184 protein-coding genes, 1 pseudogene and 1 riboswitch (2 of these 186 only partly in view) are annotated in these 230,686 nt (G+C 50.7%); of the genes and pseudogenes, 39 read left to right on the top strand and 146 right to left on the bottom strand.

From position 1 onward, the window contains the following. Both AC0YOA_RS08135 and AC0YOA_RS08130 read right to left on the bottom strand, forming a co-directional pair. Positions 1-604 carry the beginning of a sensor histidine kinase gene (locus tag AC0YOA_RS08135; RefSeq protein ID WP_475786174.1) on the bottom strand. 1,175 nt of this gene lie to the left of the window's left edge, so 604 of the gene's 1,779 nt are visible here — the first part of the coding sequence; its start codon is at positions 602-604; the stop codon falls past the left edge of the window. 192 nt (positions 605-796) lie between these two features. After that, a complete protein-coding gene (locus AC0YOA_RS08130; RefSeq protein WP_475786173.1) occupies positions 797-3,046 on the bottom strand; it encodes a rhamnogalacturonan lyase in 2,250 nt (749 codons plus the stop codon). A gap of 235 nt (positions 3,047-3,281) precedes the next feature. Between AC0YOA_RS08130 and AC0YOA_RS08125 the strand changes: the two genes are divergently transcribed. Further along, a complete protein-coding gene (locus tag AC0YOA_RS08125; RefSeq protein WP_475786172.1) occupies positions 3,282-3,704 on the top strand; it encodes a DUF1801 domain-containing protein in 423 nt (140 codons plus the stop codon). A gap of 14 nt (positions 3,705-3,718) precedes the next feature. Here the strand turns inward: AC0YOA_RS08125 and AC0YOA_RS08120 are convergent, their stop codons facing one another. Beyond that, positions 3,719-4,018, bottom strand: a complete 300-nt coding sequence (locus AC0YOA_RS08120) for a MazG-like family protein (RefSeq protein WP_210037885.1) — start codon at positions 4,016-4,018, stop codon at positions 3,719-3,721. A gap of 350 nt (positions 4,019-4,368) precedes the next feature. Here AC0YOA_RS08120 and AC0YOA_RS08115 point away from each other — a divergent pair, with 350 nt between their 5' ends. The 4 genes from AC0YOA_RS08115 (at position 4,369) to AC0YOA_RS08100 (ending at position 8,865) form a co-directional block, all read left to right on the top strand. Then, on the top strand, positions 4,369-5,259 hold the full coding sequence (locus AC0YOA_RS08115) for a helix-turn-helix domain-containing protein (RefSeq protein ID WP_475768340.1): 891 nt from the start codon (positions 4,369-4,371) through the stop codon (positions 5,257-5,259). Positions 5,260-5,344: 85 nt separating this feature from the next. Continuing rightward, positions 5,345-6,268 carry an ABC transporter permease gene (locus tag AC0YOA_RS08110; protein ID WP_210037887.1) on the top strand — a complete coding sequence of 308 codons (924 nt, stop codon included), beginning with the start codon at positions 5,345-5,347 and terminating at the stop codon, positions 6,266-6,268. A gap of 21 nt (positions 6,269-6,289) precedes the next feature. After that, entirely contained in the window at positions 6,290-7,183 is an 894-nt protein-coding gene (locus tag AC0YOA_RS08105) for a carbohydrate ABC transporter permease (protein WP_475786171.1), read from the top strand. Positions 7,184-7,230: 47 nt separating this feature from the next. Then, positions 7,231-8,865 carry an extracellular solute-binding protein gene (locus tag AC0YOA_RS08100; protein WP_475786170.1) on the top strand — a complete coding sequence of 545 codons (1,635 nt, stop codon included), beginning with the start codon at positions 7,231-7,233 and terminating at the stop codon, positions 8,863-8,865. 115 nt (positions 8,866-8,980) lie between these two features. On the opposite strand, the gene AC0YOA_RS08095 is transcribed toward AC0YOA_RS08100, so the two are convergent. The 8 genes from AC0YOA_RS08095 to AC0YOA_RS08060 all read right to left on the bottom strand — a co-directional run bounded on the left by AC0YOA_RS08095 (position 8,981) and on the right by AC0YOA_RS08060 (position 20,211). Next, on the bottom strand, positions 8,981-9,847 hold the full coding sequence (locus AC0YOA_RS08095) for a carbohydrate ABC transporter permease (RefSeq protein WP_475786169.1): 867 nt from the start codon (positions 9,845-9,847) through the stop codon (positions 8,981-8,983). 16 nt (positions 9,848-9,863) lie between these two features. Further along, a complete protein-coding gene (locus tag AC0YOA_RS08090) occupies positions 9,864-10,748 on the bottom strand; it encodes a carbohydrate ABC transporter permease (RefSeq protein WP_475786168.1) in 885 nt (294 codons plus the stop codon). Between the two features lie 23 nt (positions 10,749-10,771). After that, positions 10,772-12,094, bottom strand: a complete 1,323-nt coding sequence (locus AC0YOA_RS08085) for an ABC transporter substrate-binding protein (RefSeq protein ID WP_475786167.1) — start codon at positions 12,092-12,094, stop codon at positions 10,772-10,774. 158 nt (positions 12,095-12,252) lie between these two features. Next, positions 12,253-13,455 (bottom strand): response regulator transcription factor, encoded by a 1,203-nt coding sequence (locus AC0YOA_RS08080; protein WP_475786166.1) that lies wholly within the window; start codon positions 13,453-13,455, stop codon positions 12,253-12,255. Continuing rightward, the gene (locus AC0YOA_RS08075) at positions 13,413-15,122 is read right to left on the bottom strand and encodes a sensor histidine kinase (protein WP_475786165.1); all 1,710 of its coding nucleotides are present in this window, start codon (positions 15,120-15,122) and stop codon (positions 13,413-13,415) included. The genes AC0YOA_RS08080 and AC0YOA_RS08075 overlap by 43 nt, the downstream gene beginning before the upstream one ends. Positions 15,123-15,255: 133 nt before the next feature. Then, entirely contained in the window at positions 15,256-18,270 is a 3,015-nt protein-coding gene (locus AC0YOA_RS08070) for a glycoside hydrolase family 2 TIM barrel-domain containing protein (protein ID WP_475786164.1), read from the bottom strand. A 131-nt stretch (positions 18,271-18,401) separates the two neighbouring features. After that, positions 18,402-19,553, bottom strand: coding sequence for a galactonate dehydratase (gene dgoD / locus AC0YOA_RS08065; protein WP_475786163.1), 1,152 nt, complete (start codon positions 19,551-19,553; stop codon positions 18,402-18,404). Between the two features lie 13 nt (positions 19,554-19,566). Beyond that, positions 19,567-20,211 (bottom strand): bifunctional 4-hydroxy-2-oxoglutarate aldolase/2-dehydro-3-deoxy-phosphogluconate aldolase, encoded by a 645-nt coding sequence (locus tag AC0YOA_RS08060; protein WP_475786162.1) that lies wholly within the window; start codon positions 20,209-20,211, stop codon positions 19,567-19,569. Between the two features lie 370 nt (positions 20,212-20,581). Between AC0YOA_RS08060 and AC0YOA_RS08055 the strand changes: the two genes are divergently transcribed. Next, on the top strand, positions 20,582-21,247 hold the full coding sequence (locus AC0YOA_RS08055) for a FadR/GntR family transcriptional regulator (protein WP_475786161.1): 666 nt from the start codon (positions 20,582-20,584) through the stop codon (positions 21,245-21,247). A 139-nt stretch (positions 21,248-21,386) separates the two neighbouring features. Here AC0YOA_RS08055 and AC0YOA_RS08050 read toward each other — a convergent pair whose 3' ends face one another. The 3 genes from AC0YOA_RS08050 to AC0YOA_RS08040 are packed head-to-tail and all read right to left on the bottom strand — an operon-like array spanning position 21,387 to position 27,792. Next, complete coding sequence (locus tag AC0YOA_RS08050; protein WP_475786160.1) at positions 21,387-25,250, bottom strand: heparinase II/III domain-containing protein; 3,864 nt, start codon at positions 25,248-25,250, stop codon at positions 21,387-21,389. Positions 25,251-25,298: 48 nt separating this feature from the next. Further along, on the bottom strand, positions 25,299-26,594 hold the full coding sequence (locus tag AC0YOA_RS08045) for a hypothetical protein (RefSeq protein ID WP_475786159.1): 1,296 nt from the start codon (positions 26,592-26,594) through the stop codon (positions 25,299-25,301). Beyond that, the gene (locus AC0YOA_RS08040) at positions 26,587-27,792 is read right to left on the bottom strand and encodes a DegT/DnrJ/EryC1/StrS family aminotransferase (protein ID WP_475768354.1); all 1,206 of its coding nucleotides are present in this window, start codon (positions 27,790-27,792) and stop codon (positions 26,587-26,589) included. The genes AC0YOA_RS08045 and AC0YOA_RS08040 overlap by 8 nt, the downstream gene beginning before the upstream one ends. A 216-nt stretch (positions 27,793-28,008) precedes the next feature. Here AC0YOA_RS08040 and AC0YOA_RS08035 point away from each other — a divergent pair, with 216 nt between their 5' ends. Beyond that, positions 28,009-29,388: an extracellular solute-binding protein gene (locus AC0YOA_RS08035; protein WP_475786158.1), complete on the top strand. Its 1,380-nt coding sequence runs from the start codon at positions 28,009-28,011 to the stop codon at positions 29,386-29,388. Positions 29,389-29,447: 59 nt separating this feature from the next. Here the strand turns inward: AC0YOA_RS08035 and AC0YOA_RS08030 are convergent, their stop codons facing one another. The 18 genes from AC0YOA_RS08030 to AC0YOA_RS07945 all read right to left on the bottom strand — a co-directional run bounded on the left by AC0YOA_RS08030 (position 29,448) and on the right by AC0YOA_RS07945 (position 51,865). Beyond that, positions 29,448-30,338, bottom strand: coding sequence for a carbohydrate ABC transporter permease (locus tag AC0YOA_RS08030; protein ID WP_210037903.1), 891 nt, complete (start codon positions 30,336-30,338; stop codon positions 29,448-29,450). Between the two features lie 12 nt (positions 30,339-30,350). After that, positions 30,351-31,307, bottom strand: a complete 957-nt coding sequence (locus tag AC0YOA_RS08025) for an ABC transporter permease (RefSeq protein ID WP_475768356.1) — start codon at positions 31,305-31,307, stop codon at positions 30,351-30,353. 30 nt (positions 31,308-31,337) lie between these two features. Then, entirely contained in the window at positions 31,338-32,936 is a 1,599-nt protein-coding gene (locus AC0YOA_RS08020) for a type 2 periplasmic-binding domain-containing protein (protein WP_475786157.1), read from the bottom strand. A gap of 121 nt (positions 32,937-33,057) precedes the next feature. Further along, on the bottom strand, positions 33,058-34,293 hold the full coding sequence (locus tag AC0YOA_RS08015; RefSeq protein WP_475786156.1) for a DegT/DnrJ/EryC1/StrS family aminotransferase: 1,236 nt from the start codon (positions 34,291-34,293) through the stop codon (positions 33,058-33,060). Positions 34,294-34,305: 12 nt separating this feature from the next. Beyond that, positions 34,306-36,018, bottom strand: coding sequence for a polysaccharide deacetylase family protein (locus AC0YOA_RS08010; RefSeq protein ID WP_475786155.1), 1,713 nt, complete (start codon positions 36,016-36,018; stop codon positions 34,306-34,308). Positions 36,019-36,057: 39 nt separating this feature from the next. After that, the gene (locus AC0YOA_RS08005; protein ID WP_475786154.1) at positions 36,058-36,972 is read right to left on the bottom strand and encodes a Gfo/Idh/MocA family oxidoreductase; all 915 of its coding nucleotides are present in this window, start codon (positions 36,970-36,972) and stop codon (positions 36,058-36,060) included. Positions 36,973-37,280: 308 nt separating this feature from the next. Beyond that, positions 37,281-38,348, bottom strand: a complete 1,068-nt coding sequence (locus AC0YOA_RS08000) for a tartrate dehydrogenase (protein ID WP_475786153.1) — start codon at positions 38,346-38,348, stop codon at positions 37,281-37,283. Between the two features lie 53 nt (positions 38,349-38,401). Continuing rightward, positions 38,402-40,714 carry a helix-turn-helix domain-containing protein gene (locus AC0YOA_RS07995; protein WP_475786152.1) on the bottom strand — a complete coding sequence of 771 codons (2,313 nt, stop codon included), beginning with the start codon at positions 40,712-40,714 and terminating at the stop codon, positions 38,402-38,404. A 200-nt stretch (positions 40,715-40,914) separates the two neighbouring features. Further along, positions 40,915-41,826 (bottom strand): hypothetical protein, encoded by a 912-nt coding sequence (locus tag AC0YOA_RS07990; RefSeq protein WP_475786151.1) that lies wholly within the window; start codon positions 41,824-41,826, stop codon positions 40,915-40,917. Between the two features lie 91 nt (positions 41,827-41,917). Further along, positions 41,918-43,114: a mandelate racemase/muconate lactonizing enzyme family protein gene (locus AC0YOA_RS07985; RefSeq protein ID WP_475786150.1), complete on the bottom strand. Its 1,197-nt coding sequence runs from the start codon at positions 43,112-43,114 to the stop codon at positions 41,918-41,920. 60 nt (positions 43,115-43,174) lie between these two features. Further along, positions 43,175-44,719 carry an extracellular solute-binding protein gene (locus AC0YOA_RS07980; RefSeq protein WP_475786149.1) on the bottom strand — a complete coding sequence of 515 codons (1,545 nt, stop codon included), beginning with the start codon at positions 44,717-44,719 and terminating at the stop codon, positions 43,175-43,177. Between the two features lie 68 nt (positions 44,720-44,787). Next, complete coding sequence (locus tag AC0YOA_RS07975) at positions 44,788-45,678, bottom strand: hypothetical protein (RefSeq protein ID WP_475786148.1); 891 nt, start codon at positions 45,676-45,678, stop codon at positions 44,788-44,790. A gap of 213 nt (positions 45,679-45,891) precedes the next feature. Continuing rightward, on the bottom strand, positions 45,892-46,770 hold the full coding sequence (locus tag AC0YOA_RS07970; protein WP_210037914.1) for a carbohydrate ABC transporter permease: 879 nt from the start codon (positions 46,768-46,770) through the stop codon (positions 45,892-45,894). Between the two features lie 40 nt (positions 46,771-46,810). Next, complete coding sequence (locus tag AC0YOA_RS07965) at positions 46,811-47,734, bottom strand: ABC transporter permease (protein WP_475768426.1); 924 nt, start codon at positions 47,732-47,734, stop codon at positions 46,811-46,813. 222 nt (positions 47,735-47,956) lie between these two features. After that, entirely contained in the window at positions 47,957-48,586 is a 630-nt protein-coding gene (locus tag AC0YOA_RS07960) for an SGNH/GDSL hydrolase family protein (RefSeq protein WP_475786147.1), read from the bottom strand. A gap of 22 nt (positions 48,587-48,608) precedes the next feature. Next, positions 48,609-49,163 carry a FumA C-terminus/TtdB family hydratase beta subunit gene (locus AC0YOA_RS07955; protein ID WP_475768367.1) on the bottom strand — a complete coding sequence of 185 codons (555 nt, stop codon included), beginning with the start codon at positions 49,161-49,163 and terminating at the stop codon, positions 48,609-48,611. A 16-nt stretch (positions 49,164-49,179) separates the two neighbouring features. Next, positions 49,180-50,025: a fumarate hydratase gene (locus AC0YOA_RS07950; RefSeq protein ID WP_379114022.1), complete on the bottom strand. Its 846-nt coding sequence runs from the start codon at positions 50,023-50,025 to the stop codon at positions 49,180-49,182. Positions 50,026-50,362: 337 nt separating this feature from the next. After that, on the bottom strand, positions 50,363-51,865 hold the full coding sequence (locus AC0YOA_RS07945; RefSeq protein WP_475786146.1) for an extracellular solute-binding protein: 1,503 nt from the start codon (positions 51,863-51,865) through the stop codon (positions 50,363-50,365). Positions 51,866-52,041: 176 nt separating this feature from the next. On the opposite strand from AC0YOA_RS07945, the gene AC0YOA_RS07940 reads away from it, so the two are divergent. Beyond that, positions 52,042-54,243: a helix-turn-helix domain-containing protein gene (locus tag AC0YOA_RS07940; protein ID WP_475786145.1), complete on the top strand. Its 2,202-nt coding sequence runs from the start codon at positions 52,042-52,044 to the stop codon at positions 54,241-54,243. Between the two features lie 11 nt (positions 54,244-54,254). Here the strand turns inward: AC0YOA_RS07940 and AC0YOA_RS07935 are convergent, their stop codons facing one another. The 8 genes from AC0YOA_RS07935 to AC0YOA_RS07900 form a co-directional block, all read right to left on the bottom strand. Further along, complete coding sequence (locus AC0YOA_RS07935) at positions 54,255-55,367, bottom strand: glycoside hydrolase family 88/105 protein (protein ID WP_475786144.1); 1,113 nt, start codon at positions 55,365-55,367, stop codon at positions 54,255-54,257. A 46-nt stretch (positions 55,368-55,413) separates the two neighbouring features. After that, complete coding sequence (locus tag AC0YOA_RS07930; RefSeq protein ID WP_475786143.1) at positions 55,414-56,289, bottom strand: carbohydrate ABC transporter permease; 876 nt, start codon at positions 56,287-56,289, stop codon at positions 55,414-55,416. After that, complete coding sequence (locus AC0YOA_RS07925; protein WP_210037929.1) at positions 56,289-57,245, bottom strand: ABC transporter permease; 957 nt, start codon at positions 57,243-57,245, stop codon at positions 56,289-56,291. The genes AC0YOA_RS07930 and AC0YOA_RS07925 overlap by 1 nt, the downstream gene beginning before the upstream one ends. Before the next feature lie 104 nt (positions 57,246-57,349). Continuing rightward, positions 57,350-58,903, bottom strand: coding sequence for an extracellular solute-binding protein (locus AC0YOA_RS07920; protein WP_475786142.1), 1,554 nt, complete (start codon positions 58,901-58,903; stop codon positions 57,350-57,352). 299 nt (positions 58,904-59,202) lie between these two features. After that, a complete protein-coding gene (locus AC0YOA_RS07915) occupies positions 59,203-63,084 on the bottom strand; it encodes a pectinesterase family protein (protein WP_475786141.1) in 3,882 nt (1,293 codons plus the stop codon). 408 nt (positions 63,085-63,492) lie between these two features. Then, entirely contained in the window at positions 63,493-64,338 is an 846-nt protein-coding gene (locus tag AC0YOA_RS07910; RefSeq protein ID WP_475786140.1) for a polysaccharide deacetylase family protein, read from the bottom strand. Positions 64,339-64,516: 178 nt separating this feature from the next. Then, entirely contained in the window at positions 64,517-65,386 is an 870-nt protein-coding gene (locus AC0YOA_RS07905) for an SDR family oxidoreductase (RefSeq protein WP_475786139.1), read from the bottom strand. A gap of 198 nt (positions 65,387-65,584) precedes the next feature. After that, positions 65,585-66,001 (bottom strand): Rrf2 family transcriptional regulator, encoded by a 417-nt coding sequence (locus AC0YOA_RS07900; RefSeq protein WP_475786635.1) that lies wholly within the window; start codon positions 65,999-66,001, stop codon positions 65,585-65,587. 129 nt (positions 66,002-66,130) lie between these two features. Here AC0YOA_RS07900 and AC0YOA_RS07895 point away from each other — a divergent pair, with 129 nt between their 5' ends. Further along, positions 66,131-66,709, top strand: coding sequence for a TetR/AcrR family transcriptional regulator (locus AC0YOA_RS07895; RefSeq protein WP_475786138.1), 579 nt, complete (start codon positions 66,131-66,133; stop codon positions 66,707-66,709). A gap of 112 nt (positions 66,710-66,821) precedes the next feature. Then, on the top strand, positions 66,822-67,586 hold the full coding sequence (locus AC0YOA_RS07890) for an SDR family NAD(P)-dependent oxidoreductase (protein WP_475786137.1): 765 nt from the start codon (positions 66,822-66,824) through the stop codon (positions 67,584-67,586). 210 nt (positions 67,587-67,796) lie between these two features. Here AC0YOA_RS07890 and AC0YOA_RS07885 read toward each other — a convergent pair whose 3' ends face one another. The 20 genes from AC0YOA_RS07885 to AC0YOA_RS07790 all read right to left on the bottom strand — a co-directional run bounded on the left by AC0YOA_RS07885 (position 67,797) and on the right by AC0YOA_RS07790 (position 92,392). Continuing rightward, positions 67,797-68,822 carry a hypothetical protein gene (locus tag AC0YOA_RS07885; protein ID WP_475786136.1) on the bottom strand — a complete coding sequence of 342 codons (1,026 nt, stop codon included), beginning with the start codon at positions 68,820-68,822 and terminating at the stop codon, positions 67,797-67,799. 197 nt (positions 68,823-69,019) lie between these two features. Continuing rightward, positions 69,020-70,495 (bottom strand): alpha-L-fucosidase, encoded by a 1,476-nt coding sequence (locus tag AC0YOA_RS07880; protein WP_475786135.1) that lies wholly within the window; start codon positions 70,493-70,495, stop codon positions 69,020-69,022. 63 nt (positions 70,496-70,558) lie between these two features. Beyond that, positions 70,559-71,440, bottom strand: a complete 882-nt coding sequence (locus AC0YOA_RS07875) for a phytanoyl-CoA dioxygenase family protein (protein WP_475786134.1) — start codon at positions 71,438-71,440, stop codon at positions 70,559-70,561. 30 nt (positions 71,441-71,470) lie between these two features. Continuing rightward, on the bottom strand, positions 71,471-73,819 hold the full coding sequence (locus AC0YOA_RS07870) for a helix-turn-helix domain-containing protein (protein WP_475786133.1): 2,349 nt from the start codon (positions 73,817-73,819) through the stop codon (positions 71,471-71,473). A gap of 115 nt (positions 73,820-73,934) precedes the next feature. Then, positions 73,935-75,605 carry a type 2 periplasmic-binding domain-containing protein gene (locus tag AC0YOA_RS07865; protein WP_475786132.1) on the bottom strand — a complete coding sequence of 557 codons (1,671 nt, stop codon included), beginning with the start codon at positions 75,603-75,605 and terminating at the stop codon, positions 73,935-73,937. A 76-nt stretch (positions 75,606-75,681) separates the two neighbouring features. Beyond that, positions 75,682-76,584 (bottom strand): carbohydrate ABC transporter permease, encoded by a 903-nt coding sequence (locus tag AC0YOA_RS07860; protein ID WP_475786131.1) that lies wholly within the window; start codon positions 76,582-76,584, stop codon positions 75,682-75,684. A 38-nt stretch (positions 76,585-76,622) separates the two neighbouring features. Beyond that, the gene (locus AC0YOA_RS07855) at positions 76,623-77,552 is read right to left on the bottom strand and encodes an ABC transporter permease (protein WP_379114114.1); all 930 of its coding nucleotides are present in this window, start codon (positions 77,550-77,552) and stop codon (positions 76,623-76,625) included. A gap of 347 nt (positions 77,553-77,899) precedes the next feature. Beyond that, the gene (locus AC0YOA_RS07850) at positions 77,900-78,745 is read right to left on the bottom strand and encodes a phosphogluconate dehydrogenase C-terminal domain-containing protein (protein WP_475786130.1); all 846 of its coding nucleotides are present in this window, start codon (positions 78,743-78,745) and stop codon (positions 77,900-77,902) included. Between the two features lie 74 nt (positions 78,746-78,819). Continuing rightward, positions 78,820-80,223 (bottom strand): four-carbon acid sugar kinase family protein, encoded by a 1,404-nt coding sequence (locus AC0YOA_RS07845; protein ID WP_475786129.1) that lies wholly within the window; start codon positions 80,221-80,223, stop codon positions 78,820-78,822. A gap of 2 nt (positions 80,224-80,225) precedes the next feature. Then, positions 80,226-81,488, bottom strand: a complete 1,263-nt coding sequence (locus tag AC0YOA_RS07840; protein ID WP_475786128.1) for a ribulose-bisphosphate carboxylase large subunit family protein — start codon at positions 81,486-81,488, stop codon at positions 80,226-80,228. After that, the gene (locus AC0YOA_RS07835) at positions 81,485-82,147 is read right to left on the bottom strand and encodes an aspartate/glutamate racemase family protein (RefSeq protein ID WP_475786127.1); all 663 of its coding nucleotides are present in this window, start codon (positions 82,145-82,147) and stop codon (positions 81,485-81,487) included. The genes AC0YOA_RS07840 and AC0YOA_RS07835 overlap by 4 nt, the downstream gene beginning before the upstream one ends. Before the next feature lie 207 nt (positions 82,148-82,354). Next, positions 82,355-83,215 carry a phytanoyl-CoA dioxygenase family protein gene (locus AC0YOA_RS07830; RefSeq protein WP_475786126.1) on the bottom strand — a complete coding sequence of 287 codons (861 nt, stop codon included), beginning with the start codon at positions 83,213-83,215 and terminating at the stop codon, positions 82,355-82,357. A 41-nt stretch (positions 83,216-83,256) separates the two neighbouring features. Then, positions 83,257-84,156 (bottom strand): phytanoyl-CoA dioxygenase family protein, encoded by a 900-nt coding sequence (locus AC0YOA_RS07825; protein ID WP_475786125.1) that lies wholly within the window; start codon positions 84,154-84,156, stop codon positions 83,257-83,259. Between the two features lie 33 nt (positions 84,157-84,189). After that, positions 84,190-85,047: a phytanoyl-CoA dioxygenase family protein gene (locus AC0YOA_RS07820; protein WP_475786124.1), complete on the bottom strand. Its 858-nt coding sequence runs from the start codon at positions 85,045-85,047 to the stop codon at positions 84,190-84,192. 92 nt (positions 85,048-85,139) lie between these two features. Further along, entirely contained in the window at positions 85,140-86,723 is a 1,584-nt protein-coding gene (locus AC0YOA_RS07815) for an extracellular solute-binding protein (RefSeq protein ID WP_475786123.1), read from the bottom strand. A 64-nt stretch (positions 86,724-86,787) separates the two neighbouring features. Further along, positions 86,788-87,675: a carbohydrate ABC transporter permease gene (locus tag AC0YOA_RS07810; RefSeq protein ID WP_475786122.1), complete on the bottom strand. Its 888-nt coding sequence runs from the start codon at positions 87,673-87,675 to the stop codon at positions 86,788-86,790. A 45-nt stretch (positions 87,676-87,720) separates the two neighbouring features. Continuing rightward, positions 87,721-88,701 carry an ABC transporter permease gene (locus AC0YOA_RS07805; RefSeq protein WP_475786121.1) on the bottom strand — a complete coding sequence of 327 codons (981 nt, stop codon included), beginning with the start codon at positions 88,699-88,701 and terminating at the stop codon, positions 87,721-87,723. A gap of 103 nt (positions 88,702-88,804) precedes the next feature. After that, a complete protein-coding gene (locus AC0YOA_RS07800; RefSeq protein ID WP_475786120.1) occupies positions 88,805-89,575 on the bottom strand; it encodes a sugar phosphate isomerase/epimerase family protein in 771 nt (256 codons plus the stop codon). A gap of 31 nt (positions 89,576-89,606) precedes the next feature. Further along, positions 89,607-91,331: a glycoside hydrolase family protein gene (locus AC0YOA_RS07795; protein WP_475786119.1), complete on the bottom strand. Its 1,725-nt coding sequence runs from the start codon at positions 91,329-91,331 to the stop codon at positions 89,607-89,609. Positions 91,332-91,363: 32 nt separating this feature from the next. Continuing rightward, positions 91,364-92,392 (bottom strand): Gfo/Idh/MocA family protein, encoded by a 1,029-nt coding sequence (locus tag AC0YOA_RS07790; protein WP_475786118.1) that lies wholly within the window; start codon positions 92,390-92,392, stop codon positions 91,364-91,366. Between the two features lie 266 nt (positions 92,393-92,658). On the opposite strand from AC0YOA_RS07790, the gene AC0YOA_RS07785 reads away from it, so the two are divergent. Both AC0YOA_RS07785 and AC0YOA_RS07780 read left to right on the top strand, forming a co-directional pair. After that, entirely contained in the window at positions 92,659-93,861 is a 1,203-nt protein-coding gene (locus tag AC0YOA_RS07785) for a benzoate/H(+) symporter BenE family transporter (protein WP_475786117.1), read from the top strand. A gap of 169 nt (positions 93,862-94,030) precedes the next feature. Continuing rightward, entirely contained in the window at positions 94,031-94,780 is a 750-nt protein-coding gene (locus AC0YOA_RS07780; protein ID WP_475786116.1) for an AraC family transcriptional regulator, read from the top strand. A gap of 316 nt (positions 94,781-95,096) precedes the next feature. Here the strand turns inward: AC0YOA_RS07780 and fur are convergent, their stop codons facing one another. The 20 genes and pseudogenes from fur to AC0YOA_RS07680 all read right to left on the bottom strand — a co-directional run. Next, positions 95,097-95,573, bottom strand: a complete 477-nt coding sequence (gene fur, locus AC0YOA_RS07775) for a ferric iron uptake transcriptional regulator (RefSeq protein ID WP_475786115.1) — start codon at positions 95,571-95,573, stop codon at positions 95,097-95,099. Between the two features lie 644 nt (positions 95,574-96,217). Continuing rightward, on the bottom strand, positions 96,218-98,686 hold the full coding sequence (locus AC0YOA_RS07770) for a GH116 family glycosyl hydrolase (RefSeq protein ID WP_475786114.1): 2,469 nt from the start codon (positions 98,684-98,686) through the stop codon (positions 96,218-96,220). Between the two features lie 37 nt (positions 98,687-98,723). Further along, the gene (locus tag AC0YOA_RS07765) at positions 98,724-99,791 is read right to left on the bottom strand and encodes a response regulator (RefSeq protein ID WP_475786113.1); all 1,068 of its coding nucleotides are present in this window, start codon (positions 99,789-99,791) and stop codon (positions 98,724-98,726) included. After that, on the bottom strand, positions 99,784-101,571 hold the full coding sequence (locus AC0YOA_RS07760) for a sensor histidine kinase (protein ID WP_475786112.1): 1,788 nt from the start codon (positions 101,569-101,571) through the stop codon (positions 99,784-99,786). The genes AC0YOA_RS07765 and AC0YOA_RS07760 overlap by 8 nt, the downstream gene beginning before the upstream one ends. Before the next feature lie 4 nt (positions 101,572-101,575). Then, complete coding sequence (locus AC0YOA_RS07755) at positions 101,576-102,658, bottom strand: Gfo/Idh/MocA family protein (RefSeq protein WP_475786111.1); 1,083 nt, start codon at positions 102,656-102,658, stop codon at positions 101,576-101,578. 7 nt (positions 102,659-102,665) lie between these two features. Beyond that, positions 102,666-103,616, bottom strand: coding sequence for a nucleoside hydrolase (locus tag AC0YOA_RS07750; protein WP_475786110.1), 951 nt, complete (start codon positions 103,614-103,616; stop codon positions 102,666-102,668). Between the two features lie 42 nt (positions 103,617-103,658). Beyond that, positions 103,659-104,495, bottom strand: a complete 837-nt coding sequence (locus AC0YOA_RS07745; protein ID WP_475786109.1) for a carbohydrate ABC transporter permease — start codon at positions 104,493-104,495, stop codon at positions 103,659-103,661. Beyond that, the gene (locus AC0YOA_RS07740; RefSeq protein ID WP_475786108.1) at positions 104,492-105,385 is read right to left on the bottom strand and encodes a carbohydrate ABC transporter permease; all 894 of its coding nucleotides are present in this window, start codon (positions 105,383-105,385) and stop codon (positions 104,492-104,494) included. Before AC0YOA_RS07740 ends, AC0YOA_RS07745 begins: the two co-directional genes overlap by 4 nt. A 64-nt stretch (positions 105,386-105,449) precedes the next feature. Then, entirely contained in the window at positions 105,450-106,751 is a 1,302-nt protein-coding gene (locus AC0YOA_RS07735) for an ABC transporter substrate-binding protein (RefSeq protein ID WP_475786107.1), read from the bottom strand. 310 nt (positions 106,752-107,061) lie between these two features. Next, positions 107,062-108,003, bottom strand: coding sequence for an aldo/keto reductase (locus AC0YOA_RS07730; RefSeq protein WP_475786106.1), 942 nt, complete (start codon positions 108,001-108,003; stop codon positions 107,062-107,064). Positions 108,004-108,402: 399 nt separating this feature from the next. Then, a complete protein-coding gene (gene sigK / locus AC0YOA_RS07725; protein WP_210037962.1) occupies positions 108,403-109,104 on the bottom strand; it encodes an RNA polymerase sporulation sigma factor SigK in 702 nt (233 codons plus the stop codon). A 420-nt stretch (positions 109,105-109,524) separates the two neighbouring features. Further along, positions 109,525-110,526 carry an oxidoreductase gene (locus AC0YOA_RS07720; protein WP_475786105.1) on the bottom strand — a complete coding sequence of 334 codons (1,002 nt, stop codon included), beginning with the start codon at positions 110,524-110,526 and terminating at the stop codon, positions 109,525-109,527. A gap of 30 nt (positions 110,527-110,556) precedes the next feature. After that, positions 110,557-110,937, bottom strand: coding sequence for a MerR family transcriptional regulator (locus tag AC0YOA_RS07715; protein WP_475786104.1), 381 nt, complete (start codon positions 110,935-110,937; stop codon positions 110,557-110,559). A gap of 532 nt (positions 110,938-111,469) precedes the next feature. After that, entirely contained in the window at positions 111,470-112,300 is an 831-nt protein-coding gene (locus AC0YOA_RS07710; protein WP_475768901.1) for a carbohydrate ABC transporter permease, read from the bottom strand. Position 112,301: 1 nt separating this feature from the next. Next, complete coding sequence (locus tag AC0YOA_RS07705) at positions 112,302-113,195, bottom strand: carbohydrate ABC transporter permease (RefSeq protein ID WP_475786103.1); 894 nt, start codon at positions 113,193-113,195, stop codon at positions 112,302-112,304. Between the two features lie 123 nt (positions 113,196-113,318). Then, positions 113,319-114,674 carry an ABC transporter substrate-binding protein gene (locus tag AC0YOA_RS07700; protein ID WP_475786102.1) on the bottom strand — a complete coding sequence of 452 codons (1,356 nt, stop codon included), beginning with the start codon at positions 114,672-114,674 and terminating at the stop codon, positions 113,319-113,321. A 323-nt stretch (positions 114,675-114,997) separates the two neighbouring features. Next, on the bottom strand, positions 114,998-116,566 hold the full coding sequence (locus tag AC0YOA_RS07695) for a response regulator transcription factor (protein ID WP_475786101.1): 1,569 nt from the start codon (positions 116,564-116,566) through the stop codon (positions 114,998-115,000). After that, positions 116,544-118,346, bottom strand: coding sequence for a cache domain-containing sensor histidine kinase (locus AC0YOA_RS07690; RefSeq protein ID WP_475786100.1), 1,803 nt, complete (start codon positions 118,344-118,346; stop codon positions 116,544-116,546). Before AC0YOA_RS07690 ends, AC0YOA_RS07695 begins: the two co-directional genes overlap by 23 nt. A gap of 327 nt (positions 118,347-118,673) precedes the next feature. Further along, positions 118,674-119,345 carry a vWA domain-containing protein gene (locus tag AC0YOA_RS07685; protein ID WP_475786634.1) on the bottom strand — a complete coding sequence of 224 codons (672 nt, stop codon included), beginning with the start codon at positions 119,343-119,345 and terminating at the stop codon, positions 118,674-118,676. Positions 119,346-119,414: 69 nt separating this feature from the next. Next, a pseudogene (locus AC0YOA_RS07680) lies at positions 119,415-119,930 on the bottom strand (TerD family protein); the annotation flags it as partial. A 231-nt stretch (positions 119,931-120,161) separates the two neighbouring features. On the opposite strand from AC0YOA_RS07680, the gene thrC reads away from it, so the two are divergent. Continuing rightward, complete coding sequence (thrC, locus tag AC0YOA_RS07675) at positions 120,162-121,559, top strand: threonine synthase (RefSeq protein WP_475786099.1); 1,398 nt, start codon at positions 120,162-120,164, stop codon at positions 121,557-121,559. Between the two features lie 137 nt (positions 121,560-121,696). On the opposite strand, the gene AC0YOA_RS07670 is transcribed toward thrC, so the two are convergent. Together AC0YOA_RS07670 and AC0YOA_RS07665 are read right to left on the bottom strand one after the other, a co-directional pair. Next, the gene (locus AC0YOA_RS07670) at positions 121,697-122,584 is read right to left on the bottom strand and encodes a DMT family transporter (RefSeq protein ID WP_475786633.1); all 888 of its coding nucleotides are present in this window, start codon (positions 122,582-122,584) and stop codon (positions 121,697-121,699) included. A gap of 162 nt (positions 122,585-122,746) precedes the next feature. Beyond that, a complete protein-coding gene (locus AC0YOA_RS07665) occupies positions 122,747-123,520 on the bottom strand; it encodes a hypothetical protein (RefSeq protein WP_475786098.1) in 774 nt (257 codons plus the stop codon). Between the two features lie 395 nt (positions 123,521-123,915). Here AC0YOA_RS07665 and AC0YOA_RS07660 point away from each other — a divergent pair, with 395 nt between their 5' ends. Genes AC0YOA_RS07660 through AC0YOA_RS07650 form a run of 3 tightly spaced genes read left to right on the top strand, consistent with a single transcriptional unit; the run spans position 123,916 to position 125,801 of the window. Beyond that, positions 123,916-124,563, top strand: coding sequence for a bifunctional transcriptional activator/DNA repair enzyme AdaA (locus AC0YOA_RS07660; RefSeq protein WP_475786097.1), 648 nt, complete (start codon positions 123,916-123,918; stop codon positions 124,561-124,563). After that, entirely contained in the window at positions 124,547-125,095 is a 549-nt protein-coding gene (locus AC0YOA_RS07655; protein ID WP_475786096.1) for a methylated-DNA--[protein]-cysteine S-methyltransferase, read from the top strand. Before AC0YOA_RS07660 ends, AC0YOA_RS07655 begins: the two co-directional genes overlap by 17 nt. Beyond that, positions 125,088-125,801 carry a 2OG-Fe(II) oxygenase gene (locus AC0YOA_RS07650; protein ID WP_475786632.1) on the top strand — a complete coding sequence of 238 codons (714 nt, stop codon included), beginning with the start codon at positions 125,088-125,090 and terminating at the stop codon, positions 125,799-125,801. The genes AC0YOA_RS07655 and AC0YOA_RS07650 overlap by 8 nt, the downstream gene beginning before the upstream one ends. Before the next feature lie 194 nt (positions 125,802-125,995). Here AC0YOA_RS07650 and AC0YOA_RS07645 read toward each other — a convergent pair whose 3' ends face one another. From AC0YOA_RS07645 to AC0YOA_RS07610, 8 genes are all read right to left on the bottom strand, one after another. Beyond that, positions 125,996-132,193 (bottom strand): DNRLRE domain-containing protein, encoded by a 6,198-nt coding sequence (locus AC0YOA_RS07645; RefSeq protein WP_475786095.1) that lies wholly within the window; start codon positions 132,191-132,193, stop codon positions 125,996-125,998. Positions 132,194-132,221: 28 nt separating this feature from the next. After that, entirely contained in the window at positions 132,222-133,475 is a 1,254-nt protein-coding gene (locus AC0YOA_RS07640) for an extracellular solute-binding protein (protein ID WP_475786094.1), read from the bottom strand. Positions 133,476-133,511: 36 nt separating this feature from the next. Next, positions 133,512-135,194 (bottom strand): ABC transporter permease, encoded by a 1,683-nt coding sequence (locus tag AC0YOA_RS07635; RefSeq protein ID WP_475786093.1) that lies wholly within the window; start codon positions 135,192-135,194, stop codon positions 133,512-133,514. Then, positions 135,187-136,278 (bottom strand): ABC transporter ATP-binding protein, encoded by a 1,092-nt coding sequence (locus AC0YOA_RS07630; protein WP_475786092.1) that lies wholly within the window; start codon positions 136,276-136,278, stop codon positions 135,187-135,189. The genes AC0YOA_RS07635 and AC0YOA_RS07630 overlap by 8 nt, the downstream gene beginning before the upstream one ends. Before the next feature lie 90 nt (positions 136,279-136,368). Next, on the bottom strand, positions 136,369-137,529 hold the full coding sequence (locus tag AC0YOA_RS07625; protein ID WP_475786091.1) for an ABC transporter substrate-binding protein: 1,161 nt from the start codon (positions 137,527-137,529) through the stop codon (positions 136,369-136,371). An 89-nt stretch (positions 137,530-137,618) separates the two neighbouring features. Continuing rightward, a complete protein-coding gene (locus AC0YOA_RS07620; RefSeq protein WP_475786090.1) occupies positions 137,619-139,190 on the bottom strand; it encodes a response regulator transcription factor in 1,572 nt (523 codons plus the stop codon). Then, positions 139,168-140,967, bottom strand: a complete 1,800-nt coding sequence (locus tag AC0YOA_RS07615) for a cache domain-containing sensor histidine kinase (RefSeq protein WP_475786089.1) — start codon at positions 140,965-140,967, stop codon at positions 139,168-139,170. Before AC0YOA_RS07615 ends, AC0YOA_RS07620 begins: the two co-directional genes overlap by 23 nt. A gap of 442 nt (positions 140,968-141,409) precedes the next feature. Continuing rightward, positions 141,410-143,008, bottom strand: a complete 1,599-nt coding sequence (locus AC0YOA_RS07610; protein ID WP_475786088.1) for an amidase — start codon at positions 143,006-143,008, stop codon at positions 141,410-141,412. A 709-nt stretch (positions 143,009-143,717) separates the two neighbouring features. Between AC0YOA_RS07610 and AC0YOA_RS07605 the strand changes: the two genes are divergently transcribed. The 7 genes from AC0YOA_RS07605 to AC0YOA_RS07575 all read left to right on the top strand — a co-directional run bounded on the left by AC0YOA_RS07605 (position 143,718) and on the right by AC0YOA_RS07575 (position 150,447). After that, positions 143,718-145,655 (top strand): asparagine synthase-related protein, encoded by a 1,938-nt coding sequence (locus tag AC0YOA_RS07605; RefSeq protein WP_475786087.1) that lies wholly within the window; start codon positions 143,718-143,720, stop codon positions 145,653-145,655. Between the two features lie 14 nt (positions 145,656-145,669). After that, on the top strand, positions 145,670-145,807 hold the full coding sequence (locus tag AC0YOA_RS07600) for a paeninodin family lasso peptide (protein ID WP_475768886.1): 138 nt from the start codon (positions 145,670-145,672) through the stop codon (positions 145,805-145,807). Positions 145,808-145,928: 121 nt separating this feature from the next. Next, positions 145,929-146,873 (top strand): aldolase, encoded by a 945-nt coding sequence (locus tag AC0YOA_RS07595; protein WP_475786631.1) that lies wholly within the window; start codon positions 145,929-145,931, stop codon positions 146,871-146,873. Then, the gene (locus AC0YOA_RS07590; protein WP_210037981.1) at positions 146,870-147,184 is read left to right on the top strand and encodes a lasso peptide biosynthesis PqqD family chaperone; all 315 of its coding nucleotides are present in this window, start codon (positions 146,870-146,872) and stop codon (positions 147,182-147,184) included. Before AC0YOA_RS07595 ends, AC0YOA_RS07590 begins: the two co-directional genes overlap by 4 nt. Before the next feature lie 27 nt (positions 147,185-147,211). Continuing rightward, a complete protein-coding gene (locus AC0YOA_RS07585; protein ID WP_475786086.1) occupies positions 147,212-147,670 on the top strand; it encodes a lasso peptide biosynthesis B2 protein in 459 nt (152 codons plus the stop codon). A gap of 350 nt (positions 147,671-148,020) precedes the next feature. After that, positions 148,021-149,823 (top strand): ABC transporter ATP-binding protein, encoded by a 1,803-nt coding sequence (locus AC0YOA_RS07580; RefSeq protein ID WP_475786085.1) that lies wholly within the window; start codon positions 148,021-148,023, stop codon positions 149,821-149,823. 294 nt (positions 149,824-150,117) lie between these two features. Then, complete coding sequence (locus tag AC0YOA_RS07575; protein ID WP_475786084.1) at positions 150,118-150,447, top strand: helix-turn-helix domain-containing protein; 330 nt, start codon at positions 150,118-150,120, stop codon at positions 150,445-150,447. Positions 150,448-150,450: 3 nt separating this feature from the next. Here AC0YOA_RS07575 and AC0YOA_RS07570 read toward each other — a convergent pair whose 3' ends face one another. The 15 genes from AC0YOA_RS07570 to AC0YOA_RS07500 form a co-directional block, all read right to left on the bottom strand. Next, complete coding sequence (locus AC0YOA_RS07570) at positions 150,451-150,657, bottom strand: hypothetical protein (RefSeq protein WP_475786083.1); 207 nt, start codon at positions 150,655-150,657, stop codon at positions 150,451-150,453. After that, positions 150,637-150,719: riboswitch (cyclic di-GMP riboswitch) on the bottom strand. It overlaps the preceding gene by 21 nt. Positions 150,720-150,821: 102 nt before the next feature. After that, a complete protein-coding gene (galE, locus tag AC0YOA_RS07565) occupies positions 150,822-151,871 on the bottom strand; it encodes a UDP-glucose 4-epimerase GalE (protein WP_475786082.1) in 1,050 nt (349 codons plus the stop codon). Between the two features lie 5 nt (positions 151,872-151,876). Continuing rightward, positions 151,877-153,424 carry a lipopolysaccharide biosynthesis protein gene (locus tag AC0YOA_RS07560; protein WP_475786081.1) on the bottom strand — a complete coding sequence of 516 codons (1,548 nt, stop codon included), beginning with the start codon at positions 153,422-153,424 and terminating at the stop codon, positions 151,877-151,879. Further along, a complete protein-coding gene (locus AC0YOA_RS07555) occupies positions 153,421-154,608 on the bottom strand; it encodes a glycoside hydrolase family 88 protein (RefSeq protein WP_475786630.1) in 1,188 nt (395 codons plus the stop codon). Before AC0YOA_RS07555 ends, AC0YOA_RS07560 begins: the two co-directional genes overlap by 4 nt. 24 nt (positions 154,609-154,632) lie before the next feature. Next, entirely contained in the window at positions 154,633-155,823 is a 1,191-nt protein-coding gene (locus AC0YOA_RS07550; protein WP_475786080.1) for a glycosyltransferase, read from the bottom strand. Positions 155,824-155,852: 29 nt separating this feature from the next. Then, complete coding sequence (locus AC0YOA_RS07545; protein ID WP_475786079.1) at positions 155,853-157,010, bottom strand: polysaccharide pyruvyl transferase family protein; 1,158 nt, start codon at positions 157,008-157,010, stop codon at positions 155,853-155,855. A gap of 23 nt (positions 157,011-157,033) precedes the next feature. Next, positions 157,034-158,077, bottom strand: a complete 1,044-nt coding sequence (locus AC0YOA_RS07540; protein ID WP_475786078.1) for a glycosyltransferase — start codon at positions 158,075-158,077, stop codon at positions 157,034-157,036. After that, positions 158,074-159,279, bottom strand: coding sequence for a glycosyltransferase (locus AC0YOA_RS07535; protein ID WP_475786077.1), 1,206 nt, complete (start codon positions 159,277-159,279; stop codon positions 158,074-158,076). The genes AC0YOA_RS07540 and AC0YOA_RS07535 overlap by 4 nt, the downstream gene beginning before the upstream one ends. An 8-nt stretch (positions 159,280-159,287) precedes the next feature. Then, positions 159,288-160,499 carry a glycosyltransferase gene (locus tag AC0YOA_RS07530; protein ID WP_475786076.1) on the bottom strand — a complete coding sequence of 404 codons (1,212 nt, stop codon included), beginning with the start codon at positions 160,497-160,499 and terminating at the stop codon, positions 159,288-159,290. After that, the gene (locus AC0YOA_RS07525; protein ID WP_475786075.1) at positions 160,471-161,676 is read right to left on the bottom strand and encodes a nucleotidyltransferase domain-containing protein; all 1,206 of its coding nucleotides are present in this window, start codon (positions 161,674-161,676) and stop codon (positions 160,471-160,473) included. Before AC0YOA_RS07525 ends, AC0YOA_RS07530 begins: the two co-directional genes overlap by 29 nt. A 263-nt stretch (positions 161,677-161,939) precedes the next feature. Continuing rightward, positions 161,940-163,328, bottom strand: a complete 1,389-nt coding sequence (locus tag AC0YOA_RS07520) for an LLM class flavin-dependent oxidoreductase (RefSeq protein ID WP_475786074.1) — start codon at positions 163,326-163,328, stop codon at positions 161,940-161,942. Between the two features lie 33 nt (positions 163,329-163,361). Then, positions 163,362-164,027: a methionine ABC transporter permease gene (locus tag AC0YOA_RS07515; protein WP_475768873.1), complete on the bottom strand. Its 666-nt coding sequence runs from the start codon at positions 164,025-164,027 to the stop codon at positions 163,362-163,364. Then, entirely contained in the window at positions 164,020-164,790 is a 771-nt protein-coding gene (locus AC0YOA_RS07510; protein ID WP_210037996.1) for a methionine ABC transporter ATP-binding protein, read from the bottom strand. The genes AC0YOA_RS07515 and AC0YOA_RS07510 overlap by 8 nt, the downstream gene beginning before the upstream one ends. Positions 164,791-164,822: 32 nt before the next feature. Then, positions 164,823-165,710, bottom strand: coding sequence for a MetQ/NlpA family ABC transporter substrate-binding protein (locus AC0YOA_RS07505; protein WP_475786073.1), 888 nt, complete (start codon positions 165,708-165,710; stop codon positions 164,823-164,825). 93 nt (positions 165,711-165,803) lie between these two features. After that, positions 165,804-167,111 carry a homocysteine synthase gene (locus AC0YOA_RS07500; protein WP_475786072.1) on the bottom strand — a complete coding sequence of 436 codons (1,308 nt, stop codon included), beginning with the start codon at positions 167,109-167,111 and terminating at the stop codon, positions 165,804-165,806. 151 nt (positions 167,112-167,262) lie between these two features. Between AC0YOA_RS07500 and AC0YOA_RS07495 the strand changes: the two genes are divergently transcribed. Next, the gene (locus AC0YOA_RS07495) at positions 167,263-167,751 is read left to right on the top strand and encodes a GAF domain-containing protein (protein WP_475786071.1); all 489 of its coding nucleotides are present in this window, start codon (positions 167,263-167,265) and stop codon (positions 167,749-167,751) included. On the opposite strand, the gene AC0YOA_RS07490 is transcribed toward AC0YOA_RS07495, so the two are convergent. The 3 genes from AC0YOA_RS07490 to AC0YOA_RS07480 all read right to left on the bottom strand — a co-directional run bounded on the left by AC0YOA_RS07490 (position 167,721) and on the right by AC0YOA_RS07480 (position 171,866). Beyond that, complete coding sequence (locus AC0YOA_RS07490) at positions 167,721-169,109, bottom strand: LLM class flavin-dependent oxidoreductase (RefSeq protein ID WP_475786070.1); 1,389 nt, start codon at positions 169,107-169,109, stop codon at positions 167,721-167,723. The two genes, AC0YOA_RS07495 and AC0YOA_RS07490, sit on opposite strands and share 31 nt — an antisense overlap. A 93-nt stretch (positions 169,110-169,202) precedes the next feature. Beyond that, positions 169,203-170,375, bottom strand: coding sequence for an FMNH2-dependent alkanesulfonate monooxygenase (ssuD, locus tag AC0YOA_RS07485; RefSeq protein ID WP_475786069.1), 1,173 nt, complete (start codon positions 170,373-170,375; stop codon positions 169,203-169,205). An 18-nt stretch (positions 170,376-170,393) separates the two neighbouring features. Further along, on the bottom strand, positions 170,394-171,866 hold the full coding sequence (locus AC0YOA_RS07480; RefSeq protein ID WP_475786068.1) for a 4-hydroxyphenylacetate 3-hydroxylase family protein: 1,473 nt from the start codon (positions 171,864-171,866) through the stop codon (positions 170,394-170,396). A 385-nt stretch (positions 171,867-172,251) separates the two neighbouring features. Here AC0YOA_RS07480 and AC0YOA_RS07475 point away from each other — a divergent pair, with 385 nt between their 5' ends. Beyond that, on the top strand, positions 172,252-172,863 hold the full coding sequence (locus AC0YOA_RS07475; protein WP_475768866.1) for a TetR/AcrR family transcriptional regulator: 612 nt from the start codon (positions 172,252-172,254) through the stop codon (positions 172,861-172,863). Between the two features lie 62 nt (positions 172,864-172,925). After that, positions 172,926-173,426 (top strand): N-acetyltransferase family protein, encoded by a 501-nt coding sequence (locus AC0YOA_RS07470; protein ID WP_475786067.1) that lies wholly within the window; start codon positions 172,926-172,928, stop codon positions 173,424-173,426. A gap of 178 nt (positions 173,427-173,604) precedes the next feature. Here AC0YOA_RS07470 and AC0YOA_RS07465 read toward each other — a convergent pair whose 3' ends face one another. Then, positions 173,605-175,245 carry a response regulator transcription factor gene (locus tag AC0YOA_RS07465; RefSeq protein ID WP_475786066.1) on the bottom strand — a complete coding sequence of 547 codons (1,641 nt, stop codon included), beginning with the start codon at positions 175,243-175,245 and terminating at the stop codon, positions 173,605-173,607. Beyond that, on the bottom strand, positions 175,220-176,980 hold the full coding sequence (locus AC0YOA_RS07460; RefSeq protein WP_475786065.1) for a sensor histidine kinase: 1,761 nt from the start codon (positions 176,978-176,980) through the stop codon (positions 175,220-175,222). Before AC0YOA_RS07460 ends, AC0YOA_RS07465 begins: the two co-directional genes overlap by 26 nt. A 224-nt stretch (positions 176,981-177,204) precedes the next feature. Between AC0YOA_RS07460 and AC0YOA_RS07455 the strand changes: the two genes are divergently transcribed. The 4 genes from AC0YOA_RS07455 to AC0YOA_RS07440 all read left to right on the top strand — a co-directional run bounded on the left by AC0YOA_RS07455 (position 177,205) and on the right by AC0YOA_RS07440 (position 181,509). Beyond that, positions 177,205-178,629, top strand: coding sequence for an ABC transporter substrate-binding protein (locus AC0YOA_RS07455; protein WP_475786629.1), 1,425 nt, complete (start codon positions 177,205-177,207; stop codon positions 178,627-178,629). A 96-nt stretch (positions 178,630-178,725) separates the two neighbouring features. After that, positions 178,726-179,652: a carbohydrate ABC transporter permease gene (locus AC0YOA_RS07450; protein ID WP_475786064.1), complete on the top strand. Its 927-nt coding sequence runs from the start codon at positions 178,726-178,728 to the stop codon at positions 179,650-179,652. A gap of 12 nt (positions 179,653-179,664) precedes the next feature. Further along, the gene (locus AC0YOA_RS07445) at positions 179,665-180,507 is read left to right on the top strand and encodes a carbohydrate ABC transporter permease (protein ID WP_475786063.1); all 843 of its coding nucleotides are present in this window, start codon (positions 179,665-179,667) and stop codon (positions 180,505-180,507) included. Positions 180,508-180,567: 60 nt separating this feature from the next. Then, positions 180,568-181,509, top strand: a complete 942-nt coding sequence (locus AC0YOA_RS07440; protein WP_475786062.1) for a dihydrodipicolinate synthase family protein — start codon at positions 180,568-180,570, stop codon at positions 181,507-181,509. A 176-nt stretch (positions 181,510-181,685) separates the two neighbouring features. On the opposite strand, the gene AC0YOA_RS07435 is transcribed toward AC0YOA_RS07440, so the two are convergent. The 14 genes from AC0YOA_RS07435 to AC0YOA_RS07370 all read right to left on the bottom strand — a co-directional run bounded on the left by AC0YOA_RS07435 (position 181,686) and on the right by AC0YOA_RS07370 (position 195,465). Then, positions 181,686-182,873, bottom strand: a complete 1,188-nt coding sequence (locus tag AC0YOA_RS07435) for a DegT/DnrJ/EryC1/StrS family aminotransferase (RefSeq protein ID WP_475786061.1) — start codon at positions 182,871-182,873, stop codon at positions 181,686-181,688. After that, positions 182,866-183,579: an HAD family hydrolase gene (locus tag AC0YOA_RS07430; RefSeq protein WP_475786060.1), complete on the bottom strand. Its 714-nt coding sequence runs from the start codon at positions 183,577-183,579 to the stop codon at positions 182,866-182,868. Before AC0YOA_RS07430 ends, AC0YOA_RS07435 begins: the two co-directional genes overlap by 8 nt. Then, entirely contained in the window at positions 183,569-184,561 is a 993-nt protein-coding gene (locus AC0YOA_RS07425; protein WP_475786059.1) for an ATP-grasp domain-containing protein, read from the bottom strand. The genes AC0YOA_RS07430 and AC0YOA_RS07425 overlap by 11 nt, the downstream gene beginning before the upstream one ends. After that, positions 184,551-185,156 (bottom strand): sugar transferase, encoded by a 606-nt coding sequence (locus tag AC0YOA_RS07420; protein WP_475786058.1) that lies wholly within the window; start codon positions 185,154-185,156, stop codon positions 184,551-184,553. Before AC0YOA_RS07420 ends, AC0YOA_RS07425 begins: the two co-directional genes overlap by 11 nt. Beyond that, positions 185,153-185,881 carry a glycosyltransferase family 32 protein gene (locus AC0YOA_RS07415; RefSeq protein WP_475786057.1) on the bottom strand — a complete coding sequence of 243 codons (729 nt, stop codon included), beginning with the start codon at positions 185,879-185,881 and terminating at the stop codon, positions 185,153-185,155. Before AC0YOA_RS07415 ends, AC0YOA_RS07420 begins: the two co-directional genes overlap by 4 nt. A gap of 233 nt (positions 185,882-186,114) precedes the next feature. Further along, complete coding sequence (locus AC0YOA_RS07410; protein ID WP_475786056.1) at positions 186,115-187,188, bottom strand: EpsG family protein; 1,074 nt, start codon at positions 187,186-187,188, stop codon at positions 186,115-186,117. A 49-nt stretch (positions 187,189-187,237) separates the two neighbouring features. Next, entirely contained in the window at positions 187,238-188,134 is an 897-nt protein-coding gene (locus AC0YOA_RS07405) for a glycosyltransferase family A protein (protein ID WP_475786628.1), read from the bottom strand. 5 nt (positions 188,135-188,139) lie between these two features. Beyond that, complete coding sequence (locus tag AC0YOA_RS07400; RefSeq protein ID WP_475786055.1) at positions 188,140-189,240, bottom strand: glycosyltransferase family 1 protein; 1,101 nt, start codon at positions 189,238-189,240, stop codon at positions 188,140-188,142. Next, the gene (locus AC0YOA_RS07395; protein ID WP_475786054.1) at positions 189,179-190,354 is read right to left on the bottom strand and encodes a glycosyltransferase; all 1,176 of its coding nucleotides are present in this window, start codon (positions 190,352-190,354) and stop codon (positions 189,179-189,181) included. The genes AC0YOA_RS07400 and AC0YOA_RS07395 overlap by 62 nt, the downstream gene beginning before the upstream one ends. Next, on the bottom strand, positions 190,317-191,483 hold the full coding sequence (locus tag AC0YOA_RS07390; RefSeq protein WP_475786053.1) for a glycosyltransferase family 4 protein: 1,167 nt from the start codon (positions 191,481-191,483) through the stop codon (positions 190,317-190,319). The genes AC0YOA_RS07395 and AC0YOA_RS07390 overlap by 38 nt, the downstream gene beginning before the upstream one ends. Before the next feature lie 25 nt (positions 191,484-191,508). Then, positions 191,509-193,335, bottom strand: coding sequence for a polysaccharide biosynthesis protein (locus AC0YOA_RS07385; RefSeq protein WP_475786052.1), 1,827 nt, complete (start codon positions 193,333-193,335; stop codon positions 191,509-191,511). 227 nt (positions 193,336-193,562) lie between these two features. After that, complete coding sequence (locus AC0YOA_RS07380) at positions 193,563-194,222, bottom strand: CpsD/CapB family tyrosine-protein kinase (protein ID WP_475786051.1); 660 nt, start codon at positions 194,220-194,222, stop codon at positions 193,563-193,565. Then, on the bottom strand, positions 194,212-194,955 hold the full coding sequence (locus AC0YOA_RS07375) for a YveK family protein (RefSeq protein WP_475786050.1): 744 nt from the start codon (positions 194,953-194,955) through the stop codon (positions 194,212-194,214). The genes AC0YOA_RS07380 and AC0YOA_RS07375 overlap by 11 nt, the downstream gene beginning before the upstream one ends. Before the next feature lie 96 nt (positions 194,956-195,051). Beyond that, positions 195,052-195,465 (bottom strand): helix-turn-helix domain-containing protein, encoded by a 414-nt coding sequence (locus AC0YOA_RS07370; RefSeq protein WP_210038020.1) that lies wholly within the window; start codon positions 195,463-195,465, stop codon positions 195,052-195,054. A gap of 182 nt (positions 195,466-195,647) precedes the next feature. Between AC0YOA_RS07370 and AC0YOA_RS07365 the strand changes: the two genes are divergently transcribed. After that, on the top strand, positions 195,648-196,529 hold the full coding sequence (locus AC0YOA_RS07365; protein WP_475786049.1) for a metallophosphoesterase: 882 nt from the start codon (positions 195,648-195,650) through the stop codon (positions 196,527-196,529). 32 nt (positions 196,530-196,561) lie between these two features. Here the strand turns inward: AC0YOA_RS07365 and AC0YOA_RS07360 are convergent, their stop codons facing one another. The 17 genes from AC0YOA_RS07360 to AC0YOA_RS07280 form a co-directional block, all read right to left on the bottom strand. Then, positions 196,562-198,688, bottom strand: a complete 2,127-nt coding sequence (locus AC0YOA_RS07360; RefSeq protein ID WP_475786048.1) for a right-handed parallel beta-helix repeat-containing protein — start codon at positions 198,686-198,688, stop codon at positions 196,562-196,564. Positions 198,689-198,915: 227 nt separating this feature from the next. Next, positions 198,916-200,148: a flagellin lysine-N-methylase gene (gene fliB, locus AC0YOA_RS07355; RefSeq protein ID WP_475786047.1), complete on the bottom strand. Its 1,233-nt coding sequence runs from the start codon at positions 200,146-200,148 to the stop codon at positions 198,916-198,918. A 307-nt stretch (positions 200,149-200,455) separates the two neighbouring features. Continuing rightward, positions 200,456-201,376 (bottom strand): NAD-dependent epimerase/dehydratase family protein, encoded by a 921-nt coding sequence (locus AC0YOA_RS07350; protein ID WP_475786046.1) that lies wholly within the window; start codon positions 201,374-201,376, stop codon positions 200,456-200,458. A gap of 61 nt (positions 201,377-201,437) precedes the next feature. Further along, positions 201,438-202,301 carry a MerR family transcriptional regulator gene (locus AC0YOA_RS07345; protein WP_475786045.1) on the bottom strand — a complete coding sequence of 288 codons (864 nt, stop codon included), beginning with the start codon at positions 202,299-202,301 and terminating at the stop codon, positions 201,438-201,440. A 328-nt stretch (positions 202,302-202,629) separates the two neighbouring features. After that, positions 202,630-203,463 carry a carbohydrate ABC transporter permease gene (locus AC0YOA_RS07340; RefSeq protein WP_210038026.1) on the bottom strand — a complete coding sequence of 278 codons (834 nt, stop codon included), beginning with the start codon at positions 203,461-203,463 and terminating at the stop codon, positions 202,630-202,632. Positions 203,464-203,489: 26 nt separating this feature from the next. Continuing rightward, positions 203,490-204,368 (bottom strand): carbohydrate ABC transporter permease, encoded by an 879-nt coding sequence (locus tag AC0YOA_RS07335; protein WP_379114105.1) that lies wholly within the window; start codon positions 204,366-204,368, stop codon positions 203,490-203,492. A 99-nt stretch (positions 204,369-204,467) separates the two neighbouring features. Continuing rightward, the gene (locus AC0YOA_RS07330) at positions 204,468-205,793 is read right to left on the bottom strand and encodes an ABC transporter substrate-binding protein (RefSeq protein ID WP_475786044.1); all 1,326 of its coding nucleotides are present in this window, start codon (positions 205,791-205,793) and stop codon (positions 204,468-204,470) included. 81 nt (positions 205,794-205,874) lie between these two features. After that, entirely contained in the window at positions 205,875-207,497 is a 1,623-nt protein-coding gene (locus tag AC0YOA_RS07325) for a response regulator (protein WP_475786043.1), read from the bottom strand. Further along, positions 207,475-209,256: a sensor histidine kinase gene (locus tag AC0YOA_RS07320; RefSeq protein WP_475786042.1), complete on the bottom strand. Its 1,782-nt coding sequence runs from the start codon at positions 209,254-209,256 to the stop codon at positions 207,475-207,477. The genes AC0YOA_RS07325 and AC0YOA_RS07320 overlap by 23 nt, the downstream gene beginning before the upstream one ends. Before the next feature lie 364 nt (positions 209,257-209,620). After that, entirely contained in the window at positions 209,621-210,472 is an 852-nt protein-coding gene (locus AC0YOA_RS07315) for a sugar phosphate isomerase/epimerase family protein (protein WP_475786041.1), read from the bottom strand. A gap of 12 nt (positions 210,473-210,484) precedes the next feature. Continuing rightward, a complete protein-coding gene (locus AC0YOA_RS07310; protein WP_475786040.1) occupies positions 210,485-211,549 on the bottom strand; it encodes a Gfo/Idh/MocA family protein in 1,065 nt (354 codons plus the stop codon). Between the two features lie 3 nt (positions 211,550-211,552). Beyond that, positions 211,553-211,789, bottom strand: a complete 237-nt coding sequence (locus AC0YOA_RS07305; protein ID WP_475786039.1) for a M20/M25/M40 family metallo-hydrolase — start codon at positions 211,787-211,789, stop codon at positions 211,553-211,555. A gap of 123 nt (positions 211,790-211,912) precedes the next feature. Next, complete coding sequence (locus AC0YOA_RS07300; RefSeq protein ID WP_475786038.1) at positions 211,913-213,277, bottom strand: alpha-L-fucosidase; 1,365 nt, start codon at positions 213,275-213,277, stop codon at positions 211,913-211,915. A gap of 227 nt (positions 213,278-213,504) precedes the next feature. Beyond that, on the bottom strand, positions 213,505-215,196 hold the full coding sequence (locus tag AC0YOA_RS07295; RefSeq protein WP_475786037.1) for an ABC transporter substrate-binding protein: 1,692 nt from the start codon (positions 215,194-215,196) through the stop codon (positions 213,505-213,507). A gap of 14 nt (positions 215,197-215,210) precedes the next feature. After that, complete coding sequence (locus AC0YOA_RS07290) at positions 215,211-216,110, bottom strand: carbohydrate ABC transporter permease (RefSeq protein WP_475768836.1); 900 nt, start codon at positions 216,108-216,110, stop codon at positions 215,211-215,213. A 12-nt stretch (positions 216,111-216,122) separates the two neighbouring features. Beyond that, complete coding sequence (locus AC0YOA_RS07285; RefSeq protein WP_475786627.1) at positions 216,123-217,061, bottom strand: ABC transporter permease; 939 nt, start codon at positions 217,059-217,061, stop codon at positions 216,123-216,125. Between the two features lie 540 nt (positions 217,062-217,601). Next, positions 217,602-219,929, bottom strand: a complete 2,328-nt coding sequence (locus AC0YOA_RS07280) for a helix-turn-helix domain-containing protein (RefSeq protein ID WP_475786036.1) — start codon at positions 219,927-219,929, stop codon at positions 217,602-217,604. A 262-nt stretch (positions 219,930-220,191) separates the two neighbouring features. Here AC0YOA_RS07280 and AC0YOA_RS07275 point away from each other — a divergent pair, with 262 nt between their 5' ends. Genes AC0YOA_RS07275 through AC0YOA_RS07265 form a run of 3 tightly spaced genes read left to right on the top strand, consistent with a single transcriptional unit; the run spans position 220,192 to position 221,437 of the window. Next, a complete protein-coding gene (locus AC0YOA_RS07275) occupies positions 220,192-220,791 on the top strand; it encodes a TetR/AcrR family transcriptional regulator (RefSeq protein ID WP_475786035.1) in 600 nt (199 codons plus the stop codon). Next, positions 220,788-221,126, top strand: a complete 339-nt coding sequence (locus tag AC0YOA_RS07270; RefSeq protein ID WP_475786034.1) for a DMT family transporter — start codon at positions 220,788-220,790, stop codon at positions 221,124-221,126. Before AC0YOA_RS07275 ends, AC0YOA_RS07270 begins: the two co-directional genes overlap by 4 nt. Then, positions 221,126-221,437: a DMT family transporter gene (locus AC0YOA_RS07265; protein ID WP_475768832.1), complete on the top strand. Its 312-nt coding sequence runs from the start codon at positions 221,126-221,128 to the stop codon at positions 221,435-221,437. Before AC0YOA_RS07270 ends, AC0YOA_RS07265 begins: the two co-directional genes overlap by 1 nt. Before the next feature lie 214 nt (positions 221,438-221,651). Here AC0YOA_RS07265 and AC0YOA_RS07260 read toward each other — a convergent pair whose 3' ends face one another. Beyond that, positions 221,652-223,136, bottom strand: coding sequence for a DHA2 family efflux MFS transporter permease subunit (locus AC0YOA_RS07260; protein ID WP_475786626.1), 1,485 nt, complete (start codon positions 223,134-223,136; stop codon positions 221,652-221,654). A gap of 101 nt (positions 223,137-223,237) precedes the next feature. After that, on the bottom strand, positions 223,238-223,831 hold the full coding sequence (locus AC0YOA_RS07255; RefSeq protein ID WP_475786033.1) for a TetR/AcrR family transcriptional regulator: 594 nt from the start codon (positions 223,829-223,831) through the stop codon (positions 223,238-223,240). A gap of 192 nt (positions 223,832-224,023) precedes the next feature. Between AC0YOA_RS07255 and AC0YOA_RS07250 the strand changes: the two genes are divergently transcribed. The 3 genes from AC0YOA_RS07250 to AC0YOA_RS07240 all read left to right on the top strand — a co-directional run bounded on the left by AC0YOA_RS07250 (position 224,024) and on the right by AC0YOA_RS07240 (position 226,612). Next, positions 224,024-224,872, top strand: a complete 849-nt coding sequence (locus tag AC0YOA_RS07250; RefSeq protein ID WP_475786032.1) for an AraC family transcriptional regulator — start codon at positions 224,024-224,026, stop codon at positions 224,870-224,872. A gap of 115 nt (positions 224,873-224,987) precedes the next feature. Next, the gene (locus AC0YOA_RS07245; RefSeq protein WP_475786031.1) at positions 224,988-225,821 is read left to right on the top strand and encodes a phytanoyl-CoA dioxygenase family protein; all 834 of its coding nucleotides are present in this window, start codon (positions 224,988-224,990) and stop codon (positions 225,819-225,821) included. Positions 225,822-226,351: 530 nt separating this feature from the next. Further along, positions 226,352-226,612, top strand: a complete 261-nt coding sequence (locus tag AC0YOA_RS07240) for a hypothetical protein (protein WP_475786030.1) — start codon at positions 226,352-226,354, stop codon at positions 226,610-226,612. A gap of 322 nt (positions 226,613-226,934) precedes the next feature. Here the strand turns inward: AC0YOA_RS07240 and AC0YOA_RS07235 are convergent, their stop codons facing one another. Further along, the gene (locus tag AC0YOA_RS07235; RefSeq protein ID WP_475786029.1) at positions 226,935-228,101 is read right to left on the bottom strand and encodes a sn-glycerol-1-phosphate dehydrogenase; all 1,167 of its coding nucleotides are present in this window, start codon (positions 228,099-228,101) and stop codon (positions 226,935-226,937) included. Between the two features lie 222 nt (positions 228,102-228,323). Between AC0YOA_RS07235 and AC0YOA_RS07230 the strand changes: the two genes are divergently transcribed. Next, entirely contained in the window at positions 228,324-229,325 is a 1,002-nt protein-coding gene (locus tag AC0YOA_RS07230) for a lipoate--protein ligase (RefSeq protein WP_475786625.1), read from the top strand. 345 nt (positions 229,326-229,670) lie between these two features. Here AC0YOA_RS07230 and AC0YOA_RS07225 read toward each other — a convergent pair whose 3' ends face one another. Next, complete coding sequence (locus tag AC0YOA_RS07225) at positions 229,671-229,946, bottom strand: hypothetical protein (RefSeq protein ID WP_210038048.1); 276 nt, start codon at positions 229,944-229,946, stop codon at positions 229,671-229,673. Between the two features lie 258 nt (positions 229,947-230,204). Between AC0YOA_RS07225 and AC0YOA_RS07220 the strand changes: the two genes are divergently transcribed. Then, entirely contained in the window at positions 230,205-230,552 is a 348-nt protein-coding gene (locus tag AC0YOA_RS07220; RefSeq protein ID WP_210038049.1) for a LytTR family transcriptional regulator DNA-binding domain-containing protein, read from the top strand. Positions 230,553-230,664: 112 nt separating this feature from the next. On the opposite strand, the gene AC0YOA_RS07215 is transcribed toward AC0YOA_RS07220, so the two are convergent. Further along, positions 230,665-230,686, bottom strand: partial view of a TIM barrel protein gene (locus AC0YOA_RS07215; protein WP_475786028.1) — the end only. 746 nt of this gene lie beyond the right edge of the window; the window shows 22 of its 768 coding nt (coding positions 747-768); its start codon lies beyond the right edge, outside the window; the stop codon is at positions 230,665-230,667.

Below are 230,686 nucleotides of genomic sequence, written 5' to 3'. Positions count from 1 at the left end.
AGTTCACATCGATGATAATAACGCCCAGGATCGGCCCATTATAAATCTTGATCGCTCTGACGACTGAAAAAGCGGGCTCCGGACGGTTAATAATACGTGAATCATTGACTTTTCCGGTAAAAACGACCTTTCCATTCGATGCAATCGCTTTCTTGTACCAGGGCGAGCTTTTGAAGTCATACTGATAATTAATGGCTACATCATAGAGGGAGCTTGAAAAAATCTGTCCGTCTCTCCTGTAAATGGATACGCTTTGCAGGTCCTCCCTGGGGTTGCGGATCGCCTGCGATAGAAGCCCTTGAATTTGTTTAAAATCCGAATCGCCGATATTCCCGGTTTGCTGCATAATATTCAAAATTTGGCTGTTATAATAGGGGAGAACCGACAGCCTGGTCAGTTCATCCAGATAGGTGTCCAAATGTTCATTGACCAGATTTACAGTATTGACCACATTGTTATCCATGCTCTTGGTAATTTGATTGCTATAGATCCAGCTTGACAGCACGGTCAGGAATATCATCGGAATAAGGACCAGAGGCATAAAGGTAATAATCAACTTTTTTTTAAACGTACGGGTTTCCCAATAATTTTTTAGCGCTGGCAAGCTGACACCTCCATGTTGTACCAAACGGCTCTGTGCTGTCTGAGTTCATAATGAATAATCTTCAATAGTCATTGTAATTGCAGCTTAGGGATATGTACAGGATGGAAAAGACAAAATCCCCTGCCGGCCATAAGCCGCAGGGGATTCGATCTAAGAAGAGCACTCGGCAAGCACAAGGGCGAGCCAACCGGATTAGTGTACCTTAATGCTGTCACTGCCGGTAAAATGGTTTCCATCCTCCAGCACTCCGTTAACCTTCACTTGGACCTCGCCGGTTTGCGCCGAAAGGAGGTTAATCAGCTGTTGCCGGTCAAATTTAACCGTAAATCCCTTGGAACTATCCCCTTTGGCATCTCCCCCTTGCAAAGTGCCGCCATTCACGCTCATGGAAACGGATGACAACCTTATATTGGAGTCTCTATTGTATTCCGAGATATTTATATGAACCGTCACAGAATGATCTCCTCCATGGCTCTTAAGATTCAGCGAGCCGGGATTTACTTTTACATCCGCGATATACGTTACATAAATGTTAGGCGCTGGAGGCTGTATCATACCTTCTCCCAAATAATAGCTGGTATGCGGAGGCTGGTTGTAAGCTACATTCTGCCAAGCCACGTCCAGACGGTATAGCGGGTCGTGCATGAGCGTAGGAAGGCGATGCTCCGTAATCGCTGTCGTCGTATAAATTCGCAGCGCGCTGCTGTCGGCTGTTCTCCAGATCGCTTCTTCCCGCCAGTCGCCCAGAATATCGGCCTGCAGGCTTGGAGTGCCTTTCGTAGAATTATTGGACAGCGTCCCTTCCGCAGTCAATAGGTTGTTGGTCTTGACATTTACATAATCCCATTTGTCGATCTTGCCGGGACCTGCTCCTATGGCTGAATTGTAATTATGATCCAGAAGCTCACGAAGCAAATCACCATCCCACCAGATGCCGAAGTTAGTAGAAGATGGCGTAGAGCTGCTTATTTTTTGGCCTTTTACGGTATTTAGGCCAACACCGGAGCCGGCCCATTGTTCTTCGCCCAAATAGGTAGGATCGATATCGGCCGACATCCCCCTGCCCGTATCTGTACCTGTAAATATCCCCCAGATGGTTTGGCCTGTAGAGGCATCCCAAACCGCTGCGCCATACGGGGAATCCTTATGCTCCATGACTTTAAATACTTCCAGACCCGGCCTGTCGGGATCCAGATCCCCTACATGAAGCGCATCGCCATGACCCAACCCTGTGCCATACAGAACTTGACCGTCCTCGCTAAAGGTCATGGCACCGTAAACAATTTCATCCCTCCCGTCGCTATCCACATCGGCCGCAGTCAAATTATGATTCCCCTGGGCTTCATAGGCGGGGTTGCCGTTGCTGTTAAAGGACCATTGTTTGGTGAGCTTGCCGTCTCTCCAATTGTAGGCTGCCAATGAGGTTTTAGCGTAGTAGCCGCGAGCCATGACCAGACTCGGTCTTTTGCCGTCGAGGTAGGCAATAGTTGCAAGAAAACGGTCGACACGATTGCCGTAGTCATCACCCCAATCGGTGACATTTCCCCGCGCTGGTTCAAAAGGTACGGAAATCATTTCTTTCCCGGTTGCGCCTTCAAACAAGGTGAGATATTCCGGACCGGATAACACGTAACCTTCAGCAGTCCGGAAGTCCACGTTCGGGTCGCCTATGACTTTTCCCGTGCCGTCTATGGCACCGTCAGCCGTTCTCATGGCCACTTCCGATTTACCGTCACCATCCAAATCATAAACCATAAACTGCGTGTAATGAGCTCCGGCGCGAATGTTGCGGCCGAGTGATATTCTCCACAGAAGGGTACCGTCCAGCTTATAGCTGTCGATATATACTTCACCGGTTACACCGCTTTGTGAATTGTCCTTGGAATTGGAAGGATCCCACTTCAGAATAAGCTCGTATTGACCGTCCCCATCCACATCCCCGACACTTGCATCGTTAGCGTTATACGTGTAGACAGAACCATCCTGATTGGTCCCGTCAGCCGGCTTTTGCAGGGGAACATCGAGATATGATCCACCCCAAACGCTCACTTCATCAGACGCTGGCTGCTGCATGCCGTTCAAGACGGCTCGAACCGTGTATGCGGCACTTGTCGTTCCTGATGCATCCAGATAGTTGGTGCTGGTGAAGATCGGAGCGTTATTTACTTTTTTTCCGTTACGGTAAAGATTAAATGAAATATCAGACGGTTCTGTACCCAGCAGCCGCCAGCTCACGAAGACACCCCCATCGGTTTTAACCGCCACCAGTCCGCGGTCCAAATATTCCATCTGTCTCTTCTCTTGCGCTTGCCCGGTTACAGCATCCGCGGGATTTGCTGTAACCGTTTGCAAAGGTGAGCAAACAGCCGCAATTTGGATGGAGCCAAGCAAGCACAATCCGGTTTTCTTCAGAGATCGCTTCCAGTTCCGTACGTTTCCCATTAACTAGAGCCTCCTATAATTGGTTATTTATCACAATTATTGTGACTCCTTAAACCTAATTCATTGGCAGTTTTACAGCAATAGGATTTTTTTGCAAACAAGATAGTATTAATTCAATAGAATAGTTCAAGTTAAATTTTCGGCATCCGCATTTCCGATTTTGACAGCCTGTCTGCGTACATGATACTGTAACTTTAAGTCTTGCACTGTGTAAAGTAAGGGAGAGATCCTGCCTATGTATGAACAGAAAACAAAAGAAACCGACAACTCTGTTATTGAGTTTATTGAAACTGTCGAGAATCTTAAGAAACGTGAAGACGCCTATAAGCTGCTGGATATATTTACAGAAACGACTGGTTATCCTGCGAAAATGTGGGGACCCAGTATAATCGGGTTTGGTTCGTATCACTACAAATACGATTCTGGTCACGAGGGTGATGCCCCGCTCGTTGGCTTTTCACCCCGAAAAGCCAAGATCAGCCTGTATTTTGCGACAGGTGACATGGAGCGGGAGGCGCTATTGCAGAAGCTCGGAAAACATACATCAGGGAAAGCCTGCGTCTACATTAACAAAGCAGCCGACATTAATCATGAAGTTTTGAAGGCGCTGATTAACCAATCTGTAAAGTTTCTGAATGAGACCTACCCAAAACAATAAAGTGATCTATCACATTACCATGTTCTGGTCTTATTGATCTCTGTCTTTTTCTGAAAAGACTGTTCCAGGTCGATATCCAGCTTATTGGCAAGGTCGCAGATATTCCACACTATATCGTACATTTCCAGACCAAGACGATCTTTGATTTCTTCCATCTTCTCATGGTCCGGATGATAGGAAATATGCAATAGCTCCCTGACCATCTCTCCTACTTCGGTAACCAGAAAAAGCGATCTTTGTTCAATGGTAGACTTGTCGAACCCCTTCTCGATACTGAATTCTTTGGTATGTTTTTGCATCTCGGATATTTGCATGATTGAACAACCTTCCTGGTCATCATTATTATTTATGCATGAAACACTGAAATTTAACCCGTTGATAAAGTGAGACACTCCATTATAAGGAGCGGCCTCGCTTTTTTTCTGTCGGGATGCCTCTTAAAGCTCCATCACGTTTATTGTATAAACACGATACATTATACTATTAACGCCGTGTTAGTTGAATAGTTCAACAAAATGGAAGCCATTATTAGCCGGCTTATTTACAGAAATCAAATATGGTTAACAATGGTATACTCTAAATATAAATAACCTGTAAAGACTGCTCCATTATGGGAGAACCTTATTATTCAACAAATTTGAATAAATAGTAAGGAGCGATGGGCATGGCACAAGCGTATTCTGCGGAAATCCCGAAGGAAAAACTGATATTAGCTAAAAAATATCCTGTTCAGGTTGTCGACACGATTGGCGTCAACGCCCACTACCAGAGGCTTCATTGGCATGATATATTGGAAATCAACTTCATTAAAGCCGGGACAGGCTATTACATCATTAACGGACAGACGTTTGAATTTCAGCAGGGAGATATTTTGCTCATTAATTCAAATGATCTTCACCGCGCTTACGAGACAAAAGATCTGGTCATGCAGGTCATATCGTTCGATGCTTCCTGGTTTATGAGCAGCCTCCGGTACGATCCCGTCATCCTGTCGCCATTTAAGGAGATGGGGGTTAGTTTTACGAATCTGCTCGACCGGAATAATCAGCAAATCGGGATGCTTCGCTCGCTTCTGCTGGAAATTCAGGATGAGCATAACCGCAAAGAAAGCTCCTATGAATCCATCGTTTACTCCATTATGCTCCGTTTCCTGGCTACCGTTAACAGACACTTCCGCAATACAAGCATGAACCGCGCCAAACAGGCCATCAACGCCCAGCAATTAGAGAAAATACGCAACGTCATTCATGCGATGGAGGAAAATTATACCCATGCATGGACGCTGGAAGAGCTTGCCTCGCTCGTTTACCTCAGCCCCTCCCGCTTCAGCGATCTGTTCCGGTACGCGGTCGACACTCCGCCTTTGCTTTATTTGATTCATATCCGCCTGGAACGCGCTATTGAGCTGCTTGAAAGCAATACGATGAAAATTATGGATGTTGCCCATGAATGCGGCTTTCGCAGTTTATCCAATTTCAATCGCCTGTTTAAGAAGCATATCGGAGCCTCGCCTAAAAAACTCAAGAACCAAGAGTGGAAACAAACAGTAAGATAGTGTTGCTTTATAAGCGATTTGATGGAGAATAACGGCATTTGTCCCTCTATAATAAGGAAATAAGGAATTGTTAAGGGGGAATCAGATGCTGCAGACGAAAACCTCCAGACTGACACGTTTGTGGCGGCAATGGGATATTCAACTCATGGTAGTGCCGGCATTGCTTTTCATATTTGTGTTCAGTTACATCCCCATGTACGGAGTATTAATGGCCTTTCAGGACTACAGCATCTTCAAAGGTTTTCTGAACAGCCCCTGGGTAGGCTTTAAGCACTTTGAGATGTTTTTTCAGGCACCTGAGTTCTGGACCATTATGCGCAACACGTTAGTCATCAGCATACTGAAGCTTGGCATCGGTTTCCCGGCCCCCATTCTATTGGCGTTAATTCTGAACGAAGTCGGTCACCGCACCTTCAAGCGCATCGTGCAAACCATCAGCTATTTGCCCCACTTCCTGTCATGGGTGATCGTGTCCGGATTCGTCATTTCCATGCTGTCTACGGATAATGGGAGTATCAACATCCTGCTGCAGGCGCTTCACATTATTGATGAGCCGCTGAATTTCCTGTCGATTCCCGAATACTTCTGGGCCATTCTCGTGGCGACAGGAGTATGGAAGGAAATCGGTTTTGCCTCTATCGTTTATTTAGCCGCGATTGCAGGCATAAACCCTCATTTATACGAGGCCGCCGCTATAGACGGAGCCAGCAGGATCAGGCAGATCTTTGCCATCACCCTCCCTTCAATTATGCCGGTCATTATCGTATTCTCGATTCTGGCAATCGGCAATCTGTTGAACGCCGGCTTCGAGGACATTCTCCTGTTAGCCGCAAACCCTGTGCTCCGCGACGTCAGCGATGTCATTGAAACTTACGTATACCGCGTCGGCATTAACAATTCCAGGTTCTCGTATGCAACGGCTGCCGGGCTCTTCAAAGCCGTTATCAGTGTCGGACTTTTGGCAGGCGCTAACTATCTGGCCCGAAAGTCAGGCAACAGCTTATGGTAGCGGGAAAGAGAGGGTAAAGCTATGAAACTGTCATTAGGCGACAAAACATTCGTCGGAATCAATTATTTATTGCTGACACTGCTTGGCTTTTCCTCCTTTTATCCATTCTGGAACGCTGCCGTTATTTCATTCAACTCCGGTACAGATACCATGCTCGGCGGCATTACGTTCTGGCCCCGGGTGTTCTCCCTGCAAAATTACGAGGTCGTATTCAAGGACGAACGGCTGGTCAATGGCTTTATCATTTCCGTGCTCCGCACGGCGGTCGGAACGGCCTTGTCGATTTCCGCCACCGCCATATTCGCCTACGGCATGACCAAAAAGCAGCTGATAGGACGCAAATATTACATGATTATGTGTATTGTAACGATGTACTTCAGCGGTGGCCTGATTCCGAGCTATTTGCTCATCCGTGAGCTGGAATTAATGAACACCTTCTGGGTCATGGTCATCCCGGGCATTATCAGCGTCTGGAACATGATTATTTTCCGTACATTTTTTGCGGGCATTCCAAGCGGTCTGGAGGAATCGGCGCAAATTGACGGCTCCTCCAACTGGGGCATTCTGTTTCGCATCATCTTCCCCTTATCCGGCCCGGTCATTGCGACATTATCGCTGTTCACAGCCGTGTATCACTGGAATGACTGGTTTACGCCAGGCTTGTATATATCGAATGTGGATCTTCTCCCTATTCAAACGAAGCTTCAGCAAATTCTGAACTCCAATATTATGGCGGAGCAGATGGCCCAGATGGATTCAGCGGCGCAGGGCCGGTTAAACTCGATGAAGGCTGTAACGACCAAATCCTTGTCGATGGCTACAATGATGGTCGCGACCGTACCGATTCTATGCGTCTATCCTTTAGTGCAGAAATACTTTGTGAAGGGTGTTCTTATCGGCTCTTTGAAAGAATAAGCGAGGTTAACGATTATTGCCAGTAATCAAGGGGAGGGAGTTTGGAGATGCAAAAAATCAAAAGAACGTATCAAGCCGCCTTGTCAGTCGTACTCGCTGCCGCAATGGTTATAACGGGATGCTCCGGCAGCAACGAGCCGTCCCCGGGGACAAACGAAGGGGATCCCCCTGCAGAAACTTCCTTTGTGTTAGGCGAAACGCCGCTCGATTTTTCCTTCTATGGGCATTATGACTGGTATACGATGCCGAATTGGGGCGAGGATTCCGCTACCAAGTGGATCCAGGACAACAAAAAAATCAACATTACCCCGATCAGCTCGGGCGGCAACGCCCAGCAAAAGTTCAATACGATGATCGTTTCGGGCGAGCTGCCCGACGTCATCTGGATGGAACGCGATGCCGATGTCGAGAAGCTTCGTTCCGAGGGTATGCTCGTGCCGTTCGATGAGTACCTGGAGAAATACCCCAATTTGAAAAAATGGGCCGGAGAAGATGCGATTGACATGCTGCGGTCCCCAGACGGCAAGCTTTATCAATTCCCGAACTGGTATACGACGCAGCCTAACGGCAATGCAGGCTATTTGGTAAACAAGAAAATTTATGAGGAGCTGGGTTCCCCCAGCCTGGAAACGACCGATGAGCTGTTTGATTACCTGAAGCTGGTTAAGGAGAAGTATCCGGATGTCGTACCGCTTGAAGTCGGGCAGAGCGCTTCGGGTATCGACATTCTGGTATCGGCCTTCGCGGAAAACCGCCCACCTACTTTCAACGCTATGATGGCGGTACCGTCCGGCGATAAGCTGACTTCCCTCTTCACCGATCCGGTCTACCGGGAATTCATCCAATTTGCCAGCAGGCTGTACCGGGAAGGGCTGATTTCACAGGATTCCTTCACGCAAAAGCTGGAGCAGGTCGAGCAAAAGGTGTTGACCGGCAAAATCGCAGTGTTCATCGCATCCAGTCCAACCGAATTCGGATCCATAGGCAACACGCTCCTGAAGGAGCAGGACCCTGACGCCGGTTACATAATGGTTTGGCCGGTGCATAAGGAGGGTCTTGACCGCAACAAAATTTTCCCTGGCGACTACACACAGCTGGGCTGGAACGTCAGCGTCATAACAAAAGCGGCCAAAGATCCGGAGGCCATCTTCGCATTCCTCGACTGGTTTACCGGCCCTGAAGGCCAGCGCATCATTATGTGGGGACCTGAAGGCTTATACTGGGAAGGCACGGATGAGAATGAATATCCTCTTTTCAATGATGCGTTTGTAACGAAAGCGGCTGACCGCGAGAAATTAATGTCTGCTATTGTGAACTTTCAATGGAACGGCAATACCGTATATGTCGATAAATCCAAAATGAAATTCGAGTCCACCCTTCCGCCTGAAAAGCGCAGCTGGGATACGTACTGGCAGTCAGAAATAACGTGGAAAACCCAGTTTAATACAACGGAATTTGTAAACCTGACTCCGGCGGGCGATACGGAAGAGGGCATTGCCCAGCAAAGCGTATTCGACATTTATGAAAAAGCAAGAGCGAGTGCCATCATGAATGCGAAAACCGACGAGGAAGTTACCGCCGTCCTGGATCAGGCCGAGGCCGATGCGCAGCAAGCGGGCTACGGGAAGCTTCTGGAGTATAAGACGGAAAAATGGCAGGATAACAAGAGCAAGCTTGAATAAGTAATCTCCATGGTGCAAAAGTCGCACCTTTGTGCGACTTTTGCAAAGCGAATGGGGTCCAGCTCGTTCAACTTATTTAGTCCAAAGTATTCTTGATCTCCACGCTCCGCTTTAACTAGCCCTTTACCGCTCCCTCAATCATTCCTGCAATCAATTGCTTCTGAAAGATCAAGACAATGATCAACAGGGGAAGCACGCTTATGACCGAACCGGCCATGATGAGATGGTATGGCGTATTATTGCTATCTTCCAGTGCTTTGAGCGCAACAGATAATGTCATATGCTCTTGAGATCTCAAGATAACGGAAGGCCACAGGAAGTTGTTCCACTGCTTGACGAACAGGATAATGCCTAATCCCGCAAAGCCCGATTTTAAATTCGGCAATACAATTCGACGGAAAAGCTTGAATTCACTGCAGCCGTCAATACGTGCCGCTTCCAGCATTTCATCCGGAAGCGATGTACAATATTGACGCATGAAAAATATACCAAAGGCATTTGCCAGGTCGGGTAAAATTACTCCCCAGATGTTATCTATTAAATGCAAGCCTTTATATATTGAGAATAACGGGACCATCGTAGCCTCGTGAGGAATCATAAGAGAGGCAAGTACGAATATGAACAAAATCTTCTTACCTTTGAAATGATACTTCGCAAAGGCAAAACCACCCAAACCGCAGAACAGTAATGCAATCAGCGTCGAAGTCGAAGACAGCAAGAAGCTGTTCCATGTGATGATGCCGAATTTCCGATTTACAAATAGCTCCGTGAAATTCTCCCAGTGTAGTGTTAATGGAATCCAGATCGGCGGATTCACAAATATTTCACTGATGTCCTTAAGTGAAGAACTGAACAGCCAGAACAGCGGAAATAGTGTTGCCAGTGAAATTAAGGTCATCAGTATGAAGGCCAGCGTCGATGTCCAGCCCCGCTTCGTACTGGATGCGGCAGCTGCTCGACGCAGTGTCACCGTTTTTTCCATGAATTTTCCCCCATTCCTAATCTTTATCATCGAATACGCGCATCTGAATTAATGAAATCGCCATCATCAGAATAAAAAAGCAGACGGCAATCGAAGATGCGTATCCGAAATTAAAGTTTTGGAAACTCTCATTATACAGCATTAGAATTGGGGTCAATGTCGAATTAAGCGGCCCGCCCTGAGTCAGGATAAACGGCTCTGTAAACAGCGAGAACGTTCCAATCGTAGAGAGCACGGTACAGAACAGGAGCATTTTTTTGACCAATGGAATCGTGATAAGAAAAAAACTCTTCAATTTGGTTGATCCATCCACATAAGCCGCTTCATACAAATCCTTAGATATGCTCTGCAGCCCCGTCATAAGCAGGAGCATATTGTAGCCAATCCACCGGTACAACACCATCATCGCTACGGAAATGCGGGCCCACCAGGGGGATTCCAGCCAAGGTATCGGACTATCGATCAGCCCCATATTGTCAAGTACAGTGTTGATCAAACCATCCTGGGTATTAAACAGCAAGACGAACACGAATGATACAGCCACTACCGATACAAAGTTGGGCACAAACAGAGCCATCCGAAAAAAGCCTTTTCCAACCATCCAATTGGAATTCAGAATGGAAGCAAAGATAAGTCCAAGAAACAGCATTATCGGCACGTACATCAAGAAGATAATCGAGCTGTTCCAGAGGGATAACCAAAAGTTCTTATCCCCGAACAGCTCAATATAATTATCAAATCCGATCATCGTCTTCTCGCCAGAACCATTCCAGTCCGTAAAGCTGATATAGAACGAATACAGAATGGGATACAAGGAGAAGATGAAAAACAATATGAAATAGGGTGATATGTATATATAGGGAGCAAACAATAGCTGCTTGTTCCATTTGGAAGTCTTCATATCGTCCCCTCCTGACATGTTAATTAATTTCTCTTCGTCTTGCTGCGAAGCTCATCCGCCATTTCTTTCAGCGCCTGCTCAGAGCTAACATTATTGAGAAATACTTTAGCCCATACATCAGTCATCAGCTTGTTTGCCATTGGAAAATCGGACGTATATGCGAGCGGATACGTATTTGCGAGAGATTGGGCGTACACTTTACGAATCGCTTGATTATTGAAGTAGGCTGACGTTTCTTCCATCGATGCATCATCATCCACCAACAGAGCCGGAAACAGGCCTGCACCCGTCATCATTTTCACTTGCGATTCTTCATTGCCAAGCATGAATTCAATGAAATCCCAAGCCTCTTCGGGATGCTTGGAGTTTTTGTTGATTGCCAGATTCGCTCCACCCTGGTTAGCACCCGTATAGGTGTCATCCTTCGACCATTTCGGCATCATCGTTACGGACCATTTCCCCTTGTCAGACGGAGAATACTGATTCTCGATTATCGCATCATGCCATGAGCCCCCAACAACCGTAGCGATCTTCCCATCACGAATACCGTTACCCCATTGATCGGTGTTCGCACGAGCATCGAAAACAAGCCCATCTTTCTGCATCTTGATCAGGAAGTCTGCCGATTCCTTCACTTCCGGAGAATCCACGGCTACCTTCCCCTGGTCATCGAAGTACCACAAGCCACGCTGCCACAGCATCGATTCAAACATCCGGCTGCTGGAATTTGTCTTGGAATCCCCATACATGAAAGCTCCTGTTTTCTCTTTGACCAGCTTGGCAGCCTCATAATAGTCATCCCAGGTCTGAATCTTCTTGGCGACCTCTTCGGGATCGGTAGGAAGACCAGCTTGGGCAAACAGATCATTACGATAGAACATCACGACCGGACCGCTATCCCAGGGCATTGCGTATATTTTTCCATCCCGAGTGGCATCTTCCCATTTATAAGCACTCATCTTATCCTTGTAAGGCTCCACCCGCGAGGTAATGTCCAGCAAGGAATCGATTTGTACGATTTGAGATAGATTGGTGGACTCCACAGCTACAATATCCGGTACCTCATCTTCCGTACTTGAAGTAATTAAATATTTGGAGTACAAGTCGGTAGACTTCATGGTTTGAAACTCAATCTCGATATTCGGATACTTGGCTTTGAAAGCTTCCATATTCAGATCCAATCCGTCTTTTGCCGTTTCCCAAATCCATACAACCAGCTTGACCTTCTCATCGCTTGTTCCCGGATCATTCGATGCAGCCTGCTTGGTGGAGCTGGAGCAAGCGCTGGCCAGTAAAGAAATCATGAGACAAGCAATGAGTACATACAGCGTACTTTTTCTTTTCATAAGTCGTAACCCCCTAGTCATTTCTTCATTCTTATCATAAATATTTTGTAAGGGATTTCATACCGACAGACGTTTGATATTAGTGTGATCTTTTCCGATAAATAAAAAAAAAGCCCGGAGAACCCAGGCCATTATCGTCTATTTGTTTGAATGAATCGTCATTTTGTTAGTGTCCGGTATTGCCCTGGCGTAAGCTCGGCACGCTTCTTAAACCATTTCGAGAAATATTTAACATCGTTAATACCTATCTTCTCCGCCACTTCCTCTGTCCGAATGGTGGTAGCCGTCAGCAGTTCCTTGGCTTTCTCCAGCTTGCGCTCTGAAATAAAGGATATAATACTGCACCCAGTAGCTTCCTTGAATATCGTGCTGAAATAACTCCGGCTAACTCCGATATATGTCGCCACATCCGCAGCTCGAAGGTCTGAATCCAGATGCTGGTCAATATAGTCGATAGCTTCAATAATATCTTCCTTATGCGCCGTACTTAACAGCTTGTTATGACACTCCACTCCCCATAACCGATACAACTTGCTTACGGCAGCGAACCAGTCCTCCACGCTTGTAACGGGACCTGCCTGCCGCCACTCGATCGTATTGTCCTGAAATTTCATCTCTACCAGTTTGGATTGTACGATGCCCAGTAATTGTTGATCACACACAATGAGGTGCGAATAGGCGTCTATTTCTAACGGCTTCAATTGATCATGGTAAGCCATAGACAGGTCCTTCCATTGTTTCTGATAGGATCGATTAACGGTTTCTTTCTCCTTGGGGATGTATAAGTGAAAGATATAAGCCCCGGACAGCATCCAATTCCACTGCAGCCGAAGATGCTGCATAAGATGCTCTTTTGCCGCATGACCGCGATGATGAAGCCATGTACCCAGAGCTTCTGCAGACTGATCCTGTTGATTCTTCACCACAGACAGAGAGGTTTGCTGCTTCGCGGTCATCTTCTCAATCTCTATGCGTACACGGTTCAGGGAGTTATCAATATGCTCATCGTCCATATCCGTCTTAACAATGTAATCGCTCACCCCAATTTGAATCCCATGCCTGGCATACGCAAAATCCCGGTGACAGCTCAGAAACAGAATGGCAGTCTCTGGCGCTTCTTCTTTTATCTTCTGGGCCAGCTCTATTCCATCCATCTCCGGCATGACAATATCGGTAATCACCAGCTGGGGACGATACTTCAAAAATTTCTGCCAGCCGAGGCTCCCATTTGGCGCATCGTCTACAACGGTCATCCGATGCTTCTCCCAATCAATGGTCATGCGCAGGCCTTTACGCACGAGTTGTTCATCGTCTACAATTAATACTTTGAGTGGGGATTGAGCTCTCTCGTTATTGGCCATGCCAACGTCACCTTCGTTCCTATATTTCTGTTTGATTCCAACGTTAGGCCGTATGCATCACCGAAATGAAGTTTAAACCGTTCATCCACATTTCTTAGACCCAACCCGCCCTGCTTACCCGGAATCTTCATCCCGGAACTTATGAATTCCATATGCTCCAGCTTGACCCCGACCCCATCATCCTCAAGCTCCATATATAATTCACAATTGACAGTGAAAATTCTCATGTTAATGCGACCAAGACCATCCCGAAATCCATGGAAAAATATATTTTCAAGTAATGGCTGAAACACCATCCGGGGAACCAGACAATCGTCAAGCCCCGGTTGTATGTCAAACACGCAGGTGAAAACATCTTCGTACCGGAACCGCTGAATCTCTATGAAATGGCGGGCGATCTCCAGTTCCTTGTGAAGAGGGACAAGCGTCTGTTTGAAGTTAAAGCTTCCGTCCAGAACCACGATTAAATGCTGCAGCATTTTAAGGATTTCCGGCTGATGGGCTAACTTTGCTTTCCACTGTATAGAATTCAATGTATTGAATAAGAGATGCGGATTGATCTGGTAATGCAGCGCCCTGAGCTCTGCGTCGCTTTTCAGCTTCTCCGTCCGGCTAATCTCGTGAACCAGGCCTTGTATCTGGCCGGTCATCCTGTTGAAGGTTTCACTTAGATAACCAAGCTCATCCGATGACATCACCGGTGTGCGTATCAACAGATCTCCATCACCAAATCTACGCATCGATTGGGCCAGCTTCATAATCGGCCTTGTAAATCGGAACGAGAAGAAGCCTGCCATTATAACCCCCACGATGACAGCCAATACAGCAATAAATAGCGAGTATCGCAAAATAACTGTGGAGGATTCGTAGAAAGTGGCATAAGGAATTCTCGCTTCCACAATCCAGTCTTCCGTATCCAAGGAGCGGGACCAGACAATATCATCATCCTGATTCACATAATCGGAGGACGTCTGCAGCAGAATCTCCCCCGACGCATCCATAATCAGCAAATGGGACTGCATATCCTTTTCAAAAGCTCTGATCAAGCTCAGTATCGTATCCGCTTTCATATCAATCAATATCCGGCTCCCGCTGGGAAATCCAAGACCATTCTTAAGCGGCACGATCAGGCTGATCGCATAATCATCATTAGGCGGCGAATAGTAATCCGGAATATGGATCACGACATGTCTATTATTGTAAGCGGATACATACGACCAAAAGGACGAGCTTGCCAGGTTATCCATACTCACTGAGCTATTTCCGATGACTCTTCCCGAAGGAGTAATAACCGCCACTTTGAAAATGTTGGTACTTTCAATAGAGGACAGATAGTTTTGAAAATCTCTTTCTTCAACGTATTGTGCATAGGTTGTTGGAGGCTTGTCACCAATGAATATGGATGAGGCAATCATATAAGCTAAGATATTGCCTGTAATCTGATCCATCTGCTTGATATTGGAATCAAAATGCAGCTTTAGCTGCTCCACTGCATACATGCCATAGCTGCCAAACTGTGAATTAACGACTTTGGACGATTTATGATAAGAAAAATAGCCAAGCGTGCCCAACGGCAGTACAGCAACAATGAAAAAGATGAGCAGAAGCTTAGTTCGGACATTTCCAGCCATCCTGATCCAAGACAATCTTCCCTTAAAGCCGCTCATAATCAATACCCTCTTCTAGCTAGTCATTTTATATGCTGAATATTGAACCATCACAGTATATCAAAAAACACCTTTAATTTGAACAAATGGTGTCCCTAAAGTTTTCGCTTCGGGGACACCTTCTATCTCGTGCTTATTCATCTTCCTTAAATACAGGCATAATACTAATCTCAAATGTAAACTGCTTCTCGTCCAGCCGGTAGACTTCCAGAAGCTCCGGACCGCAGGAGTTGGAGCCTGCACCGCTCATTTTATAGTCCAGGTGAACGATGGTCTCGTCACGGCGGACGAGTTCATAGGCATGCATCGCATGGGTCAGATCCTCCGGAGTATAGTGGGAAGCATTAAATGAGAATGGTTTAGCTCCCGAGAACTTCAACCCCATCCCCTGCTCATTGGATACGGTCACCCAGTCGGTGCCATTATGGGATCCGTTCTCTTGCGGCATAATGTATGGCGTAAACAAATCGTCAACTGACGTTAAATATTTCCCTTTTCGCGTGCTTTGCTGTTTATCGATATAGCTCTCATGAGGACCATTTCCGAAATACTCCACTTCCTCGGTTCCTGCCGGCATCGTCAGCTGCACTCCGAATCGGGGAAAGAATAAGAGATCCTCCCGAACTTGAGCTTCAACCTTCATCTTGATCTCGCCATTGCCGGTCACACGCCAGTATGCTAATCCGTTCAGCACAGGCGGTTTAGTGTGGCCGCCCAAAGAGAAGTTAACTTTAATATCTACAGATGACGCCCCCTGATCTGTCACACTTGCCTCGTATGTATGCATATGTGCGCGATCATAGCCTTCTTCCAGCCACTTTGCCTTAATCTTACGGTCATTATCAATTGGAGCTCTCCAAATGTTGAAGCTCAGCGGCTTCTTGATCATATCTACGCCATGCCTGGACACGGAGATGAAGGTCCCGTTGTATAAATCAAACACATGACGGAAATCAAAGCCTTCGATGATCAATTGCTGATCGGCTTCCATCAGCTTGATTGGCGGATAATTAACCGCAGATGCCGGCAGCGCCAGCCTTTCAACAGGCAGCTCAAACTGTTCAAAAGTCACTTCATGACCCGCACTCGCCCAGACCGTATCCTGCTTCAACCGACAGGACAAGGTCAGCAGATAGGTTTCATTGGATGCCTCTGGCCATGAATAGTCCAGCTTCACTGCCTTCGAGGTATGCGGAGCGATCAGCTCCAGCTCCAGCTGGCCTTGCTCGGCGAGTTCTCCATCTTTCTCCGTCTTCCAATACAGAGTCAAGTGAGAAAGATCAATAAAATCATATAAGTTCGTTACCTGGACGCAGCCTTCCTCCAGGTTCCCCGCTTCCAGTCGAATCGGGGCTATCACCTTCTTCAATTCGAGAAGACCGGTGTGAGGGATTCGATCGGGTGAGACAAGCCCATCAATACAAAAATTGCCGTCATTGGGCTGATCTCCAAAATTACCGCCATAGGCGAAATAACGCGTTCCATCATTATTGGTTGTCAAAATACCGTGATCGGACCATTCCCATACACAACCGCCCATCAGCTTTGGATATTTATAGATGACATCCCAATAATCCTTTAAATCGCCGGGACCATTTCCCATAGCATGGCTGTATTCACACATGAACATCGGCTTCGTACTGTTCTCATCCTTGGCGTAGGCCTCAATATAAGCCGGGGAGGAATACATTCGGCTCTCCATATCCAGCACAGCCGTATCGGGACTTCCCAAATGTCTCGGGTCGGAGCCTTCATAATGAACAGGTCTGGAATTGTCTCTTGCCTTCGTCCATTTAGCCATCGACATATGATTGGCGCCGTACCCGGATTCATTACCCATGGACCAGATCACGACAGAAGGATGGTTTTTATCACGCTCTATCATACGCTCTGCCCGTTCGACAAATACATGTTCCCATTCCGGCAAACGCGTCAGCATATTGAAATTGCCTACTGCATGAAACACCCCGTGACACTCCAAATCCGCTTCATCTATCACATAGAAGCCATATTCATTGCAGAGCTGCAGAAAGCGTGAATCATTCGGGTAATGTGACGCTCTTATCGTATTAATATTGTGGGATTTCATCAGCTTCAAGTCTCGAATCATATGATTGACCGGTATCGTTTGTCCCAGCTGCGGGTGAGAATCATGACGATTTACTCCCTTTAGCTTCACAGCCATGCCATTAATCTTGAATACCCCGTCAATAATCTCCACCCGTCTGAAGCCGATTGCAAAATGAAGCACTTCGTCTGCAGCATAAATATATAATTGATACAAATATGGGGTTTCGGCAGACCACAGCTTAGGCTTGTCTATCTGGAGTTCGATGCTCCCCTTGCCATCTACGGTAACCGCTCCCGATGCCTGGACATGGCCTTCTCTGTCAATAAGCTTCACTTGAGCCTCCAGCGCACCAATCGTATCCAGCTCACAGGTTATTGTTCCAACTTGATAATCGCTTGCCAATTCCATACGATTGAACAGGTCCCGAACATGGGTCTGATTGCGTGCCAGCAAATAGACATCCCGAAAAATCCCTGAGAATCTCCACAAATCCTGATCCTCGATGTAAGAGCCGTCACACCATTTCAAGACCATCACAGCAATCTTGTTAGTTCCAGCTTGCACATAGGGTGAAATATCAAACTCCGCAGGCATGCGGCTACCCTGACTATACCCCACCCATTTTCCGTTGATCCAGAGGTAAAAACAGGAATTCACACCTTCGAACACGATATACTTTTGTTTGCCATCCCAATCGCTTGACAGATTAAAATCCCTCACGTATAAACCTGCCGGGTTAGCATTCGGAACATACGGCGGATCACAAGGAAACGGATAGTTCACGTTCGTATAGTGAAGCTGGTCATACCCTTTGACCTGCCAGCATGAAGGGACAATCAGGTCATCCCAACTGCTGACATCTGCATCCATCTGATAGAATCCATTCTCTACATGTTGAACCGACTCATGATATTTAAATTTCCAGCTGCCATTAAGTGTTCGGTAAAATGGAGACTTTCCCCGCTTTTGTCTCAAAGCGGATTCCGCATCCCCGTAAGGTATATAATAAGCTCTTGCCGCTTCTCTGCTCTTCTGCAGCACGCTCAAATCTTCCCAATACTTCGGTACATTAATCATGCCTTTTCTCCTCATAACATCGAATTAGGTTAGGTATACGCACCATCCATTGTAATCGATAGTAAAGGGCTCTCATACCGACACTTGTTTGATTGCAGTGTCATTTTGTTTGAAGTGATGGTCTTTTCATCCTACCACTCAGCGACCGACCCGTCCTTATGTCTCCATATCGGATTTCTCCACCTGTGCGGAGATTCCGACGCCATCTTGCGGACATACTCCTCATTAACTGTAATACCGAGACCCGGACCCTGCGGAATCTTCACAAAACCATCCTCATAGGAGAATACGCCGGGGTCCGTTACATAATCCAGCAGATCATTTCCCTGGTTGTAATGTATCCCGAGGCTCTGTTCCTGAATGATTGCATTATGAGCGGTTGCGTCAACCTGCAGACAGGCAGCAAGTGCAATCGGGCCCAGTGGACAATGAGGGGCTACTGCAACATCGTAAGCTTCCGCCATCGCGAAGATTTTCTTGCACTCTGTAATTCCGCCTGCATGCGATAAATCCGGTTGAATGATATCCACGTAACCGTCTTCCAGCAATGATTTGAAGTCCCAGCGCGAGAACATTCTCTCTCCCGTCGCAATCGGCGTACTTGTATGACTGGCAATATCCCGGAGTGCCTCGTTATTCTCCGGAAGCACAGGTTCTTCGATAAACATCAGCCTGTAAGGCTCGAGTGACTGGGCAAGCACCTTTGCCATGGGTTTATGAATACGGCCGTGAAAGTCTACGCCGATGCCAAAGTCCGGACCGGTGGCAGCGCGGATCGCTGCTACCCGTTCCACGACCTGATCCACCTTGTGATAGCTATCGATATACTGCATCTCTTCCGTAGCATTCATCTTGATTGCTGTAAAGCCTGCATGCTTTTTGTCCAACGCCGCTTGTCCAACATCACTCGGTCGATCCCCGCCGATCCAGGAATAGACACGCATCGAATCCCGGCATGCCCCGCCAAGCAGCTGATATATTGGAGCATTGTAATATTTCCCCTTGATATCCCACAACGCCTGGTCAATTCCGGCGATCGCGCTCATCAGTATGGGACCGCCGCGGTAGAAGCTGCCGCGGTACATGACTTGCCAATGATCCTCAATGCGAAGCGGATCTTTCCCGATCAGATGATCCATGAGTTCATCTACAGCCGCTTGCACCGTATGAGCCTTGCCTTCGATTACGGGCTCTCCCCATCCAACTATTCCTTCATCCGTTTCAATTTTCAAGAACAGCCACCGGGGCGGTACGATAAAAGTCTCAAACTTTGTAATTTTCAAATTTAACCTCTCCCTATTCTCTCGCTTTTTGGATTTCCAGTCTGAATTGCCGAGCTAAATCTGTAAGCTCACCGTACCGCTCCTCTTCAATCGCACTCTTGTTCGTTAAAGAACTTCCGATGCCGACGGCCACAGCGCCTGCACGAATAAATTGGCCCGCATTGTCCAAGGTAACTCCACCTGTTGGCATCATCGGTATATGTCCTAATGGAGCCGACAGCTCTTTTACATAATTGATGCCCAGTGAGGAGCCCGGAAAAATTTTGAGCATGTCCGCACCATATTGATATCCCTTCACGATCTCGGTCGGCGTCATAACTCCTGGAATCGAGATCCTGCCATATTGATTGGTTAGACGGATCGTAGCTTCATCCAGGATCGGAGAGAATATAAAATCAGCGCCTGCTTCGATCGCTGTCTTCGCTGTTTGTTCGTCTAATACGGTACCTGCGCCAACCAGGACCTTCCCTTCGTATCTCTCTTTCAAGCAGGCAATAATTTCATATGCCCGGTCTGTATCAACCGTAACCTCCAGCGCTTCTACGCCGCCTGCCACCAGTGCATCCGTAATACGGATAACCTTGTTATACGGGGGTCGTCGAATAACTGCAACGATGCCGGAATCCTTTAACTGCTGCAGCTGCTCCGTTTTGTTCATGATAATTCCACCTCTTAACGTGTCGCATTTTTTGTTCATCCTGTATCAATCTATTCATAAATCCGGTGGTGAAGCCGTCTCCCGCATCCACCGGATCAACCTCCTATCCTCCTCCTCCTCCACAACGGCAGGCAATATAGATCATATCTATATTTAATTGATCTATTAAATATGTATAAAAACCCGATCTATAATAGCATTTCACAACTAAAATGACTAAAAAACCACAATACATTGTTTATAGATCGGATCTTTATGAAGGTATCATAGTATCTTTATTTCTAGATGTCAATACGTTTTATTATTAGGAGAAGCTTGTACGATTGTGTTAGTATAAACCTAATATGAAGGTACACAGGGGATTGTTACGATGAAAAAAACGACATTCGCAATGACAGTTGATGTGCTTGAGCAGAAAATTAGAAGTGGGGAATGGCCGACTGGATCACGCATTCCAACCTTGCAAGAAATCTCCAAAGATCTGGCAGTTAGCGTATCTACTATAAGAGAAGCGCTGCGGACTCTGGAAAGCCAAGGAAACGTCAGTATCGAGCATGGACGGGGAATGTATGTACGCAACGATCCATTATTGTTGGAAGATCCTACAGCAGATCTTAAGGAATTGGGGGATATTTCTCTTGTCAAATTGCTGGAAGCCAGATTGCTCATTGAGCCCAAACTGGCTGCCCTAAGCGCAGAGCATGCCACACACTCCCAAGTCAAGCAGCTGCGTGCGCTGGCTGACTCTATGGTTAACCAGATGGAAGAAGGGGGTCCATTTCTGGATACCGATCTTTCCTTCCATCATCTCATTGCAGAGTCAGCACAACACCCTGTCCTATTTCGCATGATGGAGTCAATCTATCCACTTCTCTCCGAAGGCCGCAAGCAAACTAACACCTTGCCTCATATGCGTACCAAAGCATCCAATTATCACATCTTAATTGCGATTGCCATTGAGGAACGACACAGTGAGCAGGCAAGGCAGCTTATGCATAGTCATATCTACGACATGCTTGAGGCATTAAAGAAATAGCAATGGGGGTAACCGATATCCCGAAACGGTCAAGAATTTTGCAGATTGGCAAATAAAAAGGGAGGGTAACAAAGTCATGAAAGACCTTGTTGCCCTCCCTGAGTTGTATCCCGTCGATCCATATACACCTTTCGCCTATTCAGTTCACCTCAATTTGCAGCAAGCCTGCACGGCTTATACCGCCTGACTCTACGGTCGTGCCAATGACAGCGGTGCCTTTGTTATGCGCCTTCAAGACATCCTGCCCGTTGACGCTAGCGACCTGATTGTGACTGCTTTTATACTTCGCATCATAACCGGACAAATCTACATCGGTGCCATCCGGGTAAAACCCCTTGACCTCCAGCTTGACTGATTCGTTTCTGAATAATTGCGTCTTGTCGGCTATGATCTTTACCTCCGAGAGCCACCGCTTCTGTCTGGCAAGTGGAATGGTAAATGCGTTGCCTGCAGCCAAGTCGTAGAGGAAGCCCTGCGACATATCCGTCGAATCGGCGTAAGAACGGACGAACGTTGTGTCGCCTATATCGAGGACGTACAGTCCTTCACTCAGCGCCTTAATCCCGCGGATCATATAAGCCGCGCTGCGCACTCCATCGTTCTGAACGTAAATCATGGTCCCGGGCAAGCTGTCTGGATTCAATCCCTGCAAATCGAGTTGCACCGTCATCCGGTTCTGCCGGGAAAGGTCTTTCGTGAAATCAACGACAGTGCCTTGAAGCCTGCTTATGCCTGCATTGGCAAAAGATGTACCCTGCATTCCTACCTTGCCTATATAAGCACCGTCATTGACATAGGAATAAAGAGGCTGACCGTCTTTTTCCGAATAAATCCCAAACGTGCCCTGGAATCGAATTGATCCGTCAATCGTATAAACGGCGTCCCGGTTCAAGGAACTGACGATATAATCGATCCGGCCATCCATCAATTCGACTTTGACGGCACGAACATCCTTCAAGTCCTCAATCACGGAGTCCTCTTCCGATACTACCGCCGCCGGGGAAATGCTGCGGATGAAGCGCTGCTCCTTATAAGGCTCGATGACGGATGTGAACGTGCTTTGCAGATTTGTTCCGCTGCGATGGGCGATCAGGTATTTGATGCTCTGCGGATTTCCCGGCTTGTTTTGAGGCGGAACTCCGTCTGCAAGCGCGACATCATCCACATCCCCAACCATGGTCAGCCTCACATGCAGATCCTCCGGCTGAGGCAGCACCTTCCATGTGTCCATCACATCATAATCGACGCTGAATGAATCTGCCGGATTGTCGTCGCGCTCCACATTTTTAAGCCAGTGGAAGCCCGCACCCGTATATCCGGCGCCGGAGACGCTGTCGTCCGTAGGACGCTGGCCAAACGCAATATCCGGACCTGCATACGTCCCCGCTGCCTGCGGCGTCAAGTTCAGCCCGACTGCCGTAACCGGACCTTCCGCAGCATGAAAGCTGAAGTGATGCTCGCTGCCGCCCTTGACCCGGAAGAAGTCGACGAGGTAAGAATTGGTTTCATCCACGCGGACCATCGCTGTCGTACGCTTATATAATTGTGTCTGAGGATAAGGCTCAGGTGCTTCGACATCCATCAGCTTCACCATGGAGCTGTTATCGTACAGCTTGGGCGTACCGTCCCATTGCGGTTGTTGTTTCTGCTTGTCGACAAGCACTGTATTATGGCTGATCGTGTTTTGAACCCATTCGAACCGGTTCACATCGGTTGCGTTCGCCTGCTCGGGATAGCCCAGATCCGGTGCAAGATCCAGCCCGAAGCCATATAAACCCAGGTTCAGCGTATCCCTGTGCCCGTGTCCGCCGCTTCGTCCGTAGTAGAGCCATGCGGCGCGGTCCGTATCCAGACCCGCTCCATCGCGCAAGCCCGTAAACCCATATCCGGTCAGATTGCTGCTGCCGAGCTTAAGCTGCCCATGAGTCTCAATCACCGACTCAATGCTGCTTGCCACCTTATCAGGTTCAGGAGTGTAAACATCCGAGTGAATCCCCTCTGTGCTGCCGCCATTAAGCATGTAAGCCAGTTGGGCGTAAACAGGGTCGTTGAACTTCTCGAAGGCTTGTATGGATTGGGACTTGTCGACCAGGATGCCGGGTTGACCCGTCGTTCCGCTGTCGCCGATGGAAGGTGTATATTTGTCAAGCATCAGGAGTGGATACATCGCCTGGAACATCTTTTGAAACTTGACGTTCTCGTACAAGTCGGCCGCCGGATATTTGTCGTAACCATCGAGGGCATTAGCCGCTTCGAGGTAGGTGCTCAGCCATAAGCGGTTATAACCCGGGCCCGCTTCATTGCCATGCCCGTCCCGGTCAACATCGTTCACCAGGCTGTACAGCACGTTCCCGCCCGTCACTCGGCGGGGGATTTCGTTAATAAAGCCGCCTGCCTGGAAAGTATAATCCAGCCACAACTTGGTTTCGGGCAGCGTATCGTGAACGACGGCCGCCAAGGCGACAGCGCTTTGATGGAAACCGTTATTGCCCCGGAGCTGATCCCAATAAACGCCTGGCTGCACCTGGCGCAAAATATTATCCTCGATGCTGCGGCGGAGCCCGGTACCGTTTTCTTTAAAAGGCAGATCGAACTGCTCTCCCTTGGATTTCAGGAATTGGACAACTTCTGGGTCGTCGTATACAGGGAAAAAGACGTCATAAGCGGTGATAAACGATTTGACAAGTCCGCTTTCCCAGATCGAGCCAACTGCTTTGCCGTCGCCCGTTCCGCCATGCGAATTCACATAGATGGCATTGCTGAATTGAGCGACATCCAATGAGGGGTAGACATCGGCGATCCGATTGAGCAGAATGGCTCCCGCACGCGCATATTTCATGTCCCCTGTATAGATGTAAGCATCCCGAAGCGCATTCAAACCGCCCTGAATATTTGCCGGACCTCCATACCAGGCGAACCAGTGGGCGTAATAGGCGATAAACGTATACCGTTTATTCGTTGCCGGATCGACCCAACCGTAACCATCGTCAACTCCCCAATCCGGACCTTTCTCGGGATAAAGCGTGTTTACGAGCAGACTGCGATCGGCCAGAGAAGGATCGAAATTGTTATGTTCATCCAAGCCGCTGCGATAATAGGCGCCGAAGTCATTGGTGGGAAATTTATACCCGCTAGCCGGGTCCGTGATTTTCCACGGCTCGTTAAGAGGGTCCGCCTTCCAGGGATAATTCCCGTAGGACTTCAGATCACCCGACACCGGGCTGAAATTCCCGGTCAGCTGATTCGTGTTATAGCTGCGCGGGACAGCCTGCGTCGGCACAAGGCTCCACAATTCCTCATAACCCAATGCCGCATAAGTGTCCGCTTTCATCTTCACGGTGTTCAGGAGCGATGCCGCCCAGTCGAATTGCCGGACATTATTTCTCGCGGCATCGAGTTTAATCTGGTTGTAAAGGGTGCTGCGCGTTTTGCTGCTTGTGACAGCGTCCTGATCGGTCAAGACAAGCCGTGAGGGATACATGAATGTCCCTTCGCCGTTTCCCATCCCGCTGCCCTTTGATTTCACCGTGATCTGGAAGGTATGCTTGCCCTCTGCTAACTGCAGCTGGTCAATATATAGATCCGCTCTGGGATATTGACCCGTTACACTGTAGAAACTATACTGGCCCTGACGGACCCCGTCTATGCTCAGATCAGCCGTGCCGCCATCCGAAGCGGTCATTCCGCCCAGCTTCACACTGTAACGGCCGGCTTGCGCCACCATGAACTCGAACGTCCGCGACGGCTCGGCCAGGGTCGAATGAATCTGCACTCCGCTGGCGGCAGACGTTACCCGGGGCGCAGCATTTGGATCGCCGACAAGCGCAACGGCAGTGCCGGAAGCAGGCTCTGTTCCGAAGTGGTACACGGTTGTGTCCGGCATAATGAATTCCTCTGTCTCATCCGACGCATTGGAGATGCGCGGTTCTGCTAATGGAAATAACGAAAGCATAATCAAACAGCACAGCACCGTTGATAGCCGCCTGCGAATCTGTACAATCATTCATATCCCTCCTCGGTTTTGGAAACGATTTACGCAGCGAGGTTCCCCCTATAATCGTGATATTCCCCTTTGCAGCAGTAAAGCAGCACCCCCCTTGACCAATTGCTCCACGGAATGCGCGAAAGGCGATGGCAATCCGAAGTAATAGCCGGATTCCTCGGACTCGTATCCGCCTTCTCTGAGCTGACTCTCTGTAGGCAAATAGCCGATCATGCCGTTGCTGTACGGCAGCGGCAGAACTCCGCCGGCAAGTGATTTTGCGAATAATCCGTATTCGACGACGGTTTCGGCATTAATGGCGAGCAGAGACAATCCCTGGGCGAGATTCAGGCAACTGAGCTCTAATGGTATAGAAGGCAGAAGCCGTTCCGGATAAGACAGAAGCAGCCTGCTCCATTCTCCGGATATGCCTCCACGGGAAGCCTCGTTTTGCAAATCTTCGATACCGGGCACGCGCTGAAACGGCAGCGCAATTGCCAGGCGCTCCGAACGAATGGATGAGCATGGCAGCACTTCCATCGGGGATTGAAGAACATGTATCACCTCATCAGCCAGCGTGCGGCCCAGCTCCACTATGTCTGTCGTGTCTCCCCGGTAAAATTGGGCGTCACGAATGAGTGCCGGACGAATATCGCCGCAGCAGCCCTGCAGGAAAGAGGCGGCGGCTCCTTCTCCGATTGCGCGTTCCACTATCTCCATGGCAACACCGGGAAACTCGGAGGTGACGCTGTTGTCTCCCGTAGTGGTAGGATGGCATGCGTAATGGAACCATACCCCTGCCACCTTCCCTGAAGATGCACGAAACCGGATCACAACGACTTCCGGATCGGAAGGTCCTTCCGGGTTTGGCGCCATCGTCATCTTCACTCCGTTACGACGCCGGCGATGGATACCGATGCGGCACTCCCCGCTCCCGCGCTCGATGGTCACGGGCTCCAGCCGTCCGAAGGCTTCTGCAATGCCGTCCATCAGCTTCATTTCCAGCAAGCGTATATACCGGACATCGGGAAGACCGAGCGATGGTGTGAAAAGGCAGCTCGTTTGCGGACCGAAGTGGGTATGGCTAGCATGCAGAATGACGGACGATTCCGGCAAGCCCCAACGCTCCCGTATGTCCAGAGCGAGCTTGGTTACCCGTTCGGAACCCCACCAGATCAAATCGGCTTGAACGACCAGTGCCCGCTCCGGCTCAAGACCGGCGGCACCCCCGTTTTCGAACAGCCAAACCTTGGCGAACAAGGGGCGGTCAATGGATTCGAATACGGAATGCCGGTGCGCGAACCCGGCCAGCGGCAGCGGTTCTTTCGGTGTAATATCAACCGTTACGACGCCCAGCCTAAGCATGTTCCCTCCCGGCCAGTATGGAATTCGTCACCTTCTTAACCGCCTTTGCAATATCGTACATATCCTGTTCCTCCGCCAGCAGAACGTTCTGGTGCAGCCAGAGTACTTCCTTCTCGCTCGCTCTTTCGCTTACCGGACAAGGCTTGATGCGGTGCTCGCCGGTCCACTTCTCAATCTCGCGGATAACCGCCTCATTGCGGTTCAAGGAGATATAGCCGTAACCGACCGGTATCCCCTCAGAGTTGATATGCCTGATTATCAGGCTCTTATCCATCGTAATCGCAGGTTCCAGCTTGAACATGTATAAATGATTGGCGTGGCGGGTGATCCGCGGATCCCTTCGAATCGTGCGAATGCCCTCTATCTCGTCAAGCAATTCCGTCAACAGCTTTCCGTTGCGCTCCCGCTTTGCCATCTGTTCGTCGAGTCTCGTCATTTGTCCAAGCAGCACGGCAGCTTGAAACTCGGTCATTCTCAGGTTCCAGCCGATATGCTCATGCTGGTACCAGGCGCCCTCGCGAATCCGGCCGACATTGGTCAGCGACCATGCCTGATCGGCAAGCGCCTTGTTATTCGTCAGGATAATACCGCCCTCTCCGGCATTAATGTTTTTACTTGACTGAAAGCTGAACGTCCCCATATCTCCGATGGTCCCGACACTGTTCCCCTCCCACTGCGCACCGACGGCTTGCGCCGAATCCTCGATCAGACGTATCCCATGACGGTCCGCAATTTCCCGCAGCCGCGTCATGTCCGAGGGTGCCCCCGCGAGATGAACGGTCAGGATCGCTTTTGTTTTCGGCGTAATCGCCTCTTCTACCCTTTCCGGATCAAGCAGCAGCGAATCCGGCTCTACATCGGCAAATACAGGGATAGCGCCGAACATCAAGGCGGAGGTTGCCGTTGCAATAAACGTATATGGCGGCATAATCACTTCGTCGCCAGGCTGAACCCCGGCAGCCTGCAGGGCAATCGTAATGCCGATCGTACCGTTCACGACAGTGACTGCATGAGATGCCCCATGATATGCGGCGAACTGTTCCTCAAATTCAGGCAGCTTGATGCGCCCGACACCGCCCCATTTTCCCGAGTGCAGAACTTCCAGGAGATGGCGCTCCTCCTGTTCTCCGTAGATGGGCCATTCCGGGAACGGCGTTGTTCGAACAGGGCTTCCACCTTTGAATGCTAATGTCTCCATTTCCAAGTCCCCTTTCCTTATCATTTAAATATACGTATCATACCTGTATTCTATGTGCATGCGCAAAACAGACCGTTCTTCGTGACCGATAATTGTAGGATTTATGACCGGTTTATTAACAACAATCTTACATCTGTATTTCACTTGTATTCTTTTTTTCGTTGCATTACAATATTGAAGTAATAAGCAGTTTAGACAGGGATAGGAGTCATTACATTGAGAAGAGAGAATGAATTCCGATATTTAACATTAGCCAATATTCTTCGTGAGCAAATCCATTCCGGCTTTATCAAGCCAGGAGAATTTCTATTATCCGAGAATGAGCTTTGCAAGCATTACGGCATGAGCAGAACCTCTGTGCGCAAATCGCTGGATCAGCTTCTGCTGGAGAAGCTGATTGTCAAGAAGGTCGGACAAGGCACCATCGTCTCCCCTGACCTCGTTGTGGAGGCATCGCCCAATAAAGTTCTGCGCATTTTCACCACCTCGCCCTCCAACTTCTATGATCTATGCATGCCCCTGCTCATTGAGGCGTTTCAGAAGAGAAATCCGAATGTGGAAGTCAAGTGCATGAGCTTCTCTGGCGGTGATTTCTGGGACTCTATCAATACAAGCATGGATCTGGGCTTAAAACCTGATCTTATACTCGTATCAGACCGCCAGTTCGGCGAAGCGGAAAATTTGGAACAATTTACGGATCTGCAGGACAAGCTTGGCGGCAGCCGGGAAGCCATTTACCCGAGATTATGGCAATCTTTCAGCGATTCGGGCAGGTTAAAGGCGCTGCCCGTTACTTTTTCCACCGTGTATCTTGCCTATAATCCGGATTTATTTCAGCGGTATGGCGTAACCGAACCTTCCCCATCCTGGACCCGTGATGATTTCCTGGAAGCCGCCGGGCAGCTGACTATGGACTTGAACGGCGATGGCATTAACGACGTATACGGTTTGTCCTTATCGTCATCCCTCAGCCGCTGGCCCGTCATTGCACTGCAGAATGGCGTGAATTTTAAGGCGATTGACAGCTCGGACCCGATCCTGAATACTCTGAAATTCCTTCATCACCTGTTATACAAGCATCGCTCTGCGGCACTCTCACCCAGAAATGCGCTCAACTCCGAATCGTTCACGCGGGAGAAGGCGGCGATGGTCCTGACAACCTCGATAGAGCTTGCCGGCTGGAAGCATCAGACGATGCCTTTCACTCCTAAGATTGCCCCGCTGCCATTCGGGAAGCAAAAGAAGACCATGCTAATCGCCAATGTTCTCATGCTGCCCAAGAACAGCGAAGAACCGGAGTTGGCTCTGCAGTTTCTGCAAACAGCGGTAAGTCCGGAAGTTCAGGAGCAGTTGAGTGCGACAACGGGCTTTATTTCAGTCCGCAATCAGATTAATGAAGCGATATGGAGCCAACCTGGACTGGAGTCGCTCCATATCTATGACGACACGATCGAGAACAGCCTTTTTCTGTATGAAATCTTTGAAGATGCGCATCTCGTCGATGAGCTGGAAGCCGAAATGACCCTGTTCTGGGCCGGTATGGAGTCCGCTTCGGAATTGGCTGAGAGGATGAAGCTTATTTTAACGAAGTCATAATTCCATACGGATCCGACAGCTCCGGAGAAATTCTGCTGCTCCTGATGACAGTCTTTTTCTTATCCCTTAATCGAACCCAGCAGCATCCCTTTAACGAAATACCGCTGCAGGAACGGATAAATCACCAATACTGGAATGATAGCGACCACGACCGTTGCCATCTTGATTGTCTCCGGAGGCAGCGTTTGCAGCAGCATGGGATTGGATATCGCAAGCTCCTGACTCACGTTGGGCGTCTGGATCATATTCCGCAGGACAACCTGTATCGGATACAGCGCCTTGTCGTTCAAATACATAATCCCCTGGAAATATGCGTTCCAATGGCCAACTCCGTAGAATAACCCGATCGTCGCCATAATAGGGGCTGACAGAGGCAGTACGATACGAAATAAGGTTCCGACATCGCCGCAGCCGTCCACCTTGGCCGCTTCTTCCACTTCGGCGGGCAAATTCTCAAAATAGGTTTTCATGATCAGCATATTAAAGGTAGAGACCAGACCGGGGATGATGAGCGCCCAGACCGTATTCATAAGGCCTGTTGCCCTTACGACCAGGTACAGCGGAATGAGGCCGCCGGAGAACAGCATCGTAAACACAATGACTATGAGGACGACATTCCGGCCGGGAATAAATTTCTTGGATAACGGATACGCCAGCAGGGTCGTTACGGCAAGATTGAGGAAGGTCCCGACTAACGTGATGAATATCGTAATTTTAAGTGCCTGTGGAACGGTCCGGCTTGAGAAAATCGCCTGAAAGGCCTCCAGCGTAAGCGAGGACGGCAGGATGATAAAGCCTCCGTTTCGCAGCACTTCCGAGTAAGGGGTAATCGATACGATAAACACATAGTACAGCGGAAAAAGGGTAAGGAAGCCGAAGATGCCAAGCAGCGCGTAGATCCCGGCATCTACGATCCGATCCGATTTCGATTTATACAGAGAATGGGACATACGTTCGACCTCCTACCAGATTCCCGATCCACCAAGTTTTTTGGCCATCCTGTTGGCTCCGATAATAAGGATGAAGCCGATCACGGATTTGAACAGATTCGTTGCGATGGCAATGCTGAACTCAAGCTCCTCGAGCCCACGGCGGAATACCCATGTATCGATAATGTCTCCAACCTCGTATACGCGCGCATTCAGAAAAATATAAATTTGTTCAAAGCCGGCATCCATGATATGGCCGATCCTCAGAATCAGCAGCAGCACGAATACGTCCCGGATTCCCGGCAGCGTGACATGCCACATCTGCCGCCATCTTCCTGCGCCGTCCACAACCGCGGCTTCATAAAGCTCCTGATTAATCGTGGCCAGCGCGGCAAGATAGATGATCGCTCCGAAGCCCGTATTTTTCCAGATGTCGGTAAGCAGAATGATTGGCCGGAAATATTCGTTGCTTGCCAGGTAATTGACCGCGTTCCCGCCCAGCTCGCGGGTATAGTAATTCACAATCCCGGAATCCTGGGCCAGGAAAGCAACAGCCAATCCGTATACGATTACCCAGGACAGAAAATAAGGGCCGTAAGTAACGGTTTGGATGAGCCGCTTAAACCATAGGATGCGTACCTCATTCAGCATGAGGGCCAGCAAGACGTCAGGCAGCATATTGAACAGGATCCTGTAGCAGCTGATCAGCAGTGTATTGCGAAGCAGTTCGTAGAAATCGGGTGTATGGAATATGATTCTGAAATTGTCCAGGCCCACCCACTCGCTGCCCAGGATCCCTTTACCCAGGCTGTAATCCTTGAACGCAATAATCATGCCTGCCATCGGGACGTAGTGATAAACCGCATAATAGAGCAAGCCTGGAACCATCATCAGATAAAACCAGCGGTATCGGTATAAGGCTCTTGCAATCCGATGGCGAATAGGTTCACTGCCCGCCGGGGAACGCCCGAGAGCCGCGTTTTGCTTCATCCGTGTATTCCCCCTCTGCGCTTGCGTGATTTACTTGATGACTCCGGCCTTTTTGATCTGTTCGGTGTAGGTATCGATCATTTGTTGACCGCCGTACTTTGTCATCAGCTCTTCCTCGTATTTCGGCCAGTTGGACGCATCCGGCTCATCGAACAGCACTTGTACCTGGTATTCCCTCATTTTTTTGCGGAAATCGGCAAGGTTGAAGCCAACTGGCGGAGCAACATTCGTTCCGATTGAAGGATACAGCTTATACGACTGAATCGTTTTGCTGATTTCACGGTCGCGGTCCGACAGTCTCTCATCGACGACTTCAAGTCCAAGCGGCTCATATTCCGGGTTATGCGAGTAGAAGAAACGATATACCTCCTGGAAATTACCCTGTTCAATGACATCCTTGCTGTACGCATCCAGGTCAGACTGCGTCACGGTAATCGTATTGCCGGCACGCGTATAATGTTTGCCCTCAATCCCGTAATTGATCAGCAGGAAGCCTTCCTCACTTGCCATCCAGTCCAGAATTTGCACCATCCGGTCGATCTTCGCAGGGTCTTTCTCTGCTGTTTCGCGGGAGAACATAAACGGCTGGTCAGGCAGGTTCTCCGTCCATGTGCCGGTTTGGGCAAAAGGATGGAACGGCATCCAATTAGCCTTGGGGTTTAAGGCTAACGTTTTGTTCTGGATACTCGTCGGCTCGCTGTCATAAGCGAATGATTTGCTGCCTCCGACAATAATGCCTGCTTTGCCGCCGACAGCCTTATCCACATTCTCGGTACCCTTGAGCAGGAACCAGTCCGGATCCACCGTGCCTTCCTTCATCATGTCCTTCACACCCTGCAGCACCTGCTCAACAGCCAGATCGCTTTGAACGTCAACATATTTGTTGTCCCGAACCATAAGCGCTCCGATCAATCCGTTCTCGATCCATTGGGGGAAATCAAAGGAGAGAGATGTGCCGTTCCCGACAGTCGTCAAACCATACGTATCGTTCTTGCCGTTCTGATCCGGATCATCGAATGTAAATGCGTGCATCACCTTCATCATTTCTTCATAGTTGGCCGGTATTTGCAGCTTCAGGTTATCCAGCCAATCCTGACGGATATAATAGGATCGGTATACCTCACGGGGGAAAATAAGCGGGGCCCGTTCGAATTTCCCTTCGACTGCATAGCGTTCAAGCTCCGTCTCGCTGATCCATTTGAAATAGTTCGGCATTTTCTCAGGGGTCACAAACGGCGACATATCCGCGGTGACACCGTCCAGGATAAATTTCTGGGAAGCTACTCCCGTCGCCGTAAACAGGTCCGGGGTATCCCCCGAAGCGAGCAGAAGGCTGATCTTGCTGTCAAAGTCTGCGCCTGAAGGCATGTACTGGATATTGAGATCGACATTGAATTTTTCTTCGATTGCTTGTCCGATAAAATCCGCATCCCCTTCAGGAAGCACAGCATCTCCCGATGAAGTGACAAACCAATTCAGCTGGAGGCGTTCCTTATCGGAATCCTCCCCGGCAGCGGTTTCTTCACTCGCGGGATCGCCGCCGCTCTTGTTGTCGGAAGAACAAGCACCAAGTATCAGGATAAATGTCAGCATCATGGCAAGCAATACATTCAGCTTCAACACTTTCATGAATCGCGACCTCCTTAACGTCAATATAACTAACACATAAAATACGATATATGTATCGTACCTGTATTATATTCTGATAAAAAAACAAACGTCAACTATAATTTTGAGCTTGCAATCGCTGTCAATTCTTTTGATAATGATCGGATACCTTATGGACTGCTTTTATGATGTCATTGATATCCGAATCCGTGTAATATTCATTCACATTGATTCGAACGGCCGTCCTCAATATCTCCTCCGCATTCGGACATAATCCCCGATCATAGGTAATGCCGGTTATATCGAAAGGAAAAGGGCTGCCAGGATACGCACTCCGCTGTTGAAACATCGGCTGCATATAGACGACATCCGGAATATAGCCGGCGCTGCACGGAATTCCTTCAGCAGCAAGCGCCTCACTGAACTCGTTTCGGCTGCAGCCCAGCTCTTCTTCGTTCACCCGAAGCATATAAAACCAGAATGTGCTTGTATTGCCCTCTACAACGCAATGAGGGGTGATACCGCGGATCCCTTCGATTCCGGCGCTGATCCGACTGCCGTAATCGGTTCGCTGCCCGCAGATCCAGCTGAGCTTCTTCAGCTGGGCGATGCCGACCGCCCCTTGAAGTTCCGTCATCCGGTAATTGGGTGCAAGAGTCTGGAGATCCCGCATGACGCTGCTCCCAAAACGCCGATAGTTCTTGTCTGCGAATGCATGAACCGTATGATAATCCTCCTCTTCTCCCGAATTGACCGTAACCATGCCTCCGTCACCGGTTGAGATATGCTTGAAATCATTGGTGCTGAAGCAGCCGTAGTCGCCGATTGTACCCGCAAGCCTTCCCTTGTACCGGCTCAGGTAGCTTTGGGCGCAGTCTTCGATCACCTTAAGCTGATGCCGTGCGGCGATGTCCATGATCGCATCCATATCGCAAGGATTTCCGGCTAGGTGGACAACGACAATCGCCTTTGTCCTGCCTGTAATCCGGGCCTCCACGGACGCAGGGTCCATATTGTAGGTATGCGGCTCGAGATCGGCAAATACGGGAATCGCATTCTGATACAGAATTCCAACCAGTGTTCCCTGGTCCGTGATCGGACTTGTAATAACTTCATCCCCTAGGGTAACGCCGGCCGCCCCCAAAGCGATATGAATGGCTCCCGTCCCCGACGAGGCGGCAACGCTGTAATTTACTCCATAGATATGGTTGAAGTCGCGGAGAAACTGCTTCACTTTGCCGCCGAAGTGATAGAATAGCGTATTCTGCTGCAAGGCTTCCATTAATTCCTTCGCTTCCTCGATTCCAAATCGCTGTCCGCTGCCGAACGGCCCGCTCTTCACTTTCGGACCGCCGTGAATAGCCAATTGGTCTTCCATGTTGAAAACCTCCTATAAGGACAGATTTCTTGCTGAACGGTTGAGCACCGTCTTCCTGCATGGCACACCGAAACGTTCTACCACATTAGGTCCTGCTTCCGTAATTGGCATCGGCAGATAGACGATAATCCCGTTGATCCCCTCTGTACCGCTTGCCATGATCTCTCCCTGCTCCCCAATTCCGTCGATCCTTATCCCCCGGCGTGAACGCTCCCAATTGTTGATTTGCTCCGACGTCCAGAACTGGAACCCCCTCTTGACGGCTTCGGCGACCACCTTCCGCAGCGCATCCGTCACTGCAGGCTGCTGATGGATATGGACCTGGTGGAAGAGAAAATGCGCTGCTCCCTCCACCTTCGCGGTTTGCTCCAGGAAAGGGATCACGACGCTGGAATCCGCCAAGTTGACATGATCCAGATCCTGAGTCAGGAAACTGATTTCCAGCACGTCATACAAACGGTTATGCCGATCGAACCAGGCGATGGGAAAATAGGGATGGCAGGTTCCGAACAGAAAACCGATGTTGCCTTTTTTACTTGGCCCCCTCGTTTGATCCGCCTGTATGCCATTCTTTTCGCACCATTCAAACAGCTCTCCCCAGCCTTCGTACCTGGTATAGTGATTTTTGTTCGAGGTGACAGCATGCAGGCCAGTTGCCTGCTTCAACCATTCGAACTGCCGGTCGAATTCGTCCTCGCTCCACTTCCCATTCTGGATATCGAGCGCATTATAATGAAAGGCGAGTTCATGTCCATCGCGTTTGACACGCTCATAGACAGCAGAATGATACCCTGGCTCAATCATGCACCAGGTCGAATGTATCCCGCATTCCTTCAGGACATCCAGTGTAGTGTCAGCAGTCTCGTCGATATTAAGGTCGCTGTCATGTGATATTGCCGCTACACATTGAACGCCGTCCGGCCAGTAGCCGATTACAGGAATCGTCAATCCTTTACCGGTCACAATTTGCAGCAGATGCGCAATCAGATGCTCCCTCCAGATGTCTGCGTAAGGATAAGCAAAATAAGGGGCGCCCGTCTCCGTATAGAGACGGTCCAGCTCCCAATCCATTCCGCAGCGGTCATCCGCCTTCAAGATCCCTTCATCTACGCTGCCCGTTCCGTCTTTGGCCGGAATGCCGTCGTGAAGCACCGGGCTTGTTCCCTGCTGGAACATCACGACCGTCTTCGGAATGTTGACGGACCAGCGGTCTATCCTGCCCCTTCCGATGGTGAATTGCAGCAGTGCAGCGCCTGCCTCCGCTCCGTCCGGTGTATCGATACGCAGCTTTCCGGATGCCTGGGCGCAATAGGCGACGGAAGTTTCGCCAATCTCCCACGGCTTGGCGCTTAAATACCGCAGAGGCACATCACCGAACGCTCCTTGCCGGTCCGGATCCGTATAGCCAACCGCCAATTCCCGCTGCTCGAAGCAGCCGAGTCTGACGGCAAGCCGGTTCAAGCCCCCGTATGAAATAACAGTACCGCCTTGTTCCGAATATGCCCAAATCGCTTCTTCCGTCTCCGGATCTTCCTCTGCTAAGGCGATGATTAATACATCCGGATCGTACTGCTGAATATCCCCTACTCGATTTATCCATTGAAAAGGCAATCCAGCATGTGCCAACAGCTCACCGATATACGATTCGAATACGTTAATGCCGTAACGGTGGCGGCGCCGGGCAGCCTGTTGATCCGACAGCACGCCTATTCTAGCCATTCTCATGCGCTTGCTCCGCATCCCTTCATGTTTAAATTGTTGTCTTCAAGCGGAAAGCCTGATGGTTCTGCCGCTGCTCCGGCTGATGTTGGCCGCTTCGATAAAGCGGATGATTTCAAGCGTTTCCTCCAGAACGATCGGCGATTTTCCGGAACGGAACATCGCCATGATTTGTTCCAGCAAGCTGGCATAATAAGGTTTTTTCTGCGCATACACATCAATGAAGCTCGAGCTATCCATTCGATGGATAACGGCTCCGAATTGCGAATTGCCCTTTCGGTTGCCGCGTATGGTTGCTATACGTCCATCCTTCCAAACGCCAACGATAAGGTCATGATATTCATTCGTCACCGCGCTTACTTGAACGCAGCCCGATCCCATGGCCGCAAACAGCATCTCCGCCGTATGGATGCCATACCAGAACAGGCCCGGCTGAGTCGGCTCCAACGCCATTGGACCATAGCAGTCCATGCCCATGATGGACTCCTTCCCGGAGTTCTCCAAATCAGCCGTCAACCCTTCCGCATACCGGAGCGCGGAGCAGCTCATAAGCGGAACCTGATATTGTTTCGCTGCTGCAGCGATGGTTTCCGCATCCGCCAAGGAAATCGCAAAAGGCTTATCGATAAATACCGGTTTACCGTAAGGCGCGACCTTCATGAACTGTTCCCGATGAACCCTGCCATCGACGGACTCAAGCAGAATGGCGTCACTTACGGCGGCCACCTCTTCGATGGTGTCCTTCATTTCAACGCCGTATGTTCCAGACAGGTCTTCTGTAAATCCTTCAACTCTGGAACGGCTTAAATCAAAGTCAGGTGAGCCTCCGGGAAAAGAGGTGACAATCCTGCCTCCAGGAACATGGTAAGGATGATCGATATTGTGAAGCATCTCGGTAAAGGCTGTAACATGCGAAGTATCCAATCCGATCATGCCGATCTTCAATGTTGAATCGCTCAAGCTTCCTCCTCCTGACCCTTTTTATAGATACTTGTTATATACCTGTATTATAAATTTACATTACTGGCATTTCATCTTCCTGTCAATTCTTTTTTCGGCAATTCCATCCTGAGAAAACACCAAAATCAGCTCCCAAGAATAATGGCCGCATTTACAATTGGCGATGACAACTACCTCTCTTTTATGTAGTGGACTTCAGCTCGCGTTATGTAAAAAAAGCGTAACCGTCTAACTTCAACCTTTCGGTTGACGGTTAGATGATTACGCCTTTTTACGAATTCGGGTTTCTATCAACCCCAACTGCTATTCTATGATCCCTGCTTATTTAACAGGTGATTCAGAATGGATTGTGTAACCTCGCTGGTCGTCGCATTGCCGCCAAGGTCCCGGGTCTTCACACCCGCCTCCAGCGTATCTTCAATGGCAGCCAGCACAAGCTCCCCAATTTCCTTGTATCCAAGAAAATCCAGCATCATTTTGGCGGTCCAAATTTGTCCTATCGGATTGGCCAGCCCTGTGCCGGCAATGTCCGGTGCTGATCCGTGGACAGGCTCGAACATCGAAGGGTATTCCCGCTCCAGATTCAAATTCGCGGCAGGAGCAATTCCAATACTGCCCATAATGGCTCCGCCCAGGTCCGTTAATATATCCCCGAATAAATTGGATGCAACGATAACATCAAAAATTTGAGGCTTCATCACGAAAAAGGCAGCTAAGGCATCGATATGAATCGCTGAAGTCGGAATGTCAGGATAGGCTGTACAAACTCCCTTGAACACATCGTCCCAAAACGGCATGCTGTAGGTGATTCCATTCGATTTGGTAGCGCTCGTCACATGGCCCTTACGGTCCTTGGCCAATTCGAATGCATGATTCATTACACGCTCCGTAGCCTTGCGTGTAAAAACAGCGTTTTGAATCGCCATTTCATCCGGACCGCGATGAATACGTCCTCCGATTTCCGAATATTCACCCTCGGAATTCTCCCGGACTACGACCAGATCGAAGTCCTTGGGTTCCCTGAGCGGGGAACGCAGCCCGCGCAGCAGCTTGGCCGGACGAACGTTAACGGCCTGCTTCATCTCCCGGCGGATCTGGATGAGCAAGCCCCAGAGCGAAATATGGTCCTGTACCAGATCGGGCATGCCGACGGCTCCGAGAAAAATCTGATCGAAGCTGCGTAAGGTCGATATGCCGTCTGACGGCATCATCCGACCATGCTCCAAATAGTATTCGCAGCTCCATGGAAATTCCGTCCATTTAAAAGCCAGCCCGCCATCAATTTGCGCAGCTGCCTCCAGCACTCTCAAAGCGGCGGGTACAACCTCCTTGCCGATTCCATCCCCCGGAATGACGGCAATCTCATAACTGTTCATCCTCGATTCCTCCACGCAATCGTATCGTTCCGTTTGAGTGCGAAACGTTCTCCTCAAAGCTTCTGGCCATTACACAGCTTATCGATGTATTCATCGCGATAGGTTCCGGGCGTCATCCCCACCAGCCTCCGGAAAGATCGAATAAAGTTCTGCGAATTGTTGTATCGCAGCTTTCCCGCGATTTCGGATATTTTCAAATCCGTATCCTCCAGCATTTCCTTTGCTCTATTTAACCGGTATTGCATCAAATAGTCGCTGAAGCTAATCCCCATCTCCTGCCTGAGCACCTTGCCGATATAGCTGGGATGATAATTAAGCAGGTTGGAGCACGATTCAAGGCTGATGTCGGTATCATAATGATCATGAATCATCTGCACTACCTCTTGGGAGATGGTTTGATATTTCGTTTTCCGCTGTTGTTCATACACGCATACCATAGGCTCGATAATCTGGAATTTAAACCAGTTCCGCACATCTTCAACCGATGCAAGCGCATACAACTGTTCCATGAGCGGCGGATCGCCTCCGAGCAGCTCGAAATGGGAGATGCCGCTGTCCTGCAGAAGCCTGATCAGATTGACAAAAAACCGCGTAACCGCAATTTGATAGTCGTTATAATTTTGATATTGACCGGAAATTTCCTCGAAGAAGGGATCCAGCAGCAGCCGGGTTTTTTCGCGGTCCGCCATCTTGACGGCATCAAATATTTGCCGTTCCAGCTCCTTCGGATATTCCGTAGTCACATTCTGGACCGGCTGCACGTCATCAATGTGAAGAATGGTTCGCTGTCCAAACAGCACCCTGTACTTCTGTGCATCCATCGCTTCCTTATAAGCTCTGTTGGCATCCTTGAGTCCGCCGTAAGACCTGCTGATTCCGATGCTGATCCGCAGCGACAAATAATTCTCGACCTCGTCCTGAACCTTTTTGGCAATCGCATACATATAGGTTCGGAATTCCTCTGTCGAATTCGGATCATCAAAGAGGAGCGTTACCTGAGAGGACTGTACGACAATGGGAACCAGCCGGTTATGCTGCGGTATAAGATCGCCTACCATATTGCTTATAGCAAAAAGCAGCAGCTCGCTGTCCCTTTCACTGTACCTTGTGCCCTTCAAGGTATCGATTTGGATCGTGAGCACAGCCATCCGTTTCCATTTGTTCAAGCCGATATTCAGATGCCCCAGCTTTTCATTGATTTCTGAAGCTTTCATATCCCCCCTTACCAGCTTGAGCACATAATACTCCTCCAGCTGCCGGATGTGGTTCTTGATTTGATCCGCCATCTGCACTTGAACATTGCGCATGCGCGTGAAGCCCTCATTGATCGTATGAAATTCATCAATCCGTCTTCGTCCCTTGTCCTGGTTGGCAATTAGGGATTGGTACAGCCTTTGAATCGGAGCGTACATACGCTGTGAGCCGGTAAGAGAAAGAATAACCGCTATAAACAGCATTATAATACAGGTGGCCAGTATGATCCATCCCGTTCTTCTTGACTCAAAGCGGATCTGCTCAATGGGAATGACGGATATGTACACCCATCCATTGAACGAGGAGCGCTGGAACGCAACGCCAACTTGTTTATCGCCATATTGGGCTTCATATAAACCGGATGGCTCTTCCGATTTCCGCAGCCTGGCTATCAGCGTATTAAGGCTCTCCCCTTCCATCTGCATGGTTTCGTTCTGGGTGGCAAGGACATGGTAGGACTCATCGAGAATAATAACTTCTCCCAGCGTATTGTTGTTGGACAAGTAGCTGCGCAGCTGCTTGCTGGGGATTTCGACAATAAACATGCCATCCGGATTCTCGGAAAAAGCGGGAATTTTTTTAACCAGATTAATGGTGGTGAGGCTTGGTTCAGCTGCGCTGCTATCGTTATGGAGCAAACGCTCCTGACCGGCAATCCAGAACTTGTCATTGTTAATGTTCAGATAGCCCGATATTTGTGAAGATTCCGAATCCGACAGCTTATTGAGTCCGCCGCTGTTTAATATCCAGTTCTTCTTTAAATTGATCAAGTGGATATCCTGTACGCCGACATCAAAGGTCTGGACCTGCGACATGGAGGTTAATATGTTTCGAACGAGAATAAATTGGGATGGAATAATGCCATTATCCAGCACTTCCATAACCAAGGTGCTGTCCGAGAGGCGCGCAATCTGAAGATCGAGCGTAACCAGCACCTGCTCCACGCGCAGACGTGTCTGCTCCAGAATAAGAATGTTCCCTTCATTAACCTTTTCCTGAATCGTTCCAGAGGTCCTCGTGTAAAAAAACAGGCCGAGCAAAATGATTGGGAGCGTACTGACTCCAATTGTGAACACAATCATCTTTGTCAGATATCTGTTGAATTTAAACATGAGCAGCCACCACCTATTTATACAGCAGTAAAACCAACCTGTAAGCAATATGGATGATTGTTCTGTGCAGTTGTAATGACAGGATCGTCCTCTTGATTAATAAACGATGCTTCCTTCCCACCGCTGCATGGCCTTAACGGTTACTTGCAAGAGCCGGTTCATTTGCTTGAGGCTGGTTATCGCTGCTGCGGGATAATAGGTTAAACCGACTGGCCGTCTCTGCCCTTCTTGCCTACATCCAATTGATCCTTCAATGTTTCCTGGTCGATGATTCCCATGAAATAGGCGCTGGCACTCCGCAAATACCCGAAGCCCATTTTCACTGCCTGGGCATAATGGCTTGTCGGTTCTTCCGCGAAGGCCTTTTCAATTTCTTCTGGGGAAGGCTTCGCTCCCTGACGAAGCTCCTGGGACAGCCGGATAATCGCATCCTCTTCGTTATAGAAGTTGGTGTCCTTCACAAACCGCTGCAATTTGCCCTGGACCGGTGTCACCACCGCTTCCGCATAGCGGTCCAGTTGGATCGTCTGCTCCTGGTGCCTGGCATGCAGCTTTTCGAAAAAGACCTCCACATTGTCCGTATCGGGCGTAAACGTCTGCAGCTCGATAAGCGTACGCTGCCAAATAAAGCGGAACGTATCCGCCGCATCATTCACGTTGACCGCCTGTGCCGCCTGCAGGCCTCCCATGCCGGTCTCGAAGTTTGCCGTTCTGTACGGAAACGGCGTGCGGCTGTTGTTTTCGTATAATTTGTGGAAAATAAAGGCGTCGTGATAAATGCTGCAGTCCGTCGGGAACTCCCTCGATTCCGGTTCCGCCTCACGAAATACAACCTTCATCTGACGATCAGCCGCGCGGTGGCACAGCCAGCCAAGAACAAAGGCCAGCTTATACCCTAATTGCTCCTCATCCTTGCGTTCCTCCCAGTTCGTCCGGTATTTCTCCAGCAGCGGAATGGTAAATTTATCTCCGGAGCGCGTTACGCTGCCGAATTGCGAGAACTGGATGTGGCTGCGGCCCGATTCTTTAAAAGCCTCACAGATCGTGTCCGATGCAAACATCAGATTAAAGCAGTCTTCTACTACCGCCGTGTGGGTAACATTCTCAGACATGTCTCATCCTCCGTCTATTCTTATTGTATAGCGGGCCTTCCATCTTGGACAGTAACAATCGTAACAAGGAACAATCCCTAGATAATCATTTTTAAAATAAATACGCTCTGCGCAGTAAAGCATTAACCGTGGAATCGTCCATGCCCAAACCCGGACCTGTCGGCGCTTTGATGATGCCGTCCTTGACCTCCATGTCCGGGAATAAGAAACCGGTCTGTTTAATGCCCGATTTATCCTCCTGGAACTTCCCGATATTCGGTATATACGAAGCATAATGAAGCACATATACATAACCGAAGCCGCCAGAGATATGCGGTGTGACCGGAATCCCTTTTAGAGCGGCCATTCTGGCTATCCGGGTGTTCCTTATGAAACCTCCATTATACTGCAGGTCCGGCTGAACAACCTGAGCGGCATCGTTGTCGATGATCCATCTGAAGCGCCTGATGCTGGTTTCCTGTTCACCGAATGCCATGGGGATATCCAGAGTATCTGCAACCTCCTTCGTATCTTCCAGATGCTCGAAGGGACACGGCTCTTCATAGAAAAACGCATCGATTTCCTCTAGCATTTTTCCGTATTTGATGGCTGCAGCAGGGTCATAGGAGCCGTTTCCGTCCGCGTGGATGGCGATACGGTCGCCAAAAACCTTCCGGGTCATATAGATGAGGCTTTCCGAGCGTCCTTTGATTGAATCCGCATTTTTGCTCATCCGGCCGCCCACCTTGAATTTCACGGCCTTGGCCCCTGTTTCCTCCATTCTCCCCTGGAGCACCTCAATTTCCTCTTCCGGCGTAGTTCCCCGGTTCCCGCTGGCAACGTAAATCGGAATCTCATTCCGTACAACCTCTCCCAGGAGAGCGCCAATAGGCTTGCCGCTTATCCTGCCTAGCATATCTAGCAGACTGGCTTCCACCCATGAGATGCAGCACCACAAAGCAAGACCCGAAAGCTTATAGTTGCTTTGGTGCACATATACCCCTTCCAGCAGCTGCTCCAAATCCCGGGCATCCTTACCGATAAAATACGGCAGAATCAGCTGCTTGAGAAGAGGATGCAAATATACCGCCCGCTCGCTGGCCACAGCCACCCCCTCGGAGCCGTCCTTTGACCGGGACCTCAGGAAATATAACCCGTTATTGAACAGCAGCTCCATCGATTCGATAATGACCGGTGAGCGCAGATCATCCACCTTCAAGACCGCAGAATTTGCCGCCTCCTCCAGCTCTTCCGTGCTTACATGACTTCTGGCTTTGGTCAGGGAACCGTCCAGGTGCAAATACGACAAATCGCTATATAGCTTATTCAGGCTCTACCCCTCCTTAAATTTCGCGGCCGTGCCTATGAGCTATTGCTTGTTCGTGTCGGCCTGATATTCCTTGTTCAGTTCCTCCAGCACTTTATCGCCGCCGGATTGCGTCCAGCTGTCAAGCGCTTGCTGCCAGCCCTTGCCATCTATTTCACCCATGATATATTTAATCCGCGCGTCATTAATAATTTTATCAAGCTGTGTGCGTTTTTGATCATACGTGGCCGAGCTGTAAGCCGCGGCCGGATTGACTACGAATATATCCGGAATGGCTGCCGCTTCTTTTTTGGCCGCTTTAAATTTTGCCGTGTACTTATCCAATGTGCCCTCCATGGCAAGCGACCCGTCGGCAACCTGCATAGCCTGCTGCATCTGTATTACCTCTGCCGCATACTTGGTGGCCTGCTCCGGCGTACGGGTCGCTTTCCCGTCTGCTACGGAATAGTGGACGCCTTCAATGCCCCATTCGAAAATATTTTGACCCTCTTTGGTGGAAAGCTTATCGAAGTATTGCAGAATCCGCCGCAAATCCGCTTCCGTCTTGACGGTTTGCTTCGGGATGACAAAGGCTCCCGACACGCCTGCATCCATCAGCAGCTTCTTCCCGTTTACGCCTTCAAGGATGCTTGAGGTGTCCATCTCGGCACTGGGATTAAGCTTGAACAGCTCGGTATGGCGGGCAACAAAGTCGTTGTCGCCCAATCGAAAGCCGAAGAGCCCTTTATTGCCGTTATCGATATTTTGCACCCGCTCCGTGATCGCGAAATCCTGATTGATCAGCTTTTCCTGATACAACCGTTTATACCAGTCCATGGCGTCAATATAAGCCTGGCTTTCATGGGCAGGCACGATTTTGTTGTCTTTGACTTCCCATACGTTTCCGCCGCCCATTGCCGCCAATATGAACTTGAAGCCGCGAAGGCCTTTTTCTTCGGCAAGACCGATGGTATCCGCCTTTCCGTTGCCGTCCGGATCCTCGGTTGCAAACGCCTTGATCACTTCATACATTTCATCCAGCGTGGCCGGCGGCTTCAAGCCAAGCTTGTTCAGCCAATCCGTACGGTAAATCATGCCATCGCCGACCAGCGAGCGGGCGCGGTTGATCGTATAGGCTTTACCTCCGACCATGGTGCTTTTCAAAACCTCCGGGTTCAGCGCTTTCTCCAGATCAGGATAATCCTTGAGATAAGCCCCGATTTCCCAAAACTGATCGGATTTCATGGCGGATTTAATATGGGATGGGGTCGGGGAACCAACGAGCAGAACCATCGGCAGTTGACCTGAAGCTATAGTGGCATTTACCTTTTCATCGTAAGTGCCGTTGGGAACCCATTGAATTTGCAAATCGGTGTTGGTCAGCTTTTCTACGGCGGTAATGATCGGGTCGTTTTCTTTGGGCGGCTCGGATAATACAGACAAATTCATCATAGTAATAACAAACGGCTTCTCCTCATTCGCAGGCGTGTTCCCCTGCGGCTTATCGGATGCCGAGGGACCTGGGCTGCTGCAGCCGGCTAACGCTGCAGTGATTAGAATACTTCCGGCAAGACTGAGCAAGTACTTCGATTTCCATTGAATGGACATGTAATGAACCCCCCATGGTTTTTTGGATTAAACCGCAAGCCCGTATCCACGCTGCATGACCTTTTTCGCTAGACAGCCAAAAGCTTGTTCAATTTATTCGATTCAATCCCGCCTGAGAAGAACACGCTGGCACTGCGCAGGTTGCCGAAACCCTCCTTCAAGGCCTTCGCATAGCTGCTCCCCGGCTCGGCTGCGAACGCCGCTTCGATCGTTTCCTGTGACGGCTTCCTTCCCTGCCGGACAGCTTGAGCCAATTGAATAATCGCATCCTCGTCGTCATAGAAGTTCGTATCCGTCACAAGCTGCTGCACCTTCGCCGGGTCCGGGTTCATTACAGCTTCCGCATAGCGGTCCATATATGCAGCCCGCTCCTGAAATTTGGCATGCAGCCTGTCGAGCCAGCCTTCAATATCTTCAACATCCGGAACGAAGGTATGCATCTCGATGAGAAGGCGCTGCTGTATAACCTGGAACAATTCCTGCACATCCAGACTGTTGATGGAAGCTGAGGCAGGCAGGCTTTTGGCCCTTTTATCGTATACCTCTGTTCTGTAGGGTTCAGGCGTATTGCTGTTATTCACGTACAAGCGGTGGAAAAGAAAAGCGTCACGGTACATTCCGGATTCTGCCGATTCCGGCTTCAGGTGATGCTCGGCAGCCCTGTGGCATAACCAGCCAAGAACAAACGCCAGGATGGATTCCGGTTTGGTTTTGGGTACAAGCGGGGCAGACCTGAAGCCAATTTCCTCTTCAGGCTTCTTATGGGAGTCCCAGTTGTCACGGTATTTCTCCAATAGTTGGACCGGAAAGCCCGCGGAGATGTCTGTTACGCTGCCGAACTGGGCAAAATTCTCATGGCCTTGGGCCACCTCTTTAAAAGCTTCGCAGATTTGATCCGATACCAGCATAATGGCAAGACAATCCTCGATTAAGGCTGTTTGAGTTACGCTCTCTGACATGTTTCATCCTCCGTTTCAAAATTGGCTATTGGTCACTGCTTTATCGATCCGTTTCGGTTATCTCTGTTTACCTCTCAAATTATCCTGTTTTGGTGCCCGATCGGCCGGGTTATCGTTTCGTTGTTGGCCGTTTCCGCATCTTGGCTTCGGTGGTGATCGTTCCATCTGATAGAGATTATTCATAGAACCTCCTTCTGCTGAAAAAACGATTTCTTATCCTTTAACAGAACCGATCAAGGCTCCTTTGGCAAAATGCTTCTGCAGGAACGGGTAGACGCACAGGATCGGCAGCGTGGATATGACGATGACGGACATCTTGATAATCTGACTCGGTGGAACGATATAGTTGGAATCAAAGGTCGCCGAATCGCCCAGCCCGCCCGACGATAGGATAACGATTTGCCGCAGCCACACCTGAATCGGCCACTTGTAGCTGTCGTTGATATACAGGACCGCATGGAAAAAGGAGTTCCAGTGGTTAACCGCGTAAAATAGCGAGAAGGTGGCAATGGCCGGGAGCGAGAGCGGCAATACGATTTGCCACAAGATACGCAGATCATTGCAGCCGTCGATTTTGGCTGCTTCCTCCAGCCCCTCCGGCATCTGCTGGAAAAAGTTCTTCAGCACGATCAGGTTAAATGCGCTGATCGCTCCGGGCAATAGCAGCGACCAATAGGAATTGATCATCCCCAATGACTTGACGACCAGAAACGTCGGAATCATTCCTCCGCTGAACAGCATCGAGAATATGACCCCCAGCATGATGATCCGCCGTCCGTCCAGATCCTTGCGGGCCAGCGGATAGGCCATCAGGCAGGTAAACAGCAAATTGATCGCAGTTCCGGTGACCGTAATAAAGATCGTTACCCCCAGGCTTGTGAGGAGCACGCTTGTGGAGAAAATATAGATGTATCCCTCCAGGGAAAACTCATGCGGGAACAACACAATCTTCCTGGTGATAAATTCCTGAGGTGAGGTGAACGAGCCTGCGACGACATAAATAAACGGAAGCACCGTGGCCAGACCGAACAGACCCAGAAAGGTGTTGTTGCCGATATCGAACAATCTGCTGCCAAGCGATCCCTTACGCATGTTACCCACTCCTTATCTGCCAGCGATAGACGTTGTACTTCTAATAGATGCCTTCCTCGCCCATCTTCTTGGCGAAGTAATTAGAGCTGACCACCAAAATAATGCCGATGGCCGATTTGAACAAATTGACCGCCGTTGAATAGCTGAAATCCCCTTGCTGGATGCCGCGTTCATACACATACGTCTCGAATACCTCTCCGACCTCCCGATTCATAGGATTAAGCATCAGGAATATCTGCTCAAATCCGGTATCCAGAAAAGATCCCATGCGAAGAATGAGCAGCACCACAATCGTGCTTTGAATCGCGGGAAGCGTGACATGAACCATTTGCTTCCACCGGCCGGCTCCATCCATCCGGGCCGCTTCATACAGCTGGGGATCGACACCCGACAGCGCAGCCAGGAATAGAATCGTGCCCCATCCGGTTTCCTTCCAGATCGACTCGCTGACGATCATCACCCGGAACCAATCCGGATTAAGCAGAAAATTAATCTTTTCCCCGCCATATTGAAAGATAAGCTCATTCACAATGCCGCCTTCGGTGGTGAACAGAATATAGGCAAGCCCGACGACGACGACCCAGGAAATAAAATGGGGAATATAAATCAAGCTTTGAATAACCCGCTTGTATGCCTCCTTGCGCACCTCGTTCAACAAAAGCGCAATAATAATGGGAAGCGGAAAAAAGAATAAAATATTATAGACCGCCAGAATAAATGTATTTCTAAACAGCATCCAAAACTCGGGCTCGCTGAAGAAAATGCGGAAATGCTCGAAGCCGACCCAAGAGCTTTTCAAGAAACCGGTAAAGGGCGAATAATCCTGGAAAGCGATGAGCACGCCCCACATAGGCGCATATTTGAAAATAAGAAAATACAAAATACCCGGCGCCAGCATGTAGTACATCCAGCGGTTTTTGATCAACCGTTTCTTGAGAAAGTCTCCAGCCGTGGGCGTAACCATGGGATTCGGTTTATTTGCCGATAGCGCTTTCAATGATTTGACCATCCTTTCTGCATACATGGTTTGTATGACTGGTTCGTGTTAAGCCGAGCATACCATCACCTGTCGTAACCGGATACAATCACTAGAGAGTCAAAATGGATGCGCTTTCAAAAAGCGGTATATCAGGCTTCATCCAGCCTGATAATCATAAGAGCGACTCCGCATAATCATTTAGAGGTGTTAACTGCCGGCTGCGCTATTGTCAAATCGCGATTCCAGGAAACCCGCTATAAATGCCGCTTGCAGCCGCCGCACCTCATCTACAAAGTGAACGTGATCGCAATAAGCGGAGTTTCCGAATTTCCTTGTCAAGCTGTACAGGTCGATTCGGGGTATTCCCAGTTCTGCGAAGATGGAGTCAGCCGCTGCATTATAAAGCAAGACGTCTTCATGGAACCGGTGGAACGTTTTGCCTGGACTATTATGAAGCTCCTCCACGACGTCTGTCGTCCGAATCCAAACTACCCCGTTTGCCATTTCCATGGCAAGTTTGGCTATTTCCTTCAGGTTATCCTCGTAACAGTCAAGCGGAACCTGCTTGGCACGGGTTTGCGGATCCGTCTTCATATCGTGCAGCCCGCAGTTCAGCAGCAAAATATCGTAACGCACGCCGCTCTTGCATTCTGACTTCAAATAGCTTAAAACCATCGAGCTGTCTCCGCCATTGGCGCCCATGGCTTTATCGAGATCGACCATCGTCTGATCCCCGCCGCGCTTTCGGTCATAGCAGAACCTGCCCGCAAGCAGCGTACTCAAAAACGGACCATATTGGATAGAGATGCTGTCCCCGATTACCATCACATTTCTCATATCTCTCCGACCTCCGAATGGTTTATAGCTGTCTGTATTTTGCGATTTCCTGTTCGTACAGATCATTTCCATGAGCATCATAAGCGACCAGCAGCGGGAAGTCCTCCACCAGAAGCCAGCGGATCGCTTCCGGACCCAGATCCTCATAAGCAACAATTTCAACGGCCCTCACCTTCTGGCTAAGTACCGCGGAGAGTCCGCCAATTGCCGCAAAAGAAACGGCATTGTACCGCATGCAGGCCTCCTTGATCGTATCCCCCCGCGGCCCTTTTCCTATCGTCCCCTTCACCCCGTATTCGTACATGGCCGGGGCGTAAGGGTCCATCCGAAAAGCAGTCGTCGGGGCAATGGGACCAATGATTTGTCCCGGTTTGGGAGGACAAGGCCCTGCGTAAAAAATAATTTGCCCTTTCAGGTCGACGGGAAGCTGCTCCCCCAGCTCAAGCCTGGCAATCATTCGTTTATGTGCAGCGTCCCTGGCCAGGTAGATGGCGCCGGAGAGCAGCACCTCATCCCCAGCCTTGAGCTGATGAATGAAATCTTCAGCAAGCGGCGTACTTACACGGTATTGTGTCACCTTGTACAGCTCCTCCCTAAATGACTGTTGATTGTTTCCGCGCGGCGTGACATTGAATATTAACGGCGACCGGGAGCGCCGTAATGTGGCAGGCATAGGTTTCCACGGATACCCAGAGTGCGGTATTGGTTCCGCCGAGTCCTTGCGGTCCGATTCCGGTCTTGTTAACCAGCTCAAGCAGCTCCCTCTCAAGCCTCGCAATATGCGGTTCGTGATGATGCTGTCCGATTTCACGCAGCACAGATTCCTTGGCAATCGCCGTCACCTTGTCAAAGGAGCCGCCGATCCCAACGCCGACTACAATCGGCGGGCACGCTTTTCCTCCGGCAGCAATAATGGTATCGAGCACAAACTGCTTGACACCCTCTTCCCCTTCGCCGGGCAGCAGGAACTTCATGGCGCTCATATTTTCACTGCCGCCGCCTTTGGGCAGCAAGGTCAGCTTGATTTGATCCCCCGGCACGATTTCCGTATGAACAACAGCCGGCGTATTGTCGTTTGTATTTACGCGCAGCAGCGGATCGCCGACCACCGACTTGCGCAGGAAGCCCTCCTCGTAGCCTTTTCGAACACCCGCCTGGATCGCTTCCAGGAAAGGACCGCCCGTAATGTGAACATCCTGGCCCACATCGGCATATACGATAGCAAGTCCCGTATCATGACAATAAGGCATATGCTGCTCCGCCGCTAATTCAGCATTCTCGATGAGCTGACTGATGATCGATTTGCCCAAAGGCGATTGTTCTGTCCGCTCTGCTTTCCTGAAGCCTTCTACGATGTCTGCAGGCAAATAATAGCAGGCCTCCCAACATAAACGGGCCACGTTATCGACAATTTCGTCCACATGTATAGTTCGCACCATGTAATCTCCACCTTTACGCTTTGTTAAATCGAGCATAACATCCTTTCATCATAACCGGATATAATCAGGAGAGCGCCAGATTTTTCGAAGGCTGGAGCACATGACGCGAAACCGGGCATTTGCCCCGTGGATATAATTCTTGCAAGCCTTGCCTCAATCAACAGTCATCAATGATTGCACGTAAAAAACCCCCTGCGGCTGCAGGAGGAGAGTACTATTATTGAAGAAACTGCCGTATGTGTCACCTGGATCCTGTAACCAAGCCAAGGCTGCTACCATGATCGTTTTTTAACGAACCGTCCCCTGCATGATCTGCTTTATCGCTGAATGCTCTAACCTAATGAGCTGCATGGTATGCGTCATTGTACTCGTCAATGACTTGATCCCCCCCTTGCTCGCTCCATACGTCAATGGCTTTCCGGAATCCTGCTTCATCCATGCTGCCCAGAATAAAATCATAGGTCGCGTCCTCCATGATTTGGTTCAATTCATTTCCCTTCTCATTGAAGGTGACCGATTCCAGAGCATCCGCAGGATTCGGAACAATAAAATTGACATTGTCCGCATTGAACAAAATATTCTTCTTCCTTAGCGGATCATTATCCGGTTTTAGCAGCTCGGGAACGGTAACCTGAATCGAAGACAGTGGACGAACATCCTTCTCGATTGCTGCTGCGGCACCGGAAATATTTTCATAAACCCGCTCGCCGATCACCTTATAATGAATCCCTTCTATGCCAAGCTGCGTCAACCTGTATATATCCGGATCCCCCAGCCTGTCGAAGAAAGCCAGAATCCGCTTCAATTCCTCTTCTGTTTTCACTTGTGATTTGGGAAAAACATAGACCCCGTTATGCCCGGCTTGTGACCATATATGAGGCTTGCCATCAGGCCCATTGATCCGGTTGATCAAATCAAGCTGTGCATCGGGATTCACTTTCAGCAAGGCACTATTCAGATTCTTGGAATCATCCATATTCCCGATATACACACCGGCATGTTCATTCGTAAAATAATCCCATTGCTGCTGCTTGCTCGTCACGGCGAAGTCCGGATTGATCAGCTTCTCCACATAAAGCTTCTTCATGAATTTCATCGTATCCATATATTCCTTGAACATGAAATCAGGGACCAGCTTTCCATCCTTCAACCCCCAGCTATTCGGAGCTCCTTCGTAGGAAGCCAGCGTCTTAAATATACCGAATACCAAATCATTGCGGTCAGGTATTCCAAAAGTATCATCAATCAGATTGCCATCCGGGTCCTGCTCCTTGAAGGCGACAAAGATATTATACAAATCATTGAGGGTTTCAGGCTCCGGCAAACCAAGCTTCTCCAGCCAGTCCTTACGAATAATAATCCCTTGTCTGGACAAATCACGTTCCCGGTAGATGCCATAGTTCTTGCCGTCAATGGCCGTATCCTGCAGAATCGACGGATTCATTTTGCTTAGATTGGGGAAATCCTTGAGATATGGACCTATTTCCCAGAACACTCCGCCGCGGGCAGCATTCAAGTAGGCAGTGCTCTTGATGTCTTGAATCGTGACAACCTTGGTAAGGGTGTGCGAAGCAAGCGCGATTGTAATTTTATCTTCACTTACCGCGTCCGGTACCCAGGTAAAGCTCAATTCTGTGTTTGTAGCTTCCTCAATTTTGCTGATTACAACATCAGAGGGTGGTGCAGGCGCATAAAGAATTGCCGTCCAGGTGATTTCCAATGGGTCCTCTTTTTTCTTTGTCTTTCCATTATCTGCAGTGTTATTATAGAAGCATCCGCTAAGGAGCATCATGGATATGCCGGTCAAGACAAACAGTCTTATCATCCCTATGCTTCTCATCTGCTTGACCTCCTCCTGGTTCATTCACCATTGCCCTGGTTAGGATGATAGAGCACAAATATGTATTGAATTCCCGAATGTAAGCGCTATACTTATTGTAACGAATCCATCGTATTATATCAAAGCTTTATAGTCTCGCCCGCTGACGCAATCATCAGTTTCTTTCAGGAGGATCAATGAGCAAACAACCGAATATGTATTTTCTAAAAATCCTGTTATTTGGTGTAATCATTGGTTCACTGCCCGTCATCACGATTGGGATATTCTCATACTTCAAAGCATCGCATACGATTCAGATCAATGCCAATCATTCAAAGCAGCAGAACCTGTTTGGTATTCAAAATAGCGTTGAACAAGTATTGAAGACAACGGACCATTCTCTTACCTACTTCGTCAACTCAGCCTTGTTAATCGATACCCTTACCGAGCCCCTCACTGTAACTCAATTTAAACAGTACAATCAGATCAGAAAGGAACTGACTCATCTCCAAACCTTCGATACAGGCATTTCGGATATCATTTTGCTTAGTCAGGATAAGGGATGGTTTATTGATAATGTCGGGTTATATCGCCTGGATCAGATCAAAGACTCGGATCGTTTTACCCGGTACTTCGATCTTCCGTTCGATTCTGTATGGATGGTCGACTCTCCTATTAATAATTCAGCAGCCTCTGACAACTGCCAATCCAATATCCAATTAATCAAAAAACTGCCCATCAATTCAATGAATAAAAAGGGCCTGGCTATTACGCAAATCCCCGTCTGTTATCTTGGTAAAATGTTTTCCTATGATGTGGCCAATGAATCCGTAATGATCGTGGACCAGAATCAACAGATCTTCCTGGAAGCTAATCCGAGTTTGCTTAAAGACGTGGATGTCAAATTATCCGTGCTTGATCCGATATCCGATCTGGTGCCCTCTTCCGGCCAATTCCAGATAAACAATCATAGTACTGAATTTACCGTTACCTACCAAAAATCCGAATACAACGGATGGATCTATCTATCCTTCATATCCATCAAAGAACTGACGAAGGAATCACGTGCAATTGGCTGGTTTACGGCCGTGATCTGCATCGTGCTGCTGCTTGCTGCGCTCATAACCGCCTGGATCGTAACGAAGAGAATCTATAACCCCATCAAGAAATTGTTTCATTTCTCTTCCGAGCTCGAGGGTCAGCTGCAAACACAAACAGGGCAGCTCAAAATCCTGTTCATGTTCAAGCTGTTCCAGGGCGGACTGGGCTCCAGGGAAATTAGCGAAAAGCTCCAATCGCTGGGCTTCACCGATTCATATAAACAATTGTCCGTCATTACGATCCAGATTGACACATTGGAAGGAACGCGGTATGACGACAATGATTTGGACCTGTTGCTGTTTGCAATTAACAATATTATAGAAGAATTGATTGCCGAGCATCACCGGTTAACGCCGGTCGTCATCGACCAATCTCAAACAACCATTTTGCTGAACAACGCAGCAGACCCGGACAAATTGAAAGAAGATATTTATTTACTGGCCCAAGATATTCAACTTACGATATTCAAATATCTCCATGTGGATGTCAGCATAGGGATCAGCCTGCCGTTCTTTGATCTGTCCACGACCCAGCAGGCCTATCAAGAAAGCATAGAGGCTTTGAAAAACCGGATACGTCTGGGAGATAAAGCGATTATCTATTACCAGGAGCTGCCGCAAGGGGGATATCCTATCCACACGTTCTTCCCCTCCAAAGTGCAGAACGAATTGTCGGATGCCATTAAACTTGCGGATCGCGAGGAGGTAGACAAGCTATTGGCTTTGTTCTACCTGAATTTATCAAATAATCATATGGGGCCAAAGGAATACGAAATTTGGACAACCCGATTACTCATCGACTTTATCCAACTCACACACTCCCTTGGCATCCAGTACATGCCATTTACCGACAATCAGTCGGTTTTCGAGCGCATGTTCAAATTGCGGACAACAAAGGAAATCAAGGTTTGGTTGCGGCAATCCGTAATTGAACCCATTATTGTGGCTATTGAAGAACGGACATTATCGCAATACAAGAATATCTCCGAACAAATCATCATGATTATTCAAGAAGACTTTGATAAAGAGATTTCGCTGGATTCCATTGCCGCCAGAATGCATTACAATCCCAACTATTTAAGCAGTGTATTCCGTAAGGAGGTAGGCATCCCCTTCAGCGAGTATTTAGCCGTGCATCGCCACAGCAAAGCGATCAGATATTTGGTCGAGACCACGATGTCCATAAAAGAAATTTCTGAAAAACTGCAGTACAATAATTCACAAAATTTCATTCGTTCGTTCCGTAAAATAGAAGGCATAACGCCGGGCAAATACCGTCAGGACCGACAAACTGGTTGAATGTTTGATTATTAAGTCTGGACAAGACCATCCATTTCACAGCACGCCATGATGAGCGCACCGACTCCGTGCAGATCATTCCCGCTGGTTTCCCTTGTCACATAATGGGTATAGTCGCCCGCAGAGGTACCCACGCAAATGCCCGGCATGACAAGACCTTGCTCATCCTCATAGAGGGAATGAATTAATCCCTCATACCCTGCGATAGCAGCAGACCGGCAATCGTCATCCACATAACCATGTTTGATTGCCTTGGCAATCGCATAGACAAACAGACTTGTGCAGGATGACTCCAACCAGTTGTCGGGGCGGCTGCCCTTGTCTATTACCTGATACCACATACCGCTGGCTTTATCCTGATAACGGATCAAGCTGTAGATTAGATCGCGAATATGCCCGGTTAACTCGGCGGTTGTGGGATGCCCAGCGGGCAAATCATCCATCAAGTCAACAATGGCAATGGCATACCAGCCGACCGATCTCCCCCAGAATTCCGGTGAACAGCCGGTTTCCGGGTCAGCCCACGGCATGAGACGGCGCTCATCCCAGGCATGATAGTACAATCCCGTCCGCGGATCCTGCATATGCGATCTCATCAGCTTTTCCTGTTTCAACGTTTGATCCACTAATTCGGAACCGTTATAGTGTCTCGCATACTTCACAGCGAAAACTCCGCCCATATACAAACCGTCCAGCCACATTTGGTATGGATACTTATCTTTATGCCAAAATCCGCCCTCGGAAGTCAGATTGAGGGTGTGGAAAAGCTGCCGTAATTTAGCTGCCGCCAACCGGTATCGCGCTTCTCCGAATTGTTCATCCAGCGTGAACAGAATAAGCCCGGCCTGTATCGCATCCAGTTCGTCACGTTGAAAGTAGAAATTGCCATATTCATCAATCAGCAGGTCCGCATACGTTTTCACATACAGCAAATAACGCTGGTCATGATTTTTCTGCCATAATTGCAGCATCCCGCACAGGAACACACCCTGATGATAATGCCAGCGGTTAGCCGGGGGCAACTGCATCGGTGAATATCGGTTCATTAAAGAATTGCAGGCAGACTCTGCCCATTCCAGAGGGGTTCGTTGAATCCTCCTGCCGTGCTCTGCTTGATTAATCATTCCACTATCTCTCCTTCATGCTTTATTTTCGTAACATAGGCATTGACTATCCTTTAACCGAGCCGAGCAGTGCGCCTTTGGCAAAATGCTTTTGCAGGAATGGATAGACAAGCAGGATCGGGAGGGTGGCTACAACAATAACCGCCATCTTAATGGCCTGATCCGGTGGCGGGACTTCACTATCCATGGACGAATCGCTATTCATACCGCTGGCGAGAATAACAATCTGCCGCAGCAGGATCTGTATGGGCCATTTGGCATTATCATTCAAATACAGAATGGCTGAAAGATAAGTGTTCCAATAGGTTACCGCGTAGAAAAGTGAAATCGTCGCTATCGCAGGCAAGGATAGCGGCAGCACAATTCGAAAAAATATGCCAAAGTCGTTGCAGCCATCAATTTTCGCCGACTCTTCAAGTCCTTCAGGTATGTTTTGGAAAAAGTTCTTGAGTATAACCATATTGAAGGCATTTACCGTGACCGGAATAATGAGTGCCCAATAAGAATCGATTAATCCCAGTTCTTTCACGACCAGGAAGGTTGGAATCAATCCCCCATTAAACAGCATCGTGAAGACAACGAGGAACATGATAATATTCCTGCCATCCACATCTTTACGCGCAAGTCCGTAAGCCATTAACGAAGTAATGAACATGCTGAATACCGTTCCGGCAGCGGTAACCCCGGCGGAAACTCCCAATGCCTTAGCGATGGTGCTCGTGGAGAAGATAAAGCGGTAAGCATCGAGACTCCACCGCGTTGGAATAAGTACAAACCTCCTGACCGATAGCTCTGCAGAAGTTGTGAACGAGCCCGCGATGATATGGATGAACGGCAAGATCATAATCAAGGCAATCAGGATCAGGATGGCAAGATTAACGGAAGAGAACAATCGTCCCCGGAAAGAAGTATCTTCGACCATTAGTAGATACCCTCTTCCCCCATTTTTTTGGCCAATCTGTTTGCGGCTGCAATCAAAATAAGCCCGACAATCGATTTGAAAGCGCCAATTGCGGCACTATAGCTGAACTGCTGCTGTCTTAATCCAGCCGTAAATACGTAGGTATCTATAATTTCTGCAACACCGCGGTTCATCGTATTTAACAATAAATAGACATGCTCAAAGCCGAGTTCCAGAACGTCGCCTATTTTCAGAATCAATAACAAGACAACCACGCTCCGGATAGCCGGCAATGTAATATGCCAAATTTGCCGAAACCGGCCGGCGCCGTCAATGCGGGCCGCTTCATACAACTGCAAATCTACTGCTGCAATGGCTGCTAAATATATAATCGTCCCCCACCCCGCCTCCCGCCAGATCACCTGTAGAATGTACACGGGTCTAAACCATTCCAGGCTTAGCAGGAAGTTCACCTCATTAAAGCCAAAATAGACGAGAAGCTCATTGATCAGTCCGCCGTCCATCGTGAGCATGACGAAGCTGATCGATACAATAATGACCCAGGACATAAAATGAGGAATGTAAATGATCGTTTGGATCGTTCGTTTAAGATAAGATATTCGGACCTCATTCAGCATTAAAGCCAGAATAATCGGAATCGGGAAGAAGAAGATCAGATTCATCCCAAACAAAATAAGCGTATTCAATAGAATGTTGATGAAATCCGGCTCGGTGAACAATCTTTCAAAATGCTTAAAGCCCACCCATTCACTTCCGGTTATCCCCTTGAAGGGCTTATAGTCCTGAAACGAGATAATCAACCCGTACATCGGTAAATATTTAAATAAAACAAAATAAATCAGACCGGGGGCGATCATGATATACAGCAGCTTGTTTTTCCAGATCCGTTTCTTTAGCTCGCTGCTGCTGGGTTTTGGCACGTAGGCTTGCGCAGTTTGAACTGCTGAGTCTTGCATGATCGTTCTTCCTTTCTTCATACAGAATTAACGATTCGGAAGAGATTGTTCAATCCACAATCTCTTCCGCTTGACTACACCTCATTACCGATTTTGCCCTGCTCTCATTTCTTATAGGCTGCGTTATATTCTTCAATGATTTTATCGCCGCCGCGTTCTCTCCAATCCTTGATAGCCGCTTGAAATCCGGCTGCATCAATGCTCCTGTAAATATATTTATAAGTAGCATCTGTAATAATTTGTTGAAGCTGTACACCTTGCTCCGTATAAGTTGCAGAATCCAGAGTTGTTGTCGGATCATTGATCATGAAGCCTTCATTTTCCTTCGATAATTGTACGGCTTTATTCGCGGCGTCAAGCGTGTAATAAGGCTCGTATCGGCCATTTGTTTCAGGCTCACCGATCACGCTGTCCTTATAGCCTTTCACTTCTCTAATGTTCTTGTCCGGATCGTCTCCATCTTTCGCACGACCGTCAACGATGGTATAATGCTCATTCTCAATGCCCCAGTACATCATATTTGCAACTTCAGGTGTCATCATTTTATCGAAAAACGCTAATATTTTTTTCAATTCGGCTTCATCCTTGATGGCCGATTTCGGGAACAAAACAACATTGTTGTAGCCGGGAATGGTCCAGCTGCCAAATGTGCCTTTAGGTCCATTAATGTGGCTTTGAACGTCAACTTCAGCTGTAGGAACGTTCTTGACCAGATTATTGAACAAACCGTTCACATCTGCCATCGAACCGATATAAGTACCTGCTGTTCCTGCCTGGAACATATTAACCTGGTCGGTTTTACTCGTTGCAGCAAAGTCCTTATTCATGTATCCCGCATCCCGGATCTTGGCGAAGTAGTCCATCGTTTCGATATATTCCGGGAACATGAACTCAGGCAGCAGTTTACCTTCCTGCTCGCCCCAATTATTCGGCGTACCGAACCATGCAGCAGCTGTTTTGAAAGCGCCGTAGATCAGATCATTACGATCCGTCAAGCCGACGGTATCGTCCTTGTTATTGCCATCGGGATCATCTTCGGTAAACGCCCTCAGCATCTCAAAGTATTCATCCACATTGGCGGGAGCCTTCAAGCCTAATTTATCCGCCCAATCCTTGCGGTAGATCATACCTTGACGCGCTAATTCTCTTCCCAGATACAACGAGTAGATTTTTCCGTCTACCTTCGTATTGTTTAGAATGATTTCCTTTAATTTTCCCAGGTTTGGAAATTCTTTGAGATACGGGCCGATTTCCCAGAACTGTCCATCACGAATGGCATCTTTAAATAAAATAAAACTGGCTTGATTCTTTAAATATGTGACCTGCGGCAGCGATCCGGTAGCGAACGCGGTGTTCAATTTTTCCTCATACGCATCTGCAGGAAAGAATTGATAAGTAAGCTTCGTATTGGTCAGTTTCTCTACTTCATTCTTAATCCTGTCCGGTGGCGTCTCTGGTGTATTCAATGGAAGCATAATTGTGATTTCCGTTGGCGCTTCCGGTTCAACCACATCCGTTGCAGCTGCATCACTCCCGGCTGGTGATTCTCCTGCAGCTGGTGCACTCGTGTTCTCTGCACCTTTGCCGGAGCACGCGGACAGAACGATGCTGCAGACCATAATCATGCTCAGCAATAACGCTAACCCTTTTCTCTTCATTTTGCTTGACCTCCGTATTAATATTTTTGTGCAACTTCACTGTACATTCATCTGCAGCGTTTCAGATACAATCATTAGTTCATTTGAAGACGGTTTGATGCACGATCTGTACCCATGATTATGATCTGTGCTAATGACACCTCCATATATCAAGACCTTACGGCGGCTTTCTTTCAGCATAATTGTTTCCCCTGCAGGGTTAAGAACGCTCTTTCTATCGGCGTTTTCACGATGGTTTGAAAAAAGGTTACCCCGCAAGCAGCTTATTGCTTGAAGGATAACCTTTTGTCCTGGCAGATTTAAATCAGGTTGGATTTCTGAAGAAGCCTCTGAACAAGGATGGCAGCCTCTGCTCTGGTGATGTGAGCTTCCGGAGCAAGCTCCCCGCTGCTTCTGCCCATAACGATTCCTGCCTGCAAGCTGTCGGAAATACCATCCATCGCCCATTCGGAGGTCTTGCTGGCATCTGCGAACGGAAGAAGCGATTCTTCTGCTGCTCCGGATGGAAGCGTTGCTTTCAGGCCGGTGATGTTCATTGCATTAGCGATGATTGCCATCGCTTGTTCCCGGGTGATTTTATCCATCGGGCGGAAAGTACCATCTTCATACCCACTGATCAGGTTAAAAGCGTCTGCCGTTTGAACCGCGTCGCTGAACCAATCCGATATTTTAACATCCGAGAACATACCGGCTCCGCTTTCCGGCTTCAAGCCCAATCCTCGAACGAGAATCGCTGTAAATTCTGCCCGTGTAATCTCCTGATTCGGATTAAACAGGTCGTCGCCGACCCCCTGGATCACCATTCGCGACCCCAGATCATTAATGGCATTTTTAGCCCAATGACTAGTGACATCTTTAAACTCAACCGGGTGCCAGACTGCAGTGTAGGTGCTGTTTGTCAGGCTGTTTATTTTTATAAAATTCTTGCCGTCAATCACAACAACCTTGGTGGGTACATGCCGAACCGTTCCGTCAGGCTCAATAACAACACCCGTTGTGATTTTTCCTGGATCAGTACCCTCCGGTACAGCAATTGTACGTTCCACATAAGCATTGAATCTGGCCACTTCAATTGCAGTATCCCCGTAAGAAGCTCTCACCGTGAAATCCAGCGGGGGAATGATGATCTTAAATTCTCCGTTAGCCGCTGAATTCTCAACGGTTTCCATCGCTGCTGCCGTCGGTGCCGCTATCTTGATTTGTACTTTTATATCTTCGAGCCTTACGCCTGCACCAAATTGTTCTGATAGCTTGTCAATGTTAATCTGCTGTGCAGGCAGCGTATAAGTCGCATTCGGAGTCTTTATTTTCACAGCTGCCTGTTTCTGCTCCATGCTTTGGACCGATTGGCCGGTAAATTCTCCAATAACAGAATCAGAGCTCAAATTCGTTGATATCTCAATGATTGCATGCTGGCCTGCTCTTTCAAGGACAGCTTGCAGCTCCTCAGAGTCAATGACTATCGTTGCCGTTGTACGATTGTTCTCGGATGTCGTCGTTACTGTTCCTATATGTTCAGCTTTCCCATTGACCATAACATCCGCTTCGCTACTCTGATTTGCAGGATTCACCGGAGTGTCAGGGTTTATTGGCGTGCCTGGGTCTGTCGGCGTGCCCGGATCTGTCGGCGTGCCTGGATCTGTCGGCGTGCCTGGGTCTGTCGGCGTGCCTGAGTCTGTCGGCGTGCCCGGATCTGTCGGCGTGCCCGGATCTGTCGGCGTGCCCGGATCTGTCGGCGTGCCTGGATCTGTCGGCGTGCCCGGATCTGTCGGCGTGCCCGGATCTGGCCCAGGGTAGGATATATCAAAGCGGCTGTACACATTGCTGTTTCCGTTAGAAACGGTTCCAGACCACTGCACGCCCGCCCCGCCAAAATCATTCGGAGCAATCGTTTCCGCGAGGGATAATACCTCGTCGTCCACATCGTTATAGGCGCTTACCGTAAAGGTATTCCCTGTTATTGCGAGATTTATATACGTGTTTGGCTTGAGAACGCCCGTTAATGCTTGTGTGTCGCTAATGGGCCTGCCTACTCCATTGTCAATCTTATAAAGCTGGAACATAACCTTCTGCCCGGATTGCGTTGTTCTCCAGAACCTCAACGAGTATCCAGTCTTTGTACGCGGATCGTATTTAATAAAGATATCCGATTTCTGTACGAGTGGTTCGTCGCTGCCAGAGCCAGGGCTTCCAAAGCCTTGACCTTCAATCTTCTCAGGCGACAGCACCGCATTGATTTGCATGTCTCCAAACCTGGCATCCTGCTGATAGTACAGCGCCGCTCCCTGCGAAGCCGCTCTAACCCCATAGCCATTTACCAGATTCACCCCCGCTGCCGATGTCCAGTTGCCGACAACGGTCCACAAACCGCTGGTGTATTCCGCGTTTGTTGTTGTGACGAAGTTTCGGAAATTAGGAGAAACGTTCAACGAAGGGATGTCCGTCTCCCGGATCGGTGCGGCAGCCATGGCGTATTCCGCTGGACCCGGATTACTGATCGAGTGCTTGGGCTCAACGCCAGCGCGAATATATTTTCCAACATCACCCGGAGTAAGCGTGTACTCCTTCAAGGGCAAATTTCCTCTGCTCATGGCGATTGCTCTTGAATTTGTTCCTTCAGCATCATCGCTAATGTACCATGTAATGACCGATTGATCCTCCTTCTTGCCCAGATCCATCGAATAATTGAGACTTACTTTGCCGTTTGCCGATGCATTTAAAGTCGGCTTTTCAACAAATGCCGGCGGATCAATATATTCCGGCTCAACATAAATATGCGCCGTAACATAAAAACCGTTAGCCGCAGTTGCTCTGACCGTGACATACTCGGCTTGTTCTGTCGTATTCCGGCCGGTTACAACAATTTCCTCGCCTGTCGTGCCGCTTAAAGAGATCAGGTCTGAATCCGTAGACCATGTAATTGTCTTGTCAGGCGCTCTTGCGGGTGATACGGAGGCTTTAAGAACAGCGCCTTCTCCTCCCGTTCGAATCGACTGCGTTCCGCTTGTGATCGCCATTCTGTAGATCAAGTCGCCCTGGTCTGCGTATTGCTCTTTAAGGCCCGCTGGATCCCAATCGTCTGCGACACCCGTTGGCGTTGCGCGGAGCAGATTCCAAGGGTTGAAGGCTAACGCTTCCTCATCCGATAATTCTCTTGATGTATGATTGGCAGGCTCGCCATTAAGGCTATCTACAAATTCCGCTCTATTACCGGCGGTGTCCTTCGTGTTATACGTAAGAGAATATAAATTATTTCTAACGATCGGGGTCGTAGTTCCCCATACGTTAGGCGTTGTTGGGGTGAATACTGGCAGCGTGCTGTTGATCAGCGCAACCGGATTCGAGAATCCTTTATAGAAGCCCACGCCTCGGTCCGATGTGAATTTCGTATTAATGAAGACAATGCCTGATGCCGCCATTACAGGTCCATAACCATCCGGAAAAGCAATCTCAGAGTCTTCCCAGACACTGATTGTTCCGCCTCCAAGAAAATCCGCTGTACCCTCCAGATAACAATTCTTGCAATAGGCACGCGTAGTCTGCAAGAAGAGTGTGTCTAATCTGCTGAGGAAAGCAACATTCATATAGATGTGCTTGTCACCAGACGCTTGCAGCGCCACTGCCTGTGTTTCTACATTCGACCGCTTCGTCAGGTTTTTGCCCGGATCGCCCGGGTATTCATAATCTATGTTCGTATAGTTAAGGAATGTAAGGTTCTTGGCTGTGAAACCGGTTGCTCTTACAATGACGACATAACCGTTATTGGAAGTCGTCTCCGTACCGGCTCCTTGCTTATTACCGCGATTGTCGGCGAGCACGACTTTACCTCTATCATCGGTAAGTCCAAGCAAGGTTATATAGTCTTTGGTAATGGTCAGTCCCGGCTCGGTCGGCGTTCCCGTAATCTGATAGATGTCCGGCTTCAGGCCAATCACTGTCGGATTGTCTGCCGTCCCTGCCGGCGCGGCTGCATAAGCCGCCTGCAGCGTTCTAAATTTTTTCTCTTCGGGAACATCTGCCGGAAGCGAGTTATCTACAAGATAGTCATAGATTAGCCCGGAATCGATGCTGTCTTCAGGCGGGTCATTCTCCTCGGCGGACGTACGCAATCCTGTAAGGGACATGACTAATACCAACATAACTGTAAGCGCTAACATAATCATTGTTGGTTTTTTATACATCTTCATTTTCATCTCCTTGTATAAGCTTACTTCAAATTCTGATCGGTTTGTCTCATCGATGCCGCAGTCAGTCAATAATCTTGCTCAGCCTTATCCAAAAGCTTCTCTCTTCATTCTCTGTTGACCTCCATATTATTATTTCTGTGCCTTTACTCCACTTTCACTGTACATTTCCCGCATGGTTACGGATACAATCATTAGCTCATGTATAAGCTCTATTGATATACGATCTGTAATGATGATTACGATCTGGACTAAAGACACCGCTTAAATATCCGGATTTTTGAGTCAAGACTGCTTAAAGAGTCTAATCCTCACATTTGAACGAATCTTCTCAGCCATTCACCGTGAATGGCTGAACTTACCGGGCCATGATCGCCCAGACATTCGGTATCCTTTATACCCTGTTTATTTAGCGGGAATATTAAGTAATTCAGTAACCGTAACCAGCTTGACCCCATCGTTTTTAAGCTTGCTAATAATGTTTGGCAGGGCCTTTACCGTTCCCGATAGATCCTCACCCGTTCCACCGGCAGCATGCTGCAAAATAATGGATCCCGGGTACACATGGGCAAGAATATTCCCCTCTACCTGCTCGGCCTTTAAACCTTTCCAATCCAGAGAATCTACGTTCCAATTCACAATTTTTTTGTGCTGACTCGCTAACCACTGGATTTGTCTCTCACTTATATTTCCATAAGGCGGTCTGACAATTTTCGGGGTATATCCGGTGAATTGACGAATAAGCTGATCCGTTTTATTAATTTGATACCGAAACTCGGCGTCGGACAATTTCGGGAGATTCGCGTGATTGTAGGAATGATTGCCAATTAAATGGCCATCCTGAACAATGCGTTTCATGATGTCGGGGTGTGATTCAGCCCGGTTGCCAATCACAAAAAATGTTGCTTTGACTCCCGCTGTTTTCAAAACATCAAGTATTTGCGGGGTGAAATCAGCATCAGGCGCATCGTCGAATGTCAAAGCGACTTCACGTTTTTTTGCAGAACCATTTAGCAGAAATGTACTTTGGTATTTATTTCGCAAATCCGATAGAGAGAGGGAATGGGGTTGACGGACTTTTTGCTCCGACCCATCCAATAGATCGGGTGTTGCAGACTGTGATTGTATTTTGGATTGCTCAGTCAGGCTGCGAGGTTCAGGCTGTGGCGTTTTTTGATCTATACTTCTTTGTGTACAACCAGAACCTATAGATAGAACGACAAGAAATGGAACGAGCCAATGTAGTTTCATGTAATTGTGCAGCCCCCGTTTTTAAATTTTTTCATGTCATTTAGGTTGTTGTTATTGCCCATAAATTATACAGAATGAAGAATGAATGATGCGTTAATTTCAAGTTTTCCGCCGAAATCCCATAGAAAAAAACCGCCCTCACTTAGCGAAAGGACGGTTTTCTAATGGAATTCCATTATTAAGCTTGAGAGATTCCGTTAATGATTTGGGTCAGTGCCTCCCTGATTGGCGTTGCTGGACGACCGAGCAGCTTTTCCAAATTGCTGCTTTCGATCTCAAGTGTGCCTTCCCGGATGCCCTGCTGGATACCCACGAGAATAGGGATGACGAAGTCTGGCACGCCCGCGCCTTTCATGATTTCGGCATACTGGGCATCATCGACCTGCTGCACAGATACTTCTTTACCTAATACGGCTCCAATAACAGACGCCAGTTCTTCTTGAGTCAACAGTTTGCCAGAAAGCTCATAGATCGTATTCTCGTGCCCCTCTTGCGCCAATACTGCTGCCGCTGCCTCCGCGTAATCCTGACGTGAAGCCCAGCCAGTCTTGCCTTTACCAGCAGATGTCACCCACGGCGCTCCTGCCATCACTCCTTGAATGCTCCCGATCTCATTCTCCAAGTACCAGTTGTTTCTCAGGAAGGAGTACGGAATTCCCGTTTTAATAATGGCTTCTTCCGTGACACGATGTACGAGAGCAAGGAACAGCTTGCTTTCACTCGCATTTACTGCACTGGTATAGGCAATGAATCCAACTTGAGCCCGCTGCGCCGCTGCTGCCGCATTAGTATGTTGGCGAATTCTTGTCTCGTTGTCCCCATCTGCTGATATGATTAAGAGCCGGTCGATACCCGCAAAGGCGGAATCCAATGTTTCCGGGCGGTCAAAATCCCCATGCCGAACTTCTACTCCCCGGGCTTGCAGTCCTGCTGCTTTTTCCGGATCGCGAACGCTGACCGCTAATTGATTAGCGGGTACTGATTTCAGCAGCGTTTCAACTACTTTCGTTCCCAATTTCCCTGTTGCGCCTGTCACCAAGATTTTCATCTTCGCATTCCTCCTAATGTGCTTAATTGTAATTAATTTCGTTATAACCGTATAAGTTACAACATGATTATATAAGAAGAAACGGCTTTGCCGTCTTCTGGCGGCAAAGTTAGTTTCTTCCCCAAAAATATAAGCAACGAATAGGTCAAATTTTATACTTTCCTATATTTAAATAAAAGCTCTTATGGGAGCTCTCATTTAAGTGAATCTTGAAGTGAGTTGACTTAATGTCGTTTGAGCCAATCTGTGTTCCATAGCGGATTGAGCCTCATATAATTCGGCCCGGAGAACCGTCTCGATATTTCGGCCGACTTGGCATCGTATATTCGGTTCTTCATGAACACGGAATAATTGTTTATCTTCAATCACATGTACAGCGCGATAAATATCAAGAAGCGTAATTTCCTCAGGCGCTTTGAGAAGAGAAGCGCCTCCTACCCCAGGACGTATTTCCACTAGCCCCGCCTTTTTTAACATCCCCATAATTCTTCGGATTACCACTGGATTTGTATTTACACTGCCTGCGATATAGTCCCCTGTCAATTCGTTCACATTGACAGCAATCAGGGAAAGGATATGAACAGCCATCGAAAAACGCGTGCTAATTTGTTTCAAGGTAATCACCACCGTTGTAACCATTATAGTTACTACCAATTGTTATGTCAAGATTCATACCTGTCATTTTAAAATCATTCTTTACTAATCGTTCCCGTAATGATAAGATGACTTCGGGAGGTGACTTGAATGGCAAGAAGCAAAGAATATGACGAGAATGCAGTTCTTCATAAGGCCATGCAGCTCTTCTGGGAACAGGGCTACGAAAAAACATCCATGTCTGATCTTGTTGAACATATGGGAATTCATAGAAGAAGCCTGTATGACACCTTCAGCGACAAACACGCATTGTTTCTCAAGGCTATGGACCGTTATGGAGAAATTATGGAGAAAAATCTTGAGGCTGGAATTAAACAAGCTGAAACGGCTGATCAAGCTATACGTTTCATTTTCAAGTACACCATCGATGAAACCGACAGTACTCCTACGGGTTGTCTGTTTGTAAATGCAGCAGTAGAGCTGGGCGCGCGTGACGCTGTTACTGATGCCAAGGCCATTACGAACTTTGCAAAGGAAGAACAGCTGCTCGCATCTATTATTCAGTGGGGACAGCAGAACGATGAATTCTCAACGGATTATGATGCTCAAGATCTGGCGGCGTCCATGCAAAATACGCTATTGGGACTACGAGTATTGGCACGGACATCGATCAGCAAAGAAAAGCTTTACGATAGAGCCGCCATATTTATGAAGGTCTTAAAAAAGTAAACCATATTTTTTTTAAGAATAAGAGAACGATCGTTCCCGTAATAATTGCACTCTCGTCAAGAAATTTCACCCCCACCCACATACTATTAAAATTAAAGGAGACGATTTAGATATGACAACAACACAGGATTTAAACGGTAAAGTGGCATTGGTAACGGGCGGAGCCCGGGGAATTGGATTGGAAACGGTTCGCGGTCTGGCTCAATTAGGAGCTACGGTAGTAATCGGCGCGCGTGATGCTCAAAAAGGAATGGAAGCCGCTCAACAATTTAAACAAGAAGGGTTCAAAGTCGAAAGTATTAAAATCGATGTTACAGTGCATGAAGATAATGTGGCAGCTTATCAATACTTGAATGAAAACTATGGCAAGCTGGATATCCTGATTAACAATGCAGGGGTTCTGCTGGATCAGGAAAGTGTTTCCATCGAGGTTATCAACCGGACAAGCACCCTGCCATTGAATGTTTTGCGGGACACATTTGATGCCAACTTCTTTGCTCAAATTGATCTGACACAGATCCTTTTGCCATTGATTCGCAAATCTGATGCCGGACGTATCGTCAACCTTTCCAGCATACTGGGCTCACTCTCCCTGCAGGCAGATCCCGACTCACCCCTTTATTCCGTGAAGACCTTTGCTTATAACGCATCCAAAGCAGCGCTCAACGCCTTCACCATACACTTGGCAGCAGAACTCAGGGGCACACCGATTAAAGTTAATTCCATTCATCCGGGTTGGGTTAGCACCAGAATCGGTGGCGGTGCAGCGGATATTGATGAGGTGGAAGGCAGCCGTACGAGCATTATGGCGGCAACCCTGCCTGAGGATGGTCCAACCGGCTCCTTCTTCTTCCTGGAAAACACGCTTCCTTGGTAATCCATACATGCCAATTCCGTCTGATATACGGGGCATAAGGAAAGGATGATTACCTGTATTCGGTTGGCTGCTATTGTAGATCGATAAGGGCGGCACAAAAGTGCCGCCCTTATCATTGTGCGGAAGCAAGTATACATGGAAAGGTACTGCAGGATGATGAAAAGATAGATGGTACCCTCTTATTCCAAGACTGCAGGAACCTGTTGCAGGCTAAAGAAGCTTGTCTTCCGCCGGTTCGGAGACGGCGACGCTGATTGAACGGAACTCGCTGCCCCAATTGATGGTCGGGTCACCCTCCCTATGAGGCCGGCAGGCACAGTAGAAGTGATACAGAATCCCGTTATGCCGGACGACCGAAGGCTTGTGCGCATGTATCGAATCGATACCGCCATCCTTCCCGCTGGTCAGAATCGGCTCCCGATATTTGCTCCATTCGGTCAAGTTATCCGAAAAAGCGATGCCCTCCTGGGCATGCTTGCCGTCGTAGCCGAAGAAATACATGACCCAGCGGTCTCCGTCGCGCAGAACGCATGGATCGCTCACGAACCGCGAGTCCCAACGGTCCGGAGATACCTGAAGCACGGGATTGCCGGCATGCCGCTCCCAGTCCGTCAGATTTGACGATACAGCCAGCCCTGTCTGCTCGATCCATGGACGTCCGCCATCCGGGATATTTTTGGCGTTGTAGAATAAATAGAATTTCCCTTCATGCTCCAGCAGACATTCCTTGTACAGGCCGCCCCGTTCCCACTCGGCGCCTTCCTCCGGGGTGAGAATCGGTTTCGGCAGACGATTCCATGTCAGCAGGCTTTCATCCTCTGTCCAGGCAAGGCCGAAACGCCCCGCTCCCTCTTCGTAGCCGTCCTCTGGATACGTATGATAAATCAGCCAATAGCGGTTTTTCCATTTTTTCAGCTTCGGCAGCCCATTCAGATCATTTTCGCGGAGAATCCAGCAGCCGGCCGTATTTTTGCTGTCCCAGCCGTTGCCTTCCCCGAGCTTCAGAATAATCCCGAGATGCGACCAGTCCAGCAGATTTTCGCTCGTCGCCAGCGCCGTTTGATAACCGATGCCGTTAAATCCGACGTACATCATGTAGTAGGTGCCGCCATGCCAAAATACAAACGGACAATCGACCGCTTTCTCATCGAATGCGCCCGGCTCGCCCGAGCCGGTCAGCACCGGCCTGCCAAGCCTACAGGGGGTCAAATAACGGGCAATATCCTGCTTTTCCATCGGAACCGCATCCTCTCGCTTGGTTCGTCATTTTGCCGGAGTCCAGCGATTTTCCTGCGGAGACAGCCGCGCTAATGGATCATGCTGGCCGCCTTGAACTCCTTCTCCGCCTTTCACTCGTTCCTCTTGATAACCGCAAGATTTCTAAAGGGAATAATACCAACTTCATGCCTTTTTTCCAATGTTTCTTGGGCCGACTAACGAAATTCAATTCTCAGCACATTGGCGTGTGGGGACGGCATTCCTCCTCCTGGTTGCACCGTCAAAGCCGTGCTGTTACGGCTCCATTCCAGGTTTTCATTTCCGCCGATCAAATCAATGCGGACGATGGACTTCGATGAAAGTCCAGCTCCATCGGCGAGACTGGTTATGTGCAGCTGTTTCTTATTCGAGCCCCCCATTATAATGGCATAAAGGACGTTGTCTTTTGTTGTGAAGCGGATATCACTGGTCGAAAATTCATCTTCCTCCGCCACGTTGAAAGTGCCGGATTGAGTTTGCTCTTCAATTTGATCGACATCAAAATTGGAGTCCTTAACTTCGGTAGCTCCCTCCCCGAATACCGTAAACGGTCGGCTCCCGTAAATGGCTTCACCATACTGTGACAGCCAGTCACCGATTTCATAAAGGACGGATTTCGCCTCGTCAGCGAATGTCCCATCCGCTTTCGGTCCGACGTTAAGCAGCAAATTTCCGTTTTTGCTGACCACGTCACACAGTTGACGTATGATATCTCCAGCTGACCGGTAGGTCGCACCCTCTATATAACACCATGTCCGCTTGGCCTCCAGGCGATCGTCAATCTGCCATTCGAAGCTTTGTACGTCTGAAAATCTTCCCCGCTCCAAATCCACGATACCTGAGCCTTGGGGAAAATCCGTCTGCTTGTAGCTGATTACCGTATCGCTTCGCGAACCTGGTCTACTGTAATAATGCTCCAGGAGCCGATGCTTGTAACGCTCGGCTATAATGTTCGCACGGCTGTCGAAGTAAACCAGATCGGGGTTGTAGGTATCGATAACTTCGACAACTTTTTCCATCCATACCTGGTTAAATTCGTCATCCGGTAATCGCCATGGAATATACCGGTTTGTCTCCAGTGGAAGCGCCTTGCCGTAAAATCTCTCATTGTCAGGATGATATACATCTGCGTTGGGATCAGTAGACATGAACCATCCCCATAGCCACTGATGATGAAAGGTCGCGATGAAATGCAATCCTCTGGTCCTGATTGCCTCTCCGAACTCCCCCACGACATCCCTTCGGGGTCCATAGTTCATGGAGTTTACCGGGTTAATTTTGCTGTTCCATAGAGAAAAATTGTCGGCGTGCTCCGTAACAGGGCCGGCATATTTGGCTCCTGAACGGACGACTAGCTCGGCCCAGACGCTGGCATCGAATTTTTCTGCTGTGAAGTCCTTATAGAAATCCTTATATCCGAATTCGTTCAGCATGCCATACTTATTGACATGATGCTCGTTCTGCGGGAGCCCTTTGGCATACATGTTTCTGGAGTACCATTCATTCTCGGATGCTGGCACACTATAAGGTCCCCAATGGAAGAAGAGACCAAACTTCGCGTCGCGAAACCAATCCGGAGTTTGGCGCATTAACGGGCTCCAATTCATGTCAAATGACGTTTTCGGTGTTTGCGGAGTATCCTGCATATCCATTCATTCTCCTTTTCCTTTTTTATTCGTCCTGCCTCTAAAGCGCTTCCTTCCACCAATGAAGATTTAATTTTGCTCTTTCTTCTCTGAGCCGCGACCACCGGGCGGGTACGGATACGTATTGTCGTCGAAGGTCCGCCCTTCCCAAGCGAAGAAATTCTCGAACAGCGGTTTGGATATCGGCCCCAGCTTCTGGCCGAGATTCAATTGATCGTACCATTCCTTGAACTGCCGGAGCCTTCTCGTGCCTACCGCGAAGTCCGTTCGCGCCACGATGTAATGGAATGCCCGGCGTTTCGAAGTCGACAGCGCCTTACCCCGGTGCAGCACGGCCTGGTGCATGAACAGAGCTTCACCCGGCTCCAGCACGAGCACTTCCTGGTTTGCCAACGGCTTCGTCGTGCCGTATATGGTGCTCTCCTCTTCGTTCAGGGGTCTTCTGTGCGAGCCCTTGACCACATGAAAGCTCTCTTCCCGGTAGAGCGCCGTATTCCACTGCAGCCATCCCGGAGGGATGCCTCCGTCCGTGGAATAAGAGTCCTGCTTGCCGTCGCGGTGCCAATACAGGTCATACGTGATATTGACCGGCGACCATAAAGCCTTGAGTCCATACAGCTCTAGATCCGGGCCAAGTAAGCACTGCAGGGCAGAAATCAGCTTCTCGTTCTCCAGGTAGTCGGTAAACTCCGGTTCGTACAGGTCGGGATGGAGAAGCCAGTCAGCCCCCCATATTTCCTTCTGCTCCTCCTCGGTCGGCGATTCCGTATTCGTCTTGCCTCCGATCAGTCTGGCATTGTATTGCTCCTTGGCATTCGGATGCGCCCTGACTTTCTCCACCATACGTTCGTATGCGTCCCTGTAATTTTGCAGCTTCCCCGATGGAATCATGTCCTTTATCACCAGCACGCCATCCTCGTAATACGATCGTTTCTGATCTTCCGTCAGCATATTTTCCCTCTCCCTTTTGTGCTTTCTCCTTCAATCATTTTTCAAGGAAAGTCCGCCCCGGCTGGACGCTCTCTCCGGATCGGCGTGATACCTCATCATTTTCCGGTAATGGTTTGGGGTTACATCGAATAACCGTTTGAACGCCCGCCTGAAGGAATACGGACTATGGTAGCCGACGTGACTGGAAATATCCTCGATGGTCCGGTCCGAATGGAGCAGCAGCCCGGCAGCTTTATGCAAACGAGTATTCTCCAGAAATTCCGATACATATTCGCCGATCTGTTCCTTGAACAGCTGCGAGATGAACTTCTCCGGCCGGCCTTCCCGCTCGGCGATCAGATGCAAATTCAACTCGGGGTTACCATAGTTATCTTCCAGATAATGCTTGATTCTTTTCACAGTGCCATGATCCGAATCCTTCTTCCGTTGAAGGACAAGTGCGCCATATTCGGCAATTACTTGCTCCGCCGCTCCCCGGACCTGTGTCAGTCCATCCTGCAGTTGAATCCGTTTCAGCAGCCCTTTTAGCCGCTCCATCCCCTTCGCATCTCCAAAAACTTTCGGATCAAACGATTTTAGAAGCGTCGCCTTAATCTCATCAACAAAGTCGTGCGCCATTTCCGCCGATAAATCCCGCTCCCTGAAATTCTGGTCGAAAATTTGTCTCAAAATTCGGATGGCCTCGGAAATTTCGCCGGTTTTCATGACGTTCATCAGGCGGAGTTCCAAATCTATCGGATAATAATAGAGAGCGCTTTCTTTGGTCGTTTCATGATACCAGAACAAACTGCCGCCCTTCATGAGGGCGCAATACTCCATCGTTTGCTTGGCTTCGTCCAAAGAACGGTAAATATCGCTATAGCCCGTAAATACCCCCCCCATTGAAACCGTAAGGGAAATATGATGGTTCTTTGACAGAGTCCGGATGAGAACGGTCACGACTTTCTCGATATCGCCGACCGCCTTAAGCCGCTCATCCCGGCACACGGGAAACAGGACGGCAATCTTGTCCAGATGGAGATCCGTTGTGTACGGAATTGAATCCGCCTGATGCAGCATCTGCTTGACAAGGAGGCGAGCGGCATTCAGCTCGTCATAAATCTCGGGGCTTTCCATCCCGCCGTAGCCGTTAATTTGTATAATGCCAACATATCCGCAGTCCCCCTGAAATTCGATGCCCGCCTGGACAAGAGCGGCTTCAATGCCGTTCGATGTACTGAATTCCCCGTGAAGCAGGCGTTTCATGACGGCATCCCTGAGAAGGGGAATCTGCTGCTTCAGCTCGGCCTCCAGGAATTTATTGCTGGTTATCAATCGGGAGATGTTGCCCCTCAGGAAATCGTATTCGTTGACTGGCCTGGACGTTTCCGGATGTATCTGCTCACGGATGATTTCCGTCAATGAGTGGATCGGAGAACTGTTCCGGTAGGCCATTAACAGGCAAACCGCAAGTCCGATCAGGAAAGTGCTCCCTGTCACGATCCAGGTGATCCGTTTAATAATGGCAGCATTCTCCATCAACGTTTTCCTGGGTATTCCTGCAATATAGTACCAGCCATTATAATCAGACCTGTCGGAAATCAACAGCGTCTCACCGCCCTGAATGACGGACGCATTCGGATTCTCCAGTATCGAGGCGGTATTCATGGCTTCGATACCAACCCTGTCGATCCCGGAGGAGGCCATAATATTGCCTTCCGGGTCGGCGATATATGCCCATCCCCCGAACCGCTGGGGGATGCTTTGGAGCATGTCGCTGATTTTCTTCTGATCGATCAAAACCACTACCGTGCCCTGCGGCTGCGTAAAACCCGACTGCAGGGATTGCACATAAGTAACGACCGGATAAGTTTGTTCGCCTCTGATAAAAGCCTGGCTCGGAAGAATTTCCCGCTGGTGGCTTTGGTTAAGCGTCTGCTTCCATTGCTCATAGGGAAGATCCGCATAATGATGAAGATTGTAATAGTGCTCGGGTCTGTTGAACACAGACCCTGGCGTTATCACGACGTCGTGAAGATTGAGATAAATATAGAAATCATTTAGGAAATCGTTCGTCTGGGCATAAGCCGATATATCGCGCGATACCTCCCAGAGCCGGTAAACCCGACTGTCTTCGTCATCAAGTGTTCTCGCCATGATTCGGTTCAAATCATGATTGACCGATAGTTGCCTGGCAAAACCGTCGACTTCATCCATTCTGCGTTCCAAGATCATTTTACTCTGGCTCAATAACGACATGCTGCTCTCGATCGAACTGGATTTGGCGATGTCTATCGATACCCGGGCGGAGATAAAACCGGCCAGAAGAGGAATCAAGAGTATGACGATGTACGAAATCAAAAATCGTTTAAATACTTTAGTGAAGTTCGATTTGTACATGGCTGTTACCCCCTGAAATTCATGATCATCTTCCATCTATAATGGAAACGCTCACGCGTTTACCGGCAGCACGTAAAAAGAGCAGCGAAAAAACGGAAGATACATGGTTCACTCTCTATTGTTTCGCCAGATATTGGTCATACGCCTGCTGCTGAATCTCCAGATAGCGTTTCAGATTCAGCTGCTCAAGCCCTTTTACGTAGCTATCCCATTCTTTATCGATATCTTTCGAGCCGGTCACGAATTGCAGCAAATTCTGTTGAACGTAATTTTTGATGTTGGTTTCCAGCATCGCGAACTCGTCCACAACCGCGGGGTCATACCACATCGCCCAATATGGAAAAATCTCTTCCGGATACAGATTCTCGTACAGATATGTCGCCTCCTGCAGCCTTCGCTCGAAGCCGCCTGCCGAATAGATGTCCGTGGACGATACCCATCTGTCGCGAAATTCCCTCGGTTGGAAATACTGGGCGATGGCCGCCCAATCGGTGTTGGGATACGCTGTCCCCGGCTCTGTGGGAATCCGGAAAAACAAAGGCTCCACCTCCTTGTTCAATGCAATGTCCCCTTCCTGCGGCTTCCGCCAGCCGACTCCTTCTTTGCCGAGATATCCGAGCATCTGTCCTTCTTCCGTGAATAAATAATCCAGGAGTTGGATCGCCTTGATCTTCGCTTCCTCGCTAGCCTTGTTCGTCAGCGCGAAGGTCCCGCCGACCGTGCTCGTCGAGCCGAGGGTAGTGAACCGCTTGCCGCTTGGACCTGTCAGCGGAGGGATGACATCGTATTGTTTCTGGTAGTCCAGATTGGTCGGCAATCCGGTAGCGGCGCCCATCAGAATTCCATCCGCATTATTGGCCAGCTGGCCGAAGGCCTCCATATTCTGCGTGAATGCGCTGGGGTCAATTAACCCTTCTTTATAAATGGATGCAAGATAGGCCGTCCCTTCCCTCCATTCCGGCTGAATCGGCGCATAGCTCACTTTGCCGCCATTCACCAGCATACGGCTGTTATTGTCATCATAGATGAATGCGTTCATCAGAAACGGAATGATCGACGCGGTCGTGTGACCGGTCTGTCCGATTTCGTCCTCTTTACCGTTGCCATTCGGGTCCTGAGTTTTGAACGCCTTCATTACGGCTCTGAATTCTTCTGTAGTAGTCGGCATTTCCAGCCCCAGTTTTTTCAGCCACTCGTTGTTGATCCAATCCTTTGCCCCGTGCTGGCAGTGAAAGCATTCAATCAGCTGCGGCACCGCATAAATATTGCCGTCAGGGGACGTCGCGATAGCCCGGAAGTTCTGGTCGCTGTCAAGCACGGCCTGAAGATTCGGCGCATGCTCCTTGATCAGATTGTTCAACGGAAGCAGTATGCCTTGTTTTCCATATTGGATCATTTCCGAAGCCGAAAATTTGTCCACCCATGGAATCATTAGGAAGAGCTCGGGATAGTCGCCGCTTGCCAGTGCGATCTTTCTCTCCTCCACGGCCGCGCCGGCATCCCAGGTCGTGACCTGAAAATCAAAATCGATACCGAATTTCTGCTCCACATGCTGCGTAAACCAGTTCGTGTCGAGGTTGTAATTCGTTCCTTGCGCGGTGAACGTTTTTATGGTGACCCGCGAGGACGCTTCCCCTTCCGTCGCATTATCTCCGGTTTCTTCTGCGCCCTCTGCAGGCGGAGTTGCCGCTCCTTCACCGTTGTTCCCATTGCCGTTGGAGCAACCCGATAATACAAGCATAACGGTCATCAGCAGCACGAAAGTAATAACTGACGTCTTCTTCAAATGATACCATCTCCTTTTTATTGGATATTACGGCCCTTCCCGTTATCAAGCCTGTTTGTATCTATACCGGACTGTTTCAACCCTTGATCGAACCAATCAGCATGCCCTTCACAAAATATTTCTGCACGAACGGATAGATGATAAGCACCGGCAGACTTGCGATTACGATCAACGAATACTTCATCAGGTCGGCAAGCATCTGCCGATCCAGGACATCACTCGCCTCCATGCCCATGGTTCCCGTATTCAGGATAAGAATATTGCGAAGAGCCAGCTGCAGCGGAATCAGTTCTTCCGACCGCAGGTAGATCAGGGCGTCAAAATAAGCGTTCCATTGGGAAATTGCGTACATAAGCACCAGGATTGCAAGAATCGGTTTGGCAAGCGGAAGAACGACCGACCACAGAAAACGAAGATCTCCGCAGCCGTCCATCTCGCTTGCTTCGACCAGTTCGTCCGGAATGGCGGATTGGAAAAAAGTACGGGCAATTATGACCTGCCATACGGCTATCGCCTTTGGAATAATCATCGCCCAGCGGGTATCGAGCATCCCCAATTCTTTCACGACCATATACTCCGGTATAAGTCCGCCGCTGAACATCATGGTAAAGATGATCAGGAACATGAAGAGGGTGCGGCCATAGAAGGTTCTCCGGGATAGCGGATAGGCAAGCACAACGGTTAAGAAAACGCTTACGAGAGTGCCGAAAAAAGTGTAGAAGGCGGAGTTGCCGTACCCAACCATCACCTGATGATTGTTAAACACCACCTTATACCCGATCAGGGAAAAATCGACGGGCCACAGCCATACCTTGCCCGAAGAGACGGCTTCCGGAGCGCTGAACGATGAGCTTACGATAAATGTAAGCGGATACAAAATTACTGCGAGGACCACGATGAGAAATATGTAAACCCCCGCCAGAAACAACCTGTCTCCGAAGGAATCCCTGATTCCCGTATTGGATTTGCCGACAAACATATGCTTTTCCCCTCTCCTTCCTTCCTCTCCTGTCCTCCCTACCAAAGTCCGCTGCCCGACACGCGTCTGGCCACTGTGTTAACTGCAATAAGCATAGTCAGATTGACGACCGAATTGAACAGGCCGACAGCCGTGGCGAAGCTGAAGTTGTTGTTTAATAAACCCAGCTTGTACACATAAGTAGCCATTACTTCGGAGTGGCTCAGATTAAGCGGATTTTGCAGCAGAAATACTTTCTCAAACCCGACTGCCATAAGTGATCCTACTGTGAGGATCAGGATGATCACCGCTGCAGGCAAAATACCGGGAAGATCGATGTTCCACATCTTCTGGATTCTCGATGCTCCATCCACTTTGGCCGCTTCATACAAAGACGGGTCGACGCCGGCCAGTGCAGCCAGATAGATAATGGCAGAATACCCGGTTGTCTGCCAGGCGTCCGACCATACGAATATTGACCGAAAGAATGTCGGAATCCCAAGGAAATTAATCGGCTCCAAGCCCAGCGCAGCCAGCATGTTGTTGACGATTCCAAGCCTTGGATTCAATGCCAGAATGATCATGGAAACGATTACAACCGTCGATATGAAATACGGCGCATAAGTCACCATCTGTACGGTTCGTTTAAACCAGCCGTTGCGGATCTCATTCAGAGCCAGAGCCAGGATGACCGGCAGCGGGAAGCATACCGCCAGCTGATACAGATTAAGAAGCAGCGTATTTTTGATCAGGGTCCATGCCGCCGGATTTTCAAAAAACATCCTGAAATGTTTAAAGCCGACATTCGGACTATTCAGGATTCCGCTCACCACGTTGTAATCTTTGAAAGCGATCACGACGCCGAACATCGGAATGTATTTGAATAGAATGAAATACAGGACTGGAGTGATTATAAGCAAGTAATACTGCCAGTGCCTCCGAAGGCTTCGTTTTGCTTTCTCCCATTCGGTGGTATGGATAACCGGTATATGGGCAACCTGTTTTACCGCTTGCGTTTTCAAAAAGATCCCTCCTTAGGTCCAATAATAGATCATTTCCTTCCCTTGCGAAAGAAACACTTCCGCCAGAGGGAACACTTGCTTCCGCCAGGAGGGAAAGCGCGCTGTTGCTGGTGAAAACGCTATAGAAAAACCGAAAAAGCCGGCAAAAGATACATTTGGCGGCAATGGAAACCATTGAGGATTTCCTTGTCCGTCGCCGCGATTGGCTTCAGAGCCGCGACAAATTCATGCTGCCGGAAGCTTTATCAAAGCTTCAGCGGATTCATCATTTCCTTCCTTATCGAATCACCTGTTCACATCTGACCTCAACATGCTTACGGGTGAAGCATTAAATTGATCTGCTTCCGGACTTCCTCAGGTTCGAACAGACGCTGCCACCCCTCTTGAAAAAGCCGCTTTTCACCATATTCCGCAGCGATCAGGCAAGCATCGGACATGGGATTACCCGCTATTCCGAAAGCGACAGCCAGCAGGATGTTAAGATGGCCGAGCATAAAATCTTTGGCAGCCTCCTCCGGAACTCCACTGCGTATGGCTTCATCCATGGCAGCGCGCAGCATTAATGCGGCTGCCGCACCGATGGTTTCTGCCATGGCGGGCTCCAGCATGGCCATTTGCTCCAGCGTAACGCGGTGCGACCGCATAACCGGAGCATACATCCGCTTCGCAAGCTCTTCGGCTCTCCCGTAATCTTCCTCCGAGCCCTGGACCAGCGTACAGACTACAGCCTGCTTCGCCGCAATGCCGCCAAAAAAATCACGCTTCGCTTCGGGTTCTGTCTCATCGTTGAAAATCGGAGGATGGCAGGGATGCGCGACAAAATAACCTATATCCCCGCGCTCGGGAAGCTGGCCGATATAGGCAGCCGCAGGATCCAGTAAAATCAGCATGGCACCGGAATTCATGAGCGGCACGATTTCTTGCGAGACCTTCTTTATCGCGACATCCGGTACGGCCAGAATGACCATATCCGCACCCTTGACGGCATCATTCTGCGGGACTGCCCTTAAACTTCGGGCTGCCAGCTGCTCCAGACCAATCAATCCTGTCTCCACAAATCTCATTTCGTATTCGCTGCTTCGGAGATTGTCCGTGATTCTGCAGCCCATCTTTCCTCCGGCTCCCACCAACACGACGGTCATTTTCCGATAAACTCCCATCTTACTCATCTCCCGTTCCAGGTTTGGCCGACTTTAATAAGCCTTTCTGGAAGTATTTTGCAAATCAGCTGTCCTTATGGTTGCCTGTTGCCCTGAAGCACCCTGCCGAAAAAATCTTCTTCTCCGACCTGTCCGCCTTTGAGCACCAGCTCCAGTCCGTCCAAAACTTCCTCATGCGAGAACATCCGGCACAGCGGGCATCCAGGCACCAGCACGTCGATACATTCCAGCGCGTAGCCGCCAAGCTCCCGCGTTACATAGCCTGAAGTATCGCCTCCCGCAATCAGTACGCGCGTCAGCTCGAAATCCGCAACCAGCATTCTTACCAGCCGGCCCATTTCCCTGCCCAGAACAAAGCTGCTGTCCTGAATCCCCTGTCCGTTCGTGAGGAGTGCCGTCTGAACCTCCTGGATATTGCCGTCTCCAGGTCCAATAGCGGAATAGAGAATCAGGCTCCGCCCGGCTCCGATGACCGCGCGCGCTTCGCTCAGCAGCTTTGCCCTCGCCTGATTAGCGGTCTCTCCGCCCTCTATCCATTCATGGATGGGAACGCGGATTCCTTCGAATCCGTTGTCCATCGCCCAACGGATTTGAGACTCTGTCACCGGTGAACAGCTGCCGGATACAGCCAGCAGCCGCTCCACGCTTCCCGGCTTCTCTCCAGCAGGCATGCCGGCAGCGGGACCAGGCAGACAGGCCGCCAATGCATATTCCACCCCTGACGAACCGATGACGAAGAGACCGTCCGTACGCCCGGCTTCTTCCCAGATCAGACGTCCCGCCGTTTCCAGCCGTTTATCGTCCAGTACGTCGAACAGCACCAGGTCCGGCTGTTCATTCCGAATCAATTCCTCCAGCCGGCTCCTGGCCTCATCCAGATCTCCATCCAAAGACACGATATCCATCAGCGCTGTCGGCATATCCGTTTGTTTTTGCAGATGCAGAAGCAGATCCGACTCCTCCATGGGCGTTGCCGGATGGCGGGACATCGTCGGATGGCGGTCCAGCCGGTAAATATCCATGCCTCCTGCCGCAAAATGGTGGCCAAAGATCGTGAATCGGCGCAAATACGGCACGCCCGCGATCAAGGGAATATATCGTCCGCCAAATACGCTGCGGCCCACTTCCGCCACACGGCCAATGCTTCCGATACCCGGCGAGGAATCAAAGGTTGAGCAGATTTTATAATGCACGACCGCTGCTCCGGCTGAGCGCAGTACCTCGAAGATAGGCCGCAGCTCCCGCTCCATCACTTCAGGCGGCAGTGAGCGGCCGATGCCCGCGATTCCAAAACAGTCCACCTCCGCGAAGCGCTCCTCCAATTCTTCAGGGGACGGCGTATCAAGAAACAGCACTGCGCGAAGACCTGCTCTGAAAAGCGCTTCCAATACATCGGTGGAGCCGGTGAAGTCATCGCCGTAGTAGCAGAGCGGCCTGGGCCGCCTGAATGCTTTCGCAGGCTTTATATTTTCATCCACGGCTATTCCTTCCCCCCGTACTTTTCAATTGCCCGTTTCAAGGCGGAGTGGCGTTCAGCATACTGTTCAAGCGGAATGCCCTGAACAGCCGCTTCCCAGCCGAGCTTCATACTCTCGAAGCCGGCCGCCGGACCGTCCGGATGCGCCAGTATGCCGCCGCCTGCCAGATGCATGACATCAAGAGTGCCGGCGGCTTCATAAGTTGCAGGGGCCGTTCCCGCCCACTGCATGGAGGAGATAACGGGCATCGTCTCATAACCGCCGAGCAGCGGGGCCATGCAGGCGCGGATCGAACGTGTCACCGACTCATTACTTTCATAAAATTTACTATTAAGACCGTTGACATGAAGATGATCAGCCCCGGCCAGTCTGCACAGCTTCTGCCAGGCCGTGAATTCGATGCCAAGCATCGGGCTGCGGGTCAGCATGCCCCATTGATTGCGGTGTCCGTGAATGGGCACCTCGCTGTACCGGTTAAGTTCGGCAAGCCCCGTCAGTCCGATGCTCAGAATACTGACCATGACAGCGGTGCCGCCGGCTGCAACCACCAGATCATGGTTGCGGCGCATTTCGTCGATATCGCCCGTAATATTGAAGGCATACATCAGTTTCCGCCCTGTAGCGTCCGCTGTTCTGTCAACCGCCGCCATAACCGCCTTGACCTTCTGCGTGATCGGCGCGAAGGGGGGGTTGGCATTCAATTCGTCATCCTTGATAAAGTCCAGGCCGGCACATGCCAGCTTTTCCACAAGTACGGACAATTCATCCGGCCTGAGGCCGATGCTCGGCTTGACGATCGTGCCCAGAATCGGACGGTCATAGGCACCCGTCAGCCTCCGCGTTCCCTCGATTCCGAATTTCGGCCCGGGATACCGGGCAGCAAAGGCTTCGGGCAGCTCAAGATCGATCAGCCTCAGCCCTGACAGCTCGCGCATTTCATACAGATTTCCGGCGACTGCGCTTAAGAGATTCGGTATCGATGGACCAAAATTATGCATCGGAAAGGATACTGCAATGCGGCCGCGCCGATATTTCCCGTCATGCTGCGCTGATACTCTGGCGCCGGGCAGTGACGGAGCGTCCACTTCCTCAAGAGGCTCGATAAATTCGACGACTGCCGCGTGTTTTTCTTTGAGTTCAGCGGTTTCGCCCGGAACCGCCGTAAACGTGCCTGTCGACTGTTCGCCAGCTATCGCGTCTGCAGCCTGTTCCAGCGAAAAGGGCGTTTCTGCCAGATAAACTGCGATTACGCGTTCACCGTTCATTGTATCCCCTCCAGTACCGCCTTGACCTGCTCAATACCGAATCGAGGGGACGAAAATACCGGTTTGCCGGTTGCTTCCCTAAGTGTCTTCTCCATGCGAGCCATCGAGCCTTGTGCCAGCACGATAACGTCCGCCTGGTCTGCAATGCGCCTCGCGTTTTCCTCTAAAATTCGGTCATGTCCCTCGTGCTTTCCTTCCACAAGCGCATCAAATGCTCCTTCCGCCAGTCCGCTGACCAGTGTGATTTGCCGGCCAAGGAGCTCTGCCTGCTTGCGGAGCAGCAGCATCGTTGGTTCCAGCGTCGACGGCAGTGTGGCCAGTACGGCGATCCGGTCATATTCGTCGGCAGCCTTCGCTGCCATCGCTTCGTCAATCTTAACGATCGGTATCCCAATCATCCGGCGTGCGGCATCCGCGACCTCGCCGACAGACGAGCAGGTATTCAGGATCACATCGGCTCCCATTTCTTCGCCATTGTGGTAATACTGCACCAGCCGGCGCGCGACCGAAGGCGGAATGCCCCCGGCGCGCACAACATCGCCGATCAGACTGTCATCGATAATATTAACGAGCCGGACACCAGGCAGCATTTCCTGGAACAGTGCCTTTAGCGGCTCGGCCAGCCCTTGCCCGGTATATATGGCAGCTACGGTTTTCATCAAAGGACCTCCCTGGATTCAATTTCAACCGGATCGCGAATTGAACAATTTCTGGAAATCGCGTTTTGGCAAATTCCTTATCCGGGTGCCTTCCGGCATCGGCATATCTTTTGGACAGACGGGAATCGGACCCGCTCCCGGATCCGATTCCTGTCATTCGCCTGCCGGGAAAAGCCCCGTTCTGTGGGATAAACTTAAATGAGCTTACTATTTCTCTTCATATTTTGAATCATATTCGATATCATCAAAGGCTTTGTCTTTCCATGAGAAGAAGTTTTCGAACAGCAGTTTGGACGATGGGCCCAGCTTCTCCTCTAATCCCAGGTTTTCATACCAGCCTTCAAATTGCTCAAGCCGTCTTCTGCCCACGCTGAAATCCGTCCGGGCCAGAATATAATGAAGCGCCCTCCGCCTGGAGGATGCATCCGCCCGTCCCCGGTGAAGGACCGCTTGGTGCATGAACATAACATCTCCCGCCTCTAGTGCGCAAACCTCCTCGCCTGCGACCTCTTCAACTGTTCCGTACCTGGCATTCTCTTCATCGGTCAAGGGTCTCCTGTGGGAGCCTCTGACCACCCGGAAACTTTCTTCCCGGTACAGCGCCGTATTGAATTGGAGCCAGCCCGGTGGAATACCGCCGTCCGTAGAGTAAACGTCCTGCCTCCCGTCCCGATGCCATCGCAAATCATACGTCACGCTGGCAGGCGACCATATCGCTTTGAGACCATAGAGGCCAATATCGGGACCAAGCAAGCTTTTTACGGAATTTATCAATCTCTCATTCTCCAAATAGTCGGTAAAGACAGGCTCATACAGTTCCGGATGCAGCAGAAAATCGGCTCCCCAGCATTCAGCTTTGCTCGCTTCATCGAGTTCATGCGAATGGTTGTTCGTTTTTCCGATAAAGCGTGCGCCGTACTTTTTCCGCCTGTCGGGGTCGCCTTGAACCTTCTCTACCATGCGCTCGTAGGCGTTTCGGTATTCCGGCAGCTTCTCCGGCGGGACTATGCCCTTCAGGACAAGAATTCCATCTTCTTTATACCTCTCAATCTCTTCCTCCGTTAACATGACCATCAGTCTCCCTTCAAGATCATCAACAGGCCTGCCGTTTAATAATCCTCTTTTTTAAATTCCGGATAAGGATACGAAGCGTCGTCGAAGGCTCTGCCTTCCCAGGCAAAGAAATTTTCGAACAGCGGTTTTGCCGTAGGGCCCAGCTTGCCCGCAAGCCCTAGCTCCTCGTACCAGCCTTTGAACTGTTCAAGCCGCCGCCTGCCTACGGCGAAATCCGTCCGGGCCAGAATATAATGAAACGCCCTCCGCTTGGATCCGCCATTCATCTCAGCCTGGGCCTTGCCGCGATGCAGCACCGCCTGATGCATGAACAGGACTTCCCCCGCTTCCAGTACGCAAACCTCTTCGCCCGCCACCTCTTCAACCGTGCCGTATTTGGCGTTCTCTTCATCGGTCAACGGCCTCCTGTGGGAGCCCTTGACGACCCGGAAGCTCTCTTCCCGGTAAAGCGCCGTATTAAATTGGAGCCAGCCCGGCGGTATGCCGCCGTCCGTGGAATAAACCTCCTGCTTCCCGTCCCGATGCCAGGCCAGATCGTAATTCACATTAACCGGCGACCACAGAGCTTTCAGTCCATATATGCCGATATCGGAACCAAGCAGGCTTTTCAACGAGCTTATCAGCTCTTCGTTCTCCAAATAGTCGGTAAAGGCAGGCTCATACAGATCGGGATGCAGGAGCCAATCGGCACCCCAATACTCCTGTTCGGTATTGCCTTGAGCGACCGTAGCCGCTGATTTCGTTTCTATCTTGTTCTTCGATTTGGCCCCGATTATCCGTGCGTTGTATTTCTCCTTTCCTGGGTAAGCGCGGACCTTTTCCACCATGCGCTCATAGGCATCACGGTATTCCTGCAGCTTTTCCGGTGCAATCAGGCCCTTCAGGACAAGGACGCCGTCTTCATAGTACCTCTGTTTTTGTTCTTCAGTAAGCATGGTTATCTCCTTTTTAGATCGTATTTTTTCAACCTAATCTTCATATTTGGTGCCATACTCCGCATCGTCAAAAGCTCTGCCTTCCCAGGAAAAAAAGCGGTCAAAAAGCGGTTTAGCCGTAGAATCCAGCTTCTCATCCAGCTTCAATTCCCCATACCAGCCTTTAAACTGTTCAAGCCGCCTCCGTCCTACCGGAAAATCTGCCCTGGCCAGGATATACTGGAACGCCCGCCGCCTGGTGGAAGCATCCGCCCTCCCCCGGTGAAATACGGCCTGGTGCATGAATAAAGCGTCTCCTGGCTCCAAAGCGCAGATTTCCTCATTGCTGACTTTTTCCACCGTTCCGCACTTGAGGTCTTCTTCTTCGGTCAACGGCCGCAAATGCGAGCCTCTCACGACGCGGAAGCTTTCCTCCGGATAAAGCGCGGTCATAAACTGAAGCCAGCCTGGCGGAATACCGTCTTTCGAATACACTTCCTTCTTTCCGTCACGATGCCAGGTAAGATCATAGGATGCATTCACAGGGGACCATATGGCTTTCAGTCCGTAGATGCCAATATCAGGGCCAAGCAGGTCTCTCAGCGATGATATCAGTCTCTTGTTTTGTAAGTAATCGGTAAATTCAGGCTCATAGAGAGCAGGATGCAGAAGAAAATCGGCCCCCCAGCACTCGATTTTACGATCATCCTCGGGCGCATGAGTTGGAATTCCCGTTTTATCACCGATTATGCGCGCTCCATACACCCTCTTCTTGTCAGGATGTGCCAGCACTTTCTCCCGCATCCGCTCGTAGGCTTCCCGATAGGCCTGTATTTTCTGCCGAGGGACTACACCCTTCAAGACGAGAATGCCTTCTTCTTTATATTTCTTGATTTCCTGCTCTGTTAACATGGCCCGCTCCCTTCAAAAATTATTGTTCCAGCAGCCCCCGAACCGTTCTTGTCGGGAAGGGGAACGGGGCATCCTACGCCCCTGGGCAAATCTTACTTTTGGTTCAAGGTATCCAAATATTCAGAAAACTGTGATTTTATGGCTTCGCTAATCTTTTCCAGGCCGGCCTTTTTAAGCTCCGCTCTAAATTCCGCCAGCCATGAATCGACATCTTTGACCAAACCAAGCTCCAGAAGAGGAGCATATTTAATTTTCACGTTGCTGACTGTCGCCATTTCATTGGTAATATCCGAGTCATCGAGTCTCAAATTCAAAAAGACGGGCTGGGCAGCTCTAGTTTTTCTTTCATCGGAAATCACTTTTACAATAGGCGGTTGAGTGACCGCAGTACGCTCATGCGCCCCTTTCAACCCCCAGGTGCCGCTGCTGCCGAAACGGTATTTCTCCTGATCCGGGCCTGGCTCCCATTGATCGACTCCTACGGGATTCCAGTGTTTACCCTTAATACCCAGACGGAACAGATTGTTATATTCCTCATCATATTTAAATTTATCCAGTGCCATAAAAGCTCTTTCCTGCTGCTTGGATTGCGCCGGGACCGCCATTCCGTCAGAGGTGTATTTTGCCAGCATCAATGTTTTGCCCGTCGTAATGTCGTAAATTTCCGGTTTCCATTCCGGATTCTTCTTTTCTACCGTTTGCTGTGTTACGGCAAGAGTTCCGATATTCCAGACCAGCGAAGCGGACGTGCCGTTTTCAAACGCATCCCGTGGCGAGGTCGAGTTGGAGACAGCGGTTTTGGACCAGAAGCCCTTATCCGCCCACTCTTTCATTTTTTTTACATAGTCTTCATAATACGTGGAATCGTATTTTAACTGCAGATCGTCAGCGCTGACATCATCGGGACCCGCGCCTTTGTAAACATGGAAGAACTCGGTATTTGCCGAAGAAACAAGTTCATTCATCGTATCCAGCAGCAGGCCTTTGATCTGATCGTTATTTTGCGAAGCTGCATACGCAAAAATGCCATCTTCATTCTCAGCCACAGCATTGTAATAGGCTTCCAGATCCTCGACCGTTTTGATTTCCGGAAGATTGTACTTCTCTCTCAGATCGCCGCGGATCAGCACCCCCTGGGCACTCGGGAACGGCGTTAAGCTAATAGGCACAAAATAAGCCTTACCGTCGATTTTTGCCTGGTCGAAGGATGCCGGGTCCTGTGCTTCCCAAGTCATCGGCATGTAGGTTTTCAGGATGTCTTCCGTCACTTCCGCAAAGGCACCTTTCGAAGCCTCCTGATCATACAAAGCCCAATCTCCGGTATAGATGAGATCAACCGGTTCCCCCGTAGCGAAAATCAACGGATACCGCTGCTGGTAATCGCTTAGAGAGATGATCTCCACTTCAATGGACGCGTTCAAATCCCGTTCGAGCAGCTTGTTAATTTCATCATCTACAAGCTGCATATCCGGATCTGCGTCACCGAGCATGACCATTTTTAATGTCACATGCTCAGAAAGATCGGCTTTCCCTTCACTGCCGGTGTTGTTTGCCTGGGAGCTGGTTGAAATTGCCGTGTTGGCTGGCGTCTCCGCATTGCCGCTGCATCCGGCCAATACGAGTGCAAGCATTAAAAATGCGGGAATGAGACTGGATTTCCCCTTGAAGCTTTTCATTGTTTTATCCCTCCTCTAATCTGATTGAGAAACGATATTTGAACCGGCGCAGCCTGATCCGGCTTTACCCCTTGACCGAACCGATGGTAAGACCTTTCACGAAATATTTCTGAACAAAAGGATAAAGAAAAATAATAGGGCCTGTGACGACAATCGTTAACGCCATTTTCATTGATTCGACCGGGAAAGACGGAATATAAATCCCTGATTCCTCCATGACCTTTCTCATTTCCTGGATATTGCCCAGAAGCCTGTATAGAAAGTATTGCAGCGGGAACAACTGTTTATCGGTAATGAACAGCATGGCATGGAACCAGTCGTTCCAATACATCAGAGCGGTGAACAGTCCAATGGTGGCAACAACCGGTTTGGACAAGGGGAAGATCAGGGAGATGAAAATTTTAAAATCCCCTGCTCCGTCAATTTTTGCCGATTCTGTAATCGCATACGGAATACTGCGAATAAAGCCTTTGGCGAGCAGGATGTTCCAGACAGAGATGCAGCTTGGGACGATGAGCGCCCATATGGTGTCTTTCATGTGCAAATACTGGGTGATCAGGATGTACCACGGAACCAGTCCTCCGTTGAACAGGGTGGTGAAAAACAGCAGGAACGAGAAGCGGTTGCGCCATGAGAAATCCGGCCGCTGCAGCACATATCCCGTCATGGTGCTGATGAACACGCCCAGGGCGGTGCCGACAACCGTAACGCAAATGGTGACCATATAGGAACGGACTATCGTTCCGGGACTCATGAAGATAAGCCGGTATCCTTCTACATTGAATTCTTTGGGGATCAAGCTGTATCCGTTTCTGAGGATATACTCCTCGCTCGTAAAAGAGGAGGAAATAATCATCACGAAAGGGATTAGACATATTATTGCGAAAAACGCAATAACGGGATAACTAAGGAACAGGAAAATCTTCTCGTCAATCGTTCGTTTGCTGATCACGCTGATATCTCCTTTCCCATGCAAACCGGCCGCCACCTTCTTGTTTTAAAACAACGCATAGTCTTTGTTCATTCTCTTCACGAGATAGTTGATTAACAATATGGTGAAAAAGCACATGATCGATTGATAAAAGCCGGCTGCGGCGGCCATGCCGATATCCGAGGAATTCAGCAGCGCCCTGAATACGAAAGTATCAATAATATCCGTTTGCTGGTACAGGTTCCCGTTGTTTCCAATGAGTTGAAAGAACAAACCGAAATCTCCTCTGAAGATTTGCCCGACCGACAGGAGGAACAGCAGCACAATCACCGGAAAGATGCTCGGCAAGGTGATATAGCTGATTCTTTGAAAGATGTTGGCACCATCGATTTTCGCGGCATCGTACATTTCACTGTCAATACTGATGATCGCCGCCAAATAGATTACCATGCCGTAACCCAATTCTTTCCATAATTTAAAGGCGAACAGAATATATTTCCACGCCCCTGTGTGGGAATACACGTTAAGGGGATCAAATCCGAGCGCGGTCAATGCATGGTTAAACAGACCATATTCGTAATTGAACAGATTATAGGCAATGGATCCGACAATAACCCAAGAGATGAAAAAGGGTAAAAACATCGCCGATTGTGCAATCTTTTTAAAAAATAACTTGCTGGCTTCGCTCAACATAATCGCAAGCAGGATCTGGATCATGGGAATGAAGATTATAAAAGCCAGATTGTAAAGCAAGGTGTTCCTGGTTACCATAAATGCGTCGCCCGAAGCGAAAAAGAATCGAAAGTTATCCAATCCGACCCAAGGGCTGCCAAGTATGCCCGACTGGTACTGAAAGCGCTTAAAGGCAAGAATCACTCCGAACATGGGCAGATAAGCAAAGATGAGTACGTGAAGAACGGCCGGCGCCAGCATCAAGAGAAGCACTTTGTTCTTAATCAGCTTCTGAAAGAAAGTCCCCCCTGCTGCCCTTGCTTTATTTTCCACTTTCAACTTTTCATAGATGAATTCATTATTTTGCAAACTCATTCCAGTTATCTCCCCCTTCAATATTGCATATCTAGGGTGATTGGTAACGCTTTCAATCGAAGTTTATACGACCACATCGATAAATTCCCTGACTATGTGCCGATTATTCCCCTAATACTTGCCTAAGCCACGAATAACTGTCCGACACACTTTGAAGCGGCGCATTCTGGCAGCGGTCCTGTTCGACGATCAGCCACTGCACACCCGCTGCGGAAGCAGCCTGAATAATGGCATGCAAATCCTGCTCTCCTTTTCCCAGCTCCACTGTATCCTTCCCGCCCGCCTCAACCGGGCCGTAATCCTTCAAATGAATGAGTGGAATCCGGCCCCCATATTGATGAAGATAAGCGATGGGATCCTGTCCCCCGACATGCACCCAGCAGGCATCCATTTCCGCGACTACATGCTCAGGAGATGTCGTCCCAAGCAACGCATCGAAGACGAAGCGGCCTTCTACCTCGAACTCGAACTCGAAGGCATGGTTATGGTACCCGAAAGTCAGACCGGCCTCCCGGACAAGCCGGCCGGCTTCCTCCAACTCGTTGAACAAGTTTTTCCATGGCGCGGCGCTGTGCCTCATTTCCATAGGAATGGACGGACAAATCATGTACTCACCGCCAATCGCTTTAACAAAGGCAACTTCCTCTGCCAGGCGGCTTCGAATCGACGGCAGACTGACATGACTGCCAATTGCCTTCAGTTTCAGTTCATCGAGCAAACTTTTTAATTCACCCGCCTCCAATTGACCGTAACCCGCAAATTCCACTCCTTCATACCCGATTTCCGCCACCTTCCGCAGCGTTCCCCGGAAATCCCGGTTCAGCTCTTCCCTCAACGTGTACATCTGCAGGCCGATTCCAATCTGATTATTCATGGACTTACATCCTTTCCTTCGTCCGCCATCGCTACCATACCCATTCGTTCTCCAGCCTGCGGTATTCGCCTTTCCGCATCGGCGCCTCGTCATACACCTTCCGGTTGCTGTATAAAGGTTTAATTCTGCCCTTTGGCGTAATGCCTACGACATCGTCCCCCCGCCAATCCGTCTCGAACGTCTGTCCGACTGCATTCTCTAACGTCTTACGGAAGCTGAGCGGAAATGTCACTGTGATTTTCTCCCCCGCGGCAGCTTCGCCGAGCACGAGGAAATGCTTGTTGACCCATCGGCTCTCCTCGCTGCCCTTTCCTTCCGCGACTGCTCCGTTGGATTCACGAACGAAGCGGATTTTGGTAAATCCCGCCCACTCCGGAATCCGGATCAACAGACGGGGAATATCCAAGCGGATATGAAGCACGACCTTGCCTTCATGGGGCAAATAGCTGCTGACATCCAGCCATTTGGACCCCCGGTTCAAGAGGAAGTTTATGCTGACTGTGCCGTTCATCTCGGTGACGGTGCTGCTCCAGCCCATGAACAAACCGCGCGTACCCGACCCGAGACAACAGAGCTGCAGGTCGCTTGTATGGCCTCTTCCCTCATTAACATCGCATATGAAATCGTTTGGAGCTGAATAACCCGCGAATGATCCGCGCGTGCGTTCGGCCACCTTATAGAACGTTTTTTTGGCGTGGACATCCATTGAGGTGTCTGTCGTCTCTTCCACCCAATCGAGATCGAGCAGCTGCGATTCCGCCAGATGATTCCGCAAAAAGCGTTCCACGGTTCCCCAGTATTCGACATATCCGCTCTTGGCAAGGGTTATGCCTGTAGCGATCAGATCTACCAGTGAGCAGGTTTCATGCTCGTAAGCCTGCTCATGAAGGTCGCCCGGCGTCCATCCGAAGTTCGTACATTTCGTCAGCGCCCAATCATAGCTTTTCTTTACCCAGCCGATCATGGCCGCATTGCCCGTAGAGGCACCGAATCGCGCGATAGCATCAAGCGTTCCGATACGGGTATGAAAATGTCCGCTGCGATAGGCAAGCGAATCGTTGAAGCTGCCATCCTGCTGGAAGACACCGCTTCTCTCCATGATCAGGGCGGTAAAAAATTGACATAATTCGAATGCATCCCGGCTGCCAGTCAGCTCGTAATATTTCAGCAGCGGCATAACCAGCCTGCCGCAGAACGCCGCCGGATCCGGTGCCAGCCGGAGCTTTATGGCATTGGCAGACGGCCAGCCTGTTTCTTTATATTCGGATGCCGGATAATACCAGACGTCGCGTTCTTTGACCGCAAGCCGTTTCAGTGCCGCAACATGGCGGTCCGCCGCCGCTTTCACTTTCGGATCGCCGCTTTCCATGTACCAGGTCGTAAGAGAAAGAATCACCGCACGCTGGTCGATCAAATTCGCATTCGGCTCACTATCCAGATGGGGATTCTCCTGCCGGTAGCTCATGCCGTCTTCCTTGAAGAAGGAAAGCAGATTAGCCCGATAGTGTTCTTCCACATCCGCTCCGTATGTCTCTCCGGACATATGTCTGGCAAGGATGAGTCCATCGATCATTCTGCCGTGAGAGGAACCGTAATCCCAAGTCCCATGGGTCATAAAAGCCGGCTTGTGCAGCAAATCAGCATTAAAGAACGGAATGTAGCCGTACTCCTTATCAGCCATTCCCACCATCGCGTTAATCGCATGGGCCGCCCTGTCTTCAAGCATTAGGGTATCGGGTATCAAAAAGTCAGTCATTCCGTTATCCCTCCGTATTCCGGTTTCATCGTTCATTTCCCCACTAATAATTCCTCTTCGTAAGGAACCGTCAATTCTTTGCCGGTCAGAGCCGCTTTTTCCGTTGTCTCAATAATTGCGATGAGCCGCCGCGCTTCCTCCGGTTTTACGATCAGCTCGGCGCCGTTCATCAGATGGTCGGCGATATTGTGATAATAATATTCCTGTCTGTTCTCCTGGCATTTCACCTTGGTTTCCACTTTAATCCCCTTCAGCTCGGTATAGAGCATAAGCTCCCCGTCTCTGATATTCTCATCGACAATAGCCCCCTTCGTCCCGAGGAAACGAAACTGAGGTTTGCCTGCGTGGGCGATGCTCGAAACTTGAATATGCGCCATCGTCCCGTTATCGAAGGAAATAATGCTGTCCATATGATCCTCATTACTGAACTCGTGCCATAGACGGTTTTGGATAAATCCTTTGACGGTTTTCACTCTTCCGGGTATAACGCCGAGCAGGTAATCGAGATAGTGAGCGCCCCAATCATAGAAGGCCCCGCCGGAGATGTCTTTGTCCGAACGCCACCAATCCTGCGGCTTTCTAAAGCCGCCGATAAACATTTCAACATGGAAGAGTTCCCCCAGTATGTCTTTCTCCAGCAGTTCCTTCAACGTTAAATACCAGCCGTCCCAACGCCGATTATGATATACGGACAGCATGAGGTTTCTGCTCTGCGCCAGTTTGACCAGCCGGTCCGCATCCACGGCATGGATGCACATCGGTTTCTCAAGGATGCAGTGCTTGCCGCTGCCCAGAATCTGCTCTGCCAGGGGGGCATGCGTATTGTGGGGAGTAATGACCGTAACCAGATCGATATCCTGCTGCTCCAGCAGTTCCTCCACCCGCGTGTATGTACGGATATGCGGAAAATCCAACTTCGCCTGTTCCATCCGGGCAGGGTCCAGGTCGCAGGCTGCTGTAAACTCGATGCCGAACCGCGTCATCTGTTCTGCATGCACCCTGCCCATATTGAAAGCGCCTCCATATCCAATTACAGCGCCCCTGAATTTCTTGGTCATCATGCTCCACACTCCTACATGCTTATTTGAGTATTGCAAAAATCCAGCTTTCGATAACAAGCCCAATCGATGTCCGGATCAATGATTGCGCTTCCGTTTCAGTACCTATTTAACCACGTCATTTATGGATAGTACATGAAGAATATGACTGCGCGATGCACTATATAGCTATAAGTGCAAATATGAGTATTACATTGAAATTGCGTATACGTTGTGTTAAAAAGTAAAATGTATGTAGATCGAATGGCCAATCTAAGGAGTGATCCGGCATGCAAATGCAAAGCGCCGATAACAGCAGCAAGCCGATATCCGCCGTCAGCAGCATTAAACCCGCACTTGTAAGCGGAACGATCTCTGCTTCTTTGGCATGCACCGGAGCGGCTGTGTTGATTCTGACTACTGCAAGCGGAGCCGGCTTCTCCAGGGGAGAACTGATTGCATGGTTCTTTGCCGCCTATGTGTTCGGCGGTTTGCTTAACCTGCTTCTATCCGTCTTTTACCGTCTTCCGTTCGGAGGCGTGCATTCCATTGCCGTGGTTACGTATATGAGCACAGTCATTAACAGGTTTACACTCAGCGAGTTGTCAGGTGGTTATTTAATGGCTGGCTTGATTATCTTCCTGCTCGGCTGGAGCGGATGGTTCGGCAAATTATTGAGCCACCTGCCCAAACCTCTTCTCGATGCCATGCTGGCCGGCTTGATACTGCATTTTGTCATCAACATGTTCTCGGCTGTGCGCGATGCTCCTCTCGTCAGTATGATGAGCATGATCGGATTCTTGCTGGCCTACCGGTTTCGCACTCATGTTCCTCCTCTGCTCGGTGCGATCGTATTCGGAGGCCTTGCCCTTGGATTTGGATCCCCTCTTCCAGTGCTCACGCTGCCGGATTTTATTGCGCCGTCATTGTTTCTTCCGTCTTTTACCTTGCAGGGCACAGTATCCATCTCGATTCCTGTCGCCATTCTGATTCTGAGCAATGATGTTGCTGTCGGTCTGGCCGCACTTCAGAAGCAAGGGTATCGGCCGCCTATGGACCGTACCCTCCTTATGACCGGCATTGCCACAACCGCAGCCAGTTTTTTTGGCGCCCACAGCGCTAACATCGGCGGGATGATGACGGTCATTTGCAGCAGCGACGAAGCCGGACCTCACGATAGACGTTATCTGGCAGGAGTAGTATCCGCGGTATGGGTGATCCTGTTTGGCCTGGCGGCTTGGCTTGTGGTGCCTTTTATCAAAATTCTCCCTGCCCCGTTCATAACTCTGATTACCGGATTTTCCCTGATCGGCATACTGACCGGCTGCCTCCGGTCGGCGTCGCGCGCTTCCGGTTATCGGTTCTCGGTGATCGTCTGCTTCCTGATCGCAGCTTTTCCATTCACTATACTGGATATTGCCTCGCCGGTATGGGCGCTTCTGATAGGAGTATTAACGGCAAAATTGCTGGGGGAGGGTGACGAAGAAACCTGAGTCATAATCAGCGATGGAGTAGCAACATGAAAGAACTGCTGCTATAATTTAGGAAAATGCTATTGATGAGAAACGGTGATGTTGGTTGGATAACAAGATCATAGGAGAAGTAAACGCCGTTGGCTATTCTGTCCATTTTAAGCCCTTTAACGCAGATGTGAGGTCGGGTTTGCAAAACTATCTGATTCGGCTGCAGGTGCAGGGTGAAAGCAAAATGCTTATCGATGGAAAGTTGGAGAAGGTTTATACGGGCGATCTGTTACTATACAAGCCCGGAGATCCTTATTTTATCAGCATTGGCAATCAGGAAGACATAAATGATCAGAATTGCATCTGCGCGGATTTTTTCCTGATTTGCACTGGAGCGGGGATTGACGAATGGTGGCGAAGCAGGTCATACGCTCAGCGAAACTGTGTGCCTATTGATGATGCCCTGTTGAACATTTGGAAACAGATCCTCTATGAGAAACGTCGGGTAAAAGAAGAAGATCCGGATGTGCTGGATTATCTGCTGCGCATATTTCTTCGATATATTGACAGAGTTTTATTGGATAATAAGGGAAATAACGAAAAAAAATTATTCGTCACTCACCGTATCAAACAATATATAGAACGTAATGCTACGAGATCCATCACCCTGCGGGATATAGCCGATTACACAAGTCTGAGCGTATCCAGAACGACTCACTTGTTCAAAGAAGCATTCGGAAAAACGATTATAGATTATGTTAATGAAGTAAGGATTCATATCGCTTGTGAACGGATTCGCTTCAGTTCCATGACATTGGAGCAGGCGGCCGAATCCGCTGGATTCAACAGTTACTCGTACTTCTACCGGATATTCCTCAAACGCATGGGTGTGTCGCCCAAGCAATATCAGGATAAAATGGATATGACACAAACAACACGAATCCGTTGACAAGCATCTGTATATCATGTTCCAGCCGACGCAGTCGATTATGCAAGCCCAGTTAGAAGCCGAATTTTGTTTCTGTTGACCGGTCGATTTCTGTCAGCTTAAACCAGGTGCGGTTCAACGAGTTGAAGGCTCTTCCTTGGATTCCCTTCTCCTCATCGAAACATCACTTCCTTCGTCTCGTCATTCCGGATACGATCATCGTATTGATGATTGCTCTTGAGTCACGCGAACAAAAATAGTTTGACGTCCACATTGATAAAGAAGCAAGAAAAAAGAAGCCCGATCGTCCTGCTTCAAGCTTCTTTAGCTTCAATCATTAGGATACCGCCTCGCATTCCCGCTTGCAGCCGTTTCTTTCGCAAGTCTTATACGTGCCCGTAAATTCCAGGCGATGGTCCTTCACCGAGAAGCCGTATTCACGTTCCAGACGCATCTCCATTTCCAAGAGCCAGTCTTCTTTGATTTCCTCCATTTCCCCGCAAACGGTACAAATCAAATGATGGTGCATATGCTCATGATCATCTCCACGGAGGTCGAAACGGGCCACCCCATCGCCAAAGTTCATCTTTTCAACGATATGCAACTCGGTCAGAAGCTCCAGCGTCCGATAAACCGTGGCCAGCCCAATTTCAGGGTGCTTGTTCTTTACACGCATAAATACTTCCTCAGCGCTAATGTGATCCTCTTCATTCTCCAATAAAACCCGTACGGTCGTTTCTCTCTGTATCGTCAATTTGTAGTTTCTGCTCGTCAATTGTTGATTGATCCTGTTCAACTGTTCCGGCACGTTCATAAACGGCTCTCCTCCTTTGCCACCCTTCCTTTATTTCCATTTACAACATTTTAATTGATAATAATTCTCATTGTCAATAAGAAAGAAATGCATGATTATTATGGTTCATTAAATTTATCCTTCGTTTCTGACAGCAAAATATTGTCCCTGGCTGCACCGATTGATGATTTCAGCAAAACAACCGCTGCTTCAGCGGATAATGGTCCGTCAAGCAGCGGTTGTTGGAGACGACTATATTATTGCTTCCCGGTATCCGCAGCCACTGCTTCGCCGAGTTATTTATGCAGCAAGGAACGACCTTCTGTGTAAAACCTGAACTTTTGCAGTTTTTTCATAATTGTTCGTTTCTGTAGGGCAATGATCCCGCGGCCTCATGGCTGGTAATCTGTTAAACCTATTTTAGAGCTGATCGCCTGCTAGTACATTGTTCGCCAAAGTCTGGCTGGAGAATGTCCTGTTCCGTGCCTTGTTGCCTTTCTCCCAAAATGAGCGGTACAAGCCTTGAGCTGCAAAAAGTTCTTCAATTATGAATTTCATGAGCATCATACCATATCGTTCGTCACATAAATGGCAAAGTGAAAACCACCCACAGTTATAACGTTGTAGAGTCGTTTCCGTCCGGCAGCAGCTGCGCTGCCCATATATTAAATTTCTTCTTTAAACTGGAAACGTTCGATATCGATATTACCCGATTTAACGTCTGCGAAGGGTTCTCCCTCGCGTATGCCGACTATGCCGTAACCGCTGGATGTGCAGAGGAAGCTGCTGAAGTCACCAGACGCCTTCTTGGTGAAGTACATTGTCCGGTCGCATGCGTCATAACGGATCCCGCTCCAGCCTTGGAGCAGACCGTAGGAAGCCATAGCGCGCGCGTACCAATGGCCGCATTCATACTCATTAAACGGATTGCGCGTCCGGCCGTCGAAACGGTCACGACAAATCCGTACGATATCCAGGCCTTCCTCTATGCAGCCGAGCGAGAGCAAATGGGAGGCCACCTGATATTCAATCCCCGTCCATACTTCATTGCTGTATACGAAGGGCAGCGTAAGCTTTCCGCCTCTCGGCCAAGTGCACAGGAGCAGTCCGCCCTCGCTGCCAAGCGCGAAACCGGGTCTTTGCGGATTCACATGCTCCGACAAGTCCCTTTTCAGATTGTATTTGTAGATGCTGAGCAGGTGACTGCGGACGTTATCCCGGTCCAATACGTCCTCAAGCCCGCACATTTCTCCCAACCAGGCTCCGATGACGCCATCTGACAGGCACCCCTGTCCGTACTGGTACTTCGGACCTTCTTCCTTCATCAGCTCGAGTGCTTCAGCCGAATAGTTTACATTCCAAGCCTGTTCCCCGCTTGTCGGAGATGGTGTTCTCAACCCCTGCCAAACGATCTTCTGCTCATAATATTCACCGTTGAACAGTTCCTTGTCCATATAGTCTCTGCCTTTGCGGTACAAGGACTTGTAGATTTCGGCCTGATCCCCGGCTGCTTCCGCCAAGAGCGAGGCTGACTTGAGCGCGCCTAGATAGATCGATGTGCACATGCCGTCAGGACCCCAAAATTCAATATCATAGGTGTTATGATGAGGCTCCGAGAGTACGCCCAGCCCTTCCGGATCCCAGGTTTCCATGCAGTAATGAAGGCTCTTTTTCACCTTGGGCCAAATTGCGAGCAGCCACTCCGTATCTCCGCTGACTCGCCATTCCCGGTATACCTTCATGATGCCGCCGAGCTGCCCGTCGCTTGCGGCATGGAAATCGTGATCTGCCGGAACGATCGGCAGCGGGATGCGGAAGTTCTGATGACCATGCTCATCCTGACCTTCCCCGAACTCGGTATTGCGATTTCCACGTTCGAGCTCCGGGAACAGATGCGGCAGAGCTTGCGCATAATTCCAGACATGGGTACAGGTTCCGTGACAGCTGCCCTTCGTATCCTCGCAGCCCTCCCATCCCCAAAACCTGCCATCGGTTTGCCGGAGCACGGTCGGCGACTTCAGGATGGACAGATTCGCCGCTGCCGCCTCCACCAGCTCGGCAGGCATCGACGTGCCGTAGAAGCTGTCGTTGAACCGGACGCTCTCTACACGTAATCGCATATAGCTGCGCAGCCAATAATCAGCAACCTCCTCTACATCCTTAAACCTTCCGGCATACCATGGTTTATGAAATGCCGGTTTGTCCGCAGCTTCGTTACCGCTCTGCTGCCGAGCTGCGGCGGGAACACCTACAGTCAAATTCGTTTCGGGTACGAACCAGGACAGCAGCAGGCGGATCGTCTGCCGCTCATTCGGTTGGAGCTCCATCGGTACGAAGATGCTCGCCCCCGGACTTGGCTTACCCGTGTCCACCGGAGGTTTGTTCTGGCAGCGTCCGGACTCGATATCCTTCCAGATCATCGTCAGCGGATCAAACCAGCCTCCCCTGAACCAGGCACAGTCCACGGCCGCACGGGGATGATCGACAACAGCGCTGAACGCCCCCTGCGCCCATGGCTTATGTTCAATGGGCGGCTGATCCAGGACGAAGCCGTTTCCCGATTCCGCACGGATCACGCGATGATTGCCGGCGCCCTCCTCCATGAAATGAGCCGCATGAAAAGAATAGACGAGCTCTACGCTCCGATCCGTATGGTTAGTGAATGTAAATTCCAGTCCGGCTGCCGGCAAGCTCGAATCATCGGCATTCAAGGGGATAAAAGGGCTCCAACCGGTTATCGTCACATCAACAGGCACTTTCGGATCGCGAAGCTCCACTGTTCCGAAGGGAAACTTCGAGTCAAATACGCTTTCTTTAAAGCGCGGCAGCCCATAATGCTTGCCAAAGAGCCCGTTTCCAGGACCGACAAACCGATCCGACCGGTGGCTGAACACTTTCCAATCCGGCACAGGCCCTTCCAGAACCCGTGCCACGCTGCCCTCGCTGTCCTTCACGCAAACAGCAGAAAACATCAGCGGCTCATGGGTAATGTCCGGTGCGTTGCGAAGGGAGAAATGAGACATGGCGCCCGTTCCTTCCAGACAAAACATGCCGGCTCCGATTCCTCCCAGCGGAAATGCAACATGCGAATTGCGGCTCCCTGAATACGTACCTTGAGCGGATTTCCGATTCACTATTTATCTCTCCATTCCGATACGGCGCGCGCCGTATTTACTTTCTCATCTCCGAGGGAGACACACCATAATATTTCTTGAATACTTTATCAAAATAGGAAGCATCCTCGTAGCCTACCCTCTTCGCGATGTGTTTGATTTGGATGTCATCCTTCATCACCCAGGATTTAGCGGATTGCATGCGCAGGCGAATGATTTGTTCCATGATGTTTTCCCTGAACTGGAGCTTATAGCTTTTGCTGAGATACTCCCTGCTCACGTAGAACCGCTGTGCCAACGACCCCAGGGAAATGTCATCCGCGTAATGTTGTTGTACATAATCAAAGATCTGTTGTAAGTCTACTTTTTTGCGGTCCCTTCTTATGACAAGAATGAAGTCCATCGCTTCTCTATAAATTCTTTTGATCGCTTCAAGTACATCCGATGCATTGAGCTTTGACGGCATATGCCCAAGAAGATCCTTCTCTTTAAGCACACCGTTCAGCTCCAGTCCTTCCATCGCCGTGAATTGTTCGAGAGTAATCAGAAACTCATGGTAGATCCGGAGCCACTGCGCCGATCCGCAATCGAACTGAGAATCCAGATGGCTGATGCATGCCGTCAATACGTCTTCTACAGACTTGATGGCTAACTCGTTCAAATGCGCGGCGGCATTTTTCTTGTAATCATTCAATATAACCAGTATCCCTGGGGGAAGGGTCACCAGTACCTCGGATAATTGGTGGCGATGCTGCTGCAATTCCTTGAGGCATAATTGCAAGGCCTGGGTCAATTGTCCGGGATCCACCGGCTTCAGCAGGTATTCAACCGCACCCGAGCGTAACGCTTGATGCATGTACTTATAGTCATCATACCCGCTCAGGACAATCACCTTCATATTCGGCTGATCCGAATCCAGGATCCGCAGCAGCTCGATTCCGTCAAGGAGAGGCATCTTCATATCCGTAATGACGATATCCGGATTCAATTCCTGAATCATGCGGAGGCCATCTTCCCCGTTATCCGCTTCGCCGATGATCTCCATATCCGGAATAGCCTGCGCCACGAATTTCTTAATGAGATCGCGAACCAACGATTCGTCTTCCACAATAAGCAGCTTAGCCATTTGAACCGCCTCCCTGTACGGACGTATTTGGGATCACAATGGTCACTTGAGTTCCGCCATGAAGCGTGCTTTCGATTTCCAATCCGTATTCTGATCCGAATTGGGTCTTGATGCGTGCCTGAATGTTGCTGAGAGCCATGCTTTCTTTAATTTCGATTATCTCTTCAATATTGCGCATTAAGCTTTGTTTGAGCTCAAGCTCCCTTTGCGGGGATAAACCGGTACCGTTATCGGTAATTTCAATGTACAGCTTTTCCCAGTCGCATCGCGTCCTGATTCCGATGATCCACCTTCCTCTTTTATGCTGGAATCCGTGCTCGAATGCGTTTTCAACAATGGGCTGCAGCGTGAGCGGCGGTATGAGGCAGTCGGCTGCAGAGGGATCAATTTCCCATTCTACCGTAATTTTATCCTTGATTCTGAATTTCTGTATGACCAGATAATTGCTGACATGATCGAATTCCTGCTGCAAGGTGACAAGGTCATTTCCCATTCCCATCGTATATCGCAGATTGCTGCTGATCGCCTGGATGATGTGATAAATTTCCGGGACATCCTTAATTACAGCCATCGCTCCGATCGATTGCAGGGTATTATGCAGAAAATGGGGATTAATCTGCGCCTGCAGCGCTTTCAATTGGGCTGTTCTTTTCTCAATGTAAATCTGATACCGCGATCGGATAATCTGGGCATATTTCTGCTCCAGCCAGCCGATTTCATCTTTGCGGTTATGTCCGACATAGATGTCGCTGTTCGTCTCCTCGGTCCACGTGATAGCCCTTACAAGCTTTAATATAGGAGAAACCGCTTTGTTCGCGATAAATTTGGAAGCGGTAACAGAAACGATAATCAGAATCGTCACGATCCCAATCCCGAACCTTAACGTATTGTTGCTGCTCGCGGATACGACGCTGGTTGGAATCATTTTCACGATCGTCATTTTACCATCCGCAAAAGACTGGTAAAAAATATAATGGGCGTCGTCTTTGAGAAAATGTTCCCCGGAATGCTGTTCGATCCGTTTCACCACAGAGGTCGTTAGTACTGCTTCAGAGCTGCCCTCAAAGGGGATGTTCACGACATTTCCCGACTCGTCCAGAACCAGGATTGTACTTTTATCATCGCTGCCCAGCGACTTGAAGATGGGATCGAACATGCTCCAGTTCACTTGAAGAGCGACTCCGCCCACCAGCTTGCGGTCAATAAACCGGTATAAGTTGCGGTACATGGTAAATTGGTCTGAGTCCGGGACAAAAACATATACCGGTTTTCTGCCTCCGGGCGAGTTCCAGGGGGCTGTCGTCCCTGGATTGGGAAGAACCCGTTCCTCGCCGTTTCGGACGGAATAACTTCGCTCATTCTCTTTCTTGAACACCGTGATCTCGCTTATTCTGTTCAGGTTCGCCAAATTTTGCGACGACAATATGGCGAACAGATTTTTCTGCAGAGTGAAATCAAGCGCCTCATCCTGGTTTTGCGCGTTCTCCATGAATTGCGTAGCACTCTGATCGTTCATCACGGAGAACAGAATCTGGTCCAGGATTTGAATCTGATCGTCGAGAAAAGTTCCGGACCATTCGATTTTGGATAAGTTCGACCCCATAATCTCAGCCTCCAGCTGATCTTGGGCATTATGGATGGCGACAACGGTTAACATGATGAGAGGAATGCAGGTCAGCAGCACCAGCACCAGAAACATCTTTTTTTTAATGCTGCCGGAGAAGGACTCCATGAATGATCGGCAGGTGATAAGCAGTTTTATACGCAGTCGATTCGGCATACCTCTATTTTAACTTATTTATGATCATTTCGAATAGGAGCAGATCTTCCCTGAAATCCTCCGGTGTCGTTTTTACCGCTCCATTCTCTGTTATTGCTTGGTGCAAAGCCTTCAATTCGAGGGTATACGGGTCTGTGAGCGTCGGTCTGATTACAGATTCCTTATAGGTCTCTCCTTCCGTTTCGCTGACGAATAATTTGACAGGAAGATGGCGGATATACGGCGTATCATACTGCACTTTAACAGATTTATGACTGGAGTAAACCTCAATATGGGCGTCGAATCTGCCCTGCTGATCCATACCGGTTTCATAGACGACGGAGAAATGGCCATAATCGAATATAGCGGTAAGGAATATACTTCCCTGCTGCTGCGAAACTTTGGCTCCAATGACTCCTTGCGGCATTCCCAAAGCCTCCCGCATCGCCGACAAATCATGGCTTCCCAAGCCGGTCAAGAAACGGTAAACACCGAATATTGGCGAGTCAGGCTTCAACCCTGTCGCTGCGATGCCCATTTGTTCCGCCCTGGCCTTCCGGTCGGCCTTGGCCGACTCCGGAATATCATCGAAGGAAACCGTTCGGCTGGTAGGTTGAATGAAATAGTGATTCGGCCCGATGATATCCCTGACCCTGGCGTACGTGATGTTCTTAAGTCCCCCGATTTCCTGTACCGCCTCGACAAAGGAGGCCGCGTAGCGGCGCATATAGCCGACCATCACGACGACTTGATGCCGGTCGCGCAGGGCAATAATGGCATCCGTTTCCGCATTTGTTAGGCACATCGGCTTTTCGATGAATACATGCTTATTGCGGCTGATCGCCTCAATCGCGCAATCGGCATGATATTCATCACTGTTTAGGACAAAAACAACATCCAAATCTTCTTGTTTGACCAGATCGGACATATCCGTATACAGATTCTCAACCCCGTACCGATGCCCCAGATGCTCCAGCAAACGGGGGGATATATCGCATAATGCCGTGATCCGGAAATAATCGGGAAGCGATTCCAATACAGGTAGATGAATGACCTGGGCAACTTCGCCAAGACCGATCAAGCCAACGTTTAATATTTTTCTATGCATGATCTGGTCACTCCTTTATTTGGGTTTGTTCTCCGGCTGCGGCAGCCAGTTTACGAAAGAAATCTTTAAATACCGCATCTCGATGCACGAAGCTTGCGCAGCGGATCAAATGCCTGCTCGAATCCTTGCTCCAAGTGACCCGCTCGGTAAGTAAAGGGCTCGGGACGAGCTCTGTTGAAACAGCAGCGGGATTCAGCAAATAGGCGATCGTTGAAATATCCCAGATCACTCTTGAGTATCCGAAGTGGTCATCGGAGCAGTTCTTGAAGCGTTCGGCCAGAAAATCGCCAATCCGCCCCTTCCCTCTGACATGCGCATCAATCTCCGGCAGCGTGGTTAACAAGCTCGTGGTGACGCCGAGGACAGGAATCAGCACAAGCGGCACGCCGCAGTCAAGCAGTACCTGAGCGCCCGGAACGTCCTGCTTCAAATTGAATTCCGTCGCGTCGTTCCACCAGAGCGCGTGTCCTCCAAGCCACACCACTACGATCTTCTCGATGATGCGCGGCTCTAACAAAATAGCAGACGCTATATTCGTGATCGCTGCGATTGCCACGACATAAAGAGGTTCGTCATCGGGGGCGGCCATCGCCTTCGCGATCAGGTCGCGGGCCGCTTCGCTGTCTACCGGCTCTTGCGGTCCCGGCAAGTAGCCTTCCGATCCACGGAACACGAGCCCTCCAGCGGGCTCGTTCATTTGCTCCAGGATGCGGATAATCTCATCATAGCTTTTTTCCATGCCGTCCTTCGGCCCATCGGAAAGCTCATTGTGGAAGGGTGCGGCATAAATGGCTTGCAGATTGATCTTGTCTTTCGAGAGCAGGGCGTAAACAATCGCAAACTGGTCGTCGATTTCATTATAGGTATCGGTGTCCAATACCATGTTGATTTTACCGGCAGGCGGCTGTAGGCGACGAACCCGCAGTTCCTCGGACAATTTCGGATAAGATATGGTCAAATCGGGTTACTCCCTTCTTATGATGGCGTTCTCCTTCTCTTGTCAGCCCTTGATCGCTCCATCGGCGATGCCCTGCACGATATACTTTTGGAAGAAGAGATACACCAGGATCACGGGCAGCGAGGTGAGAACAAGGATGCTTAAGATGTAGGACCATTCATTCGAATACTGACTGAAAAATGTGCTCGCCAGCAATACAAGCGTGTAACTCTTATAGTTGGTCAGCATAATCAGCGGCAGCATAAAATCATTCCACACCCATAAAATATCGAGAATCGTGATCGTCAAGGTAATGGGTATGAGCAGCGGAAAAATTATTCTTATAAACGTCTGCAGCTGTCCGCACCCGTCAATCTGAGCGGATTCTTCCAGCTCTCTTGGAATGGATTTAACGAACCCGTGGTACAAAAAGATCGCGAAGTTAACGCCAAGTCCAATATAGATCAAGGGAAGACGATAGATCGAGCCTTGAATGTTCAGAGCAGTCGCCATCTGGATAAGTGAAAACATAATAGAGTAAAAAGGTATAAGCATGGAAGACAGGAACAGAAAAAAGATAAAAGCGCTGAACTTTCCGGGCGTGCGCGATAATTTGTATCCGGCAGGTGCGCTGCAGACAATAATTCCGATGATGGACAGGGATGTAATGATGAATGTATTATACAGATTACTTAAAATATGAACTTCGGTCAGCACGTACCGGTAATTTTCCCAGTGCAGCACCTTCGGCCATTGAATAACCGACTTGAACATCTCGCCTTGCGATTTCAATGAGTTCATTATGGCCAGCAAGATGGGAAACAGGAAAAATACAGTCGCACAAGCCAGCAGCACAACAATCAACAACGAGAAGAGAAAGGATGATTTCGATTTCCTCATGCTTCGACCTCTCTCTTTTTCAAGACGGCAACCTGGGTCACCGTAATGACCAAAATAATCAGAAATAAAATCATTGCTTTGGCAGTCGCGTATCCATAACGCAAATCCCTGGCAAACCCCTCCTGATAAATATTAAAGGCAATGACCTCCGTGCTGTAGCCGGGACCTCCTCCTGTCAGGGCGTACACAACTTCGAAGATCTTGAATGATCCGTTCAGGGTCAGGAAGACGCATATCGTAATGGCCGGCATAATCATCGGCAGGGTAATATGAAGGAATTTACGAAAAGGCGTCGCTCCGTCAATGGTTGCAGCTTCCTGCAAATCCCGCGGAACACCCTGCAGAGCTGCGATATATATGACCATCAAGTAGCCTGCCCCCTGCCAGATGGATACCAGAAGGATCGATACAAAAGCCATATTCGCGGAGCCCAGCCAGGGCTGGTCCAGAAAGCTCAGCATAGTCTTGTCGGCCAGCTGGGGGAATACCGTCGAGAAAATGAAGGTCCACATCAACGTACTGATGTATACGCTAAACATATTGGGCATAAAAAACAGGGTACGGAACACGGATTTGGTGCGGGTGCGTATCCGGCTTTCCACCAATACCGCCAGAGATATTCCGACTATATTCTGCAATAGGACGATCGCAACCACATATTTTAATGTATAAAACAACGAATATATGAATCTGGAATCTTCCGTGAACGCTTCGATATAGTTGCTGAAGCCGACAAAATTATACTGCCGGAATAAACCGTTCCAATCCGTAAAGCTGTAATAGATGCCGCCGATCGTCGGAATCAATAGAAAAATCACATAAAAAAACAACGCCGGCGCCGCGAAAGCCAGCAGGGGAATCCAAGGTTTGGATCTCAGAGTCCGGTACATCCCAATCACCGCCTATTGGAAGGAAAAGCAGCAGCGTTAACGGCTGCCGCCCTTCTCCATAGATTTATTTTTGAACTTTGAGAGAATTTTTCCAGGTTTTATCCAATTCTGCAATCAACTGATCTTGCGTAATTTGTTTTGCGAAATAGGATTGAGACATCTTGCCTATCGCTTCATTGGCAGCTTGCGGTATGGATTGATCCAGATACGAGTGGCCGCTCTCCACGTATTGATTTCCCTGCTCGGTCCAAGGGAACGTGCTGATTTGTTGGTTTGAGGCCACTTTGTTAAACTTTAGCTGATCAAAGAAAGCAGAAGAATCTTTGTCATCCAAAATGTAGTTCAGAAAGTCGACGGCAACCGCTTTGTTCGGACTTTCCGGATAAACGGTCAGCGTAGTGGAAACCGCCAGATTTACCATCGTGGACGCCGGATCATCATTGACAGGCAAAGCGCCGAGCCCCAGCTTGAAATCCGGATTCGCTTTCAGAATGCTGTCCGCATACCAAGTGCCGGTAATCAACATCGCGGCTTCGCCGTTCGCGAATTTCGCCAGCCCGTCATCCGCGCCGGTCTCCAGCGGGCGTTTTGTCCCGTTTGCATTGACCAGATCGATAATATCGAACATCCCTTTATCCTTTAATTCGCTGAAGGACGCTTCCCCCTTGTTCATCCGGTCCCACCAGTCCGGAACCTGCTTGGCGGCAACCGATTCGAAGCTCAATTGCGTAAGCCATCCCGGGAAGCTCTCTTCTTTATAAGCAAGCATAAATGGAGTCACATTGTTGCTTTTCAGGGTTTCGACCACTTGTTTCATTTCCGATAACGTCGTCGGCACCTTCAAACCGTATTTTTCAAAAATCTCCTTGTTGTACAAGTAGCTCCAGGAGAAGCTTTCCATCGGAACACCGATAACCTTGCCGTTAATCGTCACGACATTGCGAATGCTTTCTATTAATTTGCCGGCGAACGGCTCGTTCGAGAGATCCGGCAGATAGCCTCCTTTTTCGAAGACCGGACCGTCAAAAGCGGCATGCAAGGAATAAATATCCGGTGCGTCTCCGCTCGCCAAACGCGTTTTCAGCAAATTGGCATCCGATGGCATTTCCATATTGTAAGTGACGTCAATCCCCTTCTCCGCTTTCTCCTTGACCGCAAACTGTTTCAAATACTGGTCGAACTGCTCCTTGAAGCGTCCAAGCCCCGTCAGCATCAGGTTCAATTCCACCTTTTGCGGTTGTTCGACGTCGGCTGTGCCGGATGCGTCCGGACTGTTGTTCTGACTCGATGAATTGTTCCCGCCGCAGGCCGTTACCATCACAGCCAACAGTAATATTCCGAGCCAAACCGTCATTTGTTTTTTCAAAATCTGATCCCCCTTCATATTCATTAATATCTTTGCAAGCGTTCTCAATTAGTAGTATAGGGTTAATTTGCTCTTTTGTAGTTGGAAAATGTTAACCCGTTAAATTGGAATAAATTAAGATGGATAACATGAAGCGCGTGTCTGCTTGCCCCCACGCCACGACAGCCCTGCCCTATCCTTCAATAAAACCGAAAGAGGAGCTGCCCGAAGCAAGCTCCTCCACAATGGGATATATGTTCAATGAGCAGCTCTTCGGCTGCGATACAGTTCATCCTAATCTGACTTAAGAATCATAAACTGGATATTAACTCTAATTTCCTGTAATACTGTCGATCCCCGCAAAAATGTCTTTCAATCTTTGGGTATCCTGCTCAGGCAATGGTCCTCTGCTCACCGATTCGATGTTATTGGCCAGGTGCTGCAAATTTCCCGTCCCCATTAACACGGAATGGACTCCCGGCTCATACCTGCAAAACCTGTAAGCCGCATCCACAATGCTTTGTGCCCCATCCGGATGCACCAAAAAGCCCAATGGATTATTGCGGTCCACTTTACGTGCATCCAGCAGTCCTTTGTCAAACAACTCATTGAGTAATTCGATCAGGACCTCCGGTCGAGACAAGGCTCTTCTTACGGCAAACATATCGAGAACTCCGATATTTTTGGCAACGGCAGTTTTAAAGATTTTTTCGCGCGCACTCTGATTCAACAGATTGAAGCCTACCATCATGACATCCCAGCAATTGTCCTGTATCGCTCGTTCCAGTGTTTTATGCGTCGAGTCGGAAGCGAACGCTTCGGTAATTCCCAAAAAGCGAATTTTACCCTTTTCTTTCATTTTAATCATTTCGGGCACAAGCTGCTGGACTGCATAATCATAATCGGTATGATCCACACCATGCAGATGATAAATATCGAGATAGTCAGTGTTTAAGTTGGCCAGGCTTTGATCTACACTTTTTTCGAAATCTTCCGTTTTTTTTAATCCCTTGCTTTCGCGAAGAGAATATTTGGTTGAAATAATGACATCTTCTCTTTTAACATGCTTCAATCCGGCTCCAACCACGGATTCGGTACCGTAAGCCTCTGCCGTATCGATCAGATTGATTCCCCGTTCGATCGCATTATGCACGATCTGCGCGGCATGTTGTCCGCTCCGCTCCGTTTGAATGCCCAGCCTGCTGCTTCCTCCGGCACCCAAACTGATAACGCTTACATTTAAACCTGTCCTGCCCAATGTTACATAATCCATTCCAATCACTCCTTGTCGTTAGAATCACACCTTCGCAAGATGCCTTATGGACGTTATTGTCCGGCTTTTACCTGTAACGTGCTTCGCTAGCATTCCCATCATCCCGGAGGACGCTTTACTATGAAGTTTAAATCGTAGGACAAACAAAATCAACTCATTGCAAAAATTACCCCCGGCATCCGGCGTCGGGATTGGCATCGCCCAGCCGCAGACACAACATCGAGCTGCCGTCTTCCTATAGCGAGCAGCTTCGGAAACTTTGGTTTACTGGACAGGTCAAGGAATGAGAACTGAACCGTTTCTCATGTTCCACCAACCTTGCGAATCCTCCAAAAACCAAAAAAATCTAAAAGGGTTACGAACCCCTTTAGATTTCCCGATGTAACGATCCATTCACAATTATCGCTTCGCCTTATAAAACTCATGATACAGCTTCATCAGCGCCCGCTTCTCGATCCGTGACACATAACTGCGCGAGATGCCAAGCTCCTTGGCGATTTCTCGCTGTGTCCGCTCTTCCCCGCCGGCGAGCAGACCGAAGCGGCCAACCACTACTTCCTTCTCCCGGTCATCGAGGATATCGAGATTTTTATAGATCTTGCTCTTCTCAATTTTTAACTGCACCCGGTCTGCGACATCATCGGCTTCCGTGCCAAGGATGTCGATCAGTGTAATTTCATTGCCCTCTTTGTCCGTCCCGATGGGATCATGCAGGGACACATCCTTGCGGGTCTTCTTCAGGGAACGCAGATGCATAAGTATTTCATTCTCAATACACCGGGCGGCGAACGTCGCAAGCTTCGTGCCCTTGCCGGTCTGGAAGCTCTCGATCGCTTTGATCAGACCAATCGTGCCGATGGAAATCAGATCTTCCAGATCCTCGCCGGTGTTGTCGAATTTCTTGACGATATGCGCCACCAGCCGCAGGTTATGCTCAATGAGCAGGTTTCGGGAATGCTGATTGCCCTCTGCAAAAAGCCGCAGATGCTTGATCTCCTCTTCTTCTTGAAGCGGTTGCGGAAAAGCGTTGTTTTTCACATAGGAAACGAGCAGCGTTAATTGTTTAATGAACAGTGCGATAGCAGCAAACAAACCAGGCATTGAGCGGGCCACCCCCAAGGTTGAATTGCCGGCTGCGGACTGTCGTCCCCCCACATCCGGTGAACACTGAAGTCTGTTCTACAGTGTATGTAGGCGGCGGCCCATCCGTGCCTGTACGGGGCTTCAGGGACTAAATTCTGTTAAATCGTTCAAAAAAATCATGCCGCATTTCAACCTGCCCGTCTCGTTTTTAGCACCGCAGCCATTCAATCGCCAGCACTTCACGCTCCATATCCGTTTTTCACTTCTGCCAAGCCAAATGATTGGATGGCGACACTCTCAGACGATGGTCACCGACACGATTTGACCCTATTGTGCAGAAGAAAAGCTGCTGCCTTCCACATAAGCCGCTCTGCCGGAATGCAAAAAAAGGCTGCCGGAACTATTTCCGGCAGCCAGGCTCTCAAGCAGCAGCCATATTTAAATGGTGAATTTCACCCCGGTTAGATCCTCGCTCAAATTCCACAATTTCCCGGCAGATTCCGAATCCATAGCCCATGGGTATACACCCGGCTTCCCGAAGAGACTGCCGTCTGCCGGGATAGCCTCGGCGATCTCGACATTCTCGCAATAAACGCCGCCCTTGTTGTCCAATTGCTTGTTGGCAGCACACCAGACGATGGTGGCCGCCCCTTCCGGAATGGTCTTTAATTCATCGTTGGTTTCCTTGAAGCCCCGCTCGCCCTGCTCGTCAATCGCGCCCATGGCGCGCAGTTCATCATCGGTTAGATGGCGAGCCAAATCAGTCATGATGCTTCCCGGATGGACGGAGAAGGCACGGACGCCATAAGCCTTGCCCTTTTTATCCAGTTCAACAGCAAATAAAGCGTTAGCCGTCTTGGATTGACCATAGGCCATCCATTTATCGTATTCCCGATGCTCGTAATTCGGATCGTTGAAATCAACCTCGGCGAATTGATGCCCCCTCGAGGAGACAGACACGACCCTTGCGCCTTCTGCTTGTTTCAAGGCTGGCCAGAGGCGCGCCGCAAGCTGAAAATGGCCCAGGTGATTCGTCCCAAATTGGGATTCATAGCCGCGTCCGTCACGCGCTAACGGAGTCGCCATAATACCGGCGGAATGAACAAGGATGTGCAGCGGGCGGCCCGATTCAAGAAAACGCTGGGCGAAAGCGTCGATAGAGGCCGGATTCATCAAATCCAATACCCCAATCTCCACCCCTGGAATGCCCGCGACGGAAGCTTCAGCCTTGTCCAGTGTGCGTGCCGGCACAATAACAGTTGCTCCCGCTTCGGCAAGAACACGCGTTGTTTCAAGTCCAAGACCTGAATATCCGCCGGTCACAATTGCAATTTTTCCGCTTAGATTCTGTCCGCCCAGAGCCTCGCGGGCAGTCGTCCTTGGGCCGAATCCGGAATTAATGGGGACTTGTTTGGTTATTTCATTATTATGAGTCTGCATCGTTAATCTCCCTTATAGAGCCGTTATTATTTATATATCTTCAGTTCGCTTGCCTGTCTTTAACGCCTGAAAGTTATCCAGCTTATATTTCAAAATATCCAAAGTAGTCTGCATGTCCGCGAGCTGAGATTCAATATGCTGCTTATGTGCGTCAAGAATGCTGTAGCATTCCTCATAATCTTTATCTTTTGACCGTGTCACATACTCCAGAATCTTCTTCAGCGACATGTCTGTTCTTTTGAGATGAGTTATGAAAAGTACGCGGTCCAAGTCGATTTTGACATATTCTCTTTGTCCATTTGCCCTTCGCATGGGTGCTGGCAGCAGCCCAATTTTCTCGTAATACCGGATTGTGTCCTGGCTCAATCCCGTCCTCTTAGAAAACTCTGCAATGGCGAAGGTCTCCTCCACTTTCCAATCCTCCTTTCTGCTGTTCGTGATCTGATAAAAGGCATAGCTCCTTCATGATACAATCTGGAGTTCACTCCAAGTCAAGTGGATAATTCAACCATATGCCAGAACCGTTCCAGCATCAGGAATAGGACAGACCTGCCGGTTAGTTTCCCCGCAAGGTTCTGGATTATTCATCCAGTCCCTTCGCCAAACTGTCGGATGCAGACTGGCATCCCAAATCGAGATGTTACATCGGAAGGATGGAACGCATTCTCTGCTGCACCCTCCACAATATGCTTCGCCGCCAATACCTTTAGCGTCCGTTAAGCCCAATGGCATCCGCTGTATGCCCCTTCTTTGGGCATAAGTGAACTTTTAACAGGTAGACTGCACACCGCAAAATTGACCGTTTTAGACAGAATTGCTGCTTCCTTCATTCTGAAAGGATAAAAAAACAGGAGCACGGAATCTGCTGTCAGATTCCGTACTCCCACTTCATTGGCCGGTTGGCGGAGATGGCTTGTGAATATTCCCTTTTACCTTTTTCCCTTTACCCCTTTGTCGCCCCCGACGAGATCCCCTTCACAAAATACTGCTGCAGGAAGACAAAAACGACGATGAGCGGTAAAATCGCGCAGACCGTTCCGGCGAACACGATGTCCCAGCGCGATGCGAACTGGTCGACGAAGGAGAAAATCTCCACATTGATCGTCTTGGCGCCGTTACCCGGAAGCATCAGCAGCGGAAGCAGGAAATCATTCCATATGCCAATGCCGTTGAGTACGATCAATGTGGCTGTACATGGCGCGAGCAGCGGGAAAACGATGCGCCAGAAAATCCCCATCCGGCTTGCTCCGTCGATTTGCGCCGCTTCCTCGATTTCCCGCGGCACCCCTTTCAGAAAACTCGTATAAAGCAGAATGCCGAAGCTGATGGAACCGGCGACATAGATGATGATCGGGCTCGATAAATAACCGTAAAGCCCCAGCCAGTTGATCTCCCGGAACAGCGGTACCATGTAGATCTGGAACGGGATCATGAGGCCCATCAGGAAATATAAATAAAGCAGATTGCTCAGCCTGGATTCCTTGCGCTCCAGTGCGTAAGCAGCCATCGGGATAACGAGAATCATGCCGATGATCGAGGTGATGGTCAGGTATGTGGTATTGAAGATCGCCTGTACGAATTTCGTTTCCTGGAACAAGAACCGGAAGTTGTCCAGGTAGAGACTGGTCGGCAGCTTCATGGAATCGTTCAGAATTTGCCCGTTCGTTTTGAAGGCGGAGATAAAGCTGAAATAGAGCGGAAACAGGAAGATCACCGACAGGACGACAAGAATGAGCATTTGCAGGACTTCCCCTGCCCGTTTGCGGTTGGCCAACTTAGAGCTGCACCTCCCGTTTGCGCAGAATGAAGGTTTGGATGGCGGTGGTGATCAGAATCAGCGCGAACAGACCAATGGCGAGCGCCGTGCCAAATCCCTGACGTCCTTCGGCGAATGCGACCTTGTATATAATGTAAGTCATCGTTTCCGATGTAAAGCCGGGTCCCCCGTCCGTCATGACCGCGATTTGGTCAAATACTTTGAGACCGTTAATGAGCGCAAGCGTCATGCAGACGGTGACGGCACCCGCGAGCAGCGGAAAGGTGACATGGCGGAACTGCTGCCAGCTGTTTGCTCCGTCAATACGCGACGCTTCTCCCAAATCCTGCGGCACGCCCTGCAGAGCCGCCAGATAAATGATCATATAATAACCGGCACCCTTCCAAACGGTGGCGACAATAATCGAAATCATCGTGTAGCGCTGATCGCCGAGCCAATCGATTGCCCATGATTCAAGCCCGAGCTTCGTCAGAATCTGGTTGATGGCGCCGAAGTTGAAATTATAAAGGATGGTCCAAATAAAGCCCATCACGATCCCGCTGATCAGCACAGGCAAATAAAATACGCTGCGAAAGAAATTTTTGAACCACCGCACCTGATCGACCAGAACGGCCAGGACAAGCGCGACGATATTCTCCAGAATCATCAGGCTTACAGTCAGAATTATCGTATTTTTAAATGCATTATGAACCCTGTCGCTATCGATCATTTCCTTATAATTCGCAGCGCCGATAAAATTCATCGTTGCCGGATTGACGCCGTCAAAATTCGTAAAGCTATAATAGATGCTGCTGATGGCCGGTGCGACGATAAATCCGGTGAACAGCAGGAAGGCCGGCAGCAGGAACAGGTAATAATGAAGGTCGAAGCGGGCTTTCCTATTGCTCTTCACGGCTGAGTGCCCCCTCGGTAATCGCTTTTGTTTGCAGTCTGGTTTCCCATCGCACTATTCTCCCCTGGATCAAGCCCCTCCTCTTCCAAATAAAGAAGGGGCCTTATGAATCCGGTTCTTTTTTTAGGTTTGATTTTTCGCTTTCACTTCTTTATCCCACTCTTCGTCCGCCATTTTCATCGCGTCCTCGACGGACGGCTTGCCGGTCGATACCCACTGCTGCGCGAGCTTGTAGAACCAGTCGCGGAACTGCGGCGGGATTTGGTTCTCTCCCCAGAAGCCGTTAATCGTCGCCGATTTCTTGACATTGGGGTCAGCCATAAGATCGATGACCTTTTGCAGCTGCGGAGAGGCCTCGTAGGTTACTTTTTCTTTTGTGGATGGAATGGCGTTGGCGCTTTTCAGGTAATTGCCGTATTGCTCAGGCGAGAAGAAGAATTTTACAAATTCCGAGAAAGCAGCCGCTTTATCCGGGTCCTTCGCCGCTTCCGCCGACAGCGACAAGCCTTGCGGCGACAACAAGCCGTTCACAACAAGGTTTCCTTCGCGGTCAGGCAGCGGGAAGAAGTCGAATTCGAAGCTCGGATCCGCTTCTGCAATGGTGGGAAACATCCACGGTCCGGAGTACAGCATGGCCGCTTTACCGGATGTGAGCAGAGAAGCCGTCTGGTTGTCGGCGGTGCTGAGCCAGCCTTTATCCACAAAGCCTTTATCGAAAAGCTCCGTGAAATCCTTCATGGCGCTGACAACATTGGCGTCCGTGAAGGACACCTTGCCCGCAGAACGCTGAGCGTTCCAGTCCGGGTTCTGGATAAACACTTGATCCATCAGGTATTTATTGACCCAGAATCCCATATGCCAGACATCCTTGCCGCCGATGACGATTGGCGATACGCCCAGATCCTTGATTTTCTGAGTGTCGGCCAGGAATTCATCATACGTCTTCGGCTCTGCCGTAATGCCTGCCTTCTCGAACAAGGCTTTGCTGTAGATGATGCCGTTCGGCGCTACGCTGGTGAATGGAAGCACATAATACTTGTCATTTACCTTCGGGGCATTATCGATCAGGTCCACCAGGTCGCTTGGCAGCTCTGCCAGCTTGCCGGCGTCCGCATAGATTTGCGTGTCGCGCATCTCCAGAAAATCCGGAAATTCGCCAACGGCGTCCTTGGTCTTCAGAAAGTCGGCATAGGGGCCAGAGCCGGAGGGCTCCTGGTTGATGGTGATGCTTGGATGCGTTTTTGTAAATGCGTCCACCGCATCGGAAATCGCCTGTTTCGTAGCAGGGTCGCCTCCGGCGTATACGAAATTCATCGTCACTTTCTTATCGGCCTGCTCATTTCCCGCAGCGGGCTGATTCGCGTTTGACGCCTCATTGCCGGAAGTGCCGCCATTGTTCCCGCTGCTTCCGCAAGCGCTCAGGACAAGCGAACAGCTGGCCACTACGGCCAGAAGCGTGTAGGTGAATTTTTTTCTCATTTCTTTAAAAGCCTCCCTTTTATCACATATGCAAGAATTCATGCGGTTTGCCGATGCGCGCTGTCGGCAAGGACATCCTTGTTGCTTCTTAAAAGTACCATACGCGGCAAAGCGCTTAAATGCGGTTTTTCGAGAGCGGTGTGCAGGTTTTTTTGGAACATTCATTGGCAGACTGAAACGAGCATGCCAAAAACCCCCTCGGGCGAGGGGGCCGCAGCTGATTGCCGGCTGTCCTGCAGTTTCATAACGCGCGCCTCTTCCGGGCGTTCGTCTCTGGCGGACATGACGGGGGCCGCTTAAGCATGCGCAGCAGTCGAATGGCGTTACCGGTACTCGTTCGGCAGCTTGCCGTAATGCTTTTTGAACATATCACTGAACTGCCTGGCATTGTTGTAGCCGACGCGCTCCGCAACCTCATAAACCATACTGTCGGTTTGCAGAAGCATGCGGAGCGCATGCTGCATCCGGATTTCCGTCACATACTGCTTGAAATTCTGGCCGGTATGCTTCTTGAAAAAGCTGCTGAAATAGGATGCATTCATATAGACGAGCGCCGCCATCCTCTCCAGGTTAATCTCCTCAGCGTAATGCGTGGCAATATACTCCCTCACCTGTTTCAGCTGCGCCGCCTCCTTGGAGACGGACCGGCCGGAATGGATTCCCTGAAGACGTTCGAGCTCCAGCCGCACGAAGTTGCCGAGCTCATCCAGCGTCTCGAAGCCCCGCAGCTTTGGGGCAAGCACGCTCTCATCTCTTGCCTCGGAGATTTTGCCCAGACGGAACGCTTCCCGGTAGCATGAAATCAGAGTCGTCAATCCAAGCTGCACCGCATATTCCCGGTTGCCCCAGGAGTAGGAGCGGACCGCCTGCAGCCAGCCTGCGAGCAGCAGCTCCCTATCCTCCGCCCGGTCGGCTCCCATCGCCTTGACGAGCTCGGACTCGAGCTCCTCCGGAGAGCGCATCGCCCGCGGAGGCGCCGCAGGCAGCGCGGCATCGGCAAACACCCGGTTGCCGCCGACGAAAAATTGGAATGCGGCCGCATCTTCCGCCCGCTTATAGGTTTCTCCGATCCGGTCCAGAGAATCCGGCCCCGCAGTGCCTACGGCAGCATGGACTTTCAGGAAGCGGTTCAATCTCTCCAGCATACGCCGTGCAGCCGTCTCTGCCTCCTGAGGGCTGAACGCGACAATCGCATAGACGCATTCCCGTTTCGGCACTACCCAGCCCACGCCGATTTCCCGGACCGTATCCTCCATAACATTTTGCGCTGCGAACTGCAGCAGCTTCCATTCTCCTTCGGCCCAACGGCCCGATGTCTCGGGGCTTTCATCCGGCTTTACGAGGATAACCGAGATGCACTTCCCGGGATGCTTCCCGGCGAGTTCCCGGGCTGTTTCAGCCAGATCGCCGAGCCGCTCCCGGTCGGTCAGCCGTTCGAACAATTCACCGATGCGCTGCTGCTGCTGCTGCTTCTCGAACACCTGCAGCCGGCTTTGCGCCGTTACCTGTACGGTTGACTCGCGAATAAGCGCCGCCGTCCGCATAACAACCTCCTCAAGCTTGGCTCTGTCGACCGGTTTAACCAAATAATCGACGGCGCCGTACGATACAGCATCCTTGGCATACGAGAATTCCTGATAAGCGCTGACGAAGATAACCTTGGTCGACAGTCCGCGGGACTGGATTTCCTTCAGTACGTCAATGCCGGTCATGCCCGGCATCGATATATCGGCAATAACAAGACTCGGCAGGCTCCGTTCGATCGAGCTCAGCAGCTCCCTGCCGTTATAAGCCTCCCCGATGATTGTAAAGCCGAGCGATTCCCAGTCAATCAGCTTGGCCAGCCCGCGGATAATGTACGGCTCGTCATCAGCCAGCAGAACGTTTAGCATGGTCGGTCTCCTCCTTCACAAGCGGTATGCTGAAGCGGACGGATGTGCCTACATAGGGAATGCTGTTGATCGCAAGGCCATAAGCGTGGCCAAACAGGGAAGAGAGACGGTCATGGACGTTTTTGAGTCCTACATGAAGCCGTTCGCTGTCCATGGGCAAGCCCATCAGATAGCTCGACAACTGATGCAGCTTGCTCTCCTCCATTCCAATACCGTCGTCAATGACGGTTACCGTGAGGCGATTCTGGTCCGTTCGCACAATATTCACGCGGATCTTCCCCCATCCGCCATTTGGCAGGATGCCATGCTGCACCGCGTTTTCGATCAGAGGCTGAATGGACAGCTTCAGCATCGGCGAGCTTAAAGGAATGTCTTCATCCATGTTAATTTCGAGCTGAATCGTGTCGTCGAAGCGGATTCGGATAAGACGGAAATAGTTCTGGACATGATCCATCTCCTGCGCAAGCGTCACCAGATCCTCTCCGTAATCGAGGACATATTTGAGCTGATTGGAGAGAGAATGGATCATATCGGCCACTTTCATATTGTCGCTCGTCACTGCGCACATGCGGATCACTTCCAGCGTGTTGTATAAATAATGGGGCCGGATCTGGCTTTTCAGTGCATTCAGCTCCGACTGCCTGTTGCGGATTTCCGCCAGATACGCCTCTTTGATAAACTGTTCGAGCTGTTTGGCCATCCGGTTGAAGCCATGGGCGAGCTGGCCGATTTCATCCTCCGACTTGACCGGCACCTGTATATTCAAATTCCCCGACTCCATCTTGGTCATCTGACGGATGACGTTGAGAATCGGCTTGGTGAACCGGCGCGAGAAAACGATTGCAAGAGCCACAAGCAGAACAATGCAGCCGCCCAAGGCGAAGACGAGCGCATCCTGGAATTGAGACAACCGGTTGTTCATTTCCTGCTTGGAGAAGCGCCCCTTAAGCATGAGGCCGATGCTGGAGATGGGCTGATCGTAGGCGATCGTCATAGCGGGATCACCTTCCTCCGCCCGCGGATCGGCGGGCCTGCCGATATCCTGGCCGTGATTTTCGTATACGACGGTGCCGCTCGACGTTTCGATCCGGATGATATCCTTGTCATTCAAATTGATATCCGCAAGCAGATTGACGAACACATTCAAATCCACATCGAAATACAGCGTGCCGAGCACATGCGGATGGCCTTCCAGCGTTGTGCTCTTGTCGATCAGATTACGCGCGAACGTGACAACCTGCCGTTTGGAGCCGAAGTAGTACTGCTCCGGATGAGTCGAGAAGAAGCTCAGCCCTTTCAAATTGGTTTTGACTTCTCCCCCCCAATTGAGACTGCGGAATTCAGATTCCTCAAACAGCTTGGACTGCCTGCTTTGTGTATAGATCAAGTCCCTGCCTTCATCGATAAACAGGGCGTTCTGAATATACCGGTCGGAGCTGATGATTGTTTTCAGAAAATCGTCCATAACGGTGTTTCGCTGCGCGTCCGCTGTTACACCTGTCGCATTCAGCACATCGTACAGCTGATTGTACCGGTCCGGGTTCGTATACATCAGCTTGGACAGGTTATCGTATTCATCGATCACCTGGTTTGAATTTTTGGACAAGTAAAGCATCATCTGCTCCAGATTGCTTGTGTTGTAACGCTCCGCCTGGGTGGAGAATGAATCCAGCAGCCAATAGCCAAGCGATGCGATCGGGATGGGCCCGACCAGAATAAAAGCGAGACTGAATTTGATAAAAATGCTGCGCCGTATCGAAAGACGCCAACCTGCATGCATCTATAGCTGCCTCCTTCCCCCCGGTAATCAATAAGAAAACGATATCATTCTCAAAATTTTTCTATAGTGTACCAGAGTTGCCGGGGTTTCGGCTATATGTCCGGGAACGGTTGCTGAACAGGCAGTGGAAAGAGTGGCTGTATCCGGCCCATGCATATGCTCAAGAAGAAACGATATTTTCGTCCTTTGGAGGTACAGCAAACCTCCTTTCGATTACATATAATATAATTATTGTTAAATTTTAACTTATTTTGCACTTTAAAATAAAATCCCGCCAATCGGCGCGATCGGCGGGACAGGAATTGCGAATAAGGTCTTTCCATTTCATCAGGAGCGGATAATCCGTTTCTCCCTGGTAGCCGCAAGCCAGCTTGGAAATTCATTCAAAAGCTGCTCATACAGCATCTCGTCAGATATCGCAGCGATATCGTCCAAATGGAAGAAGCTCGCGTTGTCCACGACTTTCCCTTCCATTGTATCGAGCTGCTTCAGCACCTCAAAGTCCGATTGGCCGATGCCGACGAACTGCCAGAAAATCGGCTGTACCGAAGCTGCGGTAATAACTTTCCTGGTGGGCCTCACAACACCGCCATCGTTAATGAATATGATGAATACGGGGGTCCCGTCGTCCTCTTCCACCGTATATTTGCGTATGACATCCTCCATAACCGGCGGCTCATTATTGCGGCCAAACTTATGGATGGCCGTATTATCCAGAATCTGTTTTTGCACATAATCGCCGAAATCACTTTCCGTCACCGGAGGCAAGCGGCTAAAATGCGTATCATATACCCAAACATCTAGCGCTGCATTATCATCAAATTTGCAGGCAACCGCCAAGATGCGCTCAACCACTTCCTGCACGGTCCCATTTTTATATAAAGCCTGCATAGAGCCCGTGATATCGAGCACAATTCCCACTCTGGCCACGACATGAACCAGCTTCTTCTTCTCCAGAATGATCTGAACCTTCTTTTTGCGAAGATCAATCGGCTTCAATACCGCCTCTTCTGCCGCAGCAGCAGCCTCGGAGACCGCAGGCTCGATCTCAAGGCCGAAATTCGTACATAATGCTGCAAGTCCCCCGTAGAATCCGCTGCCAATGGCATTAAACTTCCATTCCCCATTATTCCGGTACAATTCTCCGACGACAACAGCCGTTTCCCTGGTATACTCAGCGCCGTAATCAAACCGCAGCAGCTCTTCTCCCGTGCTTTCATCCACGAGCCGGACATACAAGCCCGATACCTCCTGCATAAAATGGCCCAGCCGCTCACCCTCATGAATCGTGACGGTAAACGCAATTTTCGCTGTTTGCTCCGTGATGCGGGCCAGAGATAGGGTAATCGACTCCTTGTCTGCCGCATCCATCGCTGCATGCGAAACAGCTCCGTTCCCGGCAGCCGGATTGCCATAAAAGATGAAATCCTCATCCCTCTCGCAGCGGTTGCGGTCCGAGAGCAGAAAAGCGGCAGCATCTACGCTCATTGATGCTTGCCTTGTTGACCAGCCGAAACGCAGGCTGATTGCGGCAAGCTCCCTTCCCTTTGTAACGTCTGCCTTTTGTCCCTTGGATAACAGCATGCTGCCAGCCCCTTCCTGAATACGATAATTGCACTTTGAGAAACGCTGTTCAATCCTGTATGATTAAGGAAAATCTGCTCTTATTATAGCTGAATTTGGCGTGCGAATATATTCCGGTGCTGTCGCCCGGCGGCTGGCTTTGTTTCGGATACAGCCTTTTTTATTTGGGCAAACGATGATATGATTTTAACTAACTATTGACTACTTGTTCGAATGCAGGAGGAGACACGGATGGAGTTTATCAGTACAAGAGGAAATGTGGGCAAAATAGGGTTTATCGATGCGTTTATGATGGGGCTCGGCGATGACGGCGGCCTTCTGGTGCCGCATGAAATACCGGTCGTATCGGCGGAAACACTGAAGAAGTGGCAGGAGCTCAGCTATCAGGAGCTGGTGCTGGAAATATTCGCGCTTTACACGAACGGGGAAATTCCCGGGCAGGACTTGCAGGAGCTCGTCCATGCCAGCTATGAGACATTCCGTGATCCGGAAGTAACGCCGGTACGCAAGCTAAAGGATGATTTGTACCTGCTGGAGCTGTTCCATGGTCCGACCTTTGCTTTCAAGGATATCGCCCTGCAGTTCATGGGCCAACTATACACATATGTTGCAGCGAAGCAGAACAAGAAGATTCACATTCTTGGCGCGACCTCGGGCGATACCGGAGCGTCAGCTATCGAAGGCGTGAAGGGCAAGGAAGGAATCAAAATCTGCATTCTCCATCCCCACGGCAAAGTCAGCAAAGTGCAGGAATTGCAAATGACGACGGTATTGGATGACAATGTGCTGAATTTGTCGGTCGACGGCAATTTCGACGACTGCCAGCGGATGATCAAGGAGTTGTTCGCCGATCTGGACTTCAAGGCCGCCCATCACCTTGCCGCGATCAACTCGATTAATTTCGTGCGGATCATGGCGCAGACCGTCTACTACTTCTACGCTTACTTCCAGGTAGCGAAGCAGACGGGCGCGAAGCAGGTCAGCTTCAGCGTTCCAACCGGCAACTTCGGCGATATCTTTGCGGGATATTTGGCGAAACGGATGGGCCTGCCGGTAGGCAAGCTGATTCTGGCGACGAACGAAAATAATATCCTGGAGCGGTTCGTGCTGGAGGGCGTGTACAAACCGGGAGATTTCCGGGCGACGTACAGCCCGTCGATGGATATCCAGGTCGCAAGCAACTTTGAGCGCTACCTGTATTATGTGCTTGACCAAGATGCGGCGCAAATCCGCCGGCTGATGGATCAGTTCAAGGCTGATGGCGAAGTCGTCATCTCCGGCGAAGCGCTCGCCAAGGTACAGGCGGAATTCGGCGCGCATGGCGTACAGGGGCAGGAATGCCTGAATACGATCAAGCAGTATAAAGAGGCTGCCGGTTATCTGCTCGATCCTCATTCCGCCTGCGGCGTTGCGGCAGCGGACAAATATAACGGGGAACCGGACCAAATCATCATTTCGCTGGCAACCGCACATCCGGCGAAGTTTAATGAAGCCATTGAACTGACCGGGATCGAGCAGCAGTTCCCGGAGCAGATCGCGGCGCTCTTCGAGAAGCCGCAGCGTCAGACCCGCGTAGACGGCTCGCTGCAAGCGATTGTCCGCGAGCTGGAAGCTTTCTATACAGGCTGAAAAAGAAGCGGCTGAAGCTGTCCTCTGGCGGCAAAGCATAATGACATTTTAATGGACCTGAAAGGGGCTGCGTCTGAAGGGAATTCCTTCTGCCGCAGCCCCTTTATTCAGGATAACCGGATCGTGTAATAGATTAGTCAGGGTTTTGGTTCCTTGCCGTAACGGATGAATACATAGACGCCAACCAGAATGAACAGCCCGGCAATCACCTGGAGAGGCGTCAGAAATTCATCAAGCAGCAGCCAGGCCAGAATGGAGGCTCCAACCGGCTCCCCCAGAACCGCCATCGATACGGCAGCCGCGTTCATATACTTCAGCAGCCAGTTGAACAAATAATGGCCGAACAGCGTGGGAACCAGGGCCATCAGCAGAAAAAGTCCCCACTCCTTTTGCGGGTACCCCCAGAATGGAAAATGATGAAATCCGTTATAGACGGCAAGCGAGCTGGCCGCGAATGCAAACACCCAAAAATTGTAAACATAAGCGCTGATATGTTCCCGCAGGACCTTGCCCAAGAGCATATGAATGGAGACTGCAAGGACGCTGAGAAAAGAAAGAAGATCTCCATACAGGGCTGATCCGGATAAACGAAAATCGCCGACACTTATGGCGAATGAGCCGACAAGAGCGATCCCCATGCCAATCAGCATCACCCGGTTCGCACGTACCCGAAAAAAATAAAAGGCCCCCAGCATGACCACAATGGGCTCGAGTGTCAGGAAAATCGTGGAACTGGCAACGGTCGTATATTGGAGAGATCCCATCCACCATAAAAAGTGCAGCCCCAGCGCAGCCCCCGATACCAGAAGCAGCCCCCACTGCCGGAGAGTAAGCTGGGCAATTTCTCCTCGATATTTCCAAATTAAGGGGAGAAGAATCAGATTCGTCAGAAACAGCCGATACATCGCTATGACAGAAGCCTCTGCCTGCGACCATTTAATAAAAATAGCGGAGAAAGAAATGGCAACAATACCTAGTACATAAAGAAAATCAACTGCGTATGCGTTTTTCCTCAAGGGGTTCAATTTCAAATTCCTTTCTCTAAAACCTGTAAATAGACTGGCACAGCAAGGCACAAACCTATTAATTCGCTAAAAGAGATGTGAAACCCTTGTTTTAAAAATAACTTAAACAGCGTTAAAGCGGCTGGCCGGCGCCAGTCGCTTTAACGCTGTTGCTGTCATGAACTACTTGATTGTAATCGCCGTAATGCTTCCGTTGGTTTTAAAGTCTTCCGTATAGGATATCGTGGCTGTCGCCGTGACTATACCGCCCGGTCCCTTGACGGTAATGACAGGATTTGAAGAGTAACCCGCTCCCGCATTCGTGATCTTCACGCCTGTCACAACTCCATTGGTAATGATTGCGGTGGCTGCCGCCTGCGTTCTTGTCCAGACTTCGCCTTTGCTGCCGTTATAGCGGTAGTAGTTGGACACCTCGTCCAGACGCTCATTGGTGATTCCATAGGAGCCAAGAACCTTAAGAAGAGCCGCTTTGTTTTGCCGGGCTTCTTCAGCAGTTGGTCCGCCACTGCCCGCCCCTGCCGGCGTCACTCCACTGAAGGCTTCCCGAAAAACTTCAGTAGGGACCCCAAGCGCCGCCGCTATGAGCACAACCGGTCTGCCATGATCCACAGGGTCGGTGTCAAAACCGCCTGAGATGACTACGGATGTATCTCCATTTTCAGCCGTGGTGCCATTGGTTGTGCCCGCTGATGTTTCGGTGTCGGTGTCAGCAGCGTGTGGTGCTTTTACGCCTCCGGCAGGCGGCACAGATGCTTTAACGCCCTTGGCAGGTCTAGAGGTCGAACCGCCCTTTTCGTCGCATATCCTTTTATCTGCTTCGTTCCCGGTGTTGACGTTCCCTGCGGGAGCCGCCTTGGCTGCAGAAACAATTATGGCAGTACTTGAGCTGACAATCAGAAGAATACCCAGTGCAGCGATCATCTGTTTTGTCTTCATTGTATAATCTCCTCTCGAATGTTGGTTCACTATCAATTTAATACAGGCATGTGTCAGCAATAAGTCCTGATTGCGAGAAGAAACGGCTCTCGCCGTCCTTTCGGCGGCGCAGTTCGTTTCTTCCCTTAGACCTTATAGACATGTATAGAAGTGAAACTCATACATGCTATAAGGCGAGAAGAAACGGCTATCGCCGTCCCTTCGGTGGCGCAGTTCGTTTCTTCCCTTAGACCTTATAGACATGTACAGAAATGAAACTTACATGCTATAAGGCAAGAAGAAACGGCTCTCGCCGTCCTGCCAGCCGATAATTTCGTTATCTTGCTGTTCTATTCCAAAAGACGTACAAACGCCCGTTCCCGGGGTTATACTATTCGTAGAGGTGGTGAGTCATAATGACCAATAATAATAGACAGGCGCCTGAGAAGCTGTCCCGCCGTCCGGATGATGACGCCAGCCTGTCATCCCCGGAAACAATTACCGATGAGAAATGGCAGGCGATCATCAACAATGACGCTTCTTACGACGGCCAATTTTTTTATGCGGTCAAGACCACGGGTATATTTTGCCGGCCCTCCTGCAAATCCAGACCGCCAAACAAAGAAAATATCGGTTTATTCCAAACCGCCGAGCAGGCGTTATCCGGGAAATTCCGACCCTGCAAAAGATGCAGGCCTACCGGACAGCGATTGCCGGATGACGAATGGATATCGGTTGTGACCGATTATATCGACCGAAATTACATGGAAAATTTGACACTGGACGTTCTCGCAGCGGTCAGTCACGGCACTCCTTATCATCTTCACCGGACGTTCAGGAAAGTCACGGGCATGACACCGGTGGATTACATCCAGCATAAACGGATCGAGCAGGCCAAGGGACAGCTCTGTACGACGACAAAGGCCATTGCCGATATCGGTCTTGGCGTCGGCTTGAGCAATACGTCTTATTTTATAACCCTGTTCAAAAAGAAAACCGGCTTCACGCCGGCAGGCTATCGTCAAACCATGAAGGAGGCTATTGGAAATGGAAAACAAAACTAAAACGGCGGTTTATTGGACACTCTTAATTCATGAGGATTGGAGCCTGCATATCGCAGCAACTTCGGAGGGGCTTTGTTTTGTGGGCTCGCAAAATCATCCCCTCGAGGAATTGTCCGATTGGGCAAAAGCCCGCATACCAGGCAGCGAGCTCATTCGCGATGATGAAAGGCTGCTGCCCTATGCGGCTGAGCTGATCGAATATCTACAGGGGACGCGCACAAGCTTCACAGCTCCCTTTGACTTTCCGGGAACGCCATTTCAATTAGCGGTTTGGGACGCCCTTCGCAGCATTCCTTACGGACAAACCAGATCCTATTCGGATATCGCCGATCAAATTGAAAGACCCGCAGCCGTGCGTGCGGTCGGAGCCGCCATTGGCGCGAATCCCGTTCTGATTACAGTGCCCTGCCATCGAGTAATCGGCAAGGGGGGAGCTTTGACCGGCTACCGCGGAGGGCTGGACATGAAAACAAGGCTGCTGCAATTGGAGCAGGATGGCGCGCTCGCTGATGGAGAAGCACGGCATGCATGACCGCCTCAGGGAACGGATAACCGGACTGGATTGGATCTCTCTTCACCGGTCGTTGGATGAACACGGGTACGCGAAGCTTCCTTCCATGCTGACTAAAGCGGCATGCACAGAAATCATCGGCACTTATGGGGGAGACAATCTCTTCCGCAGCACCATTGATATGGCCAGATACCGGTTCGGAATGGGGGAGTACAAATATTATGCCGCTCCCCTTCCGGACTTGCTGCAGCAGCTGCGCGAAGCCCTTTACCCGGAGCTGGCAGCAGCAGCCAACCGCTGGCTTGAACAGCTGGGACATGCTGCCGCATACCCCGGAGAGCTGGCGAATTTTCTCGATCAATGCCATCGGGAGGGGCAGATGCGCTCTACCCCATTGATTCTCCGATACGAGGCCGGGGGCTACAACTGCCTGCATCAGGACTTATACGGCAAGGTGTTCTTTCCCTTTCAGGTCGTATTCGCTCTCAACCAGCGGGAAACGGATTACGCGGGCGGAGAGTTTCTGCTGGTGGAACAGCGGCCGCGGGCGCAGAGCAGAGGACATGTCATCACCCTGGAGCAGGGAGAGGGTCTTATTTTCCCGACCAATCACCGGCCGGTTTCGGGAACGCGCGGTTATTATAAAACCACGCTGCGGCATGGAGTCAGCACGGTGGCCTCGGGAACCCGATACAGTCTGGGGATTATTTTTCACGATGCGAAATAGGAATTGTCCAGGATGCGCTGCCCCATATGGAAAAATGCAAGAAGAAATGGCTGTCGCCGTCCTTTTGCGCAGCAGGTTTCTTCCCTTAGACCTTATAGGCATGTACAGGAATGAAGCTTATACTTGCTATAAGGTAAAAAAACAACCCTCCTGCTGGCCAAAGCCGCTCAGGAGGGTTGTTCCTATTATCTTGGTTATTTCTTGTCAATCATGCGCATCAGCACGCTGACGGCTTCGGCTCTTGTCGCCGTGTCGCCAGGATTGAAGCTGCCGTTATATCCGGTAATGACGCCAAGCTCGACTGCCTTCCCGATATAGGGCTTGGACCACTGGGGAATATCCGATTCGTCCGTGAACGAAGCAGCTCCCGTGCTGTCTCCGCTCTCCTGATAGGCCCTCATAAGCATGACCGTCATCTCGGTACGGTTGATGATCTGGTTCGGGCGAATGGTGCCGTCGGTGTATCCGGTCAGAATACCCGCCGTCACTGCCGCATTCAGACTCGCTTTCGCCCATGCGGGAACATCGTCATTATCCGTAAAGCCCAGACTTCCGGAAGCATCGCCCAGACCAAGCGCGCGTACGAGCATGGCGGCAAACTGCGCCCGGGTTACCTGTTCATCAGGTCTCATGCTTCCATCGTCGTAGCCTGTCAATATACCTTTGTCTACAGCAGCCTTCATCGCCTGCTCCGCCCAATGATTATGCAGATCCGGCCATACTGTGCCCGTATCGGCCGGTTTCTCCGGTACGGATGGCCCATCTGCCGGGGCTTCGGCTTTCACCAGATGCACCGCGAATTTGCCCAATTCGGCAGCGGCTACCGAGATAACCCCGTCATGCGCTTCACCGCCGAGTTCGATCCACTTCTTCTGCGCCTCGTCATAGCGGAATACGGAGGCTCTGCCTTCATCCGCATGAGTGCCGTCATAAGCGAAGGTAAGTGTCAGCGGCTTGAGCAATTTTTGCGCGGTATCCTTCTTGATCAGGTAAACCGGACTCAGCGCAAGGAATGGAGCACGGTTCGTTTCGCTTGCCAGCTTCTCCAGCGTCACCTTCGTCCCCGCATTTTCCGCCGGAATGTCTACTGACAGCTCTTCCGCCAGTTTTACTGTAGTCGAGCCCGGTTGAGGAGCGGGCTGGTACGGAAAATAACCTGAATCCGGATCTGTATCCGGATCCGTGTCTGGATCCGTACCCGGGTTTGTACCAGGATTGCCGGCAGCCTTCCGGTTCACCGCGATCGTGTAGGTTCTGCTTTCCTGAACGTTCGCAGCTTCCACCCGTATTCCGATAATATTGGCTCCCTGACTTAATTCGACCGGTTCGCTCGGTTGACCGCTTGGGACAACCTTGGCAGGAGCGCTGCCGGAACTGATGGAGATTACCGCACCCGGATCGAACGCATAAGGAGTGAAGCTTACCGCTCCCGTCTCGTTCTCAACGTTGACGGCATATTGATATCCGTCCGCCGAGAATACAGGTAACAAGCTTCCGCCGGAAATTTCCAATGCGCTCAGACCGAATTTCTTTACGATATGAATCGTATAGGTCGTAGATGCCAGCCCATCCTCGGAAACAGTGCGGACGATCAGATCCATTCCGCTCTGGACCGCGAACAATCGGCTTGGCATTCCGCTTGCCACGGCGACGGCTTCTCCGTCACCCGCCTGGACGGTAATCTTCGTGTGGAGATCAGGCGATACCGGCGTAACGCTTATTTGACCGGCTTCATTCGGAATTAACGCTGTATAATCGATCTGCTCTGCCGAGAAAGCCGGGTCAAGCTGCCCGGAGGACAAGGTTAGTCCCGAAAGCTGCGAGCTTGTGCCTTGAGCCCGTACTGTCACAACGGCAGAAGCCGCATTTCCATTGACATTGACCGCCTTAATGCTGGCTGTTCCCGCGCTTACGGCGGTTACTTGTCCTGTCTGGTCCACCGTCGCCACCGCTTCATTGTCCGACGACCAGATCACGGTCTTGTCGATGGCATTGGTCGGCTTCACGATGGCTGAGAGCATGCCGGGAGCTCCGCCAACTACGAGATCAAGCGCGGGCTGATCCAGCTCGATACCGTCAGCCGGCATTTTGTACACAATGCGCACATAAGGTCTCAGCTCCGCATCGCTGTACTCTGAGGAACGGAACTGCATGGCTCCAACCATGCTGCCTTCGGGAGCCGTATAGTCCTTCGACTTGAGCAGGATGCCGTTGTTGCCGGCCGGATTCGCGATCCAGTCGTTCACCAGTGCCGTAATCGGCAGGGAATACCATTGATTGAGCGTGGATACAACGGTTTGCGCAGCGGCAGAGCCGTTGTCGTACGTATTCGTGCCCTGTGTAATAAAATTGTTCCATGTCACTTCATTGCCGCTTGCCGGTGAGCCGTCGTTCGTGCCCGGCGCTCCTCCTGCTCCCTCAACCCATGGAGCGGTTGCCGGATGCACGTAAAGGGTTTTTGGATCTGTGACCGAGGATCCCGTACGCGTGCCGTAATAGTACAGATTCAAGGTTGCTTCCGTGACGATCGCGCCCGCTGGAACGGGCAAATTATCAAAACGGACAAGTCCGTATTTGCGGTCGGCCACGTTCTGATTATAATAGCCTACCTCATATTTGTCCTGCGCACCGAGATTGTAATTAAAGTATTGGTTCCCTTGGCCCCCGACCCCTTCGGACAGCTGGGTATCGGCCGTTCCCGCATAGCCGGCATAGCCTTCCTGAACGATAATAGCGGGCTTGGAGATAGTGATTTCATAAGTTTGCTTCAACAAGCCGTCTTTCGATGTTACGGTAATTTCAATCCGGTTGTCTCCTGCAGCCAATGGAAGCGGCGCGCTCGGCGTCCCGCTGGTCACCTCTGCGGGTTCGCTTCCGTTGATCGCCACTGTAATCTTCGCCAGCTCATCCTCAGCGGACGGCGTGATGGTTATGTCAGTGACTTTGTCCGGAACAGCCGCGGCGTAGCGAAGCACGGAAGGCTGGAATGACTCCGTCAGTTCACCTTGACTGAAGGACAAGCCGCCGAGATTCGCACTGTTGACTGAACTTTCCACCGTAATGTCGGCCGTTGCGGTATGTCCGCCATCCGCCGTCGTCACGGTAACATGCGCGATGCCCTTGCTGATGGCCGTTACGGTTCCGTCTGCCGCGACACGTGCCACCGCTTCGTTATCCGAGGACCAGACCACATTGCGGTTGAATGCCGTCTCCGGCAGGACATGAGCCGCGAGCGTCTGCTGCTCTCCCGCGAGCATGGTGAGCGACGCAGATGAAAGCTCAACCGACAGTGCGGGAATAACGTAGGTAATCGTCAGCTTCGGATGCCAGCTCTGCCACGCATTCTCCGAGGAGGCAAAATATTTCACAGGCTGCTCCGGAGCCGTGTCGCTGCCTTTGAGCAGCAGGCCGTTATTGCTGGTTCTGTCGCTCAGCCAGCCGGCGGCCAGCTTGCTCACATCGAATGAATACCATTCCAGATCGGTCGTTCCTACAACCTTGGAAGCGACAGCCGCCGAATCAAACGCAGGCTTGTTGTTCCAGTTGACGCCCGGCGCGTTTGCGGTGCCGTTTTCTCCCGTTCCGCTTCCTTCCTCCCATGGCGCGTTCACCTTATGAACGGAGAGCGTTTTGTCCTTCGGACCGTCTCCATTGCGCAAAAGGAACATATCCAGGCTCGCCCCGGTCACGACGGCATGCTCGGGAATCGGGGACAAATCGAACTTCAGCAGCGCTTCTTTCCCGTCATCCGCGCTGGCCGAATTGTAGCCGACGACAAGCTCGTCGTGGCTGCCCGTATTGGAACCGGCCGCAGATGGCCGTTTAATGATATGCGCATCCGTTGTGCCGCTGTAGCCGTCCAGTCCCTGCTGCAGGGTAATGGTGTTCGTAGTAACAGGCGGCTGCGTTCCTCCGCCAAGCTTGCCGTCCAAATATTTCAGCAGCAGCGCGGTCGTGTCTGTCTGAATCATGTCGACTCCGCGTCCGATCAGCCAAGGGAAGCCGGCGTTGGGATCGCTTAGAAAGGCATAGTCGCCATGCCGGCCGACCATACCGGGAACCGAGAAGATCGTATTGACCCAGATTCGGGCGCCCTTGTCGTGCGCGCTCTTCAGGAAATCGGGATCCATGATCGGATGATTATCATTGTCGAAGCTGACCTCGAATGCATTTGTCCTGAAAGGTGTCGTTTCGGAATTTAAAAAATCGTTTACTGTGCTTTGCTCGGAAGTAAGCTGCATAAACAGCGGCTCGGTTGCGGAGCCTTCGAACTGTTTCATAAAGGCAGCCGTCGAAGATTTCGAACCGCTTGTTTTGTAAAGCGCATGGTCCGTCGTATCCGTACGCTCCAGAATATCCCACATGATGTCCCAGTTGGCATTTTTAATATCCAGATTGACCATGATGTTGCCCTTGGCGAGCGTCATCGCTTCCTCCAGCGTCGGCACTTGCTCGCAGGGGCTGGCTACGATGCCCTTGCTGTCCTTCAGGCAAAGCTGTTTGATCTGTGCCAGCGACAAATTACTCACGCTGCCGGTCCCGTTTGTCGTACGATTGACGCTGTCGTCGTGCATCAGCACCGGAACGCCATCGCTCGTCGTCCGGACGTCCAATTCCACCATGTCCACGCCTTCGTTGATGGATTCCCGGAATGAATTCAGCCCGTTCTCCGGCTTGCCGTTCAGCCAGTTGCCCCGGTGGGCGACAACGAGCACGCGGCCATACGGATTGAGAAATTGGCGGATGACCTCGTCTGCGCGGCCTCCTGTCAGGCGCGGTCTTACCGCAACATGATATTCATGCATCGTTTCGGCAGGCTCGCCGGCCTGAACGGACTGCACCCGCACCGTAATGTCGGCGCTGGCGTCCGTCAGTACGACCGGCTTGCTGGCTGAGCCGCTGGCTACAACCTGAGAGCTCCCGCCGCCGGACTCAATCGTAATAACAGCATCCGCTTCCGCCGCAACCGGCGTAATCGTAATATGACGCGCATTGAGCGGAACCTCCGCTTCATAGTCGAAAACCTTCGGCAGGAAGCCCGGATCAAGGTTCGCCCCTTTCAACGTCAATCCCGACAATATGCCGCGCGTATCAATAGCCTCCACGGATACATTCACCTCGGCCGAATACATATGGACACCGTCGGAAACTTCCGCCCGGATGACCGTGTCTCCGTCTCCGACTGGCGTGACCAGCCCGTCAGAATCAACTGTTGCGACGCTCTCGTCATCGGACAGCCATTGCAGCCCGGTCGTCTCCGCATTCAGCGGCCGGATAAAGGAAGCCACTTTCACCGGCACCTGACCGACTGTAAGCGCAAGCGCAGCGGTATCGAGCTTGATCCCCTGCAGCGGCAGCGTATAGTTTACTGCCAGCTTTGGTCTGATCGTTGTATTGCTGTTTTGTGCGGAAGCAAAGTCTTTTGTCGACGGAATGGTCGTCGCGTCGCTTGTGCTGTCCTCCGCCTTCAGCAGCATTCCGTAATTCGTCTTGCCGCCGTCCTTCCATTCTTTCAACAAATCGGTTATTTCCCATTCATACCACGTATTGTTCACCGACGCGACAAGCTGGGAATCCAGAGCTTCCGTGGCGTAAGCCGGCATGGTATCCCATATGACGCCGGCCGATCCGTCTGTGCCGTCGAAGCCTGTTCCCGTGCCTTCGTCCCAATTGCCCAAAGCCTCATAAAGGAACAGCGTCTTGTCAAATCTGGCGTCGGTCCGTCCGCGGGTGCCCGCTAGATTCAATTCCAGCTTCGCCTCCGTGATGTCGGCATCCGCCGGCAGTGAAGAAATATCGAACTGGAACAGGCCAAACTTCCTGTCGGCCATTAACGGGTCGTAATTCCCGACTTCCACCATATTGTGCTGGCCCGTATTCTTGGCCTTATGCTTTCCTTCGCTGAGGTGGACATCCTTCTGTCCGCTGTAGCCGCCCACGCCTTGCTGAAGGACAACTGCGGATTTATTAACGGTAATCTTATAAGTCCGGCTTGATTCGCCGTCTGCCGACGTGACCTTGACGGCAATTCCGTTCGCGCCGATTTCCAGATTCAGCGGTGCGCTTGCCGAGCCGCTCGCCACAGGAGCGAAAGCCTCGCCGTTCATCGATACCGCTATTGCCGCCCCGGCATCCGCCGCAGTCGGAGTGACTGCAACCTGACCGTTCGCATCCGGCACATTTGCGGTGTAGTCGGCGCTCTCCGAATCAAATACCGGCGACAGCGTGCCTTCGCTGAGCGACAGTCCTGTCAGCAGGGCATCGGCGCTTCCTTCATCGAACGCGGCGCTGACAGACTGTGGTATGGCTGTAATAAGTAAAGACCCTAACAACAAGGCAGAGAGACTGCCGCTGAATAAACGGTTCAATACCCTGCGTAAGCTTGTTCTCATTATCGATTGCCTCCCGTGTAATGCTTATTTAATGAACACTGCCGGACATATAAGCCTGACTCAGGCAGGAGAAGCAGATCTCCTCCGTACTCTCGAGCTCTTCCTGAATCGTTGTCAGGGAGTCCCGCCTTGATTGGCTTAAAGCTGTATAATCATCCACAATCAGATTCCCTTCGGAGATGCCGAGTATCGCTTGTTCGCGCCCGGACAATCCACCCTTCTGCTTCAGCAGCCCGGCGACTGTGCCCCGCAGCACCGGAATTTTTGCCGTTTCGTTCAGGAGCCGCTTCTGAATATCAGGCTCCAGCAGATAACTGACAATCTGCCGTACAATATGTTCCGTATCCGGATTTGACTTCAGCATGACGAATCCGCTCACCTGCGCCGGTGTGGGGCTGCTTCCCTGGATTTGCGGAAAAGGACTCACGCCGAAGCCAAATGTGCCGCCGATGTACTGCTCAAGCATCGTCCTGCTGTCGGAGGGGGCGAGCAGCATGCCGGCCGTTCCGTCGATAAAGTCGCTTAACGCCATATGATGCTTAAGCGGCGGCATCAGCCTGTAGCTGTATACCAGATCATGCCATAAACGAAAGGCATGGCCCGCCGCATCTGCGGATCCGCTTCCGCCGGACTCAACCGCGCTGCGCAAATACCAGGGAGAATCCTGGTCCGCTACAAGTCCCCAAATATCCGTCACACCGTCATCATCCACATCCCGTGTCATCTTGAGGCCCATTTTGACCATCTCGTCCCACGTCAGGGATTTGACTCCGGAGGAGATGCCCGAGAATCCGAGCAAATTCTCGTTATAGTACAGCAGAGGGACCACCGCCCCGTAAGGCATGGCCCACAGCTGCCCGCCCACCTCGAAGGTTCCCGTGAAGCCGGGATCAATCGCCCCCTTCTCGTCCTTGGACAGTTGATCGTCAAAGGCAGCCAGCTCTCCCGTTGCGGCAAGCCCCGCAATGCCCGAAGAGCTGCTGATCTCCGCCATATGGGGGGGCATATGCGCAGAGATCGCGGCGAGCAGCTCCTCATGTAGCTGTTCCTCCGAGCGAAACACGCGCACTTCGATATTGATCCCGGGATGACGGCTTTGAAACTCAGTCAGCAGCGCTCCGACGGGCCTGCTGTAAATCCAGGCGGTCAGCGATACGCTCGTCTGCATTTCATATTGAAGCGGACGGCTGCGGTTCTGGACCTGCAGCCCCCACAGGACGGAGGCACATATGACAAGGCAGACGATGATGACAATCATATTCCGCTGCTTTCCAAGCCTCATGTTCAACCGTCCCCTTCTTGGCAAACCTCTGTCTGGCTATAATGTAAATTTGCTTCCCTTCGACAGCCGGTTGAAAATAATCAGCGAAATGACCGTGCATCCCGAAAGAATAGCAGCCAAAGCCGCGCCTGTGCCGAAGTTGGAGCTGATGACCTCGCTGTAAATGCTGACCGATATCGTTGCCGTTCCTCCGTGATAAAGCACGATCGTCGTACTCAGCTCATTAATGACGGCGACCCAGCTGATAATCGCCCCTGACAGCACCCCGGGCATCATCAGCCGCGCCGTCGTGCGGAAGAAGGTCTTCATCGGAGGAACGCCGAGGCTGATCGACGCCTCCTCCACGCTTTTGTCCAACTGCTGCAGAATCCCGACGCTGGAACGGATGGTATAGGAGATTTTCCGCGCCACATAAGCGATGACGAGAATGATCCAGGTACCCGTCAATATAAGCGGCGGCTTGTTGAAGACGATAATGAGGCTGATGCCAAGCACCGTCCCCGGGATGATGTAGGGGATCATGATCAGCCCGTCCAGAAACGCCGTGATGCGAGATGGTCTTCTGACCAGCACATAAGAAACGAGAACGCCGAACACGACAATAACCAGCATGGCCGCGAGCGAGAAAGTGAACGTATTGCGGACCGCCTGCTGCACTTTATAGCCGATATCGATATAGCTGTCCAGACTGAAGCCCCTGTGAAACACCGGACCCCGCCTCTCCAGGAATGAAGTGAAGAGGACGGTTGCCTGCGGCAGAATGGAGATGCAGACCGGAATAAAAGCGACTGCCGTCCACAGATTGCGCTGCGCCGGCCTGAGGGGCTTCACCTGCGGCGTTCTCATTCCGGATGTGGCGTAATTTTTGCGCGATGCCAGATGCCGCTGAATGAACAGCGCAGCTGTCGAGCAGCCGATCATAATGGCGCTGATGGTGCTGGCCATGGACAGATTGCCGCCCATCTCGTTGACGAACTGCTCGTACGCCATGATCGGCAGTACTTTGAAGCCCTGTCCAAGCAGCATTGGCGTACCAAAATCGGCGAACGATTCCATGAACACCAGCAGCGTTCCGGCAGAGAGGGTGGGCAGCAGCAGCGGCAGAGTGACGGTCCATATTCTTCTTGCCGCCGGCATCCCCAGACTGTCGGCCGCTTCCTCCACAGACGAATCCGCCGTCCGCAGCGCTCCGGATACGTACAAGTAAATTTGCGGGTAAAACTGCAACGCGAACACGAACACAATGCCCTTCCAGCCATAAATCGAATCGAATGGAATCCCGATGCTGTGCAGCATTCTGGTAATGACGCCATTGCTCCCCAGCAGAATAATCCAGGAATAAGCTCCGATAAACGGCGGCGACATAAAGGAAAGAATGATGAGTATATTCAATAGACCCTTGAAGCGTATCTGGAACCGCGCCGCCAGATAGGCCAGCGGAGCTCCGATCAGAACGGCAGCCAGCGTCGCCAGCAGCGATACCTTGAAGCTGTTGAATAATGCCGAATAATAATATTTCAGCCTCACAAAATCCCAGTAATTCGCGAGGGTAAGGCGTCCTTCCTGGTCATAAAAGCTGCTGAGCAGCAGCGAAATCAACGGGTAAACGATGAAAAAAAACAGAAAGACAAATGCGGCGACCGTCACGACCGTCCACACATCCCACTTCCATCTCCGCCGCCATGGCCGCTTCGATCGGTCGGCTGTTCCATCATGCAAAATATAGAACCTCCTCGCCCTTGCCGTCGAACATGACCGCGCGGTCAAGCTGCAGATCGACAAATACGCGCTGCTGCCGCTTGAGAAGCATGCCCTGCTCGGTCAGCTGCTGCTCGACCTCGAAGCGCTCGCCATAATCGGATCTGACCACATAGTGGCTTTTGCCGCCCAGGAAGGTCGCCTGCTCTACCACGGCCGGCAGCTGCATGCTGTGCCTCATGGTCTGCTCGATGCGGATTTTCTCCGGCCGGATGGAGAACAGCACCTTGCCCTGGTAAGCCCGCTTCAGCTTCAGGCTCATAGAACCGTTGTTCAGCGAAATAACAGCCTGCCCGGTTTCCTTGTTGAATCCCTGCACATCCGCTTCCATGAAATTGGAAGTCCCGATAAAATGGGCCACATTCCGGTTGGCGGGCGTCTCATAAATTTCCGAGGGGCTGCCGATCTGCTGAATGACGCCGCCATGCATGACGGCTATCCGGTCCGATACGGCCAGCGCCTCCTCCTGATCGTGGGTTACATACACCGTAGTAATGTTCAGCTTCTTTTGCAGATCGCGGATATCCGCCCTCATCTTGATTCGGAGCTTGGCGTCCAGATTGGACAGCGGCTCATCCATCAGGAGCAGCTGCGGCTCAATGACAACCGCACGCGCCAGGGCGACCCGCTGCTGCTGTCCGCCGCTCATGGCCGAGGGAGAACGGTCGCGCAAATGCTGAAGCTCGACCATCCTCAGCGCCTCCATGACCCTGCTTTCGATTTCAGCCTTCTTCACTTTGCGGGCCTTCAGCCCGTAGGCGACATTGTCGAATACGGACATATGGGGGAAAATCGCGTAATTTTGAAACACCATGCCGATATTCCGCTGATGCGTCGGCACCTCGTTCATGAGGCGCGTTCCGAAGTAAACATTGCCCTGATCCTGCCGGTGAAAGCCGGCAATTATGCGGAGCAGCGTTGTTTTCCCGCAGCCGCTGGGACCAAGAAGCGTGAAAAACTCCCCGTCCTTGATGGTAAAATCGGCCTTGTCTACAGCCGCCGCCTGTCCAAAAGCTTTGGTAACCTGTTGAAACTTTACTTCCATCTTGCGCCTCCTCGCGTTCTTCCGGGCCAGAAGCGGCAAGCAGGCAAACTGCAAATCCTGCCTGCGTTGCCGCCTGTCTGCCGGCAGCTTCTACTCCTGCCCCGTAACAACGCGAGTGAATCGTTCCCCGATTGCGGTCTTGTTGGCGGTTACCCAATCATAATCGTAATCGACAGTCTTGATGCTGCCGATTTCCGGAAGGCCGGATTTTGGCGCGACATCGTTCCGGACCGAACGGCGCAGGAATTCATCCTGCAGCAGATTCTGAACATCGATGCCGGAAGCAAAATCGATGAAAGCCTGCGCATTTGCCTGGTTTTTGGCGCCTTTGATAACAGCCATGCCGTCAGGCGTTACAACTGTTCCTTCGGACGGATAGACGATGCCGACCGGTGCGCCGCCTTCCACATAACGCAGAGCCGCTTCCTCCAGCGTAATGCCAACCGCAAATTCCTTGCTGGCTACACCCTCATAAACAAGTCCCGAGCCCGAAAGCAGCTTTCCATCCAGATTGGCAACGAATTTCTTCACGAAATCCCAGCCCTTCTCGTCGTCTTTGCCATAGGCCGTAAGCATGGTTGCCAATTGTGTAAACGAGGAGCTTGATTTGCCCGGATCGGCGAACGCGATTTTGCCTTTCCATTTCTCATTCAGCAGATCATTCCAGCTTTTGGGAGCGTCCGTCTCGGAGACCAGATCCTTGTTGTAAATAATGACCATCGGGAGCAGCGTGAATGGCGTATAGAGACTGCCGGTATCCAGATACCCGGGATTCAGATTCGCTTTTTCCTTGGTCTCGTAAGGCTCCAGATAATCGCCGTACGCTCGGAGCGAAGCAATGTCGCCTCCGAACATAACGTCGCCCAGCGGATTGTCTTTCTCCGCTTCAACGCGCTTGAGCAGCTCTCCGGTTCCGCCGGCGATCAGCTCGACCTGCACTCCCGTACGCTCTTGAAATTCCTTGACGATCGGATTATTGATATCCGCATTGTTAGGTGAATAAATAACGACCTTGCCGCTGAGCTTGGTTGCCGTGCCCGCATCTCCGGCTCCGTCAGCCGAAGTCGTTTCTGCCGTCGAAGCGGTGCTTGCCGCATTGCCCGCATCCGCTGCCGTATTGTTCGCATTCGCCGTTCCTGCGTTATTCGCATTCGCTGTGCCTGCGTTGTCCGTTCCCGAATTTTCGCCGCATGCCGTCAGCATGACAACAAGGACCACCATCAATAAACTGAGTACTTTTAAACGTTTCATTTTCTGCCTCCTGCGTTTTTGTAGGTACTTTCCCACTATAGAGCCGCAGGGTCCTTTCCAACAACGCGGTAGAATTTCATTTATGTTCGTTATTTTTCCTTGTTGTTTTTAAGCTTTTCGAGCTTCCTGCGGAAGCTTTTTTGCGTCATCCCCGTAGTTTTCTTGAACAGCTGGCTGAAATAGCGCGTCTCCTGATAACCGACCATTAAGGCAATTTCGCCGATTCTCACCTCCGGATCCAGCAGCAATTCCTTCGCTTTGTTAATGCGCAGCTCGGTTATGTAGTCCATGAAGCTTTTGCCGGCCTGCTTTTTGAACAGCTTGCTGAATTTGCTCTCGCTCATATGCAGGCTTGCGGCCAAATCATACATCATCAGCTCTTCTGTAAAATGGTCGTGAATATAATCCAGCACAGTGTCAATCTCACTCCTGGAAGGCGATTTGCTTTCCAGATACCGGGTCCGCACCTCTCTTGCCATGCTCTCCAGCCAATCGAGCATGAGCTCGCTGGAACGCAGCTCGTTTATCTTTTCCAGTACGCCCTTCAGCTCCGGCAGTCCGCCTGTCTCGTGGAAATGCAAGGTCAACAGATTGTAAACGCCAAATACAAGCTGCACGCGAAACTGCCTGGGATCGGCTTCTTTTCCGCCGGAGCGCCACAGCAGAGCTTTGTACAGCGCCTGCAGCGCTTCCTTCAGCTTGTCCTCCGATCCCCACTTGATCGCTTCGACGACATCCGATTCATCCCATACTTCCGAGGACACGGCATCATTCGATAAGTTCTCGTAGCTGATAACGGTCGGCGATTTCAAAAATACATGATGGAGTCTGGCGATGCAGGCCTCGTCATAGGCTTTGCCAAGTGCAAGCAGACCATGATGAACGCGGCTGAGGCTGATGGTGGGTCCGCCGTGCCAGCCGGATTCCCGCTGCGGAATCCCCTCCCGCCACCTTGAGCCTCCCACCTCGCTCAAGAGAACCGCGTAAACGCCGCTGTTCATGGGGATGGGGTCGGTCAGCGCACAGCTCCTGAAGTACGCGGCGGCGCCGGACTCCCAACCCGGCTCCCTGAGCGCATCCGCATCGCCGCCTCCAAAATCGACGACGGCGACTCTGAAGGCTTCGAACGGCTCCAGAAAACCTTCCAACGCTTCGTACAGCAGCTGCATATCCTGCATGCTTGCCGTATCCGTAAGGAGATGCTGGAGTACCTTTTCCAGCACGAAGGGCTGGCTTGTCCGCTGATGCTTCTCCAGAATTTTCGTATAGTCCATCTGCTGCCTGCGGAGCGTGATCATGCGGGTCGCTTCTCCGAAGGTTTTGCGGAGCTCATGGGGATCGGACGGCTTCAGCAGAATATCGAAAGCGCCCAGCTTCACCGCCTGCTGCGCATAGGAGAAATCGTCGAAGCCTGTCAAAAAAATCGTCGTAATCTCTGAATCCCTGCGGGAGATGGTCTGAACAAGCTCCAGCCCGTCCATCCCAGGCATGCGGATGTCGGACAGCAGTATATCCGGCGACAGCTCATCGATAAGCTTCAATGCATCGATGCCGTTATCCGCCTCGCCCACGATCTCGCACTGCATTTCATGCCAGGCAATCGTTGTTTTCAGCCCTTCCCTTACCAGCCATTCATCGTCAATAATCATGACCTTGAACATAGTCTTCACCCGCTTGTTTAATTTGAGGAAACTCGATCGTTACCGTCGTTCCGATACCCGGCTTACTGACGATATGAAGCGAGGCGCTGTCGCCGAATTGCAGCTCCATTCTTCTGCGCAGATTTTCCAGCCCGATGCCCGTGCCTGCCTTCGCCGTGCCTATCTCATGCTTGTCCGGCACAAAGCCGGCCCCGTCGTCACTGACGGTGAACCGGACCTTGTCGCCAGCGGCTTGCCCGGTAAAGCGCAGTGTTCCTTTGCCGTTCTTCCGTTCGAGGCCATGCACAATCGCATTCTCCACAACCGGCTGAATGAGCAGCTTCAATGTATAAAAGGAGAGGATTTCGTCTTCCATCTCGATTTCCATCGTGATTTTTTCCCTGAACCGCATCTTCTGGATCGCCAAATAATGCAGGATCTGCTTCATGTCCTCGCTGATCAAAATGATCTGATTGCCCTTGGAAATGCTGTAGCGCAGCAGCTCGCCAAGGGAAATGACCGTCCGCGATATTTCATCGACATGGTGAATGCGGGCCATCCAATTAATGGAGTCCAGCGTATTATACAGAAAATGGGGATTGATCTGCGCCTGAATCGCCTTCAGCTCCGCCTCGCGCAGCTTCAGCAGCTTCTCGTAATTTTCATTGATCAAATATTGAATCTCCTGCAGCATGCGGTTGAAGCTCTGGCCCAGCTGGCCGACCTCGTCCTTGTATTTGGAGGAAAAGGATACGCCAAGATCGCCTTTCTCCGCCTGCTTCATCAGCGAGCGCAGCTTGCGCAAGGGGGTGGTGATGCTGCTGGAGACGATATATGCAAAGCCGAACGCCGCGATAATTCCGACAAGCATGACCCCGATCGTCAGCTTCCGGATGCTCTGGCTTTCCTTGATCATTTCCTTGACGGGCATGACGCTGACCAGCTTGAAGCCGGTCGCCTCGGAAGTGTCGTAAATGATCATTTCCCTGTTCCCGGCATCGTCCCGCGACTCAAAATAGCCCTTCGTCCCGGCCAGCACATTCGGCAGAAAATCGGCCTGCAGCTTCGTCCCGATCTGATGCTTGGGCAGACTGGACATGACATTGCCGAAACGGTCCAGCAGAAAAATCTGGCCGTCCGGCACAAGATGCGCTCTCGCATATTTGTCCACCAGCGCCGATTCCATAATATCGATGACGAGATAGCCCAAATCCTCGTTTGTTTCTATATTTTTGAGGACGCGCCCGGTTGCCACCGCCGTGCCGAAATCATAGAGCTTCTTCAGCGTATAGTGGGTATCCCATACGGCGTTGCCGCCCGCAAGCCGGGCTTTGCGGAACAATCCCCAATTGGAATCGATGTTGTCGTATTGCTTGGGCAGCACATCGCCGGTAAAAAACCGCTCCCCATTGTTGCCCAATATATAAATTTCGATATCCCATTTCTTAAAGCCGACGAACGACTCCAGAATGGCCGAAATCTTCTGTTCATCCGCATAGCGCTCGCTGATCGTACGGTCCGCGCTGCCTGAAGAAAGAACCTCCTGAACGTCCTCGTTGCTGTAGATGTACATCGACAGCTGCTCAATATCGCTGATGAAATAATTCATGCTGTATGTAATCTGGGAAAGACTTTCCAGCACCGTTTGGTACACCTTCTCCTGAACCGTGTAGGAAGAATGATTATACGACAGGATGCCCAGCACGCTGAGCGGCGCGATCGCAATGATCATAAACAAAATGATCAGCTTGTTTCTGAAATCCATACTCCCGATCAAGGCCATGAATTGATTTTTCATGATGCGGTTCCCTCCTCGCTGCGGCCGAGAGTAATGCTGCTTTCAGCAAGCTATCTTCTATTCCCCCATCCCCCTTCGCATGTTCAATGTACCTGTATACAATGTTCATATGGTTATGGCAATGTAAAAAAAATTGTTAAAAAAATATAAAGGGCAAAAAAAGCCTGATGAAGCGCTCTTACTGGGCCGGGCTGGCCTAAGCCAGGCGCTGCTGGATCCGCACAAAACAAAAAACCTTGCGCCGCGCGCAAGGTTCTTGAAGTTTATTGCAAGATTTGAAGACTGGTATGAAAGATTTCTCTTCTATAATATCACTTGAACCTGATCCATCCGATCATCTATGATCTGTCTTCATTAATAATAACGAGCCTCAGCCCCACTCTATCCATCCATTCTTGACTGCGCCCGTCATTCACAGCAATGGGCGCTGCCTGTCTCTTTTTTATTTCCCAAGCAGCACCGGCGCTGCACGGTATTTGGTAGACTGCTCATAGTCATAGGCCATGCCTAGCAGGCTGGCTTCGCTCCACATTTTGCCGATGAAGGCGACAGCAAACGGGGAACCGCTCTTGTAATAGCCGCCTGGCACCGTCACGAGAGGAATCCCGGCTATATTAATTTCGGAAACAGTGGTTGCGCCAATATTATCCTTGCTGTCAAGAAGAGGCGTCTCTTTAAACATTTGAGGATAAACCAGTGCGTCCAGATCGTAGAAATCCATCACATCATTAATGATTTGAAGGTATTTGGTACGGATTTTCACAAAATTGGACAAATCGGCCACGGAATTCGGATCGGGCATATCCTCCTTGTAGCGGTCGAAGATGGACGGTTTTTGACCGGTTTTATCCATCAGCTCCTGGACCGAATTGATTTCGGCGCTTGGCCCGAGCCGTTCCAGATAATCTTCCATATCGTAGATAACGGATTCAATGCCCACCGACCCGGAAGCTTTGACGAATTCGGCAAATTCCGTCCCTGCGAATGGATCCGGAATTACCGTAGCGCCCTGCTTCTCAAGCTCAGATACGGCACGGTCATACAGCTCCTGGGTTTCCGGCGTCAGCTCCTGATCCCGCCAGCCTTTCCCGTACAGGCCGATCCGCTTGCCCTTCAGCGCCAGCTGATTAAGCTGCGAGGTGTAGCCGTTGCGCGGCATATTGCCGATCGAAGCAACGGTCTTCGGATCTTCATGGCTGTAACCTGCAATAACGTCAAGCATCGCCGCCGCATCATGAACGGTTCTGGCATGCGTGCCGATGACGTCCCGCGTGCTTCCTCCAAGCGGTACCACACCCGCATTCGGCACCAGTCCAAAGGTCGGCTTGATTCCCACCAACGCCTGGGCAGCCGCAGGATTCTGAATGGAACCGCCCGTTTCCTCCGCGATGCCGAGCACGGCAAAGTTCCCCGAGACCGCCATTGCCGTTCCGCTGCTGCTCGCACCGGGAACCAGCTTGCGGTCTACCGCATTATAGGTATCTCCGTCCCAGCTCGACGTAGCGCGTGTGCCGGAATTGCTGAACGTCGGGATATTGGTTCTTCCCAGAATGATCGCTCCCGCTTCCTTCAGCCTTGCCACCACCGGGGCATCCGTCTCGGGAATCAGCTGAATGCCGCCTTTCTCCTTGCTTAGCGGCGCCCATCCCATCGTGGAGGGGAATCCGGCCATATCCACCGCTTCCTTGATTACAATCGGAACGCCGGCCAGGCTTCCCAGCGTTTCTCCTGCAGCCCGGCGGCGGTCGATTTCCCGGGCCTCCTCCAATGCCTTTGTATTCATTGTCGTAAAAGCATTATAATTCGGCTCGTACGTTTGAATGCGGTCCAGATACGCCTGGACGACCTTCTCAGCCGTATAGTCGCCTTTGGCATATCCTGCCTGAAGCTCCTGCAGGGTTATTTCCTCAAATTGAAATTCGTCGGCAGCCGAAGCTGCAGGGGTATAGGGAAGTAAAGCTGCTACCAATAAAAATAAGAGAGCGACGGATACGGATCGTTTCAACGCAAAAAAACGATAAGGGGTTCTCATTGCTGTCATACACCTCTCCCAATCTGCAAATTTTGATTTTCACAGCGAAATAAGACCGTTTTCAAGACGATTTCATCCAGTCTTCCTGAGATAGCCACCTCCGTCCTACAACCCATTACGCAGTTCTTATGTATACGTTTTGTATCTATCATTCTAGTATTCCATAATTTTCATGTCAATATATATAACTCAATAAGTCAATAATATTTAATTTTCTCGTGGAATTGAATGAAACTTTCGAAATTCAGCTTTTAAATTTCTTTAATTCAATCTTTTAAGTCATATTATTGTTAGCACTATGATATATATAATATCGCAAATTCCGGTTGCTCCTTATCGTACCCCTTTCAACTATATGTTCCAGCCGCCGAAAAATCCCATTTTATTTGTTCATTCCTATATAGAATAATACTCTTGTTTGCTCCGGCAGCCTTCCGGCCCCTTGATGTTCAAGCATGACTGGACCACAGCGGTGCTCAAGTTTGAAAATGCCGGTTGACAAGATTTTATATTAAATGCTAATCTAGGACTAAGTTCTTTATAACGAACATGAAAACAGCCTCTTCTTCCTTAATAAGCCTTAAATATTACTAAAAATATTATTTCAACCTACCATCGGGGATCAGGCTTCCCTATTGCTGCTCCAACGTTCTATAAAAAGAACAGTAACTAACATCCCCATCACCCTGGAATCGTCAATGAAAGGCTGGAGAATACCATGAGCGCGATTGCCGGAATTTATCATATGAATCATGAAGAGATCCATCCCGGGCGGGGCGATGCGCTGATGGCCCAGTTTGAGCGCTATCCTGCCGACCGGGTACATACCTGGCAAGTGCAAGGCGCGTTTCTCGGCTGCCATGCACAATGGATCACGCCGGAATCCGTGGGAGAAATCCTTCCCTTCCATGACCGGGAGCGGGGCCTTGCCATTACGGCGGATGCCATCATCGATAATCGCACCGAGTTATTCGACCAGCTGAACGTCCCCCGCGAGGACCGTGGTGACATGCCTGACAGCCTGCTCATCCTGCTGGCTTATGACCAATGGGGGGAAGATACCCCCCGCTATCTCGTCGGCGACTTCGCCTTTGTCATCTGGGATGAACGCAGACGGTCGCTCTTCGGTGCAAGAGATTTTTCGGGCAACCGCACCTTGTATCTGGCCCGTTCGTCTGAGCTTTTTGCCTTCAGTACCATTATAGAACCCTTATTCACCCTGCCTGGCCTGAACAAAAGCATGAATGAACAGTGGATCTCGGAATTTTTGGCCATTCCCGTGACTACCGATGCTGTCGATTGCTTCTCTACCGTCTATTCGCATATTCAGCAGCTCCCGCCATCCCACAGCCTGACTGTCTCGGGCGGCAGGATCACGTTCTCCAGATACTGCACGCTGGAGCCGGAAGAACGGCTGAATTATAAATCCGATATGGAGTACGAGGAAGCGTTCCGCGAGGTGTTCAACGCCGCAGTTACCTCCCGTATCCGGACGCACCGCCAGGTCGGCGCCCATCTCAGCGGAGGACTGGATTCGGGTTCAGTCGCAAGCTTCGCTGCCAGAGCGCTGCGCAAGGCGAATAAACCCTTGCATTCCTTCAGTTATTATCCGCTTGAGGATTTCGTTGATTTCACGCCCAAGAGCAGGATTGCCGACGAGCGTCCCCTGATCATGTCTACCGTCAGCCATGTGGGCAACATCAAGGACAACTATTTGAATTTCCCCGGGCTGAGCCCGTTCTCCGAGATTGATGACTGGCTGGAGACGATGGAGATGCCCTATAAGTTTTTTGAAAATTCATTCTGGCTCAAGGGGATTTACGAGCGGGCTTACCATGAGAACATCGGCGTCATGCTGAACGGCCAGCGGGGCAATTGGACCATCTCATGGGGACCGGCGCTGGATTATCAGGTCAACCTGATCAGACAGTTCCGCTGGATCCGCTTCTACCGGGAGCTGCAGCAGTACAGCCACAGCCTGGGCGTGAAGAAATCGCGGGTCATGTCTGTTGTCGGCAAAAAAGCTTTCCCGTTCTATGGAAGGTTTACGACGCAAAAAAGCGATTATCAGCTGCCGATGCTGATCAATCCGCAGTTCGCGAAGCGAACGCAGGTATTCGAGAAGCTGCAAACCTATGGACTTAACACATGGGGTTCTCCCCTGAACAGCGCCTACGCCATCCGCGAGGACCAGTTCAAGCAGCTCTATTTCTGGAACATTAACGGTACGATCGGCACCAAGCTGTCGCTCAAATATCTGATGTGGGACCGCGACCCGACGAATGATCTGCGTGTCATCCGCTTCTGTCTTTCCGTGCCGGACGATCAATTCGTTCAAAACGGCGTAGACCGCGCCTTGATCCGCCGGGCAACCGAAGGTTATTTGCCCGACAACGTCCGGCTGAACCATCGGACCCGCGGCGTTCAGGGTGCCGACGGCGTGCACCGGATGGCCGAATCATGGGATGCTTTTATAAGCGAGCTTCATCAGCTTATAGCAGACCCTGCGGCTGCGGAATTTTTGAATACGGAGCAGCTGGCTGATTCATTGGGCAGGATCGGCACCGAGCCCCGGCCGGAGCTTGCGTTTGATTTCAACTACCGGATATTGATGAGAGGCCTGATCTTCTACCGTTTTATCAAAAAACAAACTTGAGAGGAGGTGATACTATGCAAAACGAAGCCAAAAAACAATGGCAAGCGCCATCATTGGAAGTTCTTGACTACAAAATGACAATGGCAGGACCAGGCGTTCATCTGCCTGATGCTGTTCAACCGGATCCCACAGAAAACATTCACTACAGCTAATCTTCATTGATGGCCGCTTATGTACCAGGGTGTATATAGGCGGCTGTCAACCGTTTGCGGGCGCTCACGCATCTGCATGCAATGGATTGAATTATGAATCGGATCAACTGGAGTGAAAATGATGATCGAAACGACCGCTCTTGCTTACTATCACGCTTTTGGCTGCGTCATTCAAAGTGCCATTCCGCTTCCGGAGCTGACCGAAGCCTGCGGGTCAACCGGGGAAAATCTGCAGCAGCAGGCTCCCGCTACCATTAGCGTTGCGGATTTACTGCCGCTATGGAACGCAGAAGCAGCTCCGGATGAAATCTGGGTCGTTCGTGGAAGCGCAGTCATGTTTCAGGTGCCGGATGTGGCCATTTTCCGTATCGAGGATGGCTGTTCTATTGCCGTTTCCCCTTTCCCTGAATCGGATCCGGACAAAATCAGGCTTTACGTATTGGGCACCTGTATGGGTGTGCTGCTCCTGCAAAGAGGAATTCTTCCCCTGCACGGCAGCGCTGTCGCTATCGACGGGAAAGCCTATGCCATTGTGGGACATTCCGGTGCCGGAAAATCCACTCTCGCTTCCGTTTTGCTTGACCGCGGCTGCCGGCTGCTGAGCGATGACGTCATTCCCGTTATTCTCAATGAAGATCATATGCCAATCGTGCTTTCCTCCTACCCGCAGCAGAAGCTGTGGCAGAACAGTATCGACGAACTCGGCATTCATCATACAGATTGCAAGCCGCTATTTGACCGTGAGCTTAAATTTGCGGTGCCGGTCCGCTCCGGGTTTCACCCTTCTCCCCTGCCGCTTGGCGGCGTATTCGAGCTGGTGCCGGGTGAAACGGATACCGGGATTCAGCCGGTTGAAGGGCTTGAACGGTTCCATACCCTGCTGCGCCATACCTTCCGCCGTTCGTTAATGGAGAAAATGGGCCTCATGGAATGGCATTTCGGCATGCTTGTCCGGTTCGTCAACCGGCTTCCGGTATACCGGATCGGCCGTCCCGCCTCCGGATTTACCGCACCCTTGCTCAGTTCGCTTCTGCTCGAAACCATTCAAAAGGAGGAAGCTTCATGAACCCAAGCGTTGTACAGCCGACCGGAACTGTCTCGCAATACCCCGGCAATATCGTGAGCGACATGGATGGCGAGAAAGTCATGCTGAGCGTCCGCAATGGCAAATATTATAATTTGGGAGAGACCGGCGGGAGAATGTGGGAGTTGATCGGCGCAGGCAGTCCCGTTGTCCGGATCGTCGAAACGTTGACGGCTGAATACGAGGTTGACAGCAGCGAATGCGAACGCGATGTTCTGCTGTTTCTGAACCATCTGCTCGAGCATGAACTGATCCTGTACGCCCAAGCAGATGAACATCTGTCTGCATCCTAATTTTCATTTAAAAAGTAGGGACCTCATATGAAAATCTTCAGAATTCTCCGCAAGCTGCTTCATACGGACAGAAGAACGCTGCTCATGTTCGTCGAGGCATGTCTGCTGCTGGGCTGGGCACGATGTCAGCTGTTCCGGCCATTCGCCGCCATCGCCCCGAAGCTGGGAGAGCAGACCCGGGAAACCTCCCTGGATTATGACCCGCCCTGTATGCCTGCAATCAGGCAGGTGGCGCATGCTATCAATACCGTTAGCCGGCATACGCCATGGGAGAGCAAATGTCTGGTGCGCGCCATCGCGGGCATGAAAATGCTGGAGCGCCGCAGAATCGACAGCACCCTTTACATGGGAACTGCCAAAGACAAGACCGGGCAGCTCATTGCCCATGCCTGGCTGCGCAGCGGCCCCGTCTATATTACCGGCGCGGAAGTTATGAACCGGTTTATCGTTGTTCAGAAATTTGCGAAGGCTGGAAGAAACGGCTGACGCCGTCCTCTGGCGGCTAGGTTAGTTTCTTCGCATAGACCTTATAGACATTTATCTACGTGAAACTGATACATGCTATAAGGCAGGAAGAAACGGCTGCCGCCGTCCTCTGGCGGCTAGGTTAGTTTCTTCGCGTAGACCTTGTAGACATTTATCTACGTGAAACTGATACATGCTATAAGGCAGGAAGAAACGGCTGCCGCCGTCCTCTGGCGGCTAGGTTAGTTTCTTCGCATAGACCTTATAGACATTTATCTGCGTGAAACTGATACATGCTATAAGGTAGGAAGAAACGGCTGCCGCCGTTCATAGGAATGGCGGCGAGAGGTCTCACTTTAGGAGCGAGTTTGATGAATCCCATCCTGCATTACATGAAGCGTCTATACGCTTATTCCGGAGCTGCCCTCACAATCAATCTGCTTGGTATGGTATTCAGCAGTCTTCTTGAAAGTCTCGGCATTCTGCTGCTGATCCCCATGATCAGCATGAGTGGGATTTTGAGCGTACAGCAGGCAAGCGGCTACGATTTCAAAATTCTCGAAGAGCTGCGGGCAATGCCACAGACGTTGGCGCTGACCCTGATTTTGTCTCTTTATGTATTGATCGTGTTCGGTCAAAATCTCATTCAGCGTAAAATTACGATCCGCAATGTGGAGATCCAGCAGATCTTCAGCCGCAAGCTGCGCTTTGAAACCTACAGCACGCTGCTCGCGTCCAGATGGTCCTTTTTCCTCCAGAAGAGGAAATCGGATCTCATAAATCTGTTAACGATCGAGCTTGCGCGCGTCATTAGCGGAATCAACCTGTTTCTCCAGCTCGTGACCTCCTTCCTGTTTACGCTTATCCAGATTGTGTTCGCCTTCTGGCTCTCGCCGGCCATGACTTTGTTCGTACTGGGCTGCGGAACGGTTCTTGCGCTGTTCTCGCGCCAATATATTCATCAGGCGAAGGTGCTCGGCAGTCAAACCTCGGAACTCTCACAAAGCTACCTTGCCGGCATTACCGATCAGTTGAACGGTATCAAGGACATCAAGAGCAACAACCTGGAGGAATCCCGCCTGGGCTGGCTTCATTCGCTTACCCAGGGGATGATGCATGAGCAGATGGAGTACATCCGGCTCAGAATGAATTCGCAGCTGGTTTACAAGATATCCTCTGCACTATTGATCGCGGGCTTCGTGTTTATCTCATTCCAGTTCTTTCATACGCAGGGTCCCCAGCTTCTGCTGGTTATCCTGATCTTCGCCAGGCTGTGGCCGAGATTCACAGGCATTCAATCCAATCTGGAGCAGCTGGCGGCAACGGTCCCCGCCTTCAAAGCGCTCATCAGCCTGCAGAAGGAATGTGCGGAAGCGGTGGAGCAGCACGAGGCGGGTCCTGCCGGCTTAAGTCCGGCTCCGCTTCGTCTCGAGCATGGGCTTACCTGTGACAATGTATATTTCCGCTACCACCGGCAGGAGGCTGCGCATACGCTTCAGGCGATTAATCTGTTCATTCCCGCTAACCGGATGACAGCCTTTGTCGGACGTTCCGGCGCGGGAAAAAGCACGCTGATCGATCTGCTGATGGGCCTGATGCAGCCTGAATCGGGCCGGATTCTCATCGACGGAGAACCCATTACCAATGCGAATCTGTTTGCCTACCGGCGGTCCATCGGCTATGTGGCGCAGGACCCCTTTCTGTACAATGCCAGCATCAGGGAAAACCTGCTGATGATCAGGCCCGATGCCAGCGAGGATCAGCTGTGGGAAGCGCTGGACTTCGCCTCGTCCGCTGAGTTTGTCCGTGCGCTGCCTCTGGGGCTGGAAACGCTCATTGGCGACAGGGGCATCCGGCTGTCCGGAGGCGAAAGGCAGCGGCTTGTGCTGGCGCGGGCCATCATCAGCAAACCGGCCGTGCTCGTGCTGGACGAGGCGACAAGCTCGCTGGATACCGAGAACGAGAAGAAAATCCAGGAGGCGCTGGAGCGGCTGAAAGGGACCATGACCATTATTGTGGTCGCCCATCGTTTATCCACAATCCGTCACGCGGATCAGGTCATTGTCATCGATCAGGGGAAAGTGGTGCAGCGCGGAGGCTTCATGCAGCTTGCATCTGAACGGGACGGAGTATTCGGCCATCTGCTTGATAATCAGAAAGAAGCCATTGTATAGCTGCCGTAGAGGATGAGGAGACAGGCAGCTTCATGCGGCCATGCATGAAAAGAAACGGCTATCGCCTTCCTCTGGCGGCAAAGCCCTGGTTTCTTCCCTCAGAAATATAAGCAAAGTATAATCGGGATTTATACTTTCATATATTTCAAAAAAAAAGCGGAAAAGTCTTCAGCGCAATGAAAACCGCTGTTCACTTTTCCGCAACTGTTCGTTATAAGCAACGGATTCTTTCTTAATGAAGAAGAATCCGATATAATAAGGTTCAGCAAGCTATAACATTGGAGGATACGTATAATGATTGGAGAACGCATACAACTGCTGCGCAAAAGAAAGGCGCTCTCTTTAACCGAGCTCTCTGAGCGGGCTGGCGTGGCCAAGTCCTACTTAAGTTCCATTGAACGGGGGATTCAGCAGAATCCCTCCATTCAATTTCTCGAGAAAGTCGGAACCGTACTGGGTATTTCCGTGGAAGAACTGCTTCACGTCCAGAAGTCCGATGACGAAGCAAGGCAGCTTGACCGGGAATGGGAAGACCTCGTACGCGAAGCCATGGCATCAGGCGTGAGCAAGGAACAGTTTAAAGAGTTTCTGGAATTCAACAAGTGGAGGCTCCACAAGGATTAGGCACTATGTAGATGTATTTTCTTCCATGGGTAATGTGCCGTTTTCCAATTTCGGGAGGGCGCTCAGAACACCCCGGATAACTTCCCGGTCAAGCCCCATTGCCCGTGCGATCATAATCAATTCAACCCACTCTTTGTCCAAATTTTCCTTGCGAATCCGTTCTGCAAGCGCCATAACCATTTCCTCCGCTCCGAATTCGGCCGGTTGCACCACTGACTCCATGCGTTTAAGGTGCCCAGGTAAAAACGCACTTCTTCGTCTCCTATTTAAATGTAATCGTTTTCTATATTCACCATTATAATCAAGCCTTTCCGCTGATGCTGTCGCTTCGTGCGATCGAATTTTGATTTTTTCAACTAATTTTGTCGAATAATTCACATTTTTAGTAAAGCAGTCATGAACCGATTCTCATGGATATCGTAGCCATCGGGATTATTCGCCTGCCATCGCCAAGTATCCTCGCACATCTCCTCGATACAACGGTCTGCAGTCCATCCAAGCTCTTGTCTGGCCTTCCGGATGTCCGCGCAGCTGACCGCAATATCCCCCGGCCTGCGGGCAGCGAAGCGGTACGGCACATGAGTCCCCGTCGCTTTCTCGAAGGCCGCTATCATCTCCAGGACGCTTGAACCGCGCCCGGTTCCCAGGTTGTAAATATTCAGACCCGATGAATCCAGAATGCGTTCAAGGGCTCTGATATGCCCAAGCGCCAGATCTACAACATGGATGTAATCCCTGATTCCCGTGCCGTCAGGGGTAGGATAATCGCTTCCATATATGCTCAGCTCTTCCAGTCTACCGGAAGCCACCTGCGACAAATAAGGCATCAGATTGTTAGGCGTGCCCGAGGGATTCTCACCGATCCTCCCGCTCTTATGGGCGCCGGCAGGATTGAAATAGCGGAGAATGCTGATTCCCCATTCCGGATTGGATGCCGACAGATCCTGCAAAATCTGCTCAATCATTTGTTTGGTGCGGCCATAGGGGCTGGATGCGCCAATGGGCGAATTCTCGGACACCGGCATATCCCCGGATGCCCCGTACACGGTGGCAGAAGAGCTGAACACAAGCTTGTGCACGCCATATTTGCTCATGACCTCGCACAGCGCCAGCGTGCTGTTCATATTCATCTCATAATACCAGAGCGGTGAACGAACCGACTCGCCGACCGCCTTGAGACCGGCAAAATGGATGGCGGCATCGATTTGATTTCTTGCAAAAACGGCCTCAAGAGCGCTGCGGTCTCTTACGTCCAATTGATAGAACCGAAAGGATTTCCCTGTGATTTCCTTTACCCGATTGAGCGCCTCCGGACTGCTGTTGGCGAAATTATCCACCACAATGATGTCATATCCGGCCTCCAGCAGCTCGACGCAGGTATGGGTTCCAATATATCCGGCCCCGCCGGTAACCAATATCGCCATAAGGATTATCCCTCCATATTGTGATTGACCTTGCGGCTCATCGCCAGCCTGCGGATGATGCTCCGGCTGATTCCGAGCAGGTAGCCAAACTCTTCCGTACGGTGAAACAGTGCGATATAAAGAACATTAACGGTGAAAAAGCCCGCAATGCCTTTCCCTATGAGCTCTGCAAAGCCGTTCGCGGGAATGAAATGGCATACTGCGCTGGCAAGGGCATAAGCACCCGCGCCTGCCAACGTATAGATGAAATAGGTCTTGAAATAATCCGTCAAGGGCCGCTGGAATACATTCCGGTAGACAAAATAAGGAGTCGTCCAGAAGGGAACGGCCAAGCTGCTGATGAGCGACCCGATAAACACGCCGGCTATCCCGATCGTCTGGACGAGCGTAATGGACACGCCAAGGCATACGGCCGCCTGAATGAGCGGGGCATAACGGTCCTGATGGAAGATGCCTGCCGTTGTTTTCACCGTCGTGATGGAATTTCTCATGCCTCTTTCATAAAACAGAGCCAATAGCAGAACGAGCACGCTGCCGCTCATCAGGAAATCCGGACCGATCCACAGGGTGATAAACGGTTCGATTAATAGGGACAAGAGAATGACAAACAGCGAATACAACCAGAAATTAAGCAGCAGCGTCACTTTATACACCGCAAAAATCTTATCCTTGCTCTCCTTGGATACCAGATTGCCGATGCTGTGATACATATTGCTGAAAATCTGATTGATAAAGGTCCGCCCGATTTCGATCAGCATCTTGTAGTTGGAGTACAAGCCGACAGCCGCAACGCTTACGAAGCTTGAGATGAGAATATTCTCCGTCCCAAGCACGAAGTAGCTGCCTGTATTCTGCAGGACAATGGCTTTCACATTCTTGATGATCCCCTTCTTCGTCACGCTGTCCAGCCCTCCGCTGACCTTGTCGCGCAGGAACGGATACATCCGGTTGACGGTTACCGTCAGGATAACCGCGGTGCTAAGCGTGATCACACTGTCTATCATCAGAAAAAGAATATAGTTTTTCGTGTAAGTAAGAATTCCGATTTTCAGGCAGGTCGACAGAATCGAAGACACGGTGAATACAAGCGTTACGATATACCCCTTCTGGCTGACGTTCAGAAATGAGTTTTTGTAAGAGAAGAGGTATGGGGTGACGGTATTGAGCAAAAAGATCAGATAAATCGCCGTCAGATGCTCCACGCTGGAATCTTTGACAAAATGGTCAAGGAACGGCAGCACGGATAAGCCAAGGAGCGCCACGATGAGAGCAATGACCAGGTAGGCATTCCGGTACAGCTTCATCAGCTTGTTGATGGTGTCCCTGTCATTGTCTGCAACGGGCTTATAGAGGCTGTAAATAATGCTGGAGCCGATTCCCGCCTCCGCCAGCGTGAGCATTGTCAGCAGATTGGTGAACAAACCGTTAATACCCAAATACTCGATACCCAGGCTGTTGATGAACACCGTCCTGGAAATAAAACTGAGAGCCGTAATCACGATCTGGTTGCCGAGTCCTGCCGCAATATTAATTAATGAGCTGCGGACTCTCATGCCGGCACCTGATCCCGGCCCTTGTCAGTCATCATCCGGATGCAAAACCCTTGCGTGAAGGGCAAAATATTGAACAGCATGGAATATACGCCGATATCCTTCGTATCCCCTTGGGAGAAATCGACTGCACCGCTGCGCCTGGTTACCTTCATCAAATAAGAGGCTGCCCGCTGCGATCCCTTGGAGCAAGCCTCCGCGAGATGCTCCAGATGTGAAGCTTCGCCGAGAAACCAGCCAAGCACCGCCGTGGCCGACGAATCCGCTCTGGACTCCTGGCGGGTAATCGTCCAGTTCCAGTTCCCCTCCGCGCCCTGGAAGGCGAGGGAGGCTGCCGCAAATCTCGTAATCATCCCCTCAAGCAGCGGCTTGTCGGGATGAGCAGCCGGCAGCTCGCGCCAGGCATCCATGAGCCCGATGGCGAACCATCCCAAGCCCCGCCCCCAGCCGTACAAGCCAAGCGGAGTTTTATGCTCCACATGGTAAGCATGGCTTGGCAGATAATGATGATCGAGCATGCCGTGCTTCTCGTATTCGACCAGCTGCCTGACGGCCAGCTCCACGCATTCTGGCTTGTCATAACGGAGACCGTACGCGACAAGAAAAGGACAGACAAAGCCGATCGTATCGACATAGCGGTAGTTCTTCATCGATTTGCGGTACATGACCGTGCCGTCATCCCCGATATGCTCCTTAATGAACTCCCAAATGTAGTCGAACGCCGGCTTGAATCCATCCGGATCGATGCACTGCTGCTTCATTACAGCATAAGCCACGATGGCGCCATCGATATGCCTGGGCTTGTCCACCCAGTTCCCGCCGCTGTTAAATTTGGCTTTCACGTATTTTCTGATTTCGTTCTCGATATCCCGGTCCTTGTTCTTGTCCGCATATTCCGACAAGCCGATAAGCAGGGCCGCCTCCTGCCAGTGCTGGATCGCATTCTTGGTATAATTTCCCTGCAGCATATCAATCACGACCAGTCTGGTATTATCGGTCACCTTCATCTTCGGGGTACGGTTCAGCCACTGGGCGCCCCTCTGGGTGACGGATTCGTTCCACTCCTTGAGATCGCGGTATCGTCCGATACGAATGCGGCTGAGCCAGTCCGCGAATATCGGAATAGCATCAATTAAAATAATGAGGACTACTGCGGCAAGCAGCAGCAGACAACATAGTAACGGAATATACAATAGCCTCGCCCCTTCTTGCTAGCTGATCCATTGATAGAGCTTATGGATCTCATGCTCGGTTCCCAATGTTTCCTGCCTCAGGTTATCTGTCAGATGCCGGCGGAGCGTCTCGCTGTTGATCAGTTTCTTGACGCCCTGATAGACCGAAGCCGCATTCTGCTCCACGATCAAACCGTTATGCCCGTCGGTTAACTGGTCGTATATCACTTTAAAGTCGGTGGAAACAATCGGCTTATGCAGGATTTTCGCCTCTGTAACCGTCAGGCAGCGGCCTTCGAAAAAAGAGGTTTGTACATAAATATCGCAGGTTTTGATATAGGGATAGGGATTCTCCAGAAGCCCCGTAAGGATGACTGAATCCTGAAGCTGTCTCTCCTTTATGGACTGCTCCAGCCTCCCCCTCTCCTCGCCTTCTCCCACGATGTACCACCGGATATCGAATCCATCCTTGACGAGCAGCTCGCAGGCTTCCACGGCAAGCTCGAAGCCCTTCTGATAATTCAGGCGTCCGACTGAGACGATGGTGATGCCTTTACTCGGGGTGGGAGCATTATCCTGCGCCATGCTCAGAACGGCAGCCGGCGAGACGATGTTGTGCATCAGGACAATTTTGTCCCGGTACATAGGGAAACGGTCCGCCAGAATATTTACGCATTCCTCCGAAACAGTAGCAATATAGTCAAGCGCCTTGAAATAGCCCAGGTCGATTCCGGGGTCCATTCCCAGCTTGTCGTAATCGTTATGAATAAATCCGATTTTCGTCCGCGCCTTTACCTTATCGATGACATAATAAACCGGCGATTTCTCAAGATAACCGATAGCCGCGTCGTATTCCTTGCTGAGTCCGCTCATCGATCTGCCGATATACTTCCAGACCCGCTGCTCGCATCTGGACCGGTTGCTCTCCCTGCGGAAGACAAGACCGGCGCGCAGACGCGACCATGCAATATCGATCCTGCCTTTCCTGATCGTTCCCGCCAGCGCCTTGCCTACCGGCATATCAAAGTAGGTATAGCCGGAGGGCTCCGCAAGCACGCGGACCTGCTCCGGCACTTTATCCATGAACATTCCTTCCCGCTTGAACAGCAGCAGATCCACCTCACACCGGGAGTAATCAATGGCCTGCAGGAGGGAAATAAGCGACTTCTCAGCGCCGCCGCAGTTCAGGTTGTTCATGACGAACAATAGCTTCTTCTTCAAGCCGACCACCCGCCCAATAAGTTTATCCTGACTTGCTCCTAGCCCAACTGCTTCAAATAATCCACCGCTTTGTACGACATCCGCTTGATATTCGGGATCGACTTCTGGAGCGTCTGCACCAGCTCCGCTTCATCCATGAGCATCTCGTCGAATCTGCCAATCAGCTTGCTGCTGTCGGAAATATCGGCAATTCCAAGCACCAGACGCTCTCTTCCGAAAATATCAATCGCGATCCCCTTGGATTTGACGCTGTAGCCCAGCACCATCGTAGGCACACAGCTGGAATAGGCCGCAATCGTGGCATGGGTCCTGGCTCCGATGAAGAACCTCATTCTGGCGATATATCCCTTGTACTGCACGGCTGTCAGGTTATCGGGGAGCAGAATGACTCTGCCCGTTTGCTTGAACTCCTCGTAATACTCGCGGAGAATCTCATGATCGTTGTTGTCGTTCTCCATGACATGGGGCGTAAGGGCAACAGTCATATCCGATGTATGCAGAATATGCCAGATAAGCTCGCGCACCGCAGCCCGGGACTTGGTATTGCGCTTCCAGACAAGCGGACTGAAGTTGAGCCCGACCGTCTTCCCTTCCTGCCAGCCATCCGGAAGCGGCAGCTCTTCCTTCTCCATCGTGAACGCCGGATCTGCGCATAATTTGACATTGGGCAGCCCTTTACTCAGGAGCATGTTATAGGTAAGGGACTCGCGGGCCAGGATCAGATCAAATAATTTCAAGTCCTGCAGCTTCTGCTCGGACATATCCTCTTCGCCGATGGAGCAGCCCCAAAGCACCAGCTTCTTGCCGCTCCGCTTCACATTGCGGTCGATCTCATACCATTGAGGCTGCTCGCCATAGCAGTAATTATCGCCGCCGATCGACATGCAGACATCAACCTCCTTGATCCGCCCGATCACTTTTTGCTCGATCTTCCGCAGCGCATAAGATTCGTCCTTCAGCAGTCTGAAGTGGAGAAAAGACACCGCCCAATCCAGCGAATATTTCCTGATCTCGGTTCTTGTGCCGTCGTATACCCCGTCCAGTCTGGGTATGATTCCGTCTGTATGAGGCTTCTGCGACGATAGATAGACCTTCGCGCCATTGATTTTCTCTTTGATAATAAAGGCGGACGACCGGACGATCGCCTCGCATCCTCTGTTCAAGCTGCCTCCGTGAGCAAACATCATAATCTTCACTGAAATTCCCCCAATAATCTTATTTAAGCGCTCCTGATTCTGCTGTAGGCCGCCGCGCATAACAAGCCAAAGGTGAATTTGGCCCGGATCATGGCAAGCAGCCATCTTTCATACCGGCCTATGGATCCTGTCCGCTTCTCATAATAGACAGGCAGCGACTCTCTTACATAAGGGTCCGTTATCATCCGCTTTACATAGCCGTATCTTTGCCGGAAGCTCATGTCGCTGCCGGGCTTGAAATAGATATAAATGAGGGAAACCGTATTGTGGATCAGTCTGACGGATTTGAGCTGCTTGATCCGGCCAGGCGGCATCATCTCCTTGTAGAAGGCGGGAGGCTCCATCCGGTACACCTCCAATGCCCGGTGAAAATAATCCTTGCCGGCTATGTTCCGGGTAGCGCTTCCTGCCACTTCCCGGTAATGATAGCCCGTATAGTCGATATATTTCATCGTGGACGCACAGCTGAAAAAGGACATATTAAACATCCCGTCTTCACCGAGCGGGACCCGTTCCGGGAAGGCGACCCTGCCTGCTGCGGCCACACTTCTTTTGTAAAGCTTGTTTACAGCCGTATTCAGATGATCCGCCATGAGCAAATAAGGCAGTATTTCGTTGCGTATGTAGTCCCTGCCGAGCAGCTCATTCACCTTGAACGGATATCTGGTGACGACCGTCCGGCCTTCGATTTCACTCTCCATATTGGACACGACTACGTCGCAATCATCCATCACGGCACAATCGTACAGCCTCTCGTACATATCCGGCTCGATATAATCGTCCGCGTCAACGAAACCGATATATTCGCCGGCTGCCGCAGCAAGCCCCGCATTGCGGGCCAGGCTGACACCCCGATTCTCCTGTCCGATCAGCTTGATCCGCGCATCCAGGCTTTGATAAGAGGCGATGATCGGCCCGCTGTCATCCGTCGAGCCGTCATTGACGAAGATGAACTCGCATTCCCGCAGGGTCTGGCCAAGCAGCGAATCGATACAGGCCGGCAGATGCCGCTGCGCATTATAGACAGGAATAATAACGCTAACCTTATACGACAGCTCTGTTCTCATGAAACTTCCCCCTGCAGCAGGCTGTACAGCTGATAAATTTCATCTTCCGTCCCGAGCCTGGCCTGTGCCAGCTGGTCGGCCATTTTTCGCTGCAGTCCCCTGTCGCGGAACAGCTTCTCGATCCCTTGGGCAACGGAGGATGCCTGCATGTCAACAATCAGCCCCTCCAGCCCTTCGCGGATCTGATCGGCAGCCGTGCTGAATCTTGTAATGACGATCGGCTTCTTCAGGATTTTGGCCTCGTCAATGGCAATCGATTTCCCTTCGAATCTGGAGGTCTGCACATAAAGATCCGCCTGCTTGATAAAGGGATAAGGATTGGATTTCAGCCCCAGCAGAATGAAGTGATTCTCCAGACGGTTAACCTTGATCAGCTCGGTCAGCCTGGCTCTTTCCGCTCCTTCGCCAATGACATGCCACCGGACATTATAGCCTTGTCCGACGAGGATTTTACATGCTTCAATAGCCAGCTCATAGCCTTTCTGCGGATGGAGCCTCCCGACCGTCAGGATGATCAGCTCATCCTCTTTCCGGTTGTAGACGTCGGAGCGATTCTCCTCAGCCATATGATGAATCACGGCCGGCGATACGATATTGTGGATCACATTCACCTTATGCTGCTGGCTCGGAAACCGCTTCTTCAATATCGCCGCACATTCCTCCGATACCGTGACGATATGGTCGAGCTGCTCAAAATATACAATATCGAAGTCCGGGTCCATCCCGAGCTCGTCATAATCAATATGAACCCAGCCGATCTTCCGCCCGGCCTGCACCTTCTCCACGCAGAAGTAGGTGGATGTCTTCTCCAGAAAGCCGATAGCAGTGTCATATTTCTTCTGCAGAAGATCGATGGAGGATGAAATATACCGCCAGTTATACTGCTCCCTTGTGGACAGATTCCGGCTGTAGCGGTTTTTGAGGCTGAACATAAGGCGGCTGTAAGCCAGCGGAAGCCTGCCCTGCATCAGGAACGACCAGACCGATGGCCCAAGGGGCTGGGCGAAGTGCTGATAGCTTTCCGGTATGGGCAGAATGGTGACCTCTTTGGGTACATACTCCATAAACAGCCCTTCGTGATTGAACAGGAACAGGTCCACCTCATACTGGCTGTAATCCATTTGGGAGAGCAGGTTGACCAGGCTTCGCTCCCCGCCGCCGGATGCCAGACTTGGCATGACAAACAGCAGACTTTTCTTCATACGCTCCTCTATGCCCCTTCCTTCCGTACACCGATCAGGCTGTACAGCTTCTCAAGCTCGGAGCCGTTGCTGTAATCGGTATGTATGCATGTACCGGCCAGATGAGCCCGAAGAGCCTCATCCCGGTAAAGCCGCTGAATGCCGTCTGCGATTCCCTCGATTGACATGTCGGCAATGCATCCATCATATCCGTCGACAACCTGGCTGTGAGCGGTTGAATAATTGGTAATCAGAATCGGCTTGCCGATAATTTTCGCTTCCGTGACCGTCACCGCCTTGCCCTCATACCGGGACGGCTGGACATACAGATCGCAGGAGCGGATATATGGATAAGGATTGGTCTGCTTGCCCAGCAGAATGAAGCTGTCCTCAAGGCCGTTCCCGCGAATCAAATCCCGGATCAGCGCTTCGTCGCCGCCGTATCCAACCACGTACCAGGCGATATTGGGGAAGCCTCTGTCTCTCAATAGCTTCAAAGCCTGTACCGCCTGATCAATTCCCTTGGCATGGGACAGCCGGGCGACGGTCAGCAGCTTGAACCGGCTGTCCCGATCCATCGGATTGGCGGCAGACCCGCCGGCCATCGACCGGACGAACGCAGGGGAAGTGATGTTCTCAATAACGAACACCTTGCTGCTGAGCGATTCATAGCGGGACAAAAATGACTGTCTGCACGCTTCCGATACCGCCACAATATAATGAAACTTGTCCCACATCGCCAGGTCCAGCTCCGGATTTGCCTCCACCATGGAATAATCGGTGTGAATCCAGGCGATCTTCGTTGCGGCATTGACCTTGTCGGCTACAAAGTAATGCGGCCATAAATAGCTGATCGCCGCGTCGTAGGACTGCTCCACCCTCGGCAAAAAAGGCAGGGCATACTTCCACATGAGCTGCATCTGGAGGTACCCGGGCTCCGAGAGGCCCTTCCTTCTTCCCGTCCAATCCGCCTGGAGCTTGGACAATGCCCTGGACAAGCCAAGGAACCACTGACCTTCGGTAAAGATTTCGCGGATCGGCTTGCGAAAGGTTGAGTAAGCCCGGATTTCACCCATCAGCCTGATCCGGTCAGGCAGCAAATCCATGAAATCGCCCTGATGGCGGCAGAGCATCACATCGATGGCATGACGGTCGTAGTCGAAGGCTTCCAGCATGCTTGCCAGGCTTCGCTCCACACCGCCGACCTCCATATCATAAGAGGCGATCAATACGTTTTTCATGCTGTCCCCCCTGCAGTTTTCTCCAGGCCCACAGAAACGGGCGTAAAGGAATATAGAGAAGATGTAGTCTTTTGGGCAGCGGCAGCGTCCTGGCATCCTCGGGATAGGGAAAGAGGAAGCTGAGCATGAACAGGGACCGCTGCTGGATCGTCATGAGCGAGAACAGATGTCGCTTATGGTAGCGGCTGACATCCTCTGGCAGAGGATCGCTATGCAGCTGGACCATTTGTCTGATATAGAACATCGCGCCCTTGGCAAGCCGTCCCGGCCTGGCTCCAGCCATAAGCGGCCTGAGTGCCGGCTGCGTCTCCATCCCCAGCAGCTGCGAGGTCAGAACAAGCGCCTGCCCTCCGATATGGGAAGCCTGGTTCGCCCGCAGCAGCTCCTTAAGCAAATCGGCATCCGGGTTCTGCTGCGAAATTTGCCTGATATCCAGCAGCCAGCGCAGCCGGGACCATCCGTGGCGCGCCCCATGGGTAACCAGGAACAAAAACAAATCCTCCCTCCCCAGATAGAACAGCGGATAGGACGACAGCGGGCTCCTTCTTCTGCGGCTCCATAATTCCTCGAATGCCGGTTCCTTCGACGGCGCCGGATTCAGTCTCCAATGAAGCTCGACCTTAATGCCGGTCCGCGGATGCTTGAAGGTCGTATGATGATGCCTCCATTTCCAGTCATTCAATACGGTATCGATATAATCGTCTTTGATATAACCAAGCTCCAACAGCCCGGCCTCCGCATGCAGCAGATCCCTGATCGGGATCAGTATATCCAGATCGCAGGAGGTCCGCTGCGAGATGTCGCCATAGAGATCGGCTGCCAGCACCGGGCCTTTCAAAAGAAGCGGACGAATATGAGCCTCGTCAAAGTGCTTGCAGATGCGCTCCATCTCGCCGCATAAACCGAGCATAATAAATGTATTATTGCAGTATTCCTGGTAGAAGCCCCGAAGGACCGGCAGCGGCACCAGGTCGTGACCGATATCCTTCAGCCTGGTATATAAATAGGGATAAACCCGGTGATGCCTGGCAAGCTTGATGAAAGCCTCCCAATCCATACCGGCGAACAGCTCCGCATGATCATTCCATCTGACCCGCCTGTCATCGGCTAAAATCTTGAGCATCAGCTGCAAAGGAGCGGTCAGCTGACACTTATCAATCAATACTGTATTAACCATAGGGTTCTCCTTCAAGAATCCATCATAACGAACAAATGACAATTTACTGTTCTATAAAACGAACGCACTATCAGAGTAACACCCTCTAAGAATGTTGTCAATCAGGAGCATGCGAAATTGTCCGAGTATGCCATTTTCCGACCGGTACCGCTAATTATCCCGTCCGCATGCTCCGGATGACGACATAAAACGACAAATAAGAAGAAACGGCTGCCGCCGTGCGGCAGAGTTCGTTTCTTCCCTTAGGCTGTGAATAGCATTCGTCAGCGTACTATCGAATTTTGAAACTCCTGCCGGCGGATCGATGCCGAGGGATGGCCTTCCGGGGTCAGGTTAAAGCCCTTCCCGAACAGCCGCTCGCGGAAGGTTCCCTCTTCATACTCCGTCCGGTATAACCCTCTTTCCTGGAGCTCGGGAATAACCAGCTCGATAAAATCGCGGAAGGAACCCGGCGAGAGAAACTGTGTAAGGTTAAAGCCGTCGATTCCCGTTTCCTCGACCCAGTACTGGATTTTATCCGCTACCTGCTCCGGTGTTCCCGCGATAAAGAACGGCGATTGTCCGCCCAGCGTCTTGAAGGTTTCGATGATCTGGCCTACCGTTTTGCGATTGTGCCTGGTGAACCGCGATGCCGCCGTCTGACCGTGATCGGTCTCCACATACTCCAGATAATCATCAGGTCCGTAACGTGACAAATCATAGCCGCTGGAGCCGCCATAATGGGCGAGGACGCCCTCGACGCTGCGAAGCCTGCCGAATTCCTCCACCTTGCGGTTCACCTCTTCTTCTGTCCGGCCGACAATCACCGACAAGCCCGTAAACATCTTGATGTGCCCGGGCTGGCGTCCATATGCCTGCGCCTCCGCGCGGATATCCGCGATATACTGCTTCAATGCCGCAAGCGTCGGCGCCCCCAGAAATACGCATTCCGCGTGCTTGGCCGCGAACGCCCTGCCCTTGGCCGAGCTGCCCGCCTGATAGACAACCGGCGTTCTCTGCAGGGAAGTCTCGCATAGATGGGGTCCGGGGAGCTTGAAGTACCGACCTTCATGATTGATCTTATGCACCTTGGCAGGATCGGTATACGTGCCGGTTTCCACATCGCGGACAACCGCATCGTCTTCCCAGCTGCTCTCCCACAGCTTATAGCAAACCTCCAGATACTCATCGGCGATTTCATAGCGCTCGTCATGCGGAATCATCCTGTCCAGGCCGTAATTGAGCGCCGCGCCGTGCAGGTAGGAGGTCACCACATTCCAGCCCACCCTCCCCTTTGTCAAATGATCGAGCGTGCTCATGCGCCGCGCATGGCCATAGGGATGCTCATAGGATGTGGAGAAGGTCACCGCAAAGCCCAGATGCTTGGTAACCAGGGCCATTGGCGGCACAATGAGGAGGGGATCGTTGCACGGAACCTGAACCGCTTCCCGCAGCGAGGTTTCCATCCCTCCTTTGTACGTATCGTAAACGCCGACCACATCGGCCAGAAACAAAGCGTCGAATTTCCCCCGCTCCAGCAGCTGCGCAAGCTCCGTCCAGTACGAGAGCTCCGTATAGCGGTGACGGTTATTGTCCGGATGCACCCACATGCCGTGGGAGAGATGCCCCACGCAGTTCATTTCGAAAGCATTCAAGTGTATTTTCTTCGGCATGGCTCGCCCGCCTTTCTCTTTCGTATTGATAGCTTAAAGTCTTTTATCCAGCCTGCGGACGATGAAATTGCCTGTAAACTGAAAAGCCTGAACGAAAATAACCATCAAGATGACGGTGAAGAACATGACATCCGTCTGGTAGCGGTAATAGCCGTAACGGATGGCAAAATCCCCGATGCCCCCGCCCCCGACCAGTCCCGCTACCGTTGAATAGGAGAGGAAGCTGACCGTAATAATCGTAATGTTATTGGCGATGCCTGAACGGGCCTCCGTGTACAGCACCTTCCAGATAATTTGAAAACGGTTCGCTCCCATCGACTCGGCCGCTTCCACAACGCCGCGGTTTACTTCCAACAGCGTCTGCTCCACGAAACGGGCAAAATAAGGCACGGCATTAATGACCATCGGTACAGTCGCCGCTGTCGTTCCAAGCGCCGTCCCTACCAGCAGACGGGTGATCGGAATGATCGCGATCATCAGAATCAGAAACGGGAAGGACCGTACGAGATTGACCAGGCCATTGAGAATAAAATAAAACTTCGGCGCTTTGACAAAAGAGCCCGGGCGCGTCAAATACAGCAGCGTGCCGAGCGGCGTGCCAAGCAGCACAGCCAGCGGTATCGTAATAACGAGCATATAGAAGGTTTCGCCCAGAGCCTCTATAATCTCCGGGCCGGCGTAGATGATATTGTCAAACATAGGCCACCTCTCTTTTATCCAGCACGATCTCATTCTTGAACAGGAATTGGGCGATATTGGATTTCGGCTCGAACTTGGCATCGTTCATCTCGAACTTCTCCACAACGACGCCCTGCTCCATTACGGCAACCTTATTGCAGATGGACTTGATGACATTCATCTCATGGGTAACGATCACGATCGTAATTCCGAGGCGTTCATTGATCTCCTTCAGGAAAGCCAGGATGCTTCCCGTTGTCGAGGGGTCCACGGAGGAAGTCGGCTCATCGCACAGCAGTACCTTCGGGCCGTTGGCGAGTGCGCGGGCAATCGCCACGCGCTGCTTCTGCCCGCCGCTCAGCTTGGCGGGATAGGCTTTGGTTTTGTCCTCCAGTCCCACGATCCGCAAGCATTCCTCAATCCGCTGTTTCCGTTCATTTTTGGGCATCTTTGCAATTTCCAGAGGAAAAGAGACATTCTCGAAAACAGTCCGGTTATTGAGCAGATTGAAATGCTGGAAAATCATTCCGATCGACATGCGCGCCTTGCGCAGCTCGCTTTCGCTTAACGCCAGCATATCCTGTCCGTCCACGATGATTTTGCCGCTGTCAGGCCGTTCCAACAAATTAATCGTCCGCAGAAGCGTCGATTTGCCGGCGCCGCTGAACCCGATGATGCCGTATATATCGCCTTCGTCTATCTGCAGAGAAGCCGAGGAGACCGCCGTCAGCGGCTCTCCGTCGGGAATCCTGAATACTTTGTTCACATCCTGAATCGTTATCACAACGCATCGCTCCTGTCGTTTGTAAGCAGCGCTTACTTATGATTTAAATCATCTATGAATTCAATGGCATCCCCGTACTTGCTCTTATAGAAATCCTTAATCGGCTGGCTTTCATAGGCGGCTTGCAGTACCTTCATTTTTTCCGAGCCTACCAGATCTTTGCGGATAGCGACGATACTCTTGTACGGCAGACCGTCCCCCTTCTCCAGGGCAAGCGCATCCGTCCTCGGCTTCAGGCCGATTTGAACAGCGGTTCCGGCAAACAGGAAGCCCACATCAACATCTTCCAGCGTACGCTGCAGCATCAGCTGATCCACTTCCTTGAACTTGTAATTATGCGGGTTGTCCGTAATATCTCTCAAGGTGGCATGGGTTACCGTTACGCCGTCCTTCAGCTTCAGGCGTCCAAGATCGCGGAGCATGAACAAGGCGCGTCCGTTATTGGCCGGGTCAACGGGAATTCCGAAGGTGGCTCCGTCCGGAACATCCTCAATCTTTTTGTATTTCTTGGAGTATAACCCCGATGGCGAGAAGATCGTGTAGAAGCCGCGGACGATATCTTTCAAACCCTGATCCTCGACAAACTGGTCAAAATAAGCCTCATGCTGAAATGAGTTCGAATCCGCCTCGCCGTCATTGACGATTTTGTTTGGCTGAATGATGTCGTTTACGATCACCACATCCAGGGTGTAGCCCTGCTTGGCAACCTCGTCTTTCAGGATTTTGGCGATATCGCCGTTAAACCCGCTGTCGCTCATAATATGCTTGATGACCTTATCCTCTTTCTTGACTTCTTCCGTTCCGCCGCCAGCGGCTGCCGTAGAGACATCGCCTGATTTCGCTGTATTGGATGTCTGCTCTGTACCGCAAGCGGTCAGCAGGAAAATAATAATGAATAATAGCCCCAACGATTTTTTCATAGCTTTACGTTTCGCTCCCTCAATAGTTGATTTATCAGATGGATTTGCTTGGTATTAAATCATGGCTTATCTGCACGGCCATGCCGCCGCTTGTTATTGGCCCTGCTCACTCCGCTTGCTGGCTGCAATTGCCTGCTCCAGATCGAATATAATATCGTCAATCCCTTCCGTGCCGATCGAAAGCCGGATGAGTCCTGGCGTAACGCCTGCGGCCGCTTGCTCCTGCCCGTTCAACTGCTGATGAGTTGTGCTTGCGGGATGAATGATCAACGACTTGGAATCTCCGACATTCGCCAGATGCGAGAACAGCTGAACGGAATGGATCAATCTCTTCCCGGCTTCTATGCCGCCCTTGATGCCAAAGGTCAGAATCGCGCCCTGGCCCTTGGGCAAATACTTCTGCGCCAGCCCGTAAGAAGGATGGCTCGCAAGCCCGGGATAGCTTACCCACTCGATATCCTCATGCTTGTCGAGATATTGGGCCACCTGCAGAGCGTTCGAGCTGTGCCGCTCCATGCGCAGATGCAGGGTTTCCAGTCCCTGTAACAGCAAAAAGGAATTAAAGGGCGACAAGGCGCCTCCGAGATCCCTTAACAGCTGGACTCTGGCCTTGATGATATAAGCAAGCGGACCGACCGCTTCGGTATATACGACTCCGTTATAGCTGGGGTCCGGCTCCGTTATTCCCGGGAATTTGCCGCTTGCTGTCCAGTCGAATTTGCCTCCGTCCACAATGACGCCGCCAATGGAGGTCCCGTGGCCGCCAATGAACTTGGTAGCCGAGTGCACCACAATATCGGCGCCATGCTCGATCGGGCGCAGCAGATAAGGGCTTGGGAATGTGTTGTCCACAATAAGCGGAATCCCGTTCTCATGGGCGATGGCCGCCACCGCTTCGATATCCGGAACATCCCCTTTTGGATTGCCGATCGTCTCGGCATACAGAGCTTTGGTTTTATCCGTAATGGCCTTGCGGAAATTTTCCGGATCGCCCGGGTCCACGAATGTAACGTTGATGCCCAATTTCCTCAGCGTGTTGGCCAACAGATTGTAGGTGCCTCCATACAAGCTGGCTGCCGAAACAATCTCATCGCCCGCACCGGCAATATTCAAGATGGAGTAGGTAATCGCCACCTGTCCCGAGGCAACGCCCAATGCCCCGACCCCGCCTTCCAGCGCCGCCACCCGCTGCTCGAATACGTCTGTAGTCGGATTCATAACGCGCGTGTAGATGTTGCCGAATTCCTTCAGCGCGAACAGATTAGCCGCATGCTCGGTATCGCGGAAGCCGTAAGATGTGGTCTGATAGATCGGCACAGCCCGCGAGAGCGTAGTCGGATCGATCTGCTGTCCCGCGTGCACCGCTAACGTTTCCAGTGATAATTGTCTCTCATCTGCCATTTGAACAACCTCTTTTCTATGGATTCTGATTTTAAATTTCGTCTGCCGCCGGCTCCCCGGCTGCCTTGTTGACATCGCAGCGGGATTCCAATAGGATGAACATGAATTATGAATCATTCCAATCCATCGCATATTCAGGAGGTAAGTTCCCATGTTTCAAACCCGGAATTACGAGGGCAGCCCGGAGGACCGGTATACGCTGCTGATACAGCAATTAGACAGCCTGATTGAAGACGAGCCGGATTTTATCGCCAATCTTGCCAATGCTTCCGCTCTTCTCGGGCAATTCCTCGAAACCATCAACTGGGTAGGCTTCTACCTGCTGAAGGACGGGAATACGCTAGTTCTCGGCCCGTTTCAAGGCTTGCCTGCCTGCACCCGCATTGCCTATGGCAAAGGGGTCTGCGGAACCTCCGTCGCCGAGAGACGCACGATGCGCGTGGACGATGTCCATCTGTTTCCCGGCCATATCGCCTGCGATGCCGCTTCCCGGTCAGAGCTGGTCATTCCCCTGTTCCGTCAGGATACCCTGATCGGCGTGCTTGATATCGACAGCCCCATTGAGGCACGCTTCAGCGAGACCGACCAGCAGTATCTGGAACAGTTCTGTCAGCGCCTGACTGCCTCTCCCGCCAGGTGACGGTAGGAAGCAGCCGGATGAGCAGCGGGGATATGGGACGTATCATGGCCAAACAGCTTCTGGCGGTATGTCCCTTCCTCGTACTCCTCCTTCACCAGCCCGCGGTTCTGGAGCTCCGGCACCACCAGTTCAATAAAGTCCTTGACTGTCCCAGGCGTAACCACCTGAGCAAAGTTCAAGCCGTCTATGCCCGCTTCTTCAACCCACCGCTCAATTTCATCGGCAATTTCGACCGGCGTGCCGACCTGCATCCAGCCTCCCCCGAATTTCCCGATCGATTCCTTCACTTCTCCAACCGTCCGCTGCTTCGTAAACTGGGTATACTGCGCCGCCCTCGTTTGATTGCCTTCCGTAGACGTATACTCGAAGATTTGCTTGTCATCCAGCTTCGACAGGTCATATCCGCTGGACCCGCAGTATTGGGCCAATGCCGCCTCGCTGCTGCGGTACTGTTCAAAATCAAGAAACTTATCCCTGGCCTCCGCCGCAGTTTCCGCGACAATCGCCGAGAATCCCTTGAACATCAGAATCTCCTCGGGATTCCGCCCGAAGGCTTTCGCCTGCGAACGTATGTCATCCACATAAAAGCGGAGCGCCTCCGGCGTCTGTCCGCCAACAAACACGCATTCCGCATGCTTGGCTGCGAACGCCCTGCCTCTGCCTGAGCTCCCCGCCTGATAAAGGACCGGCGTACGCTGCGGAGAAGGCTCGCATAAATGCGGACCGGCTACCTGAAAATGCTTGCCCTTATGAGCAATTTCATGCACTTTGGCCGGATCGGCATAGATATCGCCCGCCGTATCGAATACGACAGCGTCATCCTCCCAGCTTCCCTCCCACAGCTTGTAGCAGACCTCCAGGAATTCCTCGGCAATTTCATACCGGTCGTCATGCTTGATCATCTCGTCGAGGCCGAAATTTCTTGCCGCATTCGGCAAATACGAGGTCACAATATTCCAGGCCACGCGCCCACTGGTGAGATGGTCCAAGGTGGACAACCGGCGGGACAGGGCAAAAGGATGCTCGTAAGAGGTTGTGACCGTAACCGCGAATCCCAGATGCTTGGTCGCATGGGCCATGACCGGAACAATGAGCGACGGATCGTTGGCCGGAACCTGGACCGCATTTTGTATGGAAATATCGCGTGTATCTTTGTATACATCATATACACCGATAACATCAGCCAGGAATAACGCATCGAATTTCCCTTTCTCCAGAAGCTGCGCCAGATCGGTCCAGTAACCCAGATCGTTATACCGTCTGCGCTCATTGTCGGGATGCTTCCACAAGCCGTGGGAGTTGTGCCCCACACAGTTCATATCAAATAAATTCAACCGCAGCTGTTTCTTTTTTGCCACCCTCATCACTTCCCTTCTATAAAATAAAAAAGGAGACGCTTAACAGCTCTTTGTCCCAAGCTGAAGGTCTCCGGTGTTCCGGTAGATGCCGTATTATGATTTCAGGCTGCTTACAGGTGATTTGCCCGCAGGCCTGGTTGTTCCCGGAAGCTCGTTATTGGCAATCATTTCTCCGAAAGGACTGATGAAGGACGGATCCCCGGCGTTCCCGGAGGAGCCCAGATTCAGTTTGGGGAACAGAAGCTCCGCGGTCCGGTAGGCTTCTTCCAAATGGGGGTAGCCGGAGAGAATAAACGTCTCGATCCCCAAATCCGTGTATTCTTTCATTCTGGCGGCGATGCTGTCCGGGCTACCGACCAGCGCCGTGCCCGCTCCTCCGCGCACGAGGCCGATGCCCGCCCACAGGTTTGGACTAATCTCGAGCTTCGACCGGTCGCCATGATGCAGCTCCGACATCCTCTTCTGGCCTTCGGAGTCCATTCTGGCGAAAATTTGCTGAGCCGCCGCGATCGTATCCTCGTCCAGATGGGCGATCAACTCGTCCGCCGCCTGCCAGGCTTCTTCTTCCGTGGGGCGGACAATGATATGCAGCCGGATACCGAAGCGGAGCGTTCTTCCTTTGGCCTCGGCCAGCTTGCGCATGCGGTTAATCTTCTGCTCCACCTGCGCCGGCGGCTCTCCCCAGGTCAGATACACGTCGACATGCTCAGCCGCGACATCGGCGCCGGCATCCGAGGAGCCTCCGAAGTAAAGCGGAGGGTACGGCTTTTGAACAGGCGGGTAGAGCACTTTTCCACCCTTCACCTGCAGATGGTCGCCTTCATAATCCACTTCTTCGCCTTCCAGCTCCTTGCGCCAGATATGCAGGAAATCATCCGTCACTTCATAGCGCTCATCGTGATTCATAAACACCCCGTCACCGGCCAGTTCAACAGGGTCGCCGCCTGTCACCACATTGATCAGCAGTCTTCCTCTGGAGAAACGGTCCAGCGTAGCCGTCATACGGGCCGCAAGAGTCGGAGACATTAGGCCGGGACGGACGGCTACCAGAAATTTCAGCCTTTCCGTGACCGGAACCAGGGTCGAAGCCACGATCCAGGCATCCTCGCAGGACTTGCCGGTCGGCAGCAGAACTCCGCTGTAGCCCAATTCGTCAACAGCCTGCGCAATTTGCTTGCAATACGCGTAGCTGACGGCCCTTGCCCCTTCCTTTGTCCCCAGATACCGTCCGTCTCCGTGAGTCGGAATAAACCAGAATACTTCCATCTCTCATGCATCCTCTCTTTATATATAGGTGTAGTTCCTCTTGGTTCCGTGCTTGCCCGCTTCTTTCAGAAGATTCCATACGGGTTCCGTGAAGCTGTCTTTATCGGACTTCACATACTGGCTGGCATAAGCCCGGACCGGGTCACCGGCGTAAAAGCGTTCATAGAGCTCATGCCTTGCGCCCAGCGGACTGCCGATCAGGTCCCAGGCGAGCTTGAACAGATGAATCTTCTTCTCCGCGCTGATTGAAGCTCCTTCGAAGTACAGATGCATCAGCTTGGAAATCGGCCCGTAGAAATCCTCCATGCCCGACGGCGTCTGGACGAATCCCCCGCCTCCCACCTGCTGCAGAATTTCAATGGCCCGCGGATAAAATTTCGTGCCGATATTCCGGGCCGTATCAATATAGGAAATCTCCGGCACCAGAACTCCCGACTCATCGTGCCTCGCCTTCGTCTCGCTGGCGATCACCAGCGCCTTCATCGTGTCCACCTGGGTCATCAGCTCGCCCAGCTTCTCCTGGATGTGCAAATATCCGTTGACCCCTATCGCTTCGGCAATGGCAAAAGCAACACCTGTGACGAACTCCAGCTTCGATACATAGCGGACCACAGTCTGATGAAAGGCGAGCGAGTTGGCCGTCTTGTTGGCTCTCAGCTTCAGGACCGCCTCCGAATTCCCGTACAGCAGCACTCTCTCCCACGGGATAAACACGTCATCGAAGAACAGCACCGCATCCATTTCCTCATACCGGGAGCTCAATATGTGATTTTGCTCCCTGCTGTCCGCGAAGGATTCCCGGCATACAATATGCAGTCCCTCGGAATTGGCCGGAACGATAAGAATATGGGCATGCTCACGGTTCGTTTGGTCAAATTGCAGGAAGGAAAATATGATGAAGTCATGCGTATACGGAGCTCCGGTGGCAATCATCTTGGCACCACGGACCGTAATGCCCTCCTTCGTCTCCTTGACGACATGCAGGAACCGTTCGGCAATACGGCTGTCGTCCAGGCTGACAGACCGGTCAATCTGCGGGTCAAGAATAGCCGTTGTCAGAAACAGGTCCCGGTCGCGGGCGTCCGTATAATAAGCGGTGATCTTCGCTTCGAAGTCGGGATCAAGCTGGCTTAACTGCTTCCTGGCCGCATACCAGCCTGTAATCATGGAACGGCCGTAGTCGGACAAGCGGCTCATCATGCCGTGGGTTTCATCAGCCCAATAGCTGAAAGCCCGGCTCCGGCGGCTAAGATCCTCGGCGGTATAGGGCACCAGGAACGAGCTGTGCGCATAGGCTTCCCGTCCCGGGGGAGCAAAACCTACGTTATCGCGGAGCGCCGGATCGTCAAGCTGGTTAAATAAACGTTTTATCGTGCCGAGCGTACCTTGAAATGCGGCATGTTCGGACAAATCCTTGACTTTGGCCCCGTCCAGCCATACATTCCGTCCATCAGCCAAACTAGAAATAAAACGGTCTCCCCTTGTCGGCATATCGGGTCTCCTTCATTTTGTTATTAATCATACATTCCCCATTGCTAAAGTTGGTTTAATATGTTTTATTATACTTATCCCGCAGTAATGCACAACCGACATTATCCTCTCAACTGTCCGTTAAACAGCAATTAACTTGGCCTTTGTTGGTTTTATCCGGTTTATTCAACATTTGAATAAAAATTGTCCTTGTGGGCAGCGAATGGTTAAAAGCGCAGGCATAAAGGTACAACTTACCGATTTTCATTCTACGCTGTCCGCGTCACACGGGCTCTGCGCCACTTTCAACAAAACAACATTATTTCACATTATGTTGGTTAACCTACATATTCGAGTTATATGTCACCAGTCTTTTTGATCCCGATCCCAGGCTTGGAGGTGTCTTATGATGCAGGATTCCCGTCATCCGGACCGTCGGATCCATAAAACGCGCACTACGATCGTTGACGCGTTTGTTTCTTTAATTTTTGAAAAAGGCTTTTCCGCCATCTCGGTCAAGGATATTACCACCTGCGCCGATGTGAACAGGTCTACCTTTTATGCCCATTATCAGGATAAATTCGACCTGCGGGAGAAGCTGACCCAGGAGAAGCTGGGGGAATTGTCCCGGCTTATTCATCCCGAGCATGCCGGTGCCCTTGCGTACAACGGCAATTTTGACGAGCCTGACCCCTTCTTCATTGAACTCTTCACGCATCTGACGGAGAACAAACGATTTTATCAGGCCATGCTGACCCGGCTTGAACCGGAAATTTTCACCATTAAATTATATGAGGTGATTCGGGAGAGCTTTTACGCTAGAATTGCTAATAGGAAGATGGAGCAGAAGCTGTCTGTTCCGCTGGATATTTTACTGAATTATTCGAGCTCGTCCGTCATGGGGGTAATCCTGAACTGGGTTAATGATCCGACCATGTATACGCCCCAATATATGGCGCTGCAGCTCACGCGGCTGACGATGCTGGGCATATACAGAACGATGGGGCTGTTCGAGTAATCGGAAATACGGCAATCTTCATCGCAATATGGAAATTAAACTACTTATCGGAGGATGCAGCTATGCAAAATAATTACAGCATCGTGGATGCCAAGCTTGAGGATTTGCCGAAAATCGTGGATATCTACAACTCTACCATTGCCAGCCGCACCGTAACCGCGGACCTGGAGCCGGTAACGGTTGCAAGCAGGCTGAAGTGGTTTGAGGAGCATTCCGCCGATTTCAGGCCCTTATGGGTGGTCAGGCATGGGGATGAAATCGTCGCATGGCTGAGCTATCAGTCGTTCTACGGCCGGCCGGCCTACAACGCTACGGCGGAGATCAGCATCTATATTGCCGAGTCCTTCAGGTCGAAGGGACTGGGAAGCCTGCTGATCGGGAAAGCCATCGAGGAGAGCCCAAGGCTCCATATAAATACGCTGGTCGGTTTTGTGTTCGGCCACAACGAGGGCAGCCTCGCGCTGCTGAAGAAATACCACTTCGAGGAGTGGGGTCATTTGCCCCGGATCGCCAACCTGGACGGGGTCGAGAGGGATTTGATTATTTTGGGAAGACGGTTGTAAAGAAAAGGTGAGGGAACGGATGCCGCTGCTGTCATTCGTTCTTCTGATATCTTCTTACTAGAGTTGTCTTCCACGCACGACCAGCAACACCAGGAGAAGCTCCTGGTGTTTTTTCAATTTAAGCCAAAGGGCTGCGAGTGCATAATAGTTCAGCGACTCCACTAAATGTAAAATTTTGTCACAAAATCTGAGAGGTACTTCTGCTTCTATATTGCTGTGGAGTCTCTCCGGTATACTTTTTAAAAGAATAACTAAAATATTGTGAATTCTCATAACCTAGTTGCTCTGCAATTTCAAGCACCTTCATTTTTGTACCTGTCAGCATTTTTTTTGCTGAACTCATCTTTTTCTCAATAATGTACTCATTTATCGTACTCCCCGTTTCCCGCTTAAATACAGCACAGATATAGCTGGGTGACATATATATTTCATTTGCTATATCAGCGAGCGAGATATTATCCATATAACTCTGATTCACATAATTTTTAATACGCTCAATCAAAGCAGAGTGTCTATTAGTATACTTGGTGCCGTAATATTCAGCGATACATAACAGCACTCCGCTGGAATGAGTCTGTATTTCTCTAATGGTCTCTACGCTAATAACGGATTGCATGGAAGCTGTGTAGCTGGAAATCACCTCCGTTACCTCTCCTTCGGTTTCGCAAAATTCGCGGTACGTATCAATGATCAATTCCAGAAAAAGTCCGCGTATATAGTGCTTGGACAACTGCTTGGCTTGAGTCAGCCGTACACAGTATTCCTCCAGCAGATGGTGGACCACATTCCTGTTCCCCAGCTTGATTTCAGTTAATAATGCCTTTTTCAGACTATTGAGCTCGGTATTTCCTTTCATCTCGCTAATTTTATCCATGGAGCTCGTGCTGACAATATCGTTGATATGGATAATAGAGTTATTGCCTGTATAGAACTTATAGCTTATGGCGCTGCATGCACAGCTGTAAGAGAGATTGGCGGACTTTAGACTTACGCAATGGCCAACTCCCATGGAAAGCGTAATTCCATCAAAATCATGCAGAAGCTGTTCAATGCTCTCGAAGATCTGGGTCATTTTGTCTTCTTTGCAATACTCCCCGCAGAAGATAATAACAAACTCGTTATCCCTTGTTGTAAAACAGATCCCCGCTTGATAATTGTTCAATATTTGTTCAATTAAATTTTTGATTGAGAAATTATAAAATTGTATCCGATCGATCCCTTTGCTTTTTACCCGGCTTTCATAATCGTCAATTTCTGCCACTACCACGATAATATCTTGATTGGCCTTCAGCGGCAGCTTAAAATAATCCAGTCTTTCTTGAAGTTCACCGTTATTGAGTGCCCCCTCGGAGACAAGATGATTCAGAAATTTATCCCGCACTGTAGAGATATTTTCTGCCAGCTGCTGCTCGAGCCGTTTAACCACTTGCTCACGCTGGAACTCCATTTCGATTGCATCTCTTACCTTTTTAAGAACAGCGATAACCTCTTTTAGTTGAATCGGCTTAAGAATATACCCGGCGGCCTGCACATTCAGGGCGATCCTGGCATAATTAAAATCCTGTACGCCGCTGATCAAAACAGTTTTCGTTTGGATATGATTCTCCATTAGCTGAATAGCAACCTCTAGTCCGTTATAAAAAGGCATTTTAATGTCAGTCACCAGAATATCCGGTTTTAGATCCATACATAGATCAAGAGCCTCTTTGCCATTCTCTGCAAGGCCAATAACCTCCATGCCAAGCTCATTCCAAGGAATGTTCCCGCACAAAATTTCCTTGACCAGGTAATCATCATCGGCTAAGACTACTGTTAACATTATTCTCCCCCATGTAGTTCGCAGGAATTGTAATTTGCGCCAAAATACCATCGGACTGATTACGGATATAGTGAAGTCCAAAGTTATCACCGAATGTGCTTTGAAGCCGTCGATGAACGTTCATAATTGCAAAAGACTTTTCTTGATAATCGCTTGATATCAGCAATTGATTCAGATCATTCACATCTGCGCCGGTACCATTGTCTATGATTGACAAAACGATTTTATCCACTTCCTGCTTTGCTGATATCCGTATTTCCAGTTCTCCTTCTTTTTGGGCAAAGCCATGAATAATTGAATTTTCTACAAGGGGTTGAATGACCAGCTTTACAATTCTTGTTTTTCGCAGTTCACGGGATATATCGATGGAATACCGCAATCTTGGCCCAAAACGTATGGATTGAATTTCCAGATAACTATGGGTATGAGTGATCTCGTCATCAAGAGAAATCATGTTTCGGCCTTTGCTGAGCGAGTACCGGTAAAAATTGGAAAGTGAATTAATCATCTCGCTAATCTCAGGCGTATTATGCTTAATCGCGGACAAGTTAATGGAATCTAACGTGTTGTATAGAAAGTGCGGATTAATTTGGGCTTGTAAAGTCCGAAGCTGCGCGTCCTTGGCAAGCAGTTCCGCTTTTTGTTTATTTAAATCGCTTATATAAAGCCTATCAATTAAATCCTTAATTTGACGGATCATCCGTTTGTACTGCTGTATTAAATATCCGAACTCGTCTTTCTTATTATATCTGATGTCGATATCAAAGTTATTTTCTCTGACGGTGCGCATAGAAGCAACAAGCTTCGTAATAGGTCTGGAGATGTTGCGCGAAAGTAAAAAAGCAGCCAGCAGAGCCGCAGACATGCAGCTCATAAGAACAAAACTAACGATTCGAGTCAACCGGTTCTGATCCGAATTGATCTCATTCAAGTGGGTCATATTCACGATTTTCCATTCGATTTTATCCAGCTTTTCAGACGAAATAATAACCGGTTCACCATCCAGGTCTACTTGCTGGAATTTACCGGCACTTGTATGAAGAGATTGGATTAGCTCCTCTTCCTGGCCCGTCATGGAATCGCTGCTCATGATCACCTGATTGTCTTGATCCAGAATACAAATGCGGCTCCCTTGTGAAGGCTTGAAAGTAGAGAGCATGCTGTTAATACCTGACTTCTCCAATTCAACCGTGAGCAGAGCTTCATAGTCATATTTATCCGCACTCCTCAAACTATACAGACGTTTTGCGATAATAACCGGTCCATTGCCGGACTGGACTTCTATATTCATATTTTTGCTGCCCATCGTCCGGTACCATGGCGCATTCTCAATCGCAGAAATTTCCTGAACCTTATTGGAAATGTCATATTTCTTATACTCGGGCCTGTTGATTAAATAAATTGTCGGTACGATGGATGAATTGGGAGATGCGTAGTAGTTGGATAAATAATAGCTGTCGAGCGCCCGATCAAGCTTAATAATTTGCGTAACGTTGTCAACCATATTATTCGTAGGACTCTCGCTTAAAACCTCCTGAACCATGGGGTTCAATGAAATCAAGGTTGTTAATTCATCAATAAATTCAAGCCTCTCCTGTACAATCAGGCGGGCTGAGTTCAAATTCTTCTCAACTAGCTCATTCATCTTCTTATTAATAATTTTAGTAGACCCCATGTAAACGACAACAGTAATAATGACAGATGGAATCAGTATGGAAGCGAGAAAATAAATCACCAGTCTGCTTCGAATATTCATACGATTTGTATAAGGCTCCTTTCTTAAGGATTTCCAGCACTTCAGTATATCAACGAAAAATAACCGATTACAAGACCATTCGCCAACTGCGTAATATATCGTACTTTTTTGCTCATTTTTTTGTATTTTCGCGTGAAATATAAATTGCTATCATAAGTTGTAAGCGCTTCTAAATTAGAAAGGGAGGAATAATTTTGAAAAGCATGCATGCCAAAGCACATATCCGGATCGGCCCGGCTTGTCTTATTTTTGCGCTATTGATGGGGATCTTGTCTGGCTGTACGGGTAATTCTGACAGTAACACCGCGGCAAAGGAATCGGCTGACGATTCGAATGGATCTGATAACACCACAATGGAAACTGTACGCGTATGGACGAATGATGGTTCATATAAACCGATAATGGATCCAATTATTGAAGAGTATAACAAAGGCGAAGGTTTAAAGGATGGAATTCACATCGAATACAAAGTATTTGGCAGTGACTACAATGATGTATTAAAAATTGCACTAGCGGCAGGTCAGGCTCCGGAACTCTATAAATTTGTAGGTACGGTCAAGGAACCGTTCATTAGCTCCGGCTGGATGCTTCCCATTGATGAACTGCCCGGCGGACCTGAATTTCTTAGCACCTACAAGGACATTCTGATCAATGGTTATACGACCTTTGGCGGAAAATCCTACAGCGTTCCTTACAAGGTATTGTCTACAAAATTTATGTATAACAAGGATTTGCTCAAAAAATCGGGATTTGATACTCCTCCGGCGACATGGGACGATGTTGCAGCTTACGCCAAGAAAATTACAAATGACAACAAAGGAAATGCTTATGGCTATGGCGTTCATTTAAAAGATTCAGCATCTTCAGGAAAATGGTATTTCGCCGCACAGTTTGCCAGTTCTGTCGGTCATATGGGTTACGATTTCACTAAAGGCAAATTTGCCTTTTCAGATTTCACGCAGAATATCCAAAAAATACTCCAAATGAAGGCAGATGGCAGCATCTTCCCCGGCGGAGAAGGCATGGACAATGATGCGCTCATGGCGCAGTTCGCTGCCGGCAGAATCGCAATGCTTCCCGGGGTAAACTGGGATGTTTCCACCCTCGATAAGTTTTGGAAAGAGATTGGGAGCCGCTTTGATCTTGGCGTGATCGATACCCCCGTCATGGATCCAGCCAATAAATATAAGAACTATGCACAAATTGCTGACGCTCTATGCATAGGACCCAGCGCGAAGGAAATGCCGGAAAAAGCTATGAAAGTGTATGCGCTTTTCCATAGTAATAAAGTGCTGGAAGACATTCAAAACAATGAAGTCGATTTCATTGCAAGACAGGATATCCAAGCGAAAGCGCCTGCCAGCTTTAAAAAAGCCGGAACTGCCGAATTCGGAAATACTTCCAATTCCTACCTGGCACTAACGCCGCCAGATGGTGGGATTACCGTAGAAGGACAGCCATATCAAAATACAATAGTCAATTTGATTGCGGGACCTGCCAATGCTGACGTCGCTGCAGCTCTTGGCGATCTGGATAAACGTTATAACAGCGCATTGGATAAAGCCGTTAGTGGCGGTATGGATATGAGCCTGTATGTGAACAAAAACTGGGATACGCGATCTAAATAACATGGGAGTTTTAGGCATGGAGATCATGACCCATACCTAAAACGTCTCCATAGTAAGGAGGCAAACGCCATTCGTATTTTAAAACAACATGCACTTGTGAAACAAAAAACCGCCACAGTTAAACAATCATACCGACAAGATACAGTGCAATCCTATCTCATGCTTGCTCCGATGCTCATTGGATTTGCCTTGTTCACCATTTACCCCATGGTATGGCTGATCAGGTGGTCATGGTTTAATTATGATGGCATTTCACCTCCCAGCTTTGTTGGAATCGACAACTATGTCCGGGCCTTTACACGGGATAGTCTTTACTGGGATTCATTGGTAAACACATTTATTATTGTTGCAGCCAAATTTGTTCTGGAGATTCCTCTTGCACTTTTTTTAGCGGTCGTCCTGAACAGCGGGAAAAAAATAAACTCCTTATTCCGAACCCTTTTTTTCTCTCCAACCATTGTAAGTACGGCGATCGTAGGCATTGTATTCTTCTTGATGTTTGAACCGTTCCTGGGCTCGGTCAATCAATTGCTCAAAGCTTCTCATATCATCGAAACAAACATTAATTGGTTCGGGAACAAGTGGCTGGCCGATAGTGTCATTGTCATCGCCAGTGTATGGAAAGGATTTGGGATGAACATGATCTTTTTCATTATGGGGCTGCAAAATATAAATCAGGAAATATACGAATGCGCTGATATAGACGGCGTTAGCAAATGGACGAGATTCACAAAGATAACTCTCCCTTTACTGGCTCCGACAGGGAAAGTCATTATGATGCTCTTCATTGTGAACAGCATTAAGATGTCCGACTTGGTTCTGGTGTTGACAAATGGTCAGCCCGGCGGTTCAACCGAGGTCGTGATGTCCTACACGTTTAAATATTTCTTCTCCTACGGGGCTGCAGATGCTATTAGCCAATATGGATATTCTTCCGCCCTCGCTGTTATAACAGCTATTATTTTAACCATTGTAGTAAGTTTGTATATGAGACTGACTCGAAATGTTGGCGCTTATTACTAAGGGGCGATACGAATGAAAAATAAAAAATTGCTGGAAGCCATTCCGTTATACATCGTTCTCACGGTTATCGCCGCGTTTGTTATTTTCCCGATATTTTATGTGGTGATCAGCTCTTTAAAAAACACAGCAAGTATACTGACTTCTACTTCATTTTTCCCGCAGCAGGCTACATTTAAAAATTACGTACGGGCATGGAACCTGTCAAATTTTAAAGTTTATACATGGAACAGCATTTACATGTGCACGGTCATTGTAATTGGAACCATCATCACTTCAATAACTTCCGGCTACGTATTTTCTCGAGGCAGATTTAAAGGCAGAAAACCGCTTCTGGCTCTGATTACCTTCTCCATGTTCATATCTGCCGGCAGCTTGTATCTGTATCCCCAGCTTAATATGGCAAAAGCCCTTCACTTAAACCAATCGTTATGGGGCGTTATCATCATCTATATCTTTGGTATCAATGTCACAAATTTATATTTGGCCAAAGGCTTTATCGATGGGATTCCTAAAGAAATTGATGAAGCGGCCAGAGTTGACGGCTGCAGCTTTTTCCGAATCTTCTACAACATCATCTTCCCGCTTACGAAGCCTTTGATTGCAACCGTTGGCCTGCTTGCCTTCATGAATTCATGGAACGATTATCTGCTTCCGATGGTCTTTACCTTAGGAAATCCGGATAAGCAGCCCCTCGTCGTAGGCATCGTCTCTATGAAAAGCTCAGGCGAATCCGTTACTTCATGGGATCTGATGATGGCAGGTACCGTTATGGCAGTCATTCCGATGCTTGTTGTGTTCATTACCTTGAACAAATATTTTGTCGCTGGCCTTACTAGTGGTGCAGTTAAAGGATAACCCAAATTGTTATGTGAAAACATTACAATAATCATTCACTTAAGATGGGAGAGAGTTAAAATGCAAGAAAAACTTATTACAGGCGTACTTCCGGCACTCGTCACACCTATGGACAAAGAGGGCAATATTAAGACTGAATTGGCCCAGCCTTTGGTAGACATGTACTGCAAGCAGCAAGCAGCTGGATTGTATATGCTGGGTTGGACTGGCGAAGGCGCGCATCTAAGCGTGGACAAGAGAAAGCAATGGGCGGAAGCTGTATTAGCTGCTGCCAAAGGAAAATTACCGATTTTTGTACATGTGGGTTACAATCAGAATCTCCAGGATTCTGTTGAACTGGCTGCACATGCATCTGAGCATGGCGCGTATGCAGTAGCCTCCGTCGGCATTTCCGAGCAGGCTTCATTACAAGAAAATGTCGAATACTTCAAGCGCATTTCTGCTGCCGCACCGAACATCCCATTCTATATTTATTGGGTGTCCATGGGCAGAACATTAACCGGGGGGCAAGCAGTTGATCCTGCGGCGCTGCTCGAAGCCATGAAAGAGGTTCCTACCTTCCGCGGCATAAAATTCACCGACAATAACTTTTACATTTTGGAAAGATTCAAGAAAATACGTCCTGACCTGAATATTCTAACAGGTGCAGATGAATTAGCGATCTGCTCGCAGCTTATGGGCGCGGACGGAAATATCGGAGCTTTGCAGGCGGTAACCTGCTATCACCATAAAGTCATGATGGAAAAAATGAATAATGGCAAGTATGATGAGGCACGGGAACTTCAGCGGCGAGCGAACGACGTAACAGAGGCTTATTCTCACGCTGAGATCGGAAACCTTCCTGGGATCAAGCTGATTCTGGAGCAAATCTTTGAAATTCCGGTAGGGTACTGTTCTCCAGACGGCCCTTTTGCCGGTATCTCGCATACATCAGGTACAGCGTCAGAACTTATTGAAGTTTTTAAAAGAAATATATTAGTCAGAGAAAGTCAATTGAGCTAAGAGTAAGATAATACCAACCAGCTGGGACTGGTACATGATAGAGACCAGCATACAACAAGGGCACCGGCATCGGTGCCCTTGTTGTATGCTGGTGAGGTAAGCGACGGCTCGGCTCAGTTATGACTGAGCCGGGCGGCAGGTGTTTACTTTATGGTGCTTATCATCTTTCCATAGCCTTAAGAGAGCGCAATGCGGCTGCGTCCCGCCCGCTTCGCCGCCTGCTCGAATGCCGCCGTTATGCAGCTGATAACGCGCTGCTGCTCATCCTCCTGCATCCCCGACCCCGATGGCAAACAGAGCCCCGCCGCGAACAGCCGTTCAGACACGTTCATTCCCTCATGCGAATAATAACGCTCGCCTGCAAACAGCGGCTGCAGATGCAGCGGCTTCCATACCGGACGAGCCTCGATATTCTCCTCGGCCAAAACGTGAAGCACCTCCGAAGCCGTCAGCCCCGCTTCCTGTTCATCGATCGTCAATGCCGTGAGCCAGCGGTTGGATCTGGTCCCCGCAAGCTCCGGCATAAAGGCAATGCCCGGCAGAGCGGCCAGCTGACTGCTGTACCTGTCGAAGATGGCCCTTCGCGACTCGACACGCTCCTCCAGTACCTGCAGCTGTGCCCGGCCCACCCCTGCCAGCAGATTGCTCAGCCGGTAATTATAGCCCATTTGGCTGTGTTCATAATGCGCGGCCTGGTCTCTCGCCTGAGTCGCGAGGAACCGGGCCTGTTCCAATGCTCCCGCATCCTCCGCTACCAGCATGCCGCCGCCTGATGTGGTAATGATTTTATTGCCGTTGAAGGAATAAACACCGAATTCGCCGAGCGTTCCGCTTGCCCTTCCCTTATAGGTGGAGCCCAGCGACTCTGCGGCATCCTCGATGACCGGGACCCCGTAACGGGCACAAAGTGCCGTTATCTCGTCCATTTTGGCGCATTGTCCGTACAGATGGACAACAATGACCGCTTTAGGCAGCGCCCCTTCCCGGTCCGCCTCCGCAAGCGCCGCCTCCAGAGCCTGTGGCGACATATTCCAGGTCGCAGGCTCCGAATCGATAAATACCGGCTCCGCGCCCATATACAAGATCGGATTGGCGCTCGCGACAAACGTCAGCGTGGAACAGAACACGCGGTCTCCCCTGTCGACCTGAAGCAGCCGCAGGGCCAGATGGATCGCAGCCGTTCCGGAGCTGACCGCCGCACATCCGCCTGCTCCCACATGAATCGCCATCTCCTGCTCGAAAGCATCGACATTGGGACCCACAGGAGCGATCCAGTTGTCGGCAAAAGCCTGACCGATATAATGCTGCTCCCTGCCGCTCATATGCGGCGCCGATAAATAGATCCGTTTATGCTTGTTATCCATAAACTGCTTTCACTTCCTTCTTGAACAAATACGCAAGTGCCGGCAAACCGGCAAGCTCCTTCAGGTCGCCGATTTGATAGTGAGCCTGATGCGAGGGCTCCGCCTGAACAGCCGCGTATATCCCCTGCTCCCTGCTGATCTGCACGGTGGTCCATCCCAGCCGTTTGGCCGTTACAAAATCCTTGGCTGCATTATCCCCGATATATAGACATTGAAAGTGCGGAATTCCGGTCTGTCTGCTGAGCGTTTCATACGGGAGCGGACTTGGCTTCCAATGATCCCTGCCCAGCGCGTCCGTCAATACAATCACATGGAAAGCCTCCGCCAGATTAAGCGCCAGAACCTTTTGCTGCTGGGCAACGAGGTACCCGTCGGAGATGATCCCCAGCTTCACGTCCTTGTCCAGGTTCGCCAGCACCCACCCGGCATCCTCGAGCAGAGCGATATCCGGCCGGTGGGAACGGTAAAACTCTACCAGCTCCGAGATCAGCCGCTCGTCATAGCTGATATCAAGCTGCTCCAGAGTCCGGTTGAATATAAGCGTTTTGACCCCCGAATGCAGCAGCGAGGCCGCCGTTTCATAGAAACCGCCGGCTCCATGGCGGTCCTTGACCCATTGATCCACTGCCTTGAAGCCGCTCAAGGCATAAGTCTTCTCCAGGTACAACGTATCGTCCAGATCGAACACGACGGCTTTAATGCCCATAAGCAAACTCCTTCGTGAAGAAAGCATCGTCATAACGGAGCATGGTCAGATCATCATCCCAGCTGTCATCAGGCTCCCCCGTAAACTGCTCGCCTCTTCCAAGCATGATGGTCCACAGCGGAAAGTCCGCGCCCGCTTCAATGGCTAGCGGGATTCCGCCTCCAAAACGGGGATTGATCTCGATAAACGTAATCTCGCCGTTCTCCTGCTTAAAGCACTGCAGCGTAATGCAGCCCACTGCTCCGGGAAGCACGCTTACCGCATGCCGGACAGCGCGGATGACCGCAGCATCTCTTCGTGTAACCCCTTTGCTGACTTCACCCGCCCTCGTCTCCATCCGCAGCCGGGGCACAATGGCCTTGATCGTCCCCTGAAAATCCAGCATCACATCGACCGTATATTCTTCGCCGGTCACATATTCCTGGATCATCGCTTCCGGAATATAATCCTTGAAGAAGTCCAGCTCGCGTCTGCTGTGAATTTTCGTTACGCCTTGGCTGGAGCTGCCTCGCCTGGGCTTGATAAGCAGCGGAAATGCCAACGGTTCAACCTGCACTTCCGCTTCGCTGTATACCCTTGGGGTGCGGATGCCATGCTCCGTGAAGAAGGCAAAGGTCTTCATTTTATCCGAGGCGAGCTCATTAAGCTCGACGCTTGAGACCAGCAGACGGACATGCTGCTGCTCAAACAACGCCCGGTTTTCCGCCAGCAGAACCAGTTCGGTATCAATCAGCGGAATGAGCAGATCAATGCGTTCCTCCTTGCATATCTCAAGCAATGTCTCCACATACCGCGGGTCGGCGACTCTGGGAACGAGAACATGCTTGTCCCCGGCAAAGGCCGCCGGTGCGGTTGGTTTATTGTCGGCCGTCACGACCTTGCCCTGAATCCCGTGGCTTGCATAAGCTTCCTTGAACTTGCGGATCAGCGACACTCTTCGTCCCGAGCTTGTAAATAAAATATTCATTTCCCTAGCGTTCAAGTCCCTTCACACTCCCTTTAAATACCGGCATCGTGGCATGATTGCCATTCTGGATACCTTCGGACCGGAATACTTTCCTGACCGACAGCAGCAGGATCCCGACATCCAGCCTCAGGCTGCGGTGCTGCACATACCACAGATCAAGCGCGAACTTCTCTTCCCAGGAAATCGCATTGCGTCCGTTAATCTGGGCCCAGCCGGTGATGCCCGGCTTGACCTCGTGGCGCCGCGCCTGCTCTTCCGTATACAGGGGCAGATAATCCATCAGCAGCGGCCTGGGACCTACGAGGCTCAGATCGCCTCTGATCACATTCCACAGCTGCGGCAGCTCATCCAGACTGACCTTCCTGAGCCATTTCCCGAAGGGAGTCAACCGCACGGAGTCGGGCAGAAGCTGGCCGCTGCTGTCCCTGGCATCGGTCATCGTTCTGAATTTCATCATCTGAAACGGCTTCCCGTGCTGGCCGGGCCGGTGCTGTTTAAACAGCACCGGCGAACCCAGCCTGATCCGCACCAGAACCGCAACCACCGCCATGGCAGGCAGCAGGCAAACAAACAGGGGAACTGCCAGCAGAAGATCCATTACTCTTTTCACAGCATGTCCCTCATCTTTGCGATTAATTTGGGGCCGACAAGGCGGCTCGCCATTCTCTTGAGCGTGCTTCTCATCCGGACATGCGCCGGAAGCCAGGACTGTGCGAAGTGGTGAATCGTATAGCTGTCCGACGTGATGAAGCTTGCCCCGTTAATATAATCATAGGGACTGAAATAGGTTCGCGGATAAAAGGTTACGCCGTTTGCGAGCACCTGATACTCGCCGTTCAGCAGCAGCCCGTGCTTCTCGCAGGTGCGGCTGATCACCGCAGTATTGGTCGTCGTATCGCAGCTTCCGTCCTTGCGGATAAATCTTCTTTTGTCATAATCCAGCAGCAGCTCGCCGATCCAGGGATGCCCCTTGGCGGCTCCCATCGTCCCGGATTGAAGAAAATGCCCGTCCTCAAACCCGGAGAACGCCTCGTGATCGAGGAAGCGGTCGAGCGGCTTCACGACCTCAACATCGGTGTCCATATAAATTCCGCCATGATGGTAAAGAGCGTGAAGCCGCACATAATCGCTGACGAACGCATATTTGCGGGCCGCATAAGCCTCTTTTACGTACGGATTGGATTGAATATCGAATGAATCCTCGTTCCACTCTATGAACTGGTAGCCGTTCAGATGCTTTTGCCAGCTCCGCATGCATTTGATGAACAGCTGGGGCTTCGCTCCCCGGCCGAACCAGCAGTAGTGGATGATGCGCGGGATATGAGTTGATGACATTTTCCTTCCTCCTTCAGAGGTCCGGTGAAAAATCCAGGCTGCACATGCGGAAACGTCTTCCGATCGCTGTTGCCCTGAATTTTTTGATTTTGGATACCACTGGTGCAAAGCTATCCACGTTAAGGATTGTGGTAAGCTTTGTCACCTTTATTGGTTAAATTCGGGGTACAAAGGCGTACGCTTCCGCTTCTACAGACTATTTCCGCCTGCTCCGCCGGCTGATCACCAGCCCTTCAGAACGGCCAGCTCAAATAATTGCTTTGGTAGTCGAGGCCCAGCGTGATGACACTCTCATAGAAGAAGAACACCAGGTACAGGACAACGATAGCGTAATAAATCAGCTTCTGATCCTTCTCCCGGAAGCCTTTGACAACCAATGTCATCAGAATGATTTGGTAGAGGGTGAAATAGATGGCCATCCTGGCAAAAATCCAGTTCTGCGTGGAAATGACCATCAGAATGAAACCCAAAAGAGATAAATTTACGACAATGTCGGCATGAGCAAAGGTCTCCCGCAGCTTCTCCCTGCCCAGGTAAGCGATCACGAGCGGCACCGCGTTAATCAGAACTCGGAGCACATTGGCTCCGCCCTCGGAGAATGTGCTGTACTCCCCGTACTGCGTATCCTTGAGCGCTGAGAACAGCAGTTCCGAGAACTCATTGTATCCAAACACAATCGCAATGGCGACCAGAAGCATTCCGAAGGTCGTGCCCGTCCATGCCTTGCGGCGGACGATAAAGTAGAGCGGAACCATAATAAGCGCGCTTTGATGAAAGAAGGATGCCGCCAGCACCACCATCATATATTTGTACATGCTGCCCTCGAACAAATATTTCGACGCCGCAAACACGATCGCAGCCGCCAGATACTGCCTGATCCCGTTCATGGAAACAAGAAAGGCGCCAGATGTGATGTAAAGGTACAAGCCGAGCTCGAACAGCCGCGTATAACGGTACAGGACGACTACAATAAGGGCATTCGTAATCAGCGCGGTTGCAAATATGAGCGTCTGGGGGTCGGCGGAGAAGTTCTTCAGCGCCATCTGAAACAGATTAAAGCCGATATCCTTCTGCTGTACGACATAGTCCCACCGGAAATCGGTTTCCCTGTAGCTGTGCATATAGAAGAAGGTGTCGCCGATATTAATCCGCAGCCCCGCAACCAGAATAAGCGTGAACGCAGCCAGGGCTGCCATCAGCTTGTTTGGGCTGACCATAGCAGGCCCGGACGGAGAAGGTACGGCAAAATATCTGGCCATCCAGCCAAAAGCAAACACAAGCAGCAGATTCATCCATAATATCGACATTTGCCATTCCTCCTTTCGTCCGGGATCCCGATTCATCAATGCCTCCGGCTCAACTGCCCAATTGATTCATCGCCGCCCTGTTCGTCCGGCGAATGTACAGATAAAGCAGACAGCCCGGTGGCAGAGCGAGCAAAGTGGTCCATTTGCATGGAGATTCGCGCAAAAAACGGCGGTTGTTGGCTATCAGGCTGCTGGAGACATAATGCGTGCATTCCCGCAGCCGCTCCTTGAACGATGGCGCATACCGCATGGCGATTTTACGGAAAAAGCTGAAGCCCCGCGGGTTTCGTTTGTACTGGTGGATCATGTTCATGCTTGAGCCGTCCGGTCTGTATTCGACCACACATAACGGCTCATTCATCACCAGCAGCGGAAACTGCTGATCGATCAATATATATTTGCAGGAGAGGGGGCAATATTTCTCCCCCTGGAAGATCGGATAAGGCGGGAAGGTCCGGGTAAGCTCGGAGCGGTACACCAGCTTCTTGTCCCCCTTGACGCCATGCTTCGCGTAAAGATCGGTAAGCGTGGAAGCCTTAAGCCCTTCCGGCATCGCCGTTCCGATCCATTTGCCGTCCGGCGCCATATCCAATCCCACGATTCCCGCATACTGCCCGCTGCCATGCGCTTTCCAGAATGAGGTGATCCGCTCCACGGCATCGTCCGGCATGTAATCGTCGGAATCAATGCAGACGTTAAGCTCGGTATCGATCTTCTCATAAGCGGTGTTATGCGCTCCGTGCATGCCCTGGTTATCCTGATAATAATAGCGGATCGGCACCATGCCTTCCCTGACCCAGCCTTCGACAAACGTCCGCGTATCATCGTCGGAGCCGTCATCGATAATAAGCCACACAAAGTCCCGGCAGCGCTGGCGCTTCAGGCTCTCATAGCACAGATGCAGGGTGTAGGCTCTGTTATAGGTGGGTGTAAATACAGTCAGCATCGGGTTCAATGCGCTTGCCTCCCCTGGCTGCCGGCGGCGGCTAATTGATTCATGTAATAATCGCTGAGCCACTTGGCCATGGACCCCGTGTCATATCCGTGCCTGCGCAGCGCCTCGGATGTGTCCTCGTGCTCATAGGTCGTCTCCAGAATACGCTTGGCCCAGACTTCCGGCGCTTCCTGCAAGCTCACGAATTGGAGCCTGCCCGTCACATCGGCCTCGGTCGTAACCGCATCCGATACGATGCAGCGGAGACCGGCGGCCTGCGCTTCAACAAGCACGACGGGAAGCCCCTCGAAACGGGAAGGGAACAGAAACAGATCCATGCCCTGCAGCAGTCTGGAAATATCCGAACGGACACCCAGAAATCTGACATGCCCGGTCAATCCCAGCTTCTCCACCTTGCGTTCTATGCCCGGCTTCAGCTCGCCTTCACCTGCAAGCACCAGCAGCGCTTCCGGATTCAGCCGGTGTACCGCCTGGAACACATCAATGAGATACTCATGATTCTTCTGGTGCGTGAACCGGCCGATATGGCCAATCACCAGGCGCCCCTCCGCATCAAGCTCATCACGCACCGAGCGTCTGACCTCAGGCCGAAAAGCAAAATCCTGAACGGGCACAGCATTGTGCAGCACAATTAAGGGGAGCTGTCCCTGTATCCGTCTTCCGAACAGCCACTCCCCGGCTTTGCGGGAGCAGGCAAAATAGCCATTGGGATGGTCCTTCATAAAATGCCTGGCATACAGACGAAACGGCAGTTTCCTGTCAATCCCGAGGTCGCTCAGATGACTGTGGGCGATGCGGCAGGGAACGCCTGCCTTTCTGGCTGCCCGGAGCACGAAGCTGCTGTTCTCATTAATATGGGCATGCACCAGAGCATACTCCGGATGCTCCGCAAAAAAAGCGTCCAGCCGCTTGAAATACAGCCGGTAAGAGCCGGGTCTGATCTGCGGCATATGATGGATTCTGCCGCCGAGCGCTATAATTTCATCATCGTAATGGCCTTTCCCGGAGCGATGGACCATGAAATCAAACTGGATGCTATTGCGATCCATTTGCCTGTAGTAATTCATGATCATCGTTTCCAGTCCGCCCCGATTCATCACGGTCACCACCTGCAGAATTCGAACCGGTTTCAGAGCTCATCCCCCCTTTGGATCTGATTCTCATTGCATTCATTGCCTTAAGCATGATATAGAGGCTCAGCGGAAGCTTCAGCTTGGCGCAGGCAAAAAATATCCGCCATGGTGCCGCGCAGTAGGCAAGCTCAAGCCCCTTAAGAGCTTCGCGGAATCGCGGACGGGCCACCAGCCTGCGCAGGGACCTGATTTTGCCGGGCAAGGAAGCGGGATTACCGGCGCTGATGATATGCAGACCCAACCCCACAATGTTCATGCATATCCGATTGGATAGAGCCGCGCGGAATTCAGATGGCAGCCGATGCTCGTCAATAAAGGCTTCCATAAGCCGGTACTGCTGCTCGAACTTCTCAACCAGCAGCGGATTGTAAAGCGATGTAATGGAGTCTGAATTTACGCGCCAATAGTGATAGAGCGGACGGTTTATAAAGACAAATGCTTCCGCATGGGAAAATGCATGAATATTAAACAGCGTATCTTCATTCCTGCCGACAATATGGAGATCGATGAATTTCAGCGCTTTATCCTTCAGCATTGCGGAGCGGTACAGCTTGTTCCACACGGTTCCCCAGGCGTCCAGATAATCCGGCTGCGCCAATTCCTCCCGCAGCGGACCGACAAGGCGCCGCAACCATCTGGATTGGATCTCTTCCCCCCTGCTGACGGCTGCATGCGGCAGATCGAACCTTTTGACCCGCGAATGAGTACCGAACTCACGGATGTAGCCGCACATGACAATGTCGGCCCGCTCCCGGACAGCCGCTCCAACCAGCTCCTCAAACATGGTCCGCTCCACCCAGTCATCCGGATCGACAAAACCGATAAACTGGCCCTCCGCCGCCAGAAGCCCGGCATTGCGTGCCGCTGAAACGCCGCTGTTCGGCTGATTGATGACAACGACTCTGCCGTCCTTCCTGGCATATCTCTCCAATATGGCAAGACTTGTGTCCTGCGACCCGTCATTTACGGCGATAACCTCCAGGTTCACATAAGACTGGTGCAGCAGGCTGTCCATACATCTGCTCAAATATTTCTCCATATTATAGATAGGCACGATTATGCTGACTTTGGGCTTCATTTCCATCCTCCATCATGTACGTTGAATAGACCTTATCCAGCTCCTTCACCACCTGGGAGATGGAATATGCAGCCACGTCGTGAAGGCTCATCGCACCCATCCGCCTGCGCAGCTCCTCCGATTGATAAAGCTCAAGCAAGCGGTTTGCGAACTGCGGGGCATCATCAGACGGAACAATGAATCCGTTTCTCCCGTCCTTTACCAGCTCCGAATGTCCCCTGTTCGCGGTTGCCACAACCGGCAGGGCGCAGGACATCGCCTCCATAATGTTGACCGGCAGTCCCTCCCGCAGACTGGAGGCAACGGCCGCATCGCACATGGGCAGCAGGCGGTCGATATCGTCGCGGTAGCCGATAAAGTCAATCATGCTCCGGACGCCAAGCGCTGCAGCAAGGCTTTGGCACTCCGCAAGCAGCGGTCCATCTCCGGCAAGCAGCAGCTTCAGCGTCGGGGCCTGATCCTTGATCCGGGCGACTGCGCGGATCAGCAGCTGATGATTCTTGTTGCCGTTGAATTCAGCGGCGTAGAAGAGCAGAAATTCATGCTTGCCGTAGCGGAAGCCTTGGCGCAGCCGGTTCCTCTCCTGCAAGCCGACAGGTGCGAAGCGCTGGGTGTTGACACCGACGCCATGCACGCGGACCAGCCGCTTCGCTTTGAACCTTCTTGCGGCCGCGAGGGTGTAATCCTCTTCGTTGATGGTAATAAGACAGTCCGTCCGGCGGGCAAGAGTCTTCTCGATCGGGTAGTACAGCAGCCAGTTCAGAAGCGGAGCGCCCTTGCAAAAGTGAAAGCCGTGTGCAGTATACAGAACACTCGTGCCGCTTCTTCTCGCGCTGCGTGCAGCGAGCCGGGTCAAGACGCCGCCCATTGGCGTATGGCAGTGAACAATCCGGTAGTCATTCCTCTCCATGAGGAGCTTCAACTGCCTGCAGCCCTTAATATTAGAAAGGCGCAGCGGTGAACGCTCGATGGAAAGATTGAATTTCTGATCTGTAAACGGGAGCTCGCTGTCGCCCTTGGCCGCGACATGCACTTCCCAGCCCTGCTCCTTGAAGCGCCGCATGACCGGCAGATGAAACGCTCTGAAATGCGTATCCAGCGTCGCGACAAATAGTATTTTCGAAGGCATGCGGGTGCACCTACCAATCTTCAGGTTAACCGGATACGGACAGCAGCTCCGGAACGGCGATTTTATGATTCGCGAAATCCAGCAGCATTTGTCTCAGCTCCGCTTTGGTATGGGTATGGTAAATCGCCAGCAGATTCTCAATGTCGCCGAAGTCTACTTCGGAGGATTTTCCCACATAAATTTTCGGGTAGACCTGCTTCTCATGAACCTCTCCGGCGGATAGCAGCTCCTCGAACAGCTTCTCTCCCGGCCTGACTCCCGTGTAACGGATGCCGATCTCCTCCACCGTGTAGCCCGACATGCGGATGACGTTTTTGGCAAGCTCCATAATTTTCACAGGCTCGCCCATATCCAGCACAAATATTTCCCCGCCCTTGGCAAGCGCTCCGGCCTGAATGACCAGCCTGGAAGCTTCGGGTATGGTCATGAAATAACGCACCATATCCGGGTGGGTAACTGTTACCGGCCCTCCCTGCTCAATCTGCTTCTTGAACAGCGGGATAACGCTGCCCCGGCTGCCCAGCACATTCCCGAAGCGGACGGCCACAAAACGGGTGGTGCTGTACCGGGCCATATGCTGAATGACCATCTCCGCAATCCGCTTGGTCGCGCCCATGACACTCGTCGGGTTAACCGCTTTGTCCGAAGAAATCATGACGAATGTGCCGACACGATAATGATTTGCCGCCTTGGCGACATTCAAGGTGCCGATGATATTATTCTTAAGGGCTTCCTCCGGATTGCGCTCCATCAAGGGAACGTGCTTATGCGCAGCGGCATGGTATACCACATGAGGATGATGGGCATTCATGACCGACATCATTTTGTCCGCATCCTGCAGATCTGCAATTTCCGTGATGAATTCAATATCTGTCTTCCCGAACATTTCCTTCAGTTCCATTTCAATCGTATAGATACTGTTCTCCCCATGACCAAGGAGAATCAGCTTGTCCGGGTGGAAGCGGGAGATTTGCCTGCATACTTCCGAACCGATGGAGCCTCCGGCACCGGTCACCAGCACCACCCGGTTGGTGACATATTCCGAGATGCTGTCTATGTCAAGCTCCACCGGCTCCCTTCCGAGCAGGTCCTCCACCTGCACGTCCCGGAATTGACTGACGGAAACCTTGCCGGTCGCCAGATCCTCCAGCATGGGAATGATTTGCGTCTTGGCCGTTGTCTTGGCGCATTCGCGGATAATCCGTTTGAGCTGATTTTTATTCAATGAAGGTATCGCGATGACAATATGGTCAATGGCCAGCTCCCGGGTCTTCTCTTCAATAGCCGCAATGCCGCCAATGACGGGAAGGCCGAGGATATCCAGATGATGCTTCTTCGCGTTGTCGTCGATAAACGCCACAGGCATCAGCTCCTTGTCCATGCTGCCGAGCAGCTGCCTGGCCACCATCGTTCCAGCGGACCCCGCTCCTATGATAAGCGTGCGTTTGCGGTCCCCCTGCTGTCCGATATAGGTATCCCGCAGCAGCCGCCAGCATAGGCGTGAGCTGCCGATCAGCAGAATATGCAGCATCCAGGTCACCCCAAGCAGCCGGAAATAGACATCATAATAGAGGAGCTGCTGGATGCAGGCTGCGGTCACAATCGACAAGGTAATCGCTTTGGCAATATTGAGCAGCTCCCCGAAGCTGGCATACTCCCAGGCCTTCTTATACAGCTTGTAGAGAAAGGCGAATCCATGATGGCTCAGAAGCAGCACAATGGAGCTGCTGATGATTGGAACCGTAAATACGTTTAATGTGGCGCTAACCAGAAAGCGGCTGAAGAAAATGGCTGTCAGTACAATAAAGGAATCCATGAAAATCAAGAAAAATAGCCGTTGTCGATAGGTCAAAGTCAGGTTCACCCTTTCCATGCGATTAGTACAGCCGACAAGTCTCAGCCGCTGATTGTTATTCCCATTGTTTAGAGGGCTTACCTATCGGGTCTTCCCATTAAATGAAAACCCTATAGGTAAATCTCTAACAGTCAAGAGATTTAACCTTGTTTATACTGCCGCTTGTTGTTCTTTATAACGAACGTAAATTCACACTGACAGATGGATAAGAAGCAGCGGCTCCTTCAGCTTCTGTTCAACACGGCGCCGATGATCGTCGCTCCGGCAAACTCCAGCGAACGTTTGGCTTCCAGCGCTCTGTCCTGCCTGGTTTTGCCGCTTGTGAACAAGAGAATGACTCCGTCGCATCTGGCAGCCAGCGCATTTGTATCATGGTGGCCAAGAACCGGAGCGCTGTCGAAAATCACCTTGTCGTAATGGTCCTTCGCATACTCCAGAACCAAAGCCATCCGTTTGGAGTCCAGCAACTCGATTGACTGATACATCAGGGGACCGCTTGGAAGCAGATCCAGCTTGTCGATCTCCGTATGGTGGATCGCCTGTTCCGGATCCACCTGCCCGGCCAGCACATTTGTGAGTCCAGCTGCCGTCTCAAGATTAAAGACATGCTGCAGGACAGGCTTCCGGATATTCGTATCCACCAGCAGCACGCGTTCTCCCTGCTGTGCCATGCATACCGCCAAGTTAACGGCAGCGGTTGTTTTGCCCTCTCCTGACAAAGGCGATGTGACAATAACGGAGTTGACCGTTTTTCCTCTGGAGGCATAACGGATATTATTGCGTATTGCCTTATACTGCTCCGCAGAAGCGGAATGAGGATGAAGATAGCTGATCAGGCAGGCGCTTACGGCATGTTTTCCCGGTTTATTTCGTTTATGATCCAATCGTTTCACCCCGCAGCGCTAAACTTTTCTTCTGCTTTTGCTTGCCAGGCAGCTTCCGCACCTTCATTCTCGAGACCTGCCCAAGCACCTGCAGGCCCAGCACTTCTTCGATTTCCTGTCCGGACTTCAAGGAGTCGTCCAATGAATCCCGCAGGAAGATCAGGCCGATTCCAATTGCCAGACCAGCCAGGAAGCCGGCATACAGAATCCGGTTGCTCTTGGGATTGATCGGCACAGGATTGGCAAGCGACTGTGCATCCGTCAATACTTTTATCGAAGTAAAATTCAGCGTTTCACCAGCAAGCCGTGTGAATTCACGAACGACAGAATTGGCAAGAGCGGCTGCAAGCGCAGGATCCGCATCTGCGACGGAAATGATTGTAATTGAAGATCCCTCCACCGCGGTGACGCCAATCTGCTGCCTTAACGCCCCGGGAGAGCGGTTAATGCCAAGATCCTCGATGACTGCATCCAATACGATCGGTTCTCTTATCATAACTTTCAGGGTGCTCATCGTTTCCGGGCTATCTGCCCCGATAATAATCCTCGATGCGGCGCTGTATAGAGGCGTTTCAGGAATGGAATGGTAGGCATAACCCAGTATCGAAAATAATACCGTCGATACGGCAGCAATCCACAGGCGCTTTCGAATGACGACAAACAAAGCCTTCAGATTAATCTCTCTTCCCGGTGTTCTTCTAGCGCTCCCGTTTCCGAGCCTTTCCGCTTCCATCAGGTCACCCGCTCTTTGCTTTTGTTTTTTATAAAGAACAATATGACTCCATATTAGTTCTTTATATAGAACATGTCAATACAGCAATGCGACTAATTAACCATAATTAATATGCAGCACAATAAAAGTGGATGTTTTGTTATACCTGTTAATATGGAGACAGGCATCCACATTATGTTCTTTCCATTTCTTAAGCACGATAAGATCCTTGGTTTCGTTCATATCCGTCCTGCTCATGCCCTCGTTGACAGCCTTGCGGATGATTGTTTTCCATTCTTCATCCAGAATATCATCCATTTGAAGCCCCGGCTGGTCGCGGTCCTCCAGCAGGAATTCAATGCTGGTATCCAGAGGAGCGGCAATTTTGGCCAGCATCTGAAGCGAAGGATTATTATGCACATTTCGTTCGATATAACTCAAATAAGATTTGGAAACACCTGCAAGGTCGGCAAGCTCTGTTATAGAGTAGCCTTTTTTTACCCGCAGACTTTTTATCCGGTCTCCAATCATAGGAATCTCCCTCATCTTTGTTAATGTCGAGGCGGCTGGACCGCAAGCATGCGCCTGCTTGTAATTTGCATCACCTCGCCGTTTGCAATACAATCATTGTAGTTCTTTATAACGAACATATCAAGGCTTCTCAGGCTATATTTGCTATAATGTCAGTAAAACAGATAATAGTAGGAGTTCATATGAAAACAGAACGATATATAACACGGCGTACCTTTCTCAAAAAAAGCGGATTATTATTCGGCGCCTTGCTCGCAGCCCCGATTGCAGGTTTTAGCTATACGCGGTACATGGAGCCGCGGCTGATTCGGATTGTAAACAAAAAACTGGCCTTTCGCAATCTGCCTGGCTCATACGAAGGCTTGCGGATTGTGCATTTCAGCGATGTCCATCTGGATTTTCATTACGGTCTGGACCGGATGGAGGGTCTCGTTGCAAAGCTCCGGGAGCTTCAGCCTGATCTGCTCTGCTTCACAGGCGATCTCTACGATAATTCGGTGGGATCAAGCAAAGAGGAATGCTCCCGTCTGCTGGGCCAGCTGAAGGCGCCTCTTGGCAAATGGGCCGTGCTTGGAAACCATGATTATACGGCAGGCGCGGAGGCTGTCACCTCGATTCTGGAGAACGGCGGTTTTCGGGTGATGAACAACAGCTGGGAGCCGATCGGGCACGAAGGGCAGCCTTTGCGGATTGCGGGAATTGACGATGTCCTGCGGGGCAGCCACGATTTTGATGCGGCTCTGCCGCCAAACGGCAAAGAGCCGTTCACCATTTTGCTTGCCCATGAACCGGATATGGCGGATGAGGCGTTAAAATACAATGTCGATCTTCAGCTGTCAGGACACAGCCACGGCGGACAAGTGCGTCTGCCCCACTTCGGCGCCATTTTCACACCTGAGCTTGCGCGCAAATATCCGGATGGGTTGTATGTACTCGGGGATGAGAAAAAATTAACGCTTTACACCAATCGGGGGATAGGCGTCTCCACCTATCCCGTCCGCTTCTGGTGCCGGCCGGAAATCACCGTATTGACATTGACTGGCGGTCCTCGAACCGGGTCCTGATCCGCTTACTCAGCGGCAGCCGATGCCTGCGGTCATGACTTGGTGTTGCCGGATGCCTTATCGTTGCTCTTGAGCGACAGGATGGCGGCGTGCAGACTGTTGTTCTTGATCGTATAGGCCGGAGCGCCAACGCCTGCATTGACGGTGGAAATGCCTACTGCCGCAATATTAGAAACAACCCGATTGCCAACAACGGAGGCTTTCAAAATATCGAACGGATCGCCGCGCTTCCAGTAATCGTTCAGCTTGATCAATTCCATACTTGTACTCGTCAGCTTGTCGGCCATAATCGAATTGTTCTCAAGCGTGACATTCGCCGCGGCTTGAACATTAATCGCCTGTGAGTTGCCGCGAACCTTAAATACGGAATTTTTGATTGTCAGATCCAGCTGCGGATGCTCGCCCAGAAAATTCGTATTGACTGTGGAATTGGAGATAAACGTGCATTTGTCAAAAACATACTTGCCGCCGGCCACGGCTTGAATTGAGCCGAATTTGCCGCCTTCCGCCCCTTCAAGCATACAACCGTTGTAGGTCCCCGGCGGCAGCGAGAGCCCGTATTCGGAATTGAAGCCAAGCACCTTCAAATTGTCGAAAATACTGCCAACCGCGCCCCCTACTACAGCCCGCAGCGTCGGTTCGCCATGAATCGTCATATTCGTGATGCGGATTGGCTGACCCCAGACCGCTAACCCCGAATCGCTTTTCTTATTGTTGTACATCGTAATATTCGAAACGCTGACCCCGAACGGAACCTTCGACGTTACCGCAAACCGGGAATCCTTCAGCACCATCCCGTCGATCGTTATATTCGGACCCTCAAAATACGTGTAGGAATCGTTCATTTGATTGCCGATGAACGCGGCATCGTTGGTGGCGGATATACGCGAGCCGTCAAAATGATTGTTGATCACCCGCGCTCCCGTGAACGGCTCTGATACCGCAAGACCTATCGCTCCCTTGGATCCCAGTTCATTGCCCTCCACCACCGCATCACGGCCATCATAGAGAATAACGTCATATGCGGCATTATTATAAAATCGATTGTTTTTAATATTAATATTGCTGTTCCGGTTGCCGTTCTCGCCGAAGCCGCCTTCCACATCGATGCCGGACTGCGGTGCGACGCCTTTGATATCATGAAGGATATTTTTGCTGATGGTCACATTGTCCGCGCCGCCGACAGTAATGCCCTGGCGCCGGTTAAAGGCGAATTCCGAGTTGGTGACGAGCGCATTGCGGGTCAAGGCGCGGTTCCAAAACTCCATATAAGCGCCTTTGGTGCCCGCTTTGGCATAGACCAGATGAAATGAACTGGCCTTCGCCGGAATATCAATCAGATCCCGCATTTTCACATTTGGCAGCTTTTTGATAAAACCGCCGGCTGCATTGTAGAAAACTAAATCGACAACATTCGGCAAATTAACCGGATTGGCAAGTTCGAACTGACGCTCTGTCTTGAAAATCGGATTGGAGAAATCAAGCTGCGCCTTCGTTCTGATTTTTTTCGCATCCGCGACTGGACGGCCGAGGCCGTCGATGCCTCCTGAGACGAAATTTCCTTCATACAGGTCCTTGACCAGCGTATTTTTCCCTCCCAGAGCCAGACCGTCGCCCGTAAGATTAATCGCTTTGATGCCGTCGATGGTCAGGTTAATGGCTCCTTGGGTCTGAATGCCGTATCCGCTCTCATGTGTCCCTGAGGTATGCGGACTGTCTTTTTTCGTAAAATCATGAGTATCTTTGTCACCGCGGTAGGTTCCGCCCTTGAGCGTTACATTATCGGCCCCATAGCCGATATACATGATCTCGTAGGCTTCGCGTCCGTTTGTCTCTTTCTGGAGAACTGCATCGTTTGGCAGCTCGAAGCGCATGTTCCCTACCATATTGATCCGGCTGTTCTTGTCGATCAGGTATTTTCCCGAAGGCAGCGAAGCAGCTTGAATATTGTTCTGGTGGGCCCATTGCAATGCGGCATTGATTCCCTTCGTCGTCTCTACCGGATGTGTCCCGTTATTATAAATCCCGAACCGGGAAAGCTCGATCAGATAAGGAATCCGAGCTGATTCAGCACCTTCTGCCGTTGTCGTCGAAAACCCCGGATGCCATACGAGCGATATCATCATAATGAAGGCCGCTGCCAACATTTTGATCTTCATAACTTGTCCCTCCCCTATGAATATTGTCGAAGCATGAGGATGAAATAACAAAGAGAGAGTCCTGATCAAGCTCTTTGTTATTTTCACTATAGCACTGCGAAAAGCCTGTCCGTGATGGACAATCATACTAACTCCCAAAATTTGTTTGGCCCTCGAATCCATTTCATATGAGGCTTTGGCATTAAGAAATGGATTCCCTCATATGACATATTCAGCGGGGAATGGGCTCAATTTTTGATAAACAGACACATATATCCCAGACTATCATAGTCTTTCTTTCTCAAATCATCCAGTATCTTCTTATGAAACAAGGAAGCATGTTCGTAATTTTTGGTATAGGACTGGATCAGCTTGACCGCCAGCTCCCTGGAAAGCTCTTTGTGATAAGCGGCCATACCGATAAGATGCAGCTTAATCATGGCAAAATCAAGAATCAGCATCCTGTAGCAGTCAAAAACCGGAATGCCCTGCGACGTCTCGCCCAGTACGCGGCTGTAGATGGCGTTCAATATATAGTTCTCCAATATTTGCGGATTGCTGTCGAGAAAAGGGGCGGTGTACTGTTCATATGATTCCGTGTATACATCCAGGATCGATTCCAACGATGCGTCTGTGGCCTTCATCCCCCTCGTATAATCATTCATACATTCCCGATACCGGGTATTCCATAGCGTATCCTCCAGAACCCCCATCAAATAGTTGTTCAGGTACTGCAGCTGAAAAGCGGGATCGACCGGAAAAACGTTATAATCAAGCAGTTCTTCGTTGTGGGCAGCCTCATGCCGGAATTCCAGCAGGAAAGCGGGAATATCTCTGAATTTCTTCTCCTCCATCATGAGATTGACATTATCGCAGAACACACCGAGCAGGATCAGACGATGCGGCAGGCTGAACTGCCTGTAGCGCATAATTTCCATCATCATCCCGCGAATCTGCGGCAAATAATAATCACGCTTCTTCTCGTCATGACCGCTGCTGGTTACATGCCTGAATGCAAGTATGCCCGGATCTCCCGGTGACGCTTCTTCAAAATCCAGCGCCTGGCGATCCAGCAAAATGACTCTGGCCGCTTCCGGGCAGGAGAGCTGCAGAGACATCTCCGTCGCAGCCCCCGCCTGATTCACGACCCGCGGATACGTCCGGCAGGTTTGCGACAGATACTCTTCCCCCAATGTCGCTTGAATGGAGCATAATCCCCCATCCAGCATGGAGCAGTTCCCGGTTTCGGGGTTCAGCTGCATTTCCGCGTAATCCTGGGCACTGCCATTTTTTTTGACGGTCAAATGGGCGTTCAGCTTATTTCTCATCCCGCTGTGGGTTACCGTCTGGTAGCGGTTATAGCTCTGCTTGTCGATGCTGATGCCCCACCAGGCGCAGCAGGTATCCTCGCAGCTGCTGCCGATGCACGAGAATTGCTTCAAATAGTGAGGGACGGCTGTCTGATTGTTTGTCATGGTCATTTTGCACTGCCTCTTCTCTTTATGATCCTGTCTAATTCATATATCGGCTGCCCGGGATCATTTGATGCGGGGATTCTTCAGCATGCGCCAGGCAGAACAGATCCGATCCCCTTCTCGCGGCTTGTCTCTGCTTACGCCTATCTGCGGTGCCTGAGTGTCTTCAACAGAAATGGATTGAACGGTGAAAAAAAACGGAATGCCCCAAACAGGGCATTCCGCATGTACTGTTGATCTTTTTTGCTTCATCGGCTTTCTTCACTTTATCATTTATCGCCATAATTTGTAAACTAGCACACTCTCCTGTCGATCATCTTCTTAATTGCGGGGATGCCAGCGTCTGTGCCAATGCGTCCTCCAAGGGCGTGGCAGCCAAGCCGAACCGTTTGGTGAATGAACAGCTGTCCACGATAAAATCCTGCTCGAACTGGTACAGCATTTCGATGCTTTCCCGCGCTTCCGGCAGGAACAGCCCGCCTAATCGAAGCATACCTTTGCCCATGGACCGGATAGCGGCAGGAAATCCCGCAAGCCGATAGGCGGCTGCGGCAAACTCCCGTGTCGTGACAGTGTCAGCATTCGGCACATGCCAGGCACGCCCGAATGCGCCCTCATCCCGACTTAATGCGACAAGCGCCTTGCCAAAATCGTCAATAAACGTATATGTATGCTTCTTATCGGGATTTCCCAGGACGGTGCATGGTTTGCCTTTTACGATGGATTGGAAGAACCGCAAGCCCACCGACGAGCTGCGGACGTCCGGCCCGAAAAAATCCGCCCCTCTTCCCATTGCCACCTGGAGCTTGCCCTCCTGATGCAGCTGCAGCAGCCGGCGGGACATCTCCGCCCGGACCCTTCCTTTCCTTGTTGAGGCGGCGTATGGCAGCCCTTCATGCATGATTCCGTCTGCCTGCCCGTACATATATACATTTTCGGCAGCGACAAGCTTCGCTCCCGCGTCCATAGCGCCGGCGGCAATATGATCCTGAAAAGAAAGGAACATATGTTCCCATTTTTGATACGGAGGCTGCGCACATTGAAAGACGACTTTCGCTTGTTTCATAACCGCCTTGGTCTGATCCTTGTTCATGAAATCCGCCTTCACCACGCGCACTCCGGATGGAACCGCTGCTTTCCCACTTAGACTCACCATTGTGACCGGTTCCCTGCAAGCGGCAAGCTCTCTCATGACGGACATGCCGAGCGGTCCCGTTCCCAGTATTACATTCATCGCATGTTCCTCCTCCTTAAATCTGTTGGACTGGTCAAAAAAAGAATAAACCCTATAGCAGCTATAGGGTCAATACTTTTCGTACAGGTATTTGGAGCTCCACGATAAATTCATCCGGCTTCATCATTTGGGCCATATCCACCAGATACTGCTCCATAGAAGGACCACTCTCTTTATAGTGATTCCTCTCCATCCATTCCACCAATTTAAGATAGACGCGCTTGCAGGATTCCTCGTTAGGAATTCCGCAGTAGAGTGCGGTGATATATTCGCCTCCGGGAATAATCCGGGTAAAAGCTTCCGGCACTTGAGCTCCCGGAGAATCGGTAGACATACAAAATTCAAGATCGGAATCATTGCGGTCGAAGGTCATGATATTCTCATGATAGATGGTCAGCAGCCGGTTCGGGACCAATCCGCAGGCTTCGGCTTTTTGAAACAGTTCAGTATACTGAACAATCGAGGCCTCCATGCCACAAGCCGATCTCCTTCGATCATACAAAATATATTGATCGGGCAGCCGCTTCAACTCCACTAGCACATCAAGATTCTTAAGTCCGCTCCCCAGCTCTCTGAGGTATCCGATCTGATTCTTTCGCTTATCTATCGATTCTACAATTCTCGCTAATTGTTCAATCTCTGCTGCCGTTTGCCTGCGCTTGGCTTCCAGCTTTTCCAGCAGGCCATCCAGACTGTCGCTGGTCATGGCTGCTTTTATTTCATCAAGCGAGAAATTCAGCGCCTTCATATCCTGAACTATTTTAATCACGAGAATCTCGGAATTGGCGTAATAGCGATAGCCTGTGGAGGGGTCAATATGACCCGGGTTCACCAAACCGATCTTGTCGTAGAAACGTAATGTCTGCACGGAGATGCCGCAAATCTTCGAGGCCTGGCCGATGGAATAGTATTGATCATGACGCATGACGCTTAACTCCCCTTTTGTGATAACCGGTATGACTTACAAGCACCGCTGCTGCCCTGCAAAAAAGCCTCAATAACCAGCCCACAATTGTTTCTGAATATCGGGTTGTATTTTGTGATTCTCCACTGATATTTCGTTTGAAACACCACCCTGATTAGACCTCTGATCTTGGACAATTGAATACCTAATTATAACAGATATTTTATAACCAAAAGAAGAGCTGCGATAAGCATGTCCTCCAATATGGTGCTTCTCTGCCATCACACCCTCTGCAACCGGAAAAGGGGCCCCCGTGAGGGCCCCTTGCTTCCGATTGCGATTTAAAACTTCAGCCTTTGATGCCCGAAAGCGTTACGCCCTCAATAATATACCGCTGCCCGATGATATAGACGATAAGCACCGGAATAAGCGCGATCGCTGCTCCCGCCATCATCAGGGTCCAGTCCGTCGCGTACATGCCCCTGTACAGGTTGAGCATCATCGGAACGGTAAACTTATCCGGGCTGTTGAGGAAAATCAACGGATTAAAGAAGTTGTTCCACATGCCGAGGAAGGTGAATATCCCCAATGCCGACAATGCCGGCTTGATCAAGGGCAGCATAATCCGCGAGTAAATCGTCCATCGGTTGGCCCCGTCCACGATAGCCGCCTCTTCCATTTCCTTGGGAATGCCCTTGAAGAACTGGCGGAGGAGAAACACCCCGAAGGCATTCAGCAAAGCAGAGGGAACAATGATCGACAGATGGGAATCCAGCCAGCCGATGTTCTTCATAATGAGATACAGCGGAATAATCGTAACCTGTCCGGGAACCATCATGGTGGCCAGAAACATCAGAAACAGCGGCTCACGCATGGGAAAACGGATCTTGGCGAACGCATAAGCGGCCATGGAACAGGTTAGCAGCTGCGACAGAACGACAATCACATTAATATAGAAGCTGTTAAAGTATGCCCGGCCAAACGGCAGCGCCGTCAGCGAGTCCTTGAAGTTGGACCAGACGAAGGGGCTTGGAATCCACTTCGGCGGCACGATGAATACCTGCGATAAATCCTTCAGCGCGCTAAGCACCATCCAGACGAAAGGGAGTGCCATTACGCAAGCCCCCAGAATCAGCACAAGATGGAGCGCCAGGGTGGAAATACGGAAGCCTTTTAGCTGCATATCGCTGCTCCTCCTTACCGAATCTATTAGTCCTCGTAATGCACCCAGCGTTTGGATATGCCCATTTGAAACAGCGTCAGCGACAAAATGATTAGAAACAGGATTACCGCCGCCGCCGTGCTTTTGCCAAATGTAAAATCTACAAACGCGGTCTCATAAATATGGAACACAATGGTATAGCTGGCCTTGGCCGGCCCTCCTGAGGTCATGACGAAGGACTGGTCGAATACCTGAAAGGAACCGATGATCGACATGATGGTGACAAAGAAGGTGGTCGGCGAGATCAAAGGAATGGTAATATGGCGCAGCTGCTGCCACTTGCTTGCTCCGTCAATCTGGGAAGCTTCATAATAGCTTGCCGATATGCCCTGCAGACCCGCAAGAAACAGCACCATATTGCCGCCAAGCCCCATCCAGATGCTGAGCATAGCGATGGACGGCATAACAAAATGCGTATCCGTCAGCCACATCGGCCCTTTGATCCCGAACCATTCCTTCAAATACAGATTGATGAGCCCAAAATCCGCGTTGAACAGCCACATGAATACGACGGCTACCGCAACCGACATCGTGATGTTCGGCATGAAATAGATCAGCCGGTAGAGCACTTTTCCCCTTACCCGGTTGAGCCCGATCGCGACGAGCAGAGCCAGCAGAATGCCGGTCGGCACCGTCAGCAGGGTGTAATAAAGCGTATTGACAATGGCGATCCGGAATTCTTCATCCTTGAATTGGGAGATAAAGTTATCCAATCCGACAAATGACCGCTCTCCGAAGCCATCCCAATTCATCAAACTCAGCACAAATGCCATAATGAGCGGAAGCAGCGAGAAACAGAGCAGCCCGACGAATTGCGGGAAAATGAAGAAGTATCCCCAGAAGCCGTCCGTCGTCTTGTTGTTCAAGGGCTGCCGGTGCGGGCCAATTTCCGGGCTTATGGTGCCTGCTCCCTGTGTTTGCCTGGTATTCACATCCATCGTCATCCCAACTTTCTTTTGCTGGCCTTATTTCTTCTTATATTCGTCGATTTTTTTGTTGGCAAGATCCTGAATCTCCTGCATGGCCGTATCCAAATCCTCATTCTTGAGCCAAAGCGCTTCAAAACGGGAGTTAATGTCCGTGCTGAGTCCTGGAATGCCGGCTTCGGCAGGCGTCAGCGCATAACCGACTTCCCGTGCATCGAGAAACAGCTTCGCATGCTCCGGCAGATTACCTTCCAGCACCACATCGTCCGCTCCTTTGACGGACGGAACAGCGTTGCCGCCGCCCTGCAGGCGATAGATCTGGCCTTCTTTACTGACGAACTCCGTCAGGAACTTGTAGGATGCTTCTTTTTGCTTGGAAGCTTTATTCAACACCATATAAGCAGTGGGAATACCGGCTGGCTCAATTTTGTTGCCTGTATTGGTCGGCCAGGTTACCACGTCATATTCGAGACTGGCATTTTTCTTGAACAGCGGGAGGTACCAGCGTCCGGCGCCGACAAATCCGACCTGATTCGACATGAACATGGCATCGCCGCCTTGGCCTTTGGGAAGTGTACCTGAGAAAGTAATATTTTTGGCCTTCACGTTATCATAGAGGAACTGGAAGGCTTCCTTTGCTTTGGGATCGGAGTTGCCGACATAAGCTCCAGACTCGTCATATACTTTACCGCCGTTAGCGGTTACCCAGCTGTGGGTGCTGTTCCAGGAATTATCCAGCACATAGCCGTATTTGCCGGTTGTGCGGATTTTCTCAGTCATCAGCTTGAATGCGTCCCACGTCCATTCGCCCTTCTCCTGAAGATCTGCAGGCATATCGGTGACTCCTGCATCCTTCAGCACCTTCTTGTTATACCAGAGAACCATGGGATTACAGTCCACCATGATGCCGAAAATTTTATTGTCGCGCTGCGCTGCGCCCCACAGTCCTTCGTAGTAATCCTCCTTCTTCAGCGTGCTGTCCGACACTTCCATCAAGGGTGTTAGCTCTTCAATGCTGCCATTCTCAATCAGCTTCACGATGAAGGCATCACCCGCATAAAAGATATCCGGCGCCTTGCCGCCCGTAAGCTGCGTCAGGATCTTCTGATCGTATTCGCCGGGAATCGGAATAAGCTCTGCTTCAATATCGGGATGCTTGGCGTTAAAATCCTTGGTAAATTCCTGAAATCTTGTCAATTCGCCAGGATTCCCCCATGTCGCCCAGGTAATTTTTACTTTCTCCCCTTTGGGCGGCGCTGTATTTCCCCCTTCGGTCTGAGCTTCTTCATTGCCTGCCGCACAAGCCTGCAGCAGAATCGATAGAGTAAGAACAAGAGCCAGCAGCGACCATTTTTGCTTTTTCATTACGAATTCCTCCTTTAAATTGTCTACCCATGCCGCCACTTCTACTAATGGAAGCGCTTTTATTATAAAATACGAGAATTTTCAAGAAAACGGGTTTTGTTCCGATAACGTGTCTTGTTTTCCGCTGTTTGCTTGTCCTCCCGGTTTATGGGGCTGTCCGTGATATTCACCCGGAGAGAGTCCGACAATTTTCTTGAACTGCTTGCTGAAGTGCTTGACGTCGTTGAAGCCCGACTGCTCCGCGACCTCATAGACTCTCAGCGTTGACTCCGCCAGCAGCTCCTTGGCCCTGTTGACTCGCAGGGCAATCAGATAATCGATAAAGTTCTTCCCCGTCACCTTCTTGAACATTTCGCTGAAATAATTCCGGCTGACATTGACTTCATCCGCCACCTGCTGCAGGGAAATCGCCTCGGTGAAATGCTCCGTCATGAACTGCACCGCCTGCATCACAATCCGCCCGTGAAGCGTGGTGTCCGGAATTCCGGAGTCATTCGTCACCGGCATGCTGCTAAAGCAGGCCTCCACATGCTCCGCAATATCTGCCGCAAAATCAAGCTTGCTAAGCTTGCGGATATGATGCACCATCGCCGTATTATTATGCTTGCTTAACGTGAGCAGGCTGAGCAGCTGCTCGGCTTCAACAATGACCTGCTGCTTCGTCTTGAATTGGCGGCTCCAATGGCCGGTGATCCGCTTCAGCTGGAGCAAGGCTTCGGAATGATTCTCCACTGCCAGCGCTTCCTTGAGCAGATGCATAATGTCGCCATGATCGGGAAGAGGCTGGCAAGCTGGCTGAGGCCTTTCCTCCGCCATCACGATGCTGCCCGGGCCGTAAAAGAATGTATCCTCGAGCGCCTGCTGCGCTTCTGCAAAAGCAGCCTGAAGCTCCCGCAAATCCCCATGCAGCCGGCTGATTCCAGCCGCATACACATCATCGGCCAGCTCCCCGCCCCGGACGGCTTGGCCGACAACCTCCTCCGCCCGCCCCGCAGACAATACCCGCTCAGGAATAACCGCTATCAGCAGATCCGGGTGGATTGCGGCGGCGGCAGGAGCTTCCAGCCTTTCATACAAAAGGGTCTTCATTGATCCAATCCCCCGGCTTAGCCGGACTTCAGACTCCAGAGAATGCGGCTTGATGCCATGAACCTGAAGGACAGCCATGCCGTAACGAGGCGGAATATCCGTCAGATTCACTATCAGCGAAGCGCAGGCCTCCTCATTGCCGTGAACAGCCTTAATCAACAGCTTCTCCAGCTCTTCCTGCTGCTCGGCAAGCTGCTTGTCCCTATACTTCTCGAGCAGCTCCCGGTTCGCCTGTTCCTCCCGGAGCTTCACCCGCATCTGGTCCAGAATCGTCTTGAGCGAATCGGCGTTCAATGTCGGTTTCAGGATATAATCGGACGCGCCCAGCCTGATCCCTTCCCGCACATAATCGAAATCGCTATGGCAGCTGAGCAGCAGAACCTTGACCCAGGGACACAGCTCCCGCGCCCGGCGCGTCAGCTCCAGTCCGTCCATCACCGGCATGGCGATATCCGTAATCAGAATATCCACTTCCCCGTTCTCGAGCCACTTCATCGCACGCATGCCGTTTGCGGCTTCGCCCACCAGCCGGTAGCCGTTCCCCTCCCAATCGAACGTGGCGCGAAGTCCGGCCCTGGCCATGAATTCATCGTCAACGAGCAGCACTCTGCACATATTTGTCCTCCTTTCTCCGCGAGAACGTAATCAGCACCGAAGTGCCTTCCCCTTCTCCGCTGGCCACTTTTACCCCGTAGGCATTTCCGTAATACAGCTTGATCGTTTGATCCACATGCCGCAGCCCGATGCTCGTCATCCCTTTCGTCGTACGCTCCTTGCTGCTGATCAGCAGCTGGCTGATCCGCTCCCTGTCAATGCCGACTCCGTCATCCTTGATCCGGATGAGCAGATCCTCTCCCAGCTGCTGCACCTGGATGGCGATCGTCCCCTTCTCATCCTTGGGAGCAATCCCGTGGAAGATGGCATTCTCCACGATAGGCTGCAGCAGCATGCGGGGGATCGGAACGTCGAGCAGCTCTTCCGGACAGTCTGTATACAGCTCAATCTTGTTCTCGTACCGGTATTCCTGGATAATCATATATTTCTCCAGCAGCTCAAGCTCACCGCCGATGGTGCCGAATACGCCTCCCCGCTCTAGGCTCCCTTCCAGCAGCTGAACAAGCGTCGTAACGGCATTATCCACATCATTCGTGCGGTTAAGCTTGGCCATCCAGCGAATGGAGTTCAGCGTATTGTACAAGAAATGGGGATTGATCTGGTAGCGCAGAGCGCGGATTTCCGCCTTCTTCTTCTCCGATTCCTCTTCCGAGATACGCTCGATCAAGAGCGCGATCTGTCCGATCATTTTGTTGAAGCTGCGCCCCAGCTGGCCAATTTCGTTTCGTCCGATGTGACCGCTTCTGACCGTCAGATCCCCGGCTTCGCCCTTCTTCATCAGCCGGCTGAGGTTGACGAGCGGATTGCCGATTTTGCGGATTCCGAATACCCCCATGCCGACAGCAAGCACGATGGAGCCCAAAGCGATCCAGAGCGTGAAATTGCGGATACTGGCGGAGTCTGCGGTCAGCTCCTTCAGCGGAACAACACCGACTACATGCCAGCCGTTATCCAGTTTCTCGGGAATAACCAGCGTTTTCTTCTTATCGCTTTCGCTCTCCCGCATCTTCTCCGGCAGCTCGATCCTTGAGGCTTGTCCGTATTCCGCCGGGTCGGGGTGATAGAAATAACGGTTCTCGTCATTGGTCACATAGATATAGCCGGTATCGCCGAACTGCACACGATCAAGCTCGTCAATGAGCAGATCGGCCATGATTTCATAGAACATCACGCCGATGATCTCCCCCGTCTCCCAGCTGCGGATGGCGCGGCCCAACCCGAATACGGGAAAGCCCATTTCCGTTTTCTTCAGGTACGAGGTTTGCGAAAGTCCGAACCAGACCGTATTGCCGTTCGCCTTCAGAATGGCTTCATACCAGTCGGAATCCCATTGATCGGGGACGGACATGAGAGAATCTCCGCTGAACACGGAATTGTTGCGTTTTACATCGAAGATGTAGATGTCGAGAATTTCCGTGGAATTGATCATAATGGATGTCAGCAGCTCTTTGCCGTTCTTCACCATCTCATTGAGTTCGTAAGGGGTGGTCTCCGGCTTTTGCTCCAATACCTCCTGAATGAGCTTGCTGTTGAGTACCATCATGGAGGAGTCGTCAAGCTTCTTGAAGAACAGATTCAGCTTGTCGCTGACCTGCGTGATGGTAAGGGACGCCACCTTGCTGACCTGCTCCTCCACAATAGCCGAGGATTTGTTATAGGACAGGAAGCCCATTACAAGTACAGGAAGCGTCATGCCGATAAAACAAAACAAAAACAGTTGAATAACGATCGATTGCAGATGCCGAAACCGAAACCGCATGAGGATTCATCCTTTCCTGCCAGATTTGATTATCCGCTTACAGCTGTGGAACTTTACCCCCCCTTCTAATTGTAAATTATTTCCATAGCAAAAAAACCATGGGCAGGACGACTGGGTAAAAAAACAAATCTCGTCACCACCTCATCGCTAAGGATTGACCCTTTAATTCGCCACAGGCGGGATATCCCCCTTCTTTGGGTGCCATTTTAAGGTAAACAAGTTGGAGGCAAGCCCCATCCTGACCCAATGAATTCCATACAAATAGAAACAGACGCGCTTTGGAAGCACGCCTGTTTCTATTCCTTACTATTAGAGTTATATCAAGTATATGCTATTATACCTCCGTCAGAAAAGCACAAGCCTTCTAGGCCAGCAGTCTTCTCACATTGCCCAGCCCTATGCGGGTGCCGGTCCGGCACTCTTCCATGCCTTCAAATTCTATGGAGATATATCCGTCATAGCCGGACTCCTTCACAATCCGCAGCACCTCCGGAATGTCGATGTCGCCTTGACCCGCAATGGCGCCGCGAAGGAAATTGCCTGACGCTGTCTTGAACCAGCCCTCGCCGGGATCGCGGTATGAGGGGCGGAGATAGAAGTCTTTAATATGCACCATGGAAGCATAAGGGAGATTCTTCTTCACCGCCGATACCGGATCCTCGTCCGCGCACATAAAATTGCCGATATCCAGCGTGGTCTTGAAATTCGGCCGGTCCACCGCATGAATAAGCGCCTGCACGCGATCGCTTGCCTGGATAAAATAGCCGTGATTCTCCACGCTTGTCGTAATTCCGAACCCTGCCGCATAATCCGCGACCTGCCGGCAGCCCTCCGCAAGCCGCGGCAGCTGCTTCAGAAAATGGCTCATGGATGTATCCGGATGCGAAGCGACATCATGGCGCATCAGCTTGACGCCAAGACTGCTTGCAATGTCCACTTCCCCCTTCAACCGCCGGACTTCCTGCTCGAAGGCCTGGTCATCAAGCGCAGCCAGATTGCCCCCTACCGCATAGTTGGAAATCGCAATGCCCGCTCCCTTGGCGCGCTCCACGATTTGACCGGCAAGCTCCGGCGTTTGCGCAAAATCAAGACCAAGCGGCACAATCTCCACATGTTCGCCGCCTTCAGCGGCAATCCAGTCAATGACATCCAGCACCGTCATTTCGCCCTTCCTGACCGCCTGCCACAGGCTGTACGTGCTGACACCGATTTTCACAGCTATCTCCTCCTATTGTAAAAATTTGATTTCTTCCCCTTTTTCAGCCGACTCATAAATACCGCATAAAATCTTCATCATCTCCAAGCCGTCCTCCACCGGGCTGATCGGGGTTTGTTTCTCACGGACGCAGTCAATAAAATGATCGATTTCATTCTGAAAAGCGGAATCCAGATGAAAGCCGGGATGATCCGTTTGCGGCGTTATATTGAGAATCGTATCATACTTTTCGGTTACCATCGAGAGCGCAGGGTCAATTTCCACCCCTCCCTTGTCGCCAAACAGAGTAATGCTGGTCTTGTTCTCTTTTGCATGCAGCGTGAAGCTCGCCTCCAGCATCAGAGAAGCGCCGTTCTCGAAGCGGATGAGCGCATTGGCCATATCCTCCACCGTGTTCTTGGTTGCATCGTAATCTGCCGCTTTATAGGAGGACAGATGCTTCACATTCGAGCGGTTGCCCAGCTTGCGGTAAGCATTGGCGGAGATTGATTTCACCTTCGGCCTACCCATCAAATACCAGCACAGATCGATAACGTGAACCCCAATATCAATAACGGGACCGCCGCCGGAACGCTCCTTGTCGGCAAACCATCCTCCAGGATTGCCAATACGGCGGATGCTTGAAGCCCGCGCATAATAAAAATCGCCGAATTCACCCCGGTCTGCAAACTGCTTCACCAGCATCGCATTACGGTCATAACGCCGTACATATCCGATCTGGAGCAAACCGTCATGAAGCCTGACTGCCTCCTGAATGCGGCCCGCTTCTTCAACGGTGCGGCAGAGCGGTTTCTCCAGCAGCACTTTTTTGCCCGCTTGGATGGCGTCAATGCTCAGCTGCGCGTGGGTATTGTTCCAGGTGCAAATGCTGAGCGCATCAAGCTCCGGGTCTGCCAGCAGCTCTTTATAATCGGTGTAGATCCTGGAAGCGCCGTATTTGTCAGCTGCTTCTTGCGCACGCTCCAGATTCAGATCGCAGATCGCATAGATCTCGGTATAAAAGTTATTACGGTATGCGTTCAGATGAAGCTCGGAAATGGTCCCAACGCCGATAACGCCAACTTTAGTGAGTTTCATTGCCTATTCCCTCCTGAAATTCATCACAGTATCCGCCAAAATAGCCGCTGCGAGAGCGACCTCATCGATATCTACCCATTCATCGCGGATATGGGCCTGCGCAAGGTCGCCAGGGCCGAATACAACAGAGGGCACGGCGGCTCGGACCAGCTTGCTGGTGTCGGAACCGTAAGGGGCCCCGATTTCTGGCCCCCTGCTTGCCTGCTGCCGCCTTCTGCAGACTGATGACAAACGGTTCATCCGGCGATCCCTCCATCGCGAAATCGACCACAAGCGGATCGCCTGCCATCAGTTTCACCTTTGGAACACGCGCTCCCAGTCCCAGCAGCTCTTCTTCTTGCGTGTCCCCGACTCTCCCTTCCTTTACCGCTCTTTGCCATCCGCATACACCGATGTGCCTCTTGTCAGCGCCCATTCCGCTATGCGGGCCGGATCGCCTTCCCAGAGCCTTTCTTTACCCCATTGGTTAGCCTCCGGCTCCCCTTCGCATTCGATGCGGATGACCGGGAACAGCTTGGTCGGACGTTCGACGGGAAGACCCTCGATCCAGAGCACATCACCCTCTTGTCTGAATGCCAGTTCCTGCCCGGTTGTGAGCAGCGTGACCGATCTGACCGGAGTGGTCAGATCGGCAAGCCGCATTTGCGGTCTTCCATCCCAGAAACGGATAATCAGATACAGATTATTTCCACGCGTCGTTTGGCGGCCGCGTGTGATAAATTCCGTTACGGAACCGCCATCGGAGCCGTATACCGCTTCGCCATGCACCTCAAGCCAACGGCCGATCTCAAGCGCCCGCTGAACAAACTCAGGAGGAAGCTGTCCGTCCGGCATCGGACCCACATTCAGCAGCAGATTGCCGCCGTTGTCCCCGCCTTTCTCTGCGCATTCGCAAAGCATATCCAACAGGTAGTCGGCCGGACGCCAGCGCTCCCCGATCGTATAGCTCCACAGGCGCCAGGTGGTCACCTGATTGGATTCCCACAGACGCCGTTTATCCGGAATAATGAGATGCTCCGGCGTTCCAAAATCCCCCAGCGTATCCGAATCGCCCGCTCCTGCGCCGCCGTCGGCCCGGAACGCGTCATGACTGGCGGAATAACCAAGCCGGTTATTAATCAAAATATGAGGCTGCAGCCTGCGCATGCTTTCTACAAGCTCAACGCTCTTCAGGTCATCCGCATTGCGGGGCCAAACCCCGTCGAAGAAGAAATGGTCGATTTGTCCATAATTCGTGAGCAGCTCCTTCACCTGATTGTGGAGATAATCCCGCACCTGATCCCATCCGCCCGGGTCCTTCTGCGGGCCGTCAAAATAAGCAGGCAGCCTCCAGTCAATCCAGGAATAATAAAGTCCGATACGCAGCCCTTCCGCGCGGAAGGCATCAACAAATTCCCTGACAAAATCGCGTTTCGGCGCCTGCTTCGCACTGGAATAATCGGTGTAGGCACTGTCCCACAAGCAGTACCCGTCATGATGCCGGGTAGTCAGACAGGCGTATTTCAAGCCCGCCTTCCTGGCGGTTGCGGCCCACAGCTTTGGATCAAAATGCTCTGGATTCCAGCTGCATGCACGCTCAGCATACTCCTTATGATCCAGATGTTCCCGGAACAGCACCTGCTCCCCCCGGCCATATTGGACGTAAGGTCCCCAATGGATAAACATTCCATATCTGCTTTCGGTAAACCATTTCCAATAATCAGGTATTGTATAAGCATCATAAGACATGTTGTAAATTCCTTCCTTCTCGTCCGGATTTAAGAACCCAATAAACAGGGCGCTGCGCACCTCCCCTGTTTTAGAAGGTTTGAGCCGCGCAGCGCTAGGTTTATCCGATTTATTAAGAGAACTCTTCCTCAAAATTTCACAGCTGAAAAAATAGGCAGCGAAGCGGGCGGAATCAATATGGAGAAACGTTAGTGGTCGCCTTTGTCCCCGGTCCTTTCACCCGCACTCTATGAAGCAGCCTGTTTGTTGGAATCGTAGGCTTCCTGATAGACTTCCAGGTAACGCTGCAGATTCATGCTGTCGAGCGTGGATATATATTTATCCCACTGTTCATCAACATCCGCATTGCCTGTAATAAACCGGGCCTCCATCTCACTCACATAGTCGTATAACGTCTTGGACAGATCGGCAATCTCTTCGGTTTGATCCGTTGTGAAGAAGAGAGCCGGCAGCACCATCTTGGCATCGACACGGTAAGGCTCGTACTTTTCCTTGGTTTCCTTGTACAGCATCGGGTCCAGCGGATTTTCGGGATCGGCTACTGCTCCGAGGCGCAGAGAATTCGGACGGTAATTCGGACCGGTTTGCGACCAATTTTTATTTTGCGTGACGCCAAAGCTCGACATATCCTTGTATACCGCCTGCTCACCGTTCAGACCGATTTCTCCGTCCTTGGCCCATCTCCAGTCTACATCGGGTTCGCCGATATCCAGGCGAAGCGTCATTTCACGGTCATAAAGGGCATCCGCCAGACGGAACGCCGCTTCAGGATTTTTGCAGGCCGACGTGATCACGAATGCACCGCCTGCTATCTGGTAGGGATCATACTGCGTAAGCTGTACGCCTTCAGGTCCTTTGAGCGGCGGTACGGCTACATAATCCAGCCATCTTCCGCTTGCGCCGTTCAACTGCGTCACTGCGCTCATATTAGGGCCGGAAGCGGCGCCGAGAATAACCGTATCCGGGTTCTCGCCCAGCTGCACCAGCTGGGTGGCATCCTGCGTCAGAGCCTGCGGGTCCATCAACCCGTCCGCGTACAGCTTATGCAGATATTTCATTCCTTCCTTCCAGCCATCTTTATTGTAAGGAACGTCAATCTTATCTTCGTCGTTGATATAGATTCGTGAGTAAGGTGCATACGTGAACGAATTCATCAGGAAGTGTTCCACGCCGGTTGTTAATGTAGACGACTGGTTGGGGAGCGGCGCTCCCGAGAATGGAATCTCATCGGCAAGGCCGTTTCCGTTTGGATCCTGCGTCTTGAAGGCCTTGAGCACATTATAGAATTCTTCGGTGGTCGTCGGCATCTTCAGATTCAGCTTGTCGAGCCAAGGCTGATAGATCCACATTTTCTGCCGCATGGAGCAATGATAGCATTCGTTTGGAGCAGGCAAAGCGTAGATTTTGCCGTCCGTTGTCGTAATTGCGCCTTCGACAAGCGGACTTTCCTCGAACATTTTTTTGGTATTTACCCCGTATTTTTCGATGTAATCGTTGAGCGGAAGGAAAACCTCCTGCTGGCCGTACAGCACCTGCTGCTCATTGGTGACACCCATGCTCATAAGAACATCCGGCAAATCGCCGCTGGCGAGCGTCAGATTCAGCTTCTCGGAGACTGAGCTTGCGGGAACGACTTCCCACTCTATATGAATGTTTGTTTTTTCTTCCAGATATTTGGTGAATTCGTTGGTGGCAAAATCCTCAACAGATGCATTGGCGCCGGTCATGATGCGAAGGGTTATTTTCTCATTAGTGATCGGAAACTGATCTGCAGCCGATACGGCAGAGCTGCTTGCCCCGCTGCTATTGCCGCTATTGTCAGAACCGCTGCTGTTGTTGCCGGAATTGCTGCAAGCGCCAAGAATATTTGCCATGATGGTCACGCATAATGCCATGCCAAGGATTGTTTTCTTCTTCAAGCCATTCGCCCCCATTATCCTTTTAATGAACCAACCATAACGCCTTTGACAAAATACTTTTGCACAAATGGATAAATTACAAGCAGCGGAACCGAGGAAATGACAATCAGCGAATATTTGAGCAGCACACGCATCGCTTCCCGGCGCGCCGCATCCTCGGGATCTCCGGACAGCATGCCCGTATCGACATCATTGCCGATCAGGATGTCCTTGAGCACCAGCTGCAGAGGATAAAGCGATTGATGCTTCAAATAAATCATCGCATTAAAATACTGGTTCCAATTGGCAGCCGCATAATATAAGGCAATAACGGCAATGATGGGACCGGAAATCCGCAGGACGATCTTCCAGACGAATTTAAAATCACTGCAGCCATCCAATTGGGCGGCCTCCAGCAGCTCATCGGGAACCGTCATTTGAAAATAGGTCCTCGTGATGATGACATTCCATACCGACATGGCGCTCGGGATAATCATCGCCCAGATCGAATCCAGCATGCCAAGCTGCTTAACCACCAGATAGGTTGGAATCAGCCCCCCTGTAAACATGGTTGTGAACATAAACAGGATCATGAACGTATTCTTGCCGTAAAAATCCTTGCGCGATAAAGGATAGGCTGCGAGTATGGTAACAAACACGTTCACCAGCGTCCCGATTACGGTATAGATTAATGAATTCCGCAGACCTGTCCATACCTGACTGTACTGCGCAACAGCGGCATAACCGTCCAGCGTCGGCCTGACAGGCCACAGCCACACCTCGCCGGAGATGACCGCTGATGAATCGCTGAACGAAGCGCTGACGATAAAGAGCAGCGGATACAAAATAACGAGAAACAACAGAGTCAGCACGGTATAGTTTACGATCGTAAACCATTTGTCTTGAGCAGACTCATGACGAAATGAATGATTCACATGATCGCTCCTTTACCATAGACTGGTCTGCTTTGTTTTTTGCGCAATTTTATTCACGGTCAATAACAGAATTAAATTGATAATCGACTTAAACAATCCGATGGCCGTTGAGTAGGAATAGTTCGCCACCTGTGAGGACAACCCGACCTTATACACATATGTATCGATAATTTCTGCTGCGGTCAGGTTAACGGGATTCTGCAGGAGCAGCACCTTCTCGAAGCCGACATCGAGCACATGCCCGGTGTTCAGAATCAACAGGATGATGGCAATCGGCATAATGCCCGGCAAATCGACATGCCACATCCGCTTCAATTTGGTGGCGCCATCCACGACCGCCGCTTCATGCTGCGCAGGATCAATGCCGGATAACGCTGCCAGAAAGATGATGCAGTTGAAACCGATATGCTGCCAGATATCGGACCAGACGAAGATCGATTTGAACATGTGGGCCTCGCCCATAAAATTTATGGCCGGAAATCCCAGGGCGGTGATGAATTTGTTCACGATTCCGGTCCGCGGATCAAGCAGCTCCTTGATGATCCCGACCATGACGACAATGGATACAAAATGAGGCGCATAGGTGACCATCTGAATCGTTTTCTTGTATAATCCGCAACGGATATAGTTGAGGCAGAGCGCAAGAAGAATGGGGAAGGGAAAGCTCGCCATCAGATTGTAAAAGCTGAGCAGCAGCGTGTTCTTCAGGATGCGCCAGAAATCATAGGAATGGATAAAACGGTCAAAATGCTTCAACCCCGCCCAATCGCTTCCCCATATTCCTTTGACGACCGAATAATTTTTGAAGGCAATTTGCGCCCCGTACATCGGTACGTATTTGAATATAATCAGATATAGGAAAGGGATGGCCATCAGCACATATAATTGCCAGCTGTGCAGCAGCTTTTTACGGATGGATCGATTTGATATCTTCTTCGCGGGTACTGCCATGGCATATTTATTCACGGATAAACTCACTCATTCTCACCTCACGCATACAGGATGTCGCAACCGGCTGCCGCAATGCTTCATGATGGATAGAGGCTTCCTTGCGCATGGTTGCTGCTCATCAGCCCTTATCGAGCCTTTCAGGTTTTCTCTTATGCGGCCACCGCCTTGTAATGAGTTACTCGGCCTCGCGCTGTACAGGAAGTGTGACGGCCTGAGATGAGCATAAGCAGACGGCCGATTATAGTAAATTGGAACTCCTCTTGCCCCTATGCATCTGTTAAGAAAAGCAGCGTGCAGTTGTTATTCCCATGTGCATTTGTTAAGAAAAGGCCGAATCTCCCTTGATTCCGTTGACATTTGCTGCTTGGAGAACGGACCTTGCTCTTGGCGACTCTTGAGGCAAATCAGCTGCTTTCCACTGGGATACCGGCAGAGGAGGACTGAGGGTGAAACCTATCCCTTGAGATTCTTAAAAAAGACAAAACCCCCGGAAAGTAAGCCTCAGCTTAATAATTCCCGGGGGTTCTATGGAATGAAAGGCTACGATACCGATGTCTTGGCTGACAGCTCCGTATCCCGATACGTTGTCGCACTGACGCCGGTCCCGCGTTTGAACGCCCGGCTGAACGTATTGGATGAATGATAGCCGACCTGAAGGGCGATTTCCCCGATTGCCAGACTGGTTTGCGTCAGCAGACCCTTGGCCTGCTCCATCCGCAGTCCCTCCAGGTACTCCGAGAAATTCGTACCGGTCTGCTCTTTGAAAAATTGAGATAAATACACCTTGGAGGTGTTCATCTGATCCGCCACGCTGTCCAGGTTGAGGTTGGGCTCGCTGTACCGCTGGCCAAGCAGCTCAATAATGGAGTCGATCAGACGCACGTTACGGCTTTTCTTCTTCCGGTCAATCTCCTGGCAGATGCCCTTGAATCTGTCCATCACCAGCGGGTAGACCAGAGCTGGCTTATCCGAGGCATACAGCTGCTGGAACAGCAGCTTCACATCCCCCTGATTATGGAGCATCAGTTGGTCCTGCACCTTCACCAGACTGCCGAGAATTTCGCACAGAAACAGCTGCTGCATGGCGAACGACAGATGCCTGTCCTGAAAGTTTTCCCGGTGCAGCATAGAAAGGAGCTTGTCCACCTCCGTCATCTCGCCGGCCTTCACATAATTGATAAGACGGGTCTCGACCTCGCTCGGGAAATAGAAGCTGCTGCTTTCATTTGGCAGCTCATCATACCAGACAAGCCCTTCCGATTGTTCCCAATTGGTATAGTAAAGCGATTGCCTGGCTTCCTCATAAGAGCTTGACATATCCATCAGAGAGTCGCAGAAGCTGCCCACTGCAACTGCCGGCGTAATCGGCAGCTGCGCGCGGACATCTTCTTGAACAAGCAGCATAATGCCCTCGATGACGGATTTGAACGACTCCCCCTCCTCCACGGGATTCACGAACAGCACCGCAATCTTGTCCTCCGCCACATCATGCAAATACCCGTATTTGCCCAGCCGGTTTCTGAGGATTTCCTTGATAATAACCCTGCTGACATCCAGCTTGTGCAGGAGATCCGCATTCAAGTCGGTTTCCATCCCGGGGAAATGAACGACCCCAATGGCATAGCCATGGCCGCTGATCTCCATCCGCTGATGCCGCAGCAGCGAATTGATTTCATTCATGGTCAGAAACTCGCCCTTGAGCAGACGTTCAAAGAACGTCTCCCATAATAAAGGAGCCTGCTTCTCGATTTCCCCCTGCAGCTCCAGATTATTGTCGATCAGCCGGGAGACGGAATGCTGGATAAAGCCGTACATATCGCCGGGGCGGCTGTTCTCTGCGCTGAACCGGTCGGTAATCGTCTTGATGATCCCAAGCAGCGGTCTGCTGCTGCGGTACGCAAACAGGTAAGCCAGGAGCAGGCCGGCAAACAGGAAAGCAAAGACGATGGCGAAGGTGATGTTTTTGATATACAGTACCTTCTGCAGCACGACATGAGGCGGCTGCGCGACAACATAGGACCAGTCATTGTAGGTTGAATTCGTATAGGTGATCAGCATATCGTCCGTTTTGCCGGATGCATTGATTATGCCCCTGGACAGCTTATAGTCGATGGTATCCGTCTCGGGCTTCTTCCCGTCGGCGGAGACGAAGCTGATAACCTGACCTTCATTATTGACGATGGATGCCCACCCGCCGTCGGACAAATTAAGTCCGCTAAGCAGAGACTGCACCTCGCGGTTATCCACCAGAATCTCCAATGCGCCCTGGATATGTCCAGGGTAGCCCAGACTTTGCACATAAGTCAGCATGGAATAGGATTTCCCCTGATAGGTGACATCTTCCGCGGGCAGAAAAGTCTGCGCATGAAAATTGCCGAACATCTCGCTGCGCCAGGAATCATAATTCTTATCCGCATAGGTCAAGGTGCTGCGGTAAAATCGGGACAGCTCATAGCTGGTTTTGGAGGACAAGGCCAGATTGCTGTTTTTGAATAACAGAAAATAATCCAACACAAAATTATTGGATACATTGTAGCTATATAATCTCTTCTGCGTCTCCAGCACCTTATAGGTGTTGGTGCCGCTGAAAGGATCGGTCACGCGTTGGAAACCTTTCACCTGAGGATCACTAAGCACCTGCATGGCGATCGTGTTGATCTCCGACAAACGGCGGTCCATGGTGTCTTTCACCTGATCCAGCAGCTCCAGATTGTTTCGCGTCACTTCCTTCTTCATCGCATCATAGGTTTTATTATACAGAACAAGCCCCAGCAGCAATGCCAGCAGCATGAATAATAAATAAGGAATCAGCAAGCGGACAAATAATCGATGGCGTGTCAAGCTTCCACGAATAGGAAATCGCCTCATGACTCTCCCTCCTATGTTCATGGTTGAACGAAGAATTTGTAATGGTTCCCTTTATTAACCTAATCAAAACCTCATGTTAGAAATCATAACATCGAATTCCAGTTACCACAAGATTAGTAGAATGGAGGCATTTCTTGTCGAATGTACTTTCGTTCTGTACAAAAGATTATCATTAAAGCGCTTTCGTTGTAAAGAAGGCGCCTGTTGACAACAAAAAAGAGTTGTGAGAATATTACCTAACGACCGTTAGGAAGGTGAATTTATGAGCAAGCTCAATATTCAGAGGGCTGCGCTCTCCCATTTTGCCCGGAGCGGCTATGAGGGAGCCTCCCTGAGCCAGATTGCCGATGAGGTTGGCATCAAGAAGCCTTCTATTTATGCGCACTATAAAGGTAAGGACGACTTGTTCCTGCATGTTGTGCGGGATGTTTTTCATACCGTGCAGCGCCGGATACTGGAATATTTCCAGGCCCGGAGCGGTGAGCCTGTGGAAGACATTTTGAATGGATTGTTTGGATGGATCCGACAGGAGTACGAGCAGGATGACGCCGCCAGGTGCTTGCTGCGCATGGTATATTTCCCTCCGGACAAGCTGTATCAAGAGATTGCGGATATCGCCAATCCGTTCATTGACGGCATGCAGCGCAAATTGATTTCCTACTTGAGGCAGTCCCATCAAGCCGGAACCTTCCTGTGCAGGGACTATGAAGAAGCCGCGGTTGCTTATATAACGCTTGTGGACGGAGCGATCATCGAATTGATATACGGCGGGCCCGAGCGTTACGGCAAGCGTGTGCAGGCAGCTTGGCTCATTTATTGGCGGGGAGTAAATTCCCAAACCGGAAGGGATTTGACATCATGAATCGGTATTGGATCTATGTGATTTTCGCCGGCCTGCTTGAGGTGATATGGGTCTCAGGCCTCAAATATTCCGATTCTCCTCTGGAATGGATCGGTACCGGCGCGATCATCGTGATCAGCTTTGTCGCCATTATTGTATCCAGCAGCAAGCTTCCGGTAGGGACGGTCTATGCTGTCTTCACCGGCCTTGGGACGGGCGGATCGGTAATCGTGGAGATCCTGCTGTTCCATGAACCTTTTAAACTATCAAAAATCATTCTCGTCGCGATCCTGTTGGCCGGAGTCATCGGTCTGAAATTCGTCACCGGCGACAATCCGAAGAAGGAGGCTGCATAATGGCTTGGGCTGCAATTATTTTGGCCGGGTTTCTGGAAATCTTCGGTGTGATCAATATCAAACGCCTCACGATGAAAAAGTGGGACGCTGCTCTTTATCTGTTTTTGTTATTCGGCTGCAGTCTGTATCTGATGTCCTTTGCGATGAAAACTCTGCCGATGGGTACGGCTTATGCCGTCTGGACAGGACTCGGCACCGTATGCGCCACTCTGCTTGGCATGTTCAAGTACGGCGAAACCAAAGAATGGCGCCGGCTGCTCTTTATCGCCATGATTATAGGTTCGACTGTCGGATTGAAGCTGGTTTCCTGAAGAGCTTGCCTGGCGTATAAAGCTTGATCCAACAAGAAGAAACGGCAGTCGTCGTCCTTTTGGCGGCGCGGTTCGTTTCTTCCCGCAGAGATATAAGCAAAGTAAGGTGGAATTTTATACTTTCTGATGAATTAAAAAATACGGCTCGCCCGTAAGCGAACCGCATAAATGAGAATAATTAATTCCCGGGAAATAAAACTGAAAACGCCTCGGCTTATGCGCTGCGTGTCTCTTTCTTCACATTCACCGTCTGGCTTTCCTTGTTTATATTTACACGTCTGATAAATAGTGCAATGACAAGTCCGATAATCGCCACAACCATGGCGAATATAAAGGCATTTTGTATGCCGGCAGTCAATGCTCCCAGAGCCGCAGCCGGTTCAGTGGGATCCGCCGCCGACTCCATGAATTTCTTTTGACCCGCCGTCATGATGCTGACCGCCAGCGCCGTGCCGATTGCACCGGCAACCTGCTGCAGCGTGTTCATGATCGCCGTTCCATCCGGATAGAACTCGCGGGGCAGCTGATTGAGACCGTTGGTCTGGGCAGGCATGAATACCATCGCGACGCCGATCATCAGACAGGAATGCAGCACGATGATCAGCGCCGTTGTAGATGCCGCTGTAATCCCCGCGAAGAACCAGAGCACGACTGCGAGGATAATAAGTCCGGGAATGACCAGCCATCTCGGGCCGTATTTGTCGAACAAATGCCCCATGACCGGCGACAATGCACCGTTAATAATTCCTCCCGGCAGCAGGATCAAGCCGGCCGTTAAAGCGGACATGGACATTCCAGTCTGCAAATACATCGGAAGGATCAGCATGGAGGACAAAATCACCATCATGCAGATAAATACCATTAATACCCCGACAACAAACATCGGATATTTGAACGCACGGAGGTTGATCATCGGCTGCTTCATCGAGAACTGACGAAGCGCAAACAGCAGCAGCGCCACAATTCCGATCGCCATTGCAACGATGACCTTGGTGCTGCTCCAGCCTCCTTCACCCTCACCCGCGCTGCTGAAGCCGAACACGATACCGCCGAAGCCAAGCGTCGAGAACAGGATCGATGTAATATCAAATCTGGGCTTGGTGATCGTCGACACATTCTGCATATACAAAATACCGAAGGCAAGCGCGATCAGCAGAAACGGAAGCGACAGCCAGAAAATCCAGTGCCAGCTCAGGTTCTCGATCAGCAGTCCGGCAAATGTCGGGCCGATCGCAGGAGCGAACATAATTACTAGGCCGATAATACCCATCGCCGCTCCCCTTTTCTCAACAGGGAAAATAATGAGGATCGTATTAAACATCAAGGGAAGCAATAAACCTGTTCCAATCGCCTGCAGAACCCTTGCAACCATCAGTATTTCAAAAGAGCCTGAAAGCGCCGCAACCAGCGTTCCCAGAATGGAGAACAGAAGCGATGCCACAAACAGCTGTCTCGTGGTGAACCACTGCAGAAGCAGGCCAGAAACGGGAACGAGAATTCCCAATGTGAGCAAATAGCCTGTCGTCAGCCACTGGACGGTTGCCGGCGTAATATTCAACACCTGCATCAAATCGCTGAGGGCGACATTAAGCGCCGTTTCACTGAACAATCCGATAAATCCGCTGAGCAGCAGGGAAACCATAATCGGGATAACTTTAAACGTTTGACCGGGGTCGATCTTTGTTGAACCTGTCGGCATGCTTGCTTCCATGTTTTCTCATTCTCCCATTCATATCTATCTCTATGTTTTTATTGTTTGTTTCTTTGATGCCAAAGCTGCCTCCAAGGTCTGCAGCAGAATCATTCCGAACTCCTCTGTGCGCATTTGTGAACGATAAACGGGATGTACCTGGAGGCTGTAAGGAGCGGCGTTTTATCCTTATTCGTCTGTGCCAGTATTAATGCTCCTTCAACCAGAGAAACGATCACCGTTGCCGTCTCCGCCGCGCTGCCCCGCTCGATGCCGGACTGTGCCAAATGCTCTGCAATAACCGACTGCCACTGCGTTAATGCATCCTGGCAGGCAGCCCTCAGTTTATCGCTTATGGAGGAGGTTTCCACCGATACCCAGAAGCTGAAGGGCATAAATTCTTCGAAATTCGTCGCTTCCGCTTCATCGGCTATTTCCAGGACAAAGGCCTGGATGGCCTCTGCCGGCCCCTCATTTGCCGCAAAATAATCTCTCCATTTTTGGACGACAAACTCCTTTACCGAAGCAATGCACTGCAGGGCAAGCTCTTCCTTGCCGGCAGGAAAATAATAATACAATGAGCCCTTGGGACATTCACTCTCCTTAATTATTTGATTTAAACCCGTTGCATGATAGCCTTGTGTAAAAAACAGCTTGGATGCCGTCTCCAAAATGCCCTCACGCGAGTTTTGTTTGCTTGTCATCGGCTAACCTCCAGAATTATAGCGAACGGTCTATTTAATTTAACCGTGCATCGATGAAGATGTCAACCTTTTTTCATGGGCTTCCTATAGTGCCAGACGGTGAATGATCGGCTATACTTCAGTTATACGATAAGTCGGATTTTTAACGATCGATCAAGCTTGGCCCCGCTTCCGGAGAAAGGATGAACGATATTGGAGCAGGATGAGGTTCGGGAGGAACTGCCTTTCCGTTCGCTTTTCGAAAGTCTGACCTATATTGGAATAGTCTCCCGCCAGTCCTGGGATGTCGAGAAGCATGAGCATGGTCATTTCGAGCTCTGTTATGTAGACGAGGGCGAAGGCTGGTTCGCCATTGACCAGTTCCTGTATGAGGTGGAAGCCGGCGATTTGTTTCTGACCAAGCCCGGGGAACGCCATCAGGGAGCGGCGAGCGGCCGCATGCCCTACAGGCTCTATTATCTCGGCTTCCAGATCGACGGTCTCCGCTCGCTGGAGCTCGATTATATCGAGTTGGGTGTACAACGGGTGGTCAAGGACACTTCCGGTGCCGTGAAACGGATATGCGATCATATTTTTGATGAAATCAACGGCCAGCAGCTGCATGCCAATGTGATCGTGCAGGGTTATTTTCTGCAAATGCTCGTTTCCGTCATTCGCGCTTATCAAGGAGACGGCTCCGGCGGTCATCATCCCAGAACCGTCACGCCTGCGGTTAAAACCGTGCTTTCCCATCTGCATGAATACGTCCGGTTCCATCACGATGTCCGCGAGCTGGCCAATAGGGTCCACTTAAGCAGAACCCATCTGGAACGGGAGTTCAAGCGCTGCATGGGAGTTCCGCTGGGGCATTACATCCGCTCGCTCTGCCTGGACCGCGCCAAATATTGGCTGGGGGAATCAAATGATTCCGTGACGGCCATCGCCGAGCGGCTGGAATTTGGCGGAATTCATCACTTCAGCCTTTTCTTCAAGCGCCTTACGGGCATTTCCCCCTTGGCCTATCGGCAGCAGGCGGCCAAACAGCCAAGGAAAAGTACATGAAATGAAATGACGAAAAACGTTAAATAGAAGGAGATATCCCGTAAAGACCCGACCCGGCAAAGCAGATAAACTGTACCTGAGCAAGCCAATCCGCTTCGTAAAGGAGACAGCATTCATGAACGATACCCTTATTTTGCCGCAGGCCGAGGACCAACGCTTTTTTGATGAGAACGGTTATTGGATATCGCCTAAAATCATTGATGATGACAGACTGGAGCAGCTTCGGGCGCATATGGAGCTGGTCCACAACGGCATCTTCGAAACCGGACGCGCACCGCACCATGGCTATTGGAAGCCAGAGGATGGCAACGTCCTCCGGAAAACCGACAATTCCCACTGGGCTGATCCCGTACTCCGCGGTCTTGCAGCCGATCCGCTTATCGGCCATATAGCCGCGCTTCTGATGAAAGCGGATGCCATTGCGCTGTGGCATGATCAGCTGCTCTACAAGCCGGGCCGTCCCCGGGATGGACAGCGGCCTTCCGCCAATGTCGGATGGCATCAGGACTACTCCTATTGGCGCGCAGCGGCTGAGCCGTCGCTCATTACCGCCTGGGTAGCCTTTGACGATGTGGATCTGTCCAACGGCTGCATGCAGGTCGTTCCCCGCAGCAACCGGTGGGGATTGGTCAATGTCAATGACTTCTTCGAGCAGGACATGAAGAAGCAGCAGGAGCAGATCAATCTGCCGGAGGGGGAGCAATTCCGCACCGTTCCGCTGATCATGAAGGCAGGGCAGGTTAGCTTCCACCATGCGCTGACGATCCACGGCAGCGGCCCCAATACGACCGACAAGCCGCGCAGATCATTGGCAGTCCATCTGATGACAGGCGATACGCGTTACAAGGCAGGCACCAGAGGCGACAATCATATGAATGTGGCGCTCCTTGGCGGTCAGGACGGCGATTTGTTCGCCGGCGATCCATTCCCGGTTTTGTACAGGAGATAGGCCCCGCATTTTTTCGCATCGCGCGCCAGCTGCCAGCGTACGGTGCGAAAGAGGGTGACACAATTTACAAAATCCAGAGTCATTTCTTATCGATTGCTGTTTTGAACATTTGCGGTTAAGAAGAAACGGCTGAGGCCGTCCTTACGGATCTATCAATAATAAACAGCCATTCCGGGCTCCGCATGAGTCCGAAATGGCTGTTATTATTATTTATGGCCAGCTGCAAAGCCGCTTATTTATTCAGCGCTGCTCTGGCGCAGCCCTGTTATATATTTTTTTTATTGTCTGCATTTTGTTTGTTATAAATATATTCACAATTATCTCCAAACAAGAATCAAATCCGTCTTTAATGCGATGTCTTACAACAAAATATTTGAATTTATTGATAACTGCAGATCGAAGAGATGTTGTGTTCTCCCAGTTATCTGTACCACAGACAGCTGTCTATGAGGCAAGTGTACAATCATCTGGTTGTACTCGAACATAGAATATACAGAAAACCAATCCTAACCATGAAGGGAGTTTGAACCATGTCTACTAATCATGGTAATCCATGTGAAGACCAATGCTGTCCTCCACTGCCTGCGATCTTTGATCCACCGCAATATATCGTGAACGACTATTACCACCCGCAGGTACAGCCTGTTATTCACCAGATCGAAGTCATTAATCAGCATCACTGCGTGCCTGTGCCTCAGCATATGTACACTTATAGCGAAAAAGATATCATGTGCAGGGTTTCCAGCAAACGCAAATCCGTAAAAAAACACAGCAAAAAACGCAGCAGATAATTAGTCATTGCGAGAGCCTGCTGCTTATGCTGAACTATTCCCATTACATTTATTATTAGAGCAAAAAGCCTCCAGCGCACTTTAAAAGTGCTCTAGGAGGCTTTTTTTGGTATGCAATAGCTGTAATGAAAGGTTTTACCGGGAGCTGGTTCGTCATCTTTCCCGCTAAAAACCGTAACCAGGCAGGAACCTGGCGTGCTGTGATTCCTTCATTTGCTGCAGCAGTCATTGAACGTGCAGTCATGGCGCGTGCAGTCATTGCGGGCAGCACCGTCTGGTGCTGCCCGTATTATAATGAAGCTCTAGCCTACTTTCCCTATTGTCAACCTTGCGGAATTTCGCTGATCGCACGCAGAAGCGTGTGCCGGTTCAAGCGGACGCGATACGCCTCCCTCTTGCTCCGCTCCAGCAGCTGCGGATCGAGACCAAGCTCAGCGATTGTGGAAGGTCCACCGACCGTCTGCAGCAGACGGCGAATTTCAGCCTCATCCGGGAGCTTCGCAAGCTCGAGGCTGATCTCGCTCCATCCTGTCACCGCCTGCGCTTGTTGTCCGGCAGCGAAATCATGATACAATGCCGTAATTTCAGCGCAGGCTACTCCCACCTTCGCACCGTGGAGAAGCTGCCTCTTACCGGTTTGGATATATTCCATTTCCCAATAGTGGGACAGATGATGCTCCGCTCCCGAAGCGGGATGCGACTGCCCGAACAACAGCATCGCCAATCCCGAATCGATGAGCGCCTCAATCAGAACGCGAATTCCTTTCTCTGTCCGGTTCCCGATCTCTCCGGCATGCCGGACACAGGCTTCGAGCGCCTCTTCCGTGATGTCGGCAACAAGCTTCGAATAAGGCTCGTCTGCTGTAATTTGGCCCACTTTCCAGTCGAACAGCGAGGTGTATTTGCCCAGCATATCGCCGAATCCCGCAGCAACCATCTTCCCCGGCGCTGCGCGCAAAATATCCAGATCGGCAAAAATCGCCACAGGCCCGATTGCCGGGACCGTTATTTTTTCGCCGCGGATGATGATCGGCGCTCCTTTGGAGGTAAAACCGTCTACAGACGGAGCCGTCGGGACGGATACGAACGGCAGCTTCGTCGTATATGCGGCGTATCTGGCTATATCATGCAGCGTCCCGCTGCCGGCAGCCAGCACCAAATCAGCAGCAGTGCGCTGAATGTCGAGAATCAGCTGGATGATGGATGCTTCATCGGCAATCACATCTCCCTGCCTGTCGGGCTTGATCAATGTGACGGCCGCCGTTAAACCAAGCTGCTGCAAATTATCTGCCAGCTGCTGTCCTGCTATCCGGTATGTATTATCATCTGCCACTATGACAATATTTCTGTATCCGTTATCAACAATATAAGGAGCCGCCTGCGTCATGGCACCGGCTTCAATAAGAATCGGGTCGGGAAATAAGCCTTCCCCGTTTGCGAAGCCCATTTGCCGGGCAGCATGCTTGATTTTAACCATGGAATCACTCATATCTTATCTCCTCTGCAGGGTTCAGTATTTTCTTAATTATAACGAACTCTTCTCACAAACCCTATCATTTCCTTCAGAATATTCAATTGAATAAGGAGCGAGCTTCAATATAAGTATTTTGCTTAAATAAGATCATGTCCACATGAGTTTGACTTTCCCCCTCTTCCTTGCTCTAATGGAAGAACAACCAATTACCATTCACCTATAGGAGGTCCCATCATGATGCTTTTTCTGGATAACCGGGGCATAACGGATCCTGCGTTCAATCTCGCGCTGGAGGAATATTCGCTTCGCAATCTGCCGATGGACGACAGCTATTTGCTTTTCTATATCAATGAGCCGTCGATAATTATAGGTAAGAACCAGAATACTGTAGAGGAAATCAATGCGGAGTATGTCAATGAACAAGGAATCCATGTCGTACGAAGGCTATCCGGAGGCGGAGCCGTTTATCATGACCTTGGCAATCTGAACTTCAGCTTCATCACCAAGGATGACGGCAGCTCCTTTCATAATTTCGCCAAGTTCACCCAGCCCGTAATCGATGCGCTGCATAAACTCGGCGTCAACGCAGTGCTGACAGGACGCAACGATATTCAGGTGGGAGAACGCAAAATTTCCGGGAATGCCCAATTTGCCTCGAAGGGCCGACTATTCACCCATGGCACCCTGCTTTTCAATTCTGCGATGGAAAATGTAGCATCAGCCCTGCGGGTCAAATCGATTAAAATCGAGTCCAAAGGGACCAAATCGGTCCGCGGCCGGGTGGCCAACATCTCCGAATTCCTCGAACAGCCTATGACAACGGAGCAATTCCGCTCCGCCCTGCTGCGGGAGCTGTTTCATTGTGAGCCGGAGGATGTGCCCGAATACCGCTTCAGCGACGAGGATTGGTCGGCTGCTAAGCGGCTGGCGGACGAGCGTTATCGCAGCTGGGATTGGAATTACGGCCGTTCGCCAAAATCCAACATTCAGAATATCCGCAAATTCGCCTCAGGCATCATCGATGTCCGCCTTGACGTGGAGAGCGGCCGGATAAAAGGCATCAAGATATTTGGTGATTTTTTCGGCGCCTATGATGTTGCGGAGGTTGAACAACTGCTAACAGGCATTCCTTATGATGAAGCGGCCATCCGCCAGGCAATTGCATCCGTTGAGCTCAGCCGTTATTTTGGGGCCTTGACCCTTGATGAACTGACAAGTCTGCTGCTGCCCCAGGATTAAAGAAGGATTTCACAGCAGCCATTTTCCGGATGCCGCATATTGGATAACGGATTTTTGTACAGGCAGGCGCAAATGCCCACGTATACAGCTAAGAATCTATGGCGAAGAAACGGCCCCCGCCTCCTAAAAGCGACAAGGTGGGGGTTCTCCGGGTTCTCCCCTCACAAAGAAAAGAGCTGTGAGACTATATAATTTCTACATGTTCACACAGGAACGGCCGTCGCCATCCTTCGAGCCATATGCAACCGCAAAAAAGAACAGTCCGCCATCAAGACGGCACTGCTCTTTTCATCTTCCTTTTAGGAGCCAATACTGGTCCCTTAATCTGCCATGCATACCCTTACCTTATTCTTCCGATTGCGGCAAGCTGTCCTCAGCCGCCTCCACAATACGGTCGAAGATCTCATCGTCTTCCTCAATCGCCTGCTCAACCGCAAAGATTTCTTCTTCAGATCCCGATTCCGAGCTGAAGCTCAAGCTGTAATCCCACATTTTCCCTTTTTTAGTGAGAAGCGTCACCTCGTACGGATATTTATGACCCTCAACCTCGAAGATCACATTCCCTTTATATCCTTCTTCGGCGTCATGGGTCATGCTGGCACTTATAATCTTAATATTCACGCTTAAATCCCCCTTATTTCCTCAGCAGAGAAACGATAGCTTGTCTACCTAAAATGTACATGATAAACCTGAAAAAGAAAAGGGTTCCGACTTTAAGCATGAATCTGATTCCAAATCAAATGTAAATAGATTGTCCGGAATTTTTGCATTTCCTCCAAAAATTTTCTTCATTTCTCACAAAAAAACCGTTCCCTTACATGTAAATTTATGATATCATGAAAGCGCTAACAAATTCATCTTATTAAGGGGGCGCGTTACATGATGAATGTGGCATTGAGCGAGCGTAATGTATATGAGAACTTTGAGGTGGAGACAGATATTCTTTATTTCAACGTCGGCCGTCTGGGTCTCGTTAGCTTCCACGGCAGAAATTATAACATAAAAAAAAGCATGTCTGCTGATCAACTAAACGCTTATATCGCTGACGGACGATTCGTGAAGGTCAACGCGAACTGCTACGTTAATTCCGGGAAAATCATGTCACTCACCGATGGAATTATTCAATTCCAAGGATGCGGCAGCGATGACAAGCAGGTTCCGGTATCCAAGTGGAGACAGCACCAGATCAAGAATCTGCTTGCCGCCCGCAAGCCAATGGCGATGTAATCGGGCAGGACATATAGCAGGCTCCATCACTAGACACAGTCCTTCCGCAGAAAAAAAGCCTTGATGGTCAAGAGAGCAATCTCCTGATGTCATCAAGGCTTTTTTTCAATCCCTATTCGAGTCTTGCGGCAATC

This window comes from Paenibacillus sp. JT22N12, assembly GCF_056269365.1.
The sequence above is the reverse complement of the archived record's forward strand: the minus strand, read 5'-3'. Positions and strand labels throughout refer to the sequence as shown.

Coding starts and splice junctions, on each gene's coding strand:
- AC0YOA_RS08130 (WP_475786173.1), bottom strand. CDS start 3,046: ATGGGAAACGTACGGAACTGGAAGCGATCTCTGAAGAAAACCGGATTG.
- AC0YOA_RS08125 (WP_475786172.1), top strand. CDS start 3,282: ATGTATGAACAGAAAACAAAAGAAACCGACAACTCTGTTATTGAGTTT.
- AC0YOA_RS08120 (WP_210037885.1), bottom strand. CDS start 4,018: ATGCAAATATCCGAGATGCAAAAACATACCAAAGAATTCAGTATCGAG.
- AC0YOA_RS08115 (WP_475768340.1), top strand. CDS start 4,369: ATGGCACAAGCGTATTCTGCGGAAATCCCGAAGGAAAAACTGATATTA.
- AC0YOA_RS08110 (WP_210037887.1), top strand. CDS start 5,345: ATGCTGCAGACGAAAACCTCCAGACTGACACGTTTGTGGCGGCAATGG.
- AC0YOA_RS08105 (WP_475786171.1), top strand. CDS start 6,290: ATGAAACTGTCATTAGGCGACAAAACATTCGTCGGAATCAATTATTTA.
- AC0YOA_RS08100 (WP_475786170.1), top strand. CDS start 7,231: ATGCAAAAAATCAAAAGAACGTATCAAGCCGCCTTGTCAGTCGTACTC.
- AC0YOA_RS08095 (WP_475786169.1), bottom strand. CDS start 9,847: ATGGAAAAAACGGTGACACTGCGTCGAGCAGCTGCCGCATCCAGTACG.
- AC0YOA_RS08090 (WP_475786168.1), bottom strand. CDS start 10,748: ATGAAGACTTCCAAATGGAACAAGCAGCTATTGTTTGCTCCCTATATA.
- AC0YOA_RS08085 (WP_475786167.1), bottom strand. CDS start 12,094: ATGAAAAGAAAAAGTACGCTGTATGTACTCATTGCTTGTCTCATGATT.
- AC0YOA_RS08080 (WP_475786166.1), bottom strand. CDS start 13,455: ATGGCCAATAACGAGAGAGCTCAATCCCCACTCAAAGTATTAATTGTA.
- AC0YOA_RS08075 (WP_475786165.1), bottom strand. CDS start 15,122: ATGAGCGGCTTTAAGGGAAGATTGTCTTGGATCAGGATGGCTGGAAAT.
- AC0YOA_RS08070 (WP_475786164.1), bottom strand. CDS start 18,270: ATGATTAATGTACCGAAGTATTGGGAAGATTTGAGCGTGCTGCAGAAG.
- AC0YOA_RS08060 (WP_475786162.1), bottom strand. CDS start 20,211: ATGAACAAAACGGAGCAGCTGCAGCAGTTAAAGGATTCCGGCATCGTT.
- AC0YOA_RS08055 (WP_475786161.1), top strand. CDS start 20,582: ATGAAAAAAACGACATTCGCAATGACAGTTGATGTGCTTGAGCAGAAA.
- AC0YOA_RS08050 (WP_475786160.1), bottom strand. CDS start 25,250: ATGATTGTACAGATTCGCAGGCGGCTATCAACGGTGCTGTGCTGTTTG.
- AC0YOA_RS08045 (WP_475786159.1), bottom strand. CDS start 26,594: ATGCTTAGGCTGGGCGTCGTAACGGTTGATATTACACCGAAAGAACCG.
- AC0YOA_RS08040 (WP_475768354.1), bottom strand. CDS start 27,792: ATGGAGACATTAGCATTCAAAGGTGGAAGCCCTGTTCGAACAACGCCG.
- AC0YOA_RS08030 (WP_210037903.1), bottom strand. CDS start 30,338: ATGTCCCATTCTCTGTATAAATCGAAATCGGATCGGATCGTAGATGCC.
- AC0YOA_RS08025 (WP_475768356.1), bottom strand. CDS start 31,307: ATGAAGCAAAACGCGGCTCTCGGGCGTTCCCCGGCGGGCAGTGAACCT.
- AC0YOA_RS08020 (WP_475786157.1), bottom strand. CDS start 32,936: ATGAAAGTGTTGAAGCTGAATGTATTGCTTGCCATGATGCTGACATTT.
- AC0YOA_RS08015 (WP_475786156.1), bottom strand. CDS start 34,293: ATGGAAGACCAATTGGCTATTCACGGCGGTCCGAAAGTGAAGAGCGGG.
- AC0YOA_RS08010 (WP_475786155.1), bottom strand. CDS start 36,018: ATGAGAATGGCTAGAATAGGCGTGCTGTCGGATCAACAGGCTGCCCGG.
- AC0YOA_RS08000 (WP_475786153.1), bottom strand. CDS start 38,348: ATGAACAGTTATGAGATTGCCGTCATTCCGGGGGATGGAATCGGCAAG.
- AC0YOA_RS07995 (WP_475786152.1), bottom strand. CDS start 40,714: ATGTTTAAATTCAACAGATATCTGACAAAGATGATTGTGTTCACAATT.
- AC0YOA_RS07990 (WP_475786151.1), bottom strand. CDS start 41,826: ATGTCTGAGAATGTTACCCACACGGCGGTAGTAGAAGACTGCTTTAAT.
- AC0YOA_RS07980 (WP_475786149.1), bottom strand. CDS start 44,719: ATGTCCATTCAATGGAAATCGAAGTACTTGCTCAGTCTTGCCGGAAGT.
- AC0YOA_RS07975 (WP_475786148.1), bottom strand. CDS start 45,678: ATGTCAGAGAGCGTAACTCAAACAGCCTTAATCGAGGATTGTCTTGCC.
- AC0YOA_RS07970 (WP_210037914.1), bottom strand. CDS start 46,770: ATGCGTAAGGGATCGCTTGGCAGCAGATTGTTCGATATCGGCAACAAC.
- AC0YOA_RS07965 (WP_475768426.1), bottom strand. CDS start 47,734: ATGGTTACGCCCACGGCTGGAGACTTTCTCAAGAAACGGTTGATCAAA.
- AC0YOA_RS07960 (WP_475786147.1), bottom strand. CDS start 48,586: ATGAGAAATGTGATGGTAATCGGGGACAGCATCTCTATCCAATATGGT.
- AC0YOA_RS07950 (WP_379114022.1), bottom strand. CDS start 50,025: ATGGTGCGAACTATACATGTGGACGAAATTGTCGATAACGTGGCCCGT.
- AC0YOA_RS07945 (WP_475786146.1), bottom strand. CDS start 51,865: ATGAGAAGCATAGGGATGATAAGACTGTTTGTCTTGACCGGCATATCC.
- AC0YOA_RS07940 (WP_475786145.1), top strand. CDS start 52,042: ATGAGCAAACAACCGAATATGTATTTTCTAAAAATCCTGTTATTTGGT.
- AC0YOA_RS07935 (WP_475786144.1), bottom strand. CDS start 55,367: ATGATTAATCAAGCAGAGCACGGCAGGAGGATTCAACGAACCCCTCTG.
- AC0YOA_RS07930 (WP_475786143.1), bottom strand. CDS start 56,289: ATGGTCGAAGATACTTCTTTCCGGGGACGATTGTTCTCTTCCGTTAAT.
- AC0YOA_RS07925 (WP_210037929.1), bottom strand. CDS start 57,245: ATGCAAGACTCAGCAGTTCAAACTGCGCAAGCCTACGTGCCAAAACCC.
- AC0YOA_RS07920 (WP_475786142.1), bottom strand. CDS start 58,903: ATGAAGAGAAAAGGGTTAGCGTTATTGCTGAGCATGATTATGGTCTGC.
- AC0YOA_RS07915 (WP_475786141.1), bottom strand. CDS start 63,084: ATGTATAAAAAACCAACAATGATTATGTTAGCGCTTACAGTTATGTTG.
- AC0YOA_RS07910 (WP_475786140.1), bottom strand. CDS start 64,338: ATGAAACTACATTGGCTCGTTCCATTTCTTGTCGTTCTATCTATAGGT.
- AC0YOA_RS07905 (WP_475786139.1), bottom strand. CDS start 65,386: ATGAAAATCTTGGTGACAGGCGCAACAGGGAAATTGGGAACGAAAGTA.
- AC0YOA_RS07895 (WP_475786138.1), top strand. CDS start 66,131: ATGGCAAGAAGCAAAGAATATGACGAGAATGCAGTTCTTCATAAGGCC.
- AC0YOA_RS07890 (WP_475786137.1), top strand. CDS start 66,822: ATGACAACAACACAGGATTTAAACGGTAAAGTGGCATTGGTAACGGGC.
- AC0YOA_RS07885 (WP_475786136.1), bottom strand. CDS start 68,822: ATGGAAAAGCAGGATATTGCCCGTTATTTGACCCCCTGTAGGCTTGGC.
- AC0YOA_RS07880 (WP_475786135.1), bottom strand. CDS start 70,495: ATGGATATGCAGGATACTCCGCAAACACCGAAAACGTCATTTGACATG.
- AC0YOA_RS07875 (WP_475786134.1), bottom strand. CDS start 71,440: ATGCTGACGGAAGATCAGAAACGATCGTATTACGAGGATGGCGTGCTG.
- AC0YOA_RS07870 (WP_475786133.1), bottom strand. CDS start 73,819: ATGTACAAATCGAACTTCACTAAAGTATTTAAACGATTTTTGATTTCG.
- AC0YOA_RS07860 (WP_475786131.1), bottom strand. CDS start 76,584: ATGTTTGTCGGCAAATCCAATACGGGAATCAGGGATTCCTTCGGAGAC.
- AC0YOA_RS07850 (WP_475786130.1), bottom strand. CDS start 78,745: ATGGGAGTTTATCGGAAAATGACCGTCGTGTTGGTGGGAGCCGGAGGA.
- AC0YOA_RS07840 (WP_475786128.1), bottom strand. CDS start 81,488: ATGAACGGTGAACGCGTAATCGCAGTTTATCTGGCAGAAACGCCCTTT.
- AC0YOA_RS07835 (WP_475786127.1), bottom strand. CDS start 82,147: ATGAAAACCGTAGCTGCCATATATACCGGGCAAGGGCTGGCCGAGCCG.
- AC0YOA_RS07830 (WP_475786126.1), bottom strand. CDS start 83,215: ATGTTAACGGAGGAAGAGATTGAGAGGTATAAAGAAGATGGAATTCTT.
- AC0YOA_RS07825 (WP_475786125.1), bottom strand. CDS start 84,156: ATGCTTACTGAAGAACAAAAACAGAGGTACTATGAAGACGGCGTCCTT.
- AC0YOA_RS07820 (WP_475786124.1), bottom strand. CDS start 85,047: ATGTTAACAGAGCAGGAAATCAAGAAATATAAAGAAGAAGGCATTCTC.
- AC0YOA_RS07815 (WP_475786123.1), bottom strand. CDS start 86,723: ATGAAAAGCTTCAAGGGGAAATCCAGTCTCATTCCCGCATTTTTAATG.
- AC0YOA_RS07805 (WP_475786121.1), bottom strand. CDS start 88,701: ATGAGTTTGCAAAATAATGAATTCATCTATGAAAAGTTGAAAGTGGAA.
- AC0YOA_RS07800 (WP_475786120.1), bottom strand. CDS start 89,575: ATGAATAATCAGATTGGAATCGGCCTGCAGATGTACACGTTGAGGGAA.
- AC0YOA_RS07795 (WP_475786119.1), bottom strand. CDS start 91,331: ATGACTGACTTTTTGATACCCGATACCCTAATGCTTGAAGACAGGGCG.
- AC0YOA_RS07790 (WP_475786118.1), bottom strand. CDS start 92,392: ATGATGACCAAGAAATTCAGGGGCGCTGTAATTGGATATGGAGGCGCT.
- AC0YOA_RS07785 (WP_475786117.1), top strand. CDS start 92,659: ATGCAAATGCAAAGCGCCGATAACAGCAGCAAGCCGATATCCGCCGTC.
- fur (WP_475786115.1), bottom strand. CDS start 95,573: ATGAACGTGCCGGAACAGTTGAACAGGATCAATCAACAATTGACGAGC.
- AC0YOA_RS07765 (WP_475786113.1), bottom strand. CDS start 99,791: ATGGCTAAGCTGCTTATTGTGGAAGACGAATCGTTGGTTCGCGATCTC.
- AC0YOA_RS07760 (WP_475786112.1), bottom strand. CDS start 101,571: ATGCCGAATCGACTGCGTATAAAACTGCTTATCACCTGCCGATCATTC.
- AC0YOA_RS07755 (WP_475786111.1), bottom strand. CDS start 102,658: ATGCATAGAAAAATATTAAACGTTGGCTTGATCGGTCTTGGCGAAGTT.
- AC0YOA_RS07745 (WP_475786109.1), bottom strand. CDS start 104,495: ATGAGGAAATCGAAATCATCCTTTCTCTTCTCGTTGTTGATTGTTGTG.
- AC0YOA_RS07740 (WP_475786108.1), bottom strand. CDS start 105,385: ATGTACCGGACTCTGAGATCCAAACCTTGGATTCCCCTGCTGGCTTTC.
- AC0YOA_RS07730 (WP_475786106.1), bottom strand. CDS start 108,003: ATGGATTATGTAACATTGGGCAGGACAGGTTTAAATGTAAGCGTTATC.
- sigK (WP_210037962.1), bottom strand. CDS start 109,104: ATGCCTGGTTTGTTTGCTGCTATCGCACTGTTCATTAAACAATTAACG.
- AC0YOA_RS07720 (WP_475786105.1), bottom strand. CDS start 110,526: ATGCAGACTCATAATAATGAAATAACCAAACAAGTCCCCATTAATTCC.
- AC0YOA_RS07700 (WP_475786102.1), bottom strand. CDS start 114,674: ATGAGAAAAAAATTCACCTACACGCTTCTGGCCGTAGTGGCCAGCTGT.
- AC0YOA_RS07695 (WP_475786101.1), bottom strand. CDS start 116,566: ATGCTAAACGTTCTGCTGGCTGATGACGAGCCGTACATTATCCGCGGG.
- AC0YOA_RS07690 (WP_475786100.1), bottom strand. CDS start 118,346: ATGCATGCAGGTTGGCGTCTTTCGATACGGCGCAGCATTTTTATCAAA.
- thrC (WP_475786099.1), top strand. CDS start 120,162: ATGGAGTTTATCAGTACAAGAGGAAATGTGGGCAAAATAGGGTTTATC.
- AC0YOA_RS07665 (WP_475786098.1), bottom strand. CDS start 123,520: ATGAAGACAAAACAGATGATCGCTGCACTGGGTATTCTTCTGATTGTC.
- AC0YOA_RS07660 (WP_475786097.1), top strand. CDS start 123,916: ATGACCAATAATAATAGACAGGCGCCTGAGAAGCTGTCCCGCCGTCCG.
- AC0YOA_RS07655 (WP_475786096.1), top strand. CDS start 124,547: ATGGAAAACAAAACTAAAACGGCGGTTTATTGGACACTCTTAATTCAT.
- AC0YOA_RS07650 (WP_475786632.1), top strand. CDS start 125,088: ATGCATGACCGCCTCAGGGAACGGATAACCGGACTGGATTGGATCTCT.
- AC0YOA_RS07645 (WP_475786095.1), bottom strand. CDS start 132,193: ATGAGAACAAGCTTACGCAGGGTATTGAACCGTTTATTCAGCGGCAGT.
- AC0YOA_RS07640 (WP_475786094.1), bottom strand. CDS start 133,475: ATGAGGCTTGGAAAGCAGCGGAATATGATTGTCATCATCGTCTGCCTT.
- AC0YOA_RS07630 (WP_475786092.1), bottom strand. CDS start 136,278: ATGGAAGTAAAGTTTCAACAGGTTACCAAAGCTTTTGGACAGGCGGCG.
- AC0YOA_RS07625 (WP_475786091.1), bottom strand. CDS start 137,529: ATGAAACGTTTAAAAGTACTCAGTTTATTGATGGTGGTCCTTGTTGTC.
- AC0YOA_RS07620 (WP_475786090.1), bottom strand. CDS start 139,190: ATGTTCAAGGTCATGATTATTGACGATGAATGGCTGGTAAGGGAAGGG.
- AC0YOA_RS07615 (WP_475786089.1), bottom strand. CDS start 140,967: ATGAAAAATCAATTCATGGCCTTGATCGGGAGTATGGATTTCAGAAAC.
- AC0YOA_RS07610 (WP_475786088.1), bottom strand. CDS start 143,008: ATGACAGCAATGAGAACCCCTTATCGTTTTTTTGCGTTGAAACGATCC.
- AC0YOA_RS07605 (WP_475786087.1), top strand. CDS start 143,718: ATGAGCGCGATTGCCGGAATTTATCATATGAATCATGAAGAGATCCAT.
- AC0YOA_RS07600 (WP_475768886.1), top strand. CDS start 145,670: ATGCAAAACGAAGCCAAAAAACAATGGCAAGCGCCATCATTGGAAGTT.
- AC0YOA_RS07595 (WP_475786631.1), top strand. CDS start 145,929: ATGATCGAAACGACCGCTCTTGCTTACTATCACGCTTTTGGCTGCGTC.
- AC0YOA_RS07590 (WP_210037981.1), top strand. CDS start 146,870: ATGAACCCAAGCGTTGTACAGCCGACCGGAACTGTCTCGCAATACCCC.
- AC0YOA_RS07585 (WP_475786086.1), top strand. CDS start 147,212: ATGAAAATCTTCAGAATTCTCCGCAAGCTGCTTCATACGGACAGAAGA.
- AC0YOA_RS07580 (WP_475786085.1), top strand. CDS start 148,021: ATGAATCCCATCCTGCATTACATGAAGCGTCTATACGCTTATTCCGGA.
- AC0YOA_RS07575 (WP_475786084.1), top strand. CDS start 150,118: ATGATTGGAGAACGCATACAACTGCTGCGCAAAAGAAAGGCGCTCTCT.
- galE (WP_475786082.1), bottom strand. CDS start 151,871: ATGGCGATATTGGTTACCGGCGGGGCCGGATATATTGGAACCCATACC.
- AC0YOA_RS07560 (WP_475786081.1), bottom strand. CDS start 153,424: ATGAGAGTCCGCAGCTCATTAATTAATATTGCGGCAGGACTCGGCAAC.
- AC0YOA_RS07540 (WP_475786078.1), bottom strand. CDS start 158,077: ATGAGAACAGAGCTGTCGTATAAGGTTAGCGTTATTATTCCTGTCTAT.
- AC0YOA_RS07535 (WP_475786077.1), bottom strand. CDS start 159,279: ATGAAGAAAAGTCTGCTGTTTGTCATGCCAAGTCTGGCATCCGGCGGC.
- AC0YOA_RS07530 (WP_475786076.1), bottom strand. CDS start 160,499: ATGAAAAACGTATTGATCGCCTCTTATGATATGGAGGTCGGCGGTGTG.
- AC0YOA_RS07525 (WP_475786075.1), bottom strand. CDS start 161,676: ATGGTTAATACAGTATTGATTGATAAGTGTCAGCTGACCGCTCCTTTG.
- AC0YOA_RS07520 (WP_475786074.1), bottom strand. CDS start 163,328: ATGCCGAAGAAAATACACTTGAATGCTTTCGAAATGAACTGCGTGGGG.
- AC0YOA_RS07515 (WP_475768873.1), bottom strand. CDS start 164,027: ATGTTTGACAATATCATCTACGCCGGCCCGGAGATTATAGAGGCTCTG.
- AC0YOA_RS07505 (WP_475786073.1), bottom strand. CDS start 165,710: ATGAAAAAATCGTTGGGGCTATTATTCATTATTATTTTCCTGCTGACC.
- AC0YOA_RS07500 (WP_475786072.1), bottom strand. CDS start 167,111: ATGGCAGATGAGAGACAATTATCACTGGAAACGTTAGCGGTGCACGCG.
- AC0YOA_RS07495 (WP_475786071.1), top strand. CDS start 167,263: ATGTTTCAAACCCGGAATTACGAGGGCAGCCCGGAGGACCGGTATACG.
- ssuD (WP_475786069.1), bottom strand. CDS start 170,375: ATGGAAGTATTCTGGTTTATTCCGACTCACGGAGACGGACGGTATCTG.
- AC0YOA_RS07480 (WP_475786068.1), bottom strand. CDS start 171,866: ATGCCGACAAGGGGAGACCGTTTTATTTCTAGTTTGGCTGATGGACGG.
- AC0YOA_RS07475 (WP_475768866.1), top strand. CDS start 172,252: ATGATGCAGGATTCCCGTCATCCGGACCGTCGGATCCATAAAACGCGC.
- AC0YOA_RS07470 (WP_475786067.1), top strand. CDS start 172,926: ATGCAAAATAATTACAGCATCGTGGATGCCAAGCTTGAGGATTTGCCG.
- AC0YOA_RS07465 (WP_475786066.1), bottom strand. CDS start 175,245: ATGTTAACAGTAGTCTTAGCCGATGATGATTACCTGGTCAAGGAAATT.
- AC0YOA_RS07455 (WP_475786629.1), top strand. CDS start 177,205: ATGCATGCCAAAGCACATATCCGGATCGGCCCGGCTTGTCTTATTTTT.
- AC0YOA_RS07445 (WP_475786063.1), top strand. CDS start 179,665: ATGAAAAATAAAAAATTGCTGGAAGCCATTCCGTTATACATCGTTCTC.
- AC0YOA_RS07440 (WP_475786062.1), top strand. CDS start 180,568: ATGCAAGAAAAACTTATTACAGGCGTACTTCCGGCACTCGTCACACCT.
- AC0YOA_RS07435 (WP_475786061.1), bottom strand. CDS start 182,873: ATGGATAACAAGCATAAACGGATCTATTTATCGGCGCCGCATATGAGC.
- AC0YOA_RS07430 (WP_475786060.1), bottom strand. CDS start 183,579: ATGGGCATTAAAGCCGTCGTGTTCGATCTGGACGATACGTTGTACCTG.
- AC0YOA_RS07415 (WP_475786057.1), bottom strand. CDS start 185,881: ATGTCATCAACTCATATCCCGCGCATCATCCACTACTGCTGGTTCGGC.
- AC0YOA_RS07410 (WP_475786056.1), bottom strand. CDS start 187,188: ATGTCGATATTATGGATGAATCTGCTGCTTGTGTTTGCTTTTGGCTGG.
- AC0YOA_RS07405 (WP_475786628.1), bottom strand. CDS start 188,134: ATGCTGACTGTATTTACACCCACCTATAACAGAGCCTACACCCTGCAT.
- AC0YOA_RS07400 (WP_475786055.1), bottom strand. CDS start 189,240: ATGAATCGGGGCGGACTGGAAACGATGATCATGAATTACTACAGGCAA.
- AC0YOA_RS07395 (WP_475786054.1), bottom strand. CDS start 190,354: ATGAAGCCCAAAGTCAGCATAATCGTGCCTATCTATAATATGGAGAAA.
- AC0YOA_RS07390 (WP_475786053.1), bottom strand. CDS start 191,483: ATGCCTTCGAAAATACTATTTGTCGCGACGCTGGATACGCATTTCAGA.
- AC0YOA_RS07375 (WP_475786050.1), bottom strand. CDS start 194,955: ATGGAAGCGGAAAGGCTCGGAAACGGGAGCGCTAGAAGAACACCGGGA.
- AC0YOA_RS07370 (WP_210038020.1), bottom strand. CDS start 195,465: ATGATTGGAGACCGGATAAAAAGTCTGCGGGTAAAAAAAGGCTACTCT.
- AC0YOA_RS07365 (WP_475786049.1), top strand. CDS start 195,648: ATGAAAACAGAACGATATATAACACGGCGTACCTTTCTCAAAAAAAGC.
- AC0YOA_RS07360 (WP_475786048.1), bottom strand. CDS start 198,688: ATGAAGATCAAAATGTTGGCAGCGGCCTTCATTATGATGATATCGCTC.
- fliB (WP_475786047.1), bottom strand. CDS start 200,148: ATGACCATGACAAACAATCAGACAGCCGTCCCTCACTATTTGAAGCAA.
- AC0YOA_RS07350 (WP_475786046.1), bottom strand. CDS start 201,376: ATGAATGTAATACTGGGAACGGGACCGCTCGGCATGTCCGTCATGAGA.
- AC0YOA_RS07345 (WP_475786045.1), bottom strand. CDS start 202,301: ATGCGTCATGATCAATACTATTCCATCGGCCAGGCCTCGAAGATTTGC.
- AC0YOA_RS07340 (WP_210038026.1), bottom strand. CDS start 203,463: ATGCAGCTAAAAGGCTTCCGTATTTCCACCCTGGCGCTCCATCTTGTG.
- AC0YOA_RS07330 (WP_475786044.1), bottom strand. CDS start 205,793: ATGAAAAAGCAAAAATGGTCGCTGCTGGCTCTTGTTCTTACTCTATCG.
- AC0YOA_RS07325 (WP_475786043.1), bottom strand. CDS start 207,497: ATGTGCAGAGTGCTGCTCGTTGACGATGAATTCATGGCCAGGGCCGGA.
- AC0YOA_RS07320 (WP_475786042.1), bottom strand. CDS start 209,256: ATGCGGTTTCGGTTTCGGCATCTGCAATCGATCGTTATTCAACTGTTT.
- AC0YOA_RS07310 (WP_475786040.1), bottom strand. CDS start 211,549: ATGAAACTCACTAAAGTTGGCGTTATCGGCGTTGGGACCATTTCCGAG.
- AC0YOA_RS07305 (WP_475786039.1), bottom strand. CDS start 211,789: ATGAACCGTTTGTCATCAGTCTGCAGAAGGCGGCAGCAGGCAAGCAGG.
- AC0YOA_RS07300 (WP_475786038.1), bottom strand. CDS start 213,277: ATGTCTTATGATGCTTATACAATACCTGATTATTGGAAATGGTTTACC.
- AC0YOA_RS07285 (WP_475786627.1), bottom strand. CDS start 217,061: ATGGCAGTACCCGCGAAGAAGATATCAAATCGATCCATCCGTAAAAAG.
- AC0YOA_RS07280 (WP_475786036.1), bottom strand. CDS start 219,929: ATGAGGCGATTTCCTATTCGTGGAAGCTTGACACGCCATCGATTATTT.
- AC0YOA_RS07275 (WP_475786035.1), top strand. CDS start 220,192: ATGAGCAAGCTCAATATTCAGAGGGCTGCGCTCTCCCATTTTGCCCGG.
- AC0YOA_RS07270 (WP_475786034.1), top strand. CDS start 220,788: ATGAATCGGTATTGGATCTATGTGATTTTCGCCGGCCTGCTTGAGGTG.
- AC0YOA_RS07265 (WP_475768832.1), top strand. CDS start 221,126: ATGGCTTGGGCTGCAATTATTTTGGCCGGGTTTCTGGAAATCTTCGGT.
- AC0YOA_RS07260 (WP_475786626.1), bottom strand. CDS start 223,136: ATGCCGACAGGTTCAACAAAGATCGACCCCGGTCAAACGTTTAAAGTT.
- AC0YOA_RS07255 (WP_475786033.1), bottom strand. CDS start 223,831: ATGACAAGCAAACAAAACTCGCGTGAGGGCATTTTGGAGACGGCATCC.
- AC0YOA_RS07245 (WP_475786031.1), top strand. CDS start 224,988: ATGAACGATACCCTTATTTTGCCGCAGGCCGAGGACCAACGCTTTTTT.
- AC0YOA_RS07240 (WP_475786030.1), top strand. CDS start 226,352: ATGTCTACTAATCATGGTAATCCATGTGAAGACCAATGCTGTCCTCCA.
- AC0YOA_RS07235 (WP_475786029.1), bottom strand. CDS start 228,101: ATGAGTGATTCCATGGTTAAAATCAAGCATGCTGCCCGGCAAATGGGC.
- AC0YOA_RS07230 (WP_475786625.1), top strand. CDS start 228,324: ATGCTTTTTCTGGATAACCGGGGCATAACGGATCCTGCGTTCAATCTC.
- AC0YOA_RS07220 (WP_210038049.1), top strand. CDS start 230,205: ATGATGAATGTGGCATTGAGCGAGCGTAATGTATATGAGAACTTTGAG.